This window comes from Streptomyces krungchingensis (genome assembly GCF_054729265.1).
In genome coordinates this window covers 7,596,085-7,826,770 of record NZ_JBPUKY010000001.1, presented here as the reverse complement: position 1 = coordinate 7,826,770, position 230,686 = coordinate 7,596,085, and the positions used below count along the sequence as shown (strand labels likewise).

At 71.4% G+C, this 230,686-nt stretch carries 180 protein-coding genes, 4 pseudogenes and 1 riboswitch (2 of these 185 running past the window's edge); of the genes and pseudogenes, 65 read left to right on the top strand and 119 right to left on the bottom strand.

Annotated features, from left to right (window positions below; genetic code table 11):
* From ACSYGO_RS34215 to ACSYGO_RS34200, 4 genes are all read left to right on the top strand, one after another.
* A protein-coding gene (locus ACSYGO_RS34215) for a glycoside hydrolase family 2 protein (protein ID WP_432176298.1) crosses the window boundary here: on the top strand, positions 1–809 show its end. It extends 1,570 nt beyond the left edge of the window; only the last 809 of its 2,379 coding nucleotides appear in the window; its start codon lies off the left edge, out of view; the stop codon is at positions 807–809.
* Positions 806–1,855, top strand: coding sequence for a LacI family DNA-binding transcriptional regulator (locus ACSYGO_RS34210; RefSeq protein ID WP_432176299.1), 1,050 nt, complete (start codon positions 806–808; stop codon positions 1,853–1,855). Before ACSYGO_RS34215 ends, ACSYGO_RS34210 begins: the two co-directional genes overlap by 4 nt.
* A gap of 125 nt (positions 1,856–1,980) precedes the next feature.
* Positions 1,981–3,207, top strand: coding sequence for a thiolase family protein (locus ACSYGO_RS34205; protein WP_345648464.1), 1,227 nt, complete (start codon positions 1,981–1,983; stop codon positions 3,205–3,207).
* Complete coding sequence (locus ACSYGO_RS34200; RefSeq protein ID WP_426681483.1) at positions 3,204–5,330, top strand: 3-hydroxyacyl-CoA dehydrogenase NAD-binding domain-containing protein; 2,127 nt, start codon at positions 3,204–3,206, stop codon at positions 5,328–5,330. The genes ACSYGO_RS34205 and ACSYGO_RS34200 overlap by 4 nt, the downstream gene beginning before the upstream one ends.
* 523 nt (positions 5,331–5,853) lie before the next feature.
* Here the strand turns inward: ACSYGO_RS34200 and ACSYGO_RS34195 are convergent.
* The 6 genes from ACSYGO_RS34195 to ACSYGO_RS34170 all read right to left on the bottom strand — a co-directional run bounded on the left by ACSYGO_RS34195 (position 5,854) and on the right by ACSYGO_RS34170 (position 14,260).
* On the bottom strand, positions 5,854–6,870 hold the full coding sequence (locus ACSYGO_RS34195) for a PLL family lectin (protein ID WP_460388850.1): 1,017 nt from the start codon (positions 6,868–6,870) through the stop codon (positions 5,854–5,856).
* A 61-nt stretch (positions 6,871–6,931) separates the two neighbouring features.
* Entirely contained in the window at positions 6,932–7,993 is a 1,062-nt protein-coding gene (locus ACSYGO_RS34190) for an NlpC/P60 family protein (protein WP_359495819.1), read from the bottom strand.
* Between the two features lie 36 nt (positions 7,994–8,029).
* Entirely contained in the window at positions 8,030–8,512 is a 483-nt protein-coding gene (locus ACSYGO_RS34185) for a poly-gamma-glutamate biosynthesis protein PgsC/CapC (protein WP_028802192.1), read from the bottom strand.
* The gene (pgsB, locus tag ACSYGO_RS34180) at positions 8,509–10,269 is read right to left on the bottom strand and encodes a poly-gamma-glutamate synthase PgsB (protein ID WP_460388848.1); all 1,761 of its coding nucleotides are present in this window, start codon (positions 10,267–10,269) and stop codon (positions 8,509–8,511) included. Before pgsB ends, ACSYGO_RS34185 begins: the two co-directional genes overlap by 4 nt.
* Before the next feature lie 6 nt (positions 10,270–10,275).
* Entirely contained in the window at positions 10,276–12,537 is a 2,262-nt protein-coding gene (locus tag ACSYGO_RS34175) for a HAMP domain-containing protein (protein ID WP_460388846.1), read from the bottom strand.
* Between the two features lie 499 nt (positions 12,538–13,036).
* On the bottom strand, positions 13,037–14,260 hold the full coding sequence (locus ACSYGO_RS34170) for a CapA family protein (protein WP_432176301.1): 1,224 nt from the start codon (positions 14,258–14,260) through the stop codon (positions 13,037–13,039).
* 89 nt (positions 14,261–14,349) lie between these two features.
* On the opposite strand from ACSYGO_RS34170, the gene ACSYGO_RS34165 reads away from it, so the two are divergent.
* Both ACSYGO_RS34165 and ACSYGO_RS34160 read left to right on the top strand, forming a co-directional pair.
* Positions 14,350–15,261 carry a hypothetical protein gene (locus ACSYGO_RS34165; RefSeq protein WP_460388844.1) on the top strand — a complete coding sequence of 304 codons (912 nt, stop codon included), beginning with the start codon at positions 14,350–14,352 and terminating at the stop codon, positions 15,259–15,261.
* Between the two features lie 4 nt (positions 15,262–15,265).
* Complete coding sequence (locus ACSYGO_RS34160) at positions 15,266–15,646, top strand: PIN domain-containing protein (protein ID WP_432176303.1); 381 nt, start codon at positions 15,266–15,268, stop codon at positions 15,644–15,646.
* A 69-nt stretch (positions 15,647–15,715) separates the two neighbouring features.
* Here ACSYGO_RS34160 and ACSYGO_RS34155 read toward each other — a convergent pair whose 3' ends face one another.
* From ACSYGO_RS34155 to ngcE, 10 genes are all read right to left on the bottom strand, one after another.
* Positions 15,716–17,167, bottom strand: coding sequence for a glycosyltransferase family 39 protein (locus tag ACSYGO_RS34155; protein WP_460388843.1), 1,452 nt, complete (start codon positions 17,165–17,167; stop codon positions 15,716–15,718).
* Positions 17,168–17,254: 87 nt separating this feature from the next.
* Entirely contained in the window at positions 17,255–18,781 is a 1,527-nt protein-coding gene (locus ACSYGO_RS34150; RefSeq protein ID WP_426681475.1) for an amino acid permease, read from the bottom strand.
* 147 nt (positions 18,782–18,928) lie between these two features.
* Positions 18,929–20,860, bottom strand: a complete 1,932-nt coding sequence (dxs, locus tag ACSYGO_RS34145; protein ID WP_426681474.1) for a 1-deoxy-D-xylulose-5-phosphate synthase — start codon at positions 20,858–20,860, stop codon at positions 18,929–18,931.
* A 233-nt stretch (positions 20,861–21,093) separates the two neighbouring features.
* On the bottom strand, positions 21,094–22,386 hold the full coding sequence (locus ACSYGO_RS34140; protein ID WP_426681473.1) for a sugar ABC transporter permease: 1,293 nt from the start codon (positions 22,384–22,386) through the stop codon (positions 21,094–21,096).
* A complete protein-coding gene (locus ACSYGO_RS34135; RefSeq protein WP_028802202.1) occupies positions 22,383–23,174 on the bottom strand; it encodes an ATP-binding cassette domain-containing protein in 792 nt (263 codons plus the stop codon). The genes ACSYGO_RS34140 and ACSYGO_RS34135 overlap by 4 nt, the downstream gene beginning before the upstream one ends.
* A gap of 180 nt (positions 23,175–23,354) precedes the next feature.
* Positions 23,355–24,452 carry a substrate-binding domain-containing protein gene (locus ACSYGO_RS34130; protein WP_345648727.1) on the bottom strand — a complete coding sequence of 366 codons (1,098 nt, stop codon included), beginning with the start codon at positions 24,450–24,452 and terminating at the stop codon, positions 23,355–23,357.
* 133 nt (positions 24,453–24,585) lie between these two features.
* Complete coding sequence (locus tag ACSYGO_RS34125) at positions 24,586–25,785, bottom strand: ROK family transcriptional regulator (RefSeq protein WP_345648415.1); 1,200 nt, start codon at positions 25,783–25,785, stop codon at positions 24,586–24,588.
* 270 nt (positions 25,786–26,055) lie between these two features.
* Positions 26,056–26,964 carry a carbohydrate ABC transporter permease gene (locus ACSYGO_RS34120; protein ID WP_426681472.1) on the bottom strand — a complete coding sequence of 303 codons (909 nt, stop codon included), beginning with the start codon at positions 26,962–26,964 and terminating at the stop codon, positions 26,056–26,058.
* Positions 26,961–28,022: a carbohydrate ABC transporter permease gene (locus ACSYGO_RS34115; protein ID WP_426681471.1), complete on the bottom strand. Its 1,062-nt coding sequence runs from the start codon at positions 28,020–28,022 to the stop codon at positions 26,961–26,963. The genes ACSYGO_RS34120 and ACSYGO_RS34115 overlap by 4 nt, the downstream gene beginning before the upstream one ends.
* A gap of 7 nt (positions 28,023–28,029) precedes the next feature.
* Positions 28,030–29,436 (bottom strand): N-acetylglucosamine/diacetylchitobiose ABC transporter substrate-binding protein, encoded by a 1,407-nt coding sequence (ngcE, locus tag ACSYGO_RS34110; RefSeq protein WP_432176305.1) that lies wholly within the window; start codon positions 29,434–29,436, stop codon positions 28,030–28,032.
* Positions 29,437–30,338: 902 nt separating this feature from the next.
* Between ngcE and ACSYGO_RS34105 the strand changes: the two genes are divergently transcribed.
* The gene (locus ACSYGO_RS34105; RefSeq protein WP_426681469.1) at positions 30,339–34,163 is read left to right on the top strand and encodes a GH92 family glycosyl hydrolase; all 3,825 of its coding nucleotides are present in this window, start codon (positions 30,339–30,341) and stop codon (positions 34,161–34,163) included.
* Between the two features lie 73 nt (positions 34,164–34,236).
* Here the strand turns inward: ACSYGO_RS34105 and ACSYGO_RS34100 are convergent, their stop codons facing one another.
* The 3 genes from ACSYGO_RS34100 to acnA all read right to left on the bottom strand — a co-directional run bounded on the left by ACSYGO_RS34100 (position 34,237) and on the right by acnA (position 42,861).
* Positions 34,237–37,512, bottom strand: a complete 3,276-nt coding sequence (locus tag ACSYGO_RS34100) for a GH92 family glycosyl hydrolase (protein WP_460388839.1) — start codon at positions 37,510–37,512, stop codon at positions 34,237–34,239.
* Positions 37,513–37,879: 367 nt separating this feature from the next.
* Positions 37,880–38,959 carry a lytic polysaccharide monooxygenase auxiliary activity family 9 protein gene (locus ACSYGO_RS34095; RefSeq protein WP_460388837.1) on the bottom strand — a complete coding sequence of 360 codons (1,080 nt, stop codon included), beginning with the start codon at positions 38,957–38,959 and terminating at the stop codon, positions 37,880–37,882.
* A gap of 1,187 nt (positions 38,960–40,146) precedes the next feature.
* Entirely contained in the window at positions 40,147–42,861 is a 2,715-nt protein-coding gene (acnA, locus tag ACSYGO_RS34090; RefSeq protein WP_460388835.1) for an aconitate hydratase AcnA, read from the bottom strand.
* Positions 42,862–43,108: 247 nt separating this feature from the next.
* Here acnA and ACSYGO_RS34085 point away from each other — a divergent pair, with 247 nt between their 5' ends.
* The 3 genes from ACSYGO_RS34085 (at position 43,109) to ACSYGO_RS34075 (ending at position 49,614) form a co-directional block, all read left to right on the top strand.
* Positions 43,109–43,306 carry a DUF4236 domain-containing protein gene (locus ACSYGO_RS34085; protein ID WP_359495774.1) on the top strand — a complete coding sequence of 66 codons (198 nt, stop codon included), beginning with the start codon at positions 43,109–43,111 and terminating at the stop codon, positions 43,304–43,306.
* A gap of 260 nt (positions 43,307–43,566) precedes the next feature.
* Positions 43,567–48,006, top strand: coding sequence for a hypothetical protein (locus ACSYGO_RS34080; protein WP_460388832.1), 4,440 nt, complete (start codon positions 43,567–43,569; stop codon positions 48,004–48,006).
* 78 nt (positions 48,007–48,084) lie between these two features.
* Positions 48,085–49,614 (top strand): helix-turn-helix domain-containing protein, encoded by a 1,530-nt coding sequence (locus ACSYGO_RS34075; RefSeq protein WP_426681464.1) that lies wholly within the window; start codon positions 48,085–48,087, stop codon positions 49,612–49,614.
* A gap of 73 nt (positions 49,615–49,687) precedes the next feature.
* Here the strand turns inward: ACSYGO_RS34075 and ACSYGO_RS34070 are convergent, their stop codons facing one another.
* A complete protein-coding gene (locus ACSYGO_RS34070; protein ID WP_460388830.1) occupies positions 49,688–50,128 on the bottom strand; it encodes a DUF6299 family protein in 441 nt (146 codons plus the stop codon).
* Positions 50,129–50,391: 263 nt separating this feature from the next.
* Here ACSYGO_RS34070 and ACSYGO_RS34065 point away from each other — a divergent pair, with 263 nt between their 5' ends.
* On the top strand, positions 50,392–50,586 hold the full coding sequence (locus ACSYGO_RS34065; protein WP_460388828.1) for a DUF5999 family protein: 195 nt from the start codon (positions 50,392–50,394) through the stop codon (positions 50,584–50,586).
* A gap of 11 nt (positions 50,587–50,597) precedes the next feature.
* Here the strand turns inward: ACSYGO_RS34065 and ACSYGO_RS34060 are convergent, their stop codons facing one another.
* Entirely contained in the window at positions 50,598–50,996 is a 399-nt protein-coding gene (locus ACSYGO_RS34060; RefSeq protein WP_095937197.1) for a RidA family protein, read from the bottom strand.
* Positions 50,993–52,192: an acyl-CoA dehydrogenase family protein gene (locus tag ACSYGO_RS34055; RefSeq protein WP_432177051.1), complete on the bottom strand. Its 1,200-nt coding sequence runs from the start codon at positions 52,190–52,192 to the stop codon at positions 50,993–50,995. The genes ACSYGO_RS34060 and ACSYGO_RS34055 overlap by 4 nt, the downstream gene beginning before the upstream one ends.
* Positions 52,193–52,331: 139 nt before the next feature.
* On the opposite strand from ACSYGO_RS34055, the gene ACSYGO_RS34050 reads away from it, so the two are divergent.
* The 5 genes from ACSYGO_RS34050 (at position 52,332) to ACSYGO_RS34030 (ending at position 57,782) form a co-directional block, all read left to right on the top strand.
* Positions 52,332–54,017: an AMP-binding protein gene (locus ACSYGO_RS34050; RefSeq protein WP_460388826.1), complete on the top strand. Its 1,686-nt coding sequence runs from the start codon at positions 52,332–52,334 to the stop codon at positions 54,015–54,017.
* A gap of 15 nt (positions 54,018–54,032) precedes the next feature.
* Positions 54,033–54,875 carry a PaaX family transcriptional regulator gene (locus ACSYGO_RS34045; RefSeq protein WP_460388824.1) on the top strand — a complete coding sequence of 281 codons (843 nt, stop codon included), beginning with the start codon at positions 54,033–54,035 and terminating at the stop codon, positions 54,873–54,875.
* A 179-nt stretch (positions 54,876–55,054) separates the two neighbouring features.
* The gene (cysC, locus tag ACSYGO_RS34040; RefSeq protein WP_426681459.1) at positions 55,055–55,606 is read left to right on the top strand and encodes an adenylyl-sulfate kinase; all 552 of its coding nucleotides are present in this window, start codon (positions 55,055–55,057) and stop codon (positions 55,604–55,606) included.
* On the top strand, positions 55,603–56,553 hold the full coding sequence (gene cysD, locus ACSYGO_RS34035) for a sulfate adenylyltransferase subunit CysD (protein WP_460388822.1): 951 nt from the start codon (positions 55,603–55,605) through the stop codon (positions 56,551–56,553). The genes cysC and cysD overlap by 4 nt, the downstream gene beginning before the upstream one ends.
* Positions 56,554–56,555: 2 nt before the next feature.
* The gene (locus ACSYGO_RS34030) at positions 56,556–57,782 is read left to right on the top strand and encodes a sulfate adenylyltransferase subunit 1 (RefSeq protein WP_460388820.1); all 1,227 of its coding nucleotides are present in this window, start codon (positions 56,556–56,558) and stop codon (positions 57,780–57,782) included.
* 34 nt (positions 57,783–57,816) lie between these two features.
* Here ACSYGO_RS34030 and ACSYGO_RS34025 read toward each other — a convergent pair whose 3' ends face one another.
* Together ACSYGO_RS34025 and ACSYGO_RS34020 are read right to left on the bottom strand one after the other, a co-directional pair.
* Positions 57,817–60,150: a bifunctional salicylyl-CoA 5-hydroxylase/oxidoreductase gene (locus ACSYGO_RS34025; protein ID WP_426680932.1), complete on the bottom strand. Its 2,334-nt coding sequence runs from the start codon at positions 60,148–60,150 to the stop codon at positions 57,817–57,819.
* Between the two features lie 2 nt (positions 60,151–60,152).
* A complete protein-coding gene (locus ACSYGO_RS34020) occupies positions 60,153–60,980 on the bottom strand; it encodes an enoyl-CoA hydratase family protein (protein WP_426680933.1) in 828 nt (275 codons plus the stop codon).
* 397 nt (positions 60,981–61,377) lie between these two features.
* On the opposite strand from ACSYGO_RS34020, the gene ACSYGO_RS34015 reads away from it, so the two are divergent.
* On the top strand, positions 61,378–61,830 hold the full coding sequence (locus tag ACSYGO_RS34015; RefSeq protein ID WP_426680934.1) for an ATP-binding protein: 453 nt from the start codon (positions 61,378–61,380) through the stop codon (positions 61,828–61,830).
* Here ACSYGO_RS34015 and ACSYGO_RS34010 read toward each other — a convergent pair.
* The 3 genes from ACSYGO_RS34010 to ACSYGO_RS34000 all read right to left on the bottom strand — a co-directional run bounded on the left by ACSYGO_RS34010 (position 61,790) and on the right by ACSYGO_RS34000 (position 65,959).
* On the bottom strand, positions 61,790–63,256 hold the full coding sequence (locus tag ACSYGO_RS34010) for an amino acid permease (protein ID WP_460388818.1): 1,467 nt from the start codon (positions 63,254–63,256) through the stop codon (positions 61,790–61,792). The two genes, ACSYGO_RS34015 and ACSYGO_RS34010, sit on opposite strands and share 41 nt — an antisense overlap.
* Positions 63,257–63,564: 308 nt before the next feature.
* The gene (argF, locus tag ACSYGO_RS34005) at positions 63,565–64,572 is read right to left on the bottom strand and encodes an ornithine carbamoyltransferase (RefSeq protein ID WP_460388816.1); all 1,008 of its coding nucleotides are present in this window, start codon (positions 64,570–64,572) and stop codon (positions 63,565–63,567) included.
* A 163-nt stretch (positions 64,573–64,735) separates the two neighbouring features.
* Entirely contained in the window at positions 64,736–65,959 is a 1,224-nt protein-coding gene (locus ACSYGO_RS34000) for an arginine deiminase (RefSeq protein WP_426680937.1), read from the bottom strand.
* 194 nt (positions 65,960–66,153) lie between these two features.
* Between ACSYGO_RS34000 and ACSYGO_RS33995 the strand changes: the two genes are divergently transcribed.
* Together ACSYGO_RS33995 and ACSYGO_RS33990 are read left to right on the top strand one after the other, a co-directional pair.
* Positions 66,154–67,233 carry an SPFH domain-containing protein gene (locus tag ACSYGO_RS33995; protein WP_426680938.1) on the top strand — a complete coding sequence of 360 codons (1,080 nt, stop codon included), beginning with the start codon at positions 66,154–66,156 and terminating at the stop codon, positions 67,231–67,233.
* Entirely contained in the window at positions 67,230–68,123 is an 894-nt protein-coding gene (locus ACSYGO_RS33990; protein WP_460388814.1) for a hypothetical protein, read from the top strand. Before ACSYGO_RS33995 ends, ACSYGO_RS33990 begins: the two co-directional genes overlap by 4 nt.
* Positions 68,124–68,169: 46 nt before the next feature.
* On the opposite strand, the gene ACSYGO_RS33985 is transcribed toward ACSYGO_RS33990, so the two are convergent.
* The 3 genes from ACSYGO_RS33985 to ACSYGO_RS33975 all read right to left on the bottom strand — a co-directional run bounded on the left by ACSYGO_RS33985 (position 68,170) and on the right by ACSYGO_RS33975 (position 73,239).
* The gene (locus ACSYGO_RS33985) at positions 68,170–69,015 is read right to left on the bottom strand and encodes a M55 family metallopeptidase (RefSeq protein ID WP_460388812.1); all 846 of its coding nucleotides are present in this window, start codon (positions 69,013–69,015) and stop codon (positions 68,170–68,172) included.
* 178 nt (positions 69,016–69,193) lie between these two features.
* The gene (locus tag ACSYGO_RS33980) at positions 69,194–71,767 is read right to left on the bottom strand and encodes a polynucleotide kinase-phosphatase (RefSeq protein ID WP_460388810.1); all 2,574 of its coding nucleotides are present in this window, start codon (positions 71,765–71,767) and stop codon (positions 69,194–69,196) included.
* Complete coding sequence (locus ACSYGO_RS33975) at positions 71,764–73,239, bottom strand: 3' terminal RNA ribose 2'-O-methyltransferase Hen1 (protein ID WP_432176852.1); 1,476 nt, start codon at positions 73,237–73,239, stop codon at positions 71,764–71,766. Before ACSYGO_RS33975 ends, ACSYGO_RS33980 begins: the two co-directional genes overlap by 4 nt.
* Positions 73,240–73,455: 216 nt before the next feature.
* On the opposite strand from ACSYGO_RS33975, the gene ACSYGO_RS33970 reads away from it, so the two are divergent.
* A complete protein-coding gene (locus ACSYGO_RS33970) occupies positions 73,456–74,379 on the top strand; it encodes an LLM class F420-dependent oxidoreductase (RefSeq protein WP_460388808.1) in 924 nt (307 codons plus the stop codon).
* Between the two features lie 217 nt (positions 74,380–74,596).
* Here the strand turns inward: ACSYGO_RS33970 and ACSYGO_RS33965 are convergent, their stop codons facing one another.
* From ACSYGO_RS33965 to ACSYGO_RS33950, 4 genes are all read right to left on the bottom strand, one after another.
* Positions 74,597–75,076, bottom strand: a complete 480-nt coding sequence (locus ACSYGO_RS33965) for a DUF6099 family protein (protein ID WP_426680944.1) — start codon at positions 75,074–75,076, stop codon at positions 74,597–74,599.
* A 183-nt stretch (positions 75,077–75,259) separates the two neighbouring features.
* A complete protein-coding gene (locus ACSYGO_RS33960) occupies positions 75,260–75,595 on the bottom strand; it encodes a nucleotide pyrophosphohydrolase (RefSeq protein WP_426680945.1) in 336 nt (111 codons plus the stop codon).
* A gap of 34 nt (positions 75,596–75,629) precedes the next feature.
* Complete coding sequence (locus ACSYGO_RS33955; protein ID WP_426680946.1) at positions 75,630–76,787, bottom strand: AAA family ATPase; 1,158 nt, start codon at positions 76,785–76,787, stop codon at positions 75,630–75,632.
* Positions 76,788–77,286: 499 nt separating this feature from the next.
* Positions 77,287–77,676 (bottom strand): cell division protein SepF, encoded by a 390-nt coding sequence (locus ACSYGO_RS33950; RefSeq protein WP_432176855.1) that lies wholly within the window; start codon positions 77,674–77,676, stop codon positions 77,287–77,289.
* Positions 77,677–77,851: 175 nt separating this feature from the next.
* Here ACSYGO_RS33950 and ACSYGO_RS33945 point away from each other — a divergent pair, with 175 nt between their 5' ends.
* The 3 genes from ACSYGO_RS33945 (at position 77,852) to ACSYGO_RS33935 (ending at position 79,966) form a co-directional block, all read left to right on the top strand.
* Positions 77,852–78,271, top strand: coding sequence for a TOBE domain-containing protein (locus tag ACSYGO_RS33945; RefSeq protein WP_345656030.1), 420 nt, complete (start codon positions 77,852–77,854; stop codon positions 78,269–78,271).
* Positions 78,272–78,365: 94 nt separating this feature from the next.
* Positions 78,366–79,022 (top strand): hypothetical protein, encoded by a 657-nt coding sequence (locus tag ACSYGO_RS33940; protein WP_460388805.1) that lies wholly within the window; start codon positions 78,366–78,368, stop codon positions 79,020–79,022.
* Positions 79,023–79,156: 134 nt separating this feature from the next.
* A complete protein-coding gene (locus ACSYGO_RS33935) occupies positions 79,157–79,966 on the top strand; it encodes an SDR family NAD(P)-dependent oxidoreductase (protein ID WP_432176861.1) in 810 nt (269 codons plus the stop codon).
* Between the two features lie 90 nt (positions 79,967–80,056).
* Here ACSYGO_RS33935 and ACSYGO_RS33930 read toward each other — a convergent pair whose 3' ends face one another.
* The gene (locus ACSYGO_RS33930; protein ID WP_432189879.1) at positions 80,057–81,373 is read right to left on the bottom strand and encodes a hypothetical protein; all 1,317 of its coding nucleotides are present in this window, start codon (positions 81,371–81,373) and stop codon (positions 80,057–80,059) included.
* A gap of 72 nt (positions 81,374–81,445) precedes the next feature.
* A complete protein-coding gene (locus ACSYGO_RS33925; protein ID WP_460388803.1) occupies positions 81,446–81,985 on the bottom strand; it encodes a DUF7144 family membrane protein in 540 nt (179 codons plus the stop codon).
* A gap of 458 nt (positions 81,986–82,443) precedes the next feature.
* Between ACSYGO_RS33925 and ACSYGO_RS33920 the strand changes: the two genes are divergently transcribed.
* Positions 82,444–83,403, top strand: coding sequence for a hypothetical protein (locus ACSYGO_RS33920; RefSeq protein ID WP_432189880.1), 960 nt, complete (start codon positions 82,444–82,446; stop codon positions 83,401–83,403).
* A 93-nt stretch (positions 83,404–83,496) separates the two neighbouring features.
* On the opposite strand, the gene ACSYGO_RS33915 is transcribed toward ACSYGO_RS33920, so the two are convergent.
* The gene (locus tag ACSYGO_RS33915) at positions 83,497–84,132 is read right to left on the bottom strand and encodes a TetR family transcriptional regulator (protein WP_426680951.1); all 636 of its coding nucleotides are present in this window, start codon (positions 84,130–84,132) and stop codon (positions 83,497–83,499) included.
* An 86-nt stretch (positions 84,133–84,218) separates the two neighbouring features.
* Between ACSYGO_RS33915 and ACSYGO_RS33910 the strand changes: the two genes are divergently transcribed.
* Positions 84,219–84,983 carry an LmeA family phospholipid-binding protein gene (locus ACSYGO_RS33910; RefSeq protein ID WP_460388801.1) on the top strand — a complete coding sequence of 255 codons (765 nt, stop codon included), beginning with the start codon at positions 84,219–84,221 and terminating at the stop codon, positions 84,981–84,983.
* Positions 84,984–85,252: 269 nt separating this feature from the next.
* Complete coding sequence (locus tag ACSYGO_RS33905; protein WP_426680953.1) at positions 85,253–87,511, top strand: MMPL family transporter; 2,259 nt, start codon at positions 85,253–85,255, stop codon at positions 87,509–87,511.
* A 183-nt stretch (positions 87,512–87,694) separates the two neighbouring features.
* Here ACSYGO_RS33905 and lysA read toward each other — a convergent pair whose 3' ends face one another.
* Together lysA and ACSYGO_RS33895 are read right to left on the bottom strand one after the other, a co-directional pair.
* Positions 87,695–89,029, bottom strand: a complete 1,335-nt coding sequence (gene lysA / locus ACSYGO_RS33900) for a diaminopimelate decarboxylase (protein WP_460388799.1) — start codon at positions 89,027–89,029, stop codon at positions 87,695–87,697.
* A 13-nt stretch (positions 89,030–89,042) separates the two neighbouring features.
* The gene (locus ACSYGO_RS33895) at positions 89,043–89,390 is read right to left on the bottom strand and encodes an SAV_915 family protein (protein WP_460388797.1); all 348 of its coding nucleotides are present in this window, start codon (positions 89,388–89,390) and stop codon (positions 89,043–89,045) included.
* 322 nt (positions 89,391–89,712) lie between these two features.
* Between ACSYGO_RS33895 and ACSYGO_RS33890 the strand changes: the two genes are divergently transcribed.
* Positions 89,713–90,279, top strand: coding sequence for a universal stress protein (locus ACSYGO_RS33890; protein WP_460388795.1), 567 nt, complete (start codon positions 89,713–89,715; stop codon positions 90,277–90,279).
* Here the strand turns inward: ACSYGO_RS33890 and ACSYGO_RS33885 are convergent.
* Positions 90,261–90,455: pseudogene (locus ACSYGO_RS33885) on the bottom strand (NAD-dependent formate dehydrogenase); the annotation flags it as partial. The gene ACSYGO_RS33890 and the pseudogene ACSYGO_RS33885 overlap by 19 nt on opposite strands.
* Positions 90,456–90,467: 12 nt before the next feature.
* Between ACSYGO_RS33885 and ACSYGO_RS33880 the strand changes: the two are divergent.
* A pseudogene (locus ACSYGO_RS33880) lies at positions 90,468–91,007 on the top strand (xanthine dehydrogenase family protein molybdopterin-binding subunit); the annotation flags it as partial.
* A gap of 39 nt (positions 91,008–91,046) precedes the next feature.
* On the opposite strand, the gene ACSYGO_RS33875 reads toward ACSYGO_RS33880, so the two are convergent.
* The 5 genes and pseudogenes from ACSYGO_RS33875 to ACSYGO_RS33855 form a co-directional block, all read right to left on the bottom strand.
* Positions 91,047–91,496 carry a response regulator gene (locus tag ACSYGO_RS33875; protein ID WP_345656043.1) on the bottom strand — a complete coding sequence of 150 codons (450 nt, stop codon included), beginning with the start codon at positions 91,494–91,496 and terminating at the stop codon, positions 91,047–91,049.
* 281 nt (positions 91,497–91,777) lie between these two features.
* Positions 91,778–93,376: pseudogene (locus ACSYGO_RS33870) on the bottom strand (sensor histidine kinase); the annotation flags it as partial.
* A gap of 53 nt (positions 93,377–93,429) precedes the next feature.
* Positions 93,430–94,650 (bottom strand): PP2C family protein-serine/threonine phosphatase, encoded by a 1,221-nt coding sequence (locus ACSYGO_RS33865; RefSeq protein ID WP_460388793.1) that lies wholly within the window; start codon positions 94,648–94,650, stop codon positions 93,430–93,432.
* A gap of 224 nt (positions 94,651–94,874) precedes the next feature.
* Positions 94,875–96,203 (bottom strand): class I SAM-dependent RNA methyltransferase, encoded by a 1,329-nt coding sequence (locus ACSYGO_RS33860; protein ID WP_460388791.1) that lies wholly within the window; start codon positions 96,201–96,203, stop codon positions 94,875–94,877.
* A 151-nt stretch (positions 96,204–96,354) separates the two neighbouring features.
* On the bottom strand, positions 96,355–98,406 hold the full coding sequence (locus tag ACSYGO_RS33855; protein ID WP_345656046.1) for an APC family permease: 2,052 nt from the start codon (positions 98,404–98,406) through the stop codon (positions 96,355–96,357).
* A 413-nt stretch (positions 98,407–98,819) separates the two neighbouring features.
* Between ACSYGO_RS33855 and ACSYGO_RS33850 the strand changes: the two genes are divergently transcribed.
* Both ACSYGO_RS33850 and ACSYGO_RS33845 read left to right on the top strand, forming a co-directional pair.
* Positions 98,820–99,491, top strand: coding sequence for a potassium channel family protein (locus ACSYGO_RS33850; protein WP_028802244.1), 672 nt, complete (start codon positions 98,820–98,822; stop codon positions 99,489–99,491).
* Complete coding sequence (locus ACSYGO_RS33845; protein WP_095937147.1) at positions 99,491–100,168, top strand: potassium channel family protein; 678 nt, start codon at positions 99,491–99,493, stop codon at positions 100,166–100,168. Before ACSYGO_RS33850 ends, ACSYGO_RS33845 begins: the two co-directional genes overlap by 1 nt.
* A gap of 439 nt (positions 100,169–100,607) precedes the next feature.
* On the opposite strand, the gene ACSYGO_RS33840 is transcribed toward ACSYGO_RS33845, so the two are convergent.
* From ACSYGO_RS33840 to ACSYGO_RS33795, 10 genes are all read right to left on the bottom strand, one after another.
* Positions 100,608–101,363, bottom strand: coding sequence for a DUF3159 domain-containing protein (locus ACSYGO_RS33840; protein WP_426680959.1), 756 nt, complete (start codon positions 101,361–101,363; stop codon positions 100,608–100,610).
* Positions 101,364–101,366: 3 nt separating this feature from the next.
* Positions 101,367–101,765 carry an OB-fold nucleic acid binding domain-containing protein gene (locus tag ACSYGO_RS33835; protein WP_078629174.1) on the bottom strand — a complete coding sequence of 133 codons (399 nt, stop codon included), beginning with the start codon at positions 101,763–101,765 and terminating at the stop codon, positions 101,367–101,369.
* A gap of 69 nt (positions 101,766–101,834) precedes the next feature.
* Positions 101,835–102,551, bottom strand: a complete 717-nt coding sequence (locus tag ACSYGO_RS33830) for a response regulator (RefSeq protein ID WP_095937145.1) — start codon at positions 102,549–102,551, stop codon at positions 101,835–101,837.
* Positions 102,545–105,091, bottom strand: a complete 2,547-nt coding sequence (locus ACSYGO_RS33825) for an ATP-binding protein (protein ID WP_460388787.1) — start codon at positions 105,089–105,091, stop codon at positions 102,545–102,547. The genes ACSYGO_RS33830 and ACSYGO_RS33825 overlap by 7 nt, the downstream gene beginning before the upstream one ends.
* A gap of 138 nt (positions 105,092–105,229) precedes the next feature.
* Complete coding sequence (locus ACSYGO_RS33820; RefSeq protein WP_460388785.1) at positions 105,230–105,457, bottom strand: hypothetical protein; 228 nt, start codon at positions 105,455–105,457, stop codon at positions 105,230–105,232.
* Between the two features lie 72 nt (positions 105,458–105,529).
* Positions 105,530–106,222, bottom strand: coding sequence for an ABC transporter ATP-binding protein (locus ACSYGO_RS33815; RefSeq protein ID WP_028802250.1), 693 nt, complete (start codon positions 106,220–106,222; stop codon positions 105,530–105,532).
* A gap of 59 nt (positions 106,223–106,281) precedes the next feature.
* A complete protein-coding gene (locus ACSYGO_RS33810) occupies positions 106,282–107,502 on the bottom strand; it encodes an alginate lyase family protein (RefSeq protein ID WP_460388783.1) in 1,221 nt (406 codons plus the stop codon).
* 265 nt (positions 107,503–107,767) lie between these two features.
* Entirely contained in the window at positions 107,768–108,532 is a 765-nt protein-coding gene (locus tag ACSYGO_RS33805) for a DUF3710 domain-containing protein (RefSeq protein WP_028802252.1), read from the bottom strand.
* A 1-nt stretch (position 108,533) separates the two neighbouring features.
* A complete protein-coding gene (gene dut / locus ACSYGO_RS33800; protein WP_095937141.1) occupies positions 108,534–109,058 on the bottom strand; it encodes a dUTP diphosphatase in 525 nt (174 codons plus the stop codon).
* On the bottom strand, positions 109,055–109,639 hold the full coding sequence (locus ACSYGO_RS33795) for a PaaI family thioesterase (RefSeq protein WP_359493002.1): 585 nt from the start codon (positions 109,637–109,639) through the stop codon (positions 109,055–109,057). The genes dut and ACSYGO_RS33795 overlap by 4 nt, the downstream gene beginning before the upstream one ends.
* 58 nt (positions 109,640–109,697) lie before the next feature.
* Between ACSYGO_RS33795 and ACSYGO_RS33790 the strand changes: the two genes are divergently transcribed.
* Positions 109,698–110,159: a DUF3093 domain-containing protein gene (locus tag ACSYGO_RS33790; RefSeq protein WP_095937139.1), complete on the top strand. Its 462-nt coding sequence runs from the start codon at positions 109,698–109,700 to the stop codon at positions 110,157–110,159.
* A 171-nt stretch (positions 110,160–110,330) separates the two neighbouring features.
* Here the strand turns inward: ACSYGO_RS33790 and ACSYGO_RS33785 are convergent, their stop codons facing one another.
* The 4 genes from ACSYGO_RS33785 to ACSYGO_RS33770 all read right to left on the bottom strand — a co-directional run bounded on the left by ACSYGO_RS33785 (position 110,331) and on the right by ACSYGO_RS33770 (position 113,850).
* Positions 110,331–111,242, bottom strand: coding sequence for a hypothetical protein (locus ACSYGO_RS33785; protein WP_426680962.1), 912 nt, complete (start codon positions 111,240–111,242; stop codon positions 110,331–110,333).
* Between the two features lie 13 nt (positions 111,243–111,255).
* On the bottom strand, positions 111,256–111,552 hold the full coding sequence (locus ACSYGO_RS33780) for a DUF4193 domain-containing protein (RefSeq protein ID WP_003997302.1): 297 nt from the start codon (positions 111,550–111,552) through the stop codon (positions 111,256–111,258).
* A 393-nt stretch (positions 111,553–111,945) separates the two neighbouring features.
* A complete protein-coding gene (locus ACSYGO_RS33775) occupies positions 111,946–113,190 on the bottom strand; it encodes a sensor histidine kinase (RefSeq protein WP_426680963.1) in 1,245 nt (414 codons plus the stop codon).
* A gap of 6 nt (positions 113,191–113,196) precedes the next feature.
* Complete coding sequence (locus ACSYGO_RS33770; protein ID WP_010983842.1) at positions 113,197–113,850, bottom strand: response regulator transcription factor; 654 nt, start codon at positions 113,848–113,850, stop codon at positions 113,197–113,199.
* Positions 113,851–114,264: 414 nt separating this feature from the next.
* On the opposite strand from ACSYGO_RS33770, the gene ACSYGO_RS33765 reads away from it, so the two are divergent.
* Entirely contained in the window at positions 114,265–114,438 is a 174-nt protein-coding gene (locus tag ACSYGO_RS33765; RefSeq protein WP_179332611.1) for a hypothetical protein, read from the top strand.
* A gap of 108 nt (positions 114,439–114,546) precedes the next feature.
* On the opposite strand, the gene ACSYGO_RS33760 is transcribed toward ACSYGO_RS33765, so the two are convergent.
* On the bottom strand, positions 114,547–115,362 hold the full coding sequence (locus ACSYGO_RS33760; protein ID WP_426680964.1) for an inositol monophosphatase family protein: 816 nt from the start codon (positions 115,360–115,362) through the stop codon (positions 114,547–114,549).
* 8 nt (positions 115,363–115,370) lie between these two features.
* Positions 115,371–116,498, bottom strand: coding sequence for a ferrochelatase (locus ACSYGO_RS33755; protein ID WP_460388778.1), 1,128 nt, complete (start codon positions 116,496–116,498; stop codon positions 115,371–115,373).
* Positions 116,499–116,810: 312 nt separating this feature from the next.
* Here ACSYGO_RS33755 and ACSYGO_RS33750 point away from each other — a divergent pair, with 312 nt between their 5' ends.
* Both ACSYGO_RS33750 and ACSYGO_RS33745 read left to right on the top strand, forming a co-directional pair.
* Positions 116,811–118,049, top strand: a complete 1,239-nt coding sequence (locus tag ACSYGO_RS33750) for an MFS transporter (protein WP_460388776.1) — start codon at positions 116,811–116,813, stop codon at positions 118,047–118,049.
* Positions 118,009–119,328 (top strand): D-arabinono-1,4-lactone oxidase, encoded by a 1,320-nt coding sequence (locus tag ACSYGO_RS33745; RefSeq protein ID WP_426680967.1) that lies wholly within the window; start codon positions 118,009–118,011, stop codon positions 119,326–119,328. The genes ACSYGO_RS33750 and ACSYGO_RS33745 overlap by 41 nt, the downstream gene beginning before the upstream one ends.
* On the opposite strand, the gene ACSYGO_RS33740 is transcribed toward ACSYGO_RS33745, so the two are convergent.
* On the bottom strand, positions 119,252–120,031 hold the full coding sequence (locus ACSYGO_RS33740) for a hypothetical protein (RefSeq protein ID WP_426680968.1): 780 nt from the start codon (positions 120,029–120,031) through the stop codon (positions 119,252–119,254). The genes ACSYGO_RS33745 and ACSYGO_RS33740 overlap by 77 nt on opposite strands.
* A gap of 472 nt (positions 120,032–120,503) precedes the next feature.
* Between ACSYGO_RS33740 and sepH the strand changes: the two genes are divergently transcribed.
* Positions 120,504–121,556: a septation protein SepH gene (sepH, locus tag ACSYGO_RS33735; RefSeq protein WP_426680969.1), complete on the top strand. Its 1,053-nt coding sequence runs from the start codon at positions 120,504–120,506 to the stop codon at positions 121,554–121,556.
* 52 nt (positions 121,557–121,608) lie between these two features.
* On the opposite strand, the gene ACSYGO_RS33730 is transcribed toward sepH, so the two are convergent.
* Complete coding sequence (locus ACSYGO_RS33730) at positions 121,609–122,436, bottom strand: sulfurtransferase (protein WP_460388774.1); 828 nt, start codon at positions 122,434–122,436, stop codon at positions 121,609–121,611.
* Positions 122,437–122,760: 324 nt separating this feature from the next.
* Between ACSYGO_RS33730 and ACSYGO_RS33725 the strand changes: the two genes are divergently transcribed.
* Positions 122,761–123,573, top strand: a complete 813-nt coding sequence (locus ACSYGO_RS33725) for a VOC family protein (RefSeq protein WP_435223568.1) — start codon at positions 122,761–122,763, stop codon at positions 123,571–123,573.
* Between the two features lie 54 nt (positions 123,574–123,627).
* Here the strand turns inward: ACSYGO_RS33725 and ACSYGO_RS33720 are convergent, their stop codons facing one another.
* From ACSYGO_RS33720 to ACSYGO_RS33705, 4 genes are all read right to left on the bottom strand, one after another.
* Complete coding sequence (locus ACSYGO_RS33720; protein WP_028802266.1) at positions 123,628–124,275, bottom strand: thymidine kinase; 648 nt, start codon at positions 124,273–124,275, stop codon at positions 123,628–123,630.
* Positions 124,276–124,343: 68 nt separating this feature from the next.
* Positions 124,344–125,585 carry an alkaline phosphatase family protein gene (locus ACSYGO_RS33715; RefSeq protein ID WP_460388772.1) on the bottom strand — a complete coding sequence of 414 codons (1,242 nt, stop codon included), beginning with the start codon at positions 125,583–125,585 and terminating at the stop codon, positions 124,344–124,346.
* Positions 125,585–126,172 (bottom strand): DUF5998 family protein, encoded by a 588-nt coding sequence (locus ACSYGO_RS33710; RefSeq protein WP_426680973.1) that lies wholly within the window; start codon positions 126,170–126,172, stop codon positions 125,585–125,587. The genes ACSYGO_RS33715 and ACSYGO_RS33710 overlap by 1 nt, the downstream gene beginning before the upstream one ends.
* Before the next feature lie 124 nt (positions 126,173–126,296).
* Entirely contained in the window at positions 126,297–129,176 is a 2,880-nt protein-coding gene (locus ACSYGO_RS33705; RefSeq protein WP_460388770.1) for a bifunctional acetate--CoA ligase family protein/GNAT family N-acetyltransferase, read from the bottom strand.
* Between the two features lie 176 nt (positions 129,177–129,352).
* Here ACSYGO_RS33705 and ACSYGO_RS33700 point away from each other — a divergent pair, with 176 nt between their 5' ends.
* Positions 129,353–129,634 (top strand): HPr family phosphocarrier protein, encoded by a 282-nt coding sequence (locus ACSYGO_RS33700; protein ID WP_426680975.1) that lies wholly within the window; start codon positions 129,353–129,355, stop codon positions 129,632–129,634.
* Between the two features lie 169 nt (positions 129,635–129,803).
* Here the strand turns inward: ACSYGO_RS33700 and ACSYGO_RS33695 are convergent, their stop codons facing one another.
* From ACSYGO_RS33695 to ACSYGO_RS33680, 4 genes are all read right to left on the bottom strand, one after another.
* On the bottom strand, positions 129,804–130,499 hold the full coding sequence (locus ACSYGO_RS33695; protein ID WP_426680976.1) for a GntR family transcriptional regulator: 696 nt from the start codon (positions 130,497–130,499) through the stop codon (positions 129,804–129,806).
* A 259-nt stretch (positions 130,500–130,758) separates the two neighbouring features.
* Positions 130,759–131,523 (bottom strand): M23 family metallopeptidase, encoded by a 765-nt coding sequence (locus tag ACSYGO_RS33690; protein ID WP_432174391.1) that lies wholly within the window; start codon positions 131,521–131,523, stop codon positions 130,759–130,761.
* A 13-nt stretch (positions 131,524–131,536) separates the two neighbouring features.
* Positions 131,537–131,695, bottom strand: a riboswitch (cyclic di-AMP (ydaO/yuaA leader).
* A 215-nt stretch (positions 131,696–131,910) separates the two neighbouring features.
* A complete protein-coding gene (locus ACSYGO_RS33685; protein ID WP_426680978.1) occupies positions 131,911–133,311 on the bottom strand; it encodes a M16 family metallopeptidase in 1,401 nt (466 codons plus the stop codon).
* The gene (locus ACSYGO_RS33680) at positions 133,308–134,663 is read right to left on the bottom strand and encodes a M16 family metallopeptidase (RefSeq protein WP_426680979.1); all 1,356 of its coding nucleotides are present in this window, start codon (positions 134,661–134,663) and stop codon (positions 133,308–133,310) included. Before ACSYGO_RS33680 ends, ACSYGO_RS33685 begins: the two co-directional genes overlap by 4 nt.
* Before the next feature lie 485 nt (positions 134,664–135,148).
* On the opposite strand from ACSYGO_RS33680, the gene ACSYGO_RS33675 reads away from it, so the two are divergent.
* Positions 135,149–137,608 (top strand): DNA gyrase/topoisomerase IV subunit A, encoded by a 2,460-nt coding sequence (locus ACSYGO_RS33675; RefSeq protein ID WP_432188410.1) that lies wholly within the window; start codon positions 135,149–135,151, stop codon positions 137,606–137,608.
* Between the two features lie 48 nt (positions 137,609–137,656).
* Here the strand turns inward: ACSYGO_RS33675 and ACSYGO_RS33670 are convergent, their stop codons facing one another.
* Positions 137,657–138,799: a CobW family GTP-binding protein gene (locus ACSYGO_RS33670; protein ID WP_460388767.1), complete on the bottom strand. Its 1,143-nt coding sequence runs from the start codon at positions 138,797–138,799 to the stop codon at positions 137,657–137,659.
* 352 nt (positions 138,800–139,151) lie between these two features.
* Between ACSYGO_RS33670 and ACSYGO_RS33665 the strand changes: the two genes are divergently transcribed.
* The 3 genes and pseudogenes from ACSYGO_RS33665 to ACSYGO_RS33655 all read left to right on the top strand — a co-directional run bounded on the left by ACSYGO_RS33665 (position 139,152) and on the right by ACSYGO_RS33655 (position 140,561).
* Positions 139,152–139,709 (top strand): DUF6082 family protein, encoded by a 558-nt coding sequence (locus tag ACSYGO_RS33665; protein WP_460388766.1) that lies wholly within the window; start codon positions 139,152–139,154, stop codon positions 139,707–139,709.
* A 273-nt stretch (positions 139,710–139,982) separates the two neighbouring features.
* Positions 139,983–140,219, top strand: a pseudogene (locus tag ACSYGO_RS33660) (hypothetical protein); the annotation flags it as partial.
* Positions 140,220–140,324: 105 nt separating this feature from the next.
* Positions 140,325–140,561, top strand: coding sequence for a hypothetical protein (locus ACSYGO_RS33655; protein ID WP_426681059.1), 237 nt, complete (start codon positions 140,325–140,327; stop codon positions 140,559–140,561).
* 108 nt (positions 140,562–140,669) lie between these two features.
* On the opposite strand, the gene ACSYGO_RS33650 is transcribed toward ACSYGO_RS33655, so the two are convergent.
* Positions 140,670–141,839, bottom strand: coding sequence for a citrate synthase (locus tag ACSYGO_RS33650; protein ID WP_460388764.1), 1,170 nt, complete (start codon positions 141,837–141,839; stop codon positions 140,670–140,672).
* A gap of 96 nt (positions 141,840–141,935) precedes the next feature.
* Here ACSYGO_RS33650 and ACSYGO_RS33645 point away from each other — a divergent pair, with 96 nt between their 5' ends.
* From ACSYGO_RS33645 to ACSYGO_RS33630, 4 genes are all read left to right on the top strand, one after another.
* Positions 141,936–143,195: a citrate synthase gene (locus tag ACSYGO_RS33645; protein WP_432188413.1), complete on the top strand. Its 1,260-nt coding sequence runs from the start codon at positions 141,936–141,938 to the stop codon at positions 143,193–143,195.
* Between the two features lie 117 nt (positions 143,196–143,312).
* Positions 143,313–144,257 (top strand): sucrase ferredoxin, encoded by a 945-nt coding sequence (locus ACSYGO_RS33640; RefSeq protein WP_460388762.1) that lies wholly within the window; start codon positions 143,313–143,315, stop codon positions 144,255–144,257.
* A 145-nt stretch (positions 144,258–144,402) separates the two neighbouring features.
* Positions 144,403–146,151 carry an ATP-binding protein gene (locus tag ACSYGO_RS33635; protein WP_460388760.1) on the top strand — a complete coding sequence of 583 codons (1,749 nt, stop codon included), beginning with the start codon at positions 144,403–144,405 and terminating at the stop codon, positions 146,149–146,151.
* A complete protein-coding gene (locus tag ACSYGO_RS33630; RefSeq protein WP_345656077.1) occupies positions 146,148–146,828 on the top strand; it encodes a response regulator in 681 nt (226 codons plus the stop codon). Before ACSYGO_RS33635 ends, ACSYGO_RS33630 begins: the two co-directional genes overlap by 4 nt.
* 18 nt (positions 146,829–146,846) lie before the next feature.
* On the opposite strand, the gene ACSYGO_RS33625 is transcribed toward ACSYGO_RS33630, so the two are convergent.
* From ACSYGO_RS33625 to ACSYGO_RS33615, 3 genes are read right to left on the bottom strand one after another with little or no spacing between them, the layout of a single operon-like run.
* Entirely contained in the window at positions 146,847–147,905 is a 1,059-nt protein-coding gene (locus ACSYGO_RS33625; protein ID WP_426680987.1) for an ABC transporter substrate-binding protein, read from the bottom strand.
* Between the two features lie 55 nt (positions 147,906–147,960).
* Entirely contained in the window at positions 147,961–148,836 is an 876-nt protein-coding gene (locus ACSYGO_RS33620; protein ID WP_426680988.1) for an ABC transporter permease, read from the bottom strand.
* On the bottom strand, positions 148,826–149,641 hold the full coding sequence (locus tag ACSYGO_RS33615) for an ABC transporter ATP-binding protein (protein ID WP_432188416.1): 816 nt from the start codon (positions 149,639–149,641) through the stop codon (positions 148,826–148,828). Before ACSYGO_RS33615 ends, ACSYGO_RS33620 begins: the two co-directional genes overlap by 11 nt.
* A gap of 161 nt (positions 149,642–149,802) precedes the next feature.
* Here ACSYGO_RS33615 and ACSYGO_RS33610 point away from each other — a divergent pair, with 161 nt between their 5' ends.
* Positions 149,803–150,495, top strand: a complete 693-nt coding sequence (locus ACSYGO_RS33610; RefSeq protein ID WP_426680990.1) for a response regulator — start codon at positions 149,803–149,805, stop codon at positions 150,493–150,495.
* Between the two features lie 339 nt (positions 150,496–150,834).
* Here the strand turns inward: ACSYGO_RS33610 and ACSYGO_RS33605 are convergent, their stop codons facing one another.
* The 6 genes from ACSYGO_RS33605 to ACSYGO_RS33580 form a co-directional block, all read right to left on the bottom strand.
* Positions 150,835–152,427 (bottom strand): solute symporter family protein, encoded by a 1,593-nt coding sequence (locus ACSYGO_RS33605; protein WP_460388757.1) that lies wholly within the window; start codon positions 152,425–152,427, stop codon positions 150,835–150,837.
* Positions 152,424–152,912, bottom strand: a complete 489-nt coding sequence (locus tag ACSYGO_RS33600; protein ID WP_426680992.1) for a DUF485 domain-containing protein — start codon at positions 152,910–152,912, stop codon at positions 152,424–152,426. Before ACSYGO_RS33600 ends, ACSYGO_RS33605 begins: the two co-directional genes overlap by 4 nt.
* Before the next feature lie 104 nt (positions 152,913–153,016).
* On the bottom strand, positions 153,017–153,706 hold the full coding sequence (locus ACSYGO_RS33595; protein ID WP_426680993.1) for a response regulator transcription factor: 690 nt from the start codon (positions 153,704–153,706) through the stop codon (positions 153,017–153,019).
* Positions 153,703–154,854, bottom strand: coding sequence for a sensor histidine kinase (locus ACSYGO_RS33590; protein WP_426680994.1), 1,152 nt, complete (start codon positions 154,852–154,854; stop codon positions 153,703–153,705). The genes ACSYGO_RS33595 and ACSYGO_RS33590 overlap by 4 nt, the downstream gene beginning before the upstream one ends.
* Positions 154,851–155,372, bottom strand: a complete 522-nt coding sequence (locus ACSYGO_RS33585) for a DUF1453 domain-containing protein (protein WP_432174401.1) — start codon at positions 155,370–155,372, stop codon at positions 154,851–154,853. The genes ACSYGO_RS33590 and ACSYGO_RS33585 overlap by 4 nt, the downstream gene beginning before the upstream one ends.
* 844 nt (positions 155,373–156,216) lie before the next feature.
* The gene (locus ACSYGO_RS33580) at positions 156,217–158,340 is read right to left on the bottom strand and encodes a DNA gyrase/topoisomerase IV subunit B (RefSeq protein WP_432174402.1); all 2,124 of its coding nucleotides are present in this window, start codon (positions 158,338–158,340) and stop codon (positions 156,217–156,219) included.
* Between the two features lie 442 nt (positions 158,341–158,782).
* On the opposite strand from ACSYGO_RS33580, the gene ACSYGO_RS33575 reads away from it, so the two are divergent.
* Positions 158,783–159,013: a DUF7455 domain-containing protein gene (locus ACSYGO_RS33575; protein ID WP_426680997.1), complete on the top strand. Its 231-nt coding sequence runs from the start codon at positions 158,783–158,785 to the stop codon at positions 159,011–159,013.
* A gap of 108 nt (positions 159,014–159,121) precedes the next feature.
* Here ACSYGO_RS33575 and ACSYGO_RS33570 read toward each other — a convergent pair whose 3' ends face one another.
* The 7 genes from ACSYGO_RS33570 to ACSYGO_RS33540 form a co-directional block, all read right to left on the bottom strand.
* A complete protein-coding gene (locus tag ACSYGO_RS33570) occupies positions 159,122–159,940 on the bottom strand; it encodes a S1 family serine peptidase (protein WP_426680998.1) in 819 nt (272 codons plus the stop codon).
* A 132-nt stretch (positions 159,941–160,072) separates the two neighbouring features.
* Positions 160,073–161,608, bottom strand: coding sequence for an RNA polymerase sigma factor (locus ACSYGO_RS33565; protein ID WP_037764940.1), 1,536 nt, complete (start codon positions 161,606–161,608; stop codon positions 160,073–160,075).
* Between the two features lie 415 nt (positions 161,609–162,023).
* The gene (locus ACSYGO_RS33560) at positions 162,024–162,911 is read right to left on the bottom strand and encodes a FadR/GntR family transcriptional regulator (RefSeq protein WP_426680999.1); all 888 of its coding nucleotides are present in this window, start codon (positions 162,909–162,911) and stop codon (positions 162,024–162,026) included.
* A 162-nt stretch (positions 162,912–163,073) separates the two neighbouring features.
* Positions 163,074–164,858, bottom strand: coding sequence for an ABC transporter ATP-binding protein (locus ACSYGO_RS33555; RefSeq protein ID WP_432188418.1), 1,785 nt, complete (start codon positions 164,856–164,858; stop codon positions 163,074–163,076).
* A 125-nt stretch (positions 164,859–164,983) separates the two neighbouring features.
* Positions 164,984–165,742 carry an NUDIX hydrolase gene (locus ACSYGO_RS33550; RefSeq protein WP_426681001.1) on the bottom strand — a complete coding sequence of 253 codons (759 nt, stop codon included), beginning with the start codon at positions 165,740–165,742 and terminating at the stop codon, positions 164,984–164,986.
* Positions 165,743–165,872: 130 nt separating this feature from the next.
* Positions 165,873–168,005 carry a glycogen debranching N-terminal domain-containing protein gene (locus tag ACSYGO_RS33545; protein ID WP_460388752.1) on the bottom strand — a complete coding sequence of 711 codons (2,133 nt, stop codon included), beginning with the start codon at positions 168,003–168,005 and terminating at the stop codon, positions 165,873–165,875.
* A gap of 271 nt (positions 168,006–168,276) precedes the next feature.
* Positions 168,277–169,806 (bottom strand): DUF4192 domain-containing protein, encoded by a 1,530-nt coding sequence (locus tag ACSYGO_RS33540; RefSeq protein WP_460388751.1) that lies wholly within the window; start codon positions 169,804–169,806, stop codon positions 168,277–168,279.
* 613 nt (positions 169,807–170,419) lie between these two features.
* Here ACSYGO_RS33540 and ACSYGO_RS33535 point away from each other — a divergent pair.
* Together ACSYGO_RS33535 and ACSYGO_RS33530 are read left to right on the top strand one after the other, a co-directional pair.
* On the top strand, positions 170,420–172,624 hold the full coding sequence (locus tag ACSYGO_RS33535) for a RecQ family ATP-dependent DNA helicase (protein WP_460388750.1): 2,205 nt from the start codon (positions 170,420–170,422) through the stop codon (positions 172,622–172,624).
* Between the two features lie 224 nt (positions 172,625–172,848).
* Positions 172,849–173,472: a hypothetical protein gene (locus ACSYGO_RS33530; protein WP_426681005.1), complete on the top strand. Its 624-nt coding sequence runs from the start codon at positions 172,849–172,851 to the stop codon at positions 173,470–173,472.
* 641 nt (positions 173,473–174,113) lie between these two features.
* On the opposite strand, the gene ACSYGO_RS33525 is transcribed toward ACSYGO_RS33530, so the two are convergent.
* The 3 genes from ACSYGO_RS33525 to ACSYGO_RS33515 form a co-directional block, all read right to left on the bottom strand.
* The gene (locus ACSYGO_RS33525; protein ID WP_359492905.1) at positions 174,114–174,740 is read right to left on the bottom strand and encodes a hypothetical protein; all 627 of its coding nucleotides are present in this window, start codon (positions 174,738–174,740) and stop codon (positions 174,114–174,116) included.
* 68 nt (positions 174,741–174,808) lie between these two features.
* A complete protein-coding gene (locus tag ACSYGO_RS33520) occupies positions 174,809–175,510 on the bottom strand; it encodes a ribonuclease HII (protein WP_426681006.1) in 702 nt (233 codons plus the stop codon).
* Positions 175,511–175,673: 163 nt separating this feature from the next.
* Positions 175,674–176,297 carry a TetR/AcrR family transcriptional regulator gene (locus tag ACSYGO_RS33515; RefSeq protein ID WP_426681007.1) on the bottom strand — a complete coding sequence of 208 codons (624 nt, stop codon included), beginning with the start codon at positions 176,295–176,297 and terminating at the stop codon, positions 175,674–175,676.
* 172 nt (positions 176,298–176,469) lie between these two features.
* On the opposite strand from ACSYGO_RS33515, the gene ACSYGO_RS33510 reads away from it, so the two are divergent.
* Positions 176,470–178,017, top strand: coding sequence for an MFS transporter (locus tag ACSYGO_RS33510; protein ID WP_426681008.1), 1,548 nt, complete (start codon positions 176,470–176,472; stop codon positions 178,015–178,017).
* 390 nt (positions 178,018–178,407) lie between these two features.
* Here the strand turns inward: ACSYGO_RS33510 and ACSYGO_RS33505 are convergent, their stop codons facing one another.
* The 4 genes from ACSYGO_RS33505 to ACSYGO_RS33490 all read right to left on the bottom strand — a co-directional run bounded on the left by ACSYGO_RS33505 (position 178,408) and on the right by ACSYGO_RS33490 (position 182,888).
* Positions 178,408–180,144: a DUF4153 domain-containing protein gene (locus ACSYGO_RS33505; protein WP_426681060.1), complete on the bottom strand. Its 1,737-nt coding sequence runs from the start codon at positions 180,142–180,144 to the stop codon at positions 178,408–178,410.
* A gap of 432 nt (positions 180,145–180,576) precedes the next feature.
* Positions 180,577–181,506 (bottom strand): ADP-ribosylglycohydrolase family protein, encoded by a 930-nt coding sequence (locus ACSYGO_RS33500; protein ID WP_426681009.1) that lies wholly within the window; start codon positions 181,504–181,506, stop codon positions 180,577–180,579.
* Between the two features lie 12 nt (positions 181,507–181,518).
* On the bottom strand, positions 181,519–182,178 hold the full coding sequence (locus ACSYGO_RS33495; protein WP_028802307.1) for a histidine phosphatase family protein: 660 nt from the start codon (positions 182,176–182,178) through the stop codon (positions 181,519–181,521).
* Positions 182,179–182,282: 104 nt separating this feature from the next.
* Positions 182,283–182,888, bottom strand: a complete 606-nt coding sequence (locus ACSYGO_RS33490; protein ID WP_426681010.1) for a YdbC family protein — start codon at positions 182,886–182,888, stop codon at positions 182,283–182,285.
* 155 nt (positions 182,889–183,043) lie between these two features.
* Between ACSYGO_RS33490 and ACSYGO_RS33485 the strand changes: the two genes are divergently transcribed.
* Positions 183,044–183,577 (top strand): TerD family protein, encoded by a 534-nt coding sequence (locus ACSYGO_RS33485; protein ID WP_426681011.1) that lies wholly within the window; start codon positions 183,044–183,046, stop codon positions 183,575–183,577.
* A gap of 128 nt (positions 183,578–183,705) precedes the next feature.
* On the opposite strand, the gene ACSYGO_RS33480 is transcribed toward ACSYGO_RS33485, so the two are convergent.
* From ACSYGO_RS33480 to nrdR, 3 genes are all read right to left on the bottom strand, one after another.
* Positions 183,706–184,845, bottom strand: a complete 1,140-nt coding sequence (locus tag ACSYGO_RS33480; protein WP_460388747.1) for a hypothetical protein — start codon at positions 184,843–184,845, stop codon at positions 183,706–183,708.
* A 227-nt stretch (positions 184,846–185,072) separates the two neighbouring features.
* Positions 185,073–187,976: a vitamin B12-dependent ribonucleotide reductase gene (locus ACSYGO_RS33475; protein ID WP_426681013.1), complete on the bottom strand. Its 2,904-nt coding sequence runs from the start codon at positions 187,974–187,976 to the stop codon at positions 185,073–185,075.
* 150 nt (positions 187,977–188,126) lie between these two features.
* Entirely contained in the window at positions 188,127–188,681 is a 555-nt protein-coding gene (gene nrdR, locus ACSYGO_RS33470; protein WP_460388746.1) for a transcriptional regulator NrdR, read from the bottom strand.
* 519 nt (positions 188,682–189,200) lie between these two features.
* Here nrdR and lexA point away from each other — a divergent pair.
* Entirely contained in the window at positions 189,201–189,977 is a 777-nt protein-coding gene (gene lexA / locus ACSYGO_RS33465; protein WP_095937079.1) for a transcriptional repressor LexA, read from the top strand.
* Between the two features lie 201 nt (positions 189,978–190,178).
* On the opposite strand, the gene ACSYGO_RS33460 is transcribed toward lexA, so the two are convergent.
* From ACSYGO_RS33460 to ACSYGO_RS33435, 6 genes are all read right to left on the bottom strand, one after another.
* Positions 190,179–190,625: an anthrone oxygenase family protein gene (locus ACSYGO_RS33460; protein WP_460388744.1), complete on the bottom strand. Its 447-nt coding sequence runs from the start codon at positions 190,623–190,625 to the stop codon at positions 190,179–190,181.
* 479 nt (positions 190,626–191,104) lie between these two features.
* Positions 191,105–193,081: an ATP-dependent DNA helicase gene (locus ACSYGO_RS33455; protein ID WP_432174410.1), complete on the bottom strand. Its 1,977-nt coding sequence runs from the start codon at positions 193,079–193,081 to the stop codon at positions 191,105–191,107.
* Between the two features lie 88 nt (positions 193,082–193,169).
* Positions 193,170–195,245 (bottom strand): IucA/IucC family protein, encoded by a 2,076-nt coding sequence (locus ACSYGO_RS33450; RefSeq protein WP_460388743.1) that lies wholly within the window; start codon positions 195,243–195,245, stop codon positions 193,170–193,172.
* Positions 195,246–195,302: 57 nt separating this feature from the next.
* A complete protein-coding gene (locus ACSYGO_RS33445) occupies positions 195,303–196,196 on the bottom strand; it encodes a GNAT family N-acetyltransferase (RefSeq protein WP_460388741.1) in 894 nt (297 codons plus the stop codon).
* Positions 196,197–196,235: 39 nt separating this feature from the next.
* A complete protein-coding gene (locus tag ACSYGO_RS33440) occupies positions 196,236–198,335 on the bottom strand; it encodes an IucA/IucC family protein (RefSeq protein WP_460388739.1) in 2,100 nt (699 codons plus the stop codon).
* 1,061 nt (positions 198,336–199,396) lie between these two features.
* The gene (locus ACSYGO_RS33435; protein ID WP_460389792.1) at positions 199,397–200,842 is read right to left on the bottom strand and encodes a diaminobutyrate--2-oxoglutarate transaminase family protein; all 1,446 of its coding nucleotides are present in this window, start codon (positions 200,840–200,842) and stop codon (positions 199,397–199,399) included.
* A gap of 501 nt (positions 200,843–201,343) precedes the next feature.
* Between ACSYGO_RS33435 and ACSYGO_RS33430 the strand changes: the two genes are divergently transcribed.
* The gene (locus tag ACSYGO_RS33430) at positions 201,344–202,573 is read left to right on the top strand and encodes a trypsin-like serine peptidase (RefSeq protein ID WP_460388738.1); all 1,230 of its coding nucleotides are present in this window, start codon (positions 201,344–201,346) and stop codon (positions 202,571–202,573) included.
* Positions 202,574–202,760: 187 nt separating this feature from the next.
* A complete protein-coding gene (locus tag ACSYGO_RS33425) occupies positions 202,761–203,936 on the top strand; it encodes a trypsin-like serine peptidase (protein WP_426681020.1) in 1,176 nt (391 codons plus the stop codon).
* Between the two features lie 195 nt (positions 203,937–204,131).
* On the opposite strand, the gene hflX is transcribed toward ACSYGO_RS33425, so the two are convergent.
* The 6 genes from hflX to miaA form a co-directional block, all read right to left on the bottom strand.
* Complete coding sequence (gene hflX, locus ACSYGO_RS33420) at positions 204,132–205,625, bottom strand: GTPase HflX (RefSeq protein WP_432174414.1); 1,494 nt, start codon at positions 205,623–205,625, stop codon at positions 204,132–204,134.
* A gap of 169 nt (positions 205,626–205,794) precedes the next feature.
* Entirely contained in the window at positions 205,795–207,291 is a 1,497-nt protein-coding gene (locus ACSYGO_RS33415; protein ID WP_460388736.1) for a M1 family metallopeptidase, read from the bottom strand.
* A 78-nt stretch (positions 207,292–207,369) separates the two neighbouring features.
* The gene (locus ACSYGO_RS33410; protein ID WP_460388734.1) at positions 207,370–209,571 is read right to left on the bottom strand and encodes a RelA/SpoT family protein; all 2,202 of its coding nucleotides are present in this window, start codon (positions 209,569–209,571) and stop codon (positions 207,370–207,372) included.
* A gap of 445 nt (positions 209,572–210,016) precedes the next feature.
* Complete coding sequence (gene dapF, locus ACSYGO_RS33405) at positions 210,017–210,886, bottom strand: diaminopimelate epimerase (RefSeq protein ID WP_432174417.1); 870 nt, start codon at positions 210,884–210,886, stop codon at positions 210,017–210,019.
* A gap of 70 nt (positions 210,887–210,956) precedes the next feature.
* Positions 210,957–211,520 (bottom strand): hypothetical protein, encoded by a 564-nt coding sequence (locus tag ACSYGO_RS33400; protein WP_426681063.1) that lies wholly within the window; start codon positions 211,518–211,520, stop codon positions 210,957–210,959.
* Between the two features lie 107 nt (positions 211,521–211,627).
* Complete coding sequence (gene miaA, locus ACSYGO_RS33395; protein WP_426681025.1) at positions 211,628–212,566, bottom strand: tRNA (adenosine(37)-N6)-dimethylallyltransferase MiaA; 939 nt, start codon at positions 212,564–212,566, stop codon at positions 211,628–211,630.
* 183 nt (positions 212,567–212,749) lie between these two features.
* Between miaA and ACSYGO_RS33390 the strand changes: the two genes are divergently transcribed.
* Positions 212,750–212,998 (top strand): hypothetical protein, encoded by a 249-nt coding sequence (locus ACSYGO_RS33390; RefSeq protein ID WP_426681026.1) that lies wholly within the window; start codon positions 212,750–212,752, stop codon positions 212,996–212,998.
* A gap of 24 nt (positions 212,999–213,022) precedes the next feature.
* Entirely contained in the window at positions 213,023–213,286 is a 264-nt protein-coding gene (locus tag ACSYGO_RS33385) for an antitoxin (protein WP_426681027.1), read from the top strand.
* A 139-nt stretch (positions 213,287–213,425) separates the two neighbouring features.
* On the opposite strand, the gene ACSYGO_RS33380 is transcribed toward ACSYGO_RS33385, so the two are convergent.
* The 3 genes from ACSYGO_RS33380 to ACSYGO_RS33370 all read right to left on the bottom strand — a co-directional run bounded on the left by ACSYGO_RS33380 (position 213,426) and on the right by ACSYGO_RS33370 (position 216,209).
* On the bottom strand, positions 213,426–214,145 hold the full coding sequence (locus ACSYGO_RS33380) for a class III extradiol dioxygenase subunit B-like domain-containing protein (protein WP_426681028.1): 720 nt from the start codon (positions 214,143–214,145) through the stop codon (positions 213,426–213,428).
* 113 nt (positions 214,146–214,258) lie between these two features.
* Positions 214,259–215,785: a tRNA (N6-isopentenyl adenosine(37)-C2)-methylthiotransferase MiaB gene (miaB, locus tag ACSYGO_RS33375; RefSeq protein ID WP_460388731.1), complete on the bottom strand. Its 1,527-nt coding sequence runs from the start codon at positions 215,783–215,785 to the stop codon at positions 214,259–214,261.
* Positions 215,786–215,825: 40 nt separating this feature from the next.
* Complete coding sequence (locus tag ACSYGO_RS33370) at positions 215,826–216,209, bottom strand: pyrophosphohydrolase domain-containing protein (protein WP_432174443.1); 384 nt, start codon at positions 216,207–216,209, stop codon at positions 215,826–215,828.
* Positions 216,210–216,473: 264 nt separating this feature from the next.
* Between ACSYGO_RS33370 and ACSYGO_RS33365 the strand changes: the two genes are divergently transcribed.
* Positions 216,474–217,472 (top strand): TAXI family TRAP transporter solute-binding subunit, encoded by a 999-nt coding sequence (locus ACSYGO_RS33365; protein ID WP_426681031.1) that lies wholly within the window; start codon positions 216,474–216,476, stop codon positions 217,470–217,472.
* A 293-nt stretch (positions 217,473–217,765) separates the two neighbouring features.
* Here ACSYGO_RS33365 and ACSYGO_RS33360 read toward each other — a convergent pair whose 3' ends face one another.
* On the bottom strand, positions 217,766–219,172 hold the full coding sequence (locus ACSYGO_RS33360) for a sensor histidine kinase (protein ID WP_432174421.1): 1,407 nt from the start codon (positions 219,170–219,172) through the stop codon (positions 217,766–217,768).
* 9 nt (positions 219,173–219,181) lie between these two features.
* Positions 219,182–219,868 carry a response regulator transcription factor gene (locus tag ACSYGO_RS33355; RefSeq protein WP_095937060.1) on the bottom strand — a complete coding sequence of 229 codons (687 nt, stop codon included), beginning with the start codon at positions 219,866–219,868 and terminating at the stop codon, positions 219,182–219,184.
* A 286-nt stretch (positions 219,869–220,154) separates the two neighbouring features.
* On the opposite strand from ACSYGO_RS33355, the gene ACSYGO_RS33350 reads away from it, so the two are divergent.
* The 8 genes from ACSYGO_RS33350 (at position 220,155) to ACSYGO_RS33315 (ending at position 226,846) form a co-directional block, all read left to right on the top strand.
* Positions 220,155–220,931 (top strand): amino acid ABC transporter ATP-binding protein, encoded by a 777-nt coding sequence (locus ACSYGO_RS33350; protein WP_426681033.1) that lies wholly within the window; start codon positions 220,155–220,157, stop codon positions 220,929–220,931.
* A 108-nt stretch (positions 220,932–221,039) separates the two neighbouring features.
* Entirely contained in the window at positions 221,040–221,879 is an 840-nt protein-coding gene (locus tag ACSYGO_RS33345) for a glutamate ABC transporter substrate-binding protein (RefSeq protein WP_426681034.1), read from the top strand.
* A 132-nt stretch (positions 221,880–222,011) separates the two neighbouring features.
* On the top strand, positions 222,012–222,677 hold the full coding sequence (locus ACSYGO_RS33340; protein WP_426681035.1) for an amino acid ABC transporter permease: 666 nt from the start codon (positions 222,012–222,014) through the stop codon (positions 222,675–222,677).
* Complete coding sequence (locus ACSYGO_RS33335; protein ID WP_426681036.1) at positions 222,674–223,555, top strand: amino acid ABC transporter permease; 882 nt, start codon at positions 222,674–222,676, stop codon at positions 223,553–223,555. Before ACSYGO_RS33340 ends, ACSYGO_RS33335 begins: the two co-directional genes overlap by 4 nt.
* A 289-nt stretch (positions 223,556–223,844) precedes the next feature.
* Entirely contained in the window at positions 223,845–225,512 is a 1,668-nt protein-coding gene (locus ACSYGO_RS33330) for an FAD-dependent monooxygenase (protein ID WP_460388727.1), read from the top strand.
* Positions 225,513–225,601: 89 nt separating this feature from the next.
* A complete protein-coding gene (locus ACSYGO_RS33325; RefSeq protein ID WP_432188431.1) occupies positions 225,602–225,847 on the top strand; it encodes a putative leader peptide in 246 nt (81 codons plus the stop codon).
* Between the two features lie 76 nt (positions 225,848–225,923).
* The gene (locus tag ACSYGO_RS33320; protein WP_432188432.1) at positions 225,924–226,451 is read left to right on the top strand and encodes a cupin domain-containing protein; all 528 of its coding nucleotides are present in this window, start codon (positions 225,924–225,926) and stop codon (positions 226,449–226,451) included.
* Complete coding sequence (locus ACSYGO_RS33315; protein WP_432188433.1) at positions 226,448–226,846, top strand: rhodanese-like domain-containing protein; 399 nt, start codon at positions 226,448–226,450, stop codon at positions 226,844–226,846. The genes ACSYGO_RS33320 and ACSYGO_RS33315 overlap by 4 nt, the downstream gene beginning before the upstream one ends.
* 105 nt (positions 226,847–226,951) lie before the next feature.
* Here the strand turns inward: ACSYGO_RS33315 and ACSYGO_RS33310 are convergent, their stop codons facing one another.
* From ACSYGO_RS33310 to recX, 3 genes are all read right to left on the bottom strand, one after another.
* Positions 226,952–229,486 (bottom strand): FtsX-like permease family protein, encoded by a 2,535-nt coding sequence (locus ACSYGO_RS33310; RefSeq protein ID WP_460388725.1) that lies wholly within the window; start codon positions 229,484–229,486, stop codon positions 226,952–226,954.
* Positions 229,483–230,145, bottom strand: coding sequence for a winged helix-turn-helix domain-containing protein (locus tag ACSYGO_RS33305; protein WP_426681041.1), 663 nt, complete (start codon positions 230,143–230,145; stop codon positions 229,483–229,485). Before ACSYGO_RS33305 ends, ACSYGO_RS33310 begins: the two co-directional genes overlap by 4 nt.
* Positions 230,146–230,407: 262 nt before the next feature.
* Positions 230,408–230,686, bottom strand: partial view of a recombination regulator RecX gene (gene recX, locus ACSYGO_RS33300; RefSeq protein ID WP_426681042.1) — the final stretch only. Its footprint extends 558 nt past the window's final position; the window shows 279 of its 837 coding nt (coding positions 559–837); its start codon lies beyond the right edge, outside the window; it ends in the stop codon at positions 230,408–230,410.

Genomic DNA, 230,686 nt, shown 5'->3' with positions numbered 1-230,686 from the left:
TGCACCACCAGAAGGCCGACGACGGGAACGGCAAGCTGGAGCGCGGACTCGCCCGCCACTTCCCGGCGCCCGAGGGCGACTTCGACCGCTGGCACTACCTCAACCAGGTCAACCAGGCCCGTGCGGTGGCCGCCGGGATCGAGCACTGGCGCGCGCACTGGCCGGTGTGCGCCGGGACGGTCCTCTGGCAGCTCAACGACTGCTGGCCGGTGACGTCCTGGGCCGCGATCGACGGCGACGGACGCGCCAAGCCGCTCTACCACGAGCTGCGGCGGCTCTACGCGGACCGGCTCCTGACGCTGCTGCCCCGGCCCGGCGGGCTGGTGCTCGCCGCGGTCAACCAGTCCGCACAGCCCTGGCGGGGCACGCTCAGGCTGCGGCGGATGTCCGTCGAGGGCGTGACGACGGGCGAGACGACGCTCGGCCTCTCCGCCGCCGCGCGCGCTGTCGGCGAGGTTCCCGTACCGCCCGAGCTGCGGCCGGCCGGGCCGAAGGAGTTCCTGGTGGCCGACGCGGACGGGCTGCGGGCCCTGCACTTTCCCGTGCCCGACCGTGAAGTCCCCTACCCGAGGCCCCGGTTCGACGTCACGGTCACGCCGGGCGCGGTGGCCGTGACGGCCCACACCCTCGTCCGGGACCTGCTGCTGCAGGCGGACCGCCTCGACCCGGCCGCCGAGGCCGACACCGGCCTGGTCACGCTGCTTCCCGGCGAACGGGTCACGATCGGCGTACGGGGCTGGGAGACTCTGGACGAGCGGGCCGAGACGGCCGCCCGATCCGCCCTGTACTGCGTGGAGCCGACCCGATGACGACAGTGCCGACCCCCCGCGTCACCATCAAGGACGTCGCGGCGCGCGCCGGGGTGTCCAAGGGCGCGGTCTCCCTCGCCTTCAACCGCAAGCCCGGCCTGTCGGACGCCACCCGCGACCGGATCTTCGCCGCGGCCCGGGAGCTGGGCTGGGCACCGAACCTCACCGCCCGGTCGCTGTCCAGCCAGCGGGTGGACGTGGTCGGACTCGCGATCTGCCGGCCGGCCAAGCAGCTCGGACTCGAACCCTTCTACATGGAGTTCATCTCCGGGGTGGAGGGCGTGCTGACCGAGCGTTCGTGCTCACTGCTGCTGCGTCTCGTACGGAACCTGGAGGAGGAGGTCGGGCTCCAGGAGGCCTGGTGGAAGGGGAAGCAGATCAGCGGGTCGATCCTGGTCGACTTCCGCGCCGACGACCCGAGGGTCGCCGCGGTGGAGCGGCTCGGCATGCCGGCCGTCGCCGTCGGCCATCCGTCGCTGACCGGCTCCCTCACCTCCGTGTGGACCGACGACGCGACCGCCGTCACCGAGGCCGTGCGCTATCTCGCGGCGCTCGGACACCGGCGGATCGCCCGGGTCGGCGGTGCGGCGCCCCTGGGGCACACGACCATCCGTACGGCGGCCTTCGACGAGGCGGCCCGGACGCTGGATCTCGCCGGGTCCTGGCAGGTGGCGACCGACTTCTCGGGCGACGCCGGGGCGCGGGCCACGCGTTCGCTGCTGTCGGCCGCGCCACCGGACCGGCCGACCGCCATCGTGTACGACAACGACATCATGGCGGTGGCCGGGCTCTCCGTCGCCTCCGAGATGGGGCTGAGCGTGCCGGGCGACGTCTCCCTGCTCGCCTGGGACGACTCCCAGCTGTGCCGGCTCACCCATCCGACGCTCTCCGCCATGAGCCACGACGTGCACGGCTTCGGCGCGGACGTGGCGCGGACGTTGTTCGGCGTGATCACCGGCGAGGAGCCCGCGTCGCACCCGGTGCCCACCCCGGTGCTGACGCCGCGGGGATCGACGGCACCGCCCGGGGGCGGCTCGCGGATGTGACCTTCGCCGCTCCCGCCTCCGGGACTGGGCAGCATGGTTACCCGCAAGTAGCATGAGGGGGTGAGCGCGCGCTCAGTCGCGTGCGACGCGCAGCAGTGCCATCCCGCATCTGGAGGAGAGCCATCGTGCCTCGTACCGTCAGGGACGTCGTCTTCGTCGACGGCGTCCGCACCCCGTTCGGCAAGGCGGGCCCGAAGGGCATCTACCACGAGACCCGCGCCGACGACCTCGTCGTGAAGGCCATCCGGGAGCTGCTGCGCCGCAACCCCGGCCTGGACCCCAAGAAGATCGACGAGGTCGCCATCGCCGCGACCACGCAGATCGGTGACCAGGGTCTGACGCTGGGCCGCACCGCCGGGATCCTGGCCGGTCTCCCCCAGTCGGTGCCCGGCTACTCCATCGACCGCATGTGCGCGGGCGCGCTGACCGCCGTCACCACCACCGCGGGCTCCATCGCCTTCGGCGCCTACGACGCCGTCATCGCCGGCGGTGTCGAGCACATGGGCCGCCACCCGATGGGCGAGGGCGTCGACCCGAACCCGCGGTTCGTCAGCGAGAAGCTGGTCGACGAGTCCGCCCTGTTCATGGGCATGACCGCCGAGAACCTGCACGACCGCTACCCCACGATCACCAAGCAGCGCGCCGACGAGTACGCCGTGCGCTCGCAGGAGAAGGCCGCCAAGGCGTACGCCAACGGCAAGATCCAGCAGGACCTGGTGCCGATCTCGGTGCGCAACACCAACGCGGAGGTCGGCGAGACCGGCTGGGGCCTGGTGACCGCCGACGAGCCGATGCGTCCGGGCACCACGCTGGAGAACCTGTCCGGCCTGAAGACCCCGTTCCGCGTCCACGGCCGTGTCACGGCCGGCAACGCGGCCGGTCTCAACGACGGTGCGACCGCCTCGATCATCGCGTCCGAGGACTTCGCCCGAGAGCACAACCTGCCGGTCAAGATGCGCCTCGTCTCGTACGCCTTCGCGGGCGTCGAGCCGGAGGTCATGGGCTACGGCCCGATCCCGGCCACCGAGAAGGCCCTCGCCCAGGGCGGCCTGTCGATCGACGACATCGGCCTCTTCGAGGTCAACGAGGCCTTCGCCGTCCAGGTGCTCGCCTTCCTGGAGCACTACGGCATCGCCGACGACGACGCACGCGTCAACCAGTACGGCGGCGCCATCGCGTTCGGTCACCCGCTGGCCTCCTCCGGCGTGCGTCTGATGACGCAGCTGGCCCGCCAGTTCGAGGAGCAGCCGGAGGTCCGTTACGGCCTCACCACCATGTGCGTCGGCTTCGGCATGGGCGCCACGGTGATCTGGGAGAACCCGCACCACAAGGACGCCGGAGGCGAGAAGTGAGCACCGCTGAACTCCTGAAGGGCGCAGCCGAGCTGTTCCCCGACGAGGTCGTGACGTCCGCGAACGTACGCCACCTCGACCTGCCCTTCGGCGCCGGGCGCTTCGCGCTCATCACGCTGGACAACGGCTTCGACCACACCAAGCCGACCACCTTCGGCCCCGCCTCGCTCGCGAACCTCAACACCGCGATCGACCAGGTCGAGGCGGAGGCCGCGGCCGGCGACATCGTCGGCGTCGGCATCACCGGCAAGCCGTTCATCTTCGCGGTCGGCGCCGACCTCAAGGGCGTCGAGCTGCTGAAGAAGCACGAGGACGCGCTCGCCATCGGCAAGGGCGGCCACGAGGTCTTCAAGCGCCTGTCGGCGCTGGCCGTCCCGACCTTCGCGTACTACAACGGCGCGGCCATGGGCGGCGGTGTCGAGGTCGGTCTGCACTGCACCTACCGCACGGTGTCGAAGGCCCTGCCGGCCTTCTCCCTGCCCGAGGTCTTCCTCGGCCTGGTCCCGGGCTGGGGCGGCTGCACGATCCTGCCGAACCTGATCGGCGCGGACAAGGCCGTCTCGGTGATCATCGAGAACTCGCTCAACCAGAACAAGCAGCTCAAGGGCAAGCAGGTCTTCGAACTGGGCATCGCCGACGCCCTCTTCGAAGGCGCGGACTTCCTGGAGCAGTCGCTGCTGTGGACGGCCTCCGTCCTCAAGGGCGACATCACCGTCGAGCGCCCCGAGATCGACCGCGGCGAGGCCTGGGACCAGGCCGTCGCCAAGGGCCGCTTCATCGCCGACGGCAAGGTCCACGGTGCCGCTCCGGCCGCGTACCGCGCGCTGGACATCATCGCCGCGGCCAAGGACGGTGACCTGCAGAAGGGGTACGACGCCGAGGACGTGGCGCTCGCCGACCTGATCATGGGTGGCGAACTCCGCTCCGGCATCTACGCCTTCAACCTGGTCCAGAAGCGCGGCAAGCGTCCGGCCGGCGCGCCGGACAAGAACCTCGCGCGCCCGGTCACCAAGGTCGGCGTCGTGGGCGCGGGCCTGATGGCCTCGCAGCTCGCCCTGCTCTTCCTGCGCCGCCTCGAGGTGCCCGTCGTCCTGACGGACATCGACCAGGAGCGTGTCGACAAGGGCGTGGGCTACGTCCACGCCGAGATCGACAAGCTGCTCGGCAAGGGCCGCATCAACCAGGACAAGGCGAACCGCCTGAAGGCCCTGGTCTCCGGTGTCCTGGACAAGGCCGAGGGCTTCGCGGACGCGGACTTCATCATTGAGGCCGTCTTCGAGGAGATCGGCGTCAAGCAGCAGGTGTTCGCGGAGGTCGAGGCGGTCGCCCCGGCGCACGCGATCCTCGCCACCAACACCTCCTCGCTGTCGGTCACCGAGATGGCCTCGAAGCTGAAGAACCCCGAGCGGGTCGTCGGCTTCCACTTCTTCAACCCGGTCGCGATCCTCCCCCTGCTGGAGATCGTCCGCGGCGAGCGGACGGACGACGCCTCGCTGGCCACCGCCTTCGCCGTCGCCAAGAAGCTGAAGAAGACCGCGGTCCTCACCAAGGACGCCCCGGCGTTCGTGGTGAACCGCATCCTCACCCGCTTCATGGGCGAGATCCAGAACGTCATCGACGAGGGCACCCCGGTCGAGATCGCCGAGAAGGCCATCGAGCCCCTGGGCCTGCCGATGTCCCCGCTGGTGCTCCTGGAGCTGGTCGGCCCCGCGATCGGCCTGCACGTCTCCGAGACCCTCAACCGGGCCTTCCCGGACCGCTTCACGGTCTCCGAGAACCTCGCGGCCGTCGTCAAGGCGGGCAAGCGCGGCTTCTACGTCTACGACTCCGGCAAGCCGGAGCTCGACCCCGAGGTCGCCGCGCTCCTCAAGCAGGGCGACGTCGTCCTCACCGAGGAGCAGGTCCGCGCCCGTGTCCTCGACGCCGTCGCCCAGGAGATCGGGCTCATGCTCGACGAGGGTGTCGTCGCCGAGGCCCAGGACATCGACCTCTGCCTGATCACCGGTGCCGGCTGGCCCTTCCACCTGGGCGGCATCACGCCGTACCTGGACCGTGAGGGTGTCTCCGAGCGGGTGAACGGCAAGCGGTTCCTGGAGCCGGGAGTCGCCAGCGTTCCCGCGTAGCGCTCTTCCTCGCGCCGGTGCCCCGCACGCCTGTCGGTGTGCGGGGCACCGGTCGTTCTGCCCGCTTCCGGCGTCCTCGGACCTGAGGGCTCCGCCCCCAGACCCCCGGTCGGCCTGGACGGCCTCGTCCTCAAGCGCCGGACGGGCTGGAACGGTTCCGGCGCTTGAGGAGCGCAGGTCCGGCGGCTGCGCCCCCGGGAACTCGGGACGGGCAGGGGCGGAGAGACCGGGCTACGCCGTCCTGGGGGCGGAGAATCTCAGCCCGTCCGGCGTTTGAGGACGAGGCCGTCAGGCCGATCAGGGGTCCGGGAGCCGAGTACCCCAGCCCCTCAGGCGAGTTGAGGAGCGGGGGCCGAGGGCCGGAGTGCCCAGCCCGTCCGGCGACCGAGGAGCGGGGGTCCAGGGCCGGAGTGCCCAGCCCGTCCGGCGTTTGAGGACGAGGCCGTCAGGCCGATCGGGGGTCCGGGGGCGGCGCCCCCGGGAACACGGGACGGGCAGGGGCGGAGGGGGCGAATGGCGGCTGTCAGACCGGGCGCCAGGCCTCCAGGGCCAGGCCCGGTTCGGACTTGCGGCGGGTGAGGAGGAGTTCACCGGAGCCGGGCGCGAGGCTCGCCGCGACCACACGGCCGTCCTCGTCCTCCGCGAGCGAGACGACCGCGTCCCCCGGCAGTGCGGGCCCGGACTCGGCCCACCACGCCCCCGCGGCCTCGTCCTGCGTCGGGTACGCGGCGAAGACGACCCGTCCGCTCGACGACCGCTGGGCGAGCAACGTGCAGTCGTGGCCGTCGAGTTCGCAACGGATCGCCGCCACGGGGCCGGGCCCCGCGCTGGCGAGCACCCGCACCGGTTTCCCGCCCGCCCGCCAGGCGCACAGGTCGCCCGACTCGTCGGTGTAGAAGACGGTAGTGGAGTCGGCGGAGGTCGCGAGCGCGCGGAGTGTGCCGGGGCGGACCGGGGCCTCCAGCGCCTCCTCCAGGACCGGCTGCGCCCCGGGCTCCGGCTGGCTCCAGTGCAGGATGCCGTCCGGCACGGCGGCGTACAGCTCGACCCGGCCGGACTCCCCCGTCACGGCCGCCAGTTCGTCCCGTACGTCATGTCCCCCGAGGTCGCGCCACGGGCCCCAGCCGCCCTTCTCCTTCTGGGCGACCATGCTGACCCCGCCGCCCTTGTTGCGCACGAAGACATGGGCCCGTCCCTGGGCGTCGACCGCGACGGCCGGCGGGCCGGTCCGGCCGCCCGTCCTGTCGGGATGCCCGATCGGGTGCCAGTCGAGGGCGGCGAGACGCGGCTGGTAGTGCGTCGAGTGGACGAGGCCGGACTCGTCGCGGACGGTGGGGCGCCAGGAGACGAGGTGGGTGTAGCCGTCGGCGCCCTGGCCGACGGCGAGCACGGGGTGCAGGCGCTGGTCGCCGCCCACGGTGCGCGGGGGGTCCCAGGGGCCGCCGGGGCCGCGCTCCGCCCGGCAGCGGACGGCGGCCTCCGACAGCAGGTACACACTGAGCCTGCCGTCGCGGCCGCGTATGAGCCAGTCGCCGTTCACCGGTTCACCTTAATCGGGGGCGTGCCGTCCGCGGCGGCCCGCCCCCGTCCGAGTAAGCCGCTCACAGACGCTTGGCGCTGCGGAGCAGTCCCGCGTAGAAGCCGTTGCCGTCGATGCGCGAGGCGCCGCCCTTGTCGCCCATGGTCGGGCCGTTGACCTCCTTGCGGCTGGAGATGAAGACGCGGTGGCCGTCGGTGTCGACGCCGAGGTACAGGGCGACGTGGTCGAGGTGGTTGCCGGTGCGGTGGTCCATCTTGAAGAAGAGGAGGTCGCCGGGCTGGACCACGTCGATGTTCTTGGGGCGCGTGTACCAGGGGGAGGGACCGGAGAGCTTGATGATGTCGACGCCCACCTTGGAGCGGGCCATGCCGTCCGCGCTGCGCGGCAGCCCGTCGCCGATCGTGTTCGTGGCCATCAGCGGGTAGCGGGCCCGGTATCCCCACACCATGCGCATGAAGCCGGAGCAGTCCAGGGCGCGGTAGCGCTCCTTGCGGGCCTGCATCGTGGTGCCGTCACGGAAGGTGTAGTTGATGCCGAGGTAGTCGTAGAAGTCGTTCTGTTCGAGGCGGTCGACGCCGTCCTCCTTGAACGGGCCGAAGACCGCGTCGCCGGCGTAGGGGACGCCCTCGTCGTCCTTCTTCACCGGGGCACCCTGCACGTACTGGAAGGCGAACGCGAAGATGTCGTCCTCCTCGCTGCCGTAGTACTGCTTGAACCAGTCCTTGAACCACTTCTCCTTCTCGGCGCCCTTGCGCCACGCCTCCGGCATCAGCCGTACCCAGTCCTCCGTCACCACCCGGGACTGCGTGTTGGCGGGCTCGGTGAAGGTGCGGGACGGGCCCCTGAGGGTCGCGGTGCGGGCGCCGTCCGTGAAGGTGGCGAGGATCTCGCCGTCCTTGCCGCGCAGCACCGAGCGCGTCGGGTTGTTCAGGCGCTCCCAGGTCTGCTTCCCGGTGGCCTTGCCCGCCGAGTTCTCCAGGTCGGGCTTGTCGGTCACCGACTGCACGGCCGGGACCTTGGCCTCCGCGTCCTTGCGGAGTTCGACGGTGAAGTACGCGCTGCCCGCGAGCAGCGCGAGGACCGTGGCCGCGTGCAGGACGGGGCGGCCTTTGCTCTTCGGCATGGTGAAGGCTCCAGAGTTTCCGAGTGGGCAGCGGGCTCAGGCGGTCGGCATGGCGCCGAGGAGGATTCCGGCGGTCAGCACGACATAGGTGGCGAGGGTGACCGAGCCGGTCGACAGCAGGGTGGCTCCCTTGGGCTGGCGCACGAGCTGGTAGCCGATGAGGCCCGGGACGATGAAGCCCAGGGTCTGGTTGGCGTACAGCAGCGGGAACTCCATCTGGAGCACGATGATCACGGTCGCCTGGATCAGCACGCCGGTGAGCACGACGGCCGCGAAGAGCCGCTTGCCGTAGAGGATCACGACGCGCTGGAGGAGCAGGGTGGTGACGTACGTCAGGACGGTCACGCCGATGACGAGGGCGGCGCGCTGGAGGTCCTCGATGAGGGTGAGCGCGAGCCAGCCCGGGGTGATCATGCCGCCGGGCGAGAGGTTGGTCGTCAGGTAGCAGATCAGCGAGAACATCAGGCCCAGGCCGATGCCGATCGCGGCGATCTCGGGGGTGAGGACGGAGGGGATCAACGGGGCTCTCCTGGGCTGTGCCACTGCTGCTGGTCGTCGGCGGAGGATGCGGGGGGTACCCGGGGCTCGAACAGGCCTCGGGACGGGGGCGGTTCGGCGGGGCCGGGGGACGGTGGCGCGGCGGGGCCCGGCGCGATCGCCGGCCACTGCTCCCTGGTCCGCTCGGGGTAGCCCTGCCGCGGCTGCTCGGGAACGGCGGGGCGCGGGTGCGCCTGCCGGCGGCCCTGGTCCCAGGAGCCCGGTTCGCCCTGCGTGTGGTGCTGGTGGGGCTGGTTGTGGTGGGCCGGGTCCTGCTGCGGGTACGTCCGGGACTGCTGCTGGTGCTGGTGTGTCCGGTCCTGGTGCTGGTGCGTCTGGGCCGGGTACGGGTGCTCGGCGCTGCGCTGCACCGGGACGGCGGCCGTCTGGGGCGCGTACCGCGTCTCGTACGCCTCGGAGTAGGGCTGGTACGGGTCGATGCGCGGGGCGTAGAGCTGCATGGTCTCGACGTGCTCGGGCACGCGTGCGGGCGTCTGCCGTGCGCCGGTTCCGTCGTCGGCGCGCCCGCCGCGCGGGTCGGCGGACTCGTCGGGGGTGTCGTCCGCGGGCAGTTCGGCGAGGTGCTCCAGCAGGTGCTCGCCCTGGCCGTGGATGTTGCCGATGGCCACGAGCGAGGAGTCGGAGCCGAGCCTGCCGATCAGCTGTCCCATGAACTCCTCGGGGTCGCGGCGGTCGCCGCCGAGGTCGACGGCGCGGTCGCGGTAGGCGGCCGGGATCGCGTCGATGGCGCTCTTGGCCGGGTGCCCGATGACGAAGACCTGCTCGGGGTCGAGCTGCGGGATGATCTCGCCCATCTGGCCGTTGCGTTCGACGCGGTCGGGACGGCAGTTGATGACCACGTTGAGCGGTCGGTGGATGGCGCCGAGGTCGAGCAGCTGGTTGATGTTCATCAGCGTCGACTCGGGGTCGTTGGCCGCGAAGACGTTGGCGAAGCGCAGCCGCTTGCCGTCCTCGGTGACATACCGCTCGACGGACAGGACACCGGGGTCCGGCGGCGCGTCGTACATGCCCTGCAGGGCGGTCTGCCGCTCCACGCCGAGGAGTTCGGCGACGGTGAGCGCGATCGCCACGTTCTCCTTGAAGGTGAACCAGCTGAAGCCGCGCAGCTCCTCGTCCGTGACGGAGTCGGGGTCGGCGTAGATCAGCTTGCAGTCGCGGGAGTCGGCCTCCTCCTGGAGGATCGCGAAGCGCTCCTTCTCCGCGGTGATGCAGATGCCGCCCTCCGGCATGGACCGGGACAGCGAGCGGGCCACGTCGTCCAGGGTGGGGCCCATCTCGGCGAGGTGGTCCTCACGGACGTTGCAGAGCACGCCGATGGTGGAGCGGATCAGCTTGGACTGGTTGATCTCCTGGAGGGCCGGCATGACGGCCATGCACTCGATGACCATGGCGTCCGGGTTGTACGCGGCCGCACGCCGGACGATGCCGATCTGCTCGACGACGTTGGCGATGCCGAACTTGCGGTAGACCGGCTCCTCGGTGGCGTCGGGGTGGATGAACCGGGCCGCCGTACCGGTGGTCTTCGCGACCGTGGTCAGCCCGCCGCCGCGCAGCGCGCCCGCGCACAGACGGGTGATGGACGACTTGCCGCGGATGCCGTTGACCAGCACCCGGGTGGGGATGTTGTCCAGGTTGGTGAAGTGCCGCCGCTGCTCGATGACGCCCGCCACGAGCAGGATCACGCAGCACACCAGCAGAACGGTGTAGAGGAAGAGCACCGGTGATCAGTTCCTTACGTGCTGCTCGTGCGGGGCCCCGGGGGAGCTCCGGCGCGGCGTCGACTGCTGTTTGCGCTGTTCCTGGAGTTGCTGGCGGACGAGCTCCAGGGAACGGGTGACGGCGCCGACCTCGTCGTGGTTGCGCGGGAAGAGGACGGTCTTGCGATCGCCCTCGGCGAGTGCCTCGGCCTGGCCGGCCAGGACCCGCAGCGGACGGGCCACCACGATGTGCATCCAGCCGAGGCAGGCGGCCGCCGCCGCGGCGCCCAGCAGCCCGGCGAGCATCGTGCGGTGCTGCACGTCGTACTCCGGGATGGCGAGGCGGTCGGCGGGCTGCCAGCTGACGACGGTCCAGCCGAGGGCCTTGGCCGGGCCGCCGCCGACGAAGGGGGCCGCGGCCGCGATCTGCACGCCGTTCTCGCGGTAGAGGACGCCGGCGGCGTGCGCGGACTTGCCGACCTTCTGGTTGGACGCGGAGACCAGGTCCTTCAGCCGGTCGTTGGGCAGCGACTGGAAGGCGATGTATCCCGTGTTGCCCGCGATGACGTGGTTCTTGTCGTCGACGAGGCGTACGACTCCAAGGCCCGGCCGCTTGAGCAGCGAGTTGAGGAAGTCGATGCGGAACTCTCCGACCAGGGCGGCGCCGTCGCGTCCGGGGATCTCCGCGGTGCCGACCACGAGGGGCTTGGTGCTGCCCTGGCCGAGCAGCTGGATCGGGTCGGCGGTGGCGGGCTTGGACCGGACCTCGTGCGGTTTGCCGCCGGACCGGGCGATCACGTCGCCCGCGGTGTCGACGACGTAGAGCGACTGGTAGCGCAGGTGCTGGTTGAGGGTGCGGTCGAGGACCTTGGTCATGTCGGCGGGGGTGGTGCGGTCGCCGATCAGGGTGGCTACGGACTGGAGGTCCGCCTCGCCCTCGTTGAGCGCCCGGCGGACCCGGTCGGTGAGGGTGTCGGTGCGCTCGCGCTGGTCGTTGACGATCTGCTGCGGTACGACGACGGTGCCGTCGGCGCGGTTGAGGGCGAGCAGCAGAGGCGCCGACCAGGCGAGCAGCAGGACCGCGCAGACGACGAGGAGACCGCGGCTGCCGATGCGGCGCAGGCCGCGCGGGCGCGGCGCGGGCTCGCCCTGTCCGGCGCTCTCGCCGAGCAGCTGGCGGCGCAGCCGTTCCAGGGCGGTGCCGATGCGGCGGGCCTCGCCGTAACGGGGCACGCTCACCGGGCGGGTGAGGTCGCCGCGGGTGAGGCGGCGCGACTCCAGGAAGAGCCGGATGAGGGGCCGCTGCACCGTGCCGAGCAGGACGGCGACGGCGATGCCGCCGACCAGCAGCAGGGCGCCGCCCGCGACGAGACCGAACAGCGGCGAGTTGGTCCGGGTGGGGTCCTCGGCGACCTTCACCATGGAGACCACGCTGAGACCCAGGTTGGTCGCGGTGGTGGTCTCGCCGGGTTCCGGCGCGGTCAGGGTGGCGTATCCGGCGACGGAGCGGTCACTGAGCCAGCGGCCGCCGAGCAGGCTGCCGCTCACGCCCTGGTAGCCGCCGGAGCCGGGCTCCTTCGTACTCTGAGGGTGCCGGCCGGCCTTCTCGGCGACCTTCTTGGCGAACGCCTTGAGCTGCTTGTTCGATGCGGCGACCTCCTGGCGCTGGAGGTCGGTGAGCACCTGCTCGGGCTCCGGGATGCCGTCGCTGCTCAGGATCGTTCCGGAGCGGTCCACGACCGCGATGGAGCGGAACTGGCCGAGGCTGATGCCGGGGAACTTGAGGCTGTTGGAGGCGACGAGGAGGAGCTGCGGCCTGTCCGGCCACGACAGCAGGGCGAAGGACAGCAGCCGGACCTCGCCGTTCTGGAGCCGCACCATGCGGGGCGCGAGCCCGTCCTCGCCGCTGAGCGAGGCGCGGTCGAGGGAGGTCAGCGGGACGGTCTCACCACGGGTGGCGACGAGCTTGCCCGACTGGATCTCGATGACCGCCGTGCCCATCCACTTCTGGTACGTGTTGCCCAGTTTGTCGAGCACGGTGTCACCGGAGACCGGGGAGCCGGCGCTGAAGAGGGCCGCGGAGCGGTTGAGGTCGGTCACCGACTCGTCGATGGACGCCCGCAGGGCGATCGCGCCGTCCTCCGCGAAGTGCTGCTGCGAGGTCTGGACCGCCTTGGGCAGGGCCGCGTCGTCGACCCGGCCGAGCACGAGGGCGGTGATGCCCGCGAGGGACAGCAGAAGCACCGAGAGGATCGCAATAGGCGGACGTATGCCGCCCAGTAGCGACATGTCGGCTCGGCGGCGGGCACGGTGCTGCCGAGCCGGGGGCGATGGCGCCAACGGAGGGGTCCTCTCAGGCGGTTGTACGGGCGGCGGGACGCGAGGAGCGGCCTGCATGCGGGTGCGGGCGGGTGGTGCGGACGTGACACGGAGACTCGGTTGGGAAAACTGAGTCTCCGCGCGTGTCAGACCGGCGAGGGCAGATCAAAGTTGCACGATTTGAACGTGATCTGCGCTACACGAGGTTTCATGCGATCACACTCGGGCATGAGCGATCGATTCCGCTTCGGGCGGGTTCAGTTCGGCCGCCTCCGGGGACCTCGACGCGCGTCCGGTCCGGGCGGCATACGGTCACACACGCAGCGAAACGGAAGAAGAACACCTGATGTCGACATCGCGCCCGGCCCGCCGGAGAGCCGGGGGCCGGGCGCGGTCCGGACGTCGCGCGGGCGCGGTCAGTCCGGCAGTGCCGGGGGCCGGGCGCGGTCCGGACGTCACGCGGGCGCGGTCAGTCCGGCAGTTCCGTGAGGGGCTTGAGGCCGTCCTTGGCCGCGCCGCGGTTGAGCATGGTGCCCTCGGTCCGCTCGTAGGCCAGGCGGAGACGGGCCCGCTCCTGGTCCGTCAGGTCGTCGCGCTTGAGCTCGGCGGCCACGTCCAGCAGCCGGTAGTCCTGGACCTGGCCCTTCGTCGGCTCCACCGCGGTCTCGCCGGTGGTGACGTCCGGGTCCGGCGGGATGTCCACGAGGGTCGGCTCGTACCGGGCCTCGACGTCCCACTTGCCGCCACGCTCGGTGAAGGTGAACCAGCCGATCACGCCCTCCTCGGTCAGTCCCGTCGGCACGTCGTGCCGGGCGACCTGGTTGCCGAGGCCGTACGCGATCCACGTGCCGTCGACCTTCTCCATCGGCTGCACCACGTGCGCGTGGTGCCCGATGACCAGGTCGATCCCCGTCTCCCGGGCGAGCTGACGGGCGAACTCGAGCTGCGGCGTCGAGGGGTTCGGGTGGTGCTCACGCCCCCAGTGGATGGAGAGGATCACGACCTCGGCGCCGGCGGAGCGGGCCGACTTCTCGGCGGCCTTGATGCGGCCCAGGTCGTTCTGGTTGACCAGCCACGGCTTGTCCTTGGGCAGTTCGTGGGCGTTGAAGCCGAAGGCGAAGGAGATCTGCGCGACCTTCACACCCTTGACGTCCATGATCAGCGGGGTGAGCGCGTCCTTCTGGGTGCGGAAGGAGCCCGTGTGCTTCAGACCGACCGAGTCCAGCGTGTCGAGCGTGCGCTTCACGCCTTCGTAGCCGTGGTCGATGGAGTGGTTGGAGGCGGTGGAGCAGGTGTCGTAACCGACGTCCTTGATCGTCCCGGCGATCTGCGGCGGCACGAGGAAGTTGGGGTAGCTCTCGAACGGACCGTTCGGCTTGCCGATCACCGGCTCCATGTGGCAGATCCCCAGGTCGGCCTTGCTGATCACCGGCTTGATGCCGGCCATCAGCGGTCCGAAGTCCAGACCGTGGTCGCCCTTGCCGGTCTCCTTGGCGTCCTTCCTGGCCTGGTCGATCAGCTGCGGGTGGATCAGGATGTCTCCGGCCGCGGCCACCGTGAACGAGCGTCCGCCCCCCTTCGACGAGTCGCCCGAGTCTCCCCCTCCGACGAGACCGCATCCCGCCAGTGCGGCGACGAGTGCGAGCGGGGTCAGCAATGCGGGCAGGGTGCGGCGGCTACGACGTCTGGTCACCGGGATATCTTGATACAACCATGAAGGCATTCCGGGCCAGAACGATAACGATCGCAACACTTCTCCTGCTCCTCACCGCTCTGGCCGGTTTGGGAACGCTTGTCCTGCGCGGCACCCACGACACCGGCCGGGACGCGGGTTCCGGCCGCCCCGACGGCGACACGCAGACCGTCGACCTGGCACGCGACATCGCCGACTACACCTCCCGGTTCACGCCCGACGGCGGCTATCTGCCCCCCTCGCGCACCGAACGGCGACTGGTCACCGACGGCGTCGCACTGCTGCTCGACGGCCACCGCGAGCAGGCGGAACTGCGCCTCGCCGAGGTCGACTTCGGCATCCGCACCCTGGTGGACAGCGCTACCGGGCGACGATTCGCAGAGGTGTACGACCGCGTCGACCAGGCACCCCACCCGCGCGGTTGGGGCCGCGTCTACGTGGACCTCGACCACCGCGCCCGGTGGTCGGTCCAGGTCCCCCACCCGGTCGCCGACCAGGGCACGGAACAGCTGGGCGTGCGCGTCCTGCGCGGCACACCGGGCGGCGTCCTGGTCGTTGCTGGAGCACATCGCAAATCCGGTGAGGGGGACGCGTCCGACGTGGCGCACCGCCGGGACACGGTGTTCCACGCGGTCTGCGCCGAGCTCGTCCGGCGCGGCTTCCCGGGTGTCCAGCTGCACGGCTTCGCCGACGACTCGGCGCCCGACCACGACGTCGTCGCCTCCACGGGCAAGGGCTCCGAGGGCCGCGCCGACGGCCGCCGGCTCGCCGACGCGCTCCGCGACCGGGGCTTCGCGGTGTGCCGCGCCTGGGTCCGCTCGTGCCCGCTGGAGGGCCACGAGAACGTCCAGGGCCGTACCGCCGCGGACGAGGACGTGCCGTTCCTGCACGTGGAGTTCGCCCGGTCCGTCCGCTCCAGCGACACGCGGGCCGCCGAGGCCGCCGCCGCCGTGCGCGTCGTCACCTCACGGTGGGACGCCGCCTCCGGCGTGCGACGCTGAGTCCATGGACGACGACCACGGCGACCCCCTCCTCGTCATCGTCGACGGCGCCAACGTCGTCGGCTCCGTGCCCGACGGCTGGTGGCGCGACCGGCGCGGTGCCGCGGAGCGGCTGCGCGACCGGCTGGCCCGGGACGGGCTGCCCGGGCACGACGGGCCCGTGGAACTGGTCCTCGTCGTCGAGGGCGCCGCGAAGGGCGTGGAGTCCGTCCCCGGTGTCCGGGTGGTGGCCGCCCCGGGCAGCGGTGACGACACCGTCGTCGGCCTCGTGACCGAGGCCGCGGACCGCCCCTGCCTCGTCGTCACCGCCGACCGCGAACTGCGCGGCCGGGTCACCGCGCTCGGCGCCGGCACGACGGGCCCGCGCGCCGTACGCCCGGACTGACGGCGCACTCCCCCGTCCTGCCGGGCGCCGGAGCACGGGCCGTCGGGCCCCGCGGGCCGCCGGGCTCCCTCACCGAGACCCCGTCTCCCGCACGTACAGCACCGCGCCGTCCACCTCCCCCGCCACCTCGTACTCCGCGGTGAGCAGCCGGCGCAGGGACGGGATCCGTTCCGGGGCGTACGGCGCGGCCCGCGAGTCGTCGACGACGAGCGCGGGCGGGTGCGTGCTCATCTCCTCCCGGAAGACGGGCCAGGAGCCCTCCACGCCGTACTTCTCGCCCACCTGGGGCCCGTTGCGGCCGCCGCTGTAGTTGGTCAGGAGACCGGCGGTCAGATAGCGGCTGGCGGGAGTCCGGTCGGCCAGCCAGTACGTCTCCGGGTGTATCCCCCAGACCAGGACCCGGTCACCGGGCGCCGTGCGGCGGGCCACCGCGTCCGCGAGCCGGGTGGCGTGCGCGAGGTCGGACCGGGGCGCCAGCAGCCCCCAGGCCAGGAACGCCGAGCAGCAGCAGGCGGAGGTGACCAGCGCCGTCACCAGGCGCTCCCGGGGCAGGATCTGCAGCGCCGCGGTCGCCAGCAGGGCCAGCGGCGGGATGAGTTGCAGGTAGTAGTGGCCGAAGAAGTGGAAGCCCAGCAGGACGGCGACCGCGGAGGAGGCGAACCACAGCCACAGGTCCACGGCCCCCGTACGGGCGACGCGCAGGACCCGGACGACCGGCGGGACGAGACCGGCGCAGGCCGCCGTCAGAATGGCCGTGTTGACCAGCCCGCGCGCCAGGACGTGCAGCTCGGAGCCGGTGAAGGAGGCGTACGCGGCCGAGCCGGTGACGGTCCAGAAGGCGAAGCCCGCCGGGTCGGTGACCAGGGCGGCGCACAGCACCGGCACGACGATTCCGGCGAGGAGCCGCAGCAGCCCGCCGCGCGTCGCACCTTGCCGGTGCAGCAGCCACAGCACGGGCAACAGCACCGCCCCGCCGGTCTGCTTCGTCAGCAGGGCGCAGGCCACGGCCACCCCGGCCGCGCCCCAGCGGCGCCGGTCGGCGCACCACATCGCTGCTGCCGTGCACGGCAGTATGAACACCTCGAAGGTGGCGGCCTGCGCGTCCTCGGGGTTGAGCCCGACGGAGACCAGCAGGTAGAGCACGCCGCCCGTGCGTCCCGCTCCGTCGCCCCAGCGGCGCCTGGCCAGCGAGGCCAGCAGCGCCGCGGTGAGCAGCTGGGCGAGCAGGGCCAGGACACGGACGGACGTGAGGGACCCGGAACCGTGCACCGCGAACGCCCCCTCGTACAGCCAGGGCACGAACGGCGGCTTGCGGTCCACGACCGTCTCGTACAGCTCTCCCCCGTCGGCCAGCATCCGCGCCTGCACGGCGAGGTACCCCTCGTCCGGGTTCCACAGGGGCCGGGCGAAGGACGGCACCCGGGTGACACAGGCCAGCACCGCGAGCAGCGGCAGCAGCCGCGTCCAGTACGCCGTCCGTACGACTGCGGACCGTGGCGGGGCGAGTGGCGCGGCGAGCATGGGAAGCACGCTATCCGGCCCCGCAGTCCGTACCGAAGCGGACATACGGGGCCGGGGTGATCGGGCCGGTGACGACCGGTCGTTCACCTAGAGCTGCTTGCCTCCCGGGTCCTGGCCGGTGACCTGCTCGAGCGTCGTCTCCTCGTGCCGGCCGAGGCGGCTGTGCGAGCGGCCGTAGAGGAAGTACACGAGGGCGCCGATCACCATCCAGATCGCGAACCGCAGCCAGGTCTCGGTGGGCAGGTTCACCATCAGCCACAGCGTGGCGCAGACGGACACGATGGGCAGGACCGGCACCCACGGGGTGCGGAAGGAGCGGGGCAGGTCGGGGCGGGTACGGCGGAGGATGATCACGCCGATCGCGACGACGACGAAGGCGAACAGGGTGCCGATGTTCACCAGCTCGGCGAGTTCGCTGAGACTGGTGAAGCCCGCGACGATCGCGATGATCACGCCGAGCAGGATGGTCGGCCGGTGCGGGGTCTTGAAGCGCGGGTGGACGCGGGAGAAGAAGCGGGGCAGCAGGCCGTCGCGGCTCATCGCGAAGAAGACGCGGGTCTGGCCGAGCAGCAGGATCATGCAGACCGTCGTCAGGCCGACGGCCGCACCGAAGCTGATGACGCCCGAGAACCAGGGGTGCCCGGTGGCCTTGAAGGCGTCGGCGAGCGGGGCGTCCACCGACAGCTTGCTGTAGTGCTGCATGCCGGTGACGACGATGGCCACGGCCACGTACAGGGTGGTGCAGACGAACAGGGAGCCGAGGATGCCGCGCGGCATGTCGCGCTGCGGGTTCTTGGTCTCCTCGGCGGCGGTGGCCACGACGTCGAAGCCGATGAAGGCGAAGAAGACCACGGAGGCGGCGGTGAAGATGCCCATCACGCCGAAGTTGGAGGGGGCCCAGCCGAACATCAGCTGGATGAGAGGTGCCTTGAGGCTGCCGCCCGCCTCCACCGCCTGCGACTTCGGGATGAAGGGGCTGTAGTTGTCGCCGTTGATGAAGAAGGCACCCGCGACGATCACGATGAGGACGACGGTCACCTTGATGGCCACGACGACCTCGGTGACCCGCGCGGAGAGCTTCATGCCGAGGACGAGGATGCAGGTGAGGACGAGCACCAGCGCCGCGGCGAGGATGTCGAACCCGAATCCGTGCGCACCGTCCCGGCCGCCCAGCGCGTCGGGCATGTGCCAGCCCGCGTTGTCCATCAGCGAGCGGATGTAGCCCGCCCAGCCGACGGCGACCACCGCCGTGCCGAGCGCGAACTCCAGGACCAGGTCCCAGCCGATGATCCAGGCGGGAAGCTCGCCCAGCGAGGCGTACGAGAAGGTGTACGCGGATCCGGCGACCGGGAGCGTGGAGGCGAACTCCGCGTAGCAGAGCGCGGCGAGTGCGCAGACGATGCCGGCCACGACGAAGGCCAGGGAGACCGCTGGGCCCGCGTTCTGCTTGGCGACCTTGCCGGTGAGGACGAAGATGCCGGTGCCGATGATGACACCGACGCCGAAGACGGTGAGATCCAGAGCGGACAGCGACTTCTTGAGTGCGTGCTCCGGCTCCTCAGTGTCCAAGATCGATTGTTCGACCTTCTTCGTCCTGAAGAGGGTGCTGCTCACGGGCGTACCTCCACGCTTGACGTCCTCGACATGATCGAGGGGGCGTGTTAGCCGCTTGCCCCGGCCGGGAGAGAATCACGCAAATGGGCCGGTTTCACCACCCCTTCAGGGTGCTGAAACCGGCCCTTTGGACCTGTGGCCGTCCGGTCAGTCGCGCGCGGGCTCCACGGAGTCCACGGCGTGCGCCGCCGTGCGCTCGAACCGGCCGTCGAGCTTGGCGACCAGCCCGGTGACCTGGCGGGCGATGTCGGGCGCGGTCAGCCCGATCTCTGCCAGGACCTCCCCCCGCGAGGCGTGGTCGAGGAAGCGCGGCGGGATGCCGAAGTCGCGCAGCGGGACGTCGACGCCCGCGTCGCGCAGGGCCTGCGCGACGGCCGAGCCCACGCCGCCGACACGGGAGTTGTCCTCCACGGTGACGACCACGCGGTGCTGCTCGGCGAGCGGGGCCATGGCCTCGTCGACGGGCTTGACCCAGCGCGGGTCGACGACGGTGGTGGAGATGCCCTGCTTGTCGAGGAGGTCCGCGATCTCCAGGCACATCGGCGCGAGCGCGCCGACGGAGACGAGCAGCACGTCGGGGGCGTCGGTGCCGGGCGCCCGCAGGACGTCCATGCCGCCGATCCGGCCCACGGCGGGCACGGCGGGGCCGACCGCTCCCTTGGAGAAGCGGACCACGGTGGGCGCGTCGGTCACCTCGACGGCCTCCCGGAGCTGGGCGCGGACCTGGTCGGCGTCGCGCGGTGCCGCCAGCCTGAGGCCCGGGACGACCTGGAGGATCGACATGTCCCACATGCCGTTGTGCGAGGCGCCGTCGGTGCCGGTGACGCCCGCGCGGTCCAGGACGAAGGTGACGCCGCACTTGTGCAGGGCGACGTCCATCAGGACCTGGTCGAAGGCGCGGTTGAGGAAGGTGGCGTAGACGGCGAAGACGGGGTGCAGTCCGCCGGTGGCGAGGCCGGCCGCGGAGACCGCGCCGTGCTGCTCGGCGATGCCGACGTCGTACACGCGCTTCGGGAAGGCCTTGGCGAACTTGTCGAGGCCGACCGGCTGGAGCATCGCGGCCGTGATGGCGACGATGTCCTCGCGCTCCTTGCCGAGTTCGACCATCTCCTTGCCGAAGACGGACGTCCAGTCGGCGCCGGAGGACGCGATCGGCAGGCCCGTGTCGGGGTGGATCTTGCCGACGGCGTGGAAGCGGTCGGCCTCGTCCTGGAGGGCGGGCTGGTAGCCGCGGCCCTTCTCGGTGAGGCAGTGCACGATGACCGGGCCGCCGAAGCGCTTGGCGCGGGCCAGCGCGGACTCCAGGGCCTCGATGTCGTGGCCGTCGATCGGGCCGACGTACTTCAGGCCGAGGTCCTCGAACATGCCCTGCGGGGCGATGAAGTCCTTGAGGCCCTTCTTGGCGCCGTGCAGGGTCTCGTAGAGCGGCCGGCCGACGACCGGGGTGCGCTCCAGGAGGTCCTTGCCGCGGGCCAGGAAGCGCTCGTAGCCGTCGGTGGTGCGCAGGGTCGCCAGGTGGTTGGCGAGGCCGCCGATGGTCGGGGCGTACGAGCGCTCGTTGTCGTTGACGACGATGACCAGCGGGCGGTCCTTGGCGTCGGCGATGTTGTTGAGCGCCTCCCAGGCCATGCCGCCGGTGAGGGCGCCGTCGCCGATGACGGCGACGACATGGGCGTCCTTGCGGAGCACCTCGTTCGCCTTGGCCAGGCCGTCGGCCCAGCCGAGGACCGTGGAGGCGTGCGAGTTCTCGATGACGTCGTGCTCGGACTCGGCCTGCGAGGGGTAGCCGGACAGGCCGCCCTTCATCTTCAGCCGGGAGAAGTCCTGGCGTCCGGTGAGCAGCTTGTGGACGTAGGACTGGTGGCCCGTGTCCCACAGCACCTTGTCCTTCGGCGACTCGAAGACGCGGTGCAGGGCGATGGTGAGCTCCACGACACCGAGGTTAGGGCCGAGGTGGCCGCCGGTCTTGGAGACCGCGTCGACGAGGAAGGTCCTGATCTCGCCGGCCAGCTGGTCCAGCTGCTCCAGGCTGAGCCGGTCCAGATCGCGCGGTCCCCTGATGCGGGTCAGCAGCGGCACCCGTGCCTCCTTGCAGTAGAGCTGTTCGAGCTTTGCCGGGCCTGTCGAGTCTAATGTTCCGTCTTTTGCGCCCGTGCCCGGCCTCCACGTTGTACGTCACGCGTTCGGCCGTAAAACCTCCGTACACACGTTCTCTTCACCGTGATGCCGTATGCCCCGCACGTGGACGTGGAAGTGCCCGGTACCGCCGTTGGTACCGGGCACTTCGTACGGGGCCGGCAGGGCCGGTCGCGCTAGGCGCGGCCTGCCGTCTTCTGGGTCTTGCGGGTGACCGCGTCGATGACGACGGTGGCGAGGAGCACACCACCGGTGATCATGTACTGGACCGGCGAGGCGATGCCCTCGAGGGCGAGGCCGTACTGGATCGAGACGATGACCAGAACACCGAGCAGGGCGTTCCAGGTGCGGCCACGGCCGCCGAAGAGGCTGGTGCCACCGATGACGGCCGCCGCGATGGCGTTCATCAGCAGGTCGCCGGCGCCGGCGCCCTGGTTGGCGGAGGCGATCTTCGAGGCGATGAACAGACCGCCGATCGCGGCGAAGGTACCGGAGATCGCGAAGACCGAGATCCGGACCATCTCCACGTTGATACCGGCACGGCGGGAGGCCTCGACGCTGCCACCGAGCGCGAAGATCTTCCGGCCGTACGAGGTGCGGCGCAGCACGAAGTCCGTGAGCAGCAGCACCGCGATGAAGATCACCACGGCCAGCGGCAGGCCCTTGTACTGGTTGTAGATGATCGCCACGGCGAAGGAGACGATCGCGAGCAGCGCGGTGCGCGCGATGGTCTCGCTCAGCGGCGCGGACGGCACACCCGCGGCCTCACGACGGCGGTTGCCGAAGTAGGAGTTGAGGAAATACACGCCCGTCACGACGACGGCGAGCGCGTAGGCGGCCGCCACGTCCGTGAAGTAGTAGCTGGTCAGCTTGGCGACCACGCCCTCGCTGTCCAGGTTGATGGTGCCGTTGCTGCCCAGGATCTGCAGCATGAAGCCGTTCCAGAACAGCAGACCGGCCAGGGTGACGGCGAACGCCGGGACACCGATGCGGGCGAAGACGAAACCGTGGATCGCACCGGCGACCGTGCCGGTCAGGATGGCCAGCACGAAGGCCAGCCACTCGTTCATGCCGTGTGTGACGTTCAGCACCGCGAAGGCGGCGCCCGCGACACCGGAGACGGAACCGACCGACAGGTCGATCTCGCCGAGCAGCAGCACGAAGACGATACCGACGGCGATCATGCCCGTGCCGACCATGGCCACGGAGATGTCGGAGAGGTTGCCCGCGGTGAGGAAGTTCGAGTTCAGGCTCGCGAAGATCGCCCAGATGATGACCAGACCGACGACGACCGGGAGGGAACCCAGGTCACCGGCCTTCATCTTGCGCTTGAACTCGGAGATGTAGCCGGCGAGGCCCTGCTCGCGGACCAGCAGTCGCGGGTCGACCGCGGTGACCGCCTTGGCGGCAGCCTCGGGGTTCTCCACGACGTGGTCCTCGGGGGTCGCGGAGGTCTTGTCGATGCTCACTTCTGAGCCTCCCCATTGCTGCGCGCCGCACGACGGGTCACGGCGTTCTCCGTGGCGCCCGTGATGGCGGAGATGATCTCTTCCTGGGAGGTCGACTTGACCTCGAAGACGCCGTTGTTGCGCCCGAGGCGCAGGACGGCGACCTTGTCGGCCACGGCCTTCACGTCAGCCATGTTGTGGCTGATGAGGATCACCGCGTGGCCGCGCTCGCGCAGCCGCTCGACCAGGTCGAGGACCTGAGCGGTCTGCTCGACGCCGAGGGCGGCGGTGGGCTCGTCGAGGATGACGAGCTTGGGCTCACCGAGCATCGAACGGGCGATCGCCACGGTCTGGCGCTGACCGCCGGAGAGCGAGGCGATCGGGATGCGGACACTGGGGATGCGGATGGACAGCGTGTCCAGCAGCTCGCGGGAGCGGCGCTCCATCTCGACCTCGTCCAGGACACCGCGCTTCTTCAGCTCGCGGCCCAGGTAGAGGTTGCCGACGACGTCGATGTTGTCGCACAGCGCGAGGTCCTGGTAGACGGTCGCGATGCCCAGTGCCTGTGCGTCGTGCGGCCGGTTGATCTGGACGGTCTTGCCGTCCCACTCGATGGCGCCCTCATCGATGGGGTGCACGCCGGCGATCGTCTTGACCAGCGTGGACTTTCCGGCGCCGTTGTCGCCCACCAGGGCGACCACTTCACCGGCGTGGACCTCAAGCTCTACGTCGGTGAGCGCCTGGACGGCACCGAACCGCTTGGAGACCCCGCGCAACGCCAGCACAGGCGTAGCGGACACGTGAACCATCTCCTTCGCCGCCTGACCCGGCGGGAGGTTGTGCAGAAGTTTTGGAGGGGGGTGTTCCGTCCGGCGCCCCGCCTAGCTTGCGGGGCTGATGATGCGGGGCGCCGGAGGGGCTTCGTCACGCAAGTCCCGATCCGGAATTCAAGAGTGAATTCCATAGATTGGAAAGGGACTTGCGGGAGATTACTTCAGACCGATCTTGTCGCAGGCCGCCTTGTAGGCGGAGGTGCAGATGTCGTCGATCGTGTAGACGCCGTCCTTGACGACGGTGTCCTTGATGTTGTCCTTGGTCAGCGAGGTGACGGCGACCAGGACCGACGGGACACCCTTGGTGGTCGGGCTGTCGACCTTGTCCTTGGCGACGGAGTCGAGCGACTTGCCCTGGGCGAGCGCGACGGCCATCTCGGCGGCGGCGTCGGCCTCGGGGGCGTACGGCTTGTAGACGCTCATGTACTGCTCACCGGCGACGATGCGCTGCACACCCGCGAGCTCGGCGTCCTGGCCGGTGACCGGGACCTTCAGGCCCTTGGCCTTGAGGGCGGTGATGATACCGCCGGCCATGCCGTCGTTGGCGGAGTAGACACCGATGATGTTCTTCTTGCCGAGAGCCGAGATGGCGCCCTCCATGTTGGAGTTGGCGTTCTCCGGCTTCCACTCCTTGGTGTCGTACTCCTTGCCGATGTTCACCTTGCCGTCGAGCACCTCGTGGGCGCCGGCCTTGAACTGAGCGGCGTTCGGGTCGGTGACCGACCCGTTCATCATCACGATCTTGCCGTCCTTGGCCTTGGAGCCAAGAGCCTTCAGGAGGGCCTCGCCCTGCGTCTTGCCGACGGTCTTGTTGTCGAAGGACGTGTAGGCGTCGATCGGGCCCTGCGCGAGACGGTCGTAGGCCACGACCGGGATGCCGGCGTCCTTGGCCTTCTGGACCGAGTTCTTGATGGCGGCAGCGTCCACAGCGTCGACGATCAGCACGTCCACCTTGTTGGTGATCATGGTGTCGACCTGCTGGTTCTGCGTGCTGGCGTCCTGCTTGGCGTTGGCGTAGACGACCTCGCCCTTGTCGTTCGTCAGCTCCTTGATCTTCTGCGTGATCAGGGGCTTGTCGAACTTCTCGTAGCGAGCGGTCTGGTTCTCCGGAAGGAGCAGACCGACCTTGATCGCGTCGCCCTTCTTGGCGGAGCTGGAGCTGTCGCTCTTGTCGCCGGACTCCTTGGCACTGCCACAGGCGGCCAGCGAGACGGCCATCGCACCAGCGGCAACGGCAACGGCGGCACGACGCATACGCGTGTTCACTTCAGAAACCTCCCTGACGAGGCCGCGTCGTTGCGGCCGAGGTGGCTGGAAGTCAACTCGGCCACACGTGCGACGTCAAGAAGTAAATACTTAACGAGATGGCAACGGTGCCATGCGTTCTCTAAGTGAAGGCAGGGGCTGCCGCGGAAAGCGACCCGTCCAAAAGGGTCGAATCGCCCATCTCGCTGAGCGCGAGAGCGAGTGCCCCGAGGACCTCCGCACGGCCTCCAAGCGCCCCTGGAAGCACCGAGAGTTGACGTGCGGCGCTGGGGATCGCGTAGCGCCCGACCGACTCCCTGATGGGCCCCAGAACCAGTTCCCCGGCCTCGGCGAGATCGCCGCCGAGGACCACCCGGCTCGGGTTCAGCAAATTGCAGAGATTCGCGACTCCACTCCCGATGTGACGACCGACGTCGGCGATCACCCGACGACAGCCCGGATCACCGTCCCGCGCCAGCCTGACGACACCCTCCATGGTCAGGTCCGTACCGTGACTGGACTGGAGGAGCGGGAGCACGTAGCGCGCGGCCGCAAAGGTCTCCAGGCAGCCTCGATTGCCGCAGCGACAGACGGGGCCGGATTCATCAAGAGTAATATGCCCGATTTCTCCGGCCGTGCCGCCGGGGCCGCGGTAGATCTTGCCGTTGATCACCAGCCCGGCGCCCACACCGCTGGCGACCTTGATGTACGCCAGATCCTTGGCCCCCCGGCCGCTGCCCCAGACCATCTCGCCGAGCGCGCCGAGGTTGGCGTCATTGTCCACGTGCACCGGCACGCCGAGCCGCCCCCGCAGCTCCTCGGCGGGCTTCGCACCGGTCCAGCCGGGCAGGATGGCGGTGGAACCCAGGGTCCCCGACTCCACGTCGATCGGGCCCGGCACACCGAGCCCCACGCCCGCGATCTTGGACCGGTCGACGCCGGTGGCCGCGATCAGGCGGCTGACCAGCTCTTCCGCCCGGTCGAAGCCCTGCGCGGCGGAGGCGTCCACGTCGAGCGGCTCGGACTCCTCGGCGAGCACCTGGTGGGCGAGGTTCCCGACCGCGACGCGCAAATGCGTGTGGCCGAAGTCGACACCGATGACGATGCCGGCGTCCCCGCTCAGGGACACGCTGCGGGCCCTGCGGCCGCCCGCCGAAGTGGGTGTGACCTCGACCGTTCCGCCGTCCTTGAGCTCCCGGACGATATTGGAAACGGTCGCGGCGGACAGACCCGTCGTCCTCGCGATCTCCGCCTGCGTGAGCGAACCGGCAAGACGCACCGCACGTACGACGCGCTCCAGATTGGCCCGATGCAGCGACGACTGCGACCCCGGAGTCTCCATTGACTCTCCACCCTTAGCCCCTGGCTCGCGTCACCGCGGGTGACTGAGCCTTGTACAAGTTATGAACCCCAAACTCCGCTGGATGCACCTGTGGCGTCAAGCCCTTGACAGACATCGGTTCCATCCGCCGTACACAGGGGTCGGGCCCCGGAGAGTTGTCTCTCCGGGGCCCGACCCCTGTGCGCAGCGGGTGAAGCAGCGGTTACGTGATGACGTCGGCCGCCGGACCGGCCGAGCGACCCGGCCGGCCGTACGGCGCGACGGTGGGCGTCAGCGGAAGGTGCCCTGCGACACCGAACCGGCGATCCGCCGCTGGAAGATGACGTACACGATCAGTACGGGCACCACCGTGACGACGATCGCCGCGAACAGCGCACCGTAGTCGATGCCGTAGGCCTGCGAGGACGCGTAGGCGGCCATGCCCTGGGTCAGCACCCACTTGTCCTGGTCGGTGTTGAGCGCGACCGGCAGCAGGAACTGGTTCCACAGGCCCAGGAAGTTGAAGATCGCCACCGCCGCCATGCCCGGCCGCGCCATCGGCAGCATCACCTGGAAGAACGCCCGCCAGTCCCCCGCGCCGTCGATCAGCGCGGCCTCGTACACGTCGTGCGGCAGGGAGCGGAAGAACGCGTAGAGGAAGAACATCGTGAACGGCAGCGCGAACGCGACGTAGGTGAGGATCAGCCCCGGGCGTGTGTTCAGCAGCCCGAAGTTCTGCAGCTGGAAGAAGAGCGGCACGATCGCCAGGAAGACCGGGAAGGTCAGCCCGGCGAGCATCACGTAGTAGATCAGCCGGCGTCCCGGGAACTGGAACCGGGCCAGGACGTACGCGCACATCGCGCCCAGCAACATCACCAGGACCAGTGCGCAGACGACCACGATCACGGAGTTCAGGAAGTACTTCCCGATGCTCGCGTCGCTCCAGGCGCGCGAGTAGTTGTCGAACTGCCAGTGCTTCGGCAGCGCGAACGGCGACGACAGGATCTCCTTGGTCGTCTTGAACGACGACACCAGGACCCACAGCATGGGCAGGATCACGATCACGGACCACAGGATCAGCAGGCCGTGCGCGATCACCGCGAACCTGCGGTCGCTGCCCGCGACGGCTTTCGTCAGCTTCTGGTCGGTCGCCCGCTTCTGGTCACGCGCCTGCTTCCGGTCGGCGGCTATGACGCTCACTGGACACCCCCCTTGGCTACGGCACGCCGAGCCTTCAACCCACGCGCTTCCTTACGGCCCTCGCTCTCGCCCCCGCCGGTCAGACGGTTGACGGCGAACACCAGCGCCGCGAACACCAGGGTGACGACGGCGAGGACGACCCCCATCGCGGTGGCCAGTCCGAACTGCTGCTTCGCGAAAGCGACATTGAGCAGCCGCTGGCTGATCGTGAGGGTCGAGTTGTTCGGCCCACCGCCCGGCAGCATGGCCTGTACGTAGACGAACGAGTCCAGCGCGGCGATGCCCAGGTAGATGTACGCGGTCTGCACACTGTCCCGGATCGCCGGCAGCGTGACCGAGATCGTCATCCGGAACCGGCCGGCTCCGTCGATCCTGGCCGCCTCGTACAGCTCGGCGGGAACGCCCTTGATCGCGGCGATGAAGAGCACCGCGTAGAACCCGACGAGCCCCCAGACGATGACGAACATCAGGGCCGGCATCGCCGTCGCCTGTTCGCCCAGCCAGGCGAACTCCTTGAAGCCGTCCAGGCCGAGCCCGCTGAGGACGCCGTTGACCAGGCCGGCGTTCGGGTCGTACATCTGCGCCCAGATCAGGCCGACGATGATCGCCGGCACGACGTAGGGGAAGAACGAGACGATCCGGTAGAACGACGCCCCCTTGATCCCCCGGACGGGGCCCTTGCTGGGCCCGCCCAGGGTGATGGCCACCGCGACCCCGAGAGCGAGCGTCAACGTCACCAGCGGCACGAAGGCCGCCAGCAGGGCGACATTGCGCAGCGCCTTCAGGAAGACATCGTCCTGGAACATCTTGACGAAGTTGTCGAGGCCGATGAAGTCGTAATCCGGGCTGAAACCGCGCCAGTTGGTCATCGCCCAGAAGATCGCCTGGGCGAAGGGGTACAGGACGAAGATCACGAAGATGGCGACCGGGAGACCGAGGAACACGAGGAAGAACGTCACCCGGTCGAACGTGAGCTTGCGGCGCCGGGGCCGCCCGCCGCGAGCGGCCGGCACGGGCCGGCTGCTCGCGGTGTCGGAGATGGTGGTCTTGTCTTTCATCGCAGTGCTAGCTGACCTTGATCTTGTCGACGGAGTCGTCTTCCCGGACCTTGTCGGAGATCTTCTGCAGAGCCGAGGTCAGACCCTTGGCGTCGAGGTCACCGGAGAGGAACGAGTTCCACGGCACCAGCTGGTCGGTGTTCATGCCGTAGGCCTCGACGAAGTTGTAGGTGAAGATGTTGGTGCCCGCGGCCTCCAGCATCTTCGTCTGCGAGACGAGGGCGGACGATCCGTAACCGTCGGCGGGCACGGTGCCCTTGACGATCGTCGGGGCCAGCTTCGTCTTGGAGAAGTTGGCGGCCGCGTCCTTGGACAGCATCGCGCGCAGCACTTCCTTGCCGCCGGCCGGGTTCTTGCCCTTCTTGGGGACGATGAACGGCTCGCCGGCGGCCGCGCGAATCGCCTCGTAGGGCAGCTTCGGCTTGTCGGTGAGCGTCATCGACGGGAAGCCGGTCATCTGGAAGTCGGCCTTGGTGGCCTTCTTCATCTCGTTCTCGATCCAGCCACCGGACGGGTAGAGCAGCGCCTTCTGGTCGTTGCTCCAGATCGCCTGCGCCTTCTGGAACTGGGTGCCGGAGCCGCCGGGAACGAACATCTTCTCCTTGACCATGGTCGCCATGACCTTGATCACGCCCTGGATGGCCGGGTGCGACCAGCAGCCCTTCTCCAGGTTCTCCAGCGCGAGCCGGACCTCGTCGCCGCCCTCCTTGATCGCCGAGTCGATCAGGAGCGTGCGGTAGTAGGTCGCCGCCTCCTTGCCGTGGACGAAGAGGTACTTGCCCTTCTTCTTCGCCTTCTGGCCGAGGTCGAGCGCCTCGTCCCACGTCTTCGGCGGGGTCCAGCCGTTCGCCTCGAACAGCGTCTTCGAGTACCAGACGCCATACACCGTCATCACATAGTTCAGCCCGACGAACTTGTCCTTGAACGTGCCGGGGCCCTTGATGCCGGGATAGATCGTGTCGGCGATCTTCTTGCCCTCGTAGTTGTTCGCCTCGAGGACGTCGTCGAGCTCCTCGAGCTGGTCGAGGATGCCGAGGAAGCCGATCTGGTCCTCGCCGGAGTTGTCGATGAGGTCCGGCGGGTTGCCGCCGACGAAGCGGGGCTGGAGCTCCGGGGCGATGTCGACGACCGGCTTGACCTTGACGTCGAGACCGTTGCTCTTCTCCTTGGCGATGTTGGCGGCGTAGGTGACGTAGTCGACGCCGTAGCCGCCGTTGAAGATGGCCGCGTCGACCTTGGAGTTCGCGGCGACACCGAACGGGTTCTTGGCGCTCGTCTTGCCCTTCGCCCCCTTGTCGTCATTACCGCTGTCGGAGGGGGAGCTACAGGCGACGGCGAACGACCCCATGGCCGCGGTCGCGATCGCCCCGCGCAGGAGCGTCCGCCTGTCGAGAGAGCCGGCACGAATGGTCATTTCCGCATCCTCACTGATCGATTGGATCTGTACGGTTTGCTGCGTGTTCGGCTGCCGGGCCGGGGTGGCCCCGTGCTTGCCGCACTTCTCTTTGAGCGCGTTCTGGTGTGGGTCTCCGCTTGAGATGGCGGCGGAGAAGCACATCGGGGCGTTTCGCCGTCGTCTCGGAGCCGCTCAGCGGCACCGATGGTGATCAGCTGAGTGATGTCGGAAAAGCAGTCGCCGGGGCCGCCGCCGGAGCGGCAGTCTCGCTCCGCTTGATGAAATCGCGATGGCCTACGCCGGTGGTGGATCCCATGCTCAAGTCCTCGCCTTCTCCAGGACTCAGGCGGTGAACCGGATCCTCCCCGGCACCGCGGTTAGGTCAAGCTGGGGTCGTGCGTGGGGGATTCACCGAGCCGGCACGACAGTCGGTGTATGTGACACCCTCCGTCGCCTCCCGATTTCCCCCCGGGGTCCTGCCTGTCCACGGCCGTCGAGCGGCTAGGCGGACGCCGACAGGTATAGTCCACTTCCCGCCAACGGAGCAAGATCGAATACGGGTTTGGCCGCCGGTCTTTTCCGAGTTGAGACCTCGCGGAAATGTGCGGCCCGCACACCCCGCCCCCGCGAAGATCGTCGGGGGCAACCTCCCGCATTGAACGCAATGTGCCGTTCGTCGGATCGCATTCACACCGGATGCCTCACTCAACACCCTTGACACCGCTGACAACTTGATTCACAAATGGTCCTTGCGCATCGAATTTGACAACGTTGTCCACGCCACGCGAGTGAGCCGAAGGGGGCGCCCGTGTCAAGGAGGTGAGCGCGTCGCGGCCCCCGGGGCCCCGTCGCGCCGCACCCTCGACACGGGCTTCGCCACCCGCCGGTGAACGAGCCAGAGACAGGGAGGGTGCTCGCGCATGCAGCACAGCGCTCGGTACAGACGGAGTTCTTCGACTCGGCCGAGATGGGGTTCACCGACCGCGCTGGGGGTGGTGGCACTCTCCCTCGTGGTGGCCTCGCAGGGGGTGGCGGTCGCACTGCCCGCCCAGGCGGCGGCCGCGGACCGGGAGTTCAGCTCCTCCTTCGAATCGGGAGATCCGGCACCGGACTGGCTCAACACGGTCGACACGGCCGCAGACGGGTCGAAAAGGGCCTCGGGTGTGGACGGCGGCTACAGCACCGGCATCCCCGGCAACGTGACCGACCACGTCACCGACGTCCGGGCCAGCGGTGAGAACACCGGCGCGGGCGAGGTGAAGGAGAACCTCGCCGACGGCGAGTCGAGCACGAAGTGGCTGACCTTCGAGCCCACCGGCTGGGCGGAGTTCGACCTGGACGCCCCGGTCAAGCTGGTGACCTACGCGCTGACCTCGGCCAACGACCACGACGAGCGCGACCCGAAGGACTGGACCCTCCAGGGGTCCACGGACGGCAAGGACTGGAAGACCCTCGACACCCGCACCGGGGAGTCCTTCGGCGAGCGGTTCCAGACCAAGTCGTACGACCTCGACAGCCCCGCCGAGTACCAGCACTTCCGGCTCGACGTCACCAAGAACAACGGCGGTGACATCCTCCAGCTCGCCGACGTCCAGTTCTCCACGGGCAAGAGCGACGACCCGACGCCCAAGGACATGCTGTCGCTGGTGGACCGCGGACCGAGCGGCTCGCCCACCGCGAAGGCGGGCGCGGGCTTCACCGGCAAGCGGGCCCTGCGGTACGCCGGCACGCACAAGGCGGACAGCCGGGCGTACTCGTACAACAAGGTCTTCGACGTGAACGTGGCGGTCGGGCGCGACACAGAGCTGTCGTACCGGATCTTCCCGTCCATGGCCGACGGCGACCGGGACTACGACGCCACGAACGTGTCCGTGGACCTGGCCTTCACCGACGGCACCTACCTGAGCGACCTGTCCGCGGTCGACCAGCACGGCTTCGCGCTCACCCCGCAGGGCCAGGGCGCGGCCAAGGTGCTGTACGTCAACCAGTGGAACAACGTCGCCTCGCGGATCGGTTCGGTCGCGGCGGGCAGGACGGTCGACCGGATCCTGGTCGCGTACGACTCCCCGAAGGGGCCGGCGAAGTTCCGGGGCTGGCTGGACGACGTCGCGCTGAAGACGGTCGCGCCCGAGAAGCCCAAGGCGCACCTGTCCGACTACGCGCTGACCACCCGCGGCACCAACTCCAGCGGCGGCTTCTCGCGCGGCAACAACTTCCCGGCGACCGCCGTCCCGCACGGCTTCAACTTCTGGACGCCGGTGACCAACGCGGGCTCGCTGAGCTGGCTCTACGACTACGCCCGGTCGAACAACTCGGACAATCTGCCCACCATCCAGGCGTTCAGCGCGAGCCACGAGCCGAGCCCCTGGATGGGTGACCGGCAGACCTTCCAGGTGATGCCGTCGGCGGCGTCCGGCACCCCGGACACCGGGCGCGGCGCCCGCGCCCTGGCCTTCCGGCACGAGAACGAGACCGCCCGCCCGTACTACTACGGGGTGACCTTCGAGAACGGTCTCAAGGCCGAGATGGCCCCCACGGACCACGCGGCGGCGCTGCGGTTCACCTACCCCGGCGACGACGCCAGTGTGGTCTTCGACAACGTCACCGAGCAGGCGGGGCTGACCCTCGACAAGGACAACGGCATCGTCACCGGCTACTCGGACGTGAAGTCCGGGCTGTCGACGGGCGCGACCCGGCTGTTCGTGTACGGCGTCTTCGACGAGAAGGTCACCGGCGGGGACTCCAGCGGCGTCAAGGGCTACCTGCGCCTGACACCGTCCAAGGACCACACCGTCACCCTGCGCCTGGCCACCTCCCTGATCAGCGTCGACCAGGCGAAGGACAACCTCCGCCAGGAGATCCCGGACGGCACCTCCTTCGACAAGGTCAAGTCGCGGGCCCAGCACCAGTGGGACGCCCTGCTCGGCAAGGTCGAGGTGGAGGGCGCGACGACGGACCAGCTGACGACGCTCTACTCCAGCCTGTACCGGCTGTACCTGTACCCGAACTCGGGCTTCGAGAAGGTCGGCGGGAAGTACCAGTACGCGTCGCCGTTCTCGCCGATGCCCGGTCCCGACAGCCCCACCCACACCGGCGCGAAGATCGTCGACGGCAAGGTGTACGTCAACAACGGCTTCTGGGACACCTACCGGACGACCTGGCCGGCCTACTCCTTCCTGACACCCGGTCAGGCAGGTGAGATGGTCGACGGGTTCGTGCAGCAGTACAAGGACGGCGGCTGGACCTCGCGCTGGTCCTCGCCCGGATACGCGGACCTGATGACCGGTACCTCCTCGGACGTGGCGTTCGCGGACGCGTACGTGAAGGGCGTCGACTTCGACGCGGAGTCGGCGTACGCCGCGGCCGTGAAGAACGCGACGGTCGTCCCGCCGACGTCGGGCGTGGGCCGCAAGGGCATGTCGACCTCGCCGTTCCTCGGCTACACGAGCACCGACACCCACGAGGGACTGTCCTGGGCCCTGGAGGGCTACCTCAACGACTACGGCATCGCCAAGATGGGCCAGGCCCTCTACAAGAAGACCGGCAAGAAGCGGTACAAGGAGGAGTCCGAGTACTTCCTCAACCGCGCCCAGGACTACGTCAACCTCTTCGACACCAAGGCCGGCTTCTTCCAGGGCCGTGACGCCAAGGGCGACTGGCGCGTCGAGTCCTCCAAGTACGACCCGCGCGTGTGGGGTTACGACTACACGGAGACCAACGGCTGGGGCTACGCGTTCACCGCGCCGCAGGACTCGCGCGGTCTCGCCAACCTGTACGGCGGACGCAGCGGCCTCGCCGAGAAGCTCGACGCGTACTTCGCGACGCCCGAGACGGCCTCGCCCGACTTCGTGGGCTCGTACGGCGGTGTCATCCACGAGATGACCGAGGCGCGCGACGTGCGGATGGGCATGTACGGCCACTCCAACCAGGTGGCCCACCACGTCAACTACATGTACGACGCGGCAGGACAGCCCTGGAAGACGCAGAAGAACGTGCGTGAGGTGCTCTCCCGCCTCTACACCGGCAGCGAGATCGGGCAGGGCTACCACGGCGACGAGGACAACGGCGAGCAGTCGGCCTGGTACCTCTTCTCCGCGCTCGGCTTCTACCCGCTGGTGATGGGCAGCGGCGAGTACGCCATCGGCTCCCCGCTGTTCACCAAGGCGACGGTCCACCTGGAGAACGGCAACGACCTGGTCGTGAAGGCGCCGAAGAACAGCGCGAAGAACGTGTACGTGCAGGGCCTGCGGGTCAACGGCAAGAAGTGGACGTCGACCTCGCTCCCCCACTCGGTCGTCTCGCGCGGCGGGGTGCTGGAGTTCGACATGGGCGCCAAGCCCTCCTCGTGGGGCACCGGCAAGGACGCGGCACCCGTGTCGATCACTCAGGACGACAAGGTGCCCGCACCCCGCACGGACGCCCTCAAGGGCGACGGCGCGCTCTTCGACAACACCTCGGCGACCGACGCGACCGTCACGTCCGTGGACCTGCCGGTCTCCGCGTCCGCCAAGGGCGTCCAGTACACGCTGACGTCCTCCGACCACACGAAGGCCCCGGCCGGCTGGGTGCTCCAGGGCTCCACCGACGGCACGCAGTGGACGGACCTGGACAAGCGCTCCGGCGAGTCCTTCGCCTGGGACAAGCAGACCCGCGCGTTCTCCGTCGCGCGGCCGGGCGCGTACACGCACTACCGGCTGGTCCTCGACGGTGAGGCGACCCTCGCGGAGGTGGAGCTGCTGAGCTGACGCACACCCCCCACGGGAGAAGGGGCGGGCGCGGAGAACTCCGCGCCCGCCCCGCTTTTTCCTCCCGTCGCCGTCAGCCCACCGCGAGGGTGAAGACGTGCAGGTCGGCGTTGTCCGGCAGCCGTACGCTGCGGACGGTCTTGCCGGACGGCGCCTCGAAGGGCTTGGTGGCGAAGACGTACGTCGCCACCGGGTCCTTGTCGGCGCCCGCGACGTTGCGGTAGGCGGCCTTGGCGACGGTCGCGTTGCCGTACTGGACGGTGCCGCCTCCGCCGCCGACGGTCCAGTCGGTGAAGGACAGGTCCACGGCGTCGGTGGTGCCGTCGGTGTACGTGACGGTCGCCTTGGTCTGCTGGTTGCCGTTGACCGCACTGCCGATGAAGGACAACCGGGCGGCCGGCTCGGCGAGTTCGACGGTCTGGCCGGCCGCCGAGGCGTTGTCGGGCCGGCCGGCCGGGGAGTTCGGCCAGGTGAAGGTCAGACCGTCCACCGTGCCCCGCTCGCCCGGTGTCAGCCCCGCGTCGGCGAGTGCCTGCCTGGAGTAGCTCCAGCCGCCGCCGTCGTAGTCGGCCTCGTCGTGGTCGCCGTCGTCGTCGGAGACGCCGGTGTTGTTGTAGGCGGCGAGCAGCGAGTCCGGGGCGGCGACCGTGAGGGCCACCGGCTGCCGGTACGAGGTGTCGTCCGAGGACACCGAGACGTCGACGTCGTAGAAGCCCTGCTCGGCGTCCGCGCCCGCCGACAGCGTGATCCGCTGCGCGCCGTCGGTCACGGTGCCCTCCGCGGGAGTCGCCGTCACGCCCTTCGGCACCTCCACGTGGAAGCGCACCTCGGGGCCCGCGCCGCCGCTCAGCGCGAGGGCGCGGATGTCGAGCGTGGTGCTGCCGCCCGGCGCGAGCGTGGCCGTGGTCGGCCCCACACCGATCTGGTACGGCTGTTCGCCCGTGCGGAAGGACGGCGGCGCGTCGGCCTCGGCGGCGCCCCACGTCCGGTCGGGCGTGCCGGACAGCGTGTAGTCGAGCGTGCCGCCGTCCCGGACGAAGGAGGCCGGCAGCCAGGGCCGCTCACCGGTGCGGCCGTCGACGCGCAGCGACCGGATGTACGGGGCGTCCACGGCGGCGCCCCGCGCCCTGATCTCGATGTCGGCGCCGCCCGGACGCTCGATCTCGATCCTCGGGAACAGCGGTGACGACAGGGTGAGTTCGGCGCGTGAGGGCACCTGGGGATACATGCCGAGCGAGGAGAAGACGTACCAGGAGGACATCTCGCCGAGGTCGTCGTTGCCGGGGATGCCGCCCGGCTCGGTCGACCACAGCCGGGTCATCGCCGCGCGCACGGTCTCCTGCGCCTTGTAGGGCGCGCCCGCGTAGTCGTACAGGTAGGGCACGTTGATCGACGGCTCGTTGTCCAGCTCCGACTTGTCGCCGCCGCTGCCCGTGAACGCCCAGCTGCCGTCGGCGTTGTGGAAGAAGGTGTCCAGCCGGTCCAGCGCCTTGGCACGGCCGCCCATCGCGGCGAACAGCCCGGCCGGGTCGTGCTGCACCATCCAGGTGTACTGGGCGGCGGTGCCCTCCACGAACCCGTTGCCCGTCGCCGGGGTGAAGCCGGTGACCCAGCTGCCGTCGGCCTTGCGGTTGGCGATGTAGCCGCCGCTGGGGTCGGCGGCGAGGTTGAAGCTGTTCTGCCACCACTGGGAGCGCCGGGCGAACTCGTCGGCGGTCTTCCGCTCCCCCGCCGCCGTGGCCAGCTGGGAGATCGCGAAGTCCGCGCCGGACATCTCCAGGGTCTCGGCCGCGCCGCCCCACGCGTTGGACACCGAGGGCATGTAGTGCCGTTGGAGGTACTTGTCGAGCGAGGGCCGCTGGCCGACCGACAGCACCGGCTTGCCCGCCGACGACAGGTCCTGCTCCGTCGGTACGGTCGCCGCCCGCACCAGCGAGTCGAGCGCGCCGCGCAGGTCGAAGTCGGTGCCGCCGAAGGCCCTGATGCCCGCGAGGGCGGCCGCCGACGGGTCGCCGTTCATGACGTGCGTGCCGTTCGCGCCGTGCAGCCAGCGGTCCCACACGCCGCCGTTCTGCCGGGCGAGTTCGAGCAGCGACTGCGCGATGTCGGAGCCGGTGTCCGGGTCGAGGAGGGTCAGCAGCTGGACCTGGGAGCGGTAGACGTCCCAGCCGGAGAAGGTGCCGTACTGGGCCTCGTGCCCGCGGCCCACCCTGTGGACCTCGTCGTCGCTGCCTCTGTATCTGCCGTCGGCGTCGCTGATGACGTTCGGGTGCAGGAGCGCGTGGTACAGCGCGGTGTAGAAGGTGGTCCGCGACGCGTCGGTGCCGCCGCCGACCCGGATGGCGCCGAGCCGGTCGCGCCAGGCACGGCGGGCGCCGTCCCGGACCGCGGCGAAGGTCCTGTGCGGCGGGTTCTCGGCGGCGAGGTTGGCCTCGGCGCCCGCCCGGCTGACGTACGAGATGCCCACCTTGACGTTCACCGGACCGGTCCCCGGCTCGAACTCCACATAGCCTCCGGCGCCCTTGCCGGCGACGGGACTGCCGCCCTGGCCGAAACCGCCGGTTCCGCCGCTCGCCTCGGTGCTCCCGGGGCTGAGCTTGTCGTCCTGCCAGGTGCCCGTCTTCTTGAAGTCGCGGTCGAAGCGGGCCGTGAAGTGGAGCGTGTAGTAGGCGCGCCGGCCCTCGGGGTCGAGGTATCCGCAGAAGTTCCCGGAGGTGACCGATCCGGAGACGGTGCGGGTGGCCGGGTCGATGTGCACGTCCGAAGCGGTCGAGCCCACTTCGGAGTTGGCGGTGCGGATCAGCAGGGAGGCCGGCTTGTCGGCGGGGAAGGTGAAGCGGCCCGAGCCGGTGCGCGCGGTCGCGGTGAGGTCGGCGGTGACCCCGGAGGAGAGTTCGACCCCGTAGTGGCCGGGGTCGGCCGTCTCGTCGGTGTGCGCGAAGCCGGCCGCGTACACGGCGTCCTTGGTGTCGCTCGCCGGAGAGGAGGTGACCTCGCCGGCGTAGGGGAAGAACGGGATGTCGCCGCTGCCGCCCGCGCATCCCGTGCCGGACATGTGGGTGAGGCTGAAGCCGCGGATGCGGGTGGCGTCGTACTGGTAGCCGCCTGGCGCGGCCGTGCGGGTCGCGTCGCCGCGGGTGTTCTCGGGGCTCCAGGACAGCATGCCGAAGGGCACGACGGCGCCCGGGAAGACATTGCCGCCGTTCTTGGTGCCGATGAGCGGGTCGACGTACGTGGTCGGGTCACGGACGAGGTCCGGCGGGTCGGACCGGGGTGCGGCGAGCGCCGGGGTGGCGCCGGCGACCGTCAGGGCGACGGCCAGCAGGACGGATGACGGACGGAAACGCATGACGCGGCCCCTCCTCCTTCGGACGGGTCGCGCACCACAGGTCGCACAAGCCGCAGGGACAGTAGCGTGCGCCACGGGTACCACGGAAGACCGCCTGCGGCCCGGAGGGCGCGTCCGTCGCACCCCCGGACGGCCCAGCAGGGCCAACTGGCTTGACATCGTTGTCGGTTGAGGCGGTAGAGTTTTCCGAAGACCGTTCGACAACGTTGTCGCACACTGCGATCGGCACAAGCCACGTCCCCGCGCTCCCGGTTTCCCGCGAGCAGGGGGCATCGTCCCGGGCCGGGCCTCCCCCGACCTGTCCGGGCTCGCGGACCGGGTGAGTCGCGTACCACCCACCCGGTCCGCCCTGAGCAAGGGCTCGGGATCATCCCACCCGGCAGGGAAGGGCTGTCGACGGGTCGTCACCCGATCCGGAGACGACGTAGCCGAATGTCGCGCCGGCGCCCGGAGCGAGCGCTCCGTTCCAGTCGGCGTTGTGCACCATCACGTCCTGGCCGTCGTACGTGGCGTTTCCGTTCCAGAGGCTGGCGACCGACTGCCCATCCGGCAGCGTCCAGTCGACCATCCAGCCGAGCATCGGCACGTCTCCGGTGTTGGTGACGGTCACCTCGGCCTGGTAGCCGCCGGACCAGCTGTTCGTCGTGCGGCGGGTGGCCGAGCAGGTGCCGGGCGGGGGTTCGGTGGGGTTGCCCGGGTCGTGAATGCCCGTCACCTCGCCGTTGCCGCCGTCGAAGACGACGTCGGAGCAGGAGTAGAACGTCTCGGCGCTGTCCGAGCGCTGCCAGACCATGTAGATGATGTGGCGGCCCGACTTGTCCGCCGGCAGCGTGCCGCTCCAGGAGTAGTTGGCCTCGACCGTGCCCGGGGTGCCGTGGAGCGGCGGGTGGTCGACCGTGAGGAACGGCTGCTCCTCCATGTCGTCCCAGGTGAGGGTCCTGGTCGGGTCGAAGCCGTCCTTGGTGACGTAGACGTGGAACCAACCCGGGTGGGCCGCCCAGGCGTTGTACGCGAAGTCGACCGTGGCGCCCGACGTGAGGTGGGTGAGCGGCCAGTCGTCACGCGGCAGGTCGAAGCCGGTGAAGTTGGGGTTGCCGCCGCTGCACAGCGCGCCGTCGGGGACGAAGCCGCGGGTGCGGCCCGCGCCGTCCGAGCGGAGCACGGAGAACCAGTTGTAGAACGGCGTGGTGCCGCCGGCCTGTTGGGCCGCCCTGCACGCCGGGTTCACGGGTTTGATCTCGCCTGTGTCGGTCAGCCCGTCCTGCCAGCACAGGAAGGTGCGGCTGCCCGGCTTCATGGGGGTGCCGTGCGCCGCCGCACCACCGCCGGCCGCGAGCACCAGCCCCAGCGCCGGCAGGGTGGTCAGCAGGGCGAGCAGCACGAGGAAGAGAGCTCTGTGCCGGGCGGGGAGCGGTAATCGGCGCCGCGGCATTGATGTCATGGTCATGTCATTCCATCCTTCCATGGGCGGGCGCGCGGTGAAGGTGTCCGGATCGCGTGAGGTGGGAGCGGTTCCGGGGGCGGGTTCCGGTCCACCGGTTTGTGGGAGCGCTCCCACCTCACCCACTCGTGAAGCTAGCGCGGTGGGGGACCGGTGTAAACGGGTGTCGCACGGGGTCCGTGCGGGTCCGGGCCGTGCAGGGCCGGGGTCCGGCGCCGCGCAGGCCCCTCCCCGCGCCGGAGCGCGAGGCCGCCGCCGTGACGGAACGCCCAGAGGCCCGCCCCGGCACAGGCCCGACAGACGTCCCTCGCCCCCTCCGCCCCTACCCGACCCATGCCCCCGGGGGCTCCGCCCCCAGACCCCCGTATCGGCCTGAACGGCCTCGTCCTCAATCGCCGGACGGGCTGAGAGGTGCTCCCTGCTCCCAGGCCGGGGCAGGGTGCCAGGAGGACGGGACGCGAGGGGAGACGGGCTGTGGGGAGGGGGGCGGGCTGCGGGGAGGGGCGCGAGAGCGGCGGGCCGCGAGGAGGGCGGGCTGCGGGCAGGGCCGCGAGGAGGGCGGGCTGTGCGAGTGGGGCGGCGAGGGGAGACGGGCCGTGGGGAGGGGCGGCGGGGGGCTGCGTGTATAGGGGGACGGGCTACGCGTGGAGGGTGGGCTGCGGGTTGGCGGGCCGTGAGCGTGCGGCAGGGGGACGGGCCGCCGGGGGACGCCCCTGTCTGATGGACGGGTCAGGGGACCGGCCACGCTTGTGGGAGGGGGCCGGGCCGAAGGCCGGCACCCAACCCACTCACACCCGCACCCGCACCCGCACCCGCACCCGCACCCGCATACGTATCCGCCCTCTCCCTGCAGGGGCCGTACCCCGAACGCACCCGCAGTCGCCCACTCACAGAAGGGGCCGTGCCGGTGCATCAAATGCCCGTTGCGGACGGCAACACCAACCCACCGCACTGAACCACCGGACCACACGACGGCTGCAACGGGCGGATCACCGGCACGGACCCGACCCACCCACCGGACAGACGGCGAGGCCAGGCCCACCGGACAGACGGCGAGGCCAGCCCCACCGGACCAGAGGCGAGGCCAGGCCCACCGCACCGGAGCCGAAACGGCACCGCGAAACGCGAAGGGCCGCACCCCCGTCACCGGGGATGCGGCCCTCGACCGCGCTACAACTACCCTGCCGTACCGCTTAGTTGCGGATCAGGTTGCGCAGCACGTACTGCATGATGCCGCCGTTGCGGTAGTAGTCCGCCTCGCCGGGGGTGTCGATGCGGACGACCGCGTCGAACTCGACACCGGTGTCGGTGGTGACCTTCACCGTGCGCGGGGTGGTGCCGTTGTTGAGCTCCTCGACGCCGGTGAAGGAGAAGGTCTCCTCGCCGGTCAGACCGAGGGACTCGGCCGTGGCGCCCTCCGGGAACTGGAGCGGGAGGACACCCATGCCGATGAGGTTCGAGCGGTGGATGCGCTCGTACGACTCGGCGATGACGGCCTTGACGCCCAGAAGCGCGGTGCCCTTGGCCGCCCAGTCACGGGACGAGCCGGAGCCGTACTCCTTGCCGGCCAGGATGACCAGCGGGATGCCCTGCTCGATGTAGTTGCGCGAGGCGTCGTAGATGAAGGAGACGGGAGCGTCGTCCTGCGTGAAGTCGCGGGTGTAGCCGCCCTCGGTGCCCGGCGCGATCTGGTTGCGCAGGCGGATGTTGGCGAACGTACCGCGGATCATGACCTCGTGGTTGCCGCGGCGCGAGCCGTAGCTGTTGAAGTCACGACGCTCCACACCGTGCCCGGTGAGGTACTGGCCGGCCGGCGTGTCGGCCTTGATGGCACCGGCCGGGGAGATGTGGTCGGTGGTGACGGAGTCGCCGAGCTTGGCGAGGACGCGCGCGCCGGCGATGTCCGAGACCGGGGTGGTCTCCATCGTCATGCCCTCGAAGTACGGGGGCTTGCGGACGTACGTCGACTCGGTGTCCCACTCGAAGGTGTTGCCGGTCGGGATCGGCAGCGCCTGCCACTGGGCGTCGCCCGCGAAGACGTCCTGGTAGGACTTGTTGAACATGTCCTCGCCGATGGCGTTCGCCACGACGTTGTTGACCTCGGCCTCGGTCGGCCAGATGTCGGTCAGGTAGACCGGCTTGCCGTCCTGGTCGATGCCCAGGGCGTCCTTGGTGATGTCCACCTTCATGGAGCCGGCGAGGGCGTACGCGACGACCAGCGGCGGGGAGGCCAGGTAGTTCATCTTGACGTCGGGGTTGATACGGCCCTCGAAGTTGCGGTTGCCCGAGAGGACCGAGGTGACCGCGAGGTCGTGGTCGTTGACGGCCTTGGAGACCTCCTCCGGCAGCGGGCCGGAGTTGCCGATGCAGGTGGTGCAGCCGTAGCCGACGAGGTTGAAGCCGACCTTGTCGAGGTACGGGGTGAGGCCCGCCTTGTCGAAGTAGTCGGTGACGACCTTCGAGCCCGGGGCGAGGGTGGTCTTGACCCACGGCTTGCGGGTCAGGCCCTTCTCCACGGCCTTCTTCGCGACGAGCGCGGCGGCGACCATGACGTACGGGTTCGACGTGTTGGTGCAGGAGGTGATGGCCGCGACCGTCACCGCGCCGTGGTCGATCGTGTAGGTCGTGCCGTCGGGGGCGGTGACCGTGACCGGGTTGCTCGGCACGCCGTTGGAGGAGGCCGGGGCGTCGGAGGCCGGGAAGGACTCCTTGCCCGCCTCGTCGGCGGTGTCCACGTAGTTGCGGACGTCGACCTTGAACTGCTCGGCGGCGTTGGCGAGGACGATGCGGTCCTGCGGGCGCTTCGGGCCGGCGATGGAGGGGACGACCGTCGACAGGTCCAGCTCGAGCTTCTCGGAGAAGTCCGGCTCGGCCGTCGGGTCCAGCCAGAGACCCTGCTCCTTGGCGTACGCCTCGACGAGCGCGACCTGCTGCTCGGAGCGGCCGGTGAGCTTGAGGTAGTTCAGCGTCTCGCCGTCGATCGGGAAGATCGCGGCGGTGGAGCCGAACTCCGGCGACATGTTGCCGATGGTGGCGCGGTTGGCGAGCGAGGTGGCGGCGACGCCCTCGCCGTAGAACTCGACGAACTTGCCGACGACACCGTGCTTGCGCAGCATCTCGGTGATCGTGAGCACCAGGTCGGTGGCGGTGGTGCCGGGTCGCAGCTCACCGGTGAGCTTGAAGCCGACGACGCGCGGGATGAGCATGGAGACCGGCTGGCCGAGCATCGCGGCCTCGGCCTCGATGCCGCCGACGCCCCAGCCGAGGACGCCGAGGCCGTTGACCATGGTGGTGTGCGAGTCGGTGCCGACCAGGGTGTCGGGGTACGCCTGGCCGTTACGGACCATGACCGTACGGGCCAGGTGCTCGATGTTCACCTGGTGGACGATGCCGGTGCCCGGCGGGACGACCTTGAAGTCGTCGAAGGCGGTCTGGCCCCAGCGCAGGAACTGGTAGCGCTCCTTGTTGCGGCCGTACTCCAGCTCGACGTTCTGCGCGAAGGCGTCGTTGGTGCCGAACTTGTCGGCGATGACGGAGTGGTCGATGACCAGCTCGGCCGGGGAGAGGGGGTTGACCTTCGCGGGGTCGCCGCCGAGCTCTTTGACGGCCTCACGCATGGTCGCGAGGTCGACGACACAGGGCACGCCGGTGAAGTCCTGCATGATCACGCGGGCCGGCGTGAACTGGATCTCCTGGCTCGGCTGCGCCTGGGAGTCCCAGCCGCCGAGGGCCCGGATGTGGTCGGCGGTGATGTTGGCGCCGTCCTCGGTGCGGAGCAGGTTCTCCAGCAGCACCTTCAGGCTGTACGGAAGGCGAGCCGAGCCTTCCACCTTGTCCAGCCGGAAGATCTCGTACGACTCGTCGCCCACCTGCAGCGTGCTGCGGGCGTCGAAGCTGTTCGCCGACACGACAGTCTCCTTCATTGATGTGCGCGTACCACCGCAATCCTGCCGCCACGCAGTCTTGGCCGATCCGCTAAGGTAAGGCTAAGTTAGGTAACCCTTACCGAGGTGGCGGCTACGGGGCGCCTCGGCAGATATCTCGATGTCGAGATAACTCTAGTACATGGGCGCGGGCTGGTCATGCCCGGCCTCTTGCGGGGTACCCGGTGTCGGCCGGGAACCACCCGGCGTAACCGTCACAAGGGGGGCAGCCATGCCACTCACGTTCCGCAAGAGTTTCCGCATACTTCCCGGGGTCCGGCTCAACATCAACCGCAAGTCGTGGTCCATCACCACCGGCGGCCGGCACGGGCCGAAGCACACTCACAGCAGCACCGGGCGCCGGACGACGTCGATGGACCTGCCGGGACCGTTCGGGTGGCGGCGCACCACACGCGCCCGGCGGCGCTGAGGACCTCCCGCCTCTCGTACACGCCCGGCGGCGTCGAGGACCTCCCGCCTCTCGCACACGCCCGGCGGCGTCGAGGACCTCCCGCCTCTCGCACACGCCCGGCGGCGCCGAGGACCTCCCGCCTCTCGCACACGCCCGGCGGCGCTGAGGACCTCCCGCCTCTCGTACAGGCGTTCACGCCCCCTGTGATGAAGTGTGCACGGCAGTCGGTCACCGCCACGGCGGTGCCGTACGGGGATCACGTGCACAGGGGGCGCTGCGTGACGGCGGGCTCGACGACCGGATACGACCACCATGGGGCGCACTTCCTCGCCCTGTTCACGCCCGCGGCCGGGCCCGGCGAGGCGGGACGGATCAGACGGCGCCTCGGGGAGCGGGAGCCCCGTCACCTCACCTGGGTGCCACTGTCCGCCGAGGCCCGCGCGAGCGCCGCCCAGGACCCCGATCCACTGGTGCGGCGCGCCCTGGTCCGGGCCAAGGACGTCACCTCCGACGACCTGGCCCTGCTGCTCCTGCGCCCGGACCCGGTCGTCGACCTGCACGTGTACGAGCACCGCTGGGCGCGGTCGTGGATGCGCCGCCTCGTCCTGACGCCCGGGCGGCACGCCGACCCGGCGGCCCTCGCACCGCTTTACGAACGCATCCTCGCCACGCAGCGGGAACTGCCCGGCGTCCCGCACTTCGTGGGTGCCGGCGTCGTGAGCGACGTGCCCGAGGTGGTGGAGCACGCCCTGCGGGTGCGCGGCACGGAGCTCACCAGCGCCGAGCAACTGCGCGCCGTGCAGGGCCTGCTGCCCCGTCCCGGCAGGCTGCGCGCGCTGCTCGAAGCGGCGGACGTACCGCTGCATCCCGCGGTCGCCGAGCTCGCACGCGCGGCGCTCGACTCCGACGGCGACCGGCTGCGGGCCGCCGTCGTGACCGCCGAGGGACCGCACGGGCTCGTCGCGGGACTGCGCGCGGGCGAGGCAGAACCGCGCTGGCGCCGGACGCTGGAGTGGGACGCGCTCGTGGCCGCGCACCGCGAGGAGCCGCTTCCCGAGGCCGCCGTGCGGTTCCTGGCCGGCCGCCCCGACTGCCCCGAGTCCGCGCTCGCCGTGCTGTACCGCACCCACCCGGCGGTCGTGGCCGACGTCGCCCGCGCCTGTCCCGCGCTGGTGCGGGCCGCCGCGGCCGCCCCCGGCCACCCGGAACTGGCCCGGATCTGCGCCGCGCTGAGCGGGGACGCCACCGGCCCGTCCGCCGCCCCCTCCCCCGCGGTTCTCGCCGACCTTTCCGCCGTGGTGCTGGACGCCGTCGCACCCGCCCGCACGGCCGCCGCGGCCCTGACCGAGCTGGGCGCCACTCCTCCGTTGCGGGATCTGCTGCACCGCTGCCTCGGCGCGGACCCGGACCGATGGGCCACGCTGCGCACCACCCTGTCCCGGTACAAGGGCACGCTGGCCGCGCTGCTCGACGCCGTCGCCGAGGGCACCGCACCCGCCGGATCGGCGAAACCGCCCGCGCTGACGAAGCCGTACCGCTTCCTGCTGTACGCGGCCGGGCCGGCCGATCTGAGCGCCCTGCTGCCCCGGCTGCCCGACGACCTGCTGACGGCGCTGCTCGGCAAGGGCTCGCTGCCACCGCACGCCCTGGACACCGCGCTCGCGGCGGGCGATCCGCGGGTCGCCGCCGCCATCGGCGGCAATGTCGCGCTCGGCGCCGGTGCGCTGCGCCGGCTCACCGAGCTGGACGAACCGTCCGTCGACGCCGCCGTGTTCCTGAACCAGAAGGCCACGCTGTCGCTGCGCCGCGCGATCGCCTCGGGACTCCCGCGCACCCCGGGCCGCTCGGAGCGGGTGCCGCTCGACGAGAAGCTGCGCACCGCGCTGCTCGGCGACACGCTCCAGCAGTTGCGGACGCCGCTCGTCACCAGCGGGGACCCCGAACTCGTGCACCATGCCTGGCCGTTCCTCAGCGACCGCGCACGGCACTACGCCGTCGTCCGGGTCCAGGAGCACGGCGGCGCGACGGAGGTGCGCCGACTGCTCGGACTGTTCGGCGAGGAGGCTCTCGCCCACCCCGTGCTGCGCAGGGCGCGGGACACGGACAGTCCGGACGGGTTGAAGGAGGACCTGTACCCCTTCGACGATCCGGACACCCTGCCCGCGCTGCTCGCCGAGCCGCGCGGGCGCAACGCCACCCGGCGCCTGATGCCGGTCCTCGTCCACGAGCCGTACGCCTACGACTTCGCACGGCTGGTGGCGGCGCACCGCGAGACGCCCTTCCAGCCGGAGCCGGTCGAGGAGCTGTTGCGTCACGAGGACGTCGACGACGCGGTCCGGGCGGCGTTCACGGAGGACGCCGACGACGAGCAGGACACCGACCCGGCCGGACGACTGCGTTCCGCGCCCTTTCCGGGCTGGGCCTGGTTCGCGCGCAGGGTGGCACGCGGGCTGCTCGCACCCGAGCGGCTGGTCGACACCGCCCGCCCGGCCCGCGCGGTGCTCACCGGTCTGCGCCGGCCCGACGACGCCGTGGCCGCCAAGGCCCGCGCGAGCGCCGCGGGCCTCGTACGCGAGCATCTGGCCGGCCACCCCGAAGGATGGGTCGTGGCGCTGCACCTCCTGCCGACGTACGAAGGGACGCTCGCCGAACTGATCCAGGTGGCCGCGCAGGTGGCGGGCCTCCGGCCCGACGCCGAGGAACTGGCCCGCCGGGACGCGCGGGAACTGGCCGCGGTGCGGGAGACCTCGGTGTCCGTCGCGGCCGCTCCCGCCCTCACGCCGGTCCAGGAGCGCTCGCTGCGTGAGGAGGTGGGGCCCCTCTCGGCGCTGCCCGCGGTGCATCTGCTGCGCACGCTCGTGCCGGGTGCGCCCGTGCCCACCGACCGGCAGGTGCTGCGCACCCTGGCGAACGCCTACCCCTACAGCGTGCCGGGGGTCGAGCGCCCCGACTGGCTCGTCGAGGCCTGTGCCGCGCACGGCTCCGCCGCCGGCGGTGAGCCGGTGGTACCGCGTGGGGCCCCGCTGCGGCCGCTGTCCGACATGGACGAGTACCGGCACGGGTTCGTGACGCCCCGCGAGATGGTCGCCCGGACGCCCGTGCGTGCCATGACCCCCGTGCCGAAGGCGTGGCGCGCGCACGGCGCGGAGGGGCCACAACTGCGGGCCGCGCGCGCCCTGGTCGCCGAGCGGCTCGGCGTCGACGGCGGGCGCTGGCTGCGCGCCCTCGACGCCCTGGAGGCGGACGGGGCCGACCTGACCTTCGGCGAGGCGCTCGACGCGGGCGGTACGGGCAGTACGGCCGAGACGGACAGCACGGACAGCACGGCCGAGACGGACGGCACGGCCGAGACGAACAGCACGGCCGAGCCGGCCAGCACGGCCGGCACGGGCGCCGAGGTCACGTCCGTCACCCCGTCGGGCGCACGACTCCTGCTGCACGCCGACGTCGACGCGCTGACGGCCGTGCTCCCCCTGCTCGGCCCCGGGGCGGCGGCCGCGCTGACCGGGCACGCGTGCGCGAGCGGCCATCTGCCCGAGGCACTCGTCGCGTGTCTCTTCGCCCGCGACGACCGGGCGGCGCTGCTCGTGCTCGCCCGTTCGTGGCGCGAGCTGTACCGCGACCACGAACTGCAGCTGCGACTCCTCGGCCTCGACGAACCCGAGGTCAACACCGCCCTGTACGGCAGGGCGCTGGGCGGCGCGGCCTCCATGGACGTGCGCCGGGCGATCCTCTCCCGCCGCCCGCAGGGCCGCGCGGCGCAGGACCCCGACGACCTGCTGCCGCTGGCACCGGAGCTGCGCCGGGAGTTGCTGGGTTCCTCTTACTACTCCGCCCAGCGGGAACACCTCCAGCGCGTCCAGCTCGAAGCCGCGGACGCCGAGATCGTCGAGCACGCGCTCGCCTCGTGGGGGAAGCGGCGCCCTCAGCTCGACCATCTGCTCGCCGCACGCTCCTCACTGCGGTCCGGCGGTCCGGAACACCTGCGGTCGCTCGTGGACCGGGACCTGCTGAGCCCCGCCGCGGCCAAGCTGGCCGTGAAGGCGCTCGGCTCGGCGGACCCGGACGCGGTGCTCAGCGCCCGCCTCGACCGTGAGCTCGGCGCGGACCGGCTGGTGGCGCGGTTGCGGTCGTGCAAGGCGTACGACGAGGAACTCCGCGTCCTCGAACTGCCGTACGTACGCGATTGGGACGTACTACGCAAAGCGCACGAGGAGCAGCCCTTCCCGTCCGCCGTGTGGCGAGCGCTCGGGGAACTGCCGGACGCCCCCGACACGGTCACCGCGACCGGGATGGACTGGCAGCGGCTGCGCAGGCGCGCCCTGGTCGGACGCAGCGCCGAATGCGCCCGCGCCGCCGTGGCGCACCGCGAACGGACGGGCCACCGCGACGTGCGGACCGCGATGTTCGACCACCTCGTCGAGCGGGGCCTGCTCACCGGCGCAGACCTGGTGCACCGCGCCGCGGGCGCGGCAGGGGTGCTGCACTACCTGGCCGAGGGAGCGGTGCGCCGCGAGCTGCCGGACCCGGTCCGTACGGCGGTGCGCGAGGCGACGGACGAAATCGCCGTACTAGCGACAAAACTTCTCAGTACCGACGAATCGTCATGGAAGCGCCTGTTCGCGGCACTCACCGGACAGGACGTGAACTGGCTGCGCCCCGGATGCGCCACCACGGTCGCCGCGCTGCTGGAACACAGCGCCCGAACTCCCTTGTGACGGACAGGCGATGCCCCCTACTACCCGGAAGGGTGCGCTCCATTTTTCTTTATCTCACATCCGATATACGGTCGCGCCATGGCAGACGACTACCTCGTACGCATCGGCAAGCTCATCCGTGACGCCCGTCAGCACCGGGGCTGGACACAGTCGCAGCTCGCCGAGGCGCTCGGCACCAGTCAGAGCGCCGTCAATCGCATCGAGCGCGGCAACCAAAACATCAGCCTTGAGATGATCGCCCGAATCGGTGAGGCCCTGGACAGCGAGATCGTCTCGCTGGGCTACGCGGGGCCGATGCATCTGCGGGTCGTGGGCGGACGTCGTCTGTCCGGCTCGATCGACGTCAAGACCAGCAAGAACGCCTGTGTGGCGCTGCTGTGCGCGACGCTCCTGAACAAGGGGCGCACGGTGCTGCGCCGCGTGGCCCGCATCGAAGAGGTGTACCGCCTTCTGGAGGTACTCGGTTCGATCGGCGTCCGCACCCGGTGGATCAACGACGGGGTCGACCTGGAGATCGTGCCGCCGAGCGAGCTGGAGATGGAGGCGATCGACGCCGAGGCCGCCCGCCGTACGCGGTCCATCATCATGTTCCTCGGACCGCTGCTGCACCGTATGGACCACTTCAAGCTGCCCTATGCGGGCGGTTGCGACCTCGGCACCCGCACCATCGAGCCGCACATGATCGCGCTGCGCCGGTTCGGGCTCGACATCGCCGCCACCGAGGGTCTGTACCACGCCCAGGTGGACCGCTCGGTGACCCCGGGCCGCCCGATCGTGCTGACCGAGCGCGGCGACACGGTGACCGAGAACGCGCTGCTCGCCGCCGCCCGCCACGACGGCGTCACGGTCATCCGCAACGCGTCCTCCAACTACATGGTCCAGGACCTGTGCTTCTTCCTGGAGGCCCTGGGCGTCCGGGTGGAGGGCATCGGCACCACCACGCTCACCGTGCACGGCGTGCCGAACATCGACGTGGACGTGGACTACTCGCCCTCCGAGGACCCGGTCGAGGCGATGAGCCTGCTGGCCGCCGCCGTGGTCACCGAGTCCGAGCTGACGGTGCGCCGGGTGCCGATCGAGTTCCTGGAGATCGAGCTCGCGGTCCTGGAGGAGATGGGCCTCGACCACGACCGCAGCGCGGAGTACTTCGCCGACAACGGACGTACGCGGCTGATCGACCTGACCGTCCGGCCCTCCAAGCTGGAGGCGCCGATCGACAAGATCCACCCGATGCCGTTCCCGGGCCTGAACATCGACAACGTCCCCTTCTTCGCGGCCATCGCGGCCTCGGCGCAGGGCAAGACGCTCATCCACGACTGGGTCTACGACAACCGGGCGATCTACCTGACGGACCTCAACCGGCTCGGCGGACGCCTCCAGCTCCTCGACCCGCACCGGGTGCTGGTCGAGGGACCGACGCGCTGGCGTGCCGCCGAGATGATGTGCCCGCCCGCGCTGCGGCCCGCCGTGGTCGTGCTGCTGGCGATGATGGCCGCCGACGGGACGTCCGTCCTGCGCAACGTGTACGTCATCAACCGCGGTTACGAGGACCTCGCCGAGCGCCTCAACTCGGTCGGGGCGCAGATCGAGACGTTCCGGGACATCTGACGGGACCGGAGCCCGCGCCGTTCCGATGCGGCGGCGCGGGCCGTGTGCGGTCTGTCCGGTCGTCGCCGCGGTGTCAGTCCGCGACGACCGTGATGTCCCGCTGCAGGGTCGCGTGGAAGATCGGCAGGGGCAGCGGGCCGGAGCTCAGTTCCGTGAGCGTGGCCGCGACGTGGGCCGGGCCGGGTACGAGGGTGCCCGGCTCGCGCTTCTCCGAGTTGGTCCAGCGGTGCAGGACGCCGTCGCAGACCGCGGCGGTGCCGCCGATGCCGTGCTGCACCTCGGAGTCCCCCTGCGACACCGCCGAGGACACGAACACCGGTCCGGTGCTGCTCGCGCAACGATAGGTGCCGGACAGGGTGATGGTGCCGTCGGCGGCGACGCTTCCGGTCGCGTCGACGGTGAGTTCGTCGCCCGGGGTCGAACGGGCGGACGCGGACAGGGCGGACGCGGACGGGGCTGCGAGCAGGAGCAGCGCGGCACCGGCGGCCGCGCCGACGGCATGACGCAGCGACATGGAGTACCTCCAGGAGCGGGGTGCGGGGACGGGCGCTCCACAGGTACCGGCCCGGCGGCCCCGGGGCGGCGACCGTCACCCCATCGGTGGCGAGTCCGTGGCGGATCCGCACCGTCCGTCCCGGGCCCGTCCGAGAGTTGTCCGCGTGTTGTCACGCTTCACGGCCGGCTGTTCCGATGAGTTCGCGGCGCGCGCATGGTCTAACCATGCGAGGGCGACGACACCGCCGCCGACACTCATCGCATCCGACGTGGAGGTGCACCATGTGTTCCCACCGGTCTTCGTGCCCGTCCGCGGACTCCATCGCCCCGCACATCGTGGCGGCCCACCCCGAGCAGGGCTGGAACCTGCTGTGCAACGGCGCGATCGTCTTCGACGACAGCGGCGAACTGCTCCCCGACGGCAGCATCGTCGCGCCGCACCGGGTGTTCGTCGAGCAGCTCGCCGTCGCGGCCTGAACCCCGCGGGGCTACGGCAGCACCGCGAAGCCGTCCAGTTCGACGAGGGCCTGTTCGTCCCAGAGGCGGGCCGCGCCGATCACGGCCATCGCGGGATAGTCCCGTCCCGCCAACCGGCGCCAGACGCGTCCGAGTTCGGGCGCGTGGACGCGGTAGTCGGCGACGTCCGTGGCGTAGACGGTGACCCGGGCGAGGTCCGACGGGGCGCCGCCCGCCGCGCGCAGCGCGGTCAGCAGATTCGTCAGCGCCCGCTCGAACTGCTCGGGCAAGGTCTCCCCGACCACCTTCCCGTCCGCGTCGAGCGAGGTCTGGCCCGCCAGGAAGACCACACGGCTGCCGCTCGCGACGACCGCGTGGGAGAAGCCGGTGGGCGGCGACAGTCCGGGCGGGTTGACGCGCTCGGCGGTCATGGGGCCTCGCTCTCTCCTTCGGCACCGGAGTGCGGCCTGTGCTCCCGGGCGTTCCCCGGGGGCGGTGTCCCGGCCGGTCCGGCCGGCCGGTACAGCTCCTTGGCGATGACCGCCCGCTGGACCTCGCTCGCGCCCTCGTAGATCCGCGGTGCGCGCACCTCGCGGTAGAGGTGTTCGAGGAGGTGGCCGCGGCGCAGGGCGCGGGCGCCGTGCAGCTGGACGGCGGCGTCGACGACGTACTGGGCCGTCTCGGTGGCCAGCAGCTTCGCCATCGCCGCCCGCTTGGGCACGTCCGGGGCCCCTTCGTCGTACGCCGCCGCTGCCGCGTACACCATCAGGCGGGCGGCCTCCGTGCGCAGGGCCATCTCGGCGACCTGGTGGGCGACGGTCTGGAGGTCCTTCAGGGGGCCGCCGAAGGCCTCGCGCCGGCTCGTGTGCGCCAGGGTCGCGTCGAGTGCCGCCTGCGCCATGCCGACCGCGAAGGCGCCCACGCTCGGCCGGAAGCGGTTGAGGGTGTTCATGGCGACCCGGAAGCCGCGGTCCTGTTCGCCGAGCACGTCGTCGGCGGTGACCGGCACGGCGTCGAAGGCGAGGGCCCCGATGGGGTGCGGCGAGAGCATGTCGAGCGGGGTGCCGGTGAGTCCCGCCCGGTCGGCGGGGACGAGGAAGGCGGTGACGCCGCGGGCGCCGGCCTCCGCGGTGGTGCGCGCGAAGACGGTGTAGAAGTCGGCTTCGGGCGCGTTGGAGATCCAGCACTTCTCGCCGGTCAGCCGCCAGGCCCCGGAGCCGTCCTTGTCCGCCCGCAGGGCGAGCGCCGCCGCGTCCGAGCCGGCGCCCGGCTCGCTGAGCGCGAAGGCGGCGACCGTCGTGCCCGCGTGGACGCCGGGGAGCCAGCGGTCGCGCTGGGCCGCGGTGCCGTACGCGTGCACCGGATGGGCGCCCAGGCCCTGGAGGGCGAGCGCGGTCTCGGCCTCCGTGCAGATCTGGGCGAGCGACTCGCGCATCAGGCACAGGTCGAGCGCGTCGGAGGTGAACAGGCGGGCGAGCAGGCCGAGTCGGCCGAGTTCGGCGACGAGGGGGCGGTTGACGTGGCCCGGTTCGCCCTTCCGGGCGAGCGGGAGCAGCCGCTCGCCGGCCAGTGCGCGCAGCTCCGCACACCAGGCGGTCCGCGCCGGATCGAGTGAGAATGCGGTCATCGCCGGTCCCCTCTCCCCCGGTGGCCCGCGCGTCGGGGCCGGTCGGGTCGCGCCTCCACGTTATCGCGTACCGTTGACTGTCGTCACCAACACGATACGCTCCTTGTGCGAGCCCACCACGACGAGGGGGCGAACCACCATGGACCCCAGGGATGCCGGTGACACCGTGCGGCCGACGGACTCGGCCCACGTCGACACGTTCCCCCGCGACCATCTCCCGCCCCCCGGGCAGTGGCCCGAGCTCCGCTTCGACCTCCCGGAGCTGCGCTACCCCGACCGACTGAACTGCGCGGCCGAACTCCTCGGCGGCGCCCGCCCCGAGCGCCCCGTGTTCCGCACGGCCTCCGGCGAGCCGTGGACGTACGGGCAGCTCCGCAGCCGCGTCGACCGCATCGCGCATGTGCTGACCGCCGAGCTGGGCGTCGTGCCGGGCAACCGGGTGCTGCTGCGGGGCCCGACCACGCCGTGGCTGGCCGCCTGCTGGCTCGCGGTCCTGAAGGCCGGGGCCGTCGCCGTCACGGTGCTCGCCCAGCAGCGGCAGCACGAACTGAGCACGATCTGCGCCATCGCCCGGGTGACCCACGCCCTGTGCGACGTACGGTCGGTCGACGACCTGGTCAAGGCGGAGGTCCCCGGGCTCCAGGTCACCACCTTCGGCGGCGACACCCCGGACGACCTGCTGCTGCGCATCACGGGCGCGCCGGACGAGCCGTACGAGGCCGTCGACACCGCGGCCGACGACGTCGCGCTGATCGCCTTCACCTCGGGCACGACCGGCCGGCCCAAGGGCTGCATGCACTTCCACCGCGATGTGCTGGCGATCGCGGACACCTTCTCCAAGCATGTGCTGCAGCCGCGGGAGGACGACGTCTTCGCGGGCAGCCCCCCGCTGGGATTCACCTTCGGGCTCGGTGGGCTCGTCGTCTTCCCGATGCGCGTCGGCGCCTGTTCCCTGTTGCTGGAACAGGCCGGCCCGAAGCAGTTGTTGCCCGCGATCGCCGAGCATCGCGTCTCCGTGCTGTTCACCGCTCCGACCGCCTATCGGGCGATGCTGGCCGAGCTGGACGACCATGACACCGGGTCGCTGCGGCGCTGCGTGTCGGCGGGCGAGAACCTGCCGGCCGGGACCTGGCAGGACTGGCACGCGCGCACCGGGCTGCGCATCATCAACGGCATCGGCGCCACCGAACTGCTGCACATCTTCATCTCCGCCGCCGACGGGAACATCCGCCCCGGCACGACCGGCGTGCCCGTACCGGGGTGGCACGCGCGCGTGGTCGACACCGACGGGGAGCCGGTGCCGGACGGGGAGCCCGGACTGCTCGCCGTGCGCGGCCCGGTGGGCTGCCGCTACCTCGCCGACCCGCGGCAGCGCGAGTACGTGCGCGGCGGCTGGAACATCACCGGCGACACCTATGTGCGCGACCCCGACGGCTACTTCCGCTATGTCGCCCGCGCCGACGACATGATCATCTCGGCGGGCTACAACATCGCCGGCCCCGAGGTCGAGGACGCGCTGCTGCGCCATCCCGACGTGGTGGAGACCGCGGTGGTGGGCAGACCCGACGAGGACCGCGGGCAGGTCGTCGTCGCCCACGTCGTGCTGCGGCCCGGCGCGCGCCGGGACCCCGAGGCGCTGCGCGGCTTCCTCAAGTCCGAGCTGGCGCCGTACAAATGCCCCCGCGAGATCGTCTTCCTGGACGCGCTGCCGCGCACCGCGACGGGGAAGCTCCAGCGGTTCCGGCTGCGCACCGGGACGGGTTCCGGCGCGGTCCCCGGTCCCCCGGCGGCCGATGGCGTGCCCACCGGCGGCGATTCCAAGTGATCTTCGCGCACTAGAGTGATCAACGTGTCAGAGCAGCACGCCCCCCGGTCCCTCATCGTCACGTTCTACGGCGCGTACGGCCGATTCATGCCCGGCGCCGTGCCGGTGGCCGAGTTGATCCGGCTCCTCGCCGCGGTGGGCGTCGACGCGCCCTCCGTGCGGTCGTCGGTGTCACGGCTCAAGCGCCGTGGCCTTCTCGAACCGGTCCGCACGGCGGCGGGCGCGGCCGGGTACGCACTCTCCCCGGACGCGCGGCAGCTGCTCGACGACGGCGACCGCCGGGTGTACGCGACGACGCCTCCCGAGGACGAGGGCTGGGTGCTCGCCGTGTTCTCGGTACCGGAGTCGGAGCGGCAGAAGCGGCACGTACTGCGCTCCCGGCTCGCCGGGCTCGGCTTCGGGACGGCGGCCCCCGGGGTCTGGATCGCCCCGGCGCGGCTCCACGAGGAGACGCGGCACACCCTGGAGCGCCTGCGGCTCGACCCGTACGTCGAACTGTTCCGCGGGGAGCACCTGGGATTCGCGGCGACGGCCGACGCGGTCGCCCGCTGGTGGGACCTGGCCGCGATCGCCAAGGAGCACGAGGCGTTCCTCGACCAGCACGCGCGCGTCCTGCACGACTGGGAACGGCGCGCGGACACCCCGCCCGAAGAGGCCTACCGCGACTACCTGCTGGCCCTGGACTCCTGGCGGCACCTCCCGTACACCGATCCGGGGCTGCCCGCCGCGCTGCTCCCCCGGGACTGGCCCGGCGCCCGCTCGGCCGAGGTCTTCAGGGCGCTGCACGCACGACTGCGGGACGCCGGGGAGGAGTTCGCGCAGGTGCCCGGGGGATCCGGGGACTCCGGCGGCGTGTGAGCAGCGGGTCCGGCGGCGCGTGACCGGTGCGGACGACGGTGCGCGACCGGCGTCCGCCGGGTGTGATCCCCGTGACATCAGTGGTGGCTAAGGGAACCCTCAGGCTCCTCCGTCCCTCTTCTCATTTTTCTTGCCTAGCGTCGTGAGCCGCACGCCAGGAGAGGAAGAGGACAGCACGCATGACCACCACGGCAAGGGCTCAGGGAGCCACCGTCTGGCTCACGGGACTGCCGAGCGCGGGCAAGACGACCATCGCACGCATCCTGGGCAGCCGCCTGAGGGCCGAGGGGCACCGCGTGGAGGTCCTCGACGGCGACGAGATCCGTCGTTTCCTCTCCGCCGGTCTCGGCTTCTCCCGCGAGGACCGCAACACGAACGTCCAGCGCATCGGCCTGGTCGCCGAGGTCCTCGCCCGCAACGGCGTGCTCGCGCTGGTGCCCGTCATCGCGCCGTACGCCGACAGCCGCGAGGCCGTCGCGAAACGGCACGAGGCGAGCGGGACCCCGTATGTGGAGGTGCACGTCGCCACTCCGGTCGAGGTGTGCTCCGTGCGCGACGTGAAGGGACTGTACGCCCGCCAGGCGGCGGGCCGGCTCAAGGGGCTGACGGGGATCGACGATCCGTACGAGCCTCCGCTCGACCCGGCGCTGACACTGGAGACGGATCTGCAGACCCCGGAGGAGTCCGCGGCGTCCGTGTACGCGGTGCTCGCGGCGAGGGGGCTCGTATGACGCAGACCCATTCCGGGGCCGCGGCCGCCGTGCCGGCCCTGCCGGAGCGTGGCTTCGCCCTGTCGCATCTGGACGCGCTGGAGTCCGAGGCCGTGCACATCTTCCGCGAGGTCGCGGGCGAGTTCGAGCGGCCGGTGATCCTCTTCTCCGGCGGCAAGGACTCCATCGTCATGCTGCACCTGGCACTGAAGGCCTTCGCCCCCGCAGCCGTCCCCTTCTCCCTCCTGCACGTCGACACCGGACACAACTTCCCCGAGGTCCTGGAATACCGCGACCGCACCGTCCACCAGCACGGACTGCGCCTGCACATCGCCTCCGTACAGGACTACATCGACCGCGGCATCCTGCGCGAACGCCCCGACGGCACCCGCAACCCCCTGCAGACCCTCCCCCTCACCGAGAAGATCCAGTCCGAACGCTTCGACGCCGTCTTCGGCGGCGGCCGCCGCGACGAGGAAAAAGCCCGCGCCAAAGAACGCGTCTTCTCCCTGCGCGACGAGTTCTCCCAATGGGACCCCCGCCGCCAGCGCCCCGAACTGTGGCAGCTCTACAACGGCCGCCACGCCCCCGGCGAACACGTCCGCGTCTTCCCCCTGTCCAACTGGACCGAACTCGACGTGTGGCAGTACATCGCCCGCGAACACATCGAACTCCCCCAGATCTACTTCGCCCACCAGCGCGAGGTCTTCCAACGCGCCGGCATGTGGCTGACCGCCGGCGCATGGGGCGGCCCCAAGGACGGCGAGACCGTCGAGAAACGACTCGTGCGCTACCGCACCGTCGGCGACATGTCCTGCACCGGCGCCGTCGACTCCCACGCCACCACACTCGACACCGTCATCGCCGAGATCGCCGCCTCCCGCCTCACCGAACGCGGCGCCACCCGCGCCGACGACAAGATGTCCGAGGCCGCGATGGAAGACCGCAAGCGCGAGGGGTACTTCTAGACATGACCAGCGTCAACACCCCGATACGCGTGGACACTCTGCGCTTCGCGACCGCCGGCTCCGTCGACGACGGCAAGTCCACCCTCGTCGGACGCCTCCTGCACGACTCCAAGTCCGTCCTGACAGACCAACTGGAGGCCGTCGAACGCGCCTCCGCCGGCCGCGGCCAGGACGCACCCGACCTCGCCCTGCTCACCGACGGCCTGCGCGCCGAACGCGAACAAGGCATCACCATCGACGTCGCCTACCGCTACTTCGCCACCGCACGCCGCCGCTTCATCCTCGCCGACACCCCCGGCCACGTGCAGTACACCCGCAACATGGTCACCGGCGCCTCCACCGCCGACCTCGCCGTCGTCCTCGTCGACGCCCGCAACGGCGTCATCGAACAAACCCGACGCCACGCCGCCGTCGCCGCCCTCCTCCGCGTCCCCCACGTCGTCCTCGCCGTCAACAAGATGGACCTCGTCGACTACGACGAAACCGCCTTCGAGCGGATCGTCGAGGACTTCGCGGGCCACGCCGCCGAGTCGGGTCTGCCCGGCTTCACGCCGGTCCCGGTCTCCGCGCTGCGCGGCGACAACGTGGTGGAGCGGTCGGCGCACATGGACTGGTACGCGGGCCCGGCGCTGCTGAAGCACCTGGAGACCGTGCCGGTGGCCTCCGACGAGTCGGCCGCTCCGGCGCGCTTCCCCGTGCAGTACGTGATCCGGCACGGCGAAGTCCGCCATTACGCCGGGCAGTTGGTGTCCGGGACGCTGCGCGTCGGCGACCGTGTCACGGTGCATCCGTCCGGCGAGACCTCCGCGATCGCCGGCATCGACGTCCTGGGCCGGGAGGCGGACATCGCCCGCGCGCCCCAGTCCCTGACGCTGCGGCTGGCCGATCAGCGTGACGTCTCGCGCGGCGACATGATCACCGCGGGGCCGCACGCACCCGCGCTCACCCAGGACGTCCGGGCGGCGGTGTGCCATCTGGCGGACCGCGCGCTGCGGGTCGGTGACCGGGTGCTGGTCAAGCACACGACGCGGACCGTGAAGGCGGTCGTCAAAGACCTGGGGGGCGCCGCCGAGCTCACCGCGAACGACCTCGGCAGGATCGTGCTGCGCACCGCGGGTCCGCTCGCGCTCGACGACTACGCCGAGGTGCGCCGGACGGGCGCGTTCATCCTGGTCGACCCGGCCGACGGGGCGACACTGACGGCCGGTATGGCCGACCTGTCCGCGTAGCCCACGACGGCCGTTCCTGCGACCCTCGGCGTCCTCAAGTACCCAGCGTGAGGCGGGGCTTGGGGGCGTCGGTGCGTCCGGTCCGCGGAGGCCTGCTGCCAGCCCGGTAGGGCATCGGCCAGGCGACCCCCGGGCCGTCGTACCCCTGCTCGGCGGCCGCGTGCAGGGTCCAGTGGGGGTCGTAGAGGTGCGGCCGGGCGAGCGCGCACAGGTCCGTGCGTCCGGCCAGGACCAGGGAGTTGACGTCGTCCCAGGAGGAGATCGCGCCGACGGCGATCACCGGGACGCCGGTCTCGTGGCGGATCCGGTCGGCGTACGGCGTCTGGTAGGACCGGCCGTAGTCGGGCCGTTCGTCCGACACCACCTGTCCGGTCGACACATCGACTGCGTCGGCGCCGTGCGCGGCGAAGGCCCGCGCGATCTCCACCGCGTCGTCGCCGGTGGTGCCGCCGTCCGCCCAGTCGGTGGCGGAGATGCGGACGGTCATGGGCCGCTCCTCGGGCCACACGGCGCGTACGGCGTCGAAGACCTCCAGCGGGAAGCGCAGCCGCCGGGCGAGGTCTCCGCCGTATCCGTCGGTGCGCCTGTTGGTCAGCGGCGACAGGAAGCCGGAGAGCAGATAGCCGTGGGCGCAGTGCAGTTCGAGCAGGTCGAAGCCGCAGCGTGCGGCCCGCCAGGCGGCCGACACGAACTGCTCGCGCAGATCGGTGAGCTGGGCGCGGGACAGCTCGCGGGGCGTCTGGCTGCCCGGCTTGTACGGGATCGGGGAGGCCGCCACGAGGGGCCAGTTGCCGTCGTCCAGGGGCTCGTCGATGCCTTCCCACATCAGCTTCGTCGACCCCTTGCGCCCGGCGTGGCCGAGCTGCACGCCGATGGCGGTGCCGGGGGCCTGCCGGTGCACGAATTCGATGATCCGCCGCCAGGAGTCGGCCTGCCGGTGGGTGTACATGCCCGCGCAGCCGGGGGTGATGCGGCCCTCGGCGCTCACGCACACCATCTCGGTCATCACCAGGCCGGCGCCGCCCAGTGCCCGCGCGCCCAGGTGGACGAGGTGGAAGTCGCCGGGGACGCCGTCGACGGCGGAGTACATGTCCATGGGTGAGACGACGACGCGGTTGCGCAGGGTCAGGCCGCGCATCCGGAACGGCGTGAACATCGGGGGTGTCCCCGGCGGGCAGCCGAACTCGCGCTCCACCGACTCCGTGAAGCGCGCGTCGCGCAGCCGCAGGTTGTCGTGCGTGACGCGGCGGCTGCGGGTGAGCAGGTTGAAGGCGAACTGCCGGGCGGGCTGGCCGAGATGGAAGCGGATGTCCTCGAACCACTCCAGGCTGGCGCGGGCGGCCCGCTGGGTGGAGGCGACGACCGGCCGCCGCTCCTCCTCGTAGGCGGCGAGGGCCTGCGGGAGGCCGGGCTGCTCGTCCAGGCAGGCGGCGAGCGCGAGCGCGTCCTCGACGGCGAGCTTGGTGCCGGAGCCGATGGAGAAGTGCGCGGTGTGCGCGGCGTCGCCGAGCAGCACCAGGTTCTCGTGCGACCAGTGGTCGTTGACGACGGTGCGGAAGGTCGTCCAGGCGGACTTGTTCGACCGCAGCGGCCGGCCGCCGAGGGTGTCGGCGAAGATCTTCCCGCACTGTTCGACGGACTGCTCCTCGTCGAGGTCCGCGAAGCCGGCCGCACGCCACACCTCCTCGCGCATCTCCACGATGACGGTGGAGGCGTCGGGGGCGTACGGGTAGCCGTGCAGTTGCATCACGCCGTGCTCGGTCTCGGCGATCTCGAAGCGGAAGGCGTCGAAGGCGAAGTCGGCGGCGAGCCAGATGTACCGGCAGCGGTGCTCCTCGACGGACGGCCCGAACACGTCGGCGTGGGCGGTCCGGGTGGCGCTGTGCACCCCGTCGGCGGCGATCACGAGGTCGTGGGTCGCCATGAGCTCGGCCACGGGTGGGGCCGGTGCCCGGAAGCGGAGGTCGACGCCGAGCGAGCGGCAGCGGTCGTGCAGGATCTCCAGGAGTCTGCGCCGTCCGAGGGCGGCGAAGCCGTGGCCGCCGGAGGTGTGACGGACCGAGCGGTGCACGATGTCGATGTCGTCCCAGCGCACGAACTCGTCCTGGAGCGCCGCGTACACGACCGGGTCGGCGTGCTCGATGCCGCCGAGCGTCTCGTCGGAGAGCACGACGCCGAAGCCGAAGGTGTCGTCGGGGGCGTTGCGTTCCCAGACGGTGATCTCGCGGCGCGGGTCGAGGCGCTTGAGCAGCGCGGCGGCGTACAGCCCGCCGGGCCCGCCTCCGATCACGGCGACCCGCAGGGGGTCGCCGGGCCGTCCGGAGGTGCCGTCGTGCGCCGCCGTCGTCGTGTCGCGCGGTGTCGTCATGGCTATCGCCCCCGCCACTTCGGCGGCCGCTTCTCCGTGAAGGCGGCGTGGAACTCGGCGTAGTCCTCCCCGTTCATCAGGAGGGCCTGGGTCGAGGCGTCGAGTTCGACGGAGGCGGCGAGCGGCATGTCCAGTTCGGCGGTGAGCAGGGCCTTCGTCTGGGCGTACGCGAGGGCCGGGCCCTCGGCGAGGCGCTGGGCGAGCCGCTGGGCGGTCTCGTCGGCGGCGCCCTCGTCGGCCATTTCGCTGATCAGTCCGATGCGCTCGGCCTCGGGGGCGCGCACGGGTTCGCCGAGCATGAGCAGCCGGGTCGCGTGGCCGAGTCCGACGACGCGGGGCAGCAGATAGGCCGCGCCCATGTCGCCGCCGGACAGTCCGACGCGGGTGAAGAGGAAGGCGAAGCGGGCGCTCGGGTCGGCGATCCGGAAGTCGGCGGCGAGCGCGAGGACGGCTCCGGCTCCGGCGGCCACTCCGTGCACCGCCGCGATCACCGGGAAGGGGCACTCGCGTACGGCGCGCACGACCTGGCCGGTCATCCGGTTGAAGTCGAGGAGCTGGGCGGTGTCCATGGCGAGGGTGGCGCCGATGATCTCGTCGACGTCACCGCCGGAGCAGAAGCCGCGGCCCTCGCCCGCCAGCACCAGGGCGCGCACCGACCTCTCGCGGGACAGCTCGGCGAGCAGGTCGCGCAGGTCGGCGTAGGCGCCGAAGGTGAGCGCGTTGAGTTTCTCGGGGCGGGCCAGCGTGACCGTGGCGACCCCGTCGGCGATCGCGCACCTGAGGTGCTGCCAGTCGGAGGTGCGGGCGGCGGATCCGGTGAAGGGACTCATGACGTGCGGCCTCCTCGGGCGGGGGCGGCGGTCTGCGGCCTGGGGGAACCGGGCTGCGGGTGCCGGAGGGCTCCTCCCTCACGAAGTTATCACCGATCCGTGACTGTCGTCACGACCACGCAATAGCCCGGACGGCGTGTCGGGCCTCGCGGCTGTCGTCACGATGCGACAGCGGACCGTCACCGAGTCACCGTTCCTCGATAGCCGCGTAACGGCTGGAGCACCTCGGGGAGACGGGGCGTCCACCTGGGTACGCACCCTCATGCCGGGGCGACGTCCCGGCGGATCACCGACCGACGTCCCGCAGCACCACCGGAAGGTCCCCGACGGCCCGCCGACCGCCTCGGCCCGGCGGCGCCGTACCATTCCTGAGGTTGAAAGCAGGACAGCCTGCTCCATGAACGGACTCGCCTTGCACGACACCCCGGCCCCCGCCTCCTGGCGCATCGCGCTGCCGCACACCGTCGCGGCCGTGCCCGTCGCGCGTGCTCTGGTGCGGACGGCGCTGGCCGAGCTGGAGCACGCGGCCGACAGCGACACGGCGGAGCTGCTCACCGCGGAGCTGGTCGCGAACGCGGTGGAGCACACCGCGGGCACCGGCCCCATAGAGCTGGTCGTGGAGCTGCTGCCGACCGGCTGCCAGGTCGAGGTGCACGACCCGGACCCGGCGCCGCCGGGGCATCTCACGGTCCCGCACCCGGTCGGGGAGCCGGACCCCTGGCAGGAGCACGGGCGCGGCCTGCTGCTGATCCGCACCCTGAGCTCGTCCTGCGGCCACCGCCCCACCGGCACGGGCAAGGCGGTCTGGTTCAGACTGCCTGTGGTACCTCGTCAGCGGCGGCCTGCGTAGCCGTCGCCGCGGCCCGGGCCGCCAGCCGTGAGTTGCGGCGCCCGTAGAGCACGTAGACCAGGAGTCCGGCCGCGAGGAAGCAGGCGAACTGGATCCAGGTCGTCCAGCCCGTCTCGTACATCAGGTAGAGGCAGAAGCCCACGCCGAGCAGGGGCACGACGGGGTAGAGCGGCACCCGGAACGTGCGCGCCAGGCCCGGCTCCGAGCGGCGCAGCGCGATCACGGCGATGTTCACGGCGGCCATCACGGCGAGGGTCCCGATGGTGCACAGGTTGACCACGGAGTCCAGGGACGCGAAGGCCGCGGGGATCGCGAACACGATCGCGACGATCAGCGTGCCGGCGACGGGCGTCGACGTCCTCGGGGAGACCCGCTCGAAGACTCGCGGGATGAGGCCGTCGCGGGACATCGACATGAGGATGCGGGTCTGGCCGTACATCACCGCGAGGACCACCGATGCGATGGCGACCACGGCCCCGAAGGCGATGACCCCGCCGCCGACCGAGGAGCCGGTGACCTCGTTCACGACGTACGACAGCGCGGCGGGGCGGCCGCCGACCTCGTCCCCGCCGATGGCGCCGATCGCCGCGAGGGCGACCGCGCAGTAGAGCAGCGTGACCAGGCCGATGCAGACCAGGATGGCGATGGGGATGTTGCGGCGCGGGTTCTTGGCCTCCTCGCCGGCGGTGGTGATCGCGTCGAAGCCGATGTAGGAGAAGAAGGCGGCGGTGGTGCCCGCGCCGATGCCGCCGAGTCCCGCCGGGGAGAACGGGGTGAGGTTGCCGTCCTTGAAGGCGCTGAAGCCGATGGCGCAGAACAGGACGAGGACGACGAGCTTGAGCACGGCCATCGCGGCCGTCGCCCGCGCGCTCTCGCGCACGCCGCGCACCAGCAGGACCGACGCCAGCGCGATCACGATGACCGCGGGGAGGTTGACGATCCCGCCGTCCGACGGGCCGGCGGAGAGCGCGGCGGGCAGCTGGGCGCCGGTGAGGCTGCCGAGCAGTTCGTTCACGTACTGGCTCCAGCCGACCGCCACGGCCGACACGGAGACGCCGTACTCCAGGAGCAGGCACCAGCCGACCAGGAAGGCGGTGCCCTCGCCGAGTCCGGCGTAGGCGAAGGAGTAGGACGAGCCCGAGACCGGGATCGCGCCGCCGAGCTCCGCGAACGCGAACGCGGTGAAGACGCAGGTGATGGCGGCGAGGACGAAGGACACGACCACGGCGGGTCCGGCCTGGGCGACCGAGTCGGACAGGCCGACGAAGATGCCGGTGCCGACGATCGCGCCGACGCCGAAGCAGATGAGCTGGAAGAGACCCATGGTGCGCTTGAGTCCGTGCCCGTCGAGGTCCGCGCCGGATTCGGCGATCAGCAGCTCGGGGGACTTGACGCGGCGGGTGGGCCTGAGGGTGGGAGCGGGCATGCGGGTGGTGCTCATTTCGGTGGTGCGGGTGCGGCTGGGTTGGCCGCGCGACGGGCTGCGGAAGGGGTGGTTCCGGGGCCGTCGAGGATGGTACGGGCAGGTCGGGCCGGTGTGCGAGACGCGTCGGCATTCCCGACCGGCGTACGGCACGTGCCGCGGGCCCCGCCGGACGGAGGTGCCGTGCGCGGCGCGCGTGCCGCCGGGGCCGGGGCGCCACGCGCGGGGCGGGTGACACCGGGGGCCGGCGGCACGCACGGCGGGCGCCGTGCCGGGACCGGGGCGCCGCGGGGCGCGACCGGCCGCCGGGCTCAGGCGAGGGTGGCGACGAGGATCGCCTTGATGGTGTGCAGCCGGTTCTCCGCCTCGTCGAAGACGACCGAGTGGGCCGACTCGAAGACCTCGTCGGTGACCTCCAGGGAGTCCAGGCCGTGGGTCTCGTACAACTCGCGGCCGACCTTGGTGCCGAGGTCGTGGAAGGCGGGCAGGCAGTGCAGGAACTTGACGTCGGGGTTGCCGGTGAGACGCAGGACGTCCATCGTCACGGCGTACGGGGACAGGGCGCCGATGCGCTCGTCCCACACCTCCTTGGGCTCGCCCATGGAGACCCAGACATCGGTGGCGACGAAGTCGACGCCGGCGACCCCTTCCGAGGGGATCTCGGTCAGTGTGACGCGTCCGCCGCTGCGCTCGGCGAGCTTGCGGGCGCGCGCGACGACCTCGTCGGCGGGCCAGTAGGCCTTCGGGGCGACGATGCGGACGTCCATGCCCAGCAGCGCGCCGGTGATCAGGTACGAGTTGCCCATGTTGAAGCGAGCGTCGCCGAGGTAGGCGAAGGCGATCTCGCCCAGCGCCTTGTCGCAGTGCTCGGTCATGGTGAGCACGTCGGCGAGCATCTGGGTGGGGTGCCAGTCGTCCGTCAGGCCGTTGTAGACGGGCACGCCCGCGTAGGCGGCGAGCTCTTCGACGGACGCCTGGCTGTCCCCCCGGTACTGGATGGCGTCGAACATCCGGCCGAGGACGCGGGCGGTGTCCTTCACGGACTCCTTGTGTCCTATCTGCGAGCCGGAGGGGTCGAGGTAGGTCGTCGAGGCGCCCTGGTCCGCGGCGGCCACCTCGAACGCGCAGCGCGTGCGCGTGGAGGTCTTCTCGAAGATCAGCGCGATGTTCCTGCCCCGCAGGTACTGGGTCTCGGTCCCCGCCTTCTTGGCCGCCTTGAGCTCCGCGGCCAGCTCGATCAGGCCGCGGAACTCCTCCTCGGTGAAGTCCAGCTCCTTGAGGAAGTGGCGGCCGGCGAGGGCGGTCGGGACTGTCGCCATGGGGGCGCTCCAGGGTTACGAAGACGAGGACCTTGGAATTCTATACGATACTCAGCATTTCTATACGGTGCCCCGCCTCGTGCGCGGCAGCCGCACTCCCTCCACGATGCCCCCACCTCCTATACGCGGCGCCCCGACCGGCCATACCGCACACGCCGGCCGCCTATACGGCGTCCCGCTGGACCGGGCAGCTCATACAGCGCGGCCCGCCCCGGCCGCGGCCCAGCTCGCTGCCCGGGATCTCGATGACCTCGATGCCCTGCTTGCGCAGGTGCGTGTTGGTGGTGGAGTTCCGCTCGTAGGCGATGACGACGCCCGGCTCGACGGCGAGGACGTTGCAGCCGTCGTCCCACTGCTCGCGCTCGGCCGCGTGGACGTCCTGGGTGGCGGTCAGCACACGGATCTCATTGAGTCCGAGCGCGGCGGCGATCGCGCGGTGCATGTGCTCCGGGGGGTGGTCGGTGACCTTGAGCTCCTTGTCCTCCACGCCCGGCTCGATGGTGTACGAGCGGAGCATGCCGAGACCCGCGTACTGCGTGAAGATGTCGCCGTCGACCATGGTCATCACGGTGTCGAGGTGCATCAGGGCCCGCCGCTTGGGCATGTCGAGGGCGACGATGGTGCGCGCCGAGCCGGCGGCGAAGAGTTTGTGCGCGAGCATCTCGACGGCCTGCGGCGTGGTCCGCTCGCTCATACCGATGAGCACAGCGCCGTTGCCGATGACGAGCACGTCGCCGCCCTCGATGGTGGACGGGTAGTCGGCCTGACCCTCCGACCAGATGTGGAAGCCCTCGTCACGGAAGAGCGGGTGGTGCCGGTAGATCGCCTCGAAGTGCACGGTCTCGCGCTGGCGCGCGGGCCAGCGCATGGCATTGATGGAGACCCCGTCGTAGATCCAGGCCGAGGTGTCCCTGGTGAAGAGGTGGTTGGGCAGCGGCCCGAGCAGGAAGTCGTCGAGGTCCATGACGTGGAAGCGCACGGAGGTCGGCTCCGGGTGGGCGTCCAGGAACTCCCGCTTGGTCATCCCCCCGACGAGGACGGACGCCAGCTCGGCGGCGGGCAGGGTCTCGAACGAGGCCCTCAAGTGGTCGGTGGCCAGGGGCCCGTACTCCTTCTCGTCGAAGACCCGGTCCAGGACGAGTGCTCTGGCCGCCGGGATCTCCAGCGTCTCGGCGAGCAGGTCACCGAAGAGGTGGACGGTGACCCCGCGGTCGCGCAGGACGTCCGCGAATCCGTCGTGCTCGGCGCGCGCCCGGCGCACCCAGAGCACGTCGTCGAAGAGCAGGGCGTCCTTGTTGCTGGGGGTGAGCCTTTTGAGCTCAAGATCGGGCCGGTGAAGGATGACGCGGCGCAGCCGCCCGGCCTCGGAGTCGACTTGGAATCCCATGCCTCCATCCTGACCATCCGGACGCGCGTTCACCCGCCGATCGCACGAGCCTGAACGCATTCATTTCGTCCCCTTGACGATAAGCCTGCCTCGCCGTTATCGTCTCACTGACGACAATGAGGAGTGGACGACGGGCGCGCGACGGCGGGAGATCATCCCCGCCCCAGGGACGCCCGACGACGAGGGGGTTTCCCATGGCCGACATCACGCGCCGGTTCGGCTGGCGCCATCTGCGCGGAGCGCCGACCGCCCACGTCCGGCACCACCGGTCGGGCCGGCTGGTCCACGACGGCCCCGGGCTCAGCTTCTGGTACCGCTCCCTGACCGCCGCGCTCTCCGAGGTCCCGGTCGACGACCGCGAACTGGCGATGACGTTCCACGCCCGCACGTCCGACTTCCAGGACGTCGCCGTCCAGGCGACCGTCACCTACCGCGTCGTCGACCCCGCGATCGCCGCCGCCCGCCTGGACTTCTCCATCGACCCCGACACCGGCGCCTGGCGCGGCACTCCCCTGGAACAGCTGGGATCGCTGCTGACCGAGACGGCCCAGCAGCACGCGCTGGACGTGCTGGCCCGCACCTCGCTGGCGTCCGCCCTGGTCGACGGCGTCGCCGCGGTGCGGGAGCGGATCGCCGGCGGGCTCGCGGCCGAGCCCCGGCTGCCCGCGACGGGCATCGAGGTGGTGGCCGTCCGCGTGGTCGCCCTGCGCCCGGAGCCCGAGGTGGAGCGGGCCCTGCGCACCCCCGCCCGCGAGCAGATCCAGCAGGACGCCGACAAGGCGACCTACGAGCGCCGCGCCGTCGCCGTCGAGCGCGAACGCGCCATCGCCGAGAACGAACTCGCCAGCCAGATCGAACTCGCCCGGCGTGAGGAGCAGTTGGTCGACCAGCGCGGCACCAACGCGCGGCGCGAGGCGGAGGAGCACGCGGCCGCCGACGCGGTGCGCGCGGGCGCGGAGGCGGCGCGGACGGTGCGGCTCGCGGAGGCAGAGGCCACCCGCGCGCTGCGCCTCGCCGAGGCGGAGGCCACCCGCAAGGTGCGGCTCGCCGGGGCCGAGGCACAGGCCGAACGCGAGGTCGGCGCGGCCCGGGCCGAGGCACAGGCCGCCTGGCTGCGGGTCCACGCGGACGTGGACGTCAGCACGCTGCACGCCCTCACGGGCACCCGGCTCGCGGAGAACCTGCCGCGGATCGACAGCGTCACGGTGTCGCCCGACGTCCTCACCGGGCTGCTCGCCAAGCTGGGCCACCCGGACGCCGGGGACGAACGGTGAGCCTCGCGCCCCGGGTGGTCCTCGTCCATCGCACCACGGAGTACGAGGAGCTCGTCGCCCGGCACGGGACGCACGGGCAGGCGGCGTTCTTCCTCTCCTCCCGGGGACGCGACATCGCGGAGGTGGCCGAGCGGCACCGGCGGGACCGCGAGGCGCTGGCCGGTGTGGTCGCGGCGATCCCGCTGACCTGGCGTCAGGCCCGGGTCGAACGCGGCGACCTGGACCGGTTCCTGTTCGCCCCGGAGGACGTGGTCGTCGTGGTCGGCCAGGACGGGCTCGTCGCGAACGTCGCCAAGTACCTCGCGGGCCAGCCCGTCATCGGCATCGACTCGGACCCGGGGCGCAACCCGGGGGTACTGGTGCGGCACCGCCCCGGGGACGCGGCGGCGCTGCTCGCCTCGGCACACCGGAGCCGGGCCGACGAGCTGACCATGGTCGAGGCCGTCGCGGACGACACGCAGCGCCTGGTGGCGCTGAACGAGATCTACCTGGGAGCCGCGGGCCATCAGACGGCCCGCTACCGGCTGGGGCTCGACGAGTACGGGGGTGCCGTCGAGCCCCAGGCCTCCTCCGGGGTCCTGGTGGGCACCGGGACGGGAGCCGGCGGCTGGCTCCGCTCCGTGTGGCAGGAGCGGGGCGGGGAGCTGACGCTGCCCGGCCCCACGGACGAACGCCTGCTGTGGTTCGTCCGCGAGGCCTGGCCGTCGCCGGCCACCGGCACCTCACTCGTGGCCGGCCACCTCACGGCGTCCGACCGCCTGTCCCTGACCGTGGAGTCCGACCGCCTCATCGCGTTCGGGGACGGGATGGAGGGCGACGCGCTGGAGCTGGTGTGGGGTCAGACGGTGCGGGTGGGAGTGGCGGGGGTACGGCTGCGGCTGGTGGGATGACGCCGGGGCGAGCGGGCCACGGCGCCCGGCTGTCCGCGAGGTCCCGTCAGCAGTACGGCGGCTGGTTGGTCAGGGACGCCGCCACTCGCATCCACACACCGAACAGCCGGTACAGCGACGGCAGCCGGCCCTCCGCCCGGACGGTCCGGCTGTCCGTGGCCGTGACTCCGGGGATGCCCTGGAGCGTGGCGGCCACGGAGGCCGACTGCCAGCGCACGGTGAGCTCACGGGGAGCCTGCGGTTCCGACGGGGGCGTCGGCTCGGCCCGTACGGCGTGGGCCGCCAGGGCGGTGGTGACGGCCTTCTCGATGGCCTCGCGCGCCTCGTCGGCCGGGCGCAGCCGGGCCGCGAAGCGGTCCCGCGCGTACTTCACCGCGACGGTGGTGACGGAGTCGTCCCACGCGGTCGCCTCGTCGCAGGCGGTGTCGTCGCCGGTGAGGGCCACCAGGGGCACCCCGATCGCCGCGGCGGTGGCGTGGGCCAGCCCGATCTCGCCGACCGGTCGCCCGTCCAGCCACATGTCCTCGATCTCGTGCCCCATGAAGCTGTGGCTGAGCACGCCGAGCACGCCGGCCCGGGAGTGGTACCCGACACCGATCATGGCGTGGTGTCCGGGGGTGAGGCCTTCGAGCATGCCCATCTGCTTGGGCTTGCCGCGGACGAGGCGGACCGCCGGGTGCAGGGCCTCGGGCAGCAGGTTGCGCATCGGGCCGTGCGCGTCGTTGACGACGATGTCGGTGGCACCGGCGGCGAGGGCGCCGCGGACGGCGGCGTTGACGTCCTCCACCATCATCAGCCGGCCCCGCTCGTAGTCCCGGCCGGCCGGCTGGACGTCGTCGGCGTCGACGAGTCCGGTGATGCCCTCCATGTCGGCGCTGATGTAGATCCGCACTGTGCGTACTCCTCCAGTTGATCACTTGGGGGACGCCGGGCCACCACGAGCTGGTTCCGCCGCCCGGGCCGCCCCGGTCCTCGGCGCACGGCGGCCGGCCCGTCCGGCCGGGGAGGACGGGGGCGTGCTCCGGGGGTCGGGGCCGAGGCCCCGGCCCCCGGAGTCGAGTGCCTATCCGTCACAGACGGGGGTCCACCGGTTCGGACTCCAGGGCCAGGACGCCGAACACCGCCTCGTGGACCCGCCACAGCGGCTCGCCGTCCGCGAGCCGGTCCAGGGCCTCCAGCCCCAGCGCGTACTCGCGGATCGCCAGCGACCGCTTGTGGTTGAGGAAGCGGCCGCGCAGCCGGGCGAGGTTCTCGGGGCGGGTGTACTCCGGGCCGTAGATGATCCGGAGGTATTCACGCCCACGGCACTTGATGCCCGGCTGCACGAGCCGTCCCTGCTCGCTGCGCACCACCGCGCCGACCGGCTTGACGACCATGCCCTCGCCGCCGCGGCCCGTCATCTCCAGCCACCAGTCGACGCCCGCCTGCACCGACTCGGGGTCACCGGTGTCGACGAACAGCCGCCGGGTGGTCTGCAGCAGCCCGCTCCCGTCGTTCTCCACGAGGCGGTCGATGAGCGCGAGCTGCTCGTCGTGCGGCAGCCCCGCGAGACTGCGGCCCTGCACCGCGAGGATCTGGAACGGCGCCAGCCTGACGCCCTCCAGTCCCTCCGTCGTCCAGCAGTACCGCCGGTAGGCCTCCGTGAACGCCTCGGCGTCCGCGGCACGTTCGCGCTGGCGGCCCAGCAGGTCCGCCACGTCGACACCACGCTCCGCCGCCCCTTCGAGCGCGGCCAGCGCCCCCGGGAACACGGCGCCGGACGCGGCGCCGACCGCGGCGTACTGGCTGCGCAGCAGCCCGGACGCCTTCAGCGACCACGGCATCAGCTCGGCGTCGAGCAGCAGCCAGTCGGTCTCCAGCTCCTCCCACAGCCCCGCCTCCGTCGCGGCGGCCCGCACCCGTCCGAGGATCTCCTCGGTGACGGTGTCGTCGGCGAAGAAGGGACGGCCGGTACGGGTGTACAGCGACCCCGTGGGACCGGTCCCGCCCTGACCGGACGGACCCGGGACACCGAACCGCTCGCGTGCCGCCGCCGCGTCCCGGCAGACGAGCGCCACCGCGCGCGAGCCCATGTGCTTCTCCTCGCACACGACCCGGGGAACCCCGTCGTCCCGGTACTGCGCGAAGGCCTCGGCGGGGTGTTCCAGATAGCCCTCGACGTGCGAGGTCGCGGTCGGCGCCATGGTCGGCGGCAGGTACGGCAGCAGCCGCGGGTCCACCGCGAAACGGCTCATGACCTCCAGGGCCGCCGCCGCGTTCTCCTCGCGGACCGACACGCGTCCGCCGTGCCGGGTCTCGACGACCCGGCGGCCGTGCACGTCCGCCAGGTCCAGCGGACGTCCCTCGTGTCCGCCGGGCGCCTCGGTGGCGAGCGGCTTGGCCGGCTCGTACCAGACCCGTTCGGCCGGTACGTCGACGAGCTCGCGCTCCGGCCAGCGCAGCGCGGTGAGCTTGCCGCCGAAGACGGCTCCCGTGTCCAGGCAGATGGTGTTGTTCAGCCAAGTGGCCGTGGGCACCGGGGTGTGGCCGTACACGACGGCCGCGCGGCCCCGGTAGTCCTCCGCCCACGGGTAGCGCACCGGCAGCCCGAACTCGTCGGTCTCGCCGGTCGTGTCGCCGTACAGCGCGTGCGAGCGCACCCGGCCGGAGGTACGGCCGTGGTACTTCTCGGGCAGGCCCGCGTGGCAGACGACGAGCCGCCCGCCGTCGAGGACGTAGTGGCTGACCAGCCCGTCGAGGAACGCCCGTACGCCCACGACGAATTCGTCGCTCTCCCCCGCCAGCTGCTCGATGGTCTCGGCGAGTCCGTGGGTGTGCTGGACCTTGCGGCCCCGGAGGTGGCGGCCGAGCTTGTTCTCGTGGTTGCCGGGCACGCACAGGGCGTTGCCCGAGCCGACCATGGACATCACGCGGCGCAGCACGCCCGGGGTGTCCGGTCCCCGGTCGACGAGGTCGCCGACGAAGACGGCCGTGCGGCCCGCCGGGTGGACGCCGTCGACGTATCCCAGCTTGCCGAGCAGGCTCTCCAGTTCCGAGGCGCATCCGTGGATGTCGCCGATGATGTCGAAGGGGCCGGTGAGGTGGGTCAGGTCGTTGAACCGCTTCTCGGTGCGGACCTCGGCGCCCTCGACCTCCTCCACACCGCGCAGGACGTGGACCTTCCGGAAGCCCTCCCGCTCCAGGTGGCGCAGCGAACGGCGGAGTTCGCGGATGTGGCGCTGGATGACGCGGCGCGGCATGTCGGCGCGGTCGGTGCGAGCCGCGTTGCGCGCGGCGCAGACGTCCTCGGGCACGTCGAGCACGATCGCGATGGGCAGCACGTCGTGCTTCCTCGCGAGCTCGACGAGCTGGCGGCGGCTCTCCTGCTGGACGCTGGTGGCGTCGACGACGGTCCGGCGGCCCGCCGCGAGGCGCTTGCCCGCGATGTAGTGCAGCACGTCGAAGGCGTCGCCGCTGGCGCTCTGGTCGTTCTCGTCGTCGGCGACGAGCCCGCGGCAGAAGTCGCTGGAAAGGATCTCGGTGGGCTTGAAGTGCCTGCGGGCGAAGGTCGACTTGCCCGAGCCCGAAGCGCCGATCAGCACCACGAGGGAGAGGTCGGTGACGGGCAGGACCCGCCCGGGGGTGGTGGTGTCGTCGTGCGTCATGCGGCCTTCTCCTCCTTCGGGGACGGGGTGGCCGTGGTCAGTGCGAAGACGGCCATCTGGGTCGGCGGCCCCACCTCCGGGTCCTCCGGTCCGACGGGGGTGAACTCCACGGAGTAGCCGTGCCGTTCGGCAACCCCGCGGGCCCAGGTGCGGAACTCCTCGCGTGTCCACTCGAAGCGGTGGTCGCCGTGCCGGGAGTGTCCGGCGGGGAGCGTCTCCCAGCGGACGTTGTACTCGACGTTCGGTGTCGTCACGAGGACGGTCCGCGGGCGCGCGGATCCGAACACCGCGTACTCCAGGGCGGGCAGCCGCGGCAGGTCGACGTGCTCGACGACCTCGCTGAGCACGGCGGCGTCGTACCCCTTGAGGCGGCGGTCGGTGTAGGCGAGCGAGCCCTGAAGGAGCTTGACGCGCGAGGACTGCCGCTCGCCCATGCGGTCGAGCTTGAGCCGTCGCGACGCGATGGTGAGGGCGCGCATCGACACGTCGACGCCGACGATCTCGGTGTACCGCACGTCCTTGAGCAGCGCCTGCACCAACTGCCCCTGTCCGCAGCCGAGGTCGAGGACCCGCGCGGCGCCGGCGTCGCCGAGGGCGGCGAGGATCGCGTCCCGCCGCTGCACGGCGAGCGGCACCGGCTTCTCCTCCGTGTCGCTCTCCTCGTCGACGGCGTTGTCGATCTCCGCGACGTCGGTGTCGTCGGCCTCGGCGAGGCGGACGAGTTCGAGACGCTCGTTGGCCTGCCGGGTCAGCGACCAGCGGCGCGAGAGGTAGCGGCTGGTGATCAGCTTCTGCTCGGGGTGGTCGGGCAGCCAGCCCTCGCCGGCCCGCAGCAGTTTGTCGACCTCGTCGGACGCCACCCAGTAGTGCTTCGCGTCGTCGAGCACGGGGAGCAGGACGTAGAGGTGGCGCAGGGCCTCCGCGAGCGTGAGGTCCGCCGCCTCCAGCACCAGGCGCACGTAGCGCGAGTCGCCCCACTCGGGGAAGTGGTCGTCGAGGCCGACGGCTTCGGCCGTCACCGTCCAGCCCAGCGGCTCGAAGAGCTTGCGTACGAGTTCGGCACCGCCGCGCGCGGGCAGCGCGGGCACCTCGATCCGCAGGGGCAGCGGCCTGGCGGGCAGCTCCGGCCTGGCGGCGCACTGGCCCTTCATCGCGCTGGAGAACACGCTGCTCAGTGCCACGGCGAGCAGCGAAGAAGCCGCGTACGGGCGGTCGTTGACGTACTGCGCGAGTGCGGCGTCGGGCGCGCCGCCGCGTCCCTTGCCCTTGCCCCGCCGGACCAGCGCCACCGCGTCGACCTCCAGCAGCAGCGCGGCGGTGCACTGCTCGTCGGACGCCTGTGGGTACAGGACGTGCGCTGTGCCGTAGGACGTCGAGAACGCCTGCGCCTTGTCGGGATGCTTGTGCAGCAGGAAGCCGAGGTCGGTGGCGGGGCGTTCTGGGGTACCGGTGGTACTGATCGTCAGGAACACGGGGCTCTGCCTTAAAGCAGCTTCTGAGCTGCGGAAACGTGGTCGGATGCGACGCATTTCGGCGCGCCCTGACAACGTACAGTGAACATCCTGGGCAGACTCGGGATTTTCCCCGGACCCGCTGCTTCCGCCCGCGCGCGGACTCCTTCACGACTGTGAACCAGGCGCCAGCGGTTCGCGGCGGGGCGGTTGTTGTGACCGGTGCATGATGGGTGTATGGATCTTCGAGTCTTCACAGAACCGCAGCAAGGCGCGACCTACGAGACGCTGCTCCGTGTCGCCAAGGCCGCCGAGGACCTGCGCTACGACGCTTTCTTCCGTTCCGATCACTATTTGCACATGGGTTCTGTCGACGGGCTTCCCGGCCCCACCGATGCCTGGATCACCCTGGCCGGTATCGCCCGTGAGACGAGCCGGATCCGGCTCGGCACGCTGATGACCGCGGGCACCTTCCGCCTCCCGGGCGTCCTCGCCATCCAGGTCGCCCAGGTCGACCAGATGTCGGGCGGGCGCGTGGAGCTCGGTCTCGGGGCCGGCTGGTACGAGGCCGAGCACGAGGCGTACGGCATTCCTTTCCCCAAGGAGAAGTTCGGCCGGCTGGAGGAGCAGCTCGCGATCGTCACCGGGCTGTGGACCACGCCTGTCGGTGAGCGATTCTCCTTCGACGGCAGGTACTACCAGCTCAAGGACTCGCCCGCGCTGCCGAAGCCCGCGCAGTCGAAGGTGCCGGTGCTCGTCGGCGGTCACGGTGCGCGGCGCACTCCGGCCCTCGCGGCGCGCTACGCCGACGAGTTCAACATCCCCTTCGCTTCCGTCGCGGACACCGAGCAGCAGTTCGCCCGGGTGCGCGGGGCGGCCGAGCAGGCCGGGCGCAAGGGCGACGATCTCGTGTACTCCAACGCGCTGGTGGCGTGTGTCGGGCGGACGGACGCGGAGGTGAAGCGCCGCGCGGACGCCATCGGGCGCGATGTCGACGAGTTGAAGGCGAACGGGCTCGCGGGCTCTCCCGCGGAGGTGGTCGAGAAGATCGCCCGCTACCAGGCCGTGGGTTCGCAGCGCATGTACCTCCAGATGCTGGATCTCGACGACCTGGACCACCTGGAGCTGATCGCCTCCGAGGTGATGCCCCGGCTGGTGTAGCTCGCGGAAGCCGTGCCGCAGCGGGGCGCGCCCGCCCGGCCGAAGGGGCCGCTCCGGCAGATGGGGGAACTGATGGCCGCGCTGAACGCGGACCTGTGCCGGCTGGACGCGGACCTCTCGGGAAACCGGCCCGTGCCGGTGGACGGGCTGGACCGCGCCTGACACCCCCGCGGGGGCGCCGCCCCGCCGCCGCACGGCGGTGGGGCGTGAGCACCCCCTACCCGGCGGCCCGGTCCCGCTCCACCACCGCCTTCTGGTCCCTGACCGCCAGCCGCCGCAGCATCTCCAGGACGCGGTCCCGCGACTCGTCGGCCGCGTCGATGGCCTCCATGCACTGCCAGTACGTGCCCTCGTCGTCCGCCGCGCAGGCGACGGTGACGAGGGCGATGCCGACCTCGCCGAGGAGTGCCCCCAGGCACAGCAGCGACTCCCGGGCGTCCCCCAGCTCGGAGAGCTGGGCGGCGCGCAGTGCCCCGAGGTCGAGGGAGGGCGCGCCGAGGACCCCGCAGCCCCGGCCCGCCAGTTCGGTCAATCCCAGGGCCTCGCCCCGTAGTTCCGGAGGCCCCGACACGGCGAAGCGGCTGCCTATCGCCTGAGCCAGGGCGTGTGCCTGCCACGCCTCCGTCATCACCTCCGGGGTGTCGCCGCTCTCCGCCAGGGCACGCCTGCTCGTCACGATGAGCCGCACCGCGTCCATGCGCTGCCCCCGTCTGTCCCGACGTGTTTTTCGCACGTCCGCCCGAACTCCGTTGTTCACTACCCAGAGTGAGGGTCTGTGGGACGAAAAGCCAGAGGAAGCCCGAAATCTGTGGACACGGAATTGATTGAAGCCAACTCCATGACTTCATAGAGTGACGAGCCCGCTTGCCGGCCGGTCCCGTCACCCCTCCCCCGGCGCCGGGAACCTCCGCTCGTTGCGGTCGATCTTGGCGTCGAGGGCGGCGAGCGGGTCGATGCCGAGGACCTCGCACAGCTGGAGCAGATACGCGAGGACGTCGGCGACCTCGTCGGTGACACGGTGCGCGCTGTCCGCGTCGTCCATCACCCGGGCCGACTCCTCCGGGGTCAGCCACTGGAAGATCTCGACCAGTTCGGAGGCCTCGACGCTCAGTGCGGCCACCAGGTTCTTGGGGGTGTGGTACGGCTGCCAGTTCCGGGCGGCCGCGAACTCGGCCAGTCTGCGCTGGAGCTTCGCCACGTTCAGATCGTCCGTCACGGCCAGAGTTCCACCTTCGGTGCGTCCGTTCTCGTCACGACCGAAGGTCTACCACCGAGACGCCGGGCAGCCCGCGGGCCCAGGAGGCGTCGCTCACGGCACCCACCAGCCGGATGTGCCCGCGCTCGCACATCCGCACCGCCAGCCGCACCAGTTCCTGCGCCTGCCGGGCGTCCAGGCAGTGGTCGAAGCCGTCGGCCAGGACCGTCAGCGACTGGAGGGCCTGCGGGACCTCGCCCGCCTGGTCGACCTCCAGCACCCCGGGCCCGGTGAGCAGCACCAGGGCGAGCGCGAGGTACCGCAGTTCGCCGTCGCCGAGCAGTCCGAGCGGTGTGCGCACGCCGTCACCGCGGTCGAGGAGTCCGCGGACCGTGCCGTCGCCGAGCGGTTCGGCCGACACGTCGGCGACCGGGCCCGCGCATCCGGCCCGTACCGCCGCCACCAGGTGTGCGTAGCGGTGGGCGCACTCCGAACGCGTGCGCCACAGCACCTCGGCGAGGTTGTCGCAGCCGCCCAGGAGCCGTCCCGGGCCGACCGGTGCGGGCGCGCGCATGCGCCGGGGGCTCGGGGAGCAGGCGTAGACGGACCGCAGCGCGAGCACCATCTGTTCGGCGGCGGCGAGGACTTGGCGTTCGCCGTCCGTGCGGCCCGCGACGCGCAACGGCAGCAGCGCGGTGCCGAGGCGGTCGTCCGGGAGCGGTCCCCGGGTCACCGCGGACGACCCTCCCGTGTGCCAGGCCGCCTGGACGGACCGGCGGCCGGGGTCGCGCAGGGCCGTCTCCAGCAGGATCCGCCCGCCCGCCGTCAACCGCTCGCCCACGATGCGCAGTTCGGGCTCGGCCTGCACGGCGACGTCGAGCCGCACCGGGCCCTCGGGGCCGTCCACCGTGCATCCGATGCGGAAGCCGCGTCGCCGCTGCGCGTCCGGCCGGGCCGTCTCGGGCACGCAGGTGACCGGATCGGGGAACACCTCGGCGAGTTCCGCGCCGCCGCCGAGCCGCGCCAACGCCTCGTACGCCCGCAGGGCGACGGTCTTGCCGCTGCCGCTGGGACCGCTGACGAGGGTGAGCGGTCCCAGCGGGAGCCGGACACGGCGGTGGACGGCGAAGGCGGCGAGTCGCAGTTCGGTGATGCCCGGGCGGTCGGGGCGCGTCAGCGCCGTCACGACGGCCTCCGGGGATGACACGGTCATATCCGGACCGTAGGCCTCCGCCGGGCGGCGAACCGTTCCGGCCCGGAGACCTTCCCACGATCGGGGGAGCGCGCCGCGGCCTGGCGCGCGCACCGCGATCCGCGCCGGTCGGACCCCGGCTTCCGGCTTCCGGCTTCCGGCTTGCGGCTTCCGGCTTCCGGCTTCCGGCTTGCGGCTTCCGGCTTGCGGCTTCCGGCTTCCGGCTTCCGGCTTTCAATTCATGCGGGACGGGCTTGCCCAACCGTCCCGCGGGACGGGCCAGTCCACCGCCCCCGCGGGACGGGCCGGTCCCGCACCCGCCCGCAACGGCTTCCGGCCCCGGTCCGGCCCGCGGCCGGCTTCCGGCACCGGGCCGCCTTCACCGTCTTCACCGCCCTGTCCGACCCGACCCCCGAGAGGCCCCAGGGCCACGGGCCCCGAACCGGACCCCGCGCCCCAGAACTGCGTACCGGCCCCGCACACCCCCCGAGGCCCCGTACCGGACCCGCCCAACTCCCCTTCAGACGCCGGGAACCCCGGCTCCCTCCATCAGTCCGCGCACCTCGGTCCCCGGCGGTGTCAGCAGGAACACGTTCCGGTCGACCCGGTGCATGCTGCTCGCGAGCCCGAAGACCACCCCCGTGCTGAAGTCCAGTACCCGCTTGGCGACATCGGTCTCCGCGCCGGTCAGGTCCAGGAGCACCGGAATGCCCGCCATCAGCGTCTCGGCGACCTCGCGGGCGTCCGCGAAGACATTGACCCGCAGCACCACGAAACGGCGCCGGGCCTCGGTCGGGGCCTCGGGGATCGACCGGTGGCCGACGGCCGACGGCCATGCGTCCCTGCCCCGCAGCGGAACGACTTGGGCGAGCCCCTCCCACTGTTCGTCGGTGACGTCGTGGCTGTTCACCCGTCCACCCCGTCCTGACTCGCACTCAGTATCTGCACCGGGCAATTCTTACGCATGGTCACCCGTTCGGCCCAACAGCGACACGGTCCGCGACGCGGTCGCACGCCCACTCGCTGCGGCAAACTGCGCATAGTCCAGCAAACCAGGCACCCAGTAGAGCGATCGAGGCCTCCCCATGAGTTTGAGCATCCGCAACCAACTGCCCGGCACCGTCGTCTCCGTCACCGCGGGTGAGGTGATGGCGACGGTGAAGGTCCGTCTCGACGGCGGCCAGGAGATCGTCGCGGCCGTCACCCTGGAAGCCGTCGAGGACCTGGGCCTGACCGCCGGCTCCACGGTGCGCGCCCTCGTCAAGTCGACGGAGGTGTCCCTGGCGACCGGGCCGGTCGACGGAGTGAGCATCCGCAACCAACTGCCCGGCACGATCACGGACGTCGCCACCGGCGGGGCCATGGCACGCGTCAAGGTCGACGTCGCGGGCGGCGAACTGACCTCGGCCATCACCAAGGACGCGGTCACCGAACTCGGCCTGGTCTCCGGCGCCCGCGTCGTGGCGCTCATCAAGTCCACCGAGGTGTCGCTCTCCAACGCCTGACGCCCGGGCCGCCCTTGCCCTCTTACGCGCCTCACACCGGACTCTTCACGTCCTCCCGCACCCCGCTCACCTGCGGGAACTAGCTTCTGGGGCCGTGTACTCGGCAGAAACCGGGCCGTCGCCCACCGCCCGCCAGGCCCCTTCGGAGGAACCGTCCGGCAGGACGTCCGCGCCCCGGTACGAGGAAGGGACGCCCACCCAGTGGCACCGCGTCCTGACCCTGCTCGCCGACATCGGCCTCTTCGTCGGTACGCGCTCGCTGTGGGTCCAGGCCGCGAGCCACCGTCTCCCGGTGGCCGCGGTCGTCTCCCTCTGCTACGCCTCGATCCTCGTGACCGGCGCCCTCACCCTGGTGGTACGCCAAAGCCGCGCACTGGCCCGGCTCGACCTGGTCGTCCTGCTGACCGCCGCGACCCTCGCCGTCTGCGGGTGGGTGATGAACCACGGGGGCAGTGACGAGGCGGTGCTCACCGCGCTCACCGTCCGGGTCACCAACGAGGGCGGCGCGGCCCTGCGTCCCCACTTCACCCTGACCAAGGGGCAGGGCATGAGCCGCTACTGGGGCGTCGAGGCGGGTCCCGCCGTGCTGCGCGCCCATGGCACGGCCCGCTACGAACTCCTGCCGCCCGGCGGGAGGTTCGTCCTGCCGGGCCCAGGTGTCCGGGTGCGGGTGCGGGCGGTCTCCGCGGCGCCGATGACCCTGTCGAGCACCGACGTCCAGGTGCCGGACCTCCGGCGCCTTCGCCCCTGACACCCGCCGCACGCCCGATCACCGGAGTCGGACCCGCCGCGACGCACGGAGGTGCATGCTGGAACTCCCGTTCGGCCAGGGGCCGTTGCGTGCGAGCGGCACGCGGCCGCGGCCGGACGGGTGGTGTGGTCGTGATGGTCGTCGTCGCCGAGTACGCGGGGGTTGTGGGCGTGAGCGTGGAGGACTTCTCGAAGCGGCCGGGGGTCGCGTTCGTCGCGGGCGGTACGGGTGGCATCGGCGCGGCGGTCGTACGGACGCTGGCCGAGCGGGGCAGCGACGTGGCGTTCACGTACCGCGGCCGGCGGGCGGCGGCCGACGCGCTCGCCGAGGAGGTCGGCCGGCCGGGGCGCCGCGCGCTGGCACTGCGCGTCGACCTGAGCGACGAGGCGGCCACGGCGCAGGCGGTGGCGGAGGCCGCCGCCTCCGGGGGTCTGCACACCCTCGTGTACGCGGCGGGTCCGCACGTGCCCATGGTGCATCTGAGCAAGGTCACGCCGAGCCAGTACCGCGCTCAGCTCGACGCGGACGCGGGGGCGTTCTTCAATCTCGTGCATCCCGCGCTGCCGCTGCTGCGGGAGAGCCGGGGCAGCATCGTCGCGGTCACCACCGTGGCCACCCGGCGCTTCCCCGTCCGCGACGGGTTGTCGTCCGGCACGAAGGGGGCCGTCGAGGCGGTGGCCCGGGCGCTGGCCGCCGAGGAGGGTCGGTACGGCGTCCGCGTGAACTGCGTCGGCCCCGGCATGCTGACCGACGGCAACGCGGCCCGGCTGATCGGCTCCGGCGAGCTCGACGAGGCCGCGCTGGAGATCACCCGGCGGAACATCCCGCTGCGCCGCTTCGGCGCCGCGACGGACATCGCCGAGGCGGTCGTGTTCCTGGCCTCCGACCGCGCGGGGTTCATCACCGGGCAGGCGCTGGGCGTCGACGGCGGCTACAGCGTCTAGCCGTATCGACCCGCAGCATTGTGCACACGGCTGAGCGGTGGGGCGACCGCCGCGTGCTGTGCGGCGGCGCTGGTGGCTGCGGGCGTGGAGTCAGCCGGAGCCGGCGAGCTCCAGGCCGCCCGACTCGGGTGGATCGTCGAGGAACTCGACCAGGGCCAGGCCCAGCAGAGCACCCAGCGCGATCCAGAGCGTCACGGCCGCGGTGGGGTAGCTCCAGGCGAGCAGTGTGGCGGCAGCGACGGCGACCACGGTCCAGTTCAGCCAGCGCTTCGACCGGTGCACCCAGGTGCCGACGGATCCCGCCTCGAAGCCCGTGGCCTCGCGCACGGCACCGATGCCGGCGGTCCAGGCGGACCGCACCCGGGCGGCGGCCCGGCCGGTGCCGGTCAGCCAGGCCGCGAGCGCCACGACGACACCGAGGGTGATCAGCATGCGGACCGTGGTCCGCAGGTAGCGGACCAGCGCGTCGTAGACGGCCCCCGCGGCGGGCTGCGAGACCTTCGCCGGCAGTTCGTCGAGATAGAGCGCGCGGCCGATCCAGAGGCCCACGCCGAGGACGGCGGCGCCGAGCGCCACGGCGACGGCGACCGCGACGAGGGCTCGCCGCCTGCGCACGGCGGCCAGCACGGCCGCCGCCGCGAGGACCAGCGTCAGCACCGGCAGCCAGAACCCGACGAGTTGCAGCAGCCGGTAGCCCTTCTGGGCCTTGCCGACGGAGTCGGAGGTCAGGACGGTGAAGTCGGTGTGCACCTCGGGGATCTTCGACGCCACCGTCAGGCCCTTGTCGACGAGCGCCTGTTTGACCTGGTCGATGACGGGCGCGAGGTCGATGACCACGGAGTCGTCGGTGAGTTTCACCGCGCCGCCGCCGCTGCCGGTCAGTGCCTTGTCGACGGCGGCGTGAGCCCTTCTGTTCAGGTCCGTCCACAAGGTGGCGAAGGCGTCGCTGTCGACGAACTTCTCGGCGGTGCTGTGCACGAAGCCGGTGAGGCCGGAGGTGAGCGGGCCGCTCAGTTTCTCCAGGGCGGCGCTCAGCCGCGGCCGGTCCTCGGGCGCGACGGATTCGAGAAGTGTCTGGAGGTCGATGTGCTGCATCACCGCGTCGGTCACCCGGTCGGCGACGGCGGCCTGGACGTCCGGGTCGGAGGCGAGGGGCTTCATGGTCGCCACATAGCGGTCGGTGTCCGCGACCTCGCTCCTGGCCCAGGCGGCCACCGCGCTGAGCGGGGTGAGCACGAAGGTGAGGAGGATCAGCAGACCGGCGACGAGCGAGCGCAGCCGGTGCCTGGAGGCGGTGGGGCCGCCCCGACGCTCCAGCTCCGCGACCCTGGCCCGCAGGTCGGCGAGTTCCGTACCGCCGTCCGCGCCCGTCGTACGTCCGGCCCCGTGGTCTTCGGAACTGGCCATGGATGCTCCTTGCGTGGGGTCGGGGGCCGGTCGGGCACGAAGCCGTCCGTCCGGCCCGCCGCGGGCCGCCGGTCAGCCCGTCCTGGGGCCGGGCTTGTGGACGGCGAGGGCCCAGATCACGAAGCAGTCGATGGCGATCACGACGAGGGACCACACCGGCGCGTACGGCAGGAACATGAACTGGAAGATGATGCTCAGCGAGGCGAGCAGGATGCCGGTGAGGCGTGCCCAGTCGGCGTCCTTGAGGATGCCCCAGCCGACGACGATCGCGACGGCGCCGAGGACCACCAGGATCCAGCCCCAGCCGGTGAGGTTGATCCGGTACACGTAACCGTTCACGCGCGTGTACACGGTGTCCTCGACGATGGCGGAGATGCCCTGGAGGACGTGGAGGACGCCGTTCACGCACAGGAGGACACCCGCGAAGAGGGTGCCGCCGGCAGCCCAGGCGTCGCGGGTCCGGTGCGAGGACCCCGTTCCTCGCGCGCCCGGGGCCGACTGTCCCTGGTCTCCCCAGAGGGGCGCGTCGCCGCCCCCGGCGGAACCGGTGGCGGGGGCTGCGGCGCCGGTGGCGTGCGGGGTGTCCGACGGCTGCGAGGCGTCCTGGCTCATGTGCGACCCCTTGTGTGGTGTCGGCGTGCGGTGCCGGCCGGGCCCGCCCGTGCGGCGAGCACCGAGTCGAGTTCGAGCCTCGGTCCCGGCCCGTCGCGCCGCCACACGGGTTCGGCCGTTCGGGTGACGGTCGCGCCGGCGCCGGCGGGGCGGTCGCACGGTGGCGGCCCGGCCCGCGCGGCGGACGGCGTCGCCGGGCCCGTACCGCAGGTCGTACGGAACCCCGAGGCGGGCGTTTCGTGCTAGATACGACCTATGGCGCATCCGGCCCTCCCCTTCCGCGACAGCCGTGCGCCCCGTGGCACCCGGGGCACGCGGACCGGGCGCGCGCACCCGGGCGCCGTACCGCGGCGGGCACCGGGCCGACGACGCTCCGCCCCGGAACCGACGCGCCGCACGCCGCACGCGCCGGTCCGCTCACGCCGGCCCGGGCCGGGCCCGTGGCGGTGTGGTGCCCCATGAGCCGCACCGCGCCCCGCCGGCCCGCCGGGCCCTCGCCCGAACGGTCGCTGCTGGCATCGGCGCTGGGCGACCCGGGCCGGCTGCCGGAGATCCTGGCGGCCTTCGCGGTCGCGCGGCACGGGCATGCGGCGGCCGACTCCGTGGCCCGGTTGCGCCACGACCACCCTGGGGCGAGCACCCCGGAACTGCGGGCCCAGGTGATCACCCGGGGCCATCGCGCGGTCGTCGCGGAGGGGGCGATGGTGGGCGGCCCGTTCCTCGTGCTGGTGCCCTTCGCGTTCTGCGCGGCGCTGCTGCGACAGGGGCGCACGGTTCTGGAACTGGCCGCGCTCGACGGTCACGACCCCACTACGGGCGCCCGCGTGGCCGAACTCCTCGCCCTGCAGGGGGTCTACGAGGACACCCCGCGGGCGCAGGAGGCGCTCGCGGCGATCGCCCGCGCCGAACCCCTCCCCCGCCTGAAGCGCTGGCCGGCCATGTGGCGGCTCACCGTGCGGATGGCGTATCTGCTGGGTCTGGTCACGACCGACGACGACACCGCGGGCCTGCGGCGGGTGCGCAGGATCGTCGTCCGGACGGGCCGTTGGACGCTGGTCGTCGCGGTCTTCCTGGTGGGCCTGGTGGCGCCGCTCGTCTGGCTCCCCTACCTGGCGTACGTCTACCGGCGTTCCGACAACCGCCTGATGGAACGGGCGCTCGCCCGGTACGGCGCGGTCAGCGCACCCGCCCCGCGCCGCCGGATCGCCCGGATCGAGCCCGAGGTGCTGTCCGCGGGACTGCGCGCGTGCGTCTCACTGCTCGTGCCGCTCGGCCTGGTCACCCTGGCCGTCGTGGCGGACCTGCGCATCGCCGGGAGCAGATGGCCGGTGCTGGCGATCGCCCTGGCGGTCGCGTCGTTCCTGGCCGGCGGTGTGTGGCTGTGGGTGCGCCACCGCAGGCGCACCGGACGGGCGTGACGGCGGGTCCGGCCGCCGCGCCGACCGGCATCCCCGCGGCGCGGCGGTACGGCGACGGCGGGCGCACGGGCCGGCCGGGGTCCGGCGCCCGGGTCACACGGCCTCCCGTACGGCGTCGAACGCCTCCCGCAGCAGGGTGCCGAAGTCGTCGACGGAACGCCGTTCGGGACCCGCGGCGTCCTCCGACACGTGCGCGAGCAGGGCACTGCGGATGACGGCGACCGACACCCGGGCCAGTACCGCGGCCCGTCGCGCGCGCCGGTCGTCCGGCTCGTCGGGGTGCTGCTCGGCCAGGCGCACGACGAGCGCGTCGGCGATGCCGTCCTCGAAGTCGGTGAGGACGTGGGTGCGCCGGGCGCCGGTGGGCAGGGCGCGCGGCGGTGTGCCGACGAACAGGATGGCCAGGCCCTGGTCGAGCGCACCGGCCGCCTCGACGAGGCCGTTGAGGACGGCGGTGAGCGGGGGCTCGCCGGCCGGGCGCCGTGGGATCTCCCGTCGCAGCAGCGGTACGAGGTCGAGGACCTCGGCGAAGACCAGGTCCTCCTTGGAGGGGAAGTAGCGGAAGAAGGTGCGCTCGGTGACCCCGGCCGCCGCGGCGATGTCCTTGACGGTCGTCTCCTGGTAGCCGCGTTCGGCGAACATGCGGGCCGCCGCCTGGAGCAGGGTCCGCCGCGTCGCGGCCTTCTTCCGGTCCCGCAGCCCCGGTTCGCGCTCGCCCCAGTCGTTCACCTGGTCATCCTGTCACGCCACGGGTGGGGCGCCGGGCGCCCGCCCAGCAAAGTGTCAGTCATGACACTTTGTGTATCGTGTCAGTCATGACACTTTCTGGTGGGCGGCTGCCTCTGCGCGCCCTGACACGCCGGCCCCCGGGGCGTCGCGGCCCGGAACACCCCGCCGCAGGACGCCCCGTCACGAGACGCCGCACCGCGGTCGCCGCGCTCACGGCCCTCGCCCTCGGCGGTGCCGCGGTGACGGCGGAGGCGGTGGTCCGGCACCGGGTCGGCGACCGTTTCGCGACCGCGGCGGCCGAACGGCTGGGCACGGTCCCGGACGTCGGCCTGGGCGGCACTCCCGTGCTGATGCAGCTGTCCCGGGGCGCGTTCCCGGACGTCGAGCTCACGGCCGACGGGGTGAGCGCCCGGCGGATGACCGGGCTCGGCGTCGACGTCCATCTGCGGGACGTACGGCGGGCCGCGGGGACGGTCACCGTCGGGTCGAGCACAGCGGACGTCACGGTCGGCGCCGACCGGCTCGGCGGCGACGAGCTGAGACGGATGAACGGGGTGGTCGTCCCCGACCCGGGAACCGGACGGCTCCTCGTCCACCTCGGCCGCACGGGCGCGCTCACCGTCCCCGTCACCCCGTCGCTGGACGGCACGACCGTCCGCGTCACGCCCGCCAGGCCGACGTTCGACGGCGCTCCCCTCCCCGACGCGCTGTCCGCGAAGATCACCGGCACGGTACGGCGCACCGTCGAACTGACCGGCCTCCCCATGGACATGAAGCCGCAGAAGCTCGCCGTCACCGACGACGGGGTGCGTCTCAGCCTGCGCGGCGGCCGCGCCACCCTCGACGTCTGACCCCGTCGGCGCCGGCCCGGGACACACGGGACCGCACCACCGCTCCCCGCCGTCCCCGCATCCGTCCCGATCGGCGCCGGCCCGGGTCGCGCGGGAGCACGTCGATCCCCACCGCCCCCGATGTCCGCCCCGTCGGCACCGACAACCGACGGCGGGACCGCACCGGCCCCCGTCGCACCCACCGCACCGGCCCCGGCCGGCGCCCGAGAAACCCCTCCCCGAACGTGCCGCTCGCCCCCGCAAGTCCCCCTTCAAGGAGTGGTTCTCCCATGGCTTCCCTGCTTCACCGGCTCGGCCGCGGCGCCTTCCGGCATCGCCGTGCCGTGCTGGCCGGCTGGCTCGTCGTGCTCGCCGCGGCCGTCGCCTGCGTGGCCGGCTTCGGCGGTACCACGAACGACGAGTTCACCATCCCGGGCTCCGAGTCGCAGACCGCGATGGACGCCCTCAGGACCGAACTGCCCTCGGCGGCCGGCACCAGCGCCCAGATCGTCTTCCTGGCCCCTGAGGGCCACGAGATCACCGAACCCCCGTACGCACGGGCCGTCAGCGCGACCATGGCACGGGCCGGGAAGGCGCCGCAGGTCACCCACGTCACCGACCCGATGACCGCGGGGCTCGTCTCCCGCGACCGCACGACCGCCCTCGGGCAGGTGCGCTACGACGTGACGAAGGCCGGACTGGCCGCGGACAGCCTCACCGCCCTGGAGCGGACGGTCCGGCCGGCCGAGGACGCCGGACTCACCGTGGACGTCGGCGGGTCCGCGTACGGCAGTGACAAGAGCACCGGTCACTCCAAGGAGGCGATGGGTCTGCTGTTCGCGCTCGTCGTGCTGACGGTGACCTTCGGCTCGCTGTTCGCCGCCGGCATGCCGCTGCTGACGGCGGTGACCGGCGTCGCCGTCACCCTGCTCGGCCTCCAGGCACTGACCGGCGTCCTGACGATCTCCGGCACGGCGCCCTCGCTCGCGTCGATGCTCGGTCTCGCCGTCGGCATCGACTACGCGCTGTTCATCGTGTCCCGCCACCGCTCCCAACTGGCGTCCGGCATGGACGCCGAGGAGTCCGCGGCCACCGCGACCGCGACGGCGGGCGGCGCGGTCGTCTTCGCCGGGCTCACCGTGGTCATCGCGCTGTGCGGGCTGACCGTGGTCCGCATCCCGTTCCTGACCGTGATGGGCCTGGGCGGTGCGGCCGCGGTGCTGATCGCGGTGGCCGTCGCGCTCACGCTGCTGCCCGCCCTGATGGGCTTCGCCGGTGACCGGTTGCGTCCCCGGCCCGGTTCGCGGACCGCCCGCCGTGAGCGCGCCGCCCACGACGGCGGGCGGCGGCCGAACCTCGGCGAACGGTGGGGCCGGCTGGCGATCCGCCGCCCGCTGCTCACCCTGGCCGCCGTGCTCGTCGCACTGCTGGCCGTGGCCGTCCCGGCACGGGATCTGCGCCTCGCCCTGCCCGACAACGGATCGGCGCCGGCGGGCAGCACCGAGCGCAGGACGTACGACATCGTCTCGAAGGAGTTCGGCCCCGGGTTCAACGGGCCGCTGCTGATCCTCGCCGACACCTCGCGCGCCGCGGACCCCCGGCAGGCCACGGCCGCGCTCACCGAGGACCTCGAGGCCATGGAAGGCGTCGCCACCGTCGGCGCGCCCCAGTTCGTCGACCACGGTGACGCGGCGGTCGTCCAGGTGGTGCCGCGGACCGGGCCCGCCGACGAACGGACCAGGGAACTCGTCGAGCACATCAGGGACCGGTCGGCCGACTGGCAGCGTGCGTCGGGCACCCGGGTACGGGTGACCGGGAGCACCGCGGTCGGCATCGACGTCTCCGACCGGCTCGCCGACTCCCTGGTGCCCTTCGCCCTGGTCGTCGTGGGCCTGTCGCTGCTGCTGTTGCTGCTGCTCTTCCGCTCCCTGGTCGTCCCGCTCAAGGCGGGCCTCGGCTTCCTGCTCTCGGTGGCCGCGACGTTCGGAGCGGTCGTCGCCGTCTTCCAGTGGGGCGTGCTCGCCGACCTGCTGGGCGTGACGCGGACCGGGCCGGTGGTGAGCATCCTGCCGATCCTGGTGATGGCGGTGCTGTTCGGACTCGCCATGGACTACGAGGTGTTCATGGTCAGCCGGATGCGTGAGGCGTACGTGCACGGGGCCGGGCCCCGGGACGCGATCCTGGCCGGCTCACGGCACGCCTCGCGGGTGGTCACCGGCGCCGCCCTGATCATGTTCGCGGTCTTCGCGAGCTTCGTGCCGGGGAGCAGCAGCATGCTGAAGCCCATCGCGTTCGCGCTGGCCTTCGGTGTCCTCGTCGACGCGTTCGTCGTCCGTATGACCCTCGTACCCGCCGTGCTCGCCCTCGTCGGCCGGGCCGCCTGGTGGCTGCCGACGTGGCTGGCGCGGCTGCTGCCGGAGGTGGACATCGAGGGCGAGCACCCGCGCGCGGCGGGCACGGGGACGCCCGACGCCGGCACGGCCCGGGAGGAGGTCCCGGCCGGCGCCCCGGACGAACGCACCCTGCCGCCGGGTGTGCGGGGCGGCTAGGAGGCGTCGGCAGCGGTCCCTGAGGGCTTTCCCGTAATCCCCGGTGGATCAGCGCGCGGCGTCGGATGCGGTGCATCGCAAGGCGGAGGATCGTCCTCGTACTGGGCGTATTCGGGCGACCCTCCGACGCGGCGAGGTGCCGTAGCTGTCGTCGTGCGCCCGCCGGGGAGCACGGGCCAGCCCTTAGAGGCCGACGTCGCGGCTGCGGATGTCGTCCAGGGACTCGCGGCGTACGAGGAGCCGGGCGTGGCCCGCGTGGACGGCGGCGACGGGGGGACGGCCGACCATGTTGTACCCGGAGGCCATGGACAGGTGGTAGGCGCCCGCGACGGGGACCGCGAGCAGGTCGCCGGGGCGTACGTCGGCGGGCAGTTCGACGTCGGCGGCGAGGACGTCGCCGGCCTCGCAGTGCCGTCCGACCACGGTCGCCGGGGCGGGCGCCGCGACGCTGTGCCGGCCGATCAGGCGCGGCGCGTACGGCACCCCGTACAGCGCGGGCCGCGGGTTGTCGCTCATGCCGCCGTCCACGGCCACGAAGGTGTGCCCGCCGGTGTGCTTGACCGACAGCACGTGGTAGACGGCGACCCCGGCCGGCCCCACCACGGCCCGGCCCGGTTCGATGATCAGGCGGGGCACGGGCAGTGAGGCCGCCGCGCACGCCTCGACGAGCTCGGCGCGCACCTTGCGGGCCAGCGCGGTGAGGTCGAGGGCCGGCTCACCGGGGCGGTAGGCGATGCCGTGCCCGCCGCCCAGGTCGAATTCGGGCAGCACGAGTCCGTGCTGCCCGTGCAGCCGGGCCATCAGCCCCACCAGCCGGCGCACGGCCGCGAGATACGGCTTGACGGTGGTGATCTGCGAGCCCAAGTGGCAGTGCAGACCCGTCAGTTCGAGCCGGGGCTGGTCGAGTACGCGGGCGATGGCGTGCTGGGCGTAGCCGTCGCGCAGGGACATGCCGAACTTCTGGTCCTCGGTGCCGGTACGGATCTTGTCGTGGCCGCCGGCACTGATACCCGGCACCACACGGACCATCACCTTCTGGCGACGGCCCGGACCGACGGCCGCGGCGAGCCGGGCGATCTCCGACGGACTGTCGATCACGATACGGCCCACGCCCAGGCGCAGGGCCAGCTCCAGATCGCGCGGCGACTTGGCGTTGCCGTGCAGCAGGATGCGCTCGGCGGGAAAGCCCGTGGTCACGGCGAGTTCCAGCTCGCCGGCCGAGCAGACGTCGAGGCCGAGCCCCTCCTCCTCCACCCAGTGGACCATGGCCCGGCACAGGAACGCCTTGGCCGCGTACAGGACTTCGGCCTCGGGGAAGGCATGCCGGTAGGTGCGGCAGCGCTCGCGCACCTCGCCCTCGTCCAGCACGTAGACAGGCGTGCCGAAACGGTCGGCGATCTCCGCGAGCGGTACACCGCCCACCGCCACATCGCCCGCACGGGGCTCAGTGGTGGAGGCGGGCCACACCGACAACTCGCCGGCGGTGGTGTGCAGGGCGGGTTCGTGCACGGTGGTCATCGTGGTGGCCTCCTCAGCCGATCCGTACGGCGGCGGCCGTGGCCGGTTCGGGAAGGGGTGGACGGAGCGGGGCGGGAGCCGGGGCGCAGAACTGCGGGTCCACCGTGACGGTGGTGACGCCGAGCGGGGCGGTCAGTGCGCGCAGCGCGGGTTCGGCGAGCCTGATCCACTCCTGGTCGGGACCGAGCGTGGCGATGAGCCTGCGCACGGAGGTGAAACCGACGGCCGTACGGTCGCCCAGCGGAGTGCGGAACAGCCGGGCGGCGCATCCGGAGGGGCCCGGCCGGACCGGGACGAACAGGGGGCCGGCCGGGAACCGATCGCAGGGTTCGGGGTCTTCGCCGCTCAGAGGTTGTGGCATGGGATGCCTCCTGGAGGATCCGGGGTGGTTCTGATGAGGAGCCTGAGCGCCCCGGCCGCGAGGACGCGGGCCGGGCTCACCGATGACGTTATGCCCGCCTTCCCCGGCTCCGGGGTGTTCCCTGACGGGACGCTGACGGCGATCCGGCCAACGCTGACGGGACGCTGACGGCCCCCCGCGCGCGGCCCGTCCCGCGCCGTCAGAGGCGTGCCAAGAAGTGCCGTCCGGGCTGTTCGGGGGCGTGCGAGCAGGAGTGTGATGGGGGGATCCGACGAGAACCGCCCGCGCGTGACCGTGCGGGCGGGTGAGGAACGGTGGAGTGATGTCCGAGTCCGACGCGCCCCCTGCCGCCCGTGTCGTGGTCGGGGTGAGCGGCTCGCTGGGCAGTCTCACCGCGCTGTGCCGGGCCGCCGGCGAGGCGCGGCGGCGGGGCGCCGAACTGTGGCCGGTTCTGGCCTGGGAACCGCCCGGCGGGGACCTGGGGGCCCGCCGGGTGCCGGCCGCCTCCCCGAGCGTCCAGGACTGGCAGCGGCTGGCCCGGGAGCGGCTGGTCACCGCCCTCGACGAGGTGTTCGGCGGCTCGCCGGACGTCGCCCTGCGCGCGCTCGTCGCCCGCGGCGCCCCCGGGCCGGCGCTGGTCGAGATCGCCGACCACGAGGACGATCTCCTCGTGGTCGGCGCGGGACGGCGCGGCCTGCTGCACCGTGCCTTGTGCTCCTCGGTCGGCCGCTACTGCCTCGCCCATGCCGACTGCGCGGTGCTGGCGGTGCCGCCGTCCCCGCTGGAGGCCGAGTTCGCGGCCGTCCACCGCCGCAATCTGTGGCGGCTGCGCCTGGACACCCGGGAGCTGGGCGTGGAGTCCGGGACGGCTCAGCCGCCGACCGAGTAGGAGTGCGCTCCGGCGCCGGCCAGGGCTCCCCCGTCCACGATCAGGTACTCGTCCCGGACCGGCCGCCCGGCGAACCAGGATTCGAGGATCTCCCGGGTGCCCGCCGCGTACCGGGCCTGGGCCGAGAGCGAGGAGCCGGAGATGTGCGGGGTCATGCCGTGGTGCGGCATCGTGCGCCGGTCCACGACGCGGCCCGCGCGGTCGGCGTGGAGCTCGGCGCCGACGGGCACTTCGGGGGCACCCCGCGCTCCGTCGCCTTCAACGCCCAGTGGTTCCGGGTGGCCGTCGACCCCGGCACCGGCGAGATCCGCATCCTGCGCAGCGTGCACGCCGCCGACGCGGGCAAGGTGATGAACCCGATGCAGTGCCGCGGCCAGGTCGAGGGCGGCGTGGCCCAGGCGCTCGGCGCCACGCTCTTCGAGCATGTGCGTCTCGACGCGACGGGCGCGGTCGACACGGCCGCGTTCCGCCGCTACCGGCTCCCCCAGTACGCCGACGTCCCGCGCACCGAGGTCCACTTCATGGAGACGTCCGACGCCATCGGCCCGCTGGGCGCCAAGTCGATGAGCGAGAGCCCCTTCAACCCGGTCGCGCCGGCCTTCGCCAATGCCCTCCGCGACGCCACGGGCATCCGGTTCACCGAACTGCCGCTCACCCGCGACCGGGTGTGGCGGGCGTTGCGGAACGCCGGGGTGACGGACGGCCCGCCCGGACGGGTAACCGGATGAGTCCGGCGGCCGGCGCGGGCATCGGGTCCGCGCCGCGGATCAGCCGGACTGGCGGGGCAGGCGCACCACCTGGACGAAGAAGTCGTCGATCTGGCGGACGGCGGCGATGAACTGGTCCAGGTCGACCGGCTTGGTGACGTAGGCGTTGGCGTGGAGCTTGTAGCTGCGCAGGATGTCCTCCTCGGCCGCGGAGGTGGTGAGCACCACGACCGGGATGTGCGACAGCGCCGGATCGGACTTGATCTTCTCCAGGACCTGCCGGCCGTCGTACTTGGGCAGGTTGAGGTCGAGCAGGATCAGATCGGGCTGCGGCACGTCGGTGTGCGCCCCACGCCGGTAGAGGAAGTCGAGCGCCTCCTCGCCGTCCCGCACCACGTGCAGGGTGTTGCCGATCTTGTTGTCCTCGAACGCCTCCCGGGTCATCAGTTCGTCGCCCGGGTCGTCCTCGACGAGAAGGACGTCGATGGGAGTGGCTGCGGGGGTGGTCATGTCAGGCTCTTCTCCTCGGTGCCGGCGTTGCCGCCGGTGTCGGTACGGTCGTCCGCGGCGGAGGGCGTGCCGTCCGTCGTCTCGGTCGTCCTGGTACGCGTGCCGTCGCCTGTCTCGGCGGGCGTGCCCGCGCCGTGGCCGGTGCGCATGGCGTCGCCCGTGTCGGAGCGCGTGCCGTCCGTCGTCTCGGTCGTCTCGGTACGCGTGCCCTCGTCGGTGTAGGTGCGCGTGCCCTCGCCCGCGTCGGCGCGCATGCCGTCCGCCCCGCCGGTGCCGGCGCCGTCCGCAGCGTCGGCCCGGTCGCCCTCCGCCGTGCCGGCGACGGACGGGAAGGTGAAGCAGAAGCGGGCGCCCTCGGTGTACGTGGTGTCCAACCAGATGCGGCCGCCGTGGTACTCGACGATCTTCTTGCAGAGCGCCAGGCCTATGCCGGTGCCCCCGTAGGCGTCACGGCTGTGCAGCCGCTGGAAGATGACGAAGACCTTCTCCGCGAACTCCTCGGATATGCCGATGCCGTTGTCGCTCACGGACAGCCGCCAGGCGTCGGCATCCTCCGGATCGCGCTCGCAGGTGATGCGGACGTGCGGCGTGCGGTCGGGGTGACGGAACTTGACGGCGTTGCCGACGAGGTTCTGCCAGAGCATGGCCAGCAGCGTCGGATCCCCGATGATCCGGGGTAGTTCGTCCGGCCGGTCGACGACCGCGCCGGTGTCGGCGACGACGCTGTCCAGGTTGGTCAGGGCCTTGGAGAGCAGCTGGTCCAGATCGGCGGGCAGGCGCGCGTCGTTGACGCGGCCCACGCGGGAGAAGGTGAGCAGGTCGTTGATGAGGACCTGCATCCGCTTGGCGCCGTCGACCGCGAAGTCGATGTACTGCCGGGCGCGGTCGTCCAGTTGGTCGCCGTACCGCTTCTCCAGCAGCTGGCAGAAGGAGGCCACCTTGCGCAGCGGCTCCTGGAGATCGTGCGAGGCCACGTAGGCGAACTGCTCCAGCTCGGCGTTGGAGCGGCGCAGCTCCACGGCCTGGGCGTCCAGGTCCGCGGCCTGCCGGGCCAGGACGTCCTGCTGCTCGCGGGAGGCGTCGAGCGCGAAGACGATCCGCTGCCGCATGTCCTCCACGTCCCGCGCGACCGCGGTGACGTCCACCGGCCCGCCGCCGGTGATGACATGCCCGAACTCGCCCCGCGCCACCCGGCGGGTGGCGGTGCGCAGGTCCTCCAGCGGACGCGCCACGAGCAGGCGTACGAGGAACGTCAGCGCCACGCCGGTCAGCAGGAACGCCACGACCATGCCGATCAGCACGGCGTCGCGCACCTTCCGGGCGTGGTCCAGCCGGTCCTGGCCGTCCTGGACCGCCTTCTTGAGAGAGGTGTTCTGCGCGGCCAGCACCGAACGGATGCGGTCGAAGTCCTTCTTGCCGCGCTCCGCGGTCGCCCGGTCGATCGTGCGTGGTTCGCCCGGCGTCACACCGGCCACCAGGGGGTCGGCGTAGGTGCGCCGCCAGTCCGCCGCCCGCCGCTCGACCGCGTCCAGGTTCCCGAGGAGGTCGGAACGGTCACCGATGAGGTCGCGGATCCGGGCTGCCGCGCGCCGCTCGTCCTTCTGGCCCTGGGTGTACGGGACCAGGAACTGCCGGTCGGCCGCGATGGCGTAACCGCGCACGCCCGTCTCCTGGTTGAACAGGGCGGACTGGAGCCGGTACGCCTCGGTCCGGGCCGGCTCGACGTGCTGGAGCATCTCGTCGGTGACCGAGGCCGTCCGCTGAAGCATCGCGGCGCCCACCGCCGTCCCCACGACCACGAGCAACGCCATCAGCGCCAGCACCAGCCGGAACCAGCCCTGCACGGTCAGCCGGCGTCCGACCCACGGCTCGGCGGTCATCCTGCGTATCCCGTCCTCGGACTCACTGCTTCCTCTCACGCTCTTCACCGGCCTCAGTCCCAGCGCAGCCAGAGCACGGCGACGTCGTCGTCCAGGCCGCCCTGCCCCTCGGCCAGGCCCTCGGCCCGTTCGATGAGCCCGTCGACGAACGCGGCCGGTGCCAGGGGGACCAGCTCGCGCGCGACGGCCAGCAGCCCCTCCTCCCCCAGCCGTTCCGTGCCCCGGCCGACGCGCCCCTCGAACAGGCCGTCGGTGAACAGGACGACCGCGGCGCCCTCGGGGACCGAGAGTTCCGCCACCCGCCAGCGCGCCCCGCCGGGCACGATGCCCAGCGCCGGCCCGCCCAGGACCTCCACCCACTCGACGGCGCCGCTCCCGCACAGGAGCGCGCCCGGGTGTCCCGCCCGTACCATCCGGACCCGGCGCTCGCCGGGTGTGGCGGTGAGGATGACCAAGGTGGCGAAGACGCCCGCCTTGGCCCGCTCGGCCATCAGGATCTCCTCCAGCCGGGCCACCTGGTCGGCGCCGGTGACGCCGCTGAGCACCAGGGTGCGCCACGCGATGCGCAGGGCCACCCCCAGGGCCGCCTCGTCGGGTCCGTGGCCGGAGACGTCTCCGATCATCGCGTGCACGGTGCCGTCGGCGCCCTGCACGATGTCGTAGAAGTCGCCGCCGAGCAGCGCGTGCGCGCGGCCGGGGCGGTAGCGGGTGACGACTTCGACGCCGTCGCCGCGCAGCAGCGGCCGCGGCAGCAGTCCCCGCTCCAGACGGGCGTTCTCCTGCGCCTGCATCTGGCTGGCCTGCAACGCCACCGCGTCCTGCTCGCCGTGCTTGCGCTGGATCGCGTAGCGGACGGCCCGCCCGAACAGCTCCGGCTCGACACGGCCCTTGACCAGGTAGTCCTGGGCGCCCGCCGCCACCGCGGCCAGTCCGGTGCCTTCCTCGGCGAGGCCGGTCAGCACCACGACGGCGACCTGTTCCGCATGCTCGCGCACCCGGGACACGGCCTCCAGGCCCTGGGCGTCCGGGAGATGCAGGTCCAGCAGGACGCAGTCCGGCAGTTCGGCCGCGAGCACGTCGCATGCCTCGGCCATCGAACGCACCCACCGCAGACGCATCTTGAGCGCGCTGTCGGCCACCAGTTCCTCGACGAGCAGGGCGTCGCCGGGGTCGTCCTCTACCAGCAGGACCGACGGCTCCTTGTCCCCCCATGCCGCGGCACGATCGAGCGCGGGCGACACCACGTCGGCAGCCCCGGGCTGCGACATCTTCATGAAAGCCCCCCACCCACCACCTTCCGTCCACACCAGGACGGACAACTCCGCGAGCATACTCACGCGCGCGAGGGGCGCAGGGGGGCGGGGCGGTACGCGACGGGCGCGGACGACGGCCCAGGTGTCCGGCTCCGCGCCGCCCGGGGCGAGCGGGCCCCGCGACTCCACAGGACCGGGCCGACGCCCCGTCGGCCCACACCCGCGCCGACCGGACTCGGCGCGGCTCAGCGCCCCTTGTCCACCGGCTCCAGAATCGCCACGCACTCCACGTGATGCGTCATCGGGAACAGATCGAACGCCCGCAGCGTCCGCACCTTGTAGCCGCCGTCGCGGAAGTACGCCAGGTCGCGGGCGAGGGCCGCCGGGTCGCAGGCGACGTAGGCGATGCGGCGGGCGCCCAGGGACGACAGGTGCTCGACCGTCTTCTTGCCGGCGCCGGCGCGGGGCGGGTCGAGGACGATCAGGTCGACCTCGGTGATACCGGTGCGCGGGAGGACCGCCTCGACCTTGCCCTGTTCGATGCGGACCCGGTCGAAGGCGGCGACGTTGTGCCGGGCGTCCTCGACCGCGCGCTTGCCCGACTCGATGCCGAGGACCGCGCCCGTGTCGCCGAGACGGTCCGCGAGGGCGCCCGCGAAGAGGCCGACGCCGCAGTACAGGTCGAGCGCCATCTCGCCCTTGCGCGGCAGCAGGCCCTGCATGACGGCCTTGACCAGGGTGTCGGCCGCCATCGGGTGGACCTGCCAGAAGCCGCCGCTGCCGACACGGTAGGTGCGGCCGTCGGCGCGCTCGCGCACGAACGCGCGGCCGTGGACACGGTGGATGCCGCCGTCCTTCTCCTCGACGCGCATCACGGAGACGGGCTTGTCGAGTTCCACGAGGGGCAGGCGGGCGCCGGGCCGGGGCTCCAGGATCACCATGCGGTCCTGGGATCCGGTCGCGGCGATCACGTCGACCGAGGCCATGCCGGACCAGTCACGCTCCTCGATGCCGAGTTCGCTGACACCCGGCGCCGCGATCATGCAGTGCTCGATCGGCTCGACCTCGTGCGAGCGGTGGCGGCGCAGCCCGGCATTGCCGTCGGCGTCCACGGCGTACTGGACACGTGTACGCCAGGCCGGCACCTGGCCCGCGGGCAGCTTGTCGCCTTCGGCCGGCATCACCGTGCCGTCCCAGCCGGCCTCCTCGGGCGTGAGGCCCGCGAGCCGCTGGAGCTGCTCGGCGATGACCTCGCCCTTGAGACGGCGCTGGGCGCCCGGCTTGGCGTGCTGCCAGTCGCAGCCGCCGCAGCGGCCGGGGCCGGCGTAGGGGCAGGGCGCCTCGACGCGGTCCTTCGACGCGTCCAGGACCTGTACGGCGTCGGCGCGCAGGAAGCGCGCGCCCTCCTCGCCCTCCGTGACCCGGGCGACGACCCGTTCGCCGGGCAGGGCGTGCCGGACGAAAAGGACCTGGCCCTCGCTGGTGCGGGCGATGCAGTGTCCGCCGTGGGCGACCGGGCCGATCTCGACCTCGTACTCGGCCCCCACCAGCGACTTCTTCGGTTCTGCCTGCATGGCGGGGTGACTCCAGTTGCGAAAAGGGGGAACGGCCGGACAACAGCCCACCAGTCTACGTGGACGTCGTCCGGCCGTTCACCACGAGGCCGTCGGTGCCAGGCCCCGTCCGCCCTGCACGACGGGCGACGCCGGGCAGGACGGACAGGCCTCAGCCCTTCGTCTGGGAGGACTCCTTGGTCCGCTCCTCCGCGGGACCGCGGCGGACCGCACCCGGCGCGTTCCAGTCCTGCCGCTTGCGGGCGCGCTGCTTGGCCGCCTCGGAGGACACCAGCTGGTACGGCACGGACGTCACCATGACGCCCGGAGTGAACAGCAGGCGGCCCTTGAGGCGCAGGGCGCTCTGGTTGTGCAGCAGGTGCTCGTACCAGTGGCCGACGACGTACTCGGGGATGATCACGGACACCGCGTCGCGCGGGGACTCCTTGCGCAGCCCCTTCACGTACTCGATGATCGGCCGCGTGATCTCGCGGTACGGCGAGTCGAGGACCTTCAGCGGTACGTCGATGCCGCGCCGCTCCCACTCCTCGCGCAGGGCCTTGGTCTCGGCCGGGTCGACGTTGACGCTGAGCGCTTCGAGAGTGTCGGAGCGCAGCAGTTTGGCGTAGGCGAGGGCGCGCAGCGTCGGGCGGTGGATCTTGGAGATCAGGACGACGGAGTGGACGCGGGAGGGGCGGACGCTGTCGTCGGAGGGGCCTTCGGGGGCGGCGATCTCCTCGGCGACCCGGTCGTAGTGCCGGCGGATCGCGCTCATCGTCGCGTAGAAGATCACCATGCCGAGCAGGGCGACCCAGGCGCCGTGCGTGAACTTGGTGACCAGGACGACGACCAGGACCAGGCCGGTGAAGAAGGCGCCGAAGGCGTTGATCGCCCGGGAGCGGACCATGTGACGCCGCTTGGCCTGGTCCTTCTCGGTGGCCAGGTGACGGTTCCAGTGGCGGACCATGCCGGTCTGGCTGAGGGTGAACGAGACGAAGACGCCGACGATGTAGAGCTGGATGAGGCGGGTCGAGTCCGCCCCGTAGATGACGACCAGCAGGGTCGCGGCGCCCGCGAGGAGCACGATGCCGTTGGAGAAGGCGAGACGGTCGCCTCGGGTGTGCAACTGGCGCGGGAGGTAACGGTCCTGGGCGAGGATCGAGCCGAGCAGCGGGAAGCCGTTGTAGGCGGTGTTGGCGGCGAGGAACAGGACCAGCGCGGTGGCGGCGGCCAGCACGATGAACAGGAAGCTGCCCTTGCCGAAGACGGCCTCGGCGACCTGGGAGATCACCGGGTTCTGGACGTAGCCGGAGCCGACCGGGGCGCCGTTGTGGATCAGGTCGTCGGCCGGGTTCTCGGCCATCCGGACCTTGGTCGACATGGCCAGCGCGATGATGCCGCAGAACATGGTGACGGCGAGCAGGCCCATCAGCGCGAGGGTGTTCGCGGCGTTCTTCGACTTGGGCTTGCGGAAGGCCGGGACGCCGTTGGAGATCGCCTCGACGCCGGTGAGCGCGGCACAGCCGGAGGAGAAGGCGCGCAGCAGCAGGAAGACGAGGGCGAAGCCCGCGAGCCCCTGGTGCTCGGCCTTGATGTGATAGTCGGCGGTGGGCGCGCGCATGGTGTCGTCGAGGACGAGCCCGCGGAAGGCGCCCCACGCGATCATGATGAAGACGCCCGCCACGAAGACGTACGTCGGGATCGCGAAGAGCTTGCCGGACTCCTTGACGCCACGCAGGTTCATCAGCGTGAGGAGCACGATGACGGCGACCGCGCAGGCCACCTTGTGCTCGACGACGAAGGGGATCGCGGAGCCGAGGTTCTCGATGCCGGAGGCGATGGAGACGGCGACGGTCAGGACGTAGTCGACGAGCAGGGCGCTGGCGACGGTCAGCCCCGCCTTGGGACCGAGGTTGGTGTTGGCGACCTCGTAGTCGCCGCCGCCGCTCGGGTACGCGTGCACGTTCTGCCGGTAGGAGGCGACCACCGTGAACATCAGCACGACGACCGCGACGGCGATCCAGGGGCTGAAGTGGTAGGCCGACACACCCGCGATGGACAGGACCAGCAGCACTTCTCCGGGCGCGTACGCGACGGAGGAGAGCGGGTCGGAGGCGAACACGGGAAGGGCGATGCGCTTCGGCAGGAGCGTTTCTCCGAGCCGATCACTGCGCAGTGCGCGCCCGATCAGAATCCGTTTGGGCACGTCGGTCAGTTTGGACACAACAGAGAAGCGTAAGGGTTCGAACACGGGGCCGCCCACCCGCCGCCCCGCTTCGGCACAGCATCTGCTCTCCGAGTGAAAACGGGGTCCTGTCCGGCTGCGGATTCCGTGGCCGGACAGATCCACGTGTCTATATGACAAAACCCCGCCCTTGCCCCCGCCGTGGAGGATCCATGCATGTGACCGCGGAGCTGATCGGAGCGGCCGCCGCCCTCGTCGGCCTCGGAATCCTGACCCTGGTGAGTGTCCGCAGCATCACACGCCGCTGATCTCCCTCTCCTCGGCCGCCGCCCGGAAACCCGCAGGCGAACGTGCACAGGGGTGCCCCGGACGGACCGCGCGTGTGTAGCTTGGGCGGCGGTCTGAGACCCTGTTCACCCTGAGCCGTAACCATCAGATTCGGAAGGACGGTCGTGCACATCGTCATCATGGGCTGCGGAAGAGTGGGCTCCGCTCTTGCCCAGACCCTGGAGCAACAGGGGCACACGGTCGCCGTGATCGACCAGGACCCCACCGCCTTCCGACGACTGGGCTCCGGGTTCGGCGGCCGTCGTGTCACCGGAGTCGGCTTCGACCAGGACACCCTGCGCGAAGCGGGCATCGAGGAGGCCGGCGCGTTCGCCGCGGTCTCCAGCGGTGACAACTCGAACATCATCGCCGCCCGGGTGGCCCGCGAGATGTTCGGCATCGAGAACGTGGCCGCCCGCATCTACGACCCGCGCCGCGCCGAGGTCTACCAGCGCCTCGGCATCCCGACCGTCGCCACCGTCCGCTGGACGGCCGACCAGATGCTGCGCCGGCTGCTGCCCTCGGGCGCCGAGCCGCTGTGGCGCGACCCCACCGGCGGGGTGCAGCTCGCCGAGGTGCACACCTCCTCCGGCTGGGTCGGCCACAAGATCAGCCGCCTCCAGGACGAGACGGGCGTGCGCGTGGCCTTCCTCACCCGGCTGGGCGAGGCGATCCTGCCCTCCTCGCAGACCGTGCTGCAGGAAGGCGACCTGGTGCACGTCATGATGCGCTCCGACGAGGTGGACAAGGTCGAGGCGGCGTTCGCCAAGGGTCCTGAAGAGGAGGCCGGTCACTGATGAGGGTCGCCATTGCCGGTGCCGGCGCCGTGGGCCGCTCGATCGCGGGCGAGCTCCTGGAGAACGGCCACGAGATCCTGCTGATCGACAAGGCGCCGACCGCCATCTCGGTCGAGCGCGTCCCGCAGGCGGAGTGGCTGCTCGCCGACGCCTGCGAGATCACCTCCCTGGACGAGGCCGCGCTCCAGCGCTGCAACGTGGTCATCGCGGCCACCGGTGACGACAAGGTCAACCTGGTCGTCTCCCTGCTCGCGAAGACCGAGTACGGGGTTCCGCGGGTCGTGGCCCGCGTGAACAACCCGAAGAACGAGTGGCTCTTCAACGAGGCCTGGGGCGTCGACGTCGCCGTCTCCACCCCGCGCCTGATGTCGGCCCTCGTCGAGGAGGCGGTCAGCGTCGGCGATCTGGTGCGCCTGCTGCGCTTCAGTCACGGCGACGCCAACCTCGTCGAGCTGACCCTGCCGCCGGAGTCCGCGCTCGCGGGCACCACGGTGGGCGACGTCGAGTGGCCGCAGGACACCTCGCTGGTGACCATCATCCGCGGCACCCGCGTCCTGACCCCCTCCCAGGAGGACTCCCTGGAGGCGGGCGACGAACTCCTCTTCGTGGCCGCGCAGGCCCGCGAGGAGCAGCTGGAGGACCTGCTGTCGGTGCGCCGCGAGGACGCGACCGAGTAGACGGCGCGGAGCGTGTACGACGACGGGGCGCCCGGAGATCTCCGGGCGCCCCGTCGTCGTATGCGGGCTGTCGTGTGTGGGCTGTGGGCCACGGACCGTCGCGGCTGTCGGCCACGGACCGTCGCCGGCCGTCGTCTACGGACCGTCGCCAGCCGTAGTCCGCAGACCGTCGCCAGCCGTAGTCCGCGGACCGTCGTCTGCGCGTGATCCGGCCGCCTGAGCTGCCGTCCTTGCTGTCCGTACCGTCCCGCGGACCGGCCGCCTGAGCTGCCGTCCTTGCTGTCCGTACCGTCCCGCGGACCGGGCGCCTGAGCAGGCGTCCGTCCCCTCGGGGAGACCGAGCCCTTGAGTCTCGGGCCCCGCCGGCGTGGCGGGGACCCACTCAGCCGCGGGGAGTGCCGTCCTGCGGCCGGATCGGGCCACGCCTCGGCGGGGCGGGCTACGCCCCCCGGCGGTGGCGGGCGGGTTCCGAGTCGCCGCGCTCCGCCGCGAGGGCGGCCTTGCGCTCCTTCTCGGCCTTCTCCTCGGCCTCCATCTCGGCGAAGACGTCGATCGGCGCGGGCGCCTTGGCGAGGAAGACCCAGGTGAGCCAGACGGCGAGGAGGAACGGCGGGATCTTCAGGGCGATGAGGACCCAGCCGAACTGGGTCGTGTCGGCCCACCAGTAGAGCGGGAAGAGCACCGCGCACTTGGCGAGGAGGATCAGGCCCCAGGCCCAACTGGCCTTGGCGTACGCCTTCTTGCGGCCGGGGTTGCGGGTGCGCCAGGAGAGGTTCTCCTTGAACACCGGTCCCAGGATCAGGCCGATCAGCGGGACGCCCGCGAGGGTCGTGACGATGTAGGCGATGGCCAGACCGAGCGTGTAGAGCATGCCCGGCAGGTAGAAGTCCTTGGCGTTGCCCGTCATCATCGCGAAGACCACGCCGAACGCGACGCCGAACACTCCGCTGAAGGCGTGCTTGACGGTGTCCCGCATGACGAGGCGGACCACCACGAGCAGCAAGGACACGCCGAGGGCGGCGATCGCCGACCAGTGCAGGTCCTTGTTGATCGTGAAGATGGTGACGAAGAGCAGGCCGGGCACGACCGTCTCGACCATGCCCCGCACGCCGCCGAACGCATCGAAGAGCGCGGCCTCGGTCACGGCCCTGGAGTCCTGCTGGGCGTCTTCGGTCGGCTTGTCGAGCGACGTCACCGGCTACTCCCGTCCGAGCGGTCTGAGTTCGTACTTCGGGTTGAACAGCACCCTACGGCCCCGGCTCATCGAAATCCGGCCCGATGCGATCAACTTGCGCCCCGGCTCGATCCCGACGATGGAGCGCCGGCCGAGCCAGACCACGTCCAGAGCGGCCGATCCGTCGAACAGCTCGGCCTCCAGGGCCGGGACACCGGCCCGCGGGCGCAGAGTGACCGTGCGCAACGTACCAGTAACCGTGACGATCTGGCGGTCGTGGCAGTCACCGATGCGGGTGCACCCGGTGGTCTCGGTGTCCTCCCGCAGCTCCTCGGACTCCAGGTCCTCCTGGGACGAGGAGAGCCGGTCTATCATCCGCCGGAACCGGCCCGCCGGCTTTTCGGAACGAGGAACAGCACTCATACCGAAAGCGTACCGGGGGCCGCCGACCCGTACGTACCCCCTGCACCACCACGCGAACCCCTGTGCGACTCATCGCTCGAACCGGTACCCCATCCCCGGCTCCGTGATGAAGTGCCGCGGGTGCGAGGGGTCCACCTCCAGCTTGCGGCGCAGCTGGGCCATGTAGACGCGGAGGTAGTTCGTCTCCGTGCCGTACGACGGCCCCCACACCTCCTGGAGCAGCTGCTTCTGCCCGACGAGCCGGCCCGTGTTGCGCACCAGGACCTCCAGGAGGTGCCACTCGGTGGGCGTCAGACGGACGTCGCGGCCGTCGCGGTTGACCTTCTTCGCGGCCAGGTCGACGGTGAAGTCGTCGGTCTCGACGATCACGTCGTCCTCGCCGCCCCCGGTGGGCTCCGCCCGGCGCACGGCGGCCCGCAGCCGCGCCAGCAGCTCGTCCATGCCGAAGGGCTTGGTGACGTAGTCGTCGGCGCCCGCGTCGAGCGCCTCGACCTTCTCGTCGGAGGAGTGCCGGGCCGAGAGCACCAGGATCGGCACCCGGGTCCAGCCGCGCAGCCCCCTGATCACCTCCACACCGTCCATGTCGGGCAGCCCCAGGTCGAGCACGACGACGTCGGGGTGGCGGGCGGCGGCGAGCTGGAGCGCGGTCGCGCCGTCGGGTGCCGCGTCGACCTCGTACTTGCGTGCCCTGAGGTTGATCACCAGGGCCCGGGTGATCTGCGGCTCGTCGTCGACCACGAGAACCCTCGTGGGGGTCCGCGGGTCGCCCCCGGTCGAGCTCAGCATGGGACCTGCCTTTCTGCGCCTGATGGTGTGGTGGCCAGGTCGGGGCGGCGGTCCACCGCCCGCACCGTGAGCACCATGGTGAGTCCGCCGCCGGGGGTGTCCTCGGCGTTCAGGGTGCCGGTCATCGCCTCGGCGAAGCCGCGGGCGACGGCGAGGCCGAGGCCCACGCCGGCGCCGCGCGGGGCGTCGCCGTAGCGCTGGAACGGCGCGAAGATGCGGTCCTTGGCCTCGTCGGGGACGCCCGGTCCGCGGTCGACGACCCGCACCTCGACCCGGTCGGCGATGGCGCTCGCGGACACCAGGACGCGTTCGTCGGCAGGGCTGTACTTGACGGCGTTCTCGACCAGGTTGGCGACGGCGCGCTCCAGCAGTCCGGCGTCGACGGCGACCATCGGCAGACTCTCCGGGATCTCCAGCTCCACGCTGTCCTCGGGGACGCCGCCGAGGGCCATCGGCACCACCTCGTCGAGGTCGATCTCGCGGATCAGCGGGGTGACCGTGCCGGTCTGCAGGCGGGACATGTCCAGCAGGTTGCCGACCAGGTGGTCGAGGCGGTCGGCGCCGTCCTCGATGCCTTCGAGGAGCTCCGCCCGGTCCTCCTCGGACCATTCGACGTCCTCGGAGCGCAGCGAGGAGACCGCGGCCTTGATCCCGGCCAGCGGGGTCCGCAGGTCGTGGCTGACGGCGGCCAGCAGCGCGGTGCGGATGCGGTTGCCCTCGGCCAGCTCCTTGGCCTGGGCCGCCTCGTGCTGGAGCCGCTGGCGGTCCAGGACCACCGCGGCCTGCGCGGCGAACGCGGCGAGCACGCGGCGGTCCGAGGCCGGCAGGACGCGTCCGGACAGGGCCAGCGCCATGTGGTCGCTGACCGGCATGTCCACGTCCGCGTCCTCGGGACGGACGGAGGGCTCGGGTCCCACGCTGCCCGCGCAGGTCCACGGGTCGACGTCACTCTCCCGCTCCAGCAGGGCGACCGACTCCATCGAGAAGGTCTCCCGGACCCGCTCCAAGAGGGCCTCCAGGCTCGTCTCGCCGCGGAGCACACTGCCCGCGAGGAAGGACAGGATCTCCGACTCGGCCCGCAGCCGGGCCGCCTGGTGCGTGCGGCGGGCCGCCAGGTCCACGACCGACGCCACCGAGACGGCGACGCCGACGAAGATCGCGATGGCGACGATGTTCTTGGGGTCCGCGATGGTCAGCCGGTGCAGGGGCGGCGTGTAGTAGTAGTTCAGCAGGAGGGTGCCGAAGGCCGCGGAGGCCAGTGCCGGGTAGAGGCCGCCGAGGAGCGCCGCCGCGACGGTCACCGTCAGGAACAGCAGCATGTCGTTGGCGAGGCCGAGGTCGACGGTGTTCAGCAGCAGGGCGAGAACGACCGGTCCGAGCACGCCGACCAGCCAGCCCCAGATGATCCGGGAGCGGCCGAGCCGTGCGCCGCGCGCCACCGGCAGGCCGCGCCCCTTGGCGACCTCCTCGTGGGTGACGATGTGCACGTCCAGGTCGGGGCCCGACTCACGGGCGACGGTGGCTCCGACCCCCGGCCCGAAGACGTACTGCCAGGTCTTGCGGCGGGAGGAGCCGAGCACGATCTGCGTGGCGTTGACGCCCCGCGCGAAGTCCAGGAGCGAGGCGGGGATGTCGTCGCCGACGACGTGGTGGAAGGTGCCGCCGAGGTCCTCGACCAGGGTGCGCTGGACGGCCAGTTCCTTGGGCGAGGCGGAGGTCAGTCCGTCGCTGCGGGCGATGTAGACGGCCATCACCTCGCCGCCCGCGCCCTTCTCCGCGAGCCGGGCCCCGCGCCGGATCAGCGTGCGCCCCTCCGGTCCGCCGGTCAGGCCCACCACGATGCGTTCCCGCGATCCCCAGATCTTGGAGACCCGGTGCTCGCTGCGGTACTCGGTGAGGTACTCGTCGACCCGGTCGGCGACCCAGAGCAGGGCCAGCTCGCGCAGGGCGGTGAGGTTGCCGGGCCGGAAGTAGTTCGACAGGGCGGCGTCGACCTTGTCGGACTTGTAGACGTTGCCGTGCGCCATCCGCCGCCGCAACGCCTGTGGCGACATGTCGACGAGCTCGATCTGGTCCGCCCTGCGCACCACCTCGTCCGGCACGGTCTCCCGCTGCCGTACGCCCGTTATGGACTCGACGACGTCGCCGAGCGACTCCAGGTGCTGGATGTTGACCGTCGAGACGACGTCGATGCCGGCCGCGAGGAGTTCCTCGACGTCCTGCCAGCGCTTCTCGTTGCGCGAGCCGGGCACATTGGTGTGGGCGAGTTCGTCGACCAGGGCGACGGCCGGGGCGCGCTCCAGCACCGCGTCGACGTCCATCTCGGTGAAGACGGAGCCGCGGTGCTCCAGTTCCTTGCGCGGCACCTGTTCCAGGCCGTGCAGCATCACCTCGGTGCGCGGCCGCTCGTGGTGCTCCACGAAGGCGACCACGCAGTCGGTGCCGCGTTCGACGCGCCGGTGCGCCTCGGAGAGCATGGCGTACGTCTTGCCGACGCCCGGTGCCGCACCGAGGTAGATCCGAAGCTTGCCGCGTGCCATGAGCCCTATTGTCTTCCTGTCACTGCCGTGTACGCAGCGTCGACCTTACGGCCATGAATTCCGGCAAAGGGGGCGTCGGGGCGGACGGGGGACGTCTTTGACGCAACTCTGACGCGGCGGTGCAGGCAGGGGCACTGGTCACGGGTTCGGCACGCCCGGTCGGCGGACGACCTCGGGCGGTACGGGGCGGCACGTGCACATACAGGCGAAGGCCTCCCTCCGCTGCTGCCGGGGCAGAGCGGAGCCGGTGCGCCGGGCCGCCTTGCGCGCCGGCAACGGCCCCGCCTCGGCCGGCACGAACTCCTGGAGCGCGGGGTCGGGCGTCACCAGCCGCGCCGGGTCGGCCGTCACCAGCAGCGCCGGCATCTGCCTCGGCGCGGGCGCCGGGGCGCCGCCGTGGAGGACGGTGCGCGCCCGTGGCGGGACGCGACGGCGCCGTCAGTGTTCGACGATCTCGCCGTCGCTCAGCTCCAGCACCCGGTCGGCGAGGTCGAGCAGGGCCGCGTCGTGCGTGGCGACGAGGGCGGTGACCTGCTCGCTGCGGACGACGGCGCGCAGCAGTTCCATCACGGCGATGCCGGTCTCTGCGTCGAGCTGCCCGGTGGGCTCGTCGGCGATCAGGAGGGCGGGGTTGTTGGCCAGGGCGCGGGCGATGGCCACGCGCTGCTGCTGGCCGCCGGACAGCTCGCCGGGCCGCTGCGCCGCGTGGTCGGCGAGGCCGACGAGCGAGAGCAGCAGTTCCACGCGCTCCTCGCGCTCGCGCGGGTCGGCCCGGCGCAGCCGCAGCGGCACGCCGACGTTCTCGGCGGCGGTGAGGATGGGGATGAGCCCGAAGGACTGGAAGACGAAGCCGATGCGGTCGCGGCGCAGCCCCAGCAGGCCGTTCTCGTCGAGGCCCGACAGGTCGAGGCCGTCCACGGTGATGCGGCCCTCGTCCGGCTCGTCGAGACCGCCCACGAGGTTGAGCAGGGTGGTCTTGCCGGACCCGGAGCGGCCCTTGAGGGCGACGAGCTCGCCGCGCGGCACGTCGAAGGAGACCCCGCGCAGCGCGTGCACGGCGGCGGCTCCGGTGCCGTAGGAACGATGGACGTTCTCGACCCGCAGCATGGTGTCGGTGGCGACCTGACTCATGTTCCTCCCCCGTCGGCCGGGCGCCAGTATGTCCAGCGGGCGCCCGGCCGGGCAATGGGTCAGCCGAGGTTGTCACCGTGGGTCAGCGTCTCCCAGGCCACGAACAGGTTGTTGCTGCCGGCCGGGCGGTTCTGTTCGGTCAGCCGCTGGGTGTTGGTCATCGCGATGCCCAGGCGGTTGTGCAGGGCGTTGTAGCCGACCTCGGTGACCGGTCCGAGCCCGAGGTTCAGGGACCCGCCGCACAGCCAGCTCGGGGCGGCCTCGCCCAGCTGGTACTTGGACTGGAAGCCGAGTGCCTGCCGCAGCCGCTCGCCGACGTCGGTGCCGTACAGGTCCTGGCCCTGGATGCGGCTGGTCTCGGCGATGTGCGAGATGGCGGAGATGCCGTAGCCGGTGTGCGTGAAGTCGCGGCAGGTCTCCTGGGTGAGTCCGGTGACGAAGGTGGACTGCCCCTGCCAGTAGTTGACGATCTTCGCCTTGGTGTCGAGGTTCTGGCTCGGCACGGTCTTCGGCAGATCGCCGTCCGAGGTGAGATAGACGTAGGCGGCGGTACGCGTCCGGAACTTCGCCATGGCCTTGTCGTACGACGTCCTGTCCTCCAGGAAGACGGAGATGCCGACGGCGGCCTCCATCATCGACAGCTCCCAGTTCCCGTTGGAGTTGGAGCCGTTGATGATCTCGGGCAGGTAGACGTCGCGCAGCATGGTCGCGAAGCGGCCGGAGTTGGCCCACGTCCCGGTGTACGTGTACTTGATGATCTCGGCGGCCTTCGGCCAGGAGGAGCCGGCCCAACCGGTCTGCAGGGGCGCGTTGCTGTTGGTGTGGTCCTTGATCACCGCCGACCAGGCGTCCATCAGCTCGATGGCCTTCTTGGCGTACCGGTCGTCGCGCGTGATGTACCAGGCGAGCGCGTCGGTGTACGCGGCGATCGCGTCCTCGCGCTCGTCGGTGCACCCGTAGTTGGGGTTGGAGTACGAGCCGCACTCGACGGTCGCGCGGGGCTTGGCGGTGCGGCTCAGAGAGGCGTACTTGCTCGCCATCATCTGGTCGAACGCGCCCTTCCAGGGCTGGGCGCCCGCGTTGACCTTGGTGCGCGCGAAGTCCAGCTGACTCTTGGAGACGGTGACTCCGGGGTGCGCGAAGACGGCGGGCGCGGCCTCGGCCCGATGGGCACCGGGCCAGGAGACGAGGGCGCCCACGAGCGCCGCGGTCGCGGCGGCGACGGTGGCGAGGACCGCGGGGCGCCGTCTGCGGTGGCGCCGTGTGGGGGTGTCGGGCATGTGGGGGCCATCCATTCTCGTATGTGAACGACACATGGAATGCTGAACACGCGCGTTGGCCGGTGACCATAGGTATGGACCAGGCTTCCGTCAAGGCCTGAAGAAAGACCCGCAGCTCAACTGCCGTTCATGGATGAGAACTTGGCCGGGCCCGGACATACGAAAGGGCCGTACCTCCCCTGGGGAGGTACGGCCCGAGCTCGTCTGCGCCCCCCGGCCGGCGGCGGCCCGGTGTCCCGGGTCCGTCGGTCTCGGAGAACCCCGGTCAGCGGACCTCGGTGATCTCCGGCCCGCGCTGGAGCTGCCCCATGCCGCCGGAGAAGCGGGAGCCGCCCTGCTCCTCCTGCTGGACACCCTCGGGGACCATCTGCGCGTCGTTCGGCAGCTTCAGGACGATCGGGTCACGGGGGGCCATCGGGCCCTCGCCGCGGACGACGACCGTGTCCCGGAAGATCTGCTCCAGCAGACCCGCGGCCTGCGGCTGCACCGCGCCCTGCCCGGAGATCACTCCGCGCAGGAACCAGCGGGGACCGTCCACGCCGACGAACCGCACGACCTGGAAGCCGCCCGTGCCGTCCGGCAGCTGCACCGGAACCTGCGCGCGCAGCTCCCAGCCCAGCGGGCCCTCGACCTCGTCGATGACACCGCCCTGCTGGGTGATGCCGGAGGCGATCTCCTCGCGCACCTCGCCCCAGATGCCCTCGCGCTTGGGGGCGGCGAAGGCCTGCAACTGGACGGCACTGTCCTTGAGCACCACGGTCGCCGCGACGATCGCGTCGCCCGCGACCTCGACCCGCAGTTCCATGCCGTCGACCCCGGGCACGAAAAGACCGCCCAGGTCCACCCGGCCCTCGGCCGGCTCACGGACCTCGGAGCTGTCCCAGGGTCCGTCGGGGCGGGGCTCGGGCTCGAGCCTCACGCGCTCCCGCTCCTCCGCCTCGTCCGCCTCAGTGTCGACGCCGTCGACGACCTGCTCGGCCTCGCCCGCCGCGTCCTCGGCGGCACTGCCCTTCTTGCGACGTCCGAACACGTCACTGTCCTTCCCGGTCGGATACGACCGAAGCGTATCGATTCCCACCCGTTGTGCTGCCCACGGCGGCATGACCGCCGGTGGACCCGAAGCCCCCTGCGGCCCGCGCCGTGTCGGGAAGCTCCGCCACCTCCTCGAAGCGGACCCTCTCGACCTGCTGGACGACCAGTTGAGCAATCCGGTCGAAGCGCTCGAACCGCACGGACTCGCGCGGGTCGAGATTCACCACGATCACCTTGATCTCCCCACGGTACCCGGCATCCACCGTCCCCGGGGCATTCACGAGGGCGACACCGCAGCGGGCGGCGAGCCCGGAACGGGGGTGCACGAAGGCCGCGTACCCCTCGGGCAGCGCGATGGACACCCCGGTGGGGAGCACGGCCCGCTCACCGGGCGCGAGTTCGCAGCTCTCGGTGGTGCGCAGATCGGCTCCCGCGTCACCCGGGTGTGCGTACTCGGGGAGCGGTACGTCGGGGTCCACGCGCCTGATCAGCACGGGGAGTTGTCCGCCGGGGTCACGGGTCACGGGTTCACCTCGAAGGCACGGGCTCGCCGGATCTGGTCCGGGTCGTTCATGGCCGCGTGGATCTCCTCCTGGCGGCCGTTCTCGATGAAGTGGTCGACCTTCACCTCGACGAACAGGGCGTCCGCGCGGACGGCCACGGGCCCGTCGGGGCCGCCGATCCGCCCGGTGGCGGTGGAGTAGATCTTCCGGCCGGCCACCGCGGTGACCTCGGCCTCCAGGTGGAGCACGGTGCCGACGGGCACCGGGCGCCGGAAGTCGGTCTCCAGCCGCCCCGTCACGGCGATGGTGCGCAGCAGCCAGTTCAGCGAGCCGAGCGTCTCGTCCAGCGCGGTGGCGAGGACGCCGCCGTGCGCGAGGCCCGGGGCGCCCTGATGGGCGGGCCGCACGGTGAACTCCGCGGTGATCCGGACGCCTTCGCCGGCGCGGGCCTCCAGATGCAGCCCGTGCGGCTGCTCACCGCCACAACCGAAACACTGTTCGTAGTGGGCGCCGAGGAGTTCCCCGGGGGCGGGCGCGTCGGGGTGCCGCACCGGCGCGACGGCGTCGGCGGGAGGCGTCAGAGCTGCGGAAGTACCACTCACAGGCGCAGACCTTACCCGCGAGTCGGCCCACCGTACGCACCGTGTCAAGCTTGGCTTCATGCAGCTCTCCGCCTCGCCGTACGAAGAACGCCTCACCGCACCCCGCTCCTGGTGGCTGGTGTGCTTCATGGTCGGGGTCGCGATGGCCCTGATCCTGCTTCCGTTCGGCACGCTCCCGTTGCTGGGCGGCCTGGTCGGCGGAACCGCGGTCTCGGCGGTCGTGGCCAGTTCGTACGGCTCGATCCGCATCCGGGTCGTCGGTGACTCGCTGATCGCGGGCGAGGCGAAGATCCCTCTCGCGGCCCTCGGCGACGCCGAGATCATGGACCAGGAGGAGGCGCGCGCCTGGCGCACGTACAAGGCCGATCCCCGCGCCTTCATGCTCCTGCGCGCCTACATCCCCACGGGCCTGCGCGTCCAGGTCACGGACCCGGAGGACCCGACGCCGTACCTGTACCTGTCGACCCGGGAGCCGGAGCGCCTGGCGGCGGCCCTGAAGTCGTCCCGCGCCGAGGCGTAGCCCGCGGCCGCACCGTCCGGCGACGGCCCCGTACGCGCTCCACGGCGGCCTGCTCCGTCGAGCCGGGCCCGGCACACGCGCGCGTGCCCTGCGGCGGCTCCAGGGGCCCCGGGACCGCGCCGTGCGCGTCCTCCCGGCCCGATCGGCCGGGGCGCGCGGAGCGGACGTGCCTCAGCGCCCCAGCTCTCTGGGGATCTCGCCGAGGCGCAGGGGGTCCGCCGGCTTCTCCAGCGGCGGCAGTTCGGGCAGCGCGTCCCACGGCACCTGCATCTTCCGCAGGTCCTTGCGGATGCGGGACGCCAGGCGTCTGGTGTCGCGGCGGTTCATGAGCGCGCCGACCGCCGCTCCGACCATGAACGGCATCAGGTTGGGCAGGTCCCGCACCGTCCGCTTCATGATCTGCTGGCGCATCTCGCGCTTCATCTGGCCGCCGAGTGCGGAGTTGATCGTCGACGGCTTCGTCACGTCGATACCGCGCTCCCCCGACCAGGAGTTCAGGTACGCGGTGGTGCGCTCTTTGAGATTGCCGGGCGGTCGCAGGCCGTAGACCTCGTGGAGCTCGGCGATCATCTTGAGCTCGATCGCGGCCACGCCGGTGATCTCGGCGGCGAGCTCGGTGGGCATCGCCGGCGGCACCGGCAGCATGGCGGCGGCACCGATCCCGGCGCCCACCGTGGACGTCGCGGCGGCCGCGCCCGCGACGAGCTTGTCCGCGAGCTCCTCGGGCCCCAGGCCCGGGAATTGCCTGCGGAGGGTCGCGAGGTCCCGTACGGGCACCCGCGGGGCGTTGTCGATGATCCTGTCGGCGACATAGGCCAGCCCCGCCTTGGCGCGGCTGCTGCCCTTCTGGACGCCTTTCAGGACTCCGTCCCTGACAGCCGCCGCGCGGCGCGTGGCCGTGCGCGCGGGAGGGCTCTGAGCGGCTTCCAGGGCGCCGCCGGGGGGCGGCTCGTCGAGCGAGGCTGATCCCTGTGCGGAAGAGCCTCGCTCGTCGTCACGTACGCCTTCAGAGCCGCCGTACGGCCCTTCGTCCGCTCCCCGCCGGGAGGAGCGGCGCTTCCAAGGAGGGGTCGAGCCAGTCACGGCCGACCCTGCCTCAGTCGCAGTCGCGGCAGATCGGCTGGCCGTTCTTCTCGCGGGCCAGCTGGCTGCGGTGGTGCACCAGGAAGCAGCTCATGCAGGTGAACTCGTCCTGCTGCTTGGGCAGGACCCGGACGGCGAGCTCCTCGTTCGAGAGGTCCGCACCGGGCAGTTCCAGGCCTTCGGCGGCCTCGAACTCATCTACGTCGACGGACGAGGTCGACTTGTCGTTCCGGCGTGCCTTCAGCTCTTCAAGGCTGTCCGAGTCGACGTCGTCGTCGGTCTTGCGTGGGGTGTCGTAATCCGTTGCCATGTCGCTCTCCCCCTCTGGGTGTCTGCGGTGTCTCCAGCGCACGTAACGCGTGAGAGGCCGGACTTGTGCCCGACCCGAGGCGGAGATTTTGCCTCACATCAAGGTCTGTTACTCAATCGACACCCAACCGGACTCCTCAAGAGTGATCGGCTTGGATGGCGATGCGGACCGTACACGGTCCGAACGGCGCACTTCAAAGGCGTCTCACCGTGTACTTCCCGTGATCAAGACCCCCGAAAACCCGGATTTTCCCGGCTTTCCGACAGCCTGCATGATCACGGAGAGTAGATGGCCTGAAATTCGCCCTTGTGATCGATCACACACGACGCTCCCGGACGGGTGGCCGGAAAATTCCGCGCAAAGCGAACATCGCCGCGTGTGCGGGACATGCTCTCAGATCGGAAGGGTGACGCGCATCACGAGCCCACCTCCGTCACGCGGCTCCGCGGCGATGTGCCCGCCGTGCGCGCGGGCCACCGACCGGACGATCGACAGGCCGAGGCCCACGCCCTTGTCGCTGCCCGTGCGCTCCGTGCGCAACCGCCGGAAGGGCTCGAACAGGTTGTCGATCTCGTACGCCGGCACCACCGGACCCGTGTTCGACACGACCAGGACCGCCTGTCCGTGCTCGGCCGCCGTGGTGACCTCGACCCAGCCGCCCTCCGGCACGTTGTACCGGACGGCGTTCTGCACGAGATTCAGGGCGACCCGCTCCAGCAGGACGCCGTTGCCCTGGACGACGGCGGGCTTCCGGTCGCCCCGGATCTCCACGCCCTTGGACTCCGCCTCGGCGTGCACCTGGTCGACGGCCTGCTCGGCGACCTCGGCCAGGTCCACCGGCTTGCGCTCGACGATCTGGTTGTCGCTGCGGGCGAGCAGCAGCAGTCCCTCGACGAGCTGCTCGCTGCGCTCGTTGGTGGCGAGGAGCGTCTTGCCGAGCTGCTGGAGCTCGACCGGCGCTCCCGGGTCCGAGAGGTGCACCTCCAGGAGCGTGCGGTTGATCGCGAGCGGGGTGCGCAGCTCGTGCGAGGCGTTCCCGACGAACCGCTGCTGGGCGGTGAAGGCACGCTGAAGCCGCTCCAGCATGTCGTCGAAGGTGTCCGCCAGCTCCTTCAGCTCGTCGTCCGGCCCGTCCAGCTCGATCCGCCGGGAGAGGTCCGAGCCGGCCACCGCGCGCGCGGTGCGGGTGATCCGGCCGAGCGGCGAGAGCACCCGGCCGGCCATCGCGTAGCCGAAGGCGAAGGCGATGATGGCGAGGCCGAGCAGGGCGAGCAGCGAACGGCTGAGCAGGTTGTCCAGGGCGGCCTGGCGCTGCTGGTCGATGCAGTGGCTGATCGCGGCGTTGAAGGCATCGAGCGACAGGCCCGAGTTCACCGCGGGGCAGTTGTCGCTGGTGACCTTGATGTCGGTGCCGCCGGCGATCCTGAAGAGCGGCTCGTTGCCGGTGTTCAGCGCCTGCGCCGCGAGCAAGTAGATGATCGACAGCAGCATGATGCCGGCGATCAGGAACATGCCGCCGTAGAGCAGCGTGAGCCGTATGCGGATGGTCGGGCGCAGCCAGGGGAACGGGGGTTCCGGCCTTCTGGGTTCCCAGGTGGGCTTGGGGGGCGCCGCAGGGGGCGCCGGGGTCGCGGCCACGGCGGATCAGATCCTGTAGCCGGAGCCGGGCACGGTGACGATGACCGGGGGCTCGCCGAGCTTGCGGCGCAGGGTCATCACGGTCACGCGTACGACGTTGGTGAAGGGGTCCGTGTTCTCGTCCCAGGCCTTCTCCAGCAGCTGCTCGGCGGAGACGACGGCGCCCTCGCTGCGCAGCAGCACCTCCAGGACGGCGAACTCCTTGGGCGCGAGCTGGACCTCCTTGCCGTCCCGGAAGACCTCCCGGCGGTTGGGGTCGAGCTTGATCCCGGCACGCTCCAGGACCGGCGGCAGCGGCACGCTCGTGCGCCGCCCGAGGGCACGCACGCGTGCCGTCAGCTCGCTGAACGCGAACGGCTTGGGCAGATAGTCGTCGGCGCCGATCTCCAGCCCCTCCACGCGGTCGCTGACGTCGCCGGACGCGGTGAGCATCAGCACGCGCGTGGGCATCCCGAGCTCGACGATCTTCCGGCAGACGTCGTCGCCGTGCACGAGCGGGAGGTCACGGTCGAGGACGACCACGTCGTAGTCGTTCACGCCGATGCGCTCCAGGGCGGCCGCGCCGTCGTACACGACGTCGACGGCCATGGCCTCCCGGCGCAGTCCGGTGGCCACCGCATCGGCGAGCAGCTGCTCGTCCTCGACGACGAGTACGCGCACGTCGCTAGTCCTTCCTCTGTCCACCCGCGCGACGGCACTTGGGCGCACGCGGGCAGGGATTGTCACGGGTGAGGGCTCCATCCTGCCCTTTTCGGCCGTAAACCGGCTGTAAGACAGTGGGAGGGGGACGGGGCTCCGGTCCCGGTGCCCGGGAATGCCAGATTTTCTCGTCGGGTTGAGGTTTCCACGGAAGGAAGCGGGGGGAGGACGGCTTTACACCCCGCGATCACGCTCTGCACAGGGCAAGCCACCTTGTGGTACGTCCAACCGCTTCCGCAGAGCGGGCGTGGATGTCCGGCACCGTCGCCGCCCGGCCTGGGCAGCGCTGGGCACCCATCTGGAGACGTGATCGCCCCTTCCGAACGGCACACCCCCGTGCCACCCGACCCACGACCCAGGACGAGGGGGCGCAGCATGGACGCATTCACCGCAGGACTTCTGCAGCGCATAAGGGCGACCGAGTCCGACCTGACGCGGGCTCGCGAAACAGGCGACGACTTCCTCGCGGAGGTCGAGCAGGGCGAGCTGGACGACCTGCACCGCCTCGCCGCCGAGCACGGTGTGGAGGTCGGCGCGTCGCGCGTCTGATCGGTTCGTAAGAGAGCGGGGCCCCGGTATCGATCCAGTGCCGGGGCCCCGCTCCTTTGTGCTCCCGCGTGCTTCCGGCACCGGTCGTGGTGCCGCGCGCGGCCGGCCTCAGTCGTGCCAGGCGCCGAAGTCCTCCAGGAGCCGCTGGAGGGGCTCGAAGACGCCGGGCGAGGCGGCGATCGCGAGATCGCCCGCGGGGCGCTCTCCGGGGCGTCCACCGGTCAGCGCGCCCGACTCCCTGGCGATCAGGTCGCCCGCGGCGAGGTCCCAGGGGTGCAGTCCGCGTTCGTAGTAGCCGTCGAGACGGCCGGCGGCCACGTCGCACAGGTCGACCGCCGCGGAGCCGGAGCGCCGGATGTCCCGCAGCAGCGGGATCAACTGCCGGGCGACGTCGGCCTGGTGGGCCCGGACCTCGGCCACGTAGTTGAAGCCGGTCGAGACCAGGGCCTGGTCGAGGGGCGGCGCGGGACGGCAGGCCAGCCTGCGCTGCCCGGCCCAGGCGCCGACGGCGTAGGCGCCCCGGCCGCGCACCGCGTGGTAGGTCTCGCCGCGCATCGGCACCGCGACCACCCCGACGACCGTCTCCCCGTCCTGCTCGGCGGCGACGGACACGGCCCAGGTCGGCAGTCCGTACAGGTAGTTGACCGTGCCGTCGAGCGGGTCGACGACCCAGCGGATGCCGCTCGTGCCCTCGCTGGAGGCGCCCTCCTCACCGAGGAGACCGTCGTCCGGGCGGTGTTCGGCGATGAGGTCGGTGATCAGCTTCTCGGCGGCGATGTCCATCTCGGTGACGACGTCGATCGGGCTGGACTTGGTGGCGGCGACCGCGAGGTCCGCCGGACGGCCGTCCCTCAGCAGCTCGCCGGCGCGCCGCGCCGCTTCCTGGGCGAGCTGGAGCAGTTCGGTGTGCAGGGGCTCGGTCACGGGGCTCCTCACGCGGACGGGCTGTCGGCGCCCGCGGCGGCGGGCTTGGGGGTACGGGCCGGGCAGCAGCCCACCGGGCACACGTCGTGGCTCGCGCCCAGCGTGCCGAGCGCGCAGGGGGCGACGTGCCGTCCGTTCTCCGTCGCGGCGCGCTCCAGGACGAGGTCGCGGATCGCCGCCGCGAACCGCGGGTCGGCGCCCACGGTGGCGGAGCGGCGCACCGGCAGTCCGAGCTCCGCCGCCTTCGCCGTCGCCTCCGTGTCGAGGTCGTACAGGACCTCCATGTGGTCCGAGACGAACCCGATGGGGGCCATCACGACGGCCGGGACGCCGGCGCCGTGCAGCTCCTCCAGGTGGTCGCAGATGTCCGGCTCCAGCCACGGGATGTGCGGGGCGCCGGAGCGCGACTGGTAGACGAGCCGCCAGGGGTGCTCGATGCCGGTCTGCTCGCGCACCGCGTCGGCGATGAGCCGCGCGACGTCCAGGTGCTGCCGGACGTAGGCGCCTCCGTCGCCGTGGCCCTCGACCGGGCCGGAGGTGTCCGCCGCCGTGTCCGGGATGGAGTGCGTGGTGAAGGCGAGGTGGGCACCGGCGCGCACGTCGTCGGGCAGGTCGGCGAGCGCCTTCAGGACGCCTTCGAGCATGGGCTCGACGAATCCGGGGTGGTTGAAGTAGTGCCGCAGCTTGTCGATCCGCGGCGGCTCCAGCCCCTCCGCCTCCAGGGTGGCCAGCGCCGCGGCGAGGTCCTCGCGGTACTGACGGCAGCCGGAGTAGGAGGCGTAGGCGCTGGTGGCGAGGACGAGGACGCGACGGCGGCCGTCGGCCGTCATCTCGCGCAGGGTGTCGGTCACGTACGGCGCCCAGTTGCGGTTGCCCCAGTACACCGGCAGGTCGAGGCCGTGGTCGGCGAAGTCCTTGCGCAGGGCGTCCAGCAGGGCGCGGTTCTGGTCGTTGATGGGGCTGATCCCGTCGAACAGGAAGTAGTGCTGCCCCACCTCCTTGAGCCGTTCCTTGGGGATGCCTCGTCCTCGCGTCACGTTCTCCAGGAACGGAACCACGTCGTCCGGGCCTTCCGGGCCGCCGAACGAGAGCAGGAGCAGGGCGTCGTAGGGGGTGGCATCGAGCGCATCTGGCATGCGTCCGATCCTGCCACCCGTCACTGACGGGCGGGAAACGGCGGGGCGGCGGGAGAGCAGGTGGCGGGCGTGAAGAGGGCCCGGACGGGCGCCCGGCGGGGACGCGGTGCGCGGAGGTCGGCGGCGAGCCGGGCGCGAGAAGCCTGCTGGAGCCGGGGCCGCGTGGGGCACGGAGCCGGGCATGAGGAGTGCACAGGGGGGCGTGCGTAAGGGTGACCTTACCCGTAAGCTGTATCGGCCACCTTCACGCCTTACAGAGTTCGCATCGCCCGCGATGACCGGGCAGCCGAGCCGAGCCGACCGGAGACCCCCGTGCCCAGCCCGTATCGTGCCCTGTTCGCCGCCCCCGGCTCCAAGGGCTTCTCCGCCGCGGGATTCCTCGGCCGGATGCCGCTGTCGATGATGGGCATCGGCGTCGTCACGATGATCTCCCAGCTGACCGGGCGGTACGGGCTCGCCGGTGCGCTGTCGGCGACCATGGCGCTGGCCGCGGCCGTCCTCGGCCCGCAGGTCTCGCGCCTCGTGGACCGGCACGGACAGCGGCGGGTGCTGCGGCCCGTGACACTGTTCGCCCTCATGGCGGCCGCCGGGCTGCTGTGCGCCGCCCGCTTCGAGTGGCCGGACTGGGTGCTGTTCGTGTGCGCGGCGGGCATCGGCTGCGTCCCGAGCGTCGGTGCGATGGTCCGGGCCCGCTGGGCCGCCCTGTACGGGGGCACCCCGCAGCTGCACACCGCGTACTCCTTCGAATCCGTGGTGGACGAGGTCTGCTTCATCTTCGGGCCGATCATCTCCATCGGCCTGTCCACGGTGTGGTTCCCGGAGGCGGGGCCGCTGCTCGCCGCCTGTTTCCTCGCGGCCGGCGTCTTCTGGCTGACCTCCCAGCGCGCGACCGAGCCGGTGCCGCACCCGCGCGAGCACCACGCCGGCGGCTCCGCGCTGCGCTCGGCCGGGCTCCAGGTGCTGATGGCCACCTTCGTGGCGACCGGCGCGATCTTCGGGGCCGTCGACGTGGTCACCGTGGCCTTCGCCGAGGAGCAGGGGCACAAGGGGGCGGCGAGCGTCGTCCTCGCGCTGTACGCGGCGGGTTCGTGCGTCGCCGGCGCCGTGTTCGGGCTGCTGCACTTCAAGGGGGCGCCCGAACGCCGGTGGCTGCTGGGCATATGCGCGATGGCCGTGAGTATGATCCCCCTCCTACTGGTCGGAAACTTGCCGTTCCTGGCCGTGGCGCTGTTCGTTGCGGGCCTGTCCATCGCTCCCACGATGATCACGACGATGTCCCTCATCGAGCAGCACGTACCACGCGCGAAACTGACCGAGGGCATGACCTGGGTGAGCACCGGACTCGCGGTCGGGGTCGCGCTCGGCTCCTCCGTGTCCGGCTGGGTGATCGACGCCGCCGGCGCGAAGGCCGGGTACGGGGTTCCGGCGGTGTCCGGGGCCGTCGCGGTCGCGGTCGGTTTCCTCGGGTATCGCCGGCTGAACAGGCCGGTTCCGCAGCGGGGAGGGTCCCATGAGCACCACAGTGAGCGGGAAGAACGGCACGTGGCGTAACTGGGCGGGGAACGTCACCGCCCGTCCCGTACGGGAGGTCACCCCCGCCTCGGTGGACGAACTCTCCGCCGCGGTACGGAAGGCGGCCGACGACGGCCTGCGGGTGAAGGCCGTCGGCACCGGGCACTCCTTCACGGCCGCCGCCGCGACCGACGGTGTGTTGATCCGCCCTCAACTGTTGACCGGCATCCGCGGGATCGACCGCGAGGCGGGCACCGTCACCGTCGAGGCCGGCACTCCGCTCAAGCGGCTCAACATGGCTCTCGCACGTGAGGGACTGTCGCTCACGAACATGGGCGACATCATGGAGCAGACCGTGTCGGGGGCGACCAGCACCGGCACGCACGGCACGGGCCGCGACTCGGCCTCGATCGCCGCGCAGATCAAGGGCCTTGAGCTGGTCACGGCGGACGGCTCGGTCCTCACCTGCTCCGAGAAGGAGAACCCCGAGGTCTTCGCGGCGGCCCGGATCGGCATCGGCGCGCTGGGCATCGTCACCGCGATCACCTTCGCGGTGGAGCCCATATTCCTGCTCACGGCCCGCGAGGAGCCGATGACCTTCGACCGGGTCACGGCCGACTTCGACGAACTGTTCACCGAGAACGAGCACTTCGAGTTCTACTGGTTCCCGCACACCGGCAACTGCAACACCAAGCGCAACAACCGGAGCGCGGGTCCCGAGAAGCCGGTGGGGCAGATCGGCGGCTGGATCGAGGACGAGTTCCTCTCCAACGGCGTCTTCCAGGTGGCCAATCTGCTGGGCCGCGCCGTACCCGCCACGATCCCGGCGATCGCGAAGATCTCCAGCCGTGCGCTGTCCGCGCGGACCTACACCGACATTCCCTACAAGGTCTTCACCTCTCCGCGCCGGGTGCGCTTCGTGGAGATGGAGTACGCCGTGCCGCGCGAGGCCCTGGTCGAGACGCTGCGCGAGCTGAGGACGATGGTCGACCGCTCGTCCCTGCGGGTCAGTTTCCCGGTCGAGGTGCGCACGGCTCCGGCCGACGACATCGCCCTGTCCACGGCGTCCGGGCGGGACAGCGCGTACATCGCCGTCCACATGTTCAGGGGAACCCCCTATCAGGCGTACTTCACCGCCGCCGAGCGGATCTTCACCGCCCACGAGGGGCGCCCGCACTGGGGCAAGGTGCACACGCGCGACGCCGCGTACTTCTCCGAGGTCTACCCGCGCTTCGGCGAGTTCACGGCGCTGAGGGACCGGCTGGACCCGGACCGGCGCTTTGCGAACGACTACTTGCGTCGGGTGCTGGGCTCGTAGGCGCGGTCGGGGTGGGGGTCGGGCTGTCGTTCCCGGCCTCCGCGTCCGGCGAGGCGCTCGCCTCGGGCGTCGGCGCGGCCGTCGTACCCGCATCGCCGTCCCGCTCGGGGGTTCCTGTGTCGCCGCCTCCGGAGGACGGCCGCTTCGAAGGAGTGTCCGCCGAGGGCGTCGTGGCGGGCTCCGGCGTCGTGGCGCCGGTGCCGGAGCGGCTCCCCTTGAGGGCGTCACCGACGGTCGTGCTCCTGCCGGCACCGCTGAAATTCTGTCCCGAGACCAGCTCGTAGGTGGTGATTCCGGCCATCGTGACGCCGAAGACGAGTGCCGCGGCGACGACCGGCCGCCGCCAGCTCCTGACCCGCGCGCGGTAGACGGTCGCTTCGGTGAACTCCCCCGGCCCCGGCGTCCGCCGGGGCGCCGGTTTCGGCTTGGCCTGCACCGTCACGTCCCGCAGCTGTTCTCCGGTGCGCTTGAGGAAGTGCTGGAAGAGGGTGCCTCCGCAGGTCGCGATCACGCTGACCAGCCCGGCGCCCAGGATCGTCCCGTAGACGCCGAAGCAGGAGGCGAGCTTCGCGGCCACCACCGCCGCCACCGCGCTTCCCGCGACCTGAGGCAGGCTCAGGTCGACCCGTTTCCTCCTCGGCCCCTCGTCGGCACCCGGCTCATGGACACCCGGCTTCTCGCCGACTTCGGACTTCTCACGCATCCCCGGACCTTGCCTGCCTTTCCCGAACTTGGTCGACCGACTGCACGAGAAGGGGACGTACGGGCGAAACGATTGGTTCCGTTTCCGACGATTAGGTGAAGTGCGCCACGTTCCATGGTCACGAATGCGGCGCTTCGGGCGGCCAACTACCACCCCTCGACCGAAGTTGGGCGGCGCGCCGATCCACGTAGGTGGCCCGAATGGAGTACTGTTGCGAGCCCTGGGTCCGGACTCCCGCCAGGGTGTCCGGGGCCTTGCAGGACCGCCGGGAGGGGGCTCGTTGCACAGGGTGATGAAGTTCGTCACTTAGCGTTGCGAAAAGGTAACCGTGCCATAACGGCGCTCCCGGGCCCATGCCCGACACGCCGGGCAACTCGGCAAGGTTGTGGCAGGCTGCACCCGGGCAGGCCACACTCGACTAGCGGAAGCAGCGACGCACGTGACGTCGGCAGGCACCACCCGGGAGGTCCCCATGCCCGAACTGCGTGTCGTGGCCGTCTCTAACGACGGCACACGGCTGGTGCTGAAGGCTGCGGACAGCACGGAGTACACGCTTCCGATTGACGAGCGTCTGCGCGCCGCCGTACGCGGCGACCGTCCCCGCCTCGGCCAGATCGAGATCGAGGTGGAGAGCCATCTCCGCCCCCGCGACATCCAGGCGCGTATACGTGCCGGCGCCTCCGCGGAGGAGGTCGCCCAGCTCGCCGGAATCCCCGTCGACCGCGTGCGCCGCTTCGAGGGGCCCGTGCTCGCCGAGCGCGCCTTCATGGCCGAGCGCGCGAGGAAGACCCCGGTCCGCCGCCCCGGCGAGAACGCCGGACCCCAGCTCGGCGAGGCCGTCCAGGAGCGACTGCTGCTGCGCGGCGCCGAGAAGGACACGGTGCAGTGGGACTCGTGGCGTCGCGACGACGGCACCTGGGAGGTCCTGCTGGTCTACCGGGTCGCGGGTGAACCGCACTCGGCGAGCTGGACGTACGACCCGCCGCGGCGTCTGGTGCAGGCCGTCGACGACGAGGCGCGCTCGCTGATCGGCGAGTCCGACGACCTCGCCGCGCCCGAGCCGAGTTTCCCGTTCGTCCCGCGGATCGCACGACTGCCCCGGGACCGTCCGCTGGACCGCGCCCTGGACCGGCAGATGGAGCGGCCGAGCCTGCCCGCACCGTCCCCGGAGCCGGTCGAGGAGTCCGGCGAGCGGGACTCGCTGACCAGCCTCCTGGAGGCGGTGCCCAGCTTCCGGGGCGACATGGTGGTGCCCGAGCGGCCCTCGACCACGGAGCGGCCCGCCGCGGAGGAGCCCGACCCCGAGCCCGAGGCGGAGGAGCCCCCGGCTCCCGCGGCGTCGGCCGGTGCCGGTTCGGCGTACGCGGACGTCCTGATGCCGCGTTCGGTGGGCAGCCACCGCGACCGTCTGGTCGGCGCGACCGACCGGCAGGCCGAGGCCGACGGCGTCCGGCCGGGCCGCCGGGCGGCGGTACCGAGCTGGGACGAGATCGTCTTCGGTACGCGACGGAAGAAGCAGGACTAGTCAGTTGTCCAGCGAAGGGGCCCGCACCGGTTCGGCGCGGGCCCCTTCGCTGTCACTGGGGGTCGGGTCCCACCGCGACCGGACGGCTCCCGTCCCGGGACCACTCGGACCAGGAACCCACGTACAGGGCCGCGGGGATGCCTGCCACGGCGAGGGCCAGGACCTCGTGCGCGCCGGAGACGCCGGAGCCGCAGTAGACGCCCACCTCGGAAGTGGCAACGGCGCCCAGCGACTTGAAGCGGTCGGCGAGTTCGGCGGCGGGCAGGAACCGTCCGTCGACCTCGACGTTCTCCGTGGTCGGCGCGGAGACGGCGCCGGGGATGTGCCCGCCGACCGGGTCGATCGGCTCGACCTCCCCGCGGTAGCGCTCACCCGCGCGGGCGTCGAGCAGGACACCGGTACGGGCGAGCGCCGCCGCGCCGTCCGCGTCGAGCAGCGGGCGCGCACCCGGGGCCGGCGCGAAGCTTCCGGGCTCCGGCGCGGGCCGCTCCGAGGACACCGGCCCGTTCCAGGCGGCGAACCCTCCGTCGAGGACGCGTACCGACGGATGCCCCGAATAGCCCAGCAGCCACCAGGCGCGCGCGGCGGCCCAGCCCTGGCCGCCGTCGTACACGACGACATCGCGGTCCGCGGAGACGCCGGCGGCTCGCATCGCGGAGCCGAAGACCTCGAGATCGGGCAGGGGATGCCGCCCGGCCGCCCCGGCCGGACCGGCGAGTTCGGAATCCAGATCGACGAAGACGGCTCCCGGGATGTGCGCCTTCTCGTACTCGTCGCGCAGATTCGGGCCGCCCAACTGCCAGCGGACGTCGAGGAGGACCGGCGGGTTCGGTCCTGCCAGATCGCTCGCGAGTTCAGGTGCGGTGATGATGGCGTTCATGTCCACCATCCTCGCGCACGGGGTGGCCGCGTCGTCCAGCTCCGGCTACTCTGCTCGGCCGGACAGGTCCGATCACGAGGCGTACGGGATCGGGCACATGCTGTACAGCTGATGGACACCACCCGGCAATCGCGCCGAAACGGATGAGAAACGGCACTCCGGGCATCCTCCGGCCGGGGACCGCCGAGCGGCGGTGCGACCGGAGCGCGCGGTGGGACCGGTGGTGCGAACATCGGCACGGGGCTTGCACGGGCGCCACCGCGGTACCCGTGTTCGTAGGCGGAAGGTGACCGGCCACCGCGAGGGGCCGAGAAGAGAGTGACGATGACCGAGGCACGGGGGTCGACCGGCCTGAACGGCACCACGCACGCTCGGCACACACCCGGCACACCCTGCTGGGTGAGCCTGATGGTGCACGGGATGGCCGCGACCCAGGAGTTCTACGGACAGCTGTTCGGCTGGGAGTTCCGGCCGGGACCGCAGCAGCTCGGCCCGTACGTGCGGGCTCTGCTGGACGGTCACGAGGTGGCGGGGATCGGACAGCTGCCACCCGACCGGCATCTGCCCATCGCGTGGACGCCCTACCTCGCCTCGGACGACGTGGACGTGACCGCCGAGACGGTCCGGCACAGCGGCGGCACGGTGGGCGTGGGTCCCCTCGACGCCGGGGAGGCCGGGCGCATGGCGATCGCCTCGGACCCGACGGGCGCCGTCTTCGGCATCTGGCAGGCCGCCGCACACCTGGGCACGGGGATCACCGGGGTGCCCGGCACACCCGCGTGGAACGAGCTCGTGACCCGCGACACCGACAGCGTGGTCAAGTTCTACCAAGGGGTGTTCGGATACGAGCTGGAGCCGACCGTCTCGGCCGACTTCGACTATGTGACCCTGCACATCGAGGGCCACCCGGTGGCCGGCGTCCACGGCGTCGGGAACGCGCTGCCGCGCGACCGCGGACCGCACTGGCTGACGTACTTCGAGGTCGCGGACGTGGACGACGCCGCCCGGCATGTCGTCGAGCTCGGCGGGCATCTCCTCAAGTCCGCCCACGACTCGCCGTACGGGCGGGTGGCGACGGTGGCGGACCCCGAGGGCGCGATGTTCTCGCTCATCCACACCGACCGCCGGGAACCCTGACGGGCCTGGAGCCGGCCGGCCCCGGTGTCGTCCCGGGACCCGCGTTCCGCGAGGTCAGGCCGAGGCGACCGGCAGCACGTCCGGTGACAGGGCGCCCGCCCGGGCCGTCGCGGCCGTCATCCGACGGCGGTGGTGCCGGCGGCACAGCACCTCGTACCCGATGTCCTCGGACTGGTTGACGTCGCCGACGACGACCTGGGCGCCCTCGACGACCATCTCGCCGCCTATGGTGCGGGCGTTGTGGGTCGCGCGGGCGCCGCACCAGCACAGGGCCTCCACCTGGAGGACCTCGACCCGGTCGGCCAGCTCCACGAGCCGCTGGGAGCCGGGGAACAGCTTGGACCGGAAGTCGGTGGTGATCCCGAAGGCGTAGACGTCGAGGCCCAGGTCGTCCACCACACGGGCGAGCTGGTCGATCTGGGCGGGGGCGAGGAACTGCGCCTCGTCCGCGATCACGTAGTCCGCCCGGCCGCCCTGGGAGAGATGGTCGACCAGGTATCCGTACAGGTCCTGGTCGTCCGCGACCTCGACGGCGTCCGTGACGAGGCCCAGCCGGGAGGAGAGCTTGCCCTCGCCCGCCCGGTCGTCACGCGTGAAGATCATGCCCTGCAGGCCCCGCGCCGAGCGGTTGTGCTCGATCTGGAGAGCCAGTGTCGACTTCCCGCAGTCCATGGTTCCGGAGAAGAACACCAGCTCGGGCATGGGGAGTTGAGAACCTTTCGGCAACGGGAGCACGGGGCGGGGGTACGTGATCAGCGTACGGGAACAGCCTAGGAGCGTACGTGCAGGAGGGGCACGAGCTGCTCGGCGGGGGTCATCGAGCCGTGGTTGCCGACCATCGCGGACTCCTTCGGCTCCCGCTCGGACGCGATGATCAACACGTCGTCGCGGGCCGCCGCGACGACGTCGCCGATGCGGGCGTACACCCGCTCGTCGATCTGCGGGCCGAACCAGCCCGCGGCGATCGCCTCGTCCCGCGAGGCCACCCAGAACTGTTCGCCGAGCACCTCGCGCCAGCACGTCAGGACGTCCGCCGCGGCGCCCGGCACCGCGTAGACGTGGCGGGCGCGGCCCTCGCCGCCCAGCAGGGCGACCCCGGCGCGCAGCTCCCAGTCCTCGTCGAAGTCGATGCGGTGCTGCTCGCCGAACGGGATGTCGACCATGCCGTGGTCGGCGGTCACGTACAGCGCCGTGCGGGGCGGCAACTGCTCCGCGAGGCGCTGGACCAGCCGGTCGACGTACATGAGCTGGCCGCGCCAGGGGTCCGAGTCGACGCCGAAGCGATGGCCCTTGCCGTCCACCTCGGCGTAGTACGTGTAGACCAGCGAACGGTCCCCGGCAGCCAGTTGTTCGGCCGCGAGGTCCATGCGCTCCTCGCCGGACAGCCGTCCGTGGAACGTGCCGCCGGACAGCGCGATCTTCGTCAGGGGCGTGTTCTGGAAGGTGGGCGACGAGACCTGCGCGGTGTGCACGCCCGCCGCGTCCGCCAGCTGGAAGACCGTCGGATAGGGCTGCCAGGCGGTCGGCTCCGTCCACGGGTTCCAGCGGAGCTGGTTCATCAGCTCACCGGTCGCCGGATTGCGGGCGGTGTAGCCGGGCAGGCCGTGCGCGCCGGGCGGCAGGCCGGTCCCGACGGAGGCGAGCGAGGTCGCTGTGGTCGCGGGGTAACCCGCGGTGATGGGGCGGCCCGTGCCCCCTCGGGACGACGCCAGGAGGGACGCCATGAAGGGGGCCTCTTCGGGGTGGGCCTTGAGCTGCTCCCAGCCGAGACCGTCGATCAGGAAGACGCAGTTCCGGTCGGCCGCGTCCAGCTCCGGTATGGCGGCGGTCAGGCCGGGCACACCCATGCCCGCGGCCAGCGTGGGCAGCAGGTCCGCGAGGGAACCGGCGCCGTACTCCGGGACGGGTGCGGAGTCCAAGGCGAGCGGCTCCGGCTGGTCCCAGGCGGACGGCGGCGGGGCGGGCGCGAAACGCCCGCCCTCGTGGGCTGCGGAGGGGAACGGGTGCGACATCAGCGGGTGATGTCCGCGGTCGCCTCGGAGAGGGACTGCGCGAAGGCCAGGGCCTGGCGCACCGTCTCCGGGCCGTCGCCGGCCTCGCTGACACGCAGGCTCAGGTCGTCGGCCGTCGAATTGCCCGTGTAGCCGTGGTCCGCTTCACAGTTGGGGTCGCCGCAGGCGGCGGGCTCCAGGTCGATGCGGGAGACCGCGCCCCAGCCGATGGTCAGGACGACCTCGCGGGGCAGGGTGCCCGGGGTGTACGACTCCGGGTTCGCGACGACGCGGCTGACGACGACCGACGAGATCCGGCCGAGTTTCACCGACTCCGTCGACGTCGTGGCGTACGGCGTCGGGGAGGTGCTGTCGGCCGCCTGCTCGTCGGTGTGGCTCACGATGAAGCGGTTTCCGGTGAGGACGAGGACCGTGACGTGCCGGCGCACCTCATTGGCGTCGAACGTCGTCTCCTGGTGGACCAGGTACGACCGGATGGTCTCGCCGCCGATCGCGGCCTCCACCGCCTCGGCCACGAGGGCCGGGTAGTAGCCGCTGCGCTCGATCGCCGCTCGCAGCCCCTGGGTCGTCGTACTGGTCTTGGCCATGACGTCCATCCTACGGTGGCCCACTGACTGCGAGGCACCGCTCGCGGGTGTCCGTCGCGCACGGACCGGGCACCGGGCGGGCGCCGCGCGGATCACCCGCCGCGGGCCCGGACGGCGGCGGGGGTCAGACCACGGGGAGCGTGCGAGGACCGAGATCGTCGCGTACGGGGGCACGGGCCAGCCGCACGGTGGCGCCGAGCACGCTGAGGCCGTGCGGGGCGACCACCACGGGCTCCAGCGACACGGCGACCACCTCGGGGTGGTCGTCGACCAGCCGCGACACCCGCAGCAGCAGCTCTTCGAGGGCAGCCGTGTCGACCGGCGCTGAGCCCCGCCAGCCGAACAGCAGCGGCGCCGTCCTGATCGACCTGACCAGGGAGGTCGCCTCCCGGTCGGTGACCGGGACCAGCCGGTGCGCGGTGTCGCCGAGCAGCTCGGAGGCGGCCCCGGCGAGCCCGAAGGACAGGACCGCCCCCGCCGCCGGGTCGATGACGGCGCGTACGACGGTGTCCACTCCGCGCGGTGCCATCGCCTGGACGACGGGGCGCAGCTCCTGGGGCGTCCCGAACAGGTCGGTCAACTCCGAGTACGCCCGTCGCAGTTGCTCCTCGTCCGCCAGGTCGAGCCGGACTCCTCCCAGGTCGGCGCGGTGCCGCAGGTGCGGGGCGGTGGTCTTGAGGGCCACGGGATAGCCGAGGGTGCGCGCGGCCTGCACGGCGTCGTCGGGCGAGGGCGCGGGCAGGGCCCGGCGCACGTCGATGCCGTAGCGCCCGAGCAGGACGCAGGCCTCCTCCGTGCCGAGCGTCAGTCCCTCGCCTCGTGCGAGGAGGGCGTCGATCTGCGCGGCCGCCCCCTTCTCGTCGATGTCCTCGTACTCGGGCACCTTGCCGGGCTGGGCGGCGTCGCGTCGCCACTGGGCGTATCTGACGGCCTCGGCGAGGGCACGGACGGCGCGCTCGGCCGCGGGGTAGGCCGGGATGAGGCGGCGGTCCGGCACCGATGCGGATCCTGCCGGTGCGGGCGGCCCCTCGCCGGGCGGACCGGCGGCCCGCGACGCGGGCGGGCCCGAGGCGGCGGGGGTGCGGATGCCGTCCGCGGCTCCGGGAGCCGGGGCCGCGGTCTGGGGTGCGGTCTGGGGTGCGGTGCTCGCCGCCGCGGACAACGCCTCGGCGAGTCCGCCGAGCTCGACGTGCACGACCAGCACCGGCTTCGTGGGGGCCTCGGCGGAGGCCGAGCGCAGGGCCTCGGCGAGGGCCGCGTCCCGGGCGGACGTCTCCCCCACCGCCGGGATCGCCGTCACCACGACGGCGTCGCAGCCGCCCTCGGACAGGGCGTGGGCCAGCGCGCGCCGGAAGTCCTCCGCCGATGCCGCCGTGGTCAGGTCCAGGGGGGGCAGCGGACGCAGCCCCTGGGCGAGGCACGCGTCGTAGGTGAGGAGTCCCAGCGACTCCGAATTGCCGAGGATGGCCACCCGGGGACCCTGGGGCAGCGGCTGACGGGCCAGGAGCAGCCCGGCGTCGACCAGTTCGGTGATGGTGTCCACGCGGATCACCCCGGCCTGCCGCAGCAGGGCGGACACGGTGGCGTACGGCAGGCGGGTGGGCCGCACGGTGTGGCCGAGGGGCGCCACTCCGCCGTGCCGCGCGCCCTGCACCACGACCAGCGGCTTGGCCGCCGCCGTCCGGCGGGCCAGGCGCGTGAACTTGCGCGGGTTGCCGATGGATTCGAGGTACATGAGGGCGACGTCGGTGTCCGGGTCGTCGTACCAGTACTGGAGGACGTCGTTGCCCGAGACGTCCGCGCGGTTGCCCGAGGAGACGAAGGTGGACACGCCGGTCACACCGGTGACGCCGCCGCCGCGCCGGTGCAGCCGGGACAGCAGGGCGATGCCGATGGCGCCGGACTGGGCGAACAGCCCTATCCGCCCGGGGCGTGGCATCTCCGGGGCGAGCGAGGCGTTGAGCCGCACCTGCGGGGACGTGTTGATGACGCCGAAGGCGTTGGGGCCGATGATCCGCATGCCGTACGAGCGGGCCTGGCGCACCAGTTCGCGCTGGAGACGGCGTCCTTCGGGGCCGCTCTCCGCGTATCCGGCGGAGACCACCACGAGTCCCTGCACCCCGTGCACCCCGCACTCCGCGACGACCTCGGGGACGTACGGCGCGGGCACGGCGACGACCGCGAGGTCGACGGGCTCGGTGATGTCGCGCACGGAGCGATAGGCGGGGACTCCGTCGATTTCCTTCTCCTGGAACGCCTTGTTGACCGCGAAGAGGCGGCCCGTGAAGCCGGCGTCGCGGAGGTTGGCGAGGACGCTGCGGCCGACGCCGCCGGGGGTGCGGCCCGCGCCGATGACGGCGACCGAGCCGGGGGCGAGCAGCCGTTGCACGGACCTGGCCTCGGCGCGCTGCTCCCGCGCCCACTGGACGGCACGCGAGCGGTCGGTGGGTTCGAGGTCGAACTCCAGGCGTACGACGCCGTCCTCGAAGCTGCGCTTCTGGGTGTACCCGGCGTCCGTGAACACCTTGATCATCTTGTTGTTGGCGGGCAGCACCTCGGCGGCGAAGCGGCGGATACCGCGCTCACGGGCCACGGCGGCGATGTGTTCGAGGAGGGCCGAGGCGACACCGCGGCCCTGGTGGGCGTCCTGGACGAGGAAGGCGACCTCGGCCTCGTCGGCGGGGGCGGAGGCGGGCAGACCCTCGGCGTTGATGCGGTCGTAGCGTACGGTGGCGATGAACTCGCCGCCCACCGTGGCCGCGAGACCCACCCTGTCCACAAAGTCGTGGTGCGTGAAGCGGTGGACGTCCTTCGCGGACAGGCGCGGATACGGCGCGAAGAAGCGGTAGTACTTCGACTCGTCGGACACCTGCTCGTAGAAGCTGACCAGGCGCTCGGCGTCATCGACGGTGATGGGCCTGATGCGTGCGGTGCCGCCGTCGCGCAGCACCACGTCGGCTTCCCAGTGAGCGGGGTACGCGTGCCCGTCCGGCGAGGTCTGCATGGGCCCCAGAGTACGGCTCGCGTCCGACAACGGCGCGAGGCAGTCTGTGGAGGACGGAAGCCGGATCGAGGCCGCGATCCGGCGACACTCGGGACGGGACTCCGGACCGCTCCGGGCAGTCTTCACGATATGGGACACTGGTCTAGACAACCCTGAACACCGAAGGGCAGCATCACATGGCTGAGCGCCGCGTCAACGTCGGCTGGGCTGAGGGCCTCCACGCCCGCCCCGCCTCCATCTTCGTCCGGGCCGCCACGGCCTCCGGCATCCCCGTGACGATCGCCAAGGCCGACGGCAACCCCGTCAACGCGGCCTCCATGCTCGCGGTCCTCGGCCTGGGCGCCCAGGGCGGCGAGGAGATCGTCCTCGCCTCCGACGCCGAGGGTGCGGACACCGCCCTCGACCGCCTTGCCAAGCTCGTCGCCGAGGGGCTCGAGGAGCTCCCGGAGACCGTCTGAGCGCATTGCCGGTGACGGCGGCCTTCGCCCCGAAAGGCGAAAGAACGCCGTCCCGCACATCCGCCGAAGGGCTCGTCCGAGAATCTCGGACGAGCCCTTTGCTTTTCCCGTTTCCGGGCAGCAGAAATAATCCCCCGCGAATTACTCCTCTTTGTATACGGCGCGCGTGTTAATGCCGCGCGCTCGTCATGTTTACGGGATGTTGCGAAGTCCTCACACGTTCCGCCCGGTCCTTGCCGCCGGGAAAACGGAGCCGATGCGAGGACGTCGCGCGCTCCGCGTGCAGAGCCGTGATCGACCGCGCCCGCTCGCTGTCGCCCCGCGCGACGGCGTCCACGATCCCGCCGTGCTCCGCCCAGGACTCCGCCGGGCCGGCCGACACCTCCACGGTGTACATCCAGGCGATCTTGTGCCGTAGCTGGGCGAGCGCGGAGGTCAGCGCCGGACTGCCGGAGGCCTGCGCGAGGGTCTCGTGGAACCAGCCGCCCAAGGAGCGCAGATCCTCGCTGTGCCCCCTCCTGGCGCGCTCCTGGCCGAGCCTGACCAGGCCCCGGAGCACCTTCAGGTGGGCCTCGGTGCGACGCTGGGCGGCCCGCGCGGCACCCAGCGGCTCCAGCAGCATCCGCATCTCCAGCAGGTCCGACGCCTCCTGCTCGGTCGGCTCGGCGACGCACGCGCCCGCGTGCCGCCGGGTGACGACGAAGCCCTCGGCCTCCAGGGTGCGCAGCGCTTCGCGCACGGGGACGCGCGAGACGCCGTAGCGGCGGGCGAGCAGTTCCTCGGTGAGCCGGCTGCCGCGCTCGTAGACACCCGCGACGATGTCGTCACGGATCGCCGTGCATACCGAGTGCGCCGGAATACGCATGACCGGACCTCCGCTTTAATGCCCGCGAAACGCCATCGATTGACGCCTGTTCAGTGACTCTATTGCAGGCAGCCGGAATTTCCGACGGGAGGCCGGAATCCATGGATATTTTTTGGACAGGTGCCCGGCCGAAACGACGATGCCCCGGCTCGGCGAGCCGGGGCATCCGAAGTTGTGAAGAAGTCGCGGAGCGGACGTCGGTGGTTCACGCCGCGCGTGGCGGCGCGTCGGGCGTCCGCGCCCCGCGTGCGAAGGTGCGTCAGACGCTCACACCGCGCGCGCGGAGGTAGCCGACGGGGTCCATGTCCGATCCGTACTCCGCGGTCGTACGGGCCTCGAAGTGGAGGTGCGGTCCGGTGGTGTTCCCGGTCGACCCGGAGAGGGCGATCTGCTGCCCCGGGGTGACCGCCTGGCCGACGGAGACGCCGATGGACGACAGGTGGCCGTACATGGTGTACGTGCCGTCGTGCATCTTGATCACGACCTGGTTGCCGTAGGCGCCACCCCAGCCGGCCGTGACGACCGTGCCCGAGCCGACGGCGTGGACCGGGGTGCCGGACGCCGCGTGGAAGTCGACGCCGGTGTGGCTGCCGGAGGACCAGAGGCTGCCACCGGTCTTGTAGCCCGTGGAGACGTACGAGCCGGTGATCGGCAGGACGAAGGAGTTGAGGCGCTTGCGCTCGGCCTCACGGGCGGCGCGCTCCTTGGCCTCACGCTTCTTCTTGGCCTCCTCGGCGGCCCGCTTGCGGGCGGCCTCCTCGGCCTTCTTCAGCGCCGCGGCCTCGTCGGCGGCGCGCTGCTGCGCCACGGCCTGCTCGTCGATCTGCTCGGCGACCGAGTCGCCGAGGGTGACGACCGGGGTCAGTCCGGTCTGCTCGACGGAGGGCTCCGCGGCGAGCGCGGGTGCGGCCAGCGCCCCGACGACGCCGGTGGTGGTGAGCGCCGCGACGCCGACGGCGTTCGTGGTGGTGCGCTTCACGCGGCTCGGACGACGATGCTTCCCGGTGCCACAGGTGAACGCCATGTAGGGGCTGGTCCTTTCCTTCCTTCTCGCCTACCGGGTTAGCTGACGGGTTCGGAGCAGGAAGGTCTCCTACGGACCCCCTCCGGGAGGGCGTCCGATTCACCCCAGGGACTGCGTATGGGTCCCCGGCTCCCCTGGCTCGCGCCGTTCGGGGACTCGGCGATGACTGTCCGGTGCCGCGGGCGCGGCGCACTGCTTGGCGGACAGCCGGATCGACGCTAGACGGGGCGTCTTTCAAACAACAAACGGATCACGGTTTTTGTAGTGCATGCCACAGGGCAGACGGGCAACCTCTCTACCAATACGGACAAATTGAGGAGGAAGTCCGGACAAAGCGAGGCCCAGGTGACGCATGCGTCACCTGGGCCTCCGAGATGCCACGCCGCTCTACTCGGCCGTCACGACGGTCACTTCACCGATTCCGAGGGCCTCGACGGGCTCCTTGATCTGCTCGGCGTCGCCCACCAGGACCGTCACCAGCCGGTCGACCGGGAAGGCGTTCACGACGGCCGCGGTGGCCTCCACGGTGCCCGTCGCGGCCAGCTGCTGGTACAGCGTCGCCTGGTAGTCGTCGGGCAGGAACTGCTCGACCTGGTCCGCGAGCGTGCTCGCCACGGCCGCCGCGGTCTCGAACTTCAGGGGCGCGACACCGACCAGGTTCTGCACGGCGACGTCCCGCTCCGCGTCGGTCAGACCCTCCGCGGCAAGGGTGCGCAGCACCTTCCACAGGTCGTCGAGCGCCGGACCCGTGTTCGGGGTGTCCACGGAGCCGCTGATGGCCAGCATCGCCACGCCCGTGGTGCCCGCGGAGGACGACGGCGCGGCCCGCAGGACCTGGCCGAACGCCCGTACGCCGTAGGTGTATCCCTTCTCCTCGCGCAGGACCCGGTCCAGACGCGAGGTGAGGGTGCCGCCGAGGCAGTAGGTGCCGAGCACCTGGGCGGGCCACACACGGTCGTGCCGGTCGGCCCCCACACGTCCGATGAGCAGCTGCGTCTGGACGGCGCCGGGCCGGTCGACGATGATCACGCGGCCCGTGTCGTCGGCGCTCACCGGCGGCACCGGGCGCGGCTCGGCGGACGAGCCGGTCCAGGAGCCGAGCGTGTCGCCGAGCAGTTCGTCGACGTCGACGCCGGTGAGGTCACCGACGATGACCGCGGTCCCGGTCGCGGGACGCACGTGCTTCTCGTAGAAGGCGCGCACGGCCGCCGAGTCGATGTTCCCGACGGTCTCCTCGGTGCCCTGCCGCGGGCGCGACATGCGCGAGGTCGACGGGAACAGCTCCTTGGAGAGCTCCTTGGCGGCGCGGCGGGCCGGATTGGCCGACTCGTGCGGGATCTCGTCCAGCCGGTTGCGCACCAGCCGCTCGACCTCGCTGTCCTCGAACGCCGGTGCCCGCAGGGCGTCGGCCAGCAGACCGAGCGCCTTGGGCAGGCGGGAGACGGGGACTTCGAGCGACAGACGCACACCGGGGTGGTCCGCGTGCGCGTCGAGCGTCGCGCCGCAGCGCTCCAGCTCCGCGGCGAACTCCTCGGCGGAGTGCTTGTCCGTGCCCTCCGAGAAGGCCCGCGCCATGATGGTGGCGACGCCGTCCAGACCGGCCGGCTCGGCCTCCAGGGGCGCCGCGAGCAGCACCTCGACGGCGACGACCTGCTGGCCGGGGCGGTGGCAGCGCAGCACCGTCAGGCCGTTGTCCAGCGTGCCGCGCTCGGGGGCCGGGAACGCCCAGGGCTTGGCCTCGCCCGCCTGGGGCTGCGGGTGGAAATCCATGCTCGCGAGCTCGGTCACTTCGCCGACTCCTCGTCCTCGTCGGTGGTTTCGGCGGCCTGAGCGGCCTCGGCGATCGGCTCGTAGACGAGCACCGCGCGGTTGTCGGGGCGCAGCCGGGCCTTGGCGACCTCCTGGACCTCCTCGGCGGTGACGGCGAGGACGCGCTGCACGGCGGTCAGGGCGAGCTGCGGGTCGCCGAACAGGACGGCGAACCGGCAGAGTTCGTCGGCGCGGCCCGCGACCGTGCCCAGCCGGTCCAGCCACTCGCGCTCCAGCTGGGCCTGCGCCCGCTCCATCTCCTCGGCGGTGGGGCCCTCCTCGGCGAACCGGGCGAGCTCCGCGTCGACGGCGGCCTCGATGACCGGGACCTCGACGTCGCCGGACGTCTTCACGTCGAGCCACCCCAGGGAGGGCGCTCCGGCGAGCCTGAGCAGGCCGAACCCGGCCGCGACGGCGGTGCGGTCGCGGCGGACCAGCCGGTTGTAGAGACGGGACGACTCGCCGCCGCCGAGGACGGTGAGGGCGAGGTCGGCCGCGTCGCACGCGCGCGTGCCGTCCTCCGGGAGCCGGTAGGCGGCCATCAGGGCGCGCGCCGGGACCTCTTCCTCGACGACCTCGCGCAGCTGCTCGCCGATGACGTCGGGCAGCGAGCCGTCGCGCGGCGCGGGCTTGCCGTCATGTCCGGGGATCGAACCGAAGTACTTCTCGATCCAGGCGAGCGTCTGCTGCGGATCGATGTCACCGACGACCGACAGGACCGCGTTGTTGGGCGCGTAGTACGTGCGGAAGAACGCGCGCGCGTCCTCCAGGGTGGCGGCGTCCAGGTCCGCCATCGACCCGATGGGGGTGTGGTGGTACGGGTGGCCCTCGGGGTAGGCCAGCGCGGTCAGCTTCTCGAACGCGGTGCCGTACGGGACGTTGTCGTAGCGCTGACGACGCTCGTTCTTCACGACGTCGCGCTGGTTCTCCATCGACTCGTCGTCGAGCGCGGCGAGCAGCGAGCCCATGCGGTCGGCCTCCAGCCAGAGGGCGAGCTCCAGCTGGTGGGCGGGCATGGTCTCGAAGTAGTTGGTGCGCTCGAAGCTCGTCGTGCCGTTGAGCGAACCGCCGGCGCCCTGGACGAGCTCGAAGTGGCCGTTGCCGTGGACCTGCTTGGAGCCCTGGAACATCAGGTGCTCGAAGAGGTGAGCAAGTCCGGTACGGCCGTTGACCTCGTGGCGCGAGCCGACGTCGTACCAGAGGCACACCGCCGCGACCGGGGTCAGGTGGTCCTCGGAGAGCACCACGCGAAGGCCGTTGGCCAGGCGGTGCTCGGTCGCTGTCAGGCCGCCGGAGCCTGCCTCGGCTGTGGCCGTGTGACCCATGGGCATGTACGTCCCTTCGATCGCGGAAAACTGCCTTTTCCTGTCGGTCCTGCCACTGTATGCAAGCGCGCGGAAAGCTGGCGAAGTTCCCGCACCCCGTACGCCGAGAGCGAGACTCACGTGTACTACGGTCCCTGCCGGGCGAGTCGGCGGGACACGCCGCGGACGGAAACCCCGGTGTGCCGTGGGCAGACTTCCCGGCACGGCGTGGCCGCGTCTCCCGGCATGCCGTGGACGCGGCCGGGAAATCGGCGAGGGCAGGTCCGGGGACCGGTCGTGGACGGGTCGTGGGACCGTCGTGGACAGTGCCGGTGATTGTCTTCGCGAGGACCGGGGACTCGTCACCGACCAGGTCCGGGACCTGTCACGGAAGGGTCGTGAGACCCGCTACGGACGGGTCGCGGTCCACGTTGTCAGTGGGGCGGTCCACAATGGTCCGCGTCAGATCCCGTTCATGCCCCGGCAGAGACTGTGAAGGAGCCGCAGCAGCGATGGCCCGCCGCAGCACGAAGACCCCGCCGCCCGACGACTCGTACGAGGAGAAGATCCTCGACATCGACGTCGTGGACGAGATGCAGGGCTCCTTCCTTGAGTACGCGTACTCGGTCATCTACTCGCGAGCCCTGCCGGACGCCCGGGACGGGCTCAAGCCCGTGCACCGCCGCATCGTCTACCAGATGAACGAGATGGGCCTGCGCCCCGACCGCGGCTATGTGAAGTGCGCCCGCGTCGTCGGCGAGGTCATGGGTAAGCTCCACCCGCACGGCGACGCGTCGATCTACGACGCGCTGGTGCGCCTGGCCCAGCCCTTCTCGATGCGCCTGCCGCTGGTCGACGGCCACGGCAACTTCGGCTCGCTGGGCAACGACGACCCGCCGGCCGCGATGCGTTACACCGAGTGCCGGATGGCCGACGCCACGTCACTGATGACCGAGTCCATCGACGAGGACACGGTCGATTTCACGCCGAACTACGACGGCCAGGAGCAGGAGCCCGGGGTCCTCCCCGCCGCGTATCCGAACCTCCTGGTCAACGGCTCGCAGGGCATCGCCGTCGGCATGGCCACCAACATGCCGCCGCACAACCTCAGCGAGGTGATCGCCGCCGCCCGGCACCTCATCCGCCATCCCGGCGCCGACCTCGACACGCTGATGAAGTACGTCCCGGGCCCCGACCTGCCCACGGGCGGCCGGATCGTCGGCCTCTCCGGCATCAGGGACGCGTACGAGAACGGCCGGGGCACCTTCAAGATCCGCGCCACGGTCTCCGTGGAGAACGTGACCGCGCGCCGCAAGGGCCTCGTCGTCACCGAACTGCCCTTCACCGTCGGCCCGGAGAAGGTGATCTCGAAGATCAAGGACCTGGTCGGCTCGAAGAAGCTCCAGGGCATCGCGGACGTCAAGGACCTCACCGACCGCGCGCACGGACTGCGCCTGGTCATCGAGGTCAAGAACGGCTTCGTGCCGGAGGCCGTCCTCGAACAGCTCTACAAGCTGACGCCGATGGAGGAGTCCTTCGGCATCAACAACGTGGCACTGGTGGACGGTCAGCCGCTCACCCTGGGCCTCAAGGAGCTCCTGGAGGTCTACCTCGACCACCGCTTCGAGGTCGTCCGCCGCCGCAGCGAGTTCCGTCGCGGCAAGAAGCGCGACCGGCTGCACCTGGTCGAGGGTCTCCTCGTCGCCCTGCTGGACATCGACGAGGTCATCCGCCTCATCCGCTCCAGCGAGAACTCCGCGCAGGCCAAGGAGCGCCTGATCGAGCGGTTCTCGCTCTCCGAGGTGCAGACGCAGTACATCCTCGACACGCCGCTGCGCCGGCTCACCAAGTTCGACCGCATCGAGCTGGAGTCGGAGCGCGACCGGCTGAACGGCGAGATCGACGAGCTCACCGGGATCCTGGAGTCGGACACGGAGCTGCGCAAGCTCGTCTCCGCCGAACTGGCCGCGGTCGCCAAGAAGTTCGGCACCGACCGGCGCACCGTGCTCCTCGAGTCCGCGGGCACGCCCGCCGCGGCGGTCCCGCTCCAGGTGGCGGACGACCCGTGCCGGGTGCTGCTGTCCTCCACGGGCCTGCTGGCGCGCACGGCGAACGGCGACGCGTTCGCGGACGCCGCGGAGGCCCGGCGCACCAAGCACGACGTGATCGTCTCCGCGGTGCCCGCGACGGCGCTCGGCGAGGTGGGCGTGGTCACGTCCTCCGGCCGTCTGCTGCGGCTGAACGTGATCGACCTCCCGCAGCTGCCGGAGACGGCCACGGCGCCCAACCTCTCCGGAGGCGCACCCGTCTCGGAGTTCCTGTCCTCCCTGGAGGCGGACGAGACGGTGGTGTGCCTGACGACGCTCGACGAGTCGTCGCCGGGACTGGCCATCGGCACGGAACAGGGTGTCGTCAAGCGCGTGGTCCCCGACTACCCGTCGAACAAGGAGGAGTTGGAGGTCATCGCGCTCAAGGACGGCGACCGCATCGTCGGCGCCGCGGAGCTGCGCACCGGTGAGGAGGACCTCGTCTTCATCACGGACGACGCCCAGCTGCTGCGCTACCAGGCCTCGCAGGTCCGCCCGCAGGGCCGGGCGGCGGGCGGCATGGCGGGCATCAAACTCACCGACGGCGCCAAGGTGATCTCCTTCACCGCGGTCGACCCCGCGGTCGACGCGGTGGTGTTCACGGTCGCGGGCTCCCGCGGCACCCTGGACGACTCCGTCCAGACCACGGCCAAGCTCACCCCGTTCGACCAGTACCCGCGCAAGGGCCGCGCCACGGGTGGTGTGCGCTGCCAGCGGTTCCTGAAGGGCGAGGACTGCCTGTCGCTGGCCTGGGCCGGCGCGACGCCCGCTCGGGCCGCGCAGAAGAACGGCACACCGGTCGAGCTGCCGGACGTCGACCCGCGCCGCGACGGCTCGGGCGTGTCCCTGGCGAAGACGGTGGCCGTGGTGGCGGGCCCGGTGTAGTCCGCCGGCCCTCTCCTCCCGGAGGTCAGGGCCCCTGGCCACCGCGTCTCAGCGGTCGGGGTCCGTGTCGGGGTCCGTGTCGTCGGGGGCCTGTACGTAGCGGAGGACGCCCCACATGCTGTGCTCGTCGGCGTGTGGGGCGTCCTCGTTGCATGCCTCCAGCTCCTTGGCCAGAGCCGCCGCGTCGATGCCGGAGCCGATCAGGACGAGCCGGGTGAGGCGCTCCTCGGCGCGGGCCCAGGGTTCCGGGTAGAAGCGCAGGAACCGTCCGACGGCGTGGACGGCGTAACGGTTGGCGCTGTCCTGGACGCCGAAGTCGACGTACCCCTTGATGCGGTAGAGACCCTCCGGCCGGCTGTCGAGGAAGGCCATCAGCCTCCGCGGGTCGAGCGGCACCTCGGAGCTGAAGGAGACGGACTCGTAGGCGGAGTGCAGATGCCCGGTGTGACCGGGCGCCGCGCGCCCGTGGCCGTCCTGCCCCTCCTCCTGCTCCTGCCCGTGCTCGCCCTCGTCGTGCAGATCGTCGAAGGACAGCTGTCCGACGCGTTCCTCGCTGGGCCGGCAGTCGAACAGGAACTCCGGATCGATACGACCGTACGTGGCGGGGACGACGGCGGCGCGCCCGGCGAGTTCCCGGACGGTGCGGAGCACTCGTTCTCCGTCGGCGGCGCGGTCGACCTTGTTGACGACGACGAGGTCGGCGATGCCGAGGTGCCGGTCGATCTCGGGATGCCGTTCCCGGGTGGAGTCGAACTCGGCCGCGTCGACGACCTCGACGAGCCCCCCGTACACGATCCCCGGGTGCTCGCTGGCGAGCACCATCCGCACGAGTTCCTGGGGCTCGGCCAGTCCGCTCGCCTCGATGACGATGACGTCGACGCGCGCCGAGGGCTGGGCGAGCCGTGTCAGGTACTGGTCGAGCTCGCCGGCGTCGACGGCGCAGCAGAGGCACCCGTTGCCCAGTGAGACGGTCGAGTCGCCCAGCGCCCCGGCCACCGCCATGGCATCGATCTCGATCGCCCCGAAGTCGTTGACGACGGCCGCGATACGGCTGCCGCCGCTGCGGTGCAGGAGGTGGTTGAGCAGCGTGGTCTTTCCTGAGCCGAGGAACCCGGCGAGCACGACGACGGGAATCTGCCCGGGCACACCCGGCGCGTTCGGCGGACGCTCGGGACTGGACGGCTGGCTCAACGGGCGACCTCTTTCACACCGGTACGTGCACCGGCTCGCGGACCGGCTCCCGTACGAGCACGGCTCACACACCGGCACGCGTAGGGACAATCAATGCCGACCCAGCATACGAGTGGGGGGAAACGCCCCGAAGTGAACGATTGTTAGCGGCGCTCGCGGGGCACACGTTGGACATGGCGCCGGGATACACGACCCGCACTTCCCTCCGTGCGCCTCCTCTCCGCCTCCCTGCCGATCAGAGCCGCTCGGCAACACTGGGAGACGGCAAGCGCGCCGCCCACCGCTCGCCGGTCCGCTCCCTGTCGCCCCACCACCGACGACCGGCGCAAGGTCGCCTGATTCGGGGGTTGACATGACCACACAGAGGACCGGCATACGGGGCTTGCGTGCCGTCGCCGCAGCGGGGATGGGTGTGGTGACGGGGGTCGCCACCACGCTGGCCGCGCAGCGGCACGCGCTCGACGCGCTGCGCCTGCGCATCGAGTACCTGGAGCAGCAGGCACAGACCCAGCACGACACCAATCGCGCCCTCCAGCAGCGCCTGCACTGGGAACTGCTGAGCAAGGCCATGGACGACCCCGAACTGGCGGAGGTGCTGGACACCTACGACGAGCCCTTCTCGACGAAGAAGCAGCGTCAGTTCCTCTTCGCCAACGCCCTCTACACCAATGCCCTCTGCTACTACCGGATCGGCAACATCAGCCGGGAAGAGTTCTTCGGCTTTGTCCGCGGCATCCTGCAGAATCGCATCTTCCGCGAGTACTGGTACGCCACCCGGCCGCACCGCGCGACCCTCATCGACTCGTCCGAGGAGGCCGAGCTGGGGCGCATGGTCGACGACCTGCTGCGTCAACTCGAAGAGACCGACATAGACGAGTGGTGGGTCGTGGGGGAGCCTCCCACGACCTAGTGCGACCCACGGCGCGCCGTGGATTCCTTCCGCGCGCCGGGGAATCACACCACCGTGCCAGGGGATCACACCGTCGGGCGATAACGAACTCGTAAATTGAGCCGTTGCTGCTGTTGCCAACAGGGTTGACTGCTCGCGATCGCGAAAGGGTCACCCCCACCGAACAGTCGCTCCATGCCGCCGGTCGTCGAGGTAGCAGCCCCACAGGGTCGCATCGCGCCGCGCAGCCACAGCGCGCAGGCCAAAGCCTTGAGACCAAGGGGAACTTGAACAGTGAGTCAGATCAACCGTCGGCTGGGTGCTCCTCCGAGACTTCGAGGGAGCGTATCCGGGCAGAATTGCCCGGATATTTTCGAGTTGACCGACGGGAACTTCGCGGTAATCGGCACGGATGCCACAGAAGCTCTGGACGCCCTGCTCCCCGCCGACGCAACCCGCGGCGAGGACGGACGGATTGTGCTGCTCACCCGCGAAACCCTGATTTACGCCAAGGCCGACATCCCCGTGGCCTCGACAGACTTTGACACGTCCCGCGTGCTACCCGGCGCAGCCCCCTCGGGGGTAGCCATCACCAGGCCTGCGCCACAACCCGCATCCAGGGAAGGTCGACAACAGGTGAAAATCGAACGACGTCTCGGCGTGCCGCCTCAGAAGCGAGGCAGTCTGACGGGGCAAACCTGCCCTGACATCTTCGAACTGAGCGACGGTCGCTTCGCCGTCATCGGCACCGAGGCCACGGCGGAGCTCGACCACGAGCTGCCCGCCGACGCCTCTCGTGCGGACTACGAACGCATCGTCATCATCAGCCGTGAAACGTTGGTGCGCGCCAAGGCCGACATCCCGGACGCCTGACGACACCGCGCTCTCGCGCCCTGATGTGAATTTCCGGGCTCGGCACCAGACTTGGGTGCCGAGCCCTTTCTGATTCCTCCGGCCGGCGAGCCCGCGGCCGACCCGGGCTCAGGCCATCTGCGGCACGGCGGCCGGCGCCCCCGGCCCCACATACCGTGCCGCCGGGCGGATGATCTTCGAGTCCTCCGACTGTTCCAGGATGTTGGCGCTCCAGCCGACGACGCGGGCGGCGGCGAAGGTCGGGGTGAACATCTCCCGGGGCAGGCCGCAGAGTTCCATGACCACGCCCGCGTAGAACTCCACGTTCGTGTGCAGTTCCCGGCCCGGCTTGAGCTCGGCGAGGATCGCTTCCACCTGGCGTTCGACCTCGACGGCGAAGTCGACCAGCGGGCCGCCGAAGGACTGCGCGATGCCCCGGAGCATGCGCGAGCGGGGATCCTCCGTGCGGTAGACCGGGTGCCCGAATCCCATGATGCGATCGCCGGCCAGGACGCGTTCACGGATCCACGGGTCGATGCGCTCCGGGGTACCGATCGCGTCGAGGGTGTCCAGGGCCCGGCTGGGAGCACCGCCGTGGAGGGGTCCGGACAGGGCGCCGACCGCTCCCACGAGGCACGCCGCCACGTCCGCTCCCGTGGACGCGATCACGCGCGCCGTGAAGGTTGATGCATTGAAGCCGTGGTCAATGGTTGAGATGAGATATTGCTCGACTGCACGGGCCCGCCGGGCATCGGGTTCGGAGCCCGTCAACATGTACAGATAGTTGGCGGCGTACCCGAGGTCCTCACGCGGCTCCACCGGGTCCAGGCCCTGGCCGAGGCGGTACAGCGCGGTGAGCAGTGTCGGGACGGCCGCGGTGACCGTGAGCGTGTCCGCGAGGCGCCGCTCGGCATCGATGTCGTACACGGGCCGGAATCCGGCTGCGGCACCGAGGAGCGACAGTGCCGTACGCAGCCCGGCGAGCGGCCCCGAGAGGCGCGTCGCCGCCGCGATCGCGGGCAGTGCGGTGCGCACCTCGTCCGGCAGCCGGCGCAGCCGCGCCGTCCGCGCGGTGAACGCCGCGCGCTCTGCCGCGTCGGGCAGTCCGCCGTGGACGAGCAGATGCCAGACGTCCTCGAAGCCGCGGGTCTGCGCGAGTTCGACGGCCGAGTACTGGCGGTAGTGGTAGAAGCCCTCCAGCCCCCTGACGTCACCCAGTCGGGTGTCGGTGACGACGACGCCCGCGAGTCCTCGCGGTACGTCGACGGAGGTGGCGGACGCGGCCCGGTTGATCGGCATGTTTCCTCCCTGGACTTGACTCGACTTTCCATGCTTGACTCAATCACTGTCAATATTGATTCGATCAATATGCCGATCCATGGATACGGTGGCGCCATGAGGGATCAGGAAGCGGCAACGTCCGGGCACGAGGGCCGACGGCTCAGCACCAAGGAGACCGCCGAGCTGCTGGGCGTGAAACCCGAGACCGTGTACGCCTATGTGAGCCGCGGCCAGCTGAGCAGCCGGCGCGAACCGGCCGGCCGTGGCAGCACCTTCGACGCCAAGGAGGTGGAGGCGCTCGCACGCCGCAACAGGCGTGACACCGGGGTGAGTTCGAGCACGGGTGACGAGTTGTCCGTGCGTACCCGCATCACCCTCATCGACAAGGACCGGTACTACTTCCGCGGGGTCGACGCGACGGAGCTGGCCGCGGCGTACTCCTACGAGGAGATCACCGAGTGGCTCTGGACGGGACAGCTGCGCCCGGGCGTCACGTTCACCGCCCCTGAGGCGTCCGTCGCCGTCGCGCGCCGCGCCGTGGACGCGCTGCCCGAGCACAGTGGCCCGACCGACCGGCTGCGCGTGGCGGCGATCGCCGCGGCCGCCGCCGATCCACTGCGCTTCGACCTCACCGAGAACGCCGTCCTGGGCACCGGGCGGACCCTGATCCCCACGCTCGTGGCGGCCCTTCCGCCCCTGCGTCACGACCACCGCGACGACGGCCCGCTCGCCCACCGCCTGTGGGGACGGCTGACCGGACGCACACCGGACGACGCGTCACTTCGGGTGTTGGACACGGCACTTGGCCTGCTCGTGGACCACGACCTCGCCGCCTCGACACTGGCGGTCCGGGTCGCCGCCTCGGCCCGCGCCCACGCGTACGCCGCGGTGTCGGCGGGCCTCGGCGCACTCGAAGGCCCCCTTCACGGCGCGGCCAGCAGGCTCGCCCACCGGATGCTCCTCGACGTCCTGGACCGCGGCACGGCCGCCCCCGTCGTCGCCGACGAACTGCGCGCCGGCCGCCGTGTCCCCGGGCTCGGTCACCGGCTCTACCCCGGCGAGGACCCCCGCGCGCGTGCCCTGTTCGCCCTGCTGGAGGACGTCCCCGCCGCCGGACCCGCGCTGGCGGCGGCCCAGGACGTCGTGACGACGACCGCCCGTCACGCGCCCCTGCACGCCAATGTCGACCTGGCACTGGCTGTCCTCACCGTCTCGTCCGGGATGTCGGCCTCCGCAGGGGAGACGGTCTTCGCCGTCGCCCGTACGGCGGGCTGGATCGCCCACACCCTGGAGGAGTACGCGGAGCGCCCCCTGCGCATGCGGCCGAGCGGCCGGTACGTGGGGGAACGCCCTCCGCAGCCACTCCCTCGCTAGCGACGGGCTCCCGTTCCGAGCCGCGCACGCTCTCGCATGCGCCTGGACCACCCCAAGTGCGCCCCCATCGGAGGGGCCGGAAGTCGCCCCGGCTCAAGTCAGGTTAGGCTCACCTCTGTGAGTATGTGCACGACCGCGTCGCGGCACCTCGACGAGCCCCTTGCGGGGACTGCGGCCACCGCGAGGACATGGCTGCTGATCGAGCAGCCCGGCCCCTGGGGTGCGAAGGCTCTCACTTCGAGCCACCTGGACCCCACGATCGGTCGTGCCCTCGAAGCGGCGGCGAAAGGCACGGGCGTGCGGATCGCGCTGATCCGCCGCCCAGGACGGCACGCCGACTGCGGGACGCTCGCGGAGCGCCAGGTGTACGCGGCGCACACCGCTCCCGGAAACGTGTGGCTGCACAGCGCCGTGACGACCGATCCCGAGCACCTGCTCGACCTCGACTTCGCCGCACTCGGCATGGGCGACAGCCACACCTTCGACAGCGTTCTCCAGGGCGCGCCGCACACGGGCGACCCGCTCGCACTCGTCTGCACCAACGGCAAGCGCGACCGCTGCTGCGCTCTGCTGGGACGCCCCCTCGCCGCCGAACTCGCCATGTCCGGCGCGGCGGGCGTCTGGGAGGTCACCCATCTGGGCGGACACCGCTTCTCGCCGACGGTGCTCGTGCTGCCGTACGGATACGCGTACGGCCGCGCCGAGGCGCACGCCGTCAAGGAGATCGTCCAGGGCGCCCGGGAGGGCCGGATCGTCACCGAGGGCTGCCGCGGGAACTCCGCGTGGGAGCGGCCGGGCCAGGCGGCCGAGCTGGCCGTGCGCACGGCCGTGGGCGAGCACGCGGCCGAGGCCCTGACCGTGGTCCGGACGGAAGGCGCCGCTCCCCGCTGGGAGGTCACCGTCGCGCACACGGACGGCCGTCTGTGGCGCGTGTTCGTCGCCCAGGGCGCCGCGCTGCCGCCGCGCCCGGAGAGCTGCGGTTCGGTGCTGGGCTCGCCCGCACGGATGGACGTCGTGGCGGTGCGGGCGATGGGGCGGGCGACCGTCGCCGTGGCCTGCTGACGCCGGGCCGGCGCACTCGCCGGCGCTCGCCGGACTCGTACCGGGGCACCGTGCCCCGGTCCCCACGACTCCCCCACCGGACGATCAAGAGATCCGTGCCACACTCCCTTCGGCCGGGTGCGCCCGCCCCCGTACCGTCATAGCCATGAGCCCCACTCCCCCCGCACGACGACTGCGCCTCGGTCTGCCGCGGCGGGTGTTCTCGCAGGTGCTGCTGATGCAGGTGGCGATCGCCGCGGGAGTCGCCGTCCTCGCCACCGGGCTGTTCCTCGCACCGCTCAGCGCGCAGCTCGACGACCAGGCGATGCGCCGCGCGCTGGCGATCGCGCAGACCACGGCGGCACAGCCGCAGATCGCCGACGATCTGCGCACGACACGGCCGTCCGCGACCGGCCCGGTGCAGACCGAGGCGGAACGGATCCGGACGGCCAGCGGGGCCGAGTACATCGTGGTGATGGACATGCAGGGCATCCGGTGGTCGCACACCGATCCCTCGGAGATCGGCCGGAAGGTCTCCACGGACCCCCGCCAGGCGCTGCGCGGCGAGGACGTCATGGAGATCGACACGGGCACCCTGGGCCGCTCCGCGCGGGGCAAGGTCCCGCTGCGCGACGCCGACGGGAAGATCATCGGTGCGGTGTCGGTCGGCATCAAGTACGACAGCGTGCGCGCACGGCTGATCGACGCGATCCCGGGCCTGTTCGCGTACGCCGGCGGGGCGATGGCCGTAGGCGCGCTGGCGGCCTATCTGATCTCCCGGCGGGTGCAGCGGCAGACCCGTGATCTGGCCTTCTCCGACATCTCGGCACTGCTCGCGGAGCGCGAGGCGATGCTGCACGGCATCAGGGAGGGAGTGGTCGCGCTCGACGGCGCCGGCCGCGTACGTCTCCTCAACGACGAGGCGCAGCGCCTGCTGGGCCTCGGCTCGGAGGCCATCGGACAGTCGCTGGACGACGCGCTCGGTCCGGGACGCACGACCGACGTGCTCGCCGGACGCGTGACCGGGACGGATCTGCTCACCGTCCGCGGCCAGCGCGTCCTGATCGCCAACCGGATGCCCACCGACGACGGCGGGGCCGTCGCCACCCTGCGCGACCGTACGGAGCTGGAGCAGCTCGGCCGGGAACTCGACTCCACACGCGGCCTGATCGACGCCCTGCGCGCCCAGGACCACGAGCACGCCAACCGGATGCACACGCTCCTCGGACTGCTCGAACTGGAGATGTACGACGACGCCGTCGACTTCGTCGGAGAGGTCGTCGGCGACCACAAGGTGACCGCGGAACAGGTCACCGAGAAGGTCCACGACCCGCTGCTCGCGGCCCTGCTGGTGGGCAAGGCGACCGTGGCCGCCGAGCGGGGCGTGGCCCTGTGGATCTCGGACAGGACACTGCTGCCGGACCGCCTCGTCGACCCCAGGGGACTGGTCACCGTCGTGGGGAACCTCGTCGACAACGCGCTCGACGCCGTCGCGGGCAAGCCCCACGCGCGCGTGGAGGTGGAACTGCGTGCCGAGGGCCGCACCGCCGTGCTCCGCGTGCGGGACACCGGGCCCGGGATCCCGCAGGAACAGCGGGAACTGGTCTTCACGGACGGATGGACCACCAAGAAGCCCCCGGCGCACGGGAAGCGCGGCATCGGGCTCTCCCTGGTACGACGGCTGGCCGAGCGGCAGGGCGGCAGCGCGCGGGTCGCCGAGGCGGACGGCGGGGGCGCGGAGTTCACGGTGGTACTGCCGGAGGCTCTGACCGAACCCCTGCCGGACGAGGCGGCCGGGCGGGAGGACGGCCCCGTCCCCGCGCTGGGACCGCGTCTCGTACGGCAGACCCCGTCCCCCGAGGCCGCAGGCCCGCGAGCCACCACCGCCCCGGACGCCGAGGAGCAGTCGCGGTGATCGAGGTACTGGTCGTGGACGACGACACCCGGGTCGCTCGGGTCAACGCCGCCTACGTCGGGAAGGTGCCCGGCTTCCATGTCGCGGGCGAGGCGCACAGCGCGGCGGAGGCACTGAGCCGGATGGAGGCGCTGCCCCGGGTGGACCTGGTCCTCATGGACCACTACCTGCCGGACGACACGGGTCTCGCCGTGGTCCAGGAGATGCGCCGCCGCGGCCACCAGACCGACGTGATCATGGTGACCGCGGCCCGGGACATCTCGACCGTGCAGGCCGCGATGCGGCAGGGCGCGCTCCAGTACCTGGTCAAGCCGTTCGCCTTCGCGGGGCTGCGGGCCAAGCTGGAGGCCTACGCCGCCCTGCGGCGCACCCTGGACGGCGGCGGTGAGGCCGAGCAGCCCGAGGTGGACCGGATCTTCGGCGCGCTGTCCGCGGGCGCGGAGCCGGATCTGCCCAAGGGGCACTCCCCCTCGACCGCGGAGCTGGTGCGCCGCGCGCTGGTGAACGCGGAGGGGCCCCTGTCGGCCCAGGAGGTCGCCGACGAGACCGGGCTGAGCCGGCAGACCGCGCAGCGCTATCTGAAGCTCCTGGAGCGCACCGGGCGGGCCAGGCTGACCCTCAAGTACGGCGACGCGGGCCGCCCGGAGCATCGCTACGTCTGGGCGACCCGCGTCTGAGCTGCGTGCGTCGGCGGGTCAGCCCGCGGCCTTCTTCACGAACTCGGTGGTGTACGTCTTGCTCAGGTCGACATCGGCGTTCTTGATGTTGGGGTTGAACGCCTTGAGGACCTTCTCGACGGTCTCGGGACCGTTCTCGGGCATCACGCCGTCCTTGGTGAACATCGGCAGCGTGCTCTGGATCGCGCCCGCGTACAGCGTCTTGTTGCCCTGCGAGTAGTCGGCGGGCATCTTGTCGGCGATGTCCGCGGCGCTGTGCGTGGACATCCACTCGAGGGTCTTCACGAAGGCGTTGGCCAGCTTCTGGACCGTGTCCTTGTGGCTGTTCACCCAGTCCGTCTGCATGTACAGACTGGACGAGGGGTACGGTCCGCCGAGCGCCTCCTGGGAGCCCTTCGGCGTCCGCATATCGACGAGCACCTTGCCGAGGTTCTTCTCCATGACCGTGGCGACGGTGGGGTCGGTCGTCATGCCGCCGTCGATGGCGCCCTTCTCGAGGGCGGAGATGAACGTGGGGCCGGCGCCGACAGCGACGGGCGTGAACTCGCTGACCTGCACACCGTTCTTGACCGCGAGGTACTTGGTGAGGAAGTCCGTCGAGGAGCCCAGACCGGTGATGCCGAGCTTCCTGCCCTTGAAGTCCTTGGGCGAAGTGATGTCGTCCTTGCGCTTGTTGGAGACGATCTCCACCTCGCCGGGCGCGTGCGAGAACTGCACGACGGACTCCACGGACTTGCCCTTGGTCTGCAGGTCCAGGGTGTGGTCGTAGAAGCCGACGGCTCCCTGCACCTGACCGGAGACGAGGGCGGTCTCGGCCTGGACACCGGCGGGCTCGCTCAGGAGTTGGACATCCAAACCCTCCTCCTTGAAGTAGCCGAGCCGCTGCGTGAGCATCGCCGGCAGGTAGATGACCTTGTCCAGTCCACCGACCATGATCTTGACGTGCTCACCGCCGCCACCTCCGTTGTCGCCGGAGTCGGCCGTCGTGCTTGCCGCGTCGTTGGCGCAGGCAGTGAGCGAGGTGAGAGCGAGCAGACCGGCGGCTGCCAGGGCGGAGTATCTGGCGGTCTTGCGCATGGTGGTTCACGTCCTTGTGAGAGAAGAGCGGGTGCGGTGCGCGGGTGCGACGGGTTCAGCGGTCGGAGTCCGACGGCTTCCAGCGGAAGATGCGGCGCTCGGCGAAGGTGAGCAGTCCCTCGGCCAGCAGGGCGACGACGGCGAGGATGACCATCGCGGCATAGACACCGGCCGCGTTGAAGGTGCCCTGCGACTGCGCGACGAGCAGGCCGATGCCCTTGGTCGCGCCGATGTACTCGCCGACGATCGCGCCGATGAGCGCGAAACCGAAACTGACGTGCAGGCTGGTGAAGATCCACGAGGTGGCGGACGGGATGACGACCTGGAGCGTCACCCTGCGGTCACTGGCCCCGAGAATGCGGGCGTTGGCCACCAGGTTGCGGTCGACCTCCCGCGCGCCCTGGAAGGCGTTGAAGAAGACCGGGAAGAAGACGAGGACCACGGCCGACGCCACCTTGGAGGCCGGCCCGAGTCCGAACCAGATGACGAAGATGGGTGCGAGGACGATCCTGGGTATGGAGTTGAGCACCTTGATGTAGGGCCCCAGGACGTCGGCGAGGAACGTGATCCGGCCCAGCGCGATGCCGAAGACGACACCGGCGACCACACCGATGATCCAGCCGAGCAACGCCTCGTGGAGCGTGAACCAGATCTGTTCGCCGAGCGAGCCGAGCGCCGTGCCATGGGTCGTCCACGTGTAGATCTGGTCCCAGATCTTCGACGGCATCGAGAAGTTGAACGGATCGATGACCTTGGCCCGGGAGAGTCCCTCCCACAGGCCGAGCACGGCGACCAGGAGCAGCGCGCGGGCGGCGGACACGACGATCTTGCGGCGGCGAGCGGCCCGCGCGCGGGAATGCGTACGGTTCTGCTTGGCGGGCGCGGCGTCCTTCGGGGCGACGACCGTCTCGGGCAGGGTGTCAGGCGACATGGGCCGCGCCCCTCTCCCGGGTGATGCGGACCTCTTCGCCGAGCGACTCCCAGATCTCGCGGTAGATCTCGATGAACCGCGGTTCCAGGCGCACCGACTCGACCTTGCGCGGGCGCGGCAGGTCGATGTCGAAGACGTGCTTCACGGTCGCGGGACCCGCGGTCATGACGACGACCTTGTCCGCGAGCGCGATGGACTCCTCCAGGTCGTGGGTGACGAAGACGACCGAGGCGCCGGTGCCCTCCCAGAGTTCCAGCAGTTCGTCCGACATCAGCGCCCTGGTCTGCACGTCGAGCGCCGAGAAGGGCTCGTCCATCAGCAGGATCTCGGGGTCGTTGACGAAGGTGGCGGCGAGGGCGACGCGCTTGCGCTGACCGCCGGAGAGCTGGTGGGGATAGCGGTCCTCGAAGGCCGCGAGCCCGACGCGGGCCAGCCACTCACGAGCCCGCTGCTTCGCCTCCGACTTGGGCACGCCACGGAAGCGGGGGCCGGCCATCACGTTCGACAGGACCGTGCGCCAGGGGAAGGTGGCGTCCTGCTGGAAGACGAAACCGACCTTGTCGCCGACGCCCGCGACGGGCTCCCCGGCGACCAGGACCTCGCCCTCGGTGGGCTCTTCGAGTCCGCTGACCAAGGTCAGCGTGGTGGACTTCCCACAGCCGGTGGGGCCGACGACGGCGACGAACTCGCCCCGGCCGACCGTGAGGTCCAGCTCCCTGACCGCCGTGTGCAAACCCCCCGACGGCGTCTTGAAGATCTTGCTCGCGCCCCGCAGCTCGATGGCGGGGCTGATGTCTGTGCTCATGGCCCGGGACCGTAGGTGTGGCGGGGGCCACAGCATCAGTCTTCTGGGCGCAAGGCCTTCTTCTGCTTGCAAGAGTCTGTTGTGCTCATTTTGCTCGCGCTACAACAGCGGAGCCGAAACACGGGCTCGACGCCCGCCAGGCCTTGAGGGAAAGAGGCCCGATGATTGACGTCCTGGTCGTCGACGACGACTTCCGCGTCGCCGAGATCAACGCGAAGTACGTGGGGAAGGTTCCCGGTTTCCGGGTGACCGCCCGCGCGCACAGCGCTGCCCAGGCGCTGGCCGCGGTCGAACGCGCGCCCGTCGACCTGGTGCTGCTGGACCACTACCTGCCCGACGAGACGGGCCTGGAACTGGTCCACCGGATGCGCGAACGCGGCCACGGCACCGACGTCATCATGATCACCGCGGCCAGCGACGTGGTGACCGTGCAGGCCGCTATGCGTCTCGGCGCCCTGCACTATCTCGTCAAGCCGTTCACGTTCGCCGCCCTGCGCGCCCGCCTCGACTCGTACGCCGCCCTGCGCCGCACCGTGGACCGGGTGGGCGGCCACGGTGTGGCGGGCCAGGAGCAGGTCGACCGGATCTTCGGCGCCCTGCGCACCACGCCCGTGCCGTCGTCACCGGGGCTGCCCAGCGGTCACTCCGAGCCGACCACCGACCTCATCTGCGACGTCCTGCACCGAGCGGACCATCCTCTGTCGGCTCACGAGGTGGCCGCCGAGACCGGCCTCAGCCGCTCCACGGCACAGCGTTATCTGCGCCACCTCGAACAGGCCGGACGCCTGAGCCTGTCGCTCAAGTACGGCGACACGGGCAGGCCGGAGCACCGGTACGCGTGGGTGGCGCCCTAGATCCCCCACGCGGGCCGGAACCGCCCGGCGGACGGAACTGCCGGGCGCACCCGGCGGAAGGGGCTGGCGGACACACCCGTCCGTCGGATGTGACGCGCGAGCGCGTCGGCCGACGAGACGGGCGGATGAGTCGGCCGGCGCGTCGCACGGACGCACCGGCTGAAGGGGCACGCGGACGCACCGGCGGACGGGGCCGGCGGACGCACCGGTCGAGGGGCAGGCGGACGGGGGCTGGTGGACGCACCGGCCGACCCCGGCAGCAGCCGCCCTGGCCCCGAGGAGCCGGCGGGCACCGTCCCTGTTCGACGCCGAGCGGCGGCTACGCCCCCGCCGACGCCCTCAGACGGCCCCGGCGCCGGTGAGTGCCCGCACCTCGGTCTCCGCGTGCTTGGCCTCGTCCGGTTCCTCCGCCGACGTGACCGTGCCGAGCCAGCCCGCGAGGAATCCCAAGGGGATCGACACGAGGCCCGGGTTCTGCAGCGGGAAGTACTGGAAGTCCACGGCCGGGAACAGCGATTCGGGACTCCCCGACACCACGGGCGACAGCACGACGAGCACCAGCGCGGGCACCAAGCCGCCGTAGACGGCCCAGACCGCGCCGCGCGTGGTGAACGACCGCCAGAACAGCGAGTACAGCAGCACCGGCAGGTTCGCGGACGCCGCGACCGCGAAGGCGAGGCCCACCAGGAAGGCCACATTGAGGTCACGGGCGAGCAGCCCCAGCGCGATCGCCACCACGCCGACGCCGACGGCAGCCGCCCGCGCCACGGCCACCTCGCTGCGCGGCTTCGCGTGCCGACGCCGCAAGGACGCGTACAGGTCGTGGGCCACGGACGCCGAGGAGGCGAGGGTGATGCCCGCGACGACCGCCAGGATGGTCGCGAAGGCGATGGCGGCGACCACCGCGAAAAGAACCGTTCCACCCGTCGAGTTGGCGCCGCCGCCCAGGTCTAGCGCGAGGAGCGGGACCGCTGTGTTCCCCGCCGCGTTGGACGCGCGCACCGTCTCCGGACCCACGAGCGCCGCCGCCCCGAAGCCCAGCACGATCGTCATCAGGTAGAAGCCACCGATGAGCCCGATCGACCAGACCACCGAACGCCGCGCCGCCCGGGCCGTCGGCACTGTGTAGAACCGCGCCAGGATGTGCGGCAGCCCGGCCGTGCCGAGGACCAGCGCGAGCCCCAGGCTGATGAAGTCAAAGCGCGCGGTCCAGTCACCGCCGTACTTCAGCCCGGGCGCGAGGAACGCCATGCCGTGCCCGCTGCGATCCGCCGCCGAACGCAGCAACTCGTTCACATTCCCGTGGAACCGCACCAGGACGAGCGCCGTCAGCGCGACGGCTCCCCCGAGCAACAGCACGGCCTTGACGATCTGAATCCATGTGGTGGCCCGCATGCCGCCCAGCGACACATAGATCACCATGAGCGCGCCGACGCCGATCACCGTCCAGTTCCGCGCGGCGTCGCTCGTGCCTCCCAGCAACAGCGCGACCAGGCTGCCCGCTCCCACCATCTGTGCCACGAGGTAGAGCACGGACACGGTCACCGAGGACGTGCCCGCCGCGATCCGTACCGGCCTCTCGCTCATCCGGGCCGCGACGACGTCGGCGAGCGTGAAACGCCCGCAGTTGCGCACCAACTCGGCGACCAGGAACAGCACGACGAGCCAGGCGACGAAGAACCCCACGACGTACAGCAGGCCGTCATAGCCGTAGAGCGAGATCAACCCCGTGACACCCAGGAAGGACGCCGCCGACATGTAATCACCTGAAATGGCAAAACCATTCTCCATCGGCGAGAACAACCGCCCGCCGACGTAGAACTCCTCCTCCGAACCGTGCCGGTTGCGGCTCACCCACGTCGTGATCGCAAGCGTCACCGCCACGAACGCGCTGAACAGCAGCAGCGCCAGCGTCTGATGGTTGCCGGTCACCGCTCACCGCCTCTGACGTGCCGTGTCAGTTCCTGTGTGTCCCAGCGCAGATCCAGCGCTGCCCGGTCCCGGCGCAGCCGCGCGTGGCGCGCGTACGCCCATGCGAGCAGGAACGTCGTGAGGAACTGTCCGAGTCCCGCGAGCAACGCCACGTTCACCGCGCCGGCGACGGGCCGCGCCATGAACCCCGGCGCTGTCGTCGCCGTCACCACATAGCCCACGTACCAGGAGAAGAAGACGGCAACGGCCGGGATCACGAACCTCCGGTACCGGCTGCGCACTTCCTGGAACGCAGCGCTGCGCTGCACCTCCAGATAGACGTCGGCCGCTCCGCCCGCCCGCGGTTCGTACTGCGCGCGCGCCGCCGGCACCGCGGGTGCCGGCGCTCCCGTGCCGTCCAACTCACCCCAGCCGGAGGCGAGCGCGTCGTACCAGGGGTCGTCGAACCGGACCTCTCCGGTATCGCCGCCGTCGTGCTTCTCCACCGATCTCTCCTTGTCCGCGGGCCGATGTCGCCGCGTGCCCAAGGATGGGCAGATCGGGAAGATCCCGGACTCTTCTCTCCGTGCTCTTCACCCCATCAGGTGACTCAGTCCACCGGTGGCCGGACGAGCCCCTTCCCGAAGGCGTAACGCACCGCCTGAGCGCGGTCCTTCAGCCCCGTCTTCGCGAACAGGTTGTTGATGTGGGTCTTCACGGTGGCCGTGGACACATGCAGCTTGCGGGCGATCTCCTGGTTGGTGAGCCCCTCGGCGATCAGCAGCAGCACCTCGGTCTCGCGCGCGGTCAGCCCGTCCGGCCCCTCCGTCGGCGGCAACGGCTCCGCTGGCGGCTCCGACAGCCGCTCCAGGAGCCGCCGTTGAATGCTCGGCGAGAGCCCCGCGTCCCCCGACAGCACGCTCTCCACCGCCCGTACGATCTCGTCCCCGCCCGCGTCCTTGGTGAGATAGCCGCGCGCTCCCGCTCTCAACGCGGGAAACAACGACTCGTCGTCTGCGTACGTCGTGAGGATGACCACCTGAGTGCCCGGGTACTCGGTCCGGATGCGGCGGGTGGCCTCCACACCGTCGCAGCGGGGCATGCGCAGGTCCATCAGCACCACGTCCGGGGCCAGTTCGGCGACCAGTGCCACGGCTTCGTACCCGTCGCCCGCCGCTCCGACGACCTCGACCCCGGGCAACAGTCCCAGCAGCATCACAATGCCCTCGCGCACCACCGTCTGGTCGTCCGCCACCACGACCCGCGCCGGCCGCCTGCCCGTCTCCTCCGTCTCCGTCATACGGGCACCCTCAGCGTCACCACGAATCCCTCCTCCTCCGGCCCGGCCTCCAACGAGCCGCCCAGCAACTCGGCACGCTCCCGCATGCCCAGCAGACCGTACCCGGCTCCCGAGCCGCTGAGATCGCCCGGCGGGCCTCCCGAATCCCTTACGCCCAGCGTCACTTCGCTCTCGCCGTAGTCGAGATGCATGTGGACCTTTGCGCCCCGGGCGTGCTTGCGCACGTTCGTCAGGGCCTCCTGCGCGACCCTGCGCACGGCCTGCGAGGTCTCGGCGGACAACGGCTGCCGTTCGCCCGTCACGGTGACGTCCGCTCCGTCCGCCGTGGCGACGAGTTCACTCAGGAAGTCCTCCAGGGGGGACATCTCACCTCGCAGAGCGGAGAGCGCCTGCCTGGTCTCCGCGAGCCCCTCGCGGGCCATCCCTCGTGCCGCCACGACACGTTCGAGGATCGCGTCCCGATCGGCGCCCCGCTCGATCAGCAGGCGGGCCGCTTCCAGATGCACGAGTTGCGCCGACAGACTGTGGGCGAGCACGTCGTGGATCTCCCGCGCGATCCTCGTCCGCTCGGCCAGTGCCGCCGACTCCGCCTCGGCCGCACGTGCCGCGCGTTCCTGCGCCAGCAGTCGCTGTGCGCTCCCTCGTGCCTCCGCGTCCAGGCGCAGCACATACCCGGCGAGGGCGAGTCCCGCCGTGGTGGCCGCGGTGGTCAGCCACACGTCGTCGTTGACCGCCGCGTACGCGCTCAGCGCCACGGAGGTGACAGGCAGTGCCGCCGCGAGGGGCAGCCGCTCGATGGCGCTGACGGCGCACCCGCACCACAGCACGAGGGCCGGCACTCGGAAGCCCACGCCATGCCCCACCGTCGCAATGGCCAGCAGCAGGGTCAGCAGCCCCAGGGAGGGCAACAGGCGGTGTTCGAGCGTGGTCCGCCAGAAGGCCCACAGCAGGAACACGCACACCATGATCCCTGCGATGCCCGCGGCGATCTCCCATCCGTTCAGGCCCGCTTTCGTGAAGGTCGTCGCGATGAGGACGCCCAGGGCAACGATCCTGGAGACCCATCCGAGCACGCGCCTCGGCCTGGACACCCCGAGCTGCTGGAGCGCCTCGCGGGACGGCCACCGAGTCCAGGCGTTCTCGCTCACACGCGCTCCTTCCACGAGGCGGGCACGCCGTCACCGTACGCCGGGGTCTGCGCCTGCGTCGGGTGCGGGAGCCGGGTCCTCCAGGCCAGGAACCCGGCGCGGACCAGCAGAGTGGCGGCGAGGCCCAGCAGCAGCGCCGAGGACTCCTGATGCACGCCGAACAGCACGCCGGTCCCGAAGAGGCCGGCACGCAAAGCGATGCCCCCGATCCAGACGGCCACGCTGGCCTTGGTGCTCCGGCTCCACACCGAGCCGTCCGGCTCCGTCCATATGCGCGTCGTCCACGCCCAGCCGGCCCCGGTCGCCAGGGCCACGAGCAGCTCCGCCCCCAGCAGCACGATCGCCCCCGCTCGATGGTGCGGGTCGATCAGCCCGGGATTCCGCAGCGCCATGACCGCGAGGACGACGGGCACGATCCACCAGCGCTTGTCGTCGCTGATCCTGCGAGTGCGGAACTGGCGGCCGATCACCAGTGCGGCAACGGCGCAGATCAGCAGAGCATCGACGAGCCCGGACATCGCGGCCTCCGTGGGCGAGGGGGAGCGACAGCGGGTGCTGTCGACGCCTTCGACGCTACGGAAATCTGCAGGTCAGCAGATCAGAGCCGGGGTGGATCCCGGGTGGATCTCCCACCATCCCTTCCCTCCACCCACGGGTGGAGCCCCCGCCCCCGACGCGGACCCGCGACAAACGCCCCTCGCCCCCTCCGCCCCTACCCAGCCCAAACCCCTGGGGGCTCCGCCCCCAGACCCCCATTCGGCCTGAACAGCCTCGTCCTCAATCGCCGGACGGGCTGAGGCACTGCCCCCAGCCCCGACACCGACGACCCCGGGGCCAGGGGAAATCGGCCTGGACGGCCTCGTCCTCAAACGCCGGACGGGCTGGAAGGTGGCTCTCTGCCCTCAAGCGGACGGGGGCGGAGCGAGGCGGAGCGAGGGCGAGTCGGAGCGGGACGGGACGGGACGGAGCGGCGCGAGACGGAGCGGAGCGAGAGCTACCGGAGGGTGGACCCCAGCCCCACTCGCACCCGCAGTCGCCCTCTCCCCGCAGGGGCCGTACCCCGGACGCACCCGCAGTCGCCCTCTCACAGAAGGGGCCGTGCCGGTGCATCAAATGCCCGTTGCGGACGGCAACACAAGCCCACCGCACTGACCCATCGGACCACACGACGGCTGCAACGGGCGGATCACCGGCACGGACCCGACCCACCCACCGGACAGACGGCGAAACCCACCCACCGGACAGACGGCGAGGCCAGGCCCACCGGACAGACCCGAAACGGCCACCGGACCAGAGGCGAGGCCAGGCCCACCGCACCGAAGGCGGCGAACCGGCCCGACAGCGAAGCCCAGCCCCGACCCCCTACGCGTCGATCCGCGACCGGTCCAACGTCGCCGCCGAGCTCGCGATGAACTCCTTGCGCGGCGCCACGTCGTTCCCCATCAGCAGGTCAAACACCTGCTCGGACGCTTCGAGGTCGGAGATGTTGATGCGCCGCAGGGTCCGGTGGCGCGGATCCATCGTCGTCTCGGCCAGCTGGTCGGCGTCCATCTCACCGAGACCCTTGTAGCGCTGGATCGAGTCCTTGTACCGCACGTTCTTGCGCTGGAGCTCCAGCAGCGTCTCCCGCAGCTCCCGGTCCGAGTACGTGTACAGGTACTTGTCCTGGCCCTTCTTGGGCTGGCTGAGCTCGATCCGGTGCAACGGCGGCACCGCCGCGAACACCCGCCCCGCCTCGACCATGGGCCGCATGTACCGCTGGAACAGCGTCAGCAGCAGAATCCGGATGTGCGCCCCGTCGACATCGGCGTCGACGAGCAGAATGATCTTCCCGTACCGCGCCGCGTCGATGTCGAAGGTCCGGCCCGACCCCGCCCCTATGACCTGGATGATCGCGCCGCACTCGGCGTTCTTCAGCATGTCCGTCACGGACGCCTTCTGAACGTTGAGGATCTTGCCGCGAATCGGCAGCAGCGCCTGGAACTCGGAGTTCCGCGCGAGCTTGGCGGTGCCGAGCGCGGAGTCACCCTCGACGATGAACAACTCACTGCGGTCCACGTCGTCGCTGCGGCAGTCGGCAAGCTTGGCGGGCAGCGACGACGACTCCAGAGCCGTCTTGCGGCGCTGCGCGTCCTTGTGCTGACGGGCGGCGATCCGCGTACGGGCGGCGGCGACGGCCTTCTCGAGGACGACCCGGGCCTGCGCGGCGGCGTCCCGCTTCGTGGAGGTCAGGAACGCCTTGAGTTCCTTGCTGACCACGTTCGTCACGATCCGGCGGGCCGCGGAGGTGCCGAGGACCTCCTTGGTCTGCCCTTCGAACTGCGGCTCGGCGAGACGCACGGTGACGACCGCGGTGAGCCCCTCCAGGGCGTCGTCCTTGACGATGTCGTCCTCGGCGACGCGCAGCAGCTTCTTGGCGCGCAGCACCTCGTTGACCGTCTTCACGACGGCCTGCTCGAAGCCGGCCACGTGCGTGCCGCCCTTGGGGGTGGCGATGATGTTCACGAACGACTTCAGAGTCGTGTCGTACCCCGTGCCCCAGCGCAGCGCGACATCGACGCCGAGCTCGCGCGTGACCTCGGTGGGCGTCATCTGGCCGTGCTCGTCGAGGACCGGGACGGTCTCCTTGAACGTGCCCTGGCCCGAGAAACGGAGGACGTCGCAGACCGGCTTGTCGGTGGCGAGGTACTCGCAGAATTCGCTGATGCCGCCGTCGAAGCGGAACGACTCCTCGCCCTTGCTGCCGCCCTCGCCGAGCCCGTACTCGTCACGGACGACGATGGTGAGGCCCGGCACCAGGAAGGCGGTCTGACGGGCGCGCTGGTGCAGGTTCTCGAGGGAGAGCTTGGCGTCCTTCAGGAAGATCTGGCGGTCGGCCCAGTAGCGCACGCGCGTGCCGGTGCGGGTCTTGGGGATGCGCTTGAGCTTGCGCAGTCCGCCGGTCGCGTCGAAGGCGGCTTCGGGCCCGTCCCCCTTGAACGTCCCGGGGGTACCCCGCCGGAAGCTCACCGCGTGGGTGTTGCCACCGCGGTCGACCTCGACGTCGAGGCGGGCGGAGAGTGCGTTCACCACGGAGGCGCCCACGCCGTGGAGGCCGCCGGAGGCCGCGTAGGAGCCACCGCCGAACTTGCCGCCGGCGTGCAGCTTGGTCATGACGACCTCGACACCGGAGAGGCCGGTCTTGGGCTCCACGTCGACGGGGATGCCGCGGCCGTTGTCCCGCACCTCGACGGAGCCGTCGTCGTGCAGGACGACGTCGATGTGGTCGCAGTAGCCCCCGAGGGCTTCGTCGACAGAATTGTCGATGATCTCCCAGAGGCAGTGCATCAGACCGCGACTGTCGGTCGATCCGATGTACATGCCCGGACGCTTGCGTACCGCTTCGAGCCCCTCAAGGACGAGCAGGTGCCGCGCGGTGTAGTTGGAACCGTCACGGTCTGCTCCGGTCAGCAGGGCTGTGGACGGCACGGACGTCTCGGCGGTCACGCGGTTCGCTCCTCGCTGAATTTCAGATGGGACCCATTTGGGTAAGGCCCCGGCTTCGGTCGCCGCTCAGAGGGTACCGAGGCCTGGTAGAGCCGATGTAACGCCACCCTCGCATGAACTCAGACTAGTCCAGAGTCGCATGCGTGTTCGATCCCTCGATTGAGTGAAGTACATATCACGTTCCCTTCCAGGCATGAACCATTTAGGCTCCGGGCACGTCCTCATGAACAACCGGCAACCCAGCCGGGAGGGCAGACCACCTGACAAACAGCGCGAACCCGTACGACATGAAGACTTGCGATACGGCTCATTCGCCGCCACCCGGCAGCAGACAGCCGCCCCGGAGAGAAATTTTCGAGGAAAAGCCACGAGCGGGAACGTTTTCGGCCTGGTTGGATGTTGACCCTGGTACGACAGCTCGTCGAGCTAGAGAAGAGGCGACGTGACTACTGTTCTGACCCCCGCGAGCCCACTGACGGCCGCTGACCGCTGCGACCGTTGCGGCGCCCAGGCATATCTGCGCGTCGTCCTCCTGAGCGGCGGAGAACTGCTCTTCTGCGCCCACCACGGTCGCAAGTTCGAGCCGGAACTCAAGAAGATCGCCGCCGAGATACAGGACGAGACGGAGCGGCTCACCACCGTTCCCGCAAGCTCCACCGAAGAAGAGCGCTGACACCTCGCGTCGACGACGAGTGAGTGCCGGCACAGGCCGGACGCCGGGCGGCCACCCCCTGGACACAGGGAGTGGCCGCCCGCACTCGTAGCGCGCCGTCCGCGGCGCTCAGCGGCTCTTGCCGAGCGCCCTGGCGACGTCCGCGACCCGCGTGTAGACGCCGGGGCTGCCAGGCTGCCCACAGCCGCTCCCCCAGGACACCAGGCCGATCAGCTTCCCCTGGGCGACCAGCGGCCCTCCGCTGTCCCCCTGGCAGGCGTCGTGGCCGCCCGCGGCCTCTCCGGCGCAGAGCATGGACGCCGACCGGTACGTGCCTTCCTCGCCGCCGGGGTAGGCCGCCTCACAGGCGCTGTCGGGAAGCACCTGCACCCCTGCGGCCCTCAGGCTGTGCGGATAGGTCCCGAAGCCCGTCGTGTCCCCCCAGCCGTAGACCTCCGCGTCCGTGCCCGGCTGGTAGGCGGAGTCCCCGGACGGAGCCATGCGGATGACCGAACTCTCGGGCAGCGGTGAGGTCAGTGTCACCACGCCGTAGTCCCCCGCGTTCGTATAGCTGTCGTAGTCCGGATTGACCCAGACGTCACGCACAGCGATCTCCTTGCCGCTGTCCGACAGCAGGTCGCCGCGGCCCGCGATGACCTTCAGATCGGCCACCTGCCGCGGCGGGGTCCCCAACACGTCCGTACCCAGGCAATGGGCCGCGGTCAGGACCTTGGACGGACTGATCACCACTCCCCCGCAGAACTGTCCCGCCCGCGTACCCCCGAACCGGTCACGACTGGCCAGCGCCACCGTCCACGGACTCTTCGAGATCTCGACGGGATACCCGCCTATGACGACGCTGTCGGCAGCGGCCGGGACGGGGGAAGCCAGCGGTATCACGGCCGCGGCGGCCACCAGGGCCAGCGCTGAGGCAAAAGGACGGCGCATGCGCACTCCTCACTCTGGGATGGTCATGGGAAACCCAGAGTGATCCAGCAGCCGGAAGCACGCACTCCGCACAGACGCCGAGGGCCCGGCTCCCCCACGGGAGCCGGGCCCTCGATGACGTGGCGCCGAGGCCTAGTCGAGGTAGTCGCGCAGCACCTGGGAGCGCGACGGGTGACGCAGCTTCGACATCGTCTTGGACTCGATCTGGCGGATGCGCTCACGCGTGACGCCGTACACCTTGCCGATCTCGTCGAGGGTCTTCGGCTGACCGTCGGTGAGACCGAAACGCATGGAGACGACGCCGGCCTCGCGCTCGGACAGGGTGTCCAGCACGGAGTGCAGCTGCTCCTGCAGAAGCGTGAAGCTGACCGCGTCGGCCGGGACGACGGCCTCGGAGTCCTCGATGAGGTCACCGAACTCGCTGTCGCCGTCCTCGCCCAGCGGGGTGTGCAGGGAGATGGGCTCACGGCCGTACTTCTGGACCTCGATGACCTTCTCAGGGGTCATGTCGAGCTCCTTGGCCAGCTCCTCCGGGGTGGGCTCGCGGCCCAGGTCCTGGAGCATCTGACGCTGGACGCGCGCGAGCTTGTTGATGACCTCGACCATGTGCACCGGGATACGGATGGTGCGGGCCTGGTCGGCCATGGCGCGGGTGATCGCCTGACGGATCCACCAGGTGGCGTACGTGGAGAACTTGTAGCCCTTGGTGTAGTCGAACTTCTCGACCGCGCGGATCAGACCGAGGTTGCCCTCCTGGATGAGGTCCAGGAAGAGCATGCCGCGGCCGGTGTAGCGCTTGGCCAGGGAGACCACCAGACGGAGGTTGGCCTCCAGGAGGTGGTTCTTGGCGCGGCGGCCGTCCTCGGCGATGATCTCCAGCTCGCGCTTGAGCTTGGGGGCGAGCTTGTCCGCGTTGGCCAGCTTGTCCTCGGCGAACAGACCGGCCTCGATGCGCTTGGCGAGCTCGACCTCCTGCTCGGCGTTGAGCAGCGGGACCTTACCGATCTGCTTGAGGTAGTCCTTGACCGGGTCGGCGGTGGCACCGGCAGCGGCGACCTGCTGCGCGGGCGCGTCGTCCTCGTCCTCGTCGGACAGGACGAAGCCCTGGGCACCGTCCTCGGTGGGCTCCTCGGCTCCGGGCTTGCCCGGGGTCTCCTCGACCGCCTCGTCGTCGATCAGCTCGACGTCGTCCTTCTTGGCGGTGGTCTTCTTGGCCGCCGTCTTCTTGGCGACCGTCTTCTTCGCGACCGCCTTCTTGGCGGTCGTCTTCTTGGCAGCGACCTTCTTGGCGGACGCGTCCTCAGCCGGATCGTCGGCGGCAGGCACGGCCGGGGCGGCGGGGGCGGCGGCCTTCTTGGCGGTCACCGTCTTCGCGGCCACCGTCTTGGTGGCGGTGCGCTTGGCCGGACTCTTCGCTGCGACGCTCTTTCGGGTGCGCTTGGGCTCCGCGGCACTGACCATCAGCGTCACACCCTCTTCCTCGAGGATCTGGTTGAGGCTGCGCAGTACGTTCTTCCACTGAGTGGCCGGAATCTGGTCAGCTTCGAAGGCCCGACGCACGTCATCGCCGGCGATCTGCCCCTCAGCCTTTCCCCGCTCAATGAGCGCCATGACAGAGACGGATTCGGCGATCTCCGGCGGGAGCGTACGGGATGTGCTGGCCGACACGAACAACCTCTCGGAACGTTGGAAAACGGCTTCCGGCCCCGTCCACTGCGGACAGGAGCCGACGACCGCCGACTGGGGATGGGCCGACGGCGCGGGCAGGGCCGGGAAGAGGCACAGCGCCGCAAGCGGCGTCTGTATTCCCTCCTCGGCTGTCACCTCTTAGGTCATCGCGCTGTTCCGAGGAGCGTTACGCCCAATCTGCGTGGCCCGAGTCACACCCCGTAAGCGGTCAAAAGCTGCCAGATACGGTCAGACGAGGTCAGCCGATGGTCCGCGGCCACCTCGCGCCGCCGGACCTCGCCGGATCCGGGAGGGATCCGGCGAGGTCCCGACGGGCGAGGGGGTCCGCCGACCGGGCGATGCCGCTCGAGGGCGCACGACGCGTATCGCCGGCCGCGCCGCCCCCGGTACGCGATCAGTGTTCGCGCGGCGCGGGCACCACACGCTCCACCTCGGGGTGGACTGTGAGCAGTTGGCGCATGGCATTCTCGGCCGCCGCACCGTCGCCCGAGGCGAGGGCGTCGACGATGCGGGCGTGGTGCCCCAGGGTGGAGTCGTTCGGCCGGTCACAGCCGGTGACGGGTCCGCCGGATACCTGGAGCGCGGCCGACACGATCCCGGAGAGGTGTTCCAGCATCCGGTTGCCCGCGAGCTGGATGAGCAGCGAGTGGAACTCGGCGTCGGCCCGGGAGAAGGTGAGCGAGTCACCCTGCCCCATGGCGTGGCCCATGATCTCGACCATGTCGCTGAGCCGCTGCTGCACCTCCTCACGTCCGTGCCCGGCGGCGAGGCGAGCGGCGAGCGGCTCGATCGTCCAGCGCAGCTCGCTCAGCTCGCGCCGCTGGTCGTCGCGCTGCGGCCCGAAGGCCCGCCATTCGATGATGTCCGGGTCCAGGAGGTTCCAGTCGCTGACGGGGCGCACCCGCGTGCCGACGTTCGGGCGAGCGCTGACCAGTCCCTTCGCCTCCAGGACGCGGAGCGACTCGCGGACGACGGTGCGGGAGACCTCGAACCGCTGGCCGATCTCCTCGGGGACGAGCGGCCGGTCCGCGCCCAGGTCGCCGGAGACGATCATCTGTCCCAGCTGCTGGACGAGTTGGCCGTGCAGCCCGCGTCCGCGGCTTCCGGCGGCGCGCCGGCCCACGCGGCCCAGCTCGGGGTCCGCGCTCTCCCACGCGGGCGCACCCACGCGGTCGACACCGGGGGTCTCGGCGTAGGGGTAGCGGTCGATTTCGCCCGGTCCGGCGAGGCCGGAGTCGGCGGAGCGGGCGGCGGTCATCATGGTCTGCGCAAGGGTACTCACGTGACCTTTGTCGGCGTCGTCTCCAACTCCCTTGAGGTCTTTGGTGAAAAGCACACGAAAGGGTGATCGCTCACCCCGTCGCAATTGACGCCTTATCGGAAAGAAATGGGCGTTCTCCGGGGAGTTGTGCGCACACCGGGAACGGAAGGGCGCGGACGGTCGTCATCGGACCCTGCTCCGCAGCGTGGTGAGCAGATATGCGCAGAGCAGGGCGGTGAGCGACAACATCAGGGCACCGCCCACGGGTTGGGCGACCATCCGCACACCGGCCGTCAGGAAACGCTCGCCTCCGAAGGGCCACTGCATCATCACCAGCTCGCGCAGCCTCAAGGGGAATCCGGCGGCGGTCCGCACGGACGGCCCCTCCCAGACCTTCTGTACGAGCGGTACGACGAGGACCGGTACGGCGAGCACCGCTGCGAGCCCGGCGGCCGTGGACCGGAAGAGACCGGCGGCCAGCACCCCCGCCCAGGCGCAGCCCACCACCAGCCCGGTCCAACTCACGCTCAGGGACGGCCAGTCCGCGGGGATCGCGGTGAGCTCCCGCCCGTAGACGAGGTAAAGCATCTCCAGGTCGCACCCCACGGTGAGGACGGCCAGGGCCAGTGCGGTGACCGAGGCGAGCAGGAGCTTGGCCGCGAGCAGCCCCAGACGGCGGGGGACGGTGCCGCGGTCCGTGGCCAGCGCGGGGTGACGGAACTCCTCACCGAAGGCCACCGCGCCGAGCAGCCCGGCGCCGAGCGCGGCGGGCGGCAGGGGAAATTCCCGCGGCCACGCGGCCAGCAGGCGCGGCTGGGGCGTGTGACCGATCCTGGCCAGGATGACGGACAGGAGGGCCGAGGTGACGAGAACGGCCGCCGCCGTGAGGTAGCCGGTGCCCACCCCCGCGGCGCGCCGCAGTTCGTAGCGCAGCGGACGCAGCGGGCTCGGGGCCTGGCGCACCGCGATGGGAGGCGGCAGGGGGGAGACGGCGTTCGAGGACGGCGTCCCGGCCGGTCCCGACGCACCGCCGTCACCCACGACGCCTCCCCCGTCGCCGGCGCCGTCATCGTCCTCCGCCTGCGCGCGGACCGGCTTCATGTCGCCGATCTCGTCGGCGAGTTGATGGACGAGGATGCCGTGCCGGAAAGCCGTCTCGCCGACGTCGGCGCATGTGCTGCCGTACACGGAGAGCCGGTTGCCGTCCTCCCGCACGACTTCCACGGAACGCTGGGCGGAGCGGGCCTCTTTGGTCAGCAGCGCACCGAGCCGGACGGCGTGCGGGCTGCGGACGGCGACCCTGGGGCGGAGCCGGGTGCGGGCGAAGTCGGCGGCCTCCTGGTCGGCGACGACCCGGCCCTGCTCCAGCGTGACGATCCGGTCGGCCGTGCGTGCGGCCTCCTTGGGGTCGTTCGTGGTGAACAGCACCGTGCCGCCCTGGGCGGCGTGGGCGCGCAGAATCCCGTGCAGCCAACGGGCTTCACGGGCGGAGAGTCCGTCGGAGGGTTCGTCGAGGACGAGCGTGTGCGGATCCGACAGGAGCGCGCAGGCAAGCCCGAGGCGGCGGTCCATGCCGCGCGACAGGGTGCCCAGGCGCTCGTCACGGAGGCCGGCGAGCCCGACGACTTCGAGCACTTCGTCCGCGCGGCGCACGGGCACCCCGGCAGCCGCGCACAGCATGCGGAGTTGGCCGCTCACCGTGCGCGCCGGGTGGCCGGGCACCTCGCCCATGAGAACGCCGACCTCACGCGAGGGGTGGGCGATGCGATGCAGCGGCCGGCCTCTGAAGCAGGCGACGCCACGGCCCTGTTGGAGTTCGAGCATGAGCTTCAGCACCGTCGTCTTGCCCGCACCGGGGGCCCCGAGGACCGCTGTGACACGGCCCGCGCGCGCCTCGAAGGACACGTCGTCGACGGCGGCCCGAAGCTCCTTGCGGGGGTTGCTGGTCAGTCCGATGGCCTGGATCACTCACAGCAAGATAGCGCGACAATTCGGGTTTTCCGGGCACCTCGCGGCCTGTCTCGGGCAGGGCTCGACAAGTCGCGCCGCCACCCCCTCGCCACGGCGCCCCGATCTGCCTCTCCAGGCCTTGCTCAGACCTCGGGGCGCAGCATCGGCGGATTGAGCAGCGTGGCGCCGCCCGCACGGAAGAGCTGGGCCGGGCGACCGCCCTGGCGCGTGGTCGTGCCGCCCGTGGGCACCAGGAAGCCGGGCGTGCCCGTCACCTTGCGGTGGAAGTTGCGCGGGTCGAGTGCCACGGCCCACACCGCCTCGTAGACGCGGCGCAGCTCACCCACGGTGAACTCGGTCGGGCAGAAGGCGGTCGCCAGCGACGAGTACTCGATCTTCGACCGGGCACGCTCGACGCCGTCCGACAGGATCTGCGCATGGTCGAAGGCGAGGGGCGCCGCCTGCTCTCCGTCCCGGCCGTAGCCGCCCTGCTGCAACAGCTCCTCGACGGGTGCCCAGCGGGCGCTGTTGGCGTCACCGCCCGCCCGGGGCGCGGGCAGATCAGGAGCCAGGGCGAGATGAGCGACGCTGACCACCCGCATCCGGGGGTCGCGCTTGGGGTCGCCGTAGGTGGCGAGTTGTTCCAGATGCGCACCGTTGTCCTGCGCGGGCGCGGACGGGTCGTGGGCCCGCAGCCCGGTCTCCTCGACCAGCTCCCGCGCGGCGGCCTGCGCGAGATCCTCGTCGGCCCGTACGAAGCCGCCGGGAAGCGCCCATCGCCCCTGGAACGGCTGCTCGCCCCGCCGTACCGCCAGCGCGCACAGGGCATGGCGGCGCACGGTCAGCACGACCAGGTCCACGGTCACGGCAAAGGGCGGAAAGGCCGACGGGTCGTAGGGCATGCCGCGATCATAGTCGTCTGCCTGACGATAAACACCTCCTTCGTCAGCCGCGTACGCAGTTGATCCACTTCCGTCCGGTACTACGTCGATCGGCCCGCGTCGGTCTCCGTCCAGGAACGTGACCGCCGTGTCAGACCCCCAACTGCAGTCCATCGGCCGCCTCCTCGACCATGGCGAGACCGAGTCGGCTGACGCGCACGGAGAACGGGGCCCCGGAGATCCGCAGCCCTCTCAGCACGATCTCGCCCAGCGGTGCGCCCCGGATCGGTCGCAGCGTCACGGTCCCGGCCGGGGCGTCCGGACGGATCCCGGCCAGTGAGGCGAGCAGCAGCACGCCGGCGCCGGCCGCCGTGGCCGCCGGCCGGGAGGCCGCCGGATGGGGCACCGGGGTACCGCCCTCCGTGCGCTGCTCCCCCGCGTACATCTCGGGAAGCCGGTGGCCGAACGCCTCGGCTGCCGCCAGTACGCCCCTGAGCAGGGAACTCGCCTCCTTCTCGTAGCCCGAGGCGGCGAGTCCCGCGACGGCGATCGCCGAGTCCTGGACTCGCACGGCTCCGGCACGGTGACCGAACGCGTTGTACCCCGGCTCCTTGGCGCCCAGGCCGCGCAACCCCCAGCCCGAGTCCATGGCCGGGCCGCCCAGCAGCCGGGCGAGCTGCTCGGTCCGCGCCTTGTCGAGCAGTCCTGGGGCCAGCTCCCCCGCCCCCAGGAGGCCGGTGTCGAGGAGGTGTGCCGCGGCCGAACCCAGATAGGGCACCAGGCGCCCGTCCCGAGTACGGGCAGCGGCCGGTCTGCCGCCGCCCAGGTCCTCGATCCAGAACTCGTCACGGAACGCGGTCCGCAGCTCCTGAGCCCATTGCCGCAGCTCGGGGGCGCCCGGCCGGCCGACTTCGTCGAGGAGGTCGGCGCCCAGCAGGGCCGCACGGTGTGCGTGCACCTGTGTCTCGCAGCGCAGCGCCCCGCCGGGGTGCGGGTCGGACAGATAGACGCCGTCGCCGACCACGCTCAGCAGCCACTTGAGGCACTGCTCGGCCGTGGGCAGCAGCTCCTCCACCTCTTGCTCCGGCAGTCCCCAGCGGCGGGCCTCCGCGAGGAGCACGGGGAACAACAGGGTCGCCTCTGTCGCCGTGCAACCGGGCGGCAGGTGTGGTCCCGCGTCCCGGCGGGGCCCCGGAATCAGGCCGGACCGGCCTCCCGGACCGGCGAGTTGGGTTCGGGCCAGTGTCCGCATGGTGCCCGCGGCCAGACGCGTACCGAGCGGAAGCGTCATCCGCGCCGCGACGATCGCCTCGGCCGGCGCCAGGCCGCACCGCCAGGGAGCCCCCGCCGCGAGATGCACGTCGGCCGGATGCTCGGGATCCCGCAGCAGCAACGCCTGGAGATCGTCGACGCATGTGCGCAGGAGTGCCCCGGCCCTGGGGTCGTCGCCCCCCGCACGGGGCGCGGCGAACGGCCCGGGGCCACGTCCTGCCGCCCTGATGGATCCCGCTCCGTCCGGCCGTACGCGCAGCTCCACGCTCCGGGTCGCGCCCGGCGGCAGTTCGAGCTCCCAGCGCAGCAGTCCGGCGGCGGCCAGCGCGTCGGCGGGCGGGGGGTCGGCGGTGACGGCCGAGTGTCCGGTGGCGCAGGACCAGCGCAGGCCGGAGTCGTGGACGCTGGCGGGCAGTTCGGGCCCGGACCGGCCGAGGGCGACCGAGCCGAGTTCCGCGAGATCCGTGCCGAGGGCGACCTCGACGGGCAGACGCAGCGTACGGGCGGCGGCGCTCTGCAACGTGATCCGCTCGGTGCCGTCCGCGTACCGCGTGCGCTCGACGATCACATCCGGGTCCGGGCCGACGTCGGGGGATACGCGCAGCGTCCCCACGAAGCGGGCCGTGTCGGCCCCGACCATCCGCGCCTGTACGACGAGCGGCTCCCGGCCCGCGATCCGTACCTGGCAACGGGAGAGCAAGCGCCGCCCCGCTCGGTAGAACCCTTCCAGCCCGCGCCCCGTCAGCTGCCCCTGCTCCGTGGAGATCACCAGTCCCGGCAGCGCGACACAGATCAGGGCCGTATGAGCGGGCGGCAGGTCCCCCGCGCCGCGCGGCACGGAGTGCGCGGCATGGAGAGCCGTGGGCCCGCACGCTCCCGGGCGGGAGGACGAGGCACCGCCGCTTCTGGCGAACGGGGTGGACGCGTTGTCCCCAGGGCTGACGGGCCTTGCCGTCTCGCGCGCGGGCGGACGGTCTTCGCCGGAAGCCGGGGAGGGAATGGGCAAGGTCATGGACAGTTCCTCCGCGCTCGGTGCGCCTTGAGCGCGCTCAGCGCCGGGTGGTGGACTCCGTGGGGATCGGGGGGCACAGGGGCGGCGGGGCCCGGCCACGGCTTCCGCCACTCAGGTGAACGGAACGTCCCCGCCCCAGGTCACGCCTTCGGCCGGGGAAGCCGACCGAATGGCGGTGCGCTCCGCGGACGGGGCCGACCGAATGGCCCCGGCGCGAGCACCCGACCCCGCACCCGCTGCTCAGCTGTCCGCAAGGGCCACCCCTGCTGGTTCAGTCGTCCTCGCCGGCCCCGCGACGGCCGCCCTCGCGGTGCGCGCGTGGGCGACCGGGAGCCTCGGCCTCCGCGCGTCCCGGTCCGTCCCCGCTGGGCGAGGTCCCGTCGGTGGGCCGACGACGGCGTGCGTTCGCCGCCTGTGCTTTGCGGCGACCCGGACGAGCCGCACCGCCGGCAGCCGAGCGTGACCGGTGTCGGCGTCGGGTGGTGGGGGCGAGCGCACGGGATTTCGCTTCCGGCGTCCCTGCGGCGCGCACCACCACGTCGGATGCGGCCGGCGCCGGGGCGGGTGCCGCGCATCCGGTGAGCTGCTCCCCCTCCCCGGCTTCGAAGGCACGCCCTTCGGAGGCACGCCCTGTGCGCTCCGCACGCAGGCACCGCCGGACGGACTCGGGGTCCAGTCCCTCGTTGCACGCCTGGTGCAGGAGCCGCGCGAAGAGGTAGTCGGGGTCGGCACCAAGGGCCATGGCCAGGGCTTCGCGGGCCTCCAGTTCGTCACCCGTGGACCAGGCGACCCAGCCCGCGAGCGTGAGGGGTGCCGCCGCGTGCTCACGGTAGGGGCCGACGCAGCGGCGGGCCAACGCCCGCCACAGGCGCAGGGCCGGGCCGGCCTCGTCGCCCTCCATCCACTGGGCGGCACGGTCGCGAGTGGTGCGGTCCTGGAGACCGAGGATCAGCGTCGCGGCCTCCTCGTGCTCCACGAGCGAGTCGTCACGCAGGTCCGCAGGGCGTGTCCCGGACACCGGCGGGGTGTCGGTGAGGCGCTTCATGAGAAGCCCCGCCAGTTCCAGGGACTGCTCGGCCACCGCCGCCCGGCCTTCCTCGTCCAGAATCCTCGGGACGAGCGCCATGCTCGCGGCGTCGAGCGCGGCTTCCTGTTCCCGGGCGGCCGATGTCTCCCATGGGAGGAGCCGCTCGGTCAGCTCCCGCAGGGATCCGCGGACCTGGAGTCCCGCGTAGGTCGCGGCGGCGGCAAGGACGGACGTCCCGGGCAGCCCCATCGTGTGTCCCTCGGGCGGACAACACCCCTGGCCCGGGCACACGTAGGACCAGAATCGGCCGTCGGAGATGCACAGGCCCTCGACCACGGGGACGTCCAAGCGGCCGCACGCCGTCCGCAGCAGTTGCGCGAGCGGGCGCAGACGCTCCACGACCTCTTGCCCGGACTCCCCGTTTTCCGGTTCACGGCAGAGGAAGAGGACCATGCTCTCGGGCCGGGCGCCCCTGCGCTCGCTGCCCTTCACCAACCCCTGTGCCAGTTGCTCGGCAGCGGACGGCCAGTCCTCCGCGTGGCGGGGGATGCCGAGCCGGGCGCGGCCGCCGAAGCGCCCTCGCCGGTCCCGGTCGTGCAGAGCGACCAGGACGATGCTGTCCTCGGGACGGTATCCGAGCAGATAGGGCAGGGCGTCGGCCAGCTCCGCGGGGGTGCGCAGGGTGACCTGCTGCTCCCCGCTGCCGGGACCGGGCCCGTGGACGGCTGCGGAGACTCCGTGACCGCCGAAGTGTTCGGAAGCGCCAAGCCCCACGAACCGACCGGATCCGGCCTCGCTCACCCCTTCGCCTTCCCTCTCCCTCTCGCCCTCGCCCTCGCCCTCGCCCTCGATTCGAGCCGACACGGCACCGCCCGACCGTCGAACGGCGGGCCCTCCATCGCCCGCGTCCTTCTCAAACACGGCGCCGCTCGCGTCAAGCGCGGCGCCGCCCGTGTCCATCGCGGCGCCGCCCGCGCTCCCGCAACGATCGGCCACCTGTCCGCTGCTCCCCTCTCCGTCCGAGCCCGGCTCGGTGTCGCCGCTTCCCGATCGACCGTCGCCTCCGTCACACCCCACCCGTGCCGGAGGCTCGGCCCCAGCCGCCCCAGCCGCCCCAGCCGCCCCAGCCGCGGCATCCGTGCGCGCTTCGCGTCCCGCGGGCACGGTGTACTCGCTCTGTCCACGGCATGCGCCGCCGAGCCCGCTGATGTCCTCGTCGCCGGACCTGCCGGTCGCTTCGTCGTGATTCGTCATGCCGTGACCATCCCGCGGATGCCGAAGTTCCGCTTGAGCCTGTGGATAACCGCGAGCATGACCACGACAGAAGTTGTCCCCAGCCCGTCCGGCTCGTTCGCGCGATGTCCGACCCATCGGGTTGCATGGGGCCATGACCAACGAAGACCCGCGACCCACAGCCCCCGACCCCACGCCTGCCAAGGACGACGAGACCCTGCGTACGGCGGCCGACGCCGTACTGGCCCGACTCGTCGGTGCCCGCCCGGGCGAGGCCCGGCTGCGCGAGGACCAGTGGCGTGCCATCGAGGCGCTGGTGGCCGACAAGCGCAGAGCCCTGGTGGTCCAGCGCACCGGCTGGGGCAAGTCCGCGGTGTACTTCGTCGCGACCGCGCTGCTGCGCGAGAGGGGCGCGGGCCCCACGGTGATCGTCTCGCCGCTCCTCGCCCTCATGCGCAACCAGGTGGAGGCTGCGGCCCGCGCCGGAATCCACGCGAGGACGATCAACTCCTCCAACACGGAGGAGTGGGAGACGATCCAGGCCGAGGTCGCCGCGAGCGAGGTCGACGTCCTGCTGGTCAGCCCCGAGCGGCTGAACAACCCGGACTTCCGCGACCAGGTCCTGCCCAAGCTGGCCGCCGCGACCGGTCTGCTCGTGGTCGACGAGGCGCACTGCATCTCAGACTGGGGCCACGACTTCCGGCCGGACTACCGCCGCCTGCGCACCATGCTCGCCGACCTCCCACCCGGCGTGCCCGTCCTGGCCACGACCGCGACGGCCAACGCGCGCGTGACGGCCGACGTGGCCGAGCAGCTGGGCACCGGAGCCAGCACCGACGCCCTCGTGCTGCGCGGTCCCCTGGACCGGGAGAGCCTGAGCCTCGGTGTCCTGCGGCTGCCCGACGCGGCCCACCGGATGGCCTGGCTCGCCGAGCATCTGCAGGACCTGCCCGGCTCCGGCATCATCTACACACTCACCGTCGCCGCCGCCGAGGAGGTCACCGCGTTCCTGCGCCAGAGCGGCCACACGGTGGCGTCGTACACCGGCAAGACGGAGAACGCGGACCGCCAGCAGGCCGAGGAAGACCTGCTCGCCAACCGGGTCAAGGCCCTCGTCGCGACGTCGGCGCTGGGGATGGGGTTCGACAAACCCGACCTGGGTTTCGTGGTGCACCTGGGGTCGCCCTCCTCCCCCATCGCCTACTACCAGCAGGTGGGGCGCGCCGGCCGCGGTGTGCAGCACGCCGAAGTGCTGCTCCTGCCCGGCAAGGAGGACCAGGCGATCTGGGAGTACTTCGCGTCGATCGCCTTCCCTCCCGAGGAGCAGGTGCGTCGCACGCTGGACGTGCTGTCACGGGCCGACCGCCCGCTCTCGCTGCCCGCCCTGGAACCGCTGGTGGAACTGCGCAGGTCCCGCTTGGAGACCATGCTCAAGGTGCTCGACGTGGACGGAGCCGTACGCAGGGTCCAGGGCGGCTGGATCTCCACCGGCAACCCATGGACGTACGACACCGAGCGCTACGCCTGGGTCGCCAAGCAGCGGGCGGCCGAGCAGCAGGCGATGCGGGACTACGTGTCGACGACCGGTTGCCGGATGGAGTTCCTGCGACGTCAGCTGGACGACGAGGGTGCGACGCCGTGCGGGCGCTGCGACAACTGCGCGGGCGCACGGTTCGAGGCTGCCGTGTCGCCCGCGGCACTCGACGCGGCCAACGGAGAGCTCGGCCGCGCGGGTGTGGAGGTCGAGCCCCGGAAGATGTGGCCCACGGGCCTGCCCGCGGTCGGCGTCGACCTGAAGGGCCGTATCCCCGCAGGCGAACAGGCCGCCCCCGGGCGCGCCTTGGGACGACTCTCGGACATCGGCTGGGGCAACCGGCTGCGCCCCATGCTCGCGCCCCAGGCCCCCGACGGCCCTGTTCCGGACGATGTCGCCAAGGCTGTCGTCGGCGTGCTGGCGGACTGGGCGAAGGGGCCCGGCGGCTGGGCTTCGGGGCAGCCCGACGCACCGGCCCGTCCAGTCGGCGTCGTGACCGTGGCCTCGCGGCGGCGACCGCAGCTGATCGGGTCCTTGGGGGCTCGGATCGCGGACGTGGGCAGGCTGCCGCTGCTGGGTTCCGTGGAGTACGTCGGCGAGGCGCAGCAGATCTCCCGGAGCAACAGCGCGCAGCGGCTCAAGTCGCTCGACGGAGCGCTGACCGTACCGCCCGAGCTGGTGGCGGCCTTGAAGGAGGCGCACGGTCCCGTCCTGCTCGTGGACGACGCGACGGAGACCGGCTGGACACTCGCCGTGGTCGCGCGCATGCTCCGCAGAGCGGGAGCCCAGGGGGTGTTGCCCCTGGTCCTGGCCGTTCAGGCGTGACGCGTGCATCGCCGCCCGAAACCTTGGGCAAGGATATAGGTCACACATAGCCCGAAAACGGTCTGCCGTCCCAATTGCTCGTTGCCGCAACCAAGTTCGACAGGAAGAATTGAGGTCCGCTCCCCGCACGGCTCGCCCGTGGTCCGGTAGGGCTCTGCTGCGGCGTGCGCTCCCCCAAGTCCGACCCCCGCCCGCTGTGTGGGCGCGTAGCCGAAGGGAGGACCGTGACCTTCGGATTCGCTCCGTCCTCGGCGGCGTCCATGTCGACGTCTGCCGACCCGTCCACCAACCCACTGGCCCGGATGCTCGAACCCGCCGAGTGGGCCTCCGCGGGGATTCCGCTGCTGCGCAATCCCCGGGAGGTCGTCAGCGGGCTGCACGCCAGGCACCGGCCCCGGCCTTCGACCGCGATCGTGGCCGTCCTGGATCCGGACGAACGGCTGAGCGCGAGTGCCTCGTTCATCCGGCGCCCGGCTCCGGCCGACGGCTGGATGTTCCGCAACGCCCTGCTGTCGCAGCTGCGCCGGGTCATCCCGCACGACCTGCGCCGCCGCACGCCGGTACGCACGGCCGTACTGATGTACTGCCGTGACGGCGACGCGCGTTGGACGGAGGAGGACGGGGCCTGGATGTGGGGGCTGCGGGACGCCTGCACGCTGCACGGGCTGCGCTGCGGGGCGTACATCACCCTGACCCGTGACGGGTGGCAGGTGCTCGGCGAGGGCCGTGGCGGACGCCGTCCCCATGCGGACTCACCGCCGGAGCCCTTCGCGCTGTCCGAGGTGCCACCACTGCCGCGCACCGGAGGCGCCGCGTCGGAGGTCCTTCGCAGGGCAGCCGCCCGCTGAGACACGGCGCCCCTGTGGGCGCCCGCTCCGGGCGGGGGAGCCCGGGGCACCGGCAGGCAAGCAGGAGTGGCCGCAGTCGTCGACAGGCACGACGGTGGCCGCCTCGCGCCCGTCGAGCTCGGGAGGGGTTCGGCCGATCCGCCGGCCGAGGCCCATGACCACGCCCCGGTCAACCGGAGTGCGGGTGCACGACCATCCGTCCGAGGGCGCCGCCTCCGCCCGGAGACACCAGGAACACTCGCGGACACCACGGGACGACCGAGCCGCTCTCCGCGCTGTCGCGGGACGGCCGAGCCGCTCTCCGCGCTGTCGCGGGACGACCGAGCCGCCCTCCGGGATATGTGGCGCTCCAGGCCGGACCAGGCGCTCCAGGCCGGACCAGGCGCTCACCACCGGGCACGGACGTACGCCGAGGACGCACTCCGTTCGCGCCGGCACACGGCGAGCCGTCTGCGAGACGACTGCCGGCCACGGCAGCGCACCAGGGATGCGGCACGCGGCACAGCCCGTCACCCGCGCGCGGGTACGCCGAAATGACCGCCGTGCAGGTGTCGCCGCGACCAGGACCGCCGTGCGGGTGCCGCCGCGGCGGCACCCTCAGCGTCCCTCCGAACGATTCCCGGACCGTGTCCGGAAGTCGGTCAGACGCCCGCGCCCAGCACCGAGTTGATCTGCTGCGGGTCGCCGCAGACGATCAGCAGGGCACCGGCCCGGCCGTGGGCCAGGGGCAGCGCGGTGGCGGCAGCGGTGTCGGGACCACCGTTGACCGCGACCACGACCACGGGACGGGACGCGGCCCGGCCCGCGACGGAGGCGTCGGCGTAGAAGACGTCGTCGCCCGCGTCGTGCTGCGTCCAGTACGCGGCCTCGCCGAAGGAGAGCTCGTGCGCGGCCCACGGGTGCGGGTCGCCGGTGGTGATCACCAGCACCTCACCCGGAGCGCGGCCCGACTCCAGCAGCAGGTCGACGGCCTCTTCGGCGGCGTCCAGCGCGCCCTCGGCCGAGGCCGGGATCAGCTGGATCTGCGGGGCGACCGCAGCGGCTGCGGCCTTCGGGGCGGACGGTCCCGGCGTGGGCACGGCCGACTCGCGCGGCGTGCGTTGCGCCGGCATCGGCCGGACAGGACCCGGACGGCCGGGACGCGGCGGTGCCGCGGGACGGGGGCCGGGTACGGGGCGGGGGGTCTGCGCGCTGCGGCCGGTGGCCGGAGTGACGCGGGGACCCTGGGCACTCTCGTGAATCTGAGGCTCCTCGGGAATGAGAGGCATGAGCTGATATCTATCAAACGCCGGTGCGACTCGCGTCGGCGGGTGGCACATGAGTGCGAGCGGAATCGTCAGAAATCGAAGCCGAGCTGGCCCTCGATCTCCGGAACGCTTCCGTCCGCCCAGCTGCGGACCTTCTTGAGGTGCCGCCACTGGGGCAGCGCATCAAGATACGCCCATGACAACCGGTGGTACGGGGTGGGCCCCCGCTCCTCCAGCGCGGCCTTGTGGACCGGCGACGGGTACCCGGCGTTGGCCGCAAAACCGAAGTCTGCATGGTCGATACCCAGTTCGGCCATCATTTTGTCGCGCTGGACCTTGGCGATCACCGAAGCAGCCGCGACGGCGATGCACGACCGGTCACCCTTGATCACCGTACGGACCCGCCAGGGAGTACCCAGATAGTCGTGCTTCCCGTCGAGGATGACCGCGTCGGGACGGACCGGCAGGGCTTCCAGGGCGCGGCAGGCGGCGAGGCGCAGCGCGGCCGTCATGCCGAGGTCGTCGATCTCCTCCGGGGAGGAGTGCCCGAGGGCGTACGACGTCACCCACTTCTCCAGTTCCGCCGCGAGCGCGGTCCGCCGCTTGACGGTCAGGAGCTTGGAGTCGGTGAGGCCCTCGGGCGGCCGGCGCAGTCCGGTGACGGCGGCGCAGACGGTGACGGGGCCTGCCCAGGCACCGCGTCCCACCTCGTCGACACCGGCAATGATCTTCGCTCCGGTCGTTGCGCGGAGGGAGCGCTCGACGGTGTGAGTGGGTGGTTCGTACGGCATGGCGCCCTCAGCCTACGCCGCCCGGAGCCCCTCGCGACACCCAGGTTTGCCCGCGCGACGCGGGGGTCGGGACGGGGGTCGCCACGACGGTCGCCCAGCCGTCCGAGCGGGCCTCTCCGGGAGCGTCGGACGAATGCCTCCCCGGCCGCCGCCGAGAGGCCCCTCAGACGGCCCGGCCGCGCAGCAGCGGGACCATCAGCTGGTCGATCATCTCGGACAGGTCCTCGTCGCTCCATTCGCTCGCGCACACCTTGGAGCGGTACATCATCATCGCGGGGATGGCATCGAAGACGTAGGAGTTGGCGGCGTCGGGACGTACCTCTCCCCGCTCGATTCCGCGGTCGATGACCTCTCGCAGGAGATGCATGGTCGGCTCGACGACCCCGCCGATGATCACTCGGTGGAAGCGTTCGGCCTGTGCCGCGTCGCATTCGTAAAGGACCGACCGCAGCGCGAATCCGGGCTGCGAGAACATCGCGTCACGCACCCGCCGGCACAGCTCGAGCAGGTCCTCCCGGACACTTCCGAGGTCGGGCGCCTCGGTCTGGTTCGGCAGCCCGGCCTGGAGCGCGTCGGCGACGAGGTCCTCCTTGGACGGCCAGCGACGGTAGACCGCGGCCTTGCCGGTCTGGGCGCGCGCCGCGACGCCCTCCATCGTGAGCCCGTTCCAGCCGACCGTGCCGAGCTGCTCCAGCGCGGCTTCCAGGATCGCGCGTTCGAGTACGGCACCACGCCGACGTGGAGAGGCCGCCTGAGCGGGGGCGGCCGTCCAACGCGAACTAACCATCTGACTGTCTCCGTTGTGCAGGGGGGAGCGGGTTTTCGGGGGGTTTGTGCGGTCGAGTTGACGCCACATGGCAGCGACTTCAGTGAACGCTTGCGTTCACTGTCGGGGACTCACTACCGTTGACGCGACAGTGAACGCGAGCGTTCACTAACGCACTTGTGGGGGACCCATAGTGACAACCTCTCAGTTGATACAGGAATCAAAGCCAGGAGCGGCCCGCCGGGAGGGGCACCCCGGTATCGCGCTCACCGTCATCGCGGCCTGCCAACTCATGGTGGTACTCGACGCGACGATTGTGAACATCGCGCTCCCGCACATTCAAGACGCGCTCAACTTCAGCACGACCGATCTGACATGGGTGATCAGCGCGTACACCCTCACCTTCGGTGGCCTGCTGCTTCTCGGTGCTCGCGCCGGTGACATCCTGGGCAGGCGCCGGGTCTTCATGACCGGCATCCTGCTGTTCACCTTCGCCTCGCTGCTCGGTGGACTCGCCCAGGAACCTTGGCAGTTGCTGGCCGCCCGTGCCCTGCAGGGCGTCGGTGGCGCGATCGCGTCGCCGACCTCGCTGGCGCTCATCACCACCACGTTCCCCGAGGGCCCTGCGCGGAACCGGGCGTTCGCCGTCTTCGCCACGGTCTCGGCCGGCGGTGGCGCGGTCGGTCTGCTGGCCGGCGGCATGCTCACCGAGTGGCTCGACTGGCGCTGGGTCCTCTTCGTCAACGTGCCCATCGGTGTGCTGATCGCGGTGCTCGCGCCGATGTACATCAGCGAGTCCGAACGCCACCCCGGACGCTTCGACATCGCGGGTGCCCTCACCTCGACGGCGGGCATGGCGTCCCTGGTGTACGGCTTCATCCGCGCCGCGGAGGAGGGCTGGCGGGACAGCCTCACCATCGGGTCGTTCGCTGCGGCCGTGGTGCTGCTGGTGGCCTTCGTGATCGTCGAGACCCGCGCGAAGGAACCCATCACTCCGCTGAAGATGTTCGCCGACCGCAACCGGTCGGGCACGTATCTGATCATGCTGAGCCTGGCCGCGGCGATGTTCGGCATGTTCTTCTACATCGTGCTGTTCGTGCAGAACGTGCTCGGCTACAGCCCGATCTCCGCCGGTGTGGCATTCCTGCCGGTCACGGTCGCGATCGCGATCGGCGCGGGTCTGTCGCAGCGGTTCCTGCCGGTGCTCGGCCCCAAGCCGTTCATGGTCGTCGGCTCGTCGCTCGTCGCCCTCGGGCTCCTGTGGCTGACCTTCATCAGCTCGGACAACTCGTACGTCGGCGGGGTGCTCGGCCCGATGCTGCTGTTCGGCTTCGGCATGGGCCTGAACTTCGTGACGCTGACGGTCACCGCGGTCTCGGGTGTCGCCCAGCACGAGGCGGGCGCCGCCTCGGGTCTGCTCAACGTCACCCAGCAGGTCGGCGGTTCGCTGGGTCTCTCCATCCTCACCACGGTCTTCGGCTCGGCCAGCCGTGACGAGGCGGAGAAGCAGATGCCGAAGTTCCTGACGGACGGCTCGGCCGAGCAGAAGGCGGAGTTCGCCAAGAGCCATCAGCTGCCCGCGCCCTGGGGCCACGAGGTGCTCGCCCAGGGCATCTCGACCGCCTTCATCCCGGCAGCCGCGATGGCCCTGCTGGCGCTGATCACCGCGGCGTTGGTGATCAGGGTCCGCAAGAGCGACCTGGACGCCCTTTCCGGTTCGGCAGGACCGGTCGCGGGCTGACGAGGGGGCCGCGGCGGCCGGGCCGGGTCCGGGGGTCCGACAACGAGGACTCCGGCCCGGCCGTCCGCCGGACGAACGGCGAACCGCGGCCTCCGGTGCATGTCACCGGAGGCCGCGGCCGTACCCCGGGTACGACGCCTTCGGCACCCTCCCGGTACATCGTCGGCCCGCATCGGGCGCGTCGTCGCCCTCCATCGGCTACGACACCTGGGCCCACTTCGGGTACGACGCCTGGGGCCCAGTTCGGGCACGACGCCTTGGGCCCAGTTCGGGTACGACGCCTTGGGCGAACTTCACACCTCCTGAACGCCCCTGCCTGGAGCCGACCTGGCCCCCCTGCCACCCTGTCGGCCCTCCTGGCCCCGTCCGCCCTGCGGAACCCAGTCCTTCTCAGCGCAGGTACATCACGTCGTCGCTCACCCGGCGGCACGCGGACCAGTCCACGTCGGTCGCCGGCGGCCGGTCACGCAGGATGTCCCGGGCGCGGGCCTCGCCCCAACTCGTCGCGTACCAGGGATCGTCGCTCTCCCCCAGGTCGTTCGCGATGGGCCGGAGCGCGCACGAACGCAGCGGCTCCTTCAGCTTGTCGAGCGCCGGTACGGCGTCGGCGGACAGGCTTCCCGCGTAGTCGAGGTCGAACTTGCCCGTCTCCTCGTAACGCTGCACATTGCGCTCGGCGATCAGACCGTCCGGCGACATGAGCCCGAAGGCCAGCACTCCCACGGCCGCACTGGCCGCGACCGCGCGCGGCAGCCATCGGGCGCCCCACACGCCGGCCGCCATGATGAGCACGATGACGACGCCGAGCCACACCTCCACGGCGAGCACCGAGACCCGCAGCCGCGTCAGGCCGTAGGCCTCCACGTACATGTCCATGCGCCGCACCGCCGAGGCCACGACCACGATCGCCAGGGCGCACAGGGTTCCCAGCACGCCCCGCACCAGGGTCCAGTCGCGGGCTTCGCCGCGGGGTGCCCAGCGGAGCGCGAAGACCACGACGAGCAGGGTCAGGAGGGTGACCAGCAGCAGCTGCCAGAACCCCTGGCGCGCGTACTCGGAGTACGTCTGGCCGGTCTTCTTGAGGACGGCCTCGTAGCCTCCGAAGAGCACGGCGAGCTGGACGGCGTTGAAGGCGGCGAAGAGCGCCGTGAGCACGACCAGCGGGAGGGCCCACTCGACGCGGCCGCGGGGGCGGCCGGCGGGCACCTGGACCCGGTCCCACTGGACGGGTGCGGCCGCCGTGTGGGCCGCCGCGAGCGCTCCGACCACACCGAACGCGAGGAGCACCAGGCGCCACGGGCCGCCGGAGACGGACGCGTCGGGCATGAGGTCGCCCAGCAGATTGGCGAAGGCCGCGTCGGCTCCCGCGAAAAGGGCCCCGAAGACCAGCAGCAGGACCGCGGTGACCACGAGCGCGCGCAGCACCGCACCCACACTGCGACGGCGCCCGCCGAACCGTTCACGCGCTCCGCGCCAGCCCCAGGCCGGACCGATGACCAGGGAGTTGAACATGCCGATGGGGCCCAGCAGGACGGCGGGCCAGGTACGGCCGCCGTGCAGTGCGAGCGAGCCCAGCGCGATCGCGCTCACGACGGCGAGGAACGAGGGCCAGTCCGCGTCACGGAGGGCCGGAACGACCAGCAGTCCGATGCCGCCGACCGCCCAGACCACCGTCCAGGCGCGCATACGTCGTCCTGCCTCCTGGGCGGCGAAGTAGGCGGCCACAGCGGCCGGGATCGCGACCAGCAGGAGATTGACCGCCAGGCCGTCGCCGAGCAGGAGCATGCTGAGCAGCCCGGTGGCCAGCGCGGCCCACAGCGTGGCCGTACGCACGGGGGCGGGCTCCCTCACCCGGAGGTCGGCCGACCAGGAAGTGGGCGACGGCGGCACGGCCCAGTCGGCGCCCCCGCCCGCGGCTCCCTTCCCGCCCCCGTCCCCGTCGTCGTCCCCGCCGTCGACGTCGTCCGCGTCCGGGCCCGTGTCCTCACGGTCGGAAGGGGCTTCAGGAACGGTGGCCTTCGCCGTGGTCACGGGAGGCTCCGTCGACGCCGCCTGATCCCTGGCGTCCGCTGCCTCCCTCGCTTCCTTCGCCTCCGGCGCTCCCGGTTTCGGCGGCCCCTGCTCCATCGGCTCGGGCGTGGACGGTATGTCGGACACGGGACCCCCTCCCAACCGGCAGCGGACAGCCCACGGCACGCCTTGACGGCGGAGGCTGACGACCGGTGTCTTGTTCGGCGCTCGCCCGCGATGATCAACGGGCCGCGTGGCGGACAGGGTATCCACGGGCAAGGCGCCCGGCGGTGCGGCGTCGTGGCTGTAGCAAGCCTGTGACAGACACGGCCGACGCCGGTGCCGAGCCGGCACGGCACGCGGTGACTCCGCAGCGCCCGGCGAGCACCCACCGCCGGCACCCGGCGGCTCCGCAGCGACCCGCCCAGCGGACCCCGGCACCGCGCCCGACGGCACCACAGCCCAGGCAGTGGCACCGGCACTGGCACTGGCACTGGCACTGGCACTGGCTAATCGCACCGGCACCGGCAGCGCCCCGTTGAACGGGACCTACGCGCCGCCCGCCGCGGCCCCGTACGCGGCCCCCGGCACCCAGTCCGGCAGGGACTCCGTGGCCTCCACCCAGGTCGCGGGGGGCGCCCCCGCCTGCCCCGAGGCGATCACGCCGCCGACGATGGCGCACGTGGTGTCCACGTCACCGCCCACCTGGGCGGTGCCCCAGAAAGCCTTCTCGTAGTCGCCCAAGGACCGCGCGGCCGACCACAGCGCGAACGGCACGGTGTCGTGCGCCGACGTGCGCCGACCGCATCCCAGGACGGCCGCCACGGTCCCGGCGTCCCCGTAGTCGAGCATGTCCCGGGCTCGTCGCAGGCCGGCGCCGACCGCGCTGCGCGGGACGAGCGCGACGACACCGTCGAGCAGGGCCTCGGGGCTCGGGGGGCCCGCCGGGTCGGCGGCCAGTGCGGCGGCCGCGGCGACGGCCATGGCGCCGACCACGGCCTCGCGGTGCTGGTGCGTCGGGTAGGCCGAGATCTCCGCCTGGTGGGTGGCCTGCTCCGGGTCGTCCGCGTACCAGGCGCCGAGGGGCGCGATGCGCATCGCGGCGCCGTTGCCCCAGGAGCCCTGGCCCTTGAACAGGGCGGACGCGAGCTCGCGCCAGTCGCCGCCCTCCCGGACCTGTCGCAGCAGCCGGTTGACCGCGGGGCCGTAGCCGCGGTCGAAGTCGTGGTGCTCGGCGAAGGAGCGGGCCAGTTCGTCCTGGTCGATACGGCGGTGCGCGGCGAGCACGGTCACCACGGAGCAGGCCATCTCCGTGTCGTCGGTCCACTGCCACTGGTGGGGCGGCAGCTCACGGCGCTTGAGCAGCGGGTAGTTCGCGGGCACGAAGAACTGCGAGCCCAGCGCGTCTCCCACGGCGAGTCCGCGCAGGCTGGCCAGGGCGCGGCGGAGGCGCCCTTCGGTCGAGGAGTCAGCGATCATCGCCCTGCCACTCTATCCGGTGGCTCCGTACGACTCAGGGTCACGCCACCGCTCGAAAGGTCGGTCAAGCGTGTACTTGCCGTCGTCCCCCAGAACGAGCATGCGTGTCTCCCCGTTCCCCGGATTGGACAGCGACTCGAATTCCGCCACCGTCCAGTGGAACCACCGCATGCAGAACAGCCGCATGGCCAGGCCGTGGGTCACGATGAGCACGTTGGGCGGGTGGTCGGGAGCCTCGAAGCTCCGGTAGAGGCTCTCCAGGAAGCCGCCGACCCTGTCGTACACGTCGGCACCGGACTCGCCCTGCGCGAAGCGGTAGAAGAAGTGCCCGTAGGCGTCGCGGTACGCCTTCTGGAGGCGTACGTCGTCGCGGTCCTGCCAGTTGCCCCAGTCCTGCTCGCGCAGCCGCGGCTCCTCGCGCACCCGGACGAGCGCGGGGTCGAGGTGGAAGGCGCGGAACGTCTCGTGCGTACGACGGTACGGCGATACGTAAACGCTTACGCGCTCCTGTCCGAACAGCTCCCGCAGTTTCTTGCCCGTCTCCTCCGCCTGCTGCCAGCCCTTCTCGGTGAGCGGCAGGGCGTGGTCGGGTTCGCGTTCGTACACGGTGTCATCGGCATTGCCCACCGACTCGCCGTGCCGGACCAGAACGATGCGCCGTGGTCGTGCCATGCCAAAACCCTAGATCGTGTCACCGCGGATCGAGCAGCCGTACGGGCTCCATACGGCGTAGGTCACACAGCTTCCCCACGCGATGACGACCTCCGGGAGCCTCCTCAGACCGTCCAGGCGGGCTCCAACTGCACGATGTCGCCCGTGAGGGCCGCGACGTCGGCCTCGATCTGGGCACGCAGCGCGAGCCTTTCCACCCGCTCCGCGCGGTACTTGCCGTGCTCCGCGGCGGACTGCCACATCGACAGGACCACGAACTCGCTGCCCGGCGCCTCGCCGAAGAGGCCCCGCACCATGCCGGGCGAGCCCGCCATGGCCGGGTTCCAGACCTTCTCCTGCATCAGTGCGAAGTGCTCGGCCCGTTCCTCGTGGACCCGGCAGTGCGCGACCCGCACCAGATCGGCGTCGGTGAAACGCGGCTCGAAGCCGGTCTTCACGTCGAAGCGGTGATCGAACAGCTTGACCTGGGAGTCCTTGAAGGTGCCCGACTGGGCGGCGGCGAGCCGGTCGTGGGAGCGGGCCATGAAGGAGTCGTAAAAGGCACGGCTCTCCCAGAAGGCGAAGATGTGCGCGACGCCGGACCGGCCCGTGCTCCATCCCCCGCCCTGTCCCCGGAAACCCGGCTCCCCCAGAAGCCCCGCCCACTTTCGCTGCCCCCGTTCGAAACCGCGGCGGTCGACCACGGTGCAGCGAATCCACTTGACCAGCACCGCGCCATCGTAAGGCCACGGAGCGTGGCGCCGGTCACGCTCCGGCGGAGTACATCCGCGCGAGCGCCCCGGCGCGCGTGGCACGATGGGCAATCGGCTCTGTCAGCACGGCAGTTGGGCCGATGAGCAGTTGGGGAACGGGGAGGGGAGATCCGGTGAACGGCCTCAACAAGGGCATCCGCAAGGTCGAACTGGCGGTGAAATGGGATCCGAGTCCCGTAGGTGAGCCCGCGACCGATCTCGACATCATCGCGGCGACCTACACGGCGGACGCGCCGAGCGAAACACCCGAGTACGTAGTGCACTTCGACAGCCGTTCGCCTGACGGCACCATCTATCTGAACCGGGACAGCAAGGACGGCAAGGGCTTCGGCTGGGACGAGGTCATGACACTGGAGCTCGACCGTCTCAACAGCCGCTACGCGCGCGTGGTGGTCGGCGTCCTCATCCAGCAGCGGGCCGAACACAAGAGCTTCGTGGGGGTGCTGAACCCCGGTTTCCGGATGCGGGAGAACTACACGGTGCTCGCGGAGGGCGATTTCGCGGACGTCCTCGGATCCACGGCCGCCACTCTCGGGGAGTTCGTGCGGGACGGCGCGGGAGGGTGGACGTTCCACCCCGGCGTCCGCGGCTACGACACGGACCCGGCGACCTTCACCAGGGTCATGGGCAGCGCCCAGGACGCCTGAGCGCGCCCTCCTGGGAGCGTCGCGCTGCTACGAGCCGGGATTTCCCGAAGTGCGCTCCCCTCAGGGCGGTGAGAAGCCTGAAGTGCGGCACGGCTGCGGGCCGCGCCGCCCTTCAGGGGTCGTCCCGCTCATCGGCGGACGGAGGACTCGCTCGGCCGATCACGGCGAAAGGCCCTCAGTTCGAGTTCCGGCGCCACGGCGTCGGCCAGAAAAGTCAGGCGAGCGTCCTCGGCGGCGAGACCCGCCCGCGCCGTCTCGCACCATTCCTCCTGGTCGAGCAGGGCGAGGTAGGCGGACCGGATCGGCTCCCGACGCGTCCCGGAGCCGGGCTCCCCGGACCCGACGGGTGTCTCCTCGCCCAGGTACTGGGCGATCGTCGCCGCGGCGAAGTAGCGCTCGACAGTCGGCCCGAGCTGCCCGAGCAGACGAACGTGCGCCTCCAGCACCGTGTTCGCGTGCGCGTAGCGGCGCAGCGAAGTGCCCATGCCTTCGGAGTACGTCATCGCGTGGAGAAGCCGGGTCGTGTGGTCGACCAGTTCCGCGTCGCCGCCGGACGCCGCGAAGACCTCGTGGAGACGGGTCACTTGCGCGACCCGGCCCACGAAGTAGCCGTTGAGGAAGTCTCCGTCGGCCGCTCTGCGCAGCAGCCAGGGCCGGACGGCCGGATGCGCGTCCACGAGTCGGCACAGCGCCTCCACCACGTAGACCCGCCCCCAGCCGGACACCCGCTCCGCCAGCCAGATCAGCGCCTCGGCACCGTCGGGCAGGCGTTCCAGAGCCCGCGCCGCGAGCGGGCCGAAGGTGCAGGAGAGCAGTCCGACGGTCTGGATCGACGGGATGTCGTCCACGGTGCCGACGACGGCGAGCAGCGCCAACCCCACCGTGACGGCACAGGTATCGGTGCCGTGCCGCACCAGCCAGCGGCCGGCCTGCCGGGCGCGGACTGCGCCGGCCGCCCTGGCGGCCGCGGCGATGTGCTCGTTGTGGTGGATCGGTACGTGGATGCCCTGGAAGCGGTCGCTCAGCACGCTCGGCAGGGCTGCCGGTCCGGCGAAGTGCTCGTCGAGGATCCGTGCGACGTCGGCTCCCACGAGCTTCGTGTCCCGCGGCCTCTCAGGGCGTGGTGCGCGTCGGCGCCGTTCCTCGTCGGGGTACGGCTCGCCGTCACGCGGGAGGGGTCCGTCCGGCGTCTGCTGATGCAGCCGGAGCGCATGGCCGAACAGAGTGGTCCGCGTTCCGGGCAGTCCGGGCCCGGTCGTCTCGCTCATCGGCGGACGGGGGACTCGATTCTCTTGATCATGGGCCGGAGCATGTCACGACGGCCGGAGCCGCGACAAGCCTGCCTCCCGGTCGCCGCACGAGGCGCCGCGACAGTCTGCTGCACGGCGGCCGCACCAGGCCACGCGGGCAGGCGTCACACACGCAGAGGGCGGTGGAGCCGAGAACCGGCCCCACCGCCCTGCACAGGCAATTCACGCCTCAGCGGCGCCCAGGATCAGCTGCAGCCGCTAGTCGAACCACAACCCTCGCAGATGTAGCAGGATCCGGCCCGCTGCATCTTCGTGCCGCAGGAGAAGCACAGCGGGGCGTCCGCCTGGATGCCCAGCTGCATCTCGACCAGTTCGGCACTGGTGTGCGCCTGCTTCGGGGCGGGCTTGACCGCCTCGACCTCGGCCTTGGGGGCGGCGACGGCCTTCAGCTCCTGCGCGCGCGGCGCGGACTGGGCCAGCCCCTCCACGTCGACCTCGACATCATCGATGGTCGGCTCGTAGGAGCCCGTCTCCAGGTGGCGCTGGCGCTCCTCGGCGGAGTGGATGCCGAGCGCGGAGCGCGTCTCGAAGGGCAGGAAGTCGAGCGCCAGGCGGCGGAAGATGTAGTCGACGATCGACTGCGCCATCCGCACGTCCGGGTCGTCCGTCATGCCGGCCGGCTCGAAGCGCATGTTCGTGAACTTCGAGACGTACGTCTCCAGGGGCACGCCGTACTGGAGGCCCACGGAGACCGCGATCGAGAAGGCGTCCATCATGCCCGCGAGGGTGGAGCCCTGCTTCGACATCTTCAGGAAGACCTCGCCGAGACCGTCGTCCGGGTAGGAGTTGGCGGTCATGTAGCCCTCGGCGCCGCCGACCGTGAAGGAGGTGGTGATGCCGGGACGGCCCTTGGGGAGGCGCTTGCGGACCGGGCGGTACTCGACGACCTTCTCGACGGCCTCGCGGATCGTCGCCTCGGTCTTCGCGGTCACCTCGGCCTTCTCGTCCTCCTTCTTCTTGGCGGAGAGCGGCTGGCCGACCTTGCAGTTGTCGCGGTAGATCGCGAGCGCCTTGACGCCCATCTTCCAGGCCTCGAAGTAGACCTCCTCGACGTCCTCGACCGTCGCCGTCTCCGGCAGGTTGACGGTCTTGGAGAGGGCGCCGGAGATCCACGGCTGGATCGCGGCCATCATGCGGACGTGGCCCATCGCGGAGATGGAGCGCTCGCCCATGGCGCAGTCGAACACCTCGTAGTGCTCGAGCTTGAGGCCGGGGGCGTCGATCACATTGCCGTGCTCGGCGATGTGGGCGACGATCGCCTCGATCTGCTCCTCCTGGTAGCCCAGGCGACGCAGGGCCTGCGGCACGGTGCCGTTGACGATCTGCATCGAGCCGCCGCCGACCAGCTTCTTGAACTTGACCAGGGCGAGGTCGGGCTCGAGGCCGGTGGTGTCGCAGGACATCGCGAGACCGATGGTGCCGGTCGGGGCGATGACCGACGCCTGCGCGTTACGGAAACCGTTCTTCTCACCAAGACGGACGACGTCCTGCCAGGCCTCCGTGGCGGCGGCCCAGATCGGGCTGTCCAGGTCGTCCATGCGGACGGCCGCGGTGTTGGCGTCGGCGTGCTGCTTCATGACGCGCTGGTGCGGGGTGGCGTTCTTGGCGTAGCCCTCGTAGGGGCCGACGACCGCGGCGAGCTCGGCGGAGCGCTTGTACGACGTACCCGTCATCAGCGACGTGATGGCACCGGCGAGGGCACGGCCGCCGTCGGAGTCGTAGGCGTGGCCGGTCGCCATCAGCAGGGCGCCGAGGTTGGCGTAGCCGATGCCGAGCTGACGGAAGGCGCGGGTGTTCTCGCCGATCTTCTGGGTCGGGAAGTCCGCGAAGCAGATCGAGATGTCCATCGCGGTGATGACCAGCTCGACGACCTTCGAGAAGCGCTCGACGTCGAAGGACTGGTTGCCCTTGCCGTCGTCCTTCAGGAACTTCATGAGGTTCAGCGAGGCGAGGTTGCAGGACGTGTTGTCCAGGTGCATGTACTCGCTGCACGGGTTCGAGCCGTTGATACGGCCGGACTCCGGGCACGTGTGCCAGTGGTTGATCGTGTCGTCGTACTGGATGCCCGGGTCGGCGCACGCCCAGGCGGCCTCGGCCATCTTGCGGAAGAGCGCCTTGGCGTCGACCTCCTCGATGACCTCGCCGGTCATGCGGGAGGTGAGCCCGAACTTGCCGCCCGACTCGACGGCCTTCATGAACGTGTCGTTCACGCGGACCGAGTTGTTGGCGTTCTGGTACTGGACGGACGTGATGTCGTCGCCGCCCAGGTCCATGTCGAAGCCCGCGTCACGGAGGGCGCGGATCTTCTCCTCCTCCTTGACCTTGGTCTCGATGAAGTCCTCGATGTCGGGGTGGTCGACGTCGAGGATGACCATCTTGGCCGCGCGGCGTGTGGCGCCACCCGACTTGATCGTCCCGGCGGAGGCGTCGGCACCGCGCATGAAGGAGACGGGACCCGAGGCGTTGCCGCCCGAGGAGAGCAGCTCCTTGGAGGAGCGGATGCGGGAGAGGTTCAGGCCGGCGCCGGAGCCGCCCTTGAAGATCATGCCCTCTTCCTTGTACCAGTCGAGGATCGACTCCATGGAGTCGTCGACGGACAGGATGAAGCAGGCGGAGACCTGCTGGGGCTGGGGCGTGCCGACGTTGAACCAGACAGGGCTGTTGAAGCTGAAGATCTGGTGCAGGAGGGCGTACGCCAGCTCGTGCTCGAAGATCTCGGCGTCAGCGGGCGAGGCGAAGTACTTGTAGTCCTCACCGGCCTTCCGGTAGGTCTTCACGATGCGGTCGATGAGCTGCCTGAGGCTCACCTCGCGCTGCGGGGTGCCGACGGCACCGCGGAAGTACTTGCTGGTGACGATGTTGACCGCGTTCACCGACCAGAAGCCGGGGAACTCGACGCCACGCTGCTCGAAGTTGATCGAGCCGTCGCGCCAGTTGGTCATGACGACGTCACGGCGCTCCCACTCCACCTCGTCGTACGGGTGCACGCCGGGGGTGGTGTGGATGCGCTCGATGCGCAGTCCCTTGCTGGCCTTGGCTCCGCCCTTGGCGCGGGAACCTCGTGCCGGACCGCTCGCCGTCTCTGTCATGCCGCCTCCCTGTATCGGGCTAAAACGCCCTGAAGTGCCTCGTTCTTCCCGTGGCACGGTGTGTGTCTGGTGCTGCGCGCGCCGCTGTGCGGCCGCCCGCAACGGGTCTGTGGTCGCCGCCGACGGGGCCGATCCGTGCCGGCCCGTCCGTCAGTCGGCGGCGATGGCGGGCACGGGGACCTGGACGGCCCCTCCGGACCCGCGGTCGTCTTCCGGGCGCTCCGCGTCCGCGTCTTCGTCGTCCACGGCGGGGCGCCGCCTCGTGCCTTCCCTGAGTTCCGCGATGGCGGCCTCGAAGTCCTCGAGCGAGTCGAACGCCCGGTAGACGGACGCGAACCGCAGATAGGCGACGAGGTCGAGCTCCTGCAACGGGCCGAGTATGGCCAGCCCCACGTCGTGCGTGGTCAGCTCGGCGCTTCCGGTGGCGCGCACCGCCTCCTCGACCCGCTGGCCGAGCTGGGCGAGTGCGTCCTCGGTGACCGGCCGGCCCTGGCAGGCCTTGCGCACGCCGTTGATGACCTTGGTGCGGCTGAAGGGTTCGGTCACGCCGGAGCGCTTGACCACCATCAGCGAGCACGTCTCCACGGTCGTGAAACGACGGGAGCAGTCGGGACACTGGCGGCGCCTGCGGATCGACGTGCCGTCATCGGTCGTACGGCTGTCGACGACGCGGCTGTCGGGGTGCCTGCAGAAGGGGCAGTGCATGGCTCCAACCCTCCTTCACAGCACGACTCATAGACCTCGGGAGACCTCACGGGCCCCTCGAAGCAGCCCCAAGCATAGGCGATTCCCGTGGGCCCGAAGACCCGGGGGACCACAACTTCTGGGCCGCTGCCGCAATCCAACCACTAGATGTGGGGCTCGGTCCTCAAATTCACACACGACGCGCGTGTCGCACACGTAATGGCATGTGCCGCATGGACATACCCATCACGGACACGCGGGGGATAGCGTGGGCGACGCACGGAAGGGGGGCCGGTCCCCGGCCGGCCGGATGCCGGATGGCACACTGGTCGGCGCCCACATCGGCTGTCACGGTCTTCGCCCCCGGCGGTGAAGAGTACAGCAATGGGCCCTTTTGTCCGCCAGGCACCGTGCGAGCCATACACCCGGATTCATGATCACGTCAGCTACTTCACGGTTTTTCACTCGAACGTGTGTTTGGCGCAACCTTTCGAAAGCAACTACCGTTGTCCAGCAGGGAGACCATCGAGAGGGGCCGACGTGACCACGACCGCAGACAGTGCCACCATCACTGCCCAGGACCGCTCCCAGGGCCGATTCGAGCCGGTGCATGCGATGAACGAAGCCGCGAATCATGAGGGACCCAAGCGCTCCCTGCCGGGTCGACCTCCAGGCATCAGGGCGGACAGCTCCGGGCTCACGGACCGGCAGCGCCGGGTCATCGAGGTCATCAGGGACTCCGTGCAGCGGCGCGGCTACCCGCCGTCGATGCGGGAGATCGGCCAGGCGGTCGGCCTCTCCAGCACCTCCTCGGTCGCGCACCAGCTGATGGCACTGGAGCGGAAGGGCTTCCTGCGCCGCGACCCGCACCGCCCGCGCGCGTACGAGGTCCGGGGCTCCGACCAGGCGTCGGTGCAGCCCACGGACACGGCGGGCAAGCCGGCCGCGTCGTACGTCCCGCTCGTCGGCCGCATCGCCGCCGGTGGCCCCATCCTCGCCGAGGAGTCGGTCGAGGACGTCTTCCCCCTCCCCCGGCAGCTGGTCGGTGACGGCGAGCTGTTCGTCCTCAAGGTCGTCGGCGACTCGATGATCGAGGCCGCCATCTGCGACGGCGACTGGGTCACCGTCCGCCGCCAGCCCGTGGCCGAGAACGGCGACATCGTGGCCGCCATGCTCGACGGCGAAGCCACGGTCAAGCGCTTCAAGCGCGAGGACGGGCACGTCTGGCTCCTCCCCCACAACTCCGCGTACCAGCCGATCCCCGGTGACGAGGCGACCATCCTCGGCAAGGTCGTGGCAGTCCTGCGCCGCGTGTAACACCCCGCGAGGGGCGAGACGGTCCGCCCCACCCATGACCGGGCCCCGGAACCAACTGCGCCGGTTCCGGGGCCCTGTGCTTCACCGCCCCCGCGGCCGGGGCGCGCTCCTCGCCTGCGCCGCTGCGGGTCCATGGTGGACGCGTTCGCCGCGCGCGGTCTTCGGCTCGTCCACCGTCCCCCGCGATCGTCCGTCGATGTGTCACGCCAGACCGACGACCAGCAGGACGAACGCCGCGACGATCACAGCGACCCGCACATAGTGGAACCGGTCCCAGCGACCGACCTGCTGCCTCCAGTCCGCCGGGACGCTCTCCCTGGTCCACTGGGCGACACGGGAGTTGATCGGGACCAGCAGGGCGATGGACATCAGCACGCTCAGCACGAGCAGCGCGGTGGCCGTGACCACGAGACCCGCCTCCGCGTCGCCCCACGACGAGGCCGCCCAGACGGCCCCCAGCGCGACCGATCCGATGTACCAGAACGGCATGACCTTGCCGAGCACCCGGGCGCCGTCACTGCGGGCTGCGAGACCGCCGTCGTTCGGCAGCCGGTCGAGGATCGGATTGACGAAGGCCGCCACCGCGAACTCCACGCCCACCATCAGGCCGACGACCACCACGGTGACGATGGCCAGTATGTGCTGCATGTCCACTCCCGAAGTTCTCCGCGATTTTTTCTAGCGCCGCTAGCTGATGCAGCAATGCTAGACATAGCGACGCTTGAATGTCTAGCATTGCTAGAAAGTGGGCGTGCGGGAGCGTCTGCTGGTGGAACTCAAGTGGGCCGGTGGGCGCGTGGGATGGGGTGAGAGCGACAAGACGCGACGATGCCTCGACCGCCGACGAGGCGCGGGGGCTGCGGGTGTTGTGGGAGACCTTCGGCCGGCCGGAGACGGTGCGGGCGTGCACCGGGCGGCCGAGTCGTAGGGGCACGGGCAGCCGGGCGTGCACCGGGCGGCCGAGTCATAGGGGCACGGGCGGCCGGGCGGCCACCGGTCGGCAGGAGCGCACAGCCGCCCACCGGTAGGCCAGAGGGCACGTGGGCGGCCACCCGGTCGACAGGAGGCGCGGGGACGGCCGTCGGCCGGTGCGTGGGCCGCCGCCGTGTTGGGCGGCCCGCCCCGGGTTACGCCTCTTCCGTCTTCCTGGCCGCCTCGTCGATCGCGGCGAGCGACCTGCGGACCTGATGGCGGTCCGTCGTGTACCAGAAGTCCGGCAGCGACGCCTTCAGATAGCTGCCGTAGCGCGCCGTGGCCAGGCGCTGGTCCAGTACGGCGACGACGCCACGGTCCCCCGACGCCCGGACGAGGCGGCCCGCGCCCTGGGCCATGAGGAGCGCGGCATGCGTGGCGGCGACCGCCATGAAGCCATTGCCGCCGGCGTCCTCGACCGCCTTCTGGCGGGCGCTCATCAGCGGGTCGTCGGGACGCGGGAAGGGAATCTTGTCCATGACGACCAGCTGGCAGCTGGGTCCCGGGACGTCGACGCCCTGCCACAGCGACAGCGTGCCGAACAGACAGGTCTTGGGGTCCGCCGCGAAGTTCTTGATCAGCTCGCCGAGCGTCTCCTCTCCCTGCAACAGGATCGGGTGCTCCGGGATGCGCGACCGCAGTTCCTCGGCCGCGAGCTGGGCCGCCCGCATCGAGGAGAACAGCCCGAGCGTACGACCGCCGGCGGCCTGGATCAGCTCGGTGAGTTCGTCCAGCATGTCCCCGCGGTCACCGTCCCGCGCGGGGCGTGACAGGTGCTTGGCGACATAGAGGATGCCCTGCTTCGGGTAGTCGAACGGCGAGCCGACGTCGACGCCCTTCCACTGCGGGAGGTCGTCGCCCTCGGTGCCCTCGGGGGCGAGTCCCAGCGAGGCACCGACGCCATTGAAGTCGCCGCCGAGCTTCAGCGTCGCCGAGGTCAGCACGACGGAGCGGTCGGCGAACAGTTTCTCCCTGAGCAGCCCGGACACGCTCATGGGAGCCACCCGGAGCGAGGCACCGAAGCGGTCGTGGCGCTCGTACCAGACCACGTCCCACTCGGAGCCGTTGGTGATGCGCTCCGCCACGTCGTGCACGCTCTCCACGGACGCAAGGGCCTGCTTGCGCACGGCGTCCTCGTCCTGGACGGACTTGTCGCGGGTGCCGCCGATCGCCGAGATCACCGTACGCGCGGCGTCGCGCAGTGCCATCAGGGCGTACCCGAGGTCCTCCGGGATCTCCTCCAGGCGTCCGGGCAGCGCCAGCTCCATGAGGCGCTCGAAGCCCTCGGCGGCGGTCTGGAGCTGGTCCGCGGCCTTTTCGTTGACGAGTTTGGCGGCGCGGCGGACCGCGCGATTGACCTGGCCCGGAGTGAGCTCGCCCGTGGCCACGCCGGTGACCCGGGACACCAGTTCATGGGCCTCGTCGACGATCAGCACCTCGTGCTGCGGGAGCACCGGCGCGCCCTCGATGGCGTCGATCGCGAGCAGCGCGTGATTGGTGACGACGACCTCGGCGAGCTTGGCCCGCTCGCGCGCCATCTCGGCGAAGCACTCCGCTCCGTACGCGCACTTGCTCGCGCCCAGGCACTCGCGGGACGACACGGACACCTGGGCCCAGGCGCGGTCGGACACGCCGGGCGTGAGGTCGTCGCGGTCGCCCGTCTCCGTCTCGTCGGACCAGTCGCGCAGCCGGAGCAGGTCCTGACCCAGCTTGCTGGTGGGTGCGGCGGCCTCGAACTGGTCGAAGAGGCCCTCCTCCTCGTCCTGCGGCACTCCCTCGTGCAGGCGGTGCAGGCACAGATAGTTCGACCGGCCCTTGAGCATGGCGAACTCCGGCCGGCGCCGCAGCAGCGGGTGCAGCGCGTCGACGGTGCGCGGCAGGTCGCGCTCCACGAGCTGCCGCTGGAGCGCCAGCGTGGCGGTCGCCACGACGACCCGCTCCCCGTGCGCGAGGGCCGGCACCAGATAGCCGAGGGACTTTCCGGTGCCGGTGCCCGCCTGGACCAGCAGATGGGAGCTGTCGTCGATGGCGTCGGCGACTGCTTCGGCCATGGTCACTTGGCCGGGGCGCTCCGTGCCGCCGACGGCGGTGACGGCGGCATGCAGGAGTTCGGGGAGTGAGGGCTTCGTCATAGCGCTGCCACCCTACGGGGCTCCACTGACAATCGGGCGATCACGGCGACCGCGACGGACGTGATCGAGACGGGTGCGGGTTGTGTGATCAAGGCTGGTGCAGGGGGTTCGGGACGGTGCCGTGGACGGCGGCGTGCGGGCGGTCGGGGCGGTCACGGTAACCGTCGAGGTGCATCCGGTTGCGGTTGAGGCAGAGGCGCTCGATACGGGGCGTGAGCAGGTCGAACATCTCGTAGCGGTCCTTCAGCTCCGGGAACCGCGTCTGATGGCGGACGATCTCCGCGCGTACGAGGGACCAGAACTCGTCCTCCGGTACGCCCAATTGTTCTTCGCAGAGTGGTGCGAGGTAGCGGAACACTCCCACGAAGAGCCCGGAGTGGATGAACTGGATCAGGAACTCGGGCGGCTCGGCGAGCAGCACCCGTCGTACTTCGCCGGGCATGGACGCGTGCTCGGGAAGCGGCTCGGCGCTCACGTTGACGTCGTCCACGAAGTCCTTCACGGCGAGCCGGACCGGTACGTCGTGGTCGTCGAAGACAACGATCGTGTTCTCTCCGTGTGGGCTGAACACAGTGCCGTACCGGTACAGGAAGTGCAGCAGCGGCGGCAGCAGCGCGCCGAAGAGGCGGCGCAGCCAGGCCTTCGGCGCGAGCCCCGAGCGCCCGACGAGCTGGGCGGTGAAAGCGCGACCCTGCGGGTCGGTGTGCAGCAGCGCGGCCAGAGTGCGGGCGCGTTCGCCCGGGGCCAGCCGGCGGGACAGCGGCTCGCGCCAGATCGCCCCGAGCAGTTCCTTGTACTGGTAGGGCACCTCCGGGAGGCCGTCGTAGACCGGATGCCCGACGGTCACCGAAGCGACCTCGCCGAGGAGGATCACCCCGCAGGTGTCCCGCAGGAACGGATCGGTGTCGCGCAGGCCGTGCATCCAGGAGGTGACGGCGGGGGCCGCGAGCGTCCGTTCCGTCGGCAGGCCCCGCCACACCAGGGTGTTGAGGACGGATAACGGAAGCTTCAGGGTGTGCCGGTCCGGGCGCGAGACGTTGAGGAACGTACGGATCGACTGCTGCGGCAGGCGCAGGTCGCCGTCCGAGTGCAGGGGCACGATCCGGTCCGCGGCGACGTCGGACGTGAACAGGGGCAGCACGACGTCGTCCCACTGCCAGGGGTGCACGGGCAGGTAGAGGTACGACTCCGGGGCGAGCCCGCGCGCGCGGAGGGCGTCGTCGAATGACTCCCTGACCGTGGGGGCGAGCTCGCGCGCGTAGAGCTGTTCCGCGGTGTCGAGGCCCGGAACACCGCGGTAGGCGGCCAGCAAGGTGTGTACGGCGATCCAGGGCAGGGCCGTCGCCTTCCGGGCCTCCGGCGCCCAGTCGCCCGCGTCCCGTGCGGAGAAACCGAGGCGGCCCTTGTTCAGCACGAGCCACGGGTGCCCGGTCTGGTGACCCTCCAGTTCGGCGTACCCCAGCTCGGCCAGCTCGGCCGCGGTGAGAGCGTCGTGGTCGAGGCGCGCGTCGGCGGCGAGGGTGGTGCTCATCTCTCGGATGGCGTGGCCGAGCGTCGCCCCGTCGAGTCGCAGCACGCCGCGGGCACGGGTGAGGAACCGGACCGGGTCGGTGAAGGGCCGCGGTTCCCCGGTCCGCTCCGTGAGGGTGAGCGAGCCGGGGTCCACCCGCCAACTGCCGTACGCGGTACGGCGGGCGCGGAAGGACAGGGTGCCCCGGTCGTCGAGGGGCAGGGAGTAGCGGGCGTGGGAGGTGTGGGGAGAGTGGGGGCTGCGTGGGTCGGAGGTCGCGGCCGGGTGTCCTCCCCCTGGCTCCGCCTCGTGCTCATGCGGCTTCGGCAGGTCACCGCGAGCCCGCTCTTGCCCGGCGCCGGACTCCAGCCCGTGCCTTGGGTCGTGGGCGTGCTGTGGCCCCTGCACGCACTCGGCCACGGCCTCCGGCTCCGGCTCCGGCTCCGGCTCCGGCTCCGGCTCCGGCTCCGGCTCCGGCTCCGGCTCCGGCTCCGGCTCCGGCTCCGGCTCGATGATCCCCTCGTACGCGAACTCGCCGATCATCTTGGCGAGCAGACGGCGGCCGGCCTGCTCCCATCGGTCTTCGCGCAGCTCGGGTGGGTCGTACAGGGAGGGCGTCGCTGCGGAGGCCGGGTTTGCGGAGAAATTCGGCACGGGGACTCCTCGACAGGGAACCGGAACGGGACGAGCGGTGTACCAAGAGTGACGGCGCTACAACAGATCGCGCAGGGCCCGGTCTCGGACCATGAGGGCTGCCCGCTTGTCGGGCAGGTCGACCTCGGCGGAGAACCGGAAGCCGGCGCTCAGGAAGGCGGAGACGGAGGGGGTGTTGCGAAGGTCGGGTTCCGCGACGACACGCGCGCATGAGGGGCGGCAGTCGAGCGCGTGGTCGGCCACGGCTCTGAGCAAGGCGGAGCCGAGCCCTCGCCCACGGTGGGCGACGCCACCGATGAGGAGGTGAATCCCGGTGTCGTGCGGTCGGGCGGGGTAGTGGCGGGCCAGGGGATCGAGATCCGCGCGGTAGATCTCCCAGTAGCTCATCGGAGTGCCGTCCAGCAGTCCGAGGCAGGGCACGCTGCGCCCGTCGCCGTCGAGTTGGACACGCAGATGTTCTTCGGTGACGGATCCGGGCCCGGCGAGCTTCCAGAATTCGGCCACGACCGGGTCGTTCATCCAGCGGGCGATCAGGGTCAGGTCGCGTTCGATGCGCACGGGGACGAGCTGGAAGACGCCCACGGGAGTGCTGGTCGGCCCCCAGCCGCCCACGCGATCGAGCAGGTCGTCGTCCGCCGACGCGATGTACGTGCTCGCCGTCGCACCGCCCTGCGGGGTGCCTGCGCCACCACCCCCGCCTCCTGCGGCTCCGTCCACGGCTCCCGGGACGGACCCGCCCCGCCCGTCGGCTGTCTCCGCGAAGTACGCGAGGAGCTCTTCGGGGAGGCGCAGGTCGAGGGTGTCCTCGACGTCCGCGCTCAGACAGGGGTCGAGGTCGGAGTCCGAGGGCGGGCTTGTGGCGGTGCCGGGTTCGCAGCCGGATGCCTCGGCGCGTCCCGGGACGGGTGCCGGTGCGGTGTCGGCGTCGGTGCTCGCGTCGGTGGGAGGCACGGCGACGCTCCTCTCAGGAGACGGGGTGGGGCATGTTCCTCAGGAATGAAGGGGGTTGGAGATGGTGACGTAGACGGACTGGGTGTCGACTGGCCCGACGAGCTCGTCGAGGCCGTGCAGTCGGGTCAGCAGGTTGGCCTTGCAGCGCAGGACGGGTGATTCGAGGAGCCGGGCGGGAAGGGGGGTGCGCAGCCGGGCGGGTCCGGTGGCCACGTCGGCGAGGAATCGGCGGAAGGCGGCGAGCAACAGACCCTCGTCGGCGAGGTGCTGGGACCCGAACGCGCCGATGAGGCCGAACACGTTGTTGATGCCGAGGTAGTAGGCGAAGCGTTCGTCGGTGACCTCGTCGGAGACGAAGGTGTCGCTGTGGGCGCCGATGCCGGGCAGCCTCGCGTCGAGCTCCGCGCGCCGGGATTCGCGGAAGTAGTAGCCCTGGTTGTCGCGGTAACGGCCGCCCCGGGGCCAGCCTTCGGCGTCGAGGAGGAGCAGCGTGTTCTGCTGGTGCGCCTCCAGGGCGATGCCCGCTTCGCTGTCCAGCCAGAGCACGGGGCGTACGACGTGGTGCAGGTAGCGCAGGAACCACTCGGTGGCGACGGCGCCGCGGGGACGACCGGTGCGCCCGGCGAGCCCGGTGATGATCTCGCTGAGCCTGGACCGCATCGAGGGCCGGTCGGCGAGCGTCCTGTCGCTGCCGGGCAGGACGGCCGGGCGGGGCGACACCAGCCCGGCGACGCAGCCGGCGTCGTCCGTCGGGCTGAAGGGGTTGTGGCGGATCACGACGTCGAGCCCCGGCAGCGGGTTGCCGTCCGGGTCGTCGACGGCGAGCCAGGCCGGGTCCCGCACGATGTCGAAGCCGGGGTGGGCGGCCTGCCACTGCTCGGACAGACCGCCGCGCAGCAGGCGGTGGACCTCTACTCCTCGGTGGAGTTCCTTGCGGAGGTTCTCACGGCGGGAGTTGGTGATGCGCAGGCCCAGGGACAGCTTGAGCATCGCCGGGGCGTCGGAGCGGTGGACCGTACGGACCGAGGAGGTGGGGTGCCAGGGGGCGCCCTGCGCGCCGAGGTCCTTGAGCAGGCCGGCGTCCATCAGTTCGGCGGTCTCGCGCCGGTGCCGGACCTCGCGCATCTGCCAGGGGTGCAGGGGCAGGGCGGCGGTGTACCCGGCGGGCAGCGGGAGTTCCGCGCCCGCCAGCCGCAGGGTGAGCTGCTCCGCGGAGACGGGGCGGCCGCGCTCCGTCCATGCCGAGTCGGTTGCGAGCACGGAGGGGGCGATCGCCATCCAGTGCAGGGGGAAGGAGCCGCGCAGTTCCGGCGAGTAGAGCCGGGCCTCGGCCTCGGAGAGCCCTTCGCGGCCCTTCGGTGTGGGGTGCAGCGGATGACCGAGCAGGAGCGCCTGCTCCGCGGAGAGGAAGAGGTGGGGCACGTCCGTGGGCCGCTGTCTGCGGTCGCTGATGAAGGCGGCGGTGCGGTGCACGGAGTCGGCGACCCGGCCGACGAGGTCGGCTCCCTCAAGACCGACGCCGTACTCCGCACGGGTTCCGTGTCCGTGACCGGACTCACCGGTTCCCCCGGCTGCTCCGGTTGCCTCGGCTCCCCCGGTTCCGTCGGCCCTCTCCGTTGATCCGGTTCCCGCGGCTCTCCCGGTGGATCCGGGTCCTTCTCCTTCGGCTCCCCGGGCTGCTCCGGTTCCGTCGGCTGCCCCGGCTGCCGTGGCCGTTTCGCGGGTGATCAGGGCGGCTACGGTCACCGCGTCCGCGGGCGGTGCGCCCTCGGGGGCGCCGGTGAGACAGGGCGGGCCGAAGCGGTGCCAGCCCGTGGCGGACCAGTAGTGCACGGGGACCAGGAGGCTCGTGCCGCTGGCGGGGAGGGGAATGCGGAGCGTGCCGTCGTCGGGAGCGGCCAAGTCGTTCTCCCGCACCCAGCAGCGCAGCAGGTTCTCGACCGCCGCCGCCTGCGCAGCGGTCTGCGCGTCAGGGTGTTCCAGCAGGTCGGCGGTGGCGCCACACAGCCGCTCGGACACCCTGACGCCCTCCTTCTGCCGGGGCACCGTTTCGGCTCCCGGCATCGGCGGGGTCTGTGTGCCGCGGACCGCGCGCTCGTTGCTGTCGGGGCGACCGTCTGGTGCGGGGGTGGCGTTCACGGGAGTTCCTTGTGGGGTCGTTCGGACTCGTGCGGCGACGAGTCGGTCGTTACGGGTAGGTGGGCCTTCGGCTTTCCTGGTCGGTTCGGACGGGGCCGGCTCGTCCGGGACGGGCTGGCGATGCCGGCTGGGCCGACTGTCAGGCTGGGGAAGCGGTTCCGGCCGGGCTGGCCGTCCCGCTTGGACTGGTCGGCCTGCACGGACGGGCCGTCCTGCACGGGCTGGTCGGCCTGCACGGGCTAGTCGTTCCGCACGGGCTGGTCGTTCCGCACGGGCTAGTCGTTCCGCACGGGCTGGTCGTTTCGGCGGGGCGGGTCGGCCCGCTCGGGCTGGTCGGCCTACACAGGCTGGTGGTTCAGGCCGGGCTGGTCGGCCCGCTCGGACTGGTCGGCCTGCACGGGCTGATCGTTCAGGCCGGGCGGGACGTTTCGCTCGGGCTAGCGATGGCGTCGGGCCGGCACCCGGACTCGTAAGGGCACTGGGCCTTCGTGCTCGGGCCCCGAGCTCGGACGCCGGGCGCGGGCCCTGCCCCGCTGCCGTCCCACCACGCTTGGCCCGACGCGTCGCGAACACCTCACCGGCCGACCGGGGCCACTGCTCCAACGCCGACTGAACCGGACGCCCGACGTCCGGCCGGGACGCGCACCCCACGCCGGGGCGGCCCGAACACCCGACGGACGGGCGGGACGGGTACCCCACGCCGTGGCGGGCCGGCCACCCCACGGACAGGCAGGCCAAGTGACCCAGGCGAGGGCGAGACGGGCGGACAGCGTCGAGGGAGGACACGCGAACCGCGTCAGCACGGGACCGGCTCCCCCACCTGCTCTGCCGGTTCATCAGGCTCCGCCAGCTCGTCAAACCCTGCCGGTTCATCAGACTCCGCCAGCTCGTCAAACTCTGCCGGTTCGTCAGATTCTGTCGGTTCGTTGGACTCCGCCGGTTCGACCGCCCCGGCCGCGCCCGCCGCGTGCTCCGGACGCACCGGACGCACCGCCCGCTCCCGCACCCCGGCCCTGGTCTCGGTCCCGCCCCCGCCGAGCGCTTCCCGCCGCCCCCGCTCACTATGGGATCCGCCACCGCCCCACGCCCTCGTCGCGCGGCATGCCCTCCGTGCGTGGCGGGCACACGCCCGGCGGACCGCTTGCGTCGCCGGGTGGTCCCTCCTCGCCCCGGGGACCGCCGACGGGTGCGCGGACTGCGCCCTGCCCCAGGTCCCCTCGCGCGACGGCTGCCACCGCGTCGGCGAGGCGGTCGAGGACCGCGGTGGCCTGTTCGTCGCTGATGGTGAGGGGAGGGAGGAGCCGCACCACGCTGGAGTGGCGACCGCCCAGCTCGACGATGAGCCCTCGGCGCAGGCACTCCCGCTGGACGGCGGCGGCGAGTTCGGGTGCGGCGGGCCGTGGGCCTCCTGCGGTGTCCGGGGCCGCTTCGGGGTGCACGAGTTCGACGCCGATCATCAGGCCCCGGCCGCGCACGTCGCCGACGCAGGGGAAGTCGTCGGCGAGCAGGCGCAGTTGGCCCAGCATGTGGGCCCCCACGGTGCCCGCGCGTTCGGCGAGACCGTTCTCGCGGACGTGGGCGAGGGTCGCGGCCCCCGCGGCCATGGCGAGTTGGTTGCCGCGGAACGTGCCGGCGTGGGCGCCCGGTCGCCAGACGTCGAGGTCGTCGCGGTAGACGATCACGGCGAGCGGCAGGCTGCCGCCGATGGCCTTGGACAGCACCATCACGTCGGGCGTGATCCCGCTGTGCTCCACGGCCCAGAAGGTGCCGGTGCGGCCCACCCCGGTCTGGACCTCGTCAGCGATCAGGGGGATGGACCGTGCCGCCGTGATCTCGCGCATCCGCCGCATCCAGCCGTCGGGCGCGGGAATCACCCCGCCCTCGCCCTGGACGGGTTCGAGGATCATCCCGGCGGGGTGCGGTACGCCCGACTTGGAGTCGTCGAGCACGGACTCGGTCCAGCGCGCGGCGAGTTCGGCACCGCGGTCGCCGCCGACGCCGAACGGGCAGCGGTAGTCCTGCGGATACGGCAGGCGTGCGACCCGTACGTCGGTCGCGCCCCCGGATGCTTCGAGCGCCCCCGCGGTCATCCCGTGGTAGGCACCGGTGAAGGCGAGCATCCCCGCGCGGCCGGTCGCCGTGCGCACCAGTTTGAAGGCCGCCTCGACCGCGTCCGTCCCGGCCGGCCCGCAGAACTGCACCCGGGCACGGTCGGCGAACTCGTGGGGCAGTGTGCGGAACAGCTCCGTGGTGAACGCGTCCTTCACCGGGGTGGCGAGGTCGAGGACGTGCAGCGGGGCCCCCGAGTCGAGGACCTTTCTGATGGCCTCCAGGACCACCGGATGGTTGTGGCCCAGGGCCAGGGTGCCCGCGCCGGAGAGGCAGTCGAGGTATCGGCGTCCGTCGGCGCCTTCGATGGTCAGGCCGCGGGCCCGCACGGGAACGATCGGCAAGGCACGCGCATAGGTGCGGGCTGCCGACTCGCGCGCCGATTGGCGCCGCAGAATCCCCTCGTGCGCCGCGCGCGCCCTCTCGGACGCTCCGGGAACAGCTTCGGGCGCCGTGTCGGAGGTTCCGGGCACACCGGCCGGCTTCCCCTCGGACGGCCCAGTCGCTCCCACCGGCACCACCGCAGACTCGGTCACGGCCACTGGTACAGGTCCTCCCGCTGTCCACAGGCAAGTTGGCGAGGGGTTCTGAACACAGGCGGCAGGCCCCCCGTACGTACCAACGACGCGGCGCGTCCGGGGAAGCGGGTGAGTCGAAGATCCTTGCCGTGACGGAACCGTTGCCGTTCCGTCGGATGTCCCCCACAGCGACCGCATAAGGTGTGGTGCCGTTCAGCCTTATCGAACGATCAAGGTCGATCGGCTCCCCGAGGTCCCGAACCGGGGGTCCGGTTCGGCCGATCCGTACGAAGCCGCACGTACGTATGCGTACGACGACACGACGACGTACGCACCGCACCAGCAGCGCACAGTTCTCTGACGTCCAGGGGGAGTTACACCATGCGATCCATACGTCCGCCCTTCGCCGCCCGTCGAGGGAGGAGCGCGCGCCGCAGAACCTCCCCCGTGCTGGCCGCGATCGGCCTCACCGCGGCGCTGGCACTGACCGCCACCGCCTGCAACTCGGGGGACGACAAGGCGGGTGGCGAGCCCAGCGCGTCCGCAACCCAGGGCGGCGACGACAAGATCAAGATCCCGGACGACATCAAGAACAAGCTCAAAGAGCACGGCATCGATGTCGACAAGTGGAAGGACGGCGCCTGGAAGAACTGGGACAAGGACGACTGGCTGCGCGAGGCGGACGACTTCATCAACCCGATCATCAAGGGTCTTTGGGACCCGGACCGGATGCGTGGGGCCGACGACCCCGACAAGGACAAGGGCGTCGACGACAGCGACCTCTCCGGTGACCAGGGTGTCACCGACCCGACCCCGGCTCCCGTGACGGCGCAGGCGGTGAAGCCCGCGTACCACGGCAGCGTGCCGGTGGCCGGCAAGGTGTTCTTCGACTCCCCCGAGGGCACGATGGTCTGCTCGGCGACGGTGGTCGAGGACCCGGCGCACCCGGGCAAGTCCAATCTCGTGTGGACCGCGGGCCACTGCGTGCACGCCGGCAAGAAGGGCGGCTGGTACCGCAACATCGCCTTCGTGCCCTCGTACAACGACTCGGGGATGGCCTCCGCGCAGCTGGAGAAGGCCGGCCGGCAGCAGGTCGCGCCGTACGGCGTGTGGTGGAGCGACTGGGCGCAGACGTCGGACCAGTGGATCGAGCAGGGTGGCTCCACGGGCGGCCAGGGTGCCCCGTACGACTTCGCCGTGCTGCACGTGACGCCGGAGAAGGGCAGCGACGGCAAGTCCCTGGAGGAGACCGTCGGTTCCGCGCTCCCGGTGAACTTCAACGCTCCGGCCGTGCCGAAGGTGTCGAGCATCACGGCGACGGGCTACCCGGCGGCGGCGCCGTTCGACGGTCAGAAGCTGTTCCAGTGCACGGACAAGCCGGGGCGGCTGTCGGTCACGCAGGCGGACCCGACGATGTACCGCATCGGCTGCACCATGACGGGTGGCTCGTCCGGCGGCGGCTGGGTGGCCGCGGGGTCGGACGGCAAGCCGGCGCTGGTGTCCAACACCTCGATCGGCCCGGTCAAGTTCGGCTGGCTGGCGGGCCCGCGCCTGGGCAGTGTGGCCAAGGGTGTGTACGACTCGGTGAGCGGGAAGTTCGCCGGGCAGTGACGCGAAGGACGTAGCGGCACTCGGACAGACGGCGGTGGACCGGCTCACGGGAACTTCACCGGCTCACCGCCGTTCGTCCTCGACCGCACGGGCATAGTGGGGTGTCGCGTCCGGGCGGGTTACGCGCACGGCCACCCCGCACCTGACCAGCACATGACACATCAGCTCCAACGGGGGTTTCAGCACCATGCGTTCCACTCACCGGCGAAGGCGTCTGCTCGCCGCCACCGGACTCGTCGCGGCCCTGGCGCTCACCGCCACCGCCTGTGACTCCGGTGACGACAAGGCGAGTGACAAGCCGAGCACGCCCGTCAGCCAGGGCGGCGACGACAAGATCAAGATCCCGGGTGACATCAAGGACCGGCTCAAGGAGCACGGCATCGATGTCGGCCAGTGGGAGAGCGGCGGCTGGAAGAACTGGGACAAGGATAAGTGGCTCAGTGAGGCCAAGGACTTCGTCAACCCGGTGATCGACGGGCTGTGGAAGCCCGAGCGGATGAAGTCGGCCAAGGACCCCGACAAGACGATCTCCGCGAAGGACGCGGCCGCCGACCAGGGCGTCAGCGACCCCGACCCGGCGCCCGTCGACGCCAAGGCCGAGAAGACCCCGTATCACGAGTACGCCGCCCCGGTCGGCAAGGTGTTCTTCGACTCCCCCGAGGGCTCGATGGTCTGCTCGGGCACGGTCATCAAGGACGTGAACCACCCCGGCAAGTCCAATCTCGTGTGGACCGCCGGGCACTGTGTGCACGCCGGCGGCAGCGGCGGCTGGTACCGCAACATCGCCTTCGTGCCCTCGTACAACGACCAGGGCAAGTCCGAGTCCGAGCTGGGCAGCGCCACGGCGTCGGAGATCGCGCCCTACGGCCAGTGGTGGGCGGACTGGGCCTCCACGTCGAACGAGTGGATCTCGGGCGGTGACGAGACGGGCGGTGCGGGCGCGCCGTACGACTACGCCGTGCTGCACGTGAAGCCGGAGCAGGGGAGCAAGTCCCTCGAGGAGACCGTCGGCAATGCCCTGGCGGTGGACTTCTCGGCGCCGTCCGCCCAGGACGTCGACGCGATGGGGGCCTGGGGTTACCCGGCGGCACCGCCGTACAACGGTCTCAACATGTTCAAGTGCGTCGACCGGCCGGGCCGACTCTCGCTCGACCCCGCGCTCCCGACGATGTACCGGATCGGGTGCACGATGACCGGCGGTTCCTCCGGCGGCGGCTGGTTCCGTGTCGTCGACGGCGAGACGAGGCTCGTCTCCAACACGTCGATCGGCCCGTCCGACAACACCTGGCTGGCGGGCCCGCAGCTCGGCAAGGGTGCCGAGGCGCTCTACCAGAGCATGAGCGAGGAGTACGGCGGCCAGTAGGGCACCGTCTCGCGCGGCACCGGCGGACCACCGCGGCACTTGGCGCCGCTGGAACGCCGTCGCTCGCACGCGACGCCGGCAGGCACCGCACCGCACCGGCACCGCACTCACCGGAACGACGAAGGGCCGCCCCCTGCGAGAGGGGGCGGCCCTTCTTGCGCGTCGGTCTCCGGCGCCGCGGAGCCCGGAGTGCGACTACAGCGCCGGTGCCGGAACGTACGGCGCGAGGTCCGCCGCGAGTTCCTCGTGCACGCGCGCCTTGAGCAGTGTGCCCTCCGGGGTGTGCTCCTCGGAGATCACCTCGCCCTCGGTGTGCGCGCGGGCGACCAGCTTGCCGTGCGTGTACGGCACGAGTGCCTCGATCTCGACCGAGGGACGCGGCAGATCGTTGTCGATGAGCGCGAGCAGTTCGTCGATGCCCAGACCGGTGCGGGCCGAGACCGCGATGGAGCGCTTCTCGATCCGCATCAGCCGCTGGAGCACCAGCGGGTCCGCCGCGTCCGCCTTGTTGATCACCACGATCTCCGGCACATGCGTGGCGCCGACGTCGCGGATGACCTCGCGCACGGCGGCCAGCTGCTCCTCCGGCGCGGGGTGCGAACCGTCCACCACGTGCAGGATCAGGTCGGAGTCGCCGACCTCCTCCATGGTGGAGCGGAACGCCTCGACCAGGTGGTGCGGCAGGTGCCGTACGAAGCCGACCGTGTCGGCCAGCGTGTACAGCCGGCCGCTCGGGGTCTCCGCCCGGCGCACGGTCGGGTCCAGGGTCGCGAACAGTGCGTTCTCGACCAGGACGCCCGCGCCCGTGAGGCGGTTGAGCAGCGAGGACTTGCCCGCGTTGGTGTAACCGGCGATGGCCACGGAGGGCACCTTGTTGCGGCGGCGCTCCTGACGCTTGATCTCGCGGCCGGTCTTCATGTCCGCGATCTCCCGGCGCATCTTCGCCATCTTCTCGCGGATACGGCGCCGGTCCGTCTCGATCTTGGTCTCACCGGGACCACGGGTGGCGAGGCCGCCGCCCTTGCCGCCGCCCATCTGACGGGACAGCGACTGACCCCAGCCTCGCAGTCGCGGCAGCATGTACTGCATCTGCGCGAGCGCGACCTGCGCCTTGCCCTCTCGGGACTTGGCGTGCTGGGCGAAGATGTCGAGGATCAGGGCCGTACGGTCGATGACCTTGACCTTGACGACGTCCTCGAGGTGGATCAGCTGGCCGGGGCTCAGCTCACCGTCGCAGATCACGGTGTCGGCACCGGTCTCCAGGACGATGTCGCGCAGCTCGTAGGCCTTGCCGGAACCGATGTACGTGGCCGCGTCGGGCTTGTCACGGCGCTGGACGACGCCGTCGAGCACGAGCGCTCCCGCGGTCTCCGCGAGGGCGGCCAGCTCGGCGAGCGAGTTGTCCGCGTCCTGAATGGTCCCCGTGGTCCAGACACCGACGAGCACGACGCGCTCCAGGCGGAGCTGCCGGTACTCGACCTCGGTGACGTCCTCCAGCTCGGTGGAGAGTCCCGCCACGCGGCGCAGTGCCGCGCGCTCGGAGCGGTCGAACTGCTCGCCGTCCCGCTCTCCGTCGATCTCGTGGCTCCAGGCGACGTCCTCTTCCATCAGGGCATCGGCCCGAAGACCTTCGGGGTAGTTCTGCGCGAAGCTCTGCGCGTCCTGGGAAGGGGAAGAAGAGGAGGTCATTGGATCCTTACGTCGATGGGAACACTTGTTCGGCGGACGTAGTCCGTCATAGGGGAGAACGTCCCCGGCCACCGGGAGATTCCCGGATTCCGCCGGGCCAACCCCTGAGGGGCCGGGCCGGCGACTCGAAGATGGTCGCACGGCACGGCCCGTCTCGTCACGCGAGTTGTCAGGCACCCTTGCGCGCCTTCGGCGGGTCGCTCTTCCAGTCCTCGTGCCCCGGCATCGGCGGTGTCTTCGTGGCGTACAGCCATGCCTTGAAGAACCCGCTCAGGTCACGGCCGGCGACGGCGGTCGCGAGGGCCACGAAGTCGTCCGTCGAGGCGACGTCGTCGCGGTGGGCGCTCACCCAGGTCCGCTCCAGCCGCTCGAAGGCGGAGCGCCCGATCTTCTGGCGCAGCGCGTACAGGACCAGGGCCGCTCCGTCGTAGACGCTCGGCCGGAAGATGCTGATCTTCTGGCCGGGGGCGGGCTCCTTCGGTGCCGCGGGCGGGCCTCCGGCGGCGCGCCAGGAGTCGGACGCGCGGTACGCCGCCCGCATCCGCTCCTCCATCGGCTTGTGTGCCTTCTCCTCCGCGTACAGGGCCTCGTACCAGGTGGCGTGCCCCTCGTTGAGCCACAGGTCGGACCAGACGCGCGGGCTGACACTGTCGCCGAACCACTGGTGCGACAGCTCGTGCACCATGATCGACTCGACGTACCACTTCGGGTACGCGGCCTCCGTGAACAGCTCCTTCTCGAACAGGGAGAGCGTCTGCGTCTCCAGCTCGAAGCCGGTCTGCGCCTCGGCCATGAGGAGCCCGTACGTCTCGAAGGGGTACCGGCCGACCTTGCCCTCCATCCAGGCGATCTGGTCGGGGGTCTTCTTCAGCCAGGGTTCAAGCTTCTTGGCGTCCTTGGTGGGCACGACGTCCCGTACGGGCAGACCGTGCGGCCCGCTCCGGCGCAGCACGGAGGACCGGCCGATGGAGACCTGCGCCAGCTCGGTGGCCATGAGGTGCCGGGTGCGGTACGTCCAGGTGGTGGACCGGCGGGAGCGGTCGGCTCCCGCGGCCAGTCCGTTCGCCACGGCCGTGTACCCGTCGGGCGCCGTGACGTGGAAGGTGAACATCGCCTTGTCGGAGGGGTGGTCGTTGCACGGGAAGACGAGGTGGGCGGCGTCGGCCTGGTTGGCCATGGCGAGCCCGTCCTTGGTGCGGACCCAGCCGCCGTCCTGGTCCTCGGCGGTGACCGTGTCGCTCGTGTGGTGCACGACGACGTGCATCCGGCTGCCCAGCGGCAGCGGCCTCGCGGGCGTGACGACCAGGTCCTGCCCGGCGCTCGTGAATGCCGCGCGCTCCCCGTTGACCTCGACCGATTGCACCTTGCCGTGGGCGTAGTCGAGGTTGATGCGTTCCAGCCGGGAGGACGTGAGGGCGTCGATGGTGGTGACAGCCGCGAGCGGCTTGTCGTTGGCTCCGGGATAGGTGAACGCGAGGTCGTACGACTGGACGTCGTATCCCGGGTTGCCCAGGTGCGGGAAGAGGCGGTCGCCGATCCCGAGGGGGGTGGCCGGCGAGGGGGCGCTCGCGGCGATCAGGCAGACGGAGACGGCCGAGGCGAGCAGGGCGGCCCTGATGCGGCGGGTCGGGGGACGGGGAATCCTGGGGCGGATGTTGCGCAGCATGAAACACCGCTACCAGCGCCCACGCGCCACACGGTGACGGCGCGCGCCCGGCCCACCCGAACGGGTCGGCGCAGCGGCCTATTGCGGGGCCGCCGCCTGGTGCTGCGCGCGGCTCACGTCGTACACCCCCGGCACGTTCCGCATGGCCCGCATCAGGCGGGGCAGCCGCGCCGCGTCCGGAAGTTGGAGCGTGTACGTGTGGCGTACGCGCTGCTGGCTGGGGGGTTCGACGGTGGCCGAGACGATGGCGACACCCTCCAGGGCGATGGCCTCGGTGAGGTCGGCGAGCAGATGGGGCCGGCCGAAGGACTCGGCGACGAGGGTGACCCGGCATTCGGCGGTGTCCCCCCAGCGCACGCCGATCTCCGCGCGCCCCCCGCTCTTCATGCGCGTCGCCCCGGCGCACTCCACCCGGTGGACGGTCACCACTCCCCCGCGCACGGCGAAGCCGGTCACCTCGTCGGGCGGTACGGGCGTACAGCATCCGGCGAGACGGACGGACGCGCCCGGCTGGTCGACGACGGCGCTGGCGGCGGGCCGTTCCGCGGGGGCGTCCTGGACGGGACGCTCCGCGGGGGCCTCGACGGCCGGGCGGCGGGCGGCCGCGGACGCCTCGGACGACGGGTCGGCGGCGGGCGAGGGGTGCGCGGCCAGCCAGCGTTGGATGGCGATCCGCGCGGCGGGCGTGTGCGCGTGCTCCAGCCACTCCCTGGACGGTTCGGAGGCCGGGTCCTGGCCCATGAGGAGCTGGACGGTGTCGCCGTCCCTGAGGACCGTACTCAGCGTCGCCAGGCGGCCGTTGACGCGGGCGCCGATGCAGGCGTGGGCGTCCTCGCCGTACTGGGCGTACGCCGCGTCCACGCAGCTGGCTCCCTCGGGGAGGCCCAGCGAGCCGCCGTCGGCGCGGAAGACGGTGATCTCACGGTCCTGGGCGAGGTCCTCGCGGAGGGTGGACCAGAAGGTGTCCGGGTCCGGGGCGCCCTGTTGCCAGTCGAGGAGCCGGGACAGCCAGCCGGGGCGGGTCGGGTCGGCCCGCTCGCCGTCGGGCCGTTCCCCGTCGCCGTCGGCCTGGTCCTCCGACGGCGTGGCGTAGGGGCTGCCGAGCGCGATCACTCCGGCCTCGGCGACCTTGTGCATCTGGTGGGTGCGGATGAGGACTTCGGCCACCTCCCCGTCCCCGCGCGCCACCGCCGTGTGCAGCGACTGGTACAGGTTGAACTTGGGGACGGCGATGAAGTCCTTGAACTCCGACACCACCGGGGTGAGACAGGTGTGCAGTTCGCCCAGGACGCCGTAGCAGTCCGCGTCCTCGCTCACCAGCACCAGGAGCCGCCCGAAGTCGGCGCCGCGCATCGGTCCGCGCTTGCGCGACACCCGGTGCACGGAGACGAAGTGCCGTGGCCTCACCAGGACTTCGGCCTGGATGCCCGCGTCGCGCAGGACCGCGCGGGCCTCGTCGGCGATCTCCGCGAGCGGGTCGCCGGCGCGCGCCGCGTTCTCGGCGATCAGCTCCCGGGTGCGCTCGTACTCCTCGGGGTGCAGGATCGCGAAGACGAGGTCCTCCAGCTCGGTCTTCAGCACCTGGACGCCGAGCCGTTCGGCGAGCGGGATCAGCACGTCCCTGGTCACCTTGGCGATCCGCGCCTGTTTCTCGGGGCGCATGACGCCGAGGGTCCTCATGTTGTGCAGCCGGTCGGCGAGTTTGATCGACATCACGCGGACGTCGTTGCCGGTCGCGACCAGCATCTTGCGGAACGTCTCGGGCTCGGCGGCGGCGCCGTAGTCGACCTTCTCCAGTTTGGTGACGCCGTCGACCAGGTAGCGGACCTCCTCGCCGAACTCCTCCCTCACCTGATCGAGCGTCACTTCCGTGTCCTCGACGGTGTCGTGGAGCAGGGAGGCGGTCAACGTGGTGGTCTCCGCGCCGAGTTCGGCGAGGATCAGGGTCACCGCGAGGGGGTGCGTGATGTACGGCTCGCCGCTCTTGCGCATCTGGCCCCGGTGCGAGGACTCGGCCAGCACGTACGCGCGGCGCAGGGGCTCGAGGTCCGCGTCGGGGTGGTGGGCGCGGTGCGCGTCGGCGACGTGGCCGATGGCGTCGGGCAGCCGGTCGCGGGCCGCCGGGCCCAGCAGCGCGGCCCTGCCGAGGCGGCGCAGGTCGATCCGCGGGCGGCTCTTCCTGCGGTGTGCCGCGGGGACCGCCTGCTCCAGTGGGGCCGAGACCTTGGGGGCGGGCGTCGCAGGACCTGGCGTCGCGGGATTCGTCGCCTCCGCACTCATGGGCACCTCCGGCTGCGTAGACCGGCGGACGGGTGCCCCATGGCGAACACGGCTCAGGGGATTGCCTCGATCCCCCGTCCGGGCCGGTGCTTGATGCTACCGAGCCCATCACGCTCGACTGACCGCCTCTCGCCGAGCGTGAAACGGATCACCCATTCGAGCGATGGATTGGGGGTTTACGGTTTCGATCTTTGGTTGGGGAACGAACCGGGAACGGCGGCCCGAGCGGAGCGCCCCGGTCCGGTGCGGTGCCGGTCGGACCCGTGCGGCCCGGCCGGAGCGGGCCGGTGCGGCGCGATGCGCTGCGCCGCGGTGCCGTGCGGTCCCGGCCAGAACCGTGCGGCCCGGCCGGAACGGGCCGGTGCGCGCACTGCACCGCGGTGCTGTTCGGTGCCGTTCGGTGCGGCTCGCGGCCGGCGATTCGCGGGACGGGTTGCCGTGGGGCTCAGCCCCGTGCGGCGGCCAGCCATTCGGCGTCGATCTCGCCCTCGGCGACGATCACCGCGGGACCCGTCATCTCGATCTCGCCGTCCGGGCGCTCGGTGATGACCAGGCGACCGCCGGGCACGTCGACGGTGTACGTCGCGGGCGTGCCCGTCACGGCCGGGTCGGCGCCGTCGCGGCGCGCCGTGGCGACGGCCACCGCGCACGCGCCCGTGCCGCACGAGCGGGTCTCTCCTACGCCGCGCTCGTGCACCCGCAGGGCCACGTGGCGCGGTCCGCGGTCGACCACGAACTCGACATTGACGCCGTCCGGGTAGGCCGACGCCGGGCTGAACGGCGGGGGCGTGAACAGATTGCCGGCGTGCGCGAGGTCGTCCACGAAGGCGACGGCGTGCGGATTGCCCATGTTCACGTTGCGGGCGGGCCAGCTGCGCTCGTCGACCCGGACGGTCACGTCGCCTTCGGGGAGGAGAGCCTTGCCCATGCCGACCGTGACGTCCCCGTCCTTGGCCAGGTGCACGGTCTTCACGCCCCCGCGCGTGGCGACCGCGATGTCGCCTTCGGCCACGTGCCCGGCACGCTGGAGGTAGCGCGCGAAGACCCGCACGCCGTTGCCGCACATCTCGACGGTCGAGCCGTCGCCGTTGCGGTAGTCCATGAACCACTCCGCCTCGGCGGCCATCGCCCTGGCCTCGGGGTGCGCGGCGGACCTGACGACGTGCAGCAGACCGTCGCCGCCGATGCCCGCGCGCCGGTCGCACAGGGCGGCGACGGCGGCCGGGGGCAGGTCGATGGCGTTCTCCGGGTCCGGGATGATCACGAAGTCGTTCTCGGTCCCGTGGCCCTTGAGGAAGGCGATCCGCGTGCTCATTCCTCGATCGTACGGGGTCGGTACGACACTCCCGCCGCCGCAGGGCCCGTCGGCACGGGCGCGAGCGGGATCAGCGCAGCCGCGCCACGCGCCACACGGCGAGCACCGCCACCGCGGCGACGACCACCATGTACGCGATCGCCACACGCCAGTCGGGGCGGCGGCCGGAGCCCCGCGGCGGGAAGCCGGGCCAGGTGTAGCCGACGCGGCGGGCGGCCATCATGCCCCAGCCCGCGGCGCACGAGCAGATCAGCAGGCCGAGCATGGCGACGACGGCTCCGCCGTCACCGAACTCGAAGGCCAGCGGGAAGGCGAACATCAGCGACCCGGTCGCGGCCAGCCCCACGATGGGCGCGAGCTGCCAGATGCGCAGCCTCCGCTGCGGGCGCAGCTCGACCTCGACCTCGGGTCCCGGGGACATCTCGTCGGGCTCGGGCCCGTCGGCGGTCACACCGCCCGGGGTGTCCTCGGGACCGTCGGAGCTCAGTCGCTCCGCGCCCGGCTCGGGGTTCAGACGGTCTCCGTCCGGGTCGAAGCTCAGACGATCTCCATCGGGGCCGATGCCCGGACGGTCTCCGTCCGGTTCTGCGCCGTGCTCGGTGTCTCGTGCTGTGTCGCGAGGGCCGGCCTCCATCGCCACGCGCCCTCCCAACTCGGACTTCACTGGTCGATCGAAGCTCGATGATGGCACGGCGCCGGAGGCCGCGATGACGGCCGGAGCGTCCCGATGCCATGACGTGATCAGGCTGTAACCGGTCGTTCGACCAACGCCAGTGCGAGTTCCGGGAGTTCTGTGAGATCCGCCGCAGCGCCGCTGAGCCAGTGCACCCGCGGGTCGCGACGGAACCAGGAATCCTGTCGGCGCGCGAAGCGTTTGGTGGCGCGCACGGTCTCCGCGCGCGCCTCTTCCTCGGTGCATTCGCCCGCGAGAGCCGCCAGCACCTGCTGATATCCGAGCGCACGCGACGCCGTGCGCCCCTCGCGCAGGCCCTGCGCCTCCAGCGCGCGCACCTCGTCGACGAGCCCCGCGTCCCACATGCGGTCGACCCGGCGGGCGATGCGGTCGTCGAGCTCGGGGCGCGCCACGTCGACGCCGATCTGGAGGGTGTCGTAGACGGAGTCGTGGCCCGGCAGGTTGGCGGTGAAGGGCTTCCCGGTGATCTCGATGACTTCGAGGGCGCGGACGATGCGCCGGCCGTTGCTGGGCAGGATCGCGCGGCCGGCCTCGGGGTCGGCCGCGGCCAGACGGGCGTGCAGGGCACCCGATCCGCGCAGGCCGAGCTCCTCCTCCAGGCGGGCCCGCACCTCGGGGTCGGTGCCGGGGAACTCGAGGTTGTCGACGGCCCCGCGGACGTACAGGCCGGAACCCCCGACCAGGATCGGCCAGCGGCCCTCGGCGAGAAGGGCGTCGATACGGGCGCGGGCGAGCCGCTGGTACTCGGCGACGCTGGCCGTGACCGTGACGTCCCAGATGTCGAGGAGGTGGTGCGGGACGCCGTCGCGCTCCTCGGGCGTCAGCTTGGCGGTGCCGATGTCCATCCCTCGGTACAACTGCATCGAGTCGGCGTTGACGACCTCGCCTCCGAGGCGTCGGGCGAGGAAAACGCCCAGATCAGACTTTCCTGCCGCGGTCGGTCCTACGACGGCGATGACCCTGGGGGCGGGGGGTGCGCTACTCACCGTCCCAGTCTCGCAAACCCCGCGGGCTCTCCTCGAACGAGCTACGTGACGCCACGGGTCCGACGTCGTTGCCTGTTGCGAGGTTCCAGCCGCCGGTTTTCGAGGACCGGTGACCCGGGCGACGCAATGGGACGCACCGGGTGACGCGGGATTTCGCCCTCACGAGTAACGTATGGAGTGGATATGGGCGTTTTTGCACGGCTTCTCCGGAAGTCGAAGGCCACGGAGGAGGCGTCGACCGCCGAGGTGCGGACCGGCCCGCGTGAGGCCGGCGCCGAGGCGGAGGAGGCGAAGGCATCGTCCGAGACCGGAGTCCCGGCCACCGCGGAGAAGACCGCGGCGACCACCGCCGAGGAGGACGTCGAGATTCCTCAGCAGCAGACGGCCGACAAGGCCGCGGACAACGAGGCCGGTGAGGGCGCCCGCAAGTAACTGTCCCGCGAGAGAAGGGGAACCATGAGTCTCCTGGAGACATTGAAGTCCAAGCTGGCGCCTGCGAAGGACAAGGTCTCGGACCTCGCGCAGCAGCACGGGGGCAAGGTCACCGACGGTCTGGACAAGGCCGCGAAGGTGGTCGACGAGAAGACCAAGCACAAGTACAGCGACAAGATCCACACGGGCACGGACAAGGCGAAGGGTGCCATGGACCGACTCGCGCACAAGGACAGTGGCGAACCCACGCCCCCGCCGGACGCGCCGTCCCCGCCTCCGGCATCCTGATCGGCACCACATATCGGCGGACGGCCGCGGAGCGCACCAGGCTCCCGGCCGTCCGCCGTTTTCGCGCCCCGCCCGCCCGGCCGTCCGCCGTTTTCACGCCCGGCCCGCCCGGTCGGCTCGCGCGCACCGGCAGCTTCGCTTACGACCAGGCCGCGACCAGGTAACCCACTCCGTAAGGAGCGTCGTCGTAGAGCAGGGCGCCGCCCAGCCCCGCGCCCTCGGCAGCGCCCGCGAGGACCTGCCAGGCGGCTCGGCCCGAGGCCTTCAGCTCGTACGCCAGCTCGGTGTCCAGCGCCTTCAGCGCCGTCAGGTCCGCCGCTCCCAGCGCTCGCGCGACCTCGGCGTCGAAGGCCTCCGCACGCTCGTCGAGGTAGCCCGGCGCCTTGAGCGTCCGGCACGCGCTGGCGTCGCCCATCACCAGCAGCGCCACCCGCTCGGCCCGTCCGGCGATCGCCTGCCCGGCCCGGACGCAGCGCTCGGCCGCGAGCGGTTCGCCGACACCGAGCCCCTCGACGGGGGCGTCGGACCAGTCCGTCCGCTCCAGCAGCCACGCGGCGACGGCCAGCGACGGCGGGAGCCCACGCTCCGCCGCGGCCGAGGCGGGCCCCTCTCCCCCGAGGTGCACGTCGAGGTCGACGCCGAACCCGCGGAAGGAGCCAGGTGCCCCTTGCGGGAACGTCCCGCGCCCGGACTCGTCGGCAGGCCCCACGACGACCAGCAGGTCGGGACGGGAGGCGGCCAGCAGTCCCACCGCGTCGGTGCACGCGGCGCGCGCGGCGTCCAGCTCGGGGGCCGCGCCGGCGGCGACGGCGGGGACGAGCAGCGGAGGGCAGGGGCACACTGCGGCGGCTACAAGCATGATCCGCAGCGTAACGCGCCCGGTGGGTGATCAGCCCCGAGTCCTCTTCCGGCCCGTGAGCAGGTCCCCTTCCGGCCCGTGCGCAGGAAGGGGCGCGGGCGCGTCGGGCGGGTTCAGTCGCAGCCGCAGCCGCTGCCCGTGGCGACCGGGAGCGGTGCGGGCACGCCGATCTTCGGCAGCCCGAGCATGACACCCGCCGGCTTCGCGGCCTCGGCGGCGTTGCGCTTCTCCCAGGCGCCCCCCGCGCGCGTGCGGCGCACCTTCAGGACCTGACCCTCGGCGAGCAGGTGGTGCGGGGCGGCGTACGTGATCTCGACGGTGACCACGTCGCCGGGGCGTACCTCTTCGTCCGGTTTGGTGAAGTGGACCAGGCGGTTGTCGGGGGCGCGGCCGGAGAGCCGATGGGTGGCGCCGTCCTTGCGGCCCTCGCCCTCGGCGACCATCAGCTCCAGGGTGCGGCCGACCTGCTTCTTGTTCTCGTCCCAGGAGATCTCCTCCTGGAGGGCGACGAGACGCTCGTAGCGCGCCTGGACGACCTCCTTGGGGATCTGCCCCTCCATGGTGGCCGCCGGCGTTCCGGGGCGCTTGGAGTACTGGAAGGTGAACGCCTGCGTGAACCGGGCCTCGCGGACCACGTGCATGGTCTGCTCGAAGTCCTCCTCGGTCTCGCCGGGGAAGCCCACGATGATGTCGGTGGTGATCGCCGCGTGCGGGATGGCCGCGCGCACCTTCTCGATGATCCCCAGGTACCGGTCCTGGCGGTACGAGCGGCGCATCGCCTTCAGCACGGTGTCCGAGCCGGACTGGAGCGGCATGTGCAGCTGCGGCATCACGTTCGGGGTCTCCGCCATCGCGGCGATCACGTCGTCCGTGAAGTCGCGCGGGTGCGGGGAGGTGAAGCGGACGCGCTCCAGGCCCTCGATCTGCCCGCACGCCCGCAGCAGCTTGCTGAAGGCCTCACGGTCGCCGATGTCGCTCCCGTAGGCGTTCACGTTCTGTCCGAGCAGCGTGATCTCGGAGACGCCCTCGCCGACCAGCGCCTCGATCTCGGCCAGGATGTCGCCCGTCCTGCGGTCCTTCTCCTTGCCGCGCAGCGCCGGGACGATGCAGAAGGTGCAGGTGTTGTTGCAGCCGACGGAGATGGAGACCCAGGCGGCGTACGCGCTCTCACGCCGTGTGGGCAGCGTCGACGGGAACGCCTCCAGGGACTCGGCGATCTCGACCTGGGCCTCCTCCTGGACGCGGGCGCGCTCCAGGAGGACCGGCAGCTTGCCGATGTTGTGCGTCCCGAAGACGACGTCCACCCAGGGCGCCTTCTTCACGATGGTGTCGCGGTCCTTCTGGGCCAGGCAGCCACCGACGGCGATCTGCATCCCGGGGCGCTTCGACTTCATCGGAGCGAGGCGGCCGAGGTTGCCGTACAGCCGGTTGTCGGCGTTCTCCCGGACGGCGCAGGTGTTGAAGACGACCACGTCGGCGTCACCGTCCGAACCCTCGGGCGCACGCACGTAGCCGGCGCCCTCGAGGAGCCCGGAGAGCCGTTCGGAGTCGTGCACGTTCATCTGGCACCCGTAAGTGCGCACTTCGTAGGTCTTGGGTTCCTGAACGTCCACTGCCTGACTCCGGTCGCTGCTGCTCATGTGACAAGGGTAGGCGGTACCCGGGGTACCTCCTGTCGCCCTATGCCTCAGCGGCCGTCCAGCCCTGACCGCGAAGGATCCGGGCGACGTCCGGGGCCCTGTAGTGGTCCCCCTTGAGCACCTTGCCGTCGGCCCTGCGGGCGACCCGGCCGTCGGGGCCCAGCTTCGTCATGTTCGACCGGTGGACCTCGGCGATCACCGCGTCCAGGTCGATGCCGTGGACGAGCGCGGTTCCGTAGGCCACGTACACGACGTCGGCCAGCTCGTGCGCCAGCCGGTCGAGTGGGCCGCCGACCGAGACCTCGGCGACCTCGGCGGCCTCCTCGGCGAGCAGGTCACCGCGCTGGGCGGCCAGGGCCGGGGACACCTCGGTCGGGGTGCTGCGGGCGTCCAGACCGAACGCGAGGTGGAACGCGCGCACCAGGGACGCGGGCGACGCGGCGGGAGCACCGGGCGTACGGGGCGAAGGCGCGGCGACGGAGGGGGAGGGGGCCGGGACGTCAGAGGAGGAGTCCGGGAGGGCGGAGGAGGAGTCCGGGGCGGCGGAGGAGGGGTCCGGGACGACGGGCGCGGGGTCCTGGGACGGGCGGGAGGACTGCATCCGGCGACCCTACCGATCCGGGAGGTGCCCGCGCGGTCGGCGGGGGCGGCCCTGGTCATGGCAGCCCCCGGCTGGCAGGATCGCGGAATGCTTCAGGCACTCCCCCGTATCGGCCGGCGCCGCGCGCTGCTCGGCTCGGCGGCCGCGTTCGTGGTCTTCGGGCTGCTGCTGTGGTGGCTGCTGCCGCTGGGCGAGGAGTCGCCCAGCGGGACGGTCAGGTTCAGCACGGGCACGCCGACAGGGGTCTACCAGAAGTACGGCACCCTCCTTCAGGACGCCATCGCCAAGGACCTACCCCGCCTGGACGTGCAGCTGCAGAACAGCGACGGCTCGCAGGAGAACGTCCAGCGGGTGGCCACGGGGCAGGCCGACTTCACCATCGCGGCGGCCGACGCGGTGGAGACGTACCTGCTGCACGGCAGGCCGGGGGCGAAGCGGCTGCGGGGCTGCGCCCGGCTCTACGACGACTACGTGCACCTGGTGGTCCCGCGCTCGTCGTCCGTGAAGTCGGTGGCGGACCTGAAGAACAAGACCGTCGCCGTGGGACCGAGCGGCTCCGGGGTACGGCTGATCGCGAACCATGTGCTCCAGGCGGCCGGGCTCGACCCCGACGAGGACATCCGCCCGGTGGCCGACGGCATCGCGACCATGCCGGACCTGCTCAAGCGGCACAAGATAGACGCCTTCTTCTGGTCCGGCGGCCTGCCGACGAGCGCCGTGGTGGAACTGTCCAGGACGGACAGCGTCAGGCTCGTGCCGATCGGCAGCAAACTCATCAAGAAGCTGCACGAGCAGGGCGGCGCCTCCCGCTACTACCGCGCCGCGGTGATGCCCGCCGACGCCTACCCCAAGGCTCAGCGCGGCATGTCCGTGCAGACGCTGGCGGTGGCCAATTACCTGATCACCCGGGAGGACGCGGACGCGGAGCTCACCCAGGAGCTCACCCGCACGGTGATCGCCAGTCGCGACCGCATCGGCGCCGTGGTGCACGCGGCGCAGCTCGTCGACCTGCGCACGGCCATCTACACCGATCCCCTGCCGCTGCACGAGGGCGCCCGCCGCTACTACCGGTCGATCAAGCCCTGATACCGCTCGAGCCCCCGCCGCGGGGCCGGGCCGCGTCTGGGACGGTCGCTCTTCGAGCCGGGACTCCGCATGCCGAGGCTGCGCACAAGGGCGGTCGATCCAGGGGGTTTCGTTCGGATCAGGTCGGATCGGGCTGCGGCGTCCGGTGCGGTGCGTCGCAAGGCGGAGGATCACCCGCGTACCGGGCGTACTCGGGTGGTCCGACAACGCGGCGAGGTGCCGTGCCGGGCGTCGCGGACCCGGGCTGATCGAAACGAAACCCCCCAGCCCTGACTCGGCACGACGGCGGTCGCTCAGGCGGCCGGCCCCGACCTCGGCACCTTCACCGTGACCCGCAGGCCGTGCGGCTCGTGGTGGTCGTACGCGATCGAGCCGCCGCCCGCCGCGAGCAGTGCGCGCGAGATGGACAGGCCGAGGCCCGAGCCCTTGATGTTCTGGTGTCCCGCGCTGCGCCAGAAGCGGTCCCCGATGCGGGCCAGGTCCTCGTCGCTGAGGCCGGGACCGCCGTCGGTCACGACGATCGTCGAGGCCTCCCCGTTCGAGGCGACCTCCACGTCGACGCTTCCTCCCTCGGGCGTGAACTTCACTGCGTTGTCGATGACCGCGTCCAGGGCGCTGGACAGTGTGACGGGGTCCGCCCAGGCCGTGGTGGCAGGGCAGGCACCCCCGAGCCGTACGCCCCTGCTCTCGGCGACGGGCTGCCAGGACGCCACGCGCTCGGCCGTCAGGGCGCCGATGTCGGTCAGCTGGAGGTCGGCCTCGGCGTGCTCGGCGAGCGCCAGGTCGAGGAGGTCGTCGAGCACCTGGGCGAGCCGTTTGCCCTCGGTGCGGACCGAAGCGATCTCCTCATTGCCGTCGGGCAGTTCCAGGGCGAGCAGCTCGATGCGCAGCAACAGCGCCGAGAGCGGATTGCGCAGCTGGTGCGAGGCGTCGGCGACGAAGGCGCGCTGCTGCTCCAGGACCTCTTCGACGTTGTCCGCCATCTCGTTGAACGACCGGGCCAGGCGTCTGAGCTCCGGCGGGCCGCCGGCGGCCGCCACCCGGGACTTCAGACGCCCGGTCGCGATGTCGTGGGTGGTGGCGTCCAGGACGCGTACCGGCCTGAGGACCCAGCCGGTGAGGCGCAGCGCCGCGCCGAGGGCGAGCAGCATCGCGGCGATCTCGCCCGCGCCGATGATCAGCCAGCCGTGCAGGGTCTTGGAGCGCATCTGCCCGGTCGGCGAGTCGGTGACGACGACGGCGACGACGTCACCGTCCCTGATGACCGGGGAGGCGACGACGAGGCGGTGCCGCTGCCAGGGCCAGACCTGTTGCGGGTCGTGGCTGCGCCGGCTGACGCGCGCCTCGTTGAACGCGTCGCGCGCCTCGCCCTTCTTGGGCAGGAACCAGGTGTCCGGCGCGTTGGCCATGGGCGTGTCGTTGCGGTAGAAGACGCCGGCCCGGATGCCGTACACGCTGTAGTAGCGGGCGAGTTCCGTGCGCAGGGTCTGGCCGCGTTCGTCGGTGAAGTTCTCCGGGGCCGCGGTCGGCGGGTCCGTGACGAACTGGGCGAGGGCCGCGAAGCGCGCCGTGTCGTCGATGCGGTCGACGACCACCCGCTGCTGCTCGGCCGCCGCCACGCTCACGGCCAGTGGGACGCCGAGCGCCAGCAGCATGGCGGCCATCAGGACGATGAGCAGCGGCAGAAGACGCGTGCGCACCCGGCCCCGCTACGGCACCGGGGCGACGAGCCGGTACCCGACGCCGCGTACGGTCTCGATCAGCGCCGGCATGCGCAGTTTGGAACGCAGGGACGCGACGTGCACCTCCAGGGTGCGCCCGGTCCCCTCCCAACTGGTCCGCCACACCTCGCTGATGATCTGCTCCCTGCGGAAGACCACTCCGGGCCGCTGGGCCAGCAGTGCGAGGAGATCGAACTCCTTGCGGGTCAGTTGGACGGTCGAACCGTCGACGGTGACCTGGCGGTTGGGGAGTTCGATGTGCACGGGTCCGAGGCGCAGCGCGGTCTCGCCGTGGGTGGCGGCCTCGTCCGGTACACTGCGCCGGCTGACCGCGTGGATACGGGCGAGCAGCTCTCCGGTGTCGTACGGCTTCACCACGTAGTCGTCCGCGCCGAGGTTGAGGCCGTGGATGCGGGAGCGTACGTCGGAGCGGGCGGTGACCATGATCACCGGGGTGCTGGTCCGCTTGCGGATCTTGCCGCACACCTCGTAGCCGTCCTGGTCGGGCAGGCCCAGGTCGAGCAGGACGACCCCGAAGCCGTCGCACTCGGGCACCAGCGCCTGGAGCGCCTCCTCGCCGCTGCGGGCGTGCGTGACGTCGAAACCGTGTCGCGCCAGCACCGCGGACAGGGCGGCGGCGACATGGTTGTCGTCCTCGACGAGGAGCAGTCTCATTCCGGCCCCCTCCGGTTCATCGGTCGTACGGTCTCGGCTTGTAGAAACGCGACGCACGCGCGCGTGCACTGTGGAAGTCACGCCGATGGATAAGGATGGCGTCAAGAGCCATCGGGTTGCCGACGGCTTCCGTTACCCAGCCGGTACGCGACCGCGTACCCCCTGCTACGACACGTGTCCGATTGCTACCGGATCGTGATGCTCAAGTTCCCCTCAGATGTAATGACGCTGGTCGTGCGGGGTTACTACTGTCCTCCGAAACCGAGGAGGATGGAGCCAAAAAGCGATGACCGAAGCATCGGTGGCCAAGGACGCCGTGGCCGCGGCCGAGGAACTGGTCGTCCTGAAGGGCGTCAACAAGCACTTCGGCGCGTTGCACGTGCTCCAGGACATTGACCTGACGATCGCCCGCGGCGAGGTCGTCGTGGTCATCGGACCCTCCGGGTCCGGCAAGTCCACGCTGTGCCGCACCATCAACCGTCTGGAGACCATCGACTCGGGTGACATCTCGATCGACGGCAAGCCGCTGCCCGAGGAGGGCAAGGCACTCGCCCGGCTGCGGGCCGACGTGGGCATGGTCTTCCAGTCCTTCAACCTCTTCGCGCACAAGACGGTGCTCGAGAACGTGATGCTGGGGCAGGTCAAGGTCCGTAAGGCCGACAAGAAGGCCGCGGAGGAGAAGGCCCGCACGCTTCTCGACCGCGTCGGTGTCGGTACGCAGGCGGACAAGTACCCCGCACAACTGTCGGGCGGCCAGCAGCAGCGCGTCGCGATCGCCCGGGCGCTGGCCATGGACCCCAAGGTCATGCTCTTCGACGAGCCGACCTCGGCGCTGGACCCCGAGATGATCAACGAGGTCCTCGAGGTCATGCAGCAGCTCGCCAGGGACGGCATGACCATGATCGTGGTCACCCATGAGATGGGCTTCGCCCGTTCGGCGGCCAACCGGGTTGTCTTCATGGCCGACGGCCGCATCGTCGAAGAGGCCGTGCCGGACCAGTTCTTCAGCAACCCGCGCAGCGACCGCGCCAAGGACTTCCTGTCGAAGATCCTGCACCACTGACGTCCTGCACTTCTTCACGGCCGGCCCTCGTCGACGGAGGCCGGTCCCCGAAGTCCCTCGTTCGTTCCTGAAGAACTGCATCTCTTCACCAGTCAAAGGATGTTCACCATGAAGCTCCGCAAGGTCACCGCCGCTTCGGCCGCCGTCCTCGCGCTCGCGGTCACCGCCACGGCGTGCGGCTCCGGCGACAAGGACGACAACGGGTCGTCCTCCGGCGGCGGCAAGATCAAGATCGGCATCAAGTACGACCAGCCGGGCCTCGGCCTGAAGGAGCCCAGCGGCTCGTTCTCCGGCTTCGACGTGGACGTGGCGACCTATGTCGCCAAGGAGCTCGGCTACAAGCCGAACCAGATCGAGTTCGTCGAGACCAAGAGCGCCGACCGTGAGAACGCGCTCGCCCGCGGCGACGTCAAGTTCATCGCGGCCACGTACTCGATCACCGACGAGCGCAAGCAGAAGGTCGACTTCGCCGGCCCCTACCTGCTCGCCCACCAGGACCTGCTGGTCAAGGCCGACTCGGACATCTCCAAGGGCACGGACCTCAACGGCAAGAAGCTCTGCTCCGTGACCGGCTCCACCTCGGCGCAGAACGTCAAGGACACCATCGCCCCCAAGGCCAACCTGCGCCAGTACGCCGGTTACTCGGAGTGCATCGCGGGTCTGCAGAGCGGTGCCGTGGACGCGGTGACCACCGACGACTCGATCCTCGCGGGCTTCGCCGCGCAGGACAAGTACAAGGGTCAGTTCAAGCTCGCCGGGCTCAAGCTCAGCAACGAGAACTACGGCGTCGGTGTGAAGAAGGGCGACACCGCCACCATCAACAAGATCAACAAGGCGCTGGAGAAGATGGTCAGCGACGGCTCCTGGCAGAAGGCGGTCGACAAGAACTTCGGCCCGGCCCAGTACAAGAACGAGCCGGCCCCGAAGATCGGCGTGATCGTCAAGTAAGGCGGAACTCCGCCGACGCAGGACTCCCGCGGGCAACGCGGGGCTCCGCGGGTGCGCCGCCGCTCACCGCGATCACGGCGGCGGCGCGCCGCGTCCTCCACGTACGCCACAGACCCGGAAGCGCGGGAGATCGTGTTCGACTTTCTTCAAGGTTATGACGTCCTAGGGGCGTTCTGGATGACGGTGAAACTCACCGTCCTGTCCGCGGTCGGCTCCCTCGTCTGGGGCACCCTGCTGGCCGCGATGCGGGTCAGCCCGGTCCCGCTGCTGCGTGGAGCGGGCGCCGCCTACGTGAACATCGTCCGGAACATCCCCCTGACGGTGATCATCGTCTTCAGCTCGCTGGGCCTCGCCGACATCTTCGGCGTGACGATGGGCACCGAGAACTTCGACATCCAGGGCTTCCGCCTGGCTGTCCTCAGCCTCGCCGCCTACCACTCCGCCTTCGTGTGCGAGGCCCTGCGGTCCGGCATCAACACGGTGCCCGTGGGACAGGCCGAGGCCGCCCGTGCGATCGGGCTCAGCTTCAGCCAGACCCTGCGGCTCATCGTGCTGCCCCAGGCCTTCCGCTCCGTCATCACCCCGCTGGCGAACGTGCTGATCGCGCTGACCAAGAACACGACCGTGGCGGCGGCGATCGGCGTGGCCGAGGCCGCCAGCCTGATGAAGACGATGATCGAGAACGAGGCCCAGACGCTGCTCATCGGTGCCGTCTTCGCCTTCGGGTTCGTGGTGCTGACCCTGCCCACCGGCCTCATCCTCGGCTGGCTGGGCAAGCGACTGGCGGTGAAGCGATGACTTCCGTTCTCTACGACGCTCCCGGCCCCCGGGCCAAGCGGCGCAATCTGATCGTGTCGGTGGTCTCCTTCGTCCTGTTCGCCCTCTTCCTGTGGTGGATCTGGCGGACGATGGACGACAAGGGACAGCTGAAGTGGTCCCTGTGGGAGCCGTTCACCACCACGGAGGCGTGGACGACCTACCTGCTGCCAGGACTCGGCAACACCCTCAAGGCCGCGGCGCTGGCCATGGTGATCGCCCTTCCGCTGGGCGCGCTCTTCGGCATCGCCCGCCTGTCCGACCACCGGTGGATCAGCGTGCCGGCCGGTGTGGTGGTCGAGTTCTTCCGCGCCATCCCGGTGCTGCTGCTCATGCTGTTCGCCAACGAGCTGTACGTCCGCTCCAGCGGTCTCAGCAGCGAGGAGCGCCCGCTCTACGCCGTCGTCACGGGCCTGGTGCTGTACAACGCCTCGGTCCTGGCCGAGGTCGTGCGCGCCGGCATCCTCGCCCTGCCCAAGGGGCAGTCGGAAGCCGCCATGGCCATCGGCCTGCGCAAGAACCAGACGATGACCAGCATCCTGCTCCCGCAGGCCGTCACGGTCATGCTGCCCGCCATCGTCAGCCAGCTCGTCGTCATCGTGAAGGACACGGCGCTGGGCGGCGTGCTGCTCCAGTTCACCGAGCTGCTCAACGCCCGCAGCACGCTCGCGGCCAACTACGCCAACGTCATTCCGAGTTTCATCGTGGTGGCCGTCATCTACATCGTGCTGAACTTCGCCCTCACGAGCTTCGCGTCCTGGCTCGAGGGCCGACTGCGGCGCGGCAAGAAGTCGACGGGCACGGTACTCCCGGCGGCCGACACGGGAGACGCGACCGCCGCCGGTGCGACTGTCGTCTGACGGGCAGTCAATCCGGGCGGTGACCGAGGGGCAGTGGCGATCGCGCCACTGCCCCTCGCCGCTTGCCGGAGGTACGTGCACCGGCCTCTCGCGACCTGCGCGCACCGCGCGGACGAGGTGCGCGTCGCGCACTCCTCGCACCATCCGGCGCCAAGGGGACCATTCGTGCGTCCGGCTTGACCAGGTGGCGCACAGTCTGTTGCATACGTTCTGTGATCGTGCACCCCGCTCCAACTGCCTGTTCCCGTACGTCCCTCAGGGCACCGCACCGGGCAGGGGGCGCCGCGTCGTGGACCCGGTGATCATCGTCGGCGCCGGCCCCGTGGGGCTCGCGCTGGCCCTTGCGCTGGCACGCCAGGAGGTGCCGTGCGTGGTCCTCGACGAGGGGCCGGGCAAGGATGAACAGCGGCTCGCCAGGACGGTCGTGCTGCGCGAGGACACGGTCGCGCTCGTCGAGCGGCTGACCGGATTCCCGCTCTCCGAGCTGGGGTTCCGTTGGGCCGGATGGCGGTCTCTGCGGCGCAAGCAGGTGACGCGCGAGATCACGTTCGGCGGCGAGGCACCCGCGGCAAACGGCCCGGCCGGGACACCCGGCACGGCATCCCCCCAGGGTGGCGCCGACGCCGGGACGTACGCCGCCCCGCTGCACATCACGCAGCACGAGCTGACCGGCGCCCTGCGCGACGCCATCGGCGACGAACGGCTGATCAAGCTCGCCGTGGACAGCCGCCTCGACGCCATCGAGCAGGAGCCCTCGGGCGTCACCGCGCACACCAAGGGCCCCAAGGGCACATGGTGGCGCGGCAGCTACCTGGTCGGCTGCGACGGCCCCCGCTCCACCGTGCGCAAGCTCCAGGACATCCGGTTCCCGGGACGCACGGCCGTGGAGCGGCACGCGGTCGCGGCACTGCGCACGGAACTTCCCTGGCCCGGCGAGGCGTTGTTGCATCGCACGCCGCCGTGGCGGACGTCGAGCCCCTCGGCCGCAGAGGTGACCGCGCGCCCGCTCGCCGACGACCTGTGGCGCCTCGACTGGCTGCTGCCCCCGGGCAAGGACCTGGTGACGCCCGAACTGCTGGTGACCCGTGTCCGGGAGACCCTCGCCGGCTGGAGCGGCGGCCCCACACCCCCGTACGAGCTGCTCGACACCGGAGTCCACACCGTCCACCACCGGCTCGCCCGCAGGTGGCGCGCCGGACGTGTCTTCCTCGCCGGTGACTCCGCGCACCTGCTGGGCGCGCTCGGCACCCAGGGCCTCGACGAGGGCCTGCGCGACGCCGACAACCTCGCCTGGAAGCTGGCGCTCGCCTGGCACCACGGACCGCACGAGTCGCTGCTGGACAGCTACCAGACGGAGCGTCGCGCGGTCGTCGCCGCCCGGCTGCGCGCCGCCGACCAGGCGCTGCCGCTGCTCCGCGGCGGCGGAGGCCTGCGCGCCTATGTACCCGGGTCCGCCCGCGGTCATGACGCGCTGCTCACGGACGGCCATCTGGGACGCGGCACGCTGGGTGCGCCGGGGACGTACGCGGACTCGCCGCTCGCGCCTCCGCGTGCCGAGTCGGAGACCCCCGTGGACACCGCTCCGGGCGCGCCCGTCGTCGACGTGCGGGTGACCGCCGAGGACGGCTCGTTCGTGGCGCTGCGTGAGCGGCTCGGACGCGGGGTGCTCCTCGTGGTGCTGGTCGCTCCCGGTACGGGCGTGTGGGAACGGAAGCACTGGGTGACGGCGGGGATCATGCCCCGGCTCGCGGCGGCCGTGACCGCACTCCCCCACCCCGCCGAACTGCTGGTCGCCGAGAACTACCCCGGCGCCGCCGCGCACACCGTGCTCCTGGTCCGCCCGGACGGACACCTGGTCACCGCGCTCGGCGGGGTGCGCCCGGCCGATCTGTACGAGGCGGCCGAGGCCGCGCTCGGCGGTCCCACGAAGACGGAGGCCACCGCGAGCACGGGCTGAGTGCCACGCCCCGGCACCGAATGAGCCCCCACAGGTCCCGCGTCCGCCGTGGAACCCGGGCAGTGCCGTGATGCGAGTCGGTGTGCCTCATGCCGGCACCGACCGCCCGGCCACCCGGTCACCGGGTGACCCGCTGCCGCACGCTGTGCGACGGCGGCATCCAGGCGATCCGGGCCTCCACGACTACCGAGCGTCCACATAGTGACGGTGAGTTGACCGGTCTACGCCGTCATGGTCTACTCCGGAACGTGACCGACACCCGTGTACGCCTGTGGCGGAGGGTCCATATGGACCTCGTCCGCTATGCGGGCTGCGTGTGTCGCCCGTCCTGCTGAATTCGCATCCTCCTTCCTTGTGCGCGCCGCGCTCTCGCTGCCGCGCGCTCCCACGCGAACCCTCAGGACGGTACGAGTGTCTGTGTCCCCCGCTGTCGGCACGCTCCCGCAAACCCCCACGCAGGCCGACCTGCTCGACTTCGTGCGCCGTACGGCCGCCGACGCCGAACTGATCGCCTCGCTGCCCCTCGACCCCGAGGGCCGCACCTGGGTGCGCCTCGAAGGGCCGGGCGGTAGTGAGGCCTGGCTCATCGGCTGGCCGCCCGGAACCGGAACCGGCTGGCACGACCACGCCGAATCCGTCGGCGCCTTCCTCACCGCGTCCGGCGAGCTCAAGGAGAACTCCCTCGGCGCCCGCCTCCCCGCGGACGGCTGGAAGACCCTGGAACTGTCCGAAGGCATCGACCGCGAGAGGACCCTGCCGGCGGGCAAGGGGCGTTCCTTCGGCCGCCACCATGTCCACGAGGTGCTCAACGAGTCCACCGAGGAGCACGCGATCTCGGTCCACGCCTACTACCCGCCGCTGCCGCAGATCCGCCGGTACAGCCGCACGGGTCCGGTGCTGCGCCTGGAGCACGTCGAGCGTCCGGAGGACTGGCAGTGAGCGGCCCGCGCCCCCTGGGGATCGACGAGTTGCTGGAGCGGGCCCGAGAGGACCTGGACCGAGTGGAGGCCGCGGAGGCCTACGCGGCCGCGCTGGCCGGCCGGGCGCTGCTGGTGGACACCCGGTACGCCGCGCTGCGCGAGCGTGACGGTGTCATTCCCGGCGCCCTCGTCGTCGAACGCAACGAACTGGAGTGGCGCCTCGATCCACAGGGGAGTCATCGCGCCCCGCAGGCCACGAGCCACGACCTGCGCATCGTGGTGATCTGCAACGAGGGGTACGCGTCGAGCCTCGCCGCCGTGTCCCTGCGCCGGTTGGGGCTGCACCGGGCCACCGATCTGGTCGGTGGGTTCCAGGCGTGGAAGGCGGCAGGGTTCCCGGTGACCGCCGCCTAGGCCGGAACGCCTGGTGCACCCGCCTGCCTTGGGCGCCGCTCGATGTCCGTACGCACCAGTGGGCGCCCCTGGAGGTAAGGGGCGCCCACCATTGCGTATCGCCCCTTACTCCTTGGCCGTGGCCACCGCCACGGGGCGCACCCGCAGCGCGACGCGGCCGGGCAGCGCGGTGGCGACGAGGGCGAGCACTCCGGCGACCGCGACGACCGTCACGTACACCAGAGGCGTGACCGCCGGGGCCGCGCTGCCCGTCATACCGACGCTGAAGGCGGTCAGGACGGCGAGCGCGATGGAACTGCCGAGCGCGGTGGCGAGCAGCAGCACCGACAGGGCTTCGGTCCGCAGCATGCGCAGGACCTGGCGTCGGGTCGCCCCGGCGAGGCGGAGCATCGCGAACTCACGGACCCGCTCGGACACCGACATGGCGAGCGTGTTGACGACGGCGATGGCGGTGAACGCCAGGACCAGGCCCATGGCGAGGTAGTTGACCTCGGCGTTCGCCTGCTGCCGTTCGGCCTGGATCGAGTCTGCGGTCGCGGGTGCGAGAACACGGACCGCCGGGAACTCACGGAGCGTAGTCGCGAGTTGTGTCTGTGTACGGTCCGTGCCGACCAGGACGGAGGTGGCGAGCGGGTTGTCGACGTGGCGTGCGATCAGATCGTGGGCGAAGGTGAGGTCTCCGAAGCCGAGTCCCTTCGCGTAGACGGCGGCGACGGTCACGGTGACCGGCGTGCCGTCACCGAGGGTGAGTTTCAGGGCGCTTCCGGGCTTCAAGTGGCGCTGTTGCGCGGCGAGTTCGCTGACGGCGACGGTGTCGTTCCCGAGGTCCTTCAGGGAGCCCGCGGTGACCTCCGGGTCCCAGGTGCGGGTGAGACCGGCCGGCGTCACTCCCTGGGCCGCGTATGTGTCGAGGCCGACGCGGACGGTCGTGCGGACCACTTCGGTGACGACGTCGTGCCGCGTGCGCAGTGCCCGGGCGGCCTCGGCCGGGACACCGGGTCCCTGTGCGGCGAGCACCCAGTCGGCACGGATTCCTTCGCGGGCCTGGGCTCGGGCCGCGTCGCCGAGGGTCGGCTGGACGAAGAGCACCGTGCAGGTCATGCCGATGAGGAGGGTGAGAGGGGTGACGACGGAGGCCATGCGTGCCGCGTTGCCCCGCAGATTGGCGCGCGCGAGGCGGCCACCGGGGCCGCTCAGCCGCAGCGGGCCCGCGAGCACGGTCGCGGTGGCCTTGACCAGCAGTGGCCCCAGCAGTGCCACGGCGCAGGCGAGGACCACGACGGCCAGGAAGGTCACGGGAGTCGAGGCGGGCTCGGTGCGCAGCACGCTGAGCACGGCCACCAGTACGGCGCCTCCGGCGAGCAGGGCGAAGCCGGTGAGGAGGCGTCCCCAGGCCGGGCGGGTCCGCTCGGCGCGGGCTTCGGCGAGTGCTTCGGCCGGACGGATCCGGGCGACCCGGCGCGACGAGATACGGGCGGCGGCCCAGGCGCCGAGGAGCGTGGCGGCCACCGCTGCGAACGGCGGGAAGACGCCGGCCGAGTGCTGGAGCGTGGCCGGGACGGCCCCCATGGCGACGAACCGGCTGTGCAGCCAGGCGCCCAGCGGAAGTCCGGCGAGCGCGCCGGTCACCCCGGCGGCCGCCCCGACGATCAGCGCCTCCTTGCCGAGAAGTGCGCGGATCTGGCCCGGTGTGGCGGCGATGGCGCGCAGCAGGGCGAGTTCGCGGTGGCGCTGCTGCACGGAGAGGGCGAAGGTGCCGACGACCACCAGCACGGCCACCAGCAGTGACGTACCGCCCATCGCGCCGCCCATGCTGACCAGCTTCGTCCGTGCGGCGGCCGCGTCCAGGAACTCGACCGGGCCGCGGGCGTCCCCCGAGCTGACCTGTGCGGTGGTGCCGTGCAGCGCCTCGGTCACCGACCGCTCCAGGGCGGTGGTGCCGGTTCCCTTGGCGGGCAGGACGCCGAAGGCGGTGACATGTCCGGGGTGTGCGGCCAGGCGCCGTGCCTCGGCGGTGGAGAAGAAGAGCGAGGTCTGGTGGCGTACGTCCGCGGCGGCCTGGGCGATTCCGGTGATCCGGTAGGTGCGCGGCGACTGCGTCGACTGGACGGTGAGACGGTCGCCGGGCTCCAGGTGGGCGCGCTCGGCGAAACGGCTGTCGACGACCAGGTCACCCGTGGCCGCGGGCGCCGTTCCGGCGCTCAGCGTGTAGGGGGTGAGCACCGCGGAGTCCCATGCGTGACCGTAGGCGGGCCGGCTCTCCTCGACAGCGGTGCCGGACATCAACGGCTGTGCCAGGAAGGTCAGTTCGGGTACGACGCAGCCCACGCCGGGTGCCCGGTGGAGCCGTGCGGCGAGGCCCTCGTCGAGCCAGGCCCGTTCCGCGATCGGCTTGGCCTTGTGTTTGACCTTGGTCTTGCCCTTCTTGTGCTTGACCGTGGTCCGGTGGACGTTCTGGTCGGCGGAGACCACGACGGGGGCCGCCGCATAGCGTTCGGTGCTGACCGTGCCGCGCAGGCCGGTTTCGAGGAGGGTGCCGCATGCGGTGATCAGAGCGGCGGCGCACATCAGGGCGAGGAAGGCTCCGAGGAAGCCGCCCTTGCGGGCCCGGACGGTCTTCAGGGCGTACCGCAGCATCATGAGGGGTCGCTCTCTCTTCTGTTGTGGGGCGCCGGGTGCGTCTCGGGAGCGGCGCCGGGGGCCGGGAAGGCGAGGAATCGGGTGAGTACGGTGCGCGCTCCGCTCGGGGTGTCCGCGTCCGGGCGCTTGTAGCGGTTGAGGAGCGCGATGTACTCCTCGAAGAAGGCGCGGAGTTCGGGGAGCGTCAGCCGGATGCTGCCGCGCGAGTAGGGGAAGGCGTCCGCCCAGGGGTCTTCGTGTCCGCCTGCCTGGAGCTGGGTCCGCTCGAAGAGTTCGAGGTCGGCGGCGTAGGCGTGATGGTTCAGCTCGTCCATGACGAGCCGCATCTCGGGGCTCTGCCGACTGCGCGGCGGGAAGCGGCGGTCTCCGGGAACGGCCCGCCACCAGCGCTGCCTGCGCTGGCCTCGCGGTTCGGGCAGCTCCTCCACGAAGCCGTACCGTGCGAGCTCGCGCAGGTGGTAGCTGGTGGATCCGGTGTTGAGTCCCAGCGCCCGGGCGAGCGTGGCGGACGTGGCGGGGCCGTGCAGGGTGAGGTGCTGGAGCATGCGCTGCCGGCGGGGCTGCGCGAGCGCCTTGAGCGTGGCGAGGTCGGAGAGCTCGGTGGGTGCGTGCGGCGCCTTCGAGGGGGATTCCGCTCGCGCGCCGGGTTCCTGTGCCATGCGTACACAGTCGTCTGTGCACAGGTGTCTGTGCAGTGCGGCGGCCCGGCGTCTTCGACCGGGGGTTAACCCCACCCCGGCCGAGGGGAGTTGAGCCGCTGGCGTCGAGCGCGTGGGCGCTGCACCGCGCCGCGCGCTCCGACGCGCGCTCCGACGTGCCCGGACGTCAAGCGGGCTCTGAACGCGATCGGCGCCCCCGCGCGTCGACCGTGCTCAGAGCCCTCGTACGTCTGCCGGTGTGCGAGCTCTGCCGCCGCGCCGGTCAGTACCCCGCGTCGTCCAGCCCCTCCGTGTCCTCGCCCTCTTCCTCCAGCGCCTGGCGGACCACGCGCAGGGCCATGCCTTCCGGGTAGCCCTTGCGGGCGAGCATGCCCGCGAGCCGGCGCAGCCGCTTGTCGCGGTCGAGACCGCGGGTGGAACGCAGTTTGCGGGCGACCAGCTCCCGCGCGGTCGTCTCCTCCTGCTCGGAGTCGAGCTGTCCGACGGCCTCGTCGATCAGCGTCGAGTCGACGCCCTTGGTCCGCAGTTCCTGCGCGAGCGC

What these genes read in the sequence shown, in the direction of transcription:
- ACSYGO_RS33325 (WP_432188431.1), top strand. Translation starts at nt 225,602, where the DNA reads ATGCCGGCACCGACCGCCCGGCCACCCGGTCACCGGGTGACCCGCTGC.
- ACSYGO_RS33995 (WP_426680938.1), top strand. Translation starts at nt 66,154, where the DNA reads ATGGCCGACATCACGCGCCGGTTCGGCTGGCGCCATCTGCGCGGAGCG.
- ACSYGO_RS33710 (WP_426680973.1), bottom strand. Translation starts at nt 126,172, where the DNA reads ATGGCCAAGACCAGTACGACGACCCAGGGGCTGCGAGCGGCGATCGAG.
- ACSYGO_RS34135 (WP_028802202.1), bottom strand. Translation starts at nt 23,174, where the DNA reads ATGGTTCACGTGTCCGCTACGCCTGTGCTGGCGTTGCGCGGGGTCTCC.
- ACSYGO_RS33505 (WP_426681060.1), bottom strand. Translation starts at nt 180,144, where the DNA reads ATGGAGCAGGGGCCGCCGAAACCGGGAGCGCCGGAGGCGAAGGAAGCG.
- nrdR (WP_460388746.1), bottom strand. Translation starts at nt 188,681, where the DNA reads ATGCACTGCCCCTTCTGCAGGCACCCCGACAGCCGCGTCGTCGACAGC.
- ACSYGO_RS33335 (WP_426681036.1), top strand. Translation starts at nt 222,674, where the DNA reads ATGACTTCCGTTCTCTACGACGCTCCCGGCCCCCGGGCCAAGCGGCGC.
- argF (WP_460388816.1), bottom strand. Translation starts at nt 64,572, where the DNA reads ATGGCGACAGTCCCGACCGCCCTCGCCGGCCGCCACTTCCTCAAGGAG.
- ACSYGO_RS33400 (WP_426681063.1), bottom strand. Translation starts at nt 211,520, where the DNA reads ATGGAGGCCGGCCCTCGCGACACAGCACGAGACACCGAGCACGGCGCA.
- ACSYGO_RS33965 (WP_426680944.1), bottom strand. Translation starts at nt 75,076, where the DNA reads ATGGACGCGGTGCGGCTCATCGTGACGAGCAGGCGTGCCCTGGCGGAG.
- ACSYGO_RS33545 (WP_460388752.1), bottom strand. Translation starts at nt 168,005, where the DNA reads ATGACCTTGCCCATTCCCTCCCCGGCTTCCGGCGAAGACCGTCCGCCC.
- ACSYGO_RS34055 (WP_432177051.1), bottom strand. Translation starts at nt 52,192, where the DNA reads ATGACCGCATTCTCACTCGATCCGGCGCGGACCGCCTGGTGTGCGGAG.
- ACSYGO_RS33730 (WP_460388774.1), bottom strand. Translation starts at nt 122,436, where the DNA reads ATGAACGCCATCATCACCGCACCTGAACTCGCGAGCGATCTGGCAGGA.
- ACSYGO_RS33425 (WP_426681020.1), top strand. Translation starts at nt 202,761, where the DNA reads ATGCGTTCCACTCACCGGCGAAGGCGTCTGCTCGCCGCCACCGGACTC.
- ACSYGO_RS34050 (WP_460388826.1), top strand. Translation starts at nt 52,332, where the DNA reads ATGGACCCCAGGGATGCCGGTGACACCGTGCGGCCGACGGACTCGGCC.
- ACSYGO_RS33645 (WP_432188413.1), top strand. Translation starts at nt 141,936, where the DNA reads ATGAGGGATCAGGAAGCGGCAACGTCCGGGCACGAGGGCCGACGGCTC.
- ACSYGO_RS33910 (WP_460388801.1), top strand. Translation starts at nt 84,219, where the DNA reads ATGACACTTTCTGGTGGGCGGCTGCCTCTGCGCGCCCTGACACGCCGG.
- ACSYGO_RS34060 (WP_095937197.1), bottom strand. Translation starts at nt 50,996, where the DNA reads ATGACCGCCGAGCGCGTCAACCCGCCCGGACTGTCGCCGCCCACCGGC.
- ACSYGO_RS34030 (WP_460388820.1), top strand. Translation starts at nt 56,556, where the DNA reads ATGACCAGCGTCAACACCCCGATACGCGTGGACACTCTGCGCTTCGCG.
- ACSYGO_RS33500 (WP_426681009.1), bottom strand. Translation starts at nt 181,506, where the DNA reads ATGATCGCTGACTCCTCGACCGAAGGGCGCCTCCGCCGCGCCCTGGCC.
- ACSYGO_RS33925 (WP_460388803.1), bottom strand. Translation starts at nt 81,985, where the DNA reads ATGAGCCAGGACGCCTCGCAGCCGTCGGACACCCCGCACGCCACCGGC.
- ACSYGO_RS33945 (WP_345656030.1), top strand. Translation starts at nt 77,852, where the DNA reads ATGAGTTTGAGCATCCGCAACCAACTGCCCGGCACCGTCGTCTCCGTC.
- sepH (WP_426680969.1), top strand. Translation starts at nt 120,504, where the DNA reads ATGCCCGAACTGCGTGTCGTGGCCGTCTCTAACGACGGCACACGGCTG.
- ACSYGO_RS33455 (WP_432174410.1), bottom strand. Translation starts at nt 193,081, where the DNA reads ATGACGAAGCCCTCACTCCCCGAACTCCTGCATGCCGCCGTCACCGCC.
- miaB (WP_460388731.1), bottom strand. Translation starts at nt 215,785, where the DNA reads ATGAGCAGCAGCGACCGGAGTCAGGCAGTGGACGTTCAGGAACCCAAG.
- ACSYGO_RS33365 (WP_426681031.1), top strand. Translation starts at nt 216,474, where the DNA reads ATGCTTCAGGCACTCCCCCGTATCGGCCGGCGCCGCGCGCTGCTCGGC.
- ACSYGO_RS33610 (WP_426680990.1), top strand. Translation starts at nt 149,803, where the DNA reads ATGATTGACGTCCTGGTCGTCGACGACGACTTCCGCGTCGCCGAGATC.
- ACSYGO_RS33595 (WP_426680993.1), bottom strand. Translation starts at nt 153,706, where the DNA reads ATGACGGAGACGGAGGAGACGGGCAGGCGGCCGGCGCGGGTCGTGGTG.
- ACSYGO_RS33835 (WP_078629174.1), bottom strand. Translation starts at nt 101,765, where the DNA reads ATGAGTGCTGTTCCTCGTTCCGAAAAGCCGGCGGGCCGGTTCCGGCGG.
- hflX (WP_432174414.1), bottom strand. Translation starts at nt 205,625, where the DNA reads ATGACCTCCTCTTCTTCCCCTTCCCAGGACGCGCAGAGCTTCGCGCAG.
- ACSYGO_RS34075 (WP_426681464.1), top strand. Translation starts at nt 48,085, where the DNA reads ATGGCAGACGACTACCTCGTACGCATCGGCAAGCTCATCCGTGACGCC.
- ACSYGO_RS33810 (WP_460388783.1), bottom strand. Translation starts at nt 107,502, where the DNA reads ATGCCCGACACCCCCACACGGCGCCACCGCAGACGGCGCCCCGCGGTC.
- ACSYGO_RS34175 (WP_460388846.1), bottom strand. Translation starts at nt 12,537, where the DNA reads ATGTCGCTACTGGGCGGCATACGTCCGCCTATTGCGATCCTCTCGGTG.
- ACSYGO_RS33905 (WP_426680953.1), top strand. Translation starts at nt 85,253, where the DNA reads ATGGCTTCCCTGCTTCACCGGCTCGGCCGCGGCGCCTTCCGGCATCGC.
- ACSYGO_RS33765 (WP_179332611.1), top strand. Translation starts at nt 114,265, where the DNA reads ATGGACGCATTCACCGCAGGACTTCTGCAGCGCATAAGGGCGACCGAG.
- ACSYGO_RS33860 (WP_460388791.1), bottom strand. Translation starts at nt 96,203, where the DNA reads ATGCAGGCAGAACCGAAGAAGTCGCTGGTGGGGGCCGAGTACGAGGTC.
- ACSYGO_RS33625 (WP_426680987.1), bottom strand. Translation starts at nt 147,905, where the DNA reads ATGCGCAAGACCGCCAGATACTCCGCCCTGGCAGCCGCCGGTCTGCTC.
- ACSYGO_RS33980 (WP_460388810.1), bottom strand. Translation starts at nt 71,767, where the DNA reads ATGACGCACGACGACACCACCACCCCCGGGCGGGTCCTGCCCGTCACC.
- ACSYGO_RS33790 (WP_095937139.1), top strand. Translation starts at nt 109,698, where the DNA reads ATGCAGCTCTCCGCCTCGCCGTACGAAGAACGCCTCACCGCACCCCGC.
- ACSYGO_RS33350 (WP_426681033.1), top strand. Translation starts at nt 220,155, where the DNA reads ATGACCGAAGCATCGGTGGCCAAGGACGCCGTGGCCGCGGCCGAGGAA.
- ACSYGO_RS33845 (WP_095937147.1), top strand. Translation starts at nt 99,491, where the DNA reads ATGAGGGTCGCCATTGCCGGTGCCGGCGCCGTGGGCCGCTCGATCGCG.
- ACSYGO_RS33970 (WP_460388808.1), top strand. Translation starts at nt 73,456, where the DNA reads ATGGATCTTCGAGTCTTCACAGAACCGCAGCAAGGCGCGACCTACGAG.
- ACSYGO_RS33715 (WP_460388772.1), bottom strand. Translation starts at nt 125,585, where the DNA reads ATGTCGCACCCGTTCCCCTCCGCAGCCCACGAGGGCGGGCGTTTCGCG.
- ACSYGO_RS34095 (WP_460388837.1), bottom strand. Translation starts at nt 38,959, where the DNA reads ATGACCATGACATCAATGCCGCGGCGCCGATTACCGCTCCCCGCCCGG.
- ACSYGO_RS33615 (WP_432188416.1), bottom strand. Translation starts at nt 149,641, where the DNA reads ATGAGCACAGACATCAGCCCCGCCATCGAGCTGCGGGGCGCGAGCAAG.
- ACSYGO_RS33720 (WP_028802266.1), bottom strand. Translation starts at nt 124,275, where the DNA reads ATGCCCGAGCTGGTGTTCTTCTCCGGAACCATGGACTGCGGGAAGTCG.
- ACSYGO_RS34210 (WP_432176299.1), top strand. Translation starts at nt 806, where the DNA reads ATGACGACAGTGCCGACCCCCCGCGTCACCATCAAGGACGTCGCGGCG.
- ACSYGO_RS33725 (WP_435223568.1), top strand. Translation starts at nt 122,761, where the DNA reads ATGACCGAGGCACGGGGGTCGACCGGCCTGAACGGCACCACGCACGCT.
- ACSYGO_RS34190 (WP_359495819.1), bottom strand. Translation starts at nt 7,993, where the DNA reads ATGCCGAAGAGCAAAGGCCGCCCCGTCCTGCACGCGGCCACGGTCCTC.
- ACSYGO_RS33520 (WP_426681006.1), bottom strand. Translation starts at nt 175,510, where the DNA reads ATGCCGTACGAACCACCCACTCACACCGTCGAGCGCTCCCTCCGCGCA.
- ACSYGO_RS33355 (WP_095937060.1), bottom strand. Translation starts at nt 219,868, where the DNA reads ATGAGACTGCTCCTCGTCGAGGACGACAACCATGTCGCCGCCGCCCTG.
- ACSYGO_RS33345 (WP_426681034.1), top strand. Translation starts at nt 221,040, where the DNA reads ATGAAGCTCCGCAAGGTCACCGCCGCTTCGGCCGCCGTCCTCGCGCTC.
- ACSYGO_RS33515 (WP_426681007.1), bottom strand. Translation starts at nt 176,297, where the DNA reads ATGGTTAGTTCGCGTTGGACGGCCGCCCCCGCTCAGGCGGCCTCTCCA.
- ACSYGO_RS33675 (WP_432188410.1), top strand. Translation starts at nt 135,149, where the DNA reads ATGGCCCGCCGCAGCACGAAGACCCCGCCGCCCGACGACTCGTACGAG.
- ACSYGO_RS34020 (WP_426680933.1), bottom strand. Translation starts at nt 60,980, where the DNA reads ATGAGTCCCTTCACCGGATCCGCCGCCCGCACCTCCGACTGGCAGCAC.
- ACSYGO_RS33920 (WP_432189880.1), top strand. Translation starts at nt 82,444, where the DNA reads ATGAGCCGCACCGCGCCCCGCCGGCCCGCCGGGCCCTCGCCCGAACGG.
- ACSYGO_RS33665 (WP_460388766.1), top strand. Translation starts at nt 139,152, where the DNA reads ATGACCACACAGAGGACCGGCATACGGGGCTTGCGTGCCGTCGCCGCA.
- ACSYGO_RS33955 (WP_426680946.1), bottom strand. Translation starts at nt 76,787, where the DNA reads ATGACCGTGTCATCCCCGGAGGCCGTCGTGACGGCGCTGACGCGCCCC.
- ACSYGO_RS33930 (WP_432189879.1), bottom strand. Translation starts at nt 81,373, where the DNA reads ATGGCCAGTTCCGAAGACCACGGGGCCGGACGTACGACGGGCGCGGAC.
- ngcE (WP_432176305.1), bottom strand. Translation starts at nt 29,436, where the DNA reads ATGACCATTCGTGCCGGCTCTCTCGACAGGCGGACGCTCCTGCGCGGG.
- ACSYGO_RS33430 (WP_460388738.1), top strand. Translation starts at nt 201,344, where the DNA reads ATGCGATCCATACGTCCGCCCTTCGCCGCCCGTCGAGGGAGGAGCGCG.
- ACSYGO_RS33895 (WP_460388797.1), bottom strand. Translation starts at nt 89,390, where the DNA reads ATGCCACAACCTCTGAGCGGCGAAGACCCCGAACCCTGCGATCGGTTC.
- ACSYGO_RS33780 (WP_003997302.1), bottom strand. Translation starts at nt 111,552, where the DNA reads ATGGCAACGGATTACGACACCCCACGCAAGACCGACGACGACGTCGAC.
- ACSYGO_RS33740 (WP_426680968.1), bottom strand. Translation starts at nt 120,031, where the DNA reads ATGCGTGAGAAGTCCGAAGTCGGCGAGAAGCCGGGTGTCCATGAGCCG.
- ACSYGO_RS34015 (WP_426680934.1), top strand. Translation starts at nt 61,378, where the DNA reads ATGAACGGACTCGCCTTGCACGACACCCCGGCCCCCGCCTCCTGGCGC.
- ACSYGO_RS33585 (WP_432174401.1), bottom strand. Translation starts at nt 155,372, where the DNA reads ATGTCCGGGCTCGTCGATGCTCTGCTGATCTGCGCCGTTGCCGCACTG.
- ACSYGO_RS34010 (WP_460388818.1), bottom strand. Translation starts at nt 63,256, where the DNA reads ATGCCCGCTCCCACCCTCAGGCCCACCCGCCGCGTCAAGTCCCCCGAG.
- ACSYGO_RS34100 (WP_460388839.1), bottom strand. Translation starts at nt 37,512, where the DNA reads ATGCGTTTCCGTCCGTCATCCGTCCTGCTGGCCGTCGCCCTGACGGTC.
- cysD (WP_460388822.1), top strand. Translation starts at nt 55,603, where the DNA reads ATGACGCAGACCCATTCCGGGGCCGCGGCCGCCGTGCCGGCCCTGCCG.
- ACSYGO_RS33385 (WP_426681027.1), top strand. Translation starts at nt 213,023, where the DNA reads ATGAGTCTCCTGGAGACATTGAAGTCCAAGCTGGCGCCTGCGAAGGAC.
- ACSYGO_RS33650 (WP_460388764.1), bottom strand. Translation starts at nt 141,839, where the DNA reads ATGCCGATCAACCGGGCCGCGTCCGCCACCTCCGTCGACGTACCGCGA.
- ACSYGO_RS33620 (WP_426680988.1), bottom strand. Translation starts at nt 148,836, where the DNA reads ATGTCGCCTGACACCCTGCCCGAGACGGTCGTCGCCCCGAAGGACGCC.
- ACSYGO_RS33705 (WP_460388770.1), bottom strand. Translation starts at nt 129,176, where the DNA reads ATGCAGACCTCGCCGGACGGGCACGCGTACCCCGCTCACTGGGAAGCC.
- ACSYGO_RS33380 (WP_426681028.1), bottom strand. Translation starts at nt 214,145, where the DNA reads ATGCTTGTAGCCGCCGCAGTGTGCCCCTGCCCTCCGCTGCTCGTCCCC.
- ACSYGO_RS33935 (WP_432176861.1), top strand. Translation starts at nt 79,157, where the DNA reads ATGGTCGTCGTCGCCGAGTACGCGGGGGTTGTGGGCGTGAGCGTGGAG.
- ACSYGO_RS33535 (WP_460388750.1), top strand. Translation starts at nt 170,420, where the DNA reads ATGACCAACGAAGACCCGCGACCCACAGCCCCCGACCCCACGCCTGCC.
- ACSYGO_RS33525 (WP_359492905.1), bottom strand. Translation starts at nt 174,740, where the DNA reads ATGCCTCTCATTCCCGAGGAGCCTCAGATTCACGAGAGTGCCCAGGGT.
- ACSYGO_RS34085 (WP_359495774.1), top strand. Translation starts at nt 43,109, where the DNA reads ATGCCACTCACGTTCCGCAAGAGTTTCCGCATACTTCCCGGGGTCCGG.
- ACSYGO_RS33875 (WP_345656043.1), bottom strand. Translation starts at nt 91,496, where the DNA reads ATGACCACCCCCGCAGCCACTCCCATCGACGTCCTTCTCGTCGAGGAC.
- ACSYGO_RS33635 (WP_460388760.1), top strand. Translation starts at nt 144,403, where the DNA reads ATGAGCCCCACTCCCCCCGCACGACGACTGCGCCTCGGTCTGCCGCGG.
- ACSYGO_RS34025 (WP_426680932.1), bottom strand. Translation starts at nt 60,150, where the DNA reads ATGACGACACCGCGCGACACGACGACGGCGGCGCACGACGGCACCTCC.
- ACSYGO_RS33825 (WP_460388787.1), bottom strand. Translation starts at nt 105,091, where the DNA reads ATGGCACGCGGCAAGCTTCGGATCTACCTCGGTGCGGCACCGGGCGTC.
- ACSYGO_RS33815 (WP_028802250.1), bottom strand. Translation starts at nt 106,222, where the DNA reads ATGAGTCAGGTCGCCACCGACACCATGCTGCGGGTCGAGAACGTCCAT.
- ACSYGO_RS33415 (WP_460388736.1), bottom strand. Translation starts at nt 207,291, where the DNA reads ATGCTGCGCAACATCCGCCCCAGGATTCCCCGTCCCCCGACCCGCCGC.
- lysA (WP_460388799.1), bottom strand. Translation starts at nt 89,029, where the DNA reads ATGACCACCGTGCACGAACCCGCCCTGCACACCACCGCCGGCGAGTTG.
- ACSYGO_RS33570 (WP_426680998.1), bottom strand. Translation starts at nt 159,940, where the DNA reads ATGCGCCGTCCTTTTGCCTCAGCGCTGGCCCTGGTGGCCGCCGCGGCC.
- ACSYGO_RS34000 (WP_426680937.1), bottom strand. Translation starts at nt 65,959, where the DNA reads ATGGGATTCCAAGTCGACTCCGAGGCCGGGCGGCTGCGCCGCGTCATC.
- ACSYGO_RS34125 (WP_345648415.1), bottom strand. Translation starts at nt 25,785, where the DNA reads ATGGAGACTCCGGGGTCGCAGTCGTCGCTGCATCGGGCCAATCTGGAG.
- ACSYGO_RS33310 (WP_460388725.1), bottom strand. Translation starts at nt 229,486, where the DNA reads ATGATGCTGCGGTACGCCCTGAAGACCGTCCGGGCCCGCAAGGGCGGC.
- ACSYGO_RS34105 (WP_426681469.1), top strand. Translation starts at nt 30,339, where the DNA reads ATGCAGCACAGCGCTCGGTACAGACGGAGTTCTTCGACTCGGCCGAGA.
- ACSYGO_RS33690 (WP_432174391.1), bottom strand. Translation starts at nt 131,523, where the DNA reads ATGGCGTTCACCTGTGGCACCGGGAAGCATCGTCGTCCGAGCCGCGTG.
- ACSYGO_RS34130 (WP_345648727.1), bottom strand. Translation starts at nt 24,452, where the DNA reads ATGCGTCGTGCCGCCGTTGCCGTTGCCGCTGGTGCGATGGCCGTCTCG.
- ACSYGO_RS33480 (WP_460388747.1), bottom strand. Translation starts at nt 184,845, where the DNA reads ATGAGCGAGACGACCGGGCCCGGACTGCCCGGAACGCGGACCACTCTG.
- ACSYGO_RS33410 (WP_460388734.1), bottom strand. Translation starts at nt 209,571, where the DNA reads ATGAGTGCGGAGGCGACGAATCCCGCGACGCCAGGTCCTGCGACGCCC.
- ACSYGO_RS33475 (WP_426681013.1), bottom strand. Translation starts at nt 187,976, where the DNA reads ATGACAGAGACGGCGAGCGGTCCGGCACGAGGTTCCCGCGCCAAGGGC.
- ACSYGO_RS33865 (WP_460388793.1), bottom strand. Translation starts at nt 94,650, where the DNA reads ATGAAGATGTCGCAGCCCGGGGCTGCCGACGTGGTGTCGCCCGCGCTC.
- ACSYGO_RS33460 (WP_460388744.1), bottom strand. Translation starts at nt 190,625, where the DNA reads ATGCAGCACATACTGGCCATCGTCACCGTGGTGGTCGTCGGCCTGATG.
- ACSYGO_RS33755 (WP_460388778.1), bottom strand. Translation starts at nt 116,498, where the DNA reads ATGCCAGATGCGCTCGATGCCACCCCCTACGACGCCCTGCTCCTGCTC.
- dapF (WP_432174417.1), bottom strand. Translation starts at nt 210,886, where the DNA reads ATGAGCACGCGGATCGCCTTCCTCAAGGGCCACGGGACCGAGAACGAC.
- ACSYGO_RS33495 (WP_028802307.1), bottom strand. Translation starts at nt 182,178, where the DNA reads ATGGCACGACCACGGCGCATCGTTCTGGTCCGGCACGGCGAGTCGGTG.
- ACSYGO_RS33305 (WP_426681041.1), bottom strand. Translation starts at nt 230,145, where the DNA reads ATGGCACAGGAACCCGGCGCGCGAGCGGAATCCCCCTCGAAGGCGCCG.
- ACSYGO_RS34160 (WP_432176303.1), top strand. Translation starts at nt 15,266, where the DNA reads ATGGACGACGACCACGGCGACCCCCTCCTCGTCATCGTCGACGGCGCC.
- ACSYGO_RS33550 (WP_426681001.1), bottom strand. Translation starts at nt 165,742, where the DNA reads ATGCCCTACGACCCGTCGGCCTTTCCGCCCTTTGCCGTGACCGTGGAC.
- ACSYGO_RS33390 (WP_426681026.1), top strand. Translation starts at nt 212,750, where the DNA reads ATGGGCGTTTTTGCACGGCTTCTCCGGAAGTCGAAGGCCACGGAGGAG.
- ACSYGO_RS33890 (WP_460388795.1), top strand. Translation starts at nt 89,713, where the DNA reads ATGTCCGAGTCCGACGCGCCCCCTGCCGCCCGTGTCGTGGTCGGGGTG.
- ACSYGO_RS33695 (WP_426680976.1), bottom strand. Translation starts at nt 130,499, where the DNA reads ATGCGTATTCCGGCGCACTCGGTATGCACGGCGATCCGTGACGACATC.
- ACSYGO_RS34065 (WP_460388828.1), top strand. Translation starts at nt 50,392, where the DNA reads ATGTGTTCCCACCGGTCTTCGTGCCCGTCCGCGGACTCCATCGCCCCG.
- ACSYGO_RS34155 (WP_460388843.1), bottom strand. Translation starts at nt 17,167, where the DNA reads ATGCTCGCCGCGCCACTCGCCCCGCCACGGTCCGCAGTCGTACGGACG.
- ACSYGO_RS33820 (WP_460388785.1), bottom strand. Translation starts at nt 105,457, where the DNA reads ATGCCGGCGCTGCTGGTGACGGCCGACCCGGCGCGGCTGGTGACGCCC.
- cysC (WP_426681459.1), top strand. Translation starts at nt 55,055, where the DNA reads ATGACCACCACGGCAAGGGCTCAGGGAGCCACCGTCTGGCTCACGGGA.
- ACSYGO_RS33680 (WP_426680979.1), bottom strand. Translation starts at nt 134,663, where the DNA reads ATGCCCATGGGTCACACGGCCACAGCCGAGGCAGGCTCCGGCGGCCTG.
- ACSYGO_RS33745 (WP_426680967.1), top strand. Translation starts at nt 118,009, where the DNA reads ATGAGCACCACAGTGAGCGGGAAGAACGGCACGTGGCGTAACTGGGCG.
- ACSYGO_RS34070 (WP_460388830.1), bottom strand. Translation starts at nt 50,128, where the DNA reads ATGTCGCTGCGTCATGCCGTCGGCGCGGCCGCCGGTGCCGCGCTGCTC.
- ACSYGO_RS33700 (WP_426680975.1), top strand. Translation starts at nt 129,353, where the DNA reads ATGGCTGAGCGCCGCGTCAACGTCGGCTGGGCTGAGGGCCTCCACGCC.
- ACSYGO_RS34115 (WP_426681471.1), bottom strand. Translation starts at nt 28,022, where the DNA reads ATGAAAGACAAGACCACCATCTCCGACACCGCGAGCAGCCGGCCCGTG.
- ACSYGO_RS33830 (WP_095937145.1), bottom strand. Translation starts at nt 102,551, where the DNA reads ATGCTGAGCTCGACCGGGGGCGACCCGCGGACCCCCACGAGGGTTCTC.